This window comes from Aquimarina sp. MMG015, assembly GCF_018100855.1.
In the GTDB taxonomy this organism is placed as follows: domain Bacteria; phylum Bacteroidota; class Bacteroidia; order Flavobacteriales; family Flavobacteriaceae; genus Aquimarina; species Aquimarina latercula.
This window is the reverse complement of record NZ_JAGJEB010000002.1, coordinates 461,372-692,057: the sequence shown is the minus strand read 5'-3', so window position 1 is coordinate 692,057 and position 230,686 is coordinate 461,372. Positions and strand designations below refer to the sequence as shown.

Below are 230,686 nucleotides of genomic sequence, written 5' to 3'. Positions count from 1 at the left end.
TCAACTAATTCCTCGATTTCAGGATCAATGATGAAGTCAGGAAGTTGTTCGTCTTTCCATTGTAAGATGTAAGCGGTTCCGTCTGCATTCATTCTTGCGGTTCTACCATTTCTATGAGTAAATTCCTGACTTTTTAGTGGTAAATGGTAGTGAATTATATATTTTATTTCAGGAATATCAATTCCTCTTGCAGCTAGATCTGTAGCAATTATAATTTGGTGAGTTCCGTTACGAAATTTAATTAATGCACGTTCTCTATCTTTCTGTTCCATTCCACCGTAAAAACAACCATGACTGATTTTATGTTCTTTTAAATAATCACTTACTCGTTGTATAGAGTCTTTGTAATTACAAAAGATAATCCCTGGTTGGTTTCCGATATGACTTAGAGCTTTTACTAGTATAGGTAATTTGTCTTTTGTATCAGAAACGATACTTTTTATTCGCAATTGCGAATGACCTTCATCTAGATAGTCAATCTGAACGGGATTATGTAGCCCAACAAATTCTGGAACACTTACTTCTTGAGTTGCCGATGTTAAAACTCTCTTTTGAATATTTGGCAAATTTTCTATAATCTCGGTCATTTCTTTTTCAAATCCGATTTCCAATGATTTATCGAATTCATCAAGAACAATTGTTTTTATAGAATCGATAGAAAAATTGTCCCTTCGTAAACGATCAGCAACTCTTCCCGGCGTCCCGATTAGAATTGCAGGACGATGTTTTAAATCTAATCTATCTTGCGACCCAGATCTTCCTCCGTATACTGCATTTATTTTATATCCGGTACCCATATCTCTTGCTACTTGCTCAATCTGAATAGCTAGTTCTCTGGAAGGTACAAGAATTAGTGTTTGTATTTCGGTACAATTTTTATCAAGTGCTTCGATGACGGGTAGGAGAAAAGCCAATGTTTTTCCAGTACCTGTAGGTGATAGTAATACTATATTGTCACTAGAAGATATTGCTAATTTGGCTTCTTCTTGCATAGGGTTAAGCTTTTCAATCCCTAGTTTTTGCAATATAAGTTGTTGGTTTTTTACAATAGTTGACATCGTGCAAAGGTACAGTTAATTAGCGCTTAAATTCAATAAAATTTAGAAACGAATAGAATAAAATTAGGACTCTTTGCTTGATTTTTCTTATATTCTGACTTGAGTTAGATACTTCACATTTCACGCAGATACATCTTATAGGTTGTTTAGGGAAGGTTTATTTTTATTTTTTTTAGTAAGTATTTACGTCGTTTCAGAGAAAATTCCCTAAATTTAATTACACAACATCACTTTAAATACATTTTATTGACCGATTGATTTAGTAGGATTAAGTGTTTTTTTAAAAGGGTTTAACGCAGATTTAATATATAATATTTAAAGTTTAATTATGAAAAGAATTTTAGCAATAGATGATCAACAATTAATTCTATTATCCTTAGAAAAACATCTTTCCGATCTTGGTTATGAGGTAAAATGTGCTGATAATGGAAAAGAAGGTCTGTTATTGTTTGAATCCTTTTCGCCTGATTTGGTTATTGTGGATATCAATATGGATGAAATGTCTGGTTTAGAAGTGATAAAAGCAATAAAAGAGAAAGAGAAATCTGATGTAAAAATATTAGTGCTTTCTGGGAATAATGATGAAGATACTATTATTGATGGCTTTGATTTAGGTATTGATGATTATATGAAAAAACCATTATCTCTTAACGAAGTTTCGGTAAGGATAGGTAGGATTTTTGGAATCAAACATGATAGGTCTCCTTCTGAAGATTCTAAAGGAAAAATGTTGCAAAGGAATTGTGTAGGAGTTGTGATACCTTGCTATAATGAAGAAAAAAGATTATTAAGTAAAGAGTTTATAGATTTTACAAATAGTAATTTAGGGTATCACTTATGTTTTGTTAATGATGGCAGTACTGATGATACCCTTAATGTATTATTAGAGTTGAGTAAAGGTAGAGAAGATAGTATAAGTGTTTATAATTGTGAAAAGAATGGAGGTAAAGGAGAAGCTGTGCGACAAGGAGTTTTACATTTGGCTAAGGATAAACAGTTGGATTATATTGGGTATTTGGATGCAGATTTATCAACGGATTTTAGAGACTTTGATGATCTTGTTCAAACAATAGCTACTTCGGATTTTAAAATAGTAAGTGGTTCTAGAATGAGTAGAATGGGAGCAGACATTACTAAGGAATCTGCTCGTAAAATTATAAGCAAAACAATCAACCTGATAATTCGAAATATTCTGGGAATGTCATTTAATGATACTCAGTGCGGTGCTAAAATTATGGATAAGGAAGTGTTTAATGAGTTGTTTAAAGAGAAGTTTATTACAAGATGGCTGTTTGATGTAGAGATATTTATGAGAATGCGTAAGTTTTATGGTAAGAAAAAGGCCGCTTCATATATCTGTGAACAACCATTAAAAAGATGGATTCATGCGGATGGGTCTAAATTGTCAATGAAGGATTCTGTAAAAATAGTGGGACAACTTGGACACATAGCGTATCATTATGGAGTTAAAGTTAAAAGTACTGCGTAAAAAATATAGTTATAGTGTGCTCTCCAAATACCGAGTAATATTTTCTAATATACTTTCGAATTCTTCTCGGAGTATTTCTGATTCATTTTTTAAATTATCCTCATATTTCTCAGCAGTATCATAACTAGTTTTCAATCCTAGGATACTAATCTTATGTTTAAGCTTATGTACATCTTCTGCAGCTTTATTGTATTTCTTTGATTTAATACTTAGGATATACTTTTCTTTTTCTTCAGGAAATTCTCTCCTTATAACAGCGAAAATTTTTTCTTCAAAAACTTTATCACCGTTTGATAATTTATTAATAAAAGATAAATTAGGTTCTTCCATCGGTTATGTATTATTTAAGTGGTACTTCAAATTTACATTTAATTATGATATTTTAAAGTTATTTTTTAATGTTAATTAAGGGAATTTTTAGTGCTTATTGTGTGTTTAAATATTAATGATCTAAAGTTTAATATACATAATACTTCAATTTTGATTTTCTCTAATGATGCACTACACTTTTCTCAAAGAGTGTTTTTTTTCTCTGAATTTTGTTTATAACGTTCATTATTAACTTGTTTTTTGTTAATAAGTGATGATTTCTATGATGAATTTTATGGTTATTAACAATTTTAGTAGGAAAATAATACTTTATTATTGTGGTTATTAACATAAATTGTGTTTTTTATCGATAAAAATATGCTTTATGAATATTTACTAACAATTTTTTGTTTTAAATGTTGATTATATGTTAATAACTTATTATATTTACTATAATTAATCCTTAAATCACACAGTTATGAATCATCTTTATTCTTCTATTGAACTTATTTTTAAAAGTGCTGTTGACTTCTTAAGAGATCTTCCCGGCGCATCTAGTTATGCGATCCGTAAATAACAATAAATTGTTTAGTGTAGTTTATAAATAGTCAAAGAGGTTGTTTTCCATAAGACAACCTCTTTTTTTATACTACTATATTAGAATATATGCACAATTGCACTTGCTGAATACTCAAATATTTTGTTCTTTGCATTTCTATAGTACTATATATTGAAGGATTTAGAACAAAAAATACGCTCTTTTACACCCGTTAGTGATTCTGATATGGAATATGGGTTGCAATTCTACAAAAAAGAAATTTATAAAAAAGGTGCATATCTTGTTAAGCCAGAACAATCTATTCAAGATTTCTATTTTATGAAGAAAGGCTGTGTAACCTATTATACCATTGAAGAAGGGGTGACCAGAGTAATGGAGTTTTTTACAGAAGGTTCTTTTTTTACAGATTTGTATCCATATATTGAAGAAATTCCGTCCGAATCATATTTAGAAGTAATCGAGGATTCTATCGTTTATACCATTTCTAAAACTGATGCTCTTAAAGTTTTCGATTATTCTCATGCATTAGAACGTTTTGGAAGATTATCTATGCAAAAGGCTTTTATTAATAATTTTCAAAGAATTAATAGAATGAAGAATCTTTCTAATCAGGAACGTTATCTTCAGTTATTAGAAAAGCGACCTTCACTTTTTCAGAGAGTTCCCCAATATCTTATTGCTTCTTATTTAGGGTTAACTCCAGTTGGGCTTTCTAAAATAAGAAAGAGGCTAAGTCAACAATGATTTAGTAGTAAGATTTTCGGTAATGTTTATAATTTAATTAATTTAGAATAGTAATGTTCTAAGCCGTAAGTAGTTTATAGGTCAATTTTTGTTTTAAAAACAAAAGGATATCATAAAATTCATATTTATTAAACCAGTTTAATTAGAATCTACTAAATATTCACGAAATTTATTGAGTTGTCATTAATCAACTTCTTAAAACTTCACACAATGGCTAAAGAATATATAGATCTAGATACTTTAAAATACCTCTTATATGATGTTCATCAATTAGAAGAGGTACTACAACAAAAGCGTTTCGCAGATCACGATAAAGAATCACTGAACTTATTTTTGGATTCTGTAAAAGAATTCTCAGATCGTGAATTGTTTCCCTACTTCAAAGAAATGGATGAGAATCCAGCATATTATAAGGATGGAAGTGTAGTAGTTCATAAGCAAGTAGAGGTTATGATGAAAAAGGGTGGTGAGATGGGACTCATTTCAGGAACTTTTGATTATGAAGCTGGAGGATTGCAATTACCTATGATGATGTATACAGCATCTGCTTTTATTCAAGATGCTGCGAATAATCATTTACCAGGTTATGTAGGATTAACATTAGGTGCTGCAGAATTGATTATTCATTTTGCTAGTAAAGAATTAAATGATACTTATGTCCCTAATATGCTTTCCGGAAATTGGGGAGGAACTATGTGTTTAACCGAACCTCAGGCAGGTAGTTCATTGTCTGATGTGGTAACAAAAGCTACTGAGCAAAAGGATGGTTCTTATAAAATTCTTGGGCAAAAAATATTTATTTCTGGAGGCGACCATCAGTACGCAGAGAATTTTGTACATCTTGTTTTGGCCCGTATTGAAGGAGCTCCTCCAGGTACTAAAGGAATATCTTTATTTATCGTTCCTAAAAAAAGACCGGATGGCAATGGTGGTCTTATTCCTAATGATGTGACTACTGTTGCAGATTTTCAGAAAATGGGACAACGCGGATATTGTACTACGCATTTAGGTTTTGGTGATGCAGATAGCTGTAAAGGGTGGTTGGTTGGAGAACCACATCAAGGTCTTAAGTATATGTTTTTAATGATGAATGGAGCTCGTATTGCTGTTGGAAGAGGAGCTGCTGCAATCGCTACAGCGGCATATCAAGCTTCATTACAATATGCAAAAGAACGACCGCAAGGTAGAAAATTAGCAAGTACGGGTAAAAAGGATCCTGAACAAGGACAGACATTAATAATTAATCACCCAGATGTCCGCAGAATGTTATTGTTACAAAAAGTAATAGCAGAAGGATCTCTGAGTTTGGTTTTATTAGCATCTAAATATTATGACCTTAAGGAGACTTCTCAGGACGAATCCGAAAAAGAGAAATATAGCTTATTATTAGAGTTGATTATCCCAATGGTTAAAACATATCCATCAGATATGGGCGCGCATGCAGTTTCTAATGGATTGCAAGTGTTAGGAGGTTATGGATTTTGTTCTGATTTTATATTGCAACAATATCATAGAGATATTCGTATTTTCCCTATTTATGAAGGTACTACAGGTATTCAATCTCAGGATTTATTGGGTAGAAAACTTTTGATGGAAAATGGTAAAGCGCTAGAAGCACTTAACAATGAAATAATGCATACTATCCGACAAGCATCGGAGTATGATGATCTTCGTAGATATGCGAATTCACTTGGAGAGAAATTGCTATTAACGCAAAAAGTAATAGGTTTCTTGGTTGGGTTTGCTAAAAAAGGAGATTATCAACGTTTTTTATCTGATGCTACTCCCTTTATGGAATTCTTTAGTAATATAACGATCGCATGGATATGGTTAGATATGGCAGTACATGCTAAAAATGCAATCATAACTGGAAAGGAATCATATTCTGAAGAGTTTTATGAGAGTAAAATCCATGCGATGAAATTTTATTTTAAATATGAATTACCAAAGACCAGTAGTCTAGCAGAAATTCTTATGGATGAAGAAGTGTTGACTATTCTGGGAGAAAAAGAAGTCTTTAATTGATTGAATTTTATATCAGAAAACACTCAAATATTTTAATAATAACGAAACATTAATTCATTAAATATATAATGAACAGTATAAAACAATCATTTAATTTAGAAGGAAAAGTAGCGATCGTAACAGGTTCTAGTAAAGGAATAGGAAGATCAATTGCACAAGGTTTGGCAGAATATGGGGCTAAAGTGGTTATTAGTAGTCGAAGTCAGGAAGCAGTGGATCAAGTTGCGGCCGAGTTTAAAAAAGCTGGACTGGAAGCTTTTGGTGTTGCCTGTAATGTTGGTAAATCGGATCAACGCGAAGCTTTGGTACAAAAAACTATAGCACAGTATGGAGGAGTTGATATTTTAGTAAATAATGCAGCAATAAACCCTGTGTATGGTCGAATTGAAGATCCAGATGAGAATGTTTTTGATAAAATAATGGATGTCAATGTAAAAGCGCCTTGGGTTTTATCCAATCTAGCGTTGTCATCTATGCAAAAACGTGGAGGCGGTAGTATAATTAATATAGCGTCAGTAGAAGCTTTACATCCTGGAGCGGGTTTAGGATTGTATAGTACAAGTAAAGCGGCTTTATTAATGCTTACTAAAAATCAAGCAAAAGAATGGGGGCAATACGGAATTCGTGCTAATGTAGTATGTCCTGGATTGATTAAAACGAAGTTTAGTGCTGCTCTTTGGCAAAATGAAAAACTATTAAATAAAATAGAAAAAACCTTACCGACGGCTCGTATGGGAATGCCAGATGAAATGTCTGGTATTGTTTGTTTATTAGCCTCAGAGGCTGGTGCATATATGACAGGTGGCGTATACAATGCAGATGGTGGATATATGATTGCTGGTTAGTATCCATGTTTTTTGTTTAAAGCATTACTCTGGTGTTGTTCAATTGCTAAAATAAAATAAGACGATTATAAGATGAACTTTGATTACTCGGAAGAAGTACTAGAATTACAAAAAAAACTCATTACGTTTTTTGAAGAGCATATATTACCGAAAGAAAAAGAAGTAAATGATTTTCTTTATGATCCAGATAATCGATGGAAATCTTGGCCAGGAATGGAAGATTTAAAAGCTAAGGCTAAAATTGCAGGGTTATGGAATTTGTTTTTGCCTAAAACTTATGGAGCATTAAGTCCTGGATTAACTAATTTAGAATATGCTCCACTAGCGGAGATTATGGGGCGTATTTTGTGGTCTTCAGAAATATTTAATTGCAGTGCTCCAGATACAGGAAATATGGAGGTATTAGCAAAATATGGTTCAGAAAATCAACAAAAAAGGTGGTTAGCCCCATTAATGAATGGAGAAATCCGATCAGCTTTTTTAATGACAGAGCCTCAAGTAGCCTCTTCGGATGCTACGAATATAGAAACTTCAATAATCCGAGACGGTGATGAATATATTATCAATGGAACAAAATGGTGGTCTTCTGGTGGAATGAATCCCCATTGTAAGGTCGCCATTGTTATGGGGAAAACAGATCCAAATGCTCCAAGACATAAGCAACAGAGTATGATTTTAGTCCCCATGGATGCACTTGGATTAAAAATTATTAGACCATTATCGGTGTTTGGATTCTATGATTCTCCAGAAGGACATGCAGAGATCGTTTTAGAAAACGTAAGAGTACCAAAAGAGAATCTAATATTAGGCGAAGGAAGAGGATTCGAGATCGCACAAGGACGATTAGGTCCAGGACGTATTCATCATTGTATGCGTTTAATTGGGATGGCACAACGTTCTTTAGAACTAATGTCCAAACGAGCAGCAGAGCGTATTGCTTTTGGAAAATCATTTAAAGACTATAGTAGTATCCGGCAAGAGATTGCGCAATCGCAATGTGATATTGAACAAGCTAGATTACTAACGCTTTCTGCAGCTGATAAAATGGATAAACTCGGTAATAAATCTTCGAAAGACTTAATTGCAATGATAAAAATTGTAGCTCCAAATATGGCATTAAGAGTAATAGATAGAGCTATGCAAATACATGGAGGAAAAGGAGTGGGGCCTGATACGCCTCTTGCACATTTTTTTGTAGCGGCTAGAATGTTACGTTTGGCAGACGGTCCAGACGAAGTACATATGTACCAGTTAGGAAAAAGCGTAATTAAAAAATATTCAGAATAAAATATGCAAAACGTACGCAAAGGCGAAGAACTAAATGAGAAAACTTTAAAATCATTCCTTCTTAAGGAAGGTTTGATAAATAATGTTCAAAGTGATTGGAATGTTGAACAATACACTCACGGGTATTCTAACCTTACTTATTTGTTAAAAATAGAAGATAAAGAATATGTATTACGTCGCCCACCATTTGGTGCTATTAAGCGAGGACATGATATGGGGCGAGAATTTAAAGTCCAATCTGCTGTATATAAGGTATTTCCAAAAGTTCCTAAAATGTATGCTTTTACAGATGATGAGAGTGTATTAGGTTGTTCTTTTTATATTATGGAAAAGGTAAGCGGAATTATTTTGAGTACTCGTGAAGCCAAAAAAAGAAACATTTCAGCAAGTGATTTTAAAACTATTGCCGATTCCTGGCTAAATACTTTTGTAAAACTTCATAATATAGATTACCAAGAGGTTGGCTTAGAAGATCTAGGAAAACCAAAGGGGTATGTAAGCCGTCAAGTATTGAACTGGGGGAAACAATACCTTAAAGCGGCGACAGATAATATTCCTGCTGCTGGAAAGATAATGAAATGGATGGAAGATAACCAGCCAAGAGAATACCAATATAGTTTAGTGCATAATGATTTTAAATATGATAATGTTGTATTTAAAAATGATAGCTGGAATGATGTTATTGCGGTATTGGATTGGGAAATGGCAACATTAGGAGATCCATTAATGGATTTAGGGACTTCATTAGGATACTGGACAATGAGCAGTGATCATGAATTCGTGCAAAAAGGTATTCCTTCTCCAACAATTATGGAAGGAAATCCTAGTAGAAGTGAAATAGTGGAATTGTATTCACAAAAAAGTCAAAAAGAAATAAAAAATTTGGTGTTTTATTATGCATTTGGACTTTTTAAGATAGCAGTTATTGCTCAACAAATTTATTATAGATACGATAAAGGTTTAACAACAGATCCACGTTTTGCGCAACTGGATAAGGCATCCGCACTACTTTGTAATCTTGCTTGGCAGGCAATACAAACTAATAAAATTGATTAAATATAGAAATAATGGATTATTTGGCAGCGACATATTATTATGATTACGAGACGGAGGAAATCCAGAAGATTATAGAAGAATTTAAAAGTAGCAATGTAACATTGAAAGAAAAAGCAAAGGCTTTGTATGTTAAGGTTAGAGATGGTTGGCGTTATGATCCATATCATATTAACCTGAAGAAAGAGGCTTATAAAGCAAGTAAGGTAGCTACAAAGAACAGTGGTCATTGTTTAGATAAATCCATTTTATTAATCGCCGGTTTAAGAGGGTTAGGTATTCCTGCCAGAATTCACCTAGCTAAAGTGAAAAATCACATTGGAGTAGAAAGGCTTATAGAGAAGTTCGGGACAAATGAATTAACACCTCACGGAATGGTTAATGTTTATCTTGATGGAAAGTGGGTAAAGGCGTCACCAGCATTTAACAAAGCATTGTGTGAAAAATGTAATGTAGCACCTTTAGAGTTTGATGGAGAAAATGACTCAATGTTTCAGGAATTTGATAATAAAGGAGGGATTTTCATGGAGTACCTGGAAGATTACGGTCATTTCGAAGATGTTCCTTTTGATTTTATACTGAATAATATTAAAGAACATTACACAGATATATACGAGAAGTATAAAGAGCTTAGTGAAATAAGATTATAAAATCAATTTTTATGAATTCATACACTGGAATTACCCAAAAACAGTTTCAAGATTTTTTAGAATTACCTATCGATGGATCATTTCAGATGATAAATCTTTTGAAATTTAAGGATTATGTAGAAGAAACTGGGACGACAGGTAGAGAGGCGTATGCAGAATATTTGAATGCGATACTCCCTTTTTTTGAAAACACTAGAGCGAGAATCGTATATCAAGGTAAACCTCTGTTTGGATTGATAGGTCCAGAGAATACCGTCGAATGGGATAAAATACTCATTGTACAATACGAGAGTAAAGAAGAATTTATAAAAATGATTACAGAAAAAGAATATCCAGCTGATATGCGTAGCAGAGCTTTATTAGATTCACGTCTTATCCTTTCTTTAGAGAAATAAATCTAGATTAAACAATTTATATAGTATTACATGCAAGTAAAAGATAAAGTAGTTATAGTTACAGGAGCAGGTTCGGGAATAGGAGCCGCTACGGCAAAACATTTTGCAAAACATAAAGCAACCGTTGTTGTTTCTGATATTAAAGAAGAAAAAGCAAATCAGGTTGCAGAAGAAATAAATAAAGAAGGAGGAAAAGCGACAGTAATTACTGCTAATGTTGCTGATTTTGCACAAGTAGAGTTGTTAATTTCTAAAACGGTAGATCAGCTTGGACAATTAGATGTAATGGTAAATAATGCAGGGATAGGTCCAAGAAATATGTCTAAAACTGCAGAATATACGTTAAAAGACTGGGATAGTGTTATTGCAGTAAATCAAACAGGAGTTTTTTATTGTATGAAATTAGCTTTACAGCAAATGATGAAACAAGGCTATGGTAATATTGTAAATATTGCATCCTTAGCTGGATTAAAAGCATCATTAAATAACCTTTCATACAGTGCTAGTAAATTTGCCGTCGTTGGGATGACTAAATCGGCTGCATTAGAATATGCAACTAAGAATATTAGAATCAATGCAGTTTGTCCCGGTTACACAGAATCAGCGCTCTTAAGTAAATTGTTATCAGTGCGACCTGATATGGACGATATGCTAAAAAGTGTAATTCCAATGAAGCGGTATGGACAAGCAGAAGAAATAGCAGAAGCTGTGGTGTGGTTAGCTTCAGAAAACACGAAGTTTATAACGGGACAGACAATTACATTAGATGGAGGAACTTCTCTATAAAACAATTATTCAATTAGTAAATAAAGCCAAAACCCATAATGCAGACCATTAAAGTAGAAAGAAAAGATAACTACGCAATTGTACAGTTGAACAGAGGAAAAGTAAATGCTATTAATCATCAAATGACTAAGGAAATAAGACAGGTTTTTGATGATTTAGAAATTGATAGTTCTGTAAAAGGAGTGATAATAACCGGTACGCCTCATTTTTTTACAGCTGGTCTTGATGTTATAGAATTGTATGGTTATGATAAGCCGAAGATGAATGAGTTTTTTAATGATTTTGGAGGGATGTATATCCAATTAGCCAAGTTTAGTAAACCATTTATATGTGCTATTACAGGATATTCTCCAGCAGGCGGTTGTGTGATTGCTATTACTGCCGACCATCGTATTATGGCTGCAGGAGAAAAATATACTATTGGTCTAAACGAAGTAGCAGTGAATATTCAGATTTCTAATAACCTTATTAGAGGGTATTCCTATTGGTTGGGAGAAGGAAAGGCAAATGAATGTATTCTTGGAGGAAAGTTATTGAGTGTTGATGAAGCTTTGGATACTGGCTTAGTAAATGAAGTTTGTGATTTAGAAGAAGTTTTGCCAAAAGCAGAAGCTAAAATGAAGCAGTATTTACAAGCTGATGAAGAAATTTTTAAGAATACTAAGTATAAGTTACGAAGAGATTGGTTAGAAAGTATGGAAGAAGATCCTAAGGTCGATTTAGAACAAGCAATTTCTCTTTGGTGGAAACCAGAAATAAGAGCAAAAATGAAGGCTTTCGTAGAAAGTTTACAGAAAAAATAAATTGGATTAAATAAAAAATATTTTAAAAATGAATAAGCAAATCATCTTAAAAAACCGCCCAGAGGGATTACCAGATAAAACTACTTGGGAGTTACAGGAAAATCCTATTCCAGAACCTAAAGAAGGAGAGGTATTGATTAAACATCATTATATATCGTTAGATCCTGCAATGAGAGGCTGGATGCGGGAAGGAAAATCATATATAGAACCAGTAGAATTAGATGATGTAATGAGAGCTGGATCTATAGGAGAAGTTATTAAATCCAATAATCATTCGAAATTTAATGAAGGTGATTTTGTAACCGGTTGGGGAGGAGTACAGCAATATACTGTAACTAATGGTGATAATTGGTATACTGTAGACCCTAAATTAGCACCTTTGCCAATGTATATTGGAACTCTAGGGATGCCTGGTATGACAGCATATTTCGGAATTTTAGAAGTTGGTAAAATAAAAGAAGGAGATACTGTTTTAGTTTCTGGGGCTGCAGGAGCGGTTGGCAGTATAGTTGGTCAGATAGCAAAGATAAAAGGATGTCGTGTTATTGGAATAGCAGGAGGAAAAGAAAAATGCAACTATATTAAAGACGTTTTAGGCTTTGATGCTGCTATAGATTATAAGTCTGGAGATATATATGAGGCTATCAAAAATGAATGTCCAAAAGGTATTGATGTATATTTTGATAATGTTGGAGGAGAAATTTTAGATGCGGCGTTATCTAGACTGCGTATGCAGGCAAGGATTGTTATTTGTGGGGCAATTTCTCAATATAATAATATGGAAGATATGAGAGGGCCTAAAAATTATCTTTCATTATTAGTAAATCGGGCAACAATGCAGGGTATGGTTGTTATGGATTATGCAAAAGATTATGGGAAAGCAGCTAGAGAAATGGGTGGTTGGTTGGCACAAGGGAAATTGAAAAGTAAAGAAGATATTTATAATGGAATCGAAAACTTTCATGAAACATTTTTGCGTCTTTTCTCTGGAAATAAAATGGGTAAACTTGTATTAAAGGTTATAGAGGATTAGTATGAAGGCTATAGTTTGTAAACAATACGGACCACCTTCTAATTTGGTATATGAGGATGTTGTATCTCCAAAACCAAAGGAAAATGAAGTCCTAATTCAAGTAAAAACCTGTGGAGTGAATTTCCCTGATACTCTTATAATTCAGGGCTTGTACCAGTTTAAACCCGATGTTCCTTTTATTCCAGGAAGTGATGTAGCAGGAGTTGTAAAAGAAGTAGGGATTAATGTTAAGCACCTTAATATTGGAGATGAGGTTTTTGGATTTGTAATGCAAGGCGGTTATGCAAAAGAAGTTGCAGTTCCTGCTAATGTATGCTTTAAAAAACCTCCTAAGATGGATTTTTCGGTAGCGGCTTCTTTTATGATAGCGTATGGCACATCTTATCATGCATTAAAAGATCGTGCTCAATTAAAGCAGGGCGAAACTTTACTGGTTTTAGGGGCATCAGGAGGAGTTGGGCTTGCAGCAATTGAACTAGGAAAGCTATTGGGAGCTAAGGTTATTGCGGCTGCATCTTCTAAAGAAAAACTGGAATTATGCAAACAATATGGAGCAGATGAAGTTATAAACTATACCGAAGAGGATCTAAAAAGTAAAATTAAAGAGTTAACAAATGGAAAAGGAGCAGATGTTGTGTATGATCCTGTAGGAGGAGATTTTTCTGAACCAGCATTGAGAGGGACAGCTTGGGAAGGTAGATATTTAGTAATAGGTTTTGCTGCAGGACATATTCCTAAAGTACCATTGAACCTAGCATTACTAAAAGGATGTTCTATTGTTGGTGTGTTTTGGGGTAATTTTGCAATGAAAAATCCTAAAGGGAATATGGATAATACATTACAATTAATGAAATGGATGGAGGAAGGAAGGGTACAACCACACATTCATAAAATATATCCGTTAGAAGAAACTCCAAATGCTTTAGAAGAAATGATGAATAGAAAGGTGAGAGGCAAAGTGGTGATTCAATGTTCTTAATATTATTTAATAAACAAGCTTACATATGAGATTAAAAAATAGAATTGCAATCGTTACAGGAGGAGCAAGAGGAATAGGAAAAGCTATTTCTACTTTATTTGCTAAAGAAGGCGCAACTGTAATTATTTGGGATTTATTACCAGAAGGTGAACAAGTAGCTAAATCTATATTAGACAATGGTCAAGTTGCCGAATTCACGAGTATTTCCGTTACTGATAAAAGTGCTATTGAAGCTGAAGCCGAAAGAATTCATGAAAAATATGGAAAAATAGATATCTTGATTAATAATGCAGGAATAACTAAAGACCGTACACTGCATAAAATGAGTGAGAATGAATGGGACGCTGTAATCGAAGTAAATTTAAAAGGTGTTTTTTTATGTACACAGGTTGTTTCTCAATACATGAAAGAATCTGGTTATGGAAGAATTGTATCTGCGGCTTCTAATGTAGGTTTACGAGGTAATTTTGGGCAAACCAATTATGCAGCTACTAAAGCTGGTGTTATTGCGATGTCTAAAACTTGGACAATAGAGCTGGGTAAGTATGGAATCACAGCCAATGCGTTAGCTCCAGGATTTACACTAACAGAAATGACAGATCAGATTCCTAAGGAGCATATAGAAGGAATTAAATCACAAATTCCTTTAAAGAAAGCTGCTACGCCTATGGATATTGCTTATGGGTATTTGTATTTGGCATCAGATGAAGCTTCTTACGTGTCAGGTATTTGCTTGACTATAGATGGAGGAATCTCAAGATAGTTTAGAAATCTACAATAAGTAAAAATATGGATCAGTTGACTTGTAAAAACTTTGATGAGTTTAAAACGTACCACGGAAAACAATTACCATTGGGTAAATGGATTACCGTAACCCAGGAAATGATTAATGCGTTTGCTGATGCTACAAAAGATTACCAATGGGTACATGTTGATTTAGATCGAATTAAAAAGGAATCTCCATTTAAGAGACCTATTGCTCACGGTTTTTTATCAGTTTCGCTACTATCCAAAATGTTGATGGATCTTATTGATATAGAAAGTTTAGCAATGGGTGTTAATTATGGACTTAATAAAGTAAGGTTTCCAAATCCTGTAATTGTAGATAGTAGGTTAAGATTACATAGTAGTATTAAGGATATAGAGGCTTATACCGAAAAAGGCCTAAAAATAACTTGGGATTGTTCAGTGGAAATTGATGGTTCAGAAAAGCCTGCCTGTGTTGCAGAATTTGTTTCGTTAATGTTTGAGGAGTAAAAAATGTAATTTGCTTTTATTTAGAAAAGTGATGTCATTTTTGAATCTATTTTAATAGTATATCTAAGTATGCAATTTCAAGAATTTTATTTCAATTATCTTAAATATCAGTTGTACGGTCAATATTGGTTGCCTACTAACTGTAAAGCAATGGTTTTGCTAGTACATGGTATGGGTGAGCATTCTGGTAGATATTCGGATCATGTAATTCCTGAGTTGTTGTCAAAACAAATAGGTGTAATTACTTATGATAATTTTGGTCATGGTAAGAGCAGTGGTAAAAGAGGACATTGCCCTAATTATGATTCTCTTATGGATACAATAGACGCTGTTTATCAAAAATCAAGAGAAATAGTAAATAACCTTCCTGTATTCTTATATGGCCATAGTATGGGTGGAAACTTGGTTATCAATTATTTAATCCGGAAAAAACCAGAAGTTACAGGAGTAATTATTACGAGTCCTTTCTTACGTTTAGCGTTTCAGCCACCAAAATGGAAAATGACAATGGGAAAGATGTTTCAAAAAATAGCACCTTCTGTAACATTGCTTTCTGGGTTGGATGTAAAGGCCATTTCTAGAATAGCGGATGAGGTAGAAAAGTATGAAAATGATCCTTTAATTCACGATAGAGTAAGTACTAATTTCACACTTCCAATTATAGAAGCCGGTATTTGGGTAATTTCTAAAGCCGCTTTTGTTGAAAAACCAGTTTTGATAGTTCATGGAACTGCAGATCAAATTACTGATTATAGGGCAAGTCAAGAGTTTGCAGAAAAGAATGACTTGATTTCATTTATTCCTTTTAAAGGAGGGTACCACGAACTGCATAATGATTTAGAAAAAGAAAAGTTTCTTTTGACGATTACGAATTGGATTGTTCAGATGATTTAATGTGTTGTTTTTTAATTTATTAAGTGTGTTTTTCGTCAGTTTTTTCATACTTGTTTATAGTTGTTATAGAAGCTGTTTTTCCTTATTTTTATTAGAATATTTATTTGTTGTCTAAAAACAACTCTTGAAATCTGAAAACACACAAAAAACAATAAAGTATTATGGGCGAACTAACAAGTGCTAAAAAGAAATCGACAAGTGTTTTACATATAATTCCAGAAGAACAAATTGGATCAAATAACTGTTGGGCTGCTGCTTTATCAATGGCTTTACAAAGTTATGGAACATTTAAGTCCGAAAAAGAACTAGACCAAATGTTTGAAGCAAATAATCAAGGTTTAGATTTATTTACATTACATCCGCAAATATCAACTCACTTTAGCTATATCAATTCAGAATATAGAAGTTTAATTTCTGGAAATGATCCAAAACTTACTTTTAGTGAGATAAAAGGGCATATAGATAGCAGTCGTCCAATTTTAATTGGGACACAAAATTATAATGGTTTTATGGCGCACGCACTTTTGATAACGGGGTATAAAGATGATAATACGGTTTTAGTGATTGATCCTTGGGTTGGAGTTTTAAAAGAAATAACGTTAGAAGAATTAGAGAATTACTGGGTAGAGACCATTGTATTCGATAAATAAAAATATCTAATTATAGAGTAGGTTTGGTGTCCTTTTAAGTCTATTCTTTTTTTGATGTGGTATATGGGATTGTAAAATAAAACACAGAACCTAAGTCTTTTTTGCTTTCTAACCAGATTTTTCCGCCAAGCATTTCACTGTAGGCTTTAGCGATAGATAATCCAATACCAGCCCCTTCTATGGCATAATTATTTTCGATATCTGCTTGTACGAAGCGTTCGAAAATTGCTTTTTGTCGATTTTTTGCAATTCCCATACCGGTATCTTTTACGTAAAATTGTAAAAATTCATCTTCCACTTTATAACCAAAAGAAATAGAGCCTTCAGGAGTATATTTAAGAGCGTTTTTAACTAAGTTGGTTAGTATAGCGTTAAATTTTTCTTTGTCTGTTTTAATAATTGCTTCTTGGTCCGGTAAACCATTGTTAAAGCTTAATAGCAAACCCTTTCTGTCAGCTTCTGGTTTAAAAAACTGATATAAATAAGTTACTTGTTCATTGATGTCTATATCTGATGTAAACACCTTCACTTGTCCAGATTCAATCTTCGAAATATCAATTATATCTCTTATAATATTGAGCATTCGAGTGCCACTTTCTTCTATAAGACTAATGTATAGTTGTTGTTCGTCTCCGGTAAGTACAGGTTCTTTAAGTAATTCGGCAAAACCTAATATCCCATTCATAGGAGTTCGTATTTCATGACTCATGTTTGCTAAGAAAGCAGACTTTAAACGATCACTTTCTTCAGCTTTATCTTTCATTTTATTTAGTTCTATTTCATAAAGTTTTAATTCAGTGATATCTGTTGCAGTCCCTACATAACCAATAATTTCTTTTCGTTCATTATACTCAGGAATAGCTTGGCCTAATACCCAAATAGTAGTTCCATCTGGTCTAATAAATCTATATTCAGCATGTGAAGATTCTCGTCTTTTTGTATTATTATACCAGTCAGATTTTAATTTCTTTCTATCCTCTGGATGTACTGCTTTTAGCCATCCATCGTTCATTGCTTCTTGTTGGGCTAAACCGGAAATTTCGCACCATTTTTCGTTAACAAAGGTAGTTTTTCCATTGGCTTTAGTCATAAAAATGCCTACAGGAGAAATATCGGTTAATGTTCTATATCTGTTTTCGCTTAGCTGAATTACCTTTTCTGCTTCTTCAAATTTTTGACGATAGGTTAGTGAGTGATAAACATCCTTAAAAGTAGAATAGCTGTTTTCGGAGATTTCTTTTTGAAAGTATTTAATGTATATGGTAAATAAAATACCATAATAAATACTCATAACTATTTTAGAAGATAGTCCAGAAATTAGAAAATTTGTTACATCCATAGGTCCCCAAAACCCTACAATACTAAACATCAAAGCATCAAATGAAAGGATCAAAAGCATCGTGAAAAGTATTCTTAGAAAAAGAGATTGTATATGTTTAGAAATATACTCAAAGACAAAAATTATAAGAATAGAATCAAGGAATAAAAGAATAGTACCATAAATTAGAAGAAATATATTGGTGTTAAAAAAATCAGATAACATAGTAAATGAAACCTGATGAATACTAGAATCTTTTAAGTTAATACCGAAAAGGAGTAATAAGATTACTATCATCAAGTTAGCAATAACGAGTGCGTATATTAGCTTTCTTGTTAATAAAGCATCTTCTTTAATGTAGAAAATTAATACGGTAAACAGTGTTACGGAAAAAAGAACGGAGGATCCTGGAGATACCGTAATTCCATTATATATTTCAAAATACATTGTTGTTGCTGTGAATACCTGTATGAATTGAAACATTCCTAAGGCTGTAAATAACAGTCCGTTACCTGTTACTTTTCGAAAATGAAATAACGTTAATACCAAAAAGGATACTACAAACCCTTGTAGCAAGAAAACTGATATTTGATAAAAATTTACTTCTTCCATAAAACATTCTGAACCATCTTTATTTAAGAATAAATAAAGTGATTGTAATTTATATTAAAAAAGCCCGAGAGGTAATCTGTGTGCGCAAATCTAAATGGGGAATTTAGATATATACATATATCCCGAAGATACGAAAGTAATTATATTTTGAATGCAATGAAATACAAGTTTTCCTATAAGTAAGTTTCTTAGTTAATTATTTGTGTAATAAAATGAATACGTTTTTACTGTTTAAGTTTTAAAAACATAATATTTATCGCTGTAGATACGTGTATCCAAAAAATAGTAAGGCGGCTAGAGCAGCACTTATAATAAACAATGAAGTTCTGTTGTCATCTTTTGGTGATTTTAAAGTAATTGTTTTAAAGATTTTAATCATTTTCTTTTGTTCGAAAAATAGAAGAATTATAAGAATAACAAGAAAGACGATAGCGTTAATAGTAGCTCCTGCGTTAACTTGGTAGAATACATCAAATAGTACAATATTGGTCATGATTGGCAATAAAAGGAATGTGCCAATAATTTTAGTACGCTTAGATAAAAGTAGTAATGCTCCTGTAACTTGCAATACTCCAATAATTATGGGTATTGCTTGTGTGTGTCCAAAAAAAGACCACATAAGTTCCATCCCAGTTAACTCACTTACTAATTTATCTGGAAAACCATTATTATTTTTAAATTGAAGTGGTTTGGCAGCACCGTAAACAAATATGAAAAATGCTACGAAGTATCGCAGCGTACGTTCAGTTATTTTTTGAAAATACATGATGTATGAGTTTAATTATCAGACGATGTACTAAAAATAATGTTACAAGGAAGGTAAGAACCTGTTGTTAAGATATTTTTCGTCTCCAAAAAGTAACAAATATTAATGTAACAATAGAAGGGGTTAACCAAACCCATAAGGTGCTTGAATCCAATGCAGCTAGTAAAAATGCAGTTATTGCTGCTCCGTATGCTCCGGACATTTTACCAATATGATTAGATAAATAAGCCTTAGGATTAGTTTTAAAGGTTTTATAGAGCTTAACATCTCTAATCGTGGCCATGACACCAAACCCTCCGAAAAAGAAAAATAAAATGCTTTTAGGGATCTCTTGCAAGTGATAATAGATGCCTGTACTAATCATTCCTAAAAATATTAATCCCATTACAGAGCTAATAATGATGTCCACTTTTTGTAAAACATATTGTTTTTTAAACCTGAGTACTCTATTTCCAGAAATTACAAGGTATATTGTGAATATAGAGAGTAAGTGTAGTAGTAAATTTTTATGATTAGGGAGAAGGGTGATAGGGATAGCAATTAGAGCACTAATAAACATAGCGATAGAAAATACTATTCCGGCTTTTTTGTGGTAAAACCTACCTTTTTTACCTATAATACTGATAAGGCCTGATAATAATCCAATACCACCAAATAATGCATGAATGTAAATGAGAATTATCACAGTTTGTTCCATAGGGCTTATAAGAAGTTCTATGGTAAATATAGCTAAATGTAGGAACAGATATTATAATTAAGAAGAGGAAATAAACTTCATCATATAATAAACTAATCTAGCAGCTAATTTAGCTGTGATATTATCTAAATCATATTTAGGATTAAGCTCTACAATATCCGCACTAACTAATTTTTTACTATTGCAAATTTGTTCAATAGCAAATAAGGCAATGTCGATAGAAAAACCAAATGGAGAAGGGGCGCTAACACCAGGAGCAACAGAAGATGAAAAACCATCTAAATCAATGGTTAAATAAACCAAGTCAACATCGTTTATAAAATTATTAATTACTACTTCAATATTGTTTTTGTTTGTAATATTGAAATCTGTATTCTTGATATATTCTACTCCCAATTTTTGAGCAGTTTGGAATAATTCTTTGTTATTGGATTCTTCTTGAATTCCTAAGCACAGGTATTTGAAACGATCGTTCTCTTTAGAGATTTGATAAAATGGAGTACCAGAATTTCCTTGGCCATTTACTGATCTCAAGTCAAAATGAGCGTCTAAATTTATAATTCCAATTCTGGCGTCTGGTTGGTGTTTTTTAATTCCATTATAGTGTGCGTATGCAAGATCATGACCACCTCCTAAAATAATACTAAAATATTGCTTTTCAAGAATTTGAAATACCTTATTTGAAGTAATAGTTTGAGTTTCTTCTAAGTCATTTCCTATGCAATAAATGTTGCCTACGTCTATTATTTTAACAGTTTTATCGAAATGATTTGATAAAGACCCTATCATTTTCCTTATTTGATCAGGTGCGGACTCTGTGCCAATTCTGCCTAAATTTCTTTTGACTCCTTCTTCGCAAGCGTATCCTAGAATTGTAAAGCTTGTTTGCTTATTTTTAGGAAGTTCATCATTTTCTATGTCAATACAAGTTATTTTCTCGTGAAGATATAATTGATCATTAGATGTCCGTCCTGACCAAATAGCGGGATTTGTTTTTTTATAGTTGTTCATTGGTAGAATAATGCTTGTGTGTAAAATATTGTACAGATGTGATGGTTATTAAAATAATTTATCTAAAATTCTTTCCTCTAGGATATTAGGGACGGTTACTTTAAGTGAAGGTGTACGTTTCATTTCTCTTTTTATCGCAAAAATAGCCTCTTCATTTCTTGCCCAACTTCTCCTAGAAATACCATTATTCACATCATAAAACAACATGTTTTTTAATCTTTTGGACGCTTCATCAGATCCATCTAATAGTAAACCAAATCCTCCGTTGATAACTTCTCCCCATCCAACGCCACCTCCGTTATGAATGGATACCCAAGTAGCTCCTCTAAAACTATCTCCAATTACATTATGAATCGCCATATCAGCAGTAAATTTGCTTCCATCATAAATATTACTAGTCTCTCTATATGGAGAATCTGTACCGCTTACGTCGTGATGATCTCTACCTAATACTACAGGCGCCGATATTTGATTTGATTTAATAGCTTTATTGAACGCTTCAGCGATCTTTGATCTTCCTTCGGCATCAGCATATAGAATTCTTGCTTTGGAGCCTACAACAAGCTTATTTTCTTTTGCTTCTTGAATCCAAGTGATATTGTCTTGCATCTGTTGTTGGATTTCTTCTGGAGCATTTTTCTTAATCTCTTGCATTACCTGTATTGCAATGTTGTCAGTTGTATCTAAATCATTAAGGTTTCCCGAGGTACACACCCATCTAAATGGACCAAAACCGTAATCAAAACACATAGGTCCTAGGATATCTTGCACGTATGAAGGGTATTTAAAATCTATCTTGTTTGTGTCCATTACATCCGCCCCAGCACGAGAAGCTTCTAATAGAAATGCATTTCCGTAATCAAAAAAGTAGGTTCCTTTTGCTGTATGCTTATTTATTGCATCTGCATGTCTTCTTAATGATTCTTGTACTTTAGTTTTAAATTGGATTGGGTCATTTGCAATCATTTCATTGGATTCCGAATAAGTCATATCTACAGGATAGTACCCTCCAGACCAAGGATTGTGTAGTGATGTTTGATCTGATCCTAGATGTATATATATGTTTTCATCATAAAAACGTTCCCATACATCAACGATATTTCCTTTATACGCAATTGATACCACTTCTGTATTTTTAATCGCTGCTTGAACTCTTCTTACTAAATCATCTAAATTATCTACAATTTCATCTACCCAACCTTGTCCATGGCGTTTTTCGGCTGCATCGGGATTTACTTCAGCGCATACGGTAATACATTTAGCAATGTTTCCAGCTTTAGGCTGGGCACCGCTCATTCCGCCTAAACCAGCGGTTAAGAAAATCTTACCAGCAGTTTTTTCGCCAGGAGTTAAGGTTTTTCTGAATGCATTCATTACGGTAATAGTAGTTCCGTGTACGATTCCTTGTGGCCCAATGTACATATAACTTCCAGCAGTCATTTGTCCATATTGGGTAACTCCTAATGCGTTGAATTTCTCCCAATCATCTGGTTTGGAATAATTTGGAATCATCATTCCATTTGTAACAACAACTCTCGGAGCTTCTTTAGAAGAAGGAAATAGTCCCATAGGGTGACCTGAGTATATGTGTAAAGTCTGTTCTTCGGTCATGGTGGCTAGGTAATACATCGTAAGCAGATACTGTGCCCAATTTTGAAAAACGCCTCCGTTTCCTCCATAAGTAATTAATTCGTACGGATGTTGAGCAACAGCAGGATCTAAATTGTTTTGTATCATTAACATGATTCCTGCGGCCTGTGTGGTAATTGATGGATACTCGTGTATAGGTCTAGCATACATTTCATAATCTGGCATAAATCGATACATATAAATACGTCCGTATTCATTTAACTCTTCAAGGAATTCCTCGGCAAGTTCTTGATGCCAATCCGGTTTGAAATATCTCAGAGCATTTTTAAGTGCTAGTTTTTTTTCGTCAATTGACAATATTTGTTTTCGTTTAGGAGCTCTACTTATTTTTGTACTAAGTTCTTTTTTAGGAGGTAATGTATCAGGGATACCAGTTAAAATTTGTTCTTTGAAAGTAGTCATAAGTATTTGATGTAATTGTTGATCATATAGATCATTGTTGAAGTCTTTTTATCGTTATATTATTTAGAATATACTAGATCTCCTCGTTTCCATACTTGATTTGGAGTTAGTTTACCTTGATGATATAATATTTCATTGTAATTATCAGTTGAAAAGAAACAGAAGTCTGCTATCATTTTAGGAGCTAATTTTCCACGATCATCTAATTTTAAAGCAGCAGCAGCTCTTGTTGTAATTCCGGCTAATACCTCTGTATTACTTAGTTTTTCGAATGTTCCTAAAATACAAGCCTGGGTAAGTAAATCTCCCATCGGTGCAGAACCGGGATTCCAGTCGCTTGCAATTGCTAAAGCTCCTCCTGCATCAAGAATTTTTCTCGCTGGTGTAAAATCACAACCTAATCCGATAGAAGCTCCTGGTAATGCAACTGAAACAACATCGCTTTCTGCTAACATTTTAATTTCTATATCTGTGCTTGCTTCTAGATGATCTGCACTTACCGCATTTATTTCTACCGCGATTTCACTTCCGCTAGTAGTAAATTGATCTGCATGAACGGTGATATCAAATCCCATTTCGATAGCTTTATTAAAATAAGGTTTGATGTTTTCTTTAGAAAAAGCACTTTGCTCTACAAATGCATCAATTCTATTTGTAAGTTTTTCCGTTATAAGATTTGGGAACAAGTTTGTAGTTATATCGTTTAGATATTCTTCATGAGTGCCGTTATAATCTTTTGGAAGCATATGTGCTGCTAAGCAAGTAGGTATTAGATCTGATTCTAAATTTTCATTAGCTCCTTTTATTGCGCGCAACATCTTTAGTTCTTCTTGTATAGAAAGACCATAGCCACTTTTTACTTCGACAGTAGTGATACCATTCTTAAGAAGGTGATTAGCTCTTTTTATTACAGAATGACATAATTCTTCCTGACTAGCAGTTCTAGTATTGGTTACTGTATCCCAGATTCCACCTCCTGCTTTTGCAATTTCTAGATAAGATTTTCCTGAGTTTCGCATGGCATAATCATTAGCTCTAGAACCAGAAAAGCAAATATGTGTATGGGCATCTATAAAACCAGGTAGACAGACATAATCAGATTGCAGTTGTATAACCTTTGCATCAAGACTTTTTGCTATTTGTTGCATTTCATTATAGTTTCCTATGGTGTGAATGCGTTCTCCTATTGTAAGAATACCTGCATTTTCAATTATTGGAAGCTCTTCGTCTTTCAAGGCTCCTTTTAAGGGTAATCCATCCATGGATAACAATTGTTTAATAGGGCCAATAAGTTTGTACTTTTCCATAATTAATATATTTCAAATTGAGAGGAAAACTCTGTTTCTAAGGATAAGTTATTGTCTTTTAATACATTATTAGAAACTTTAATGATGCTCTTGTTTTTTATTATTTCAATACCTTTATCTATGTCATCCGAAAAAACACGATCTTTTTCTGCAAAAGAGACTTTTTTACGTATCATTTTGTGAATTTCATCTAAAATTACACCAGATTTCATTGGTTTTCTAAATTCAAAAGCTTGAGCCGCTGTTAGAAGTTCTATCGCTAATATCTTCTCTATGTTTTCTAGTACTTTTAAAGCTTTTCTACCACCAATAGATCCCATGCTTACGTGATCTTCTTGTCCAAGTGAAGTAGGGATGCTATCCGCGCTAGAAGGGAAACACAAACCTTTGTTTTCGCTAGCTAATGCTGCCGTTGTATATTGTAAGATCATATATCCAGAGTTAATTCCAGTATCTTTCATCAATAATTTAGGAACTCCTGGAGAATTACCTTCTAGAGCAAGATATATTCGTCGGTCCGAAATGTTTCCAATTTCAGAAGCGGCAAGACAAGCGTAGTCTATAGCCATTGCTAGTGGTTGTCCATGAAAGCTTCCGCCGCTGATAGTAAGTTCTTCGTCAATAATAATAGGATTATCCGTTACAGAGTTTAATTCTACTTCTAATAATTCTTTAAGATGTAGCCATGCATTTCTGGATGCTCCGTGAACCTGAGGAATACATCGCAATGAATATGGATCTTGAACTCTATCACAATCAATATGATCTTCCATGATCTCAGAACCTTTTAATAAGGATTTTACTCTAGAGGCTACATGAATGTTTCCTTTAAAAGGGCGCAGCTTGTGTAATTCATTATAAAAAGGTTTAATAGAGCCTTGTAGTCCTTCTATCATCATAGCTCCAATAATGTCGGCTTGAGAAAGGCAGCTATGCAGTTTCTCAATAATTTTAACAGCGTGCGCAGCTATGAATTGTGTTCCATTTATTAATGCTAAACCTTCTTTAGGACCTAAGTCTAATGATGTTAAGCCAGTTTTTTTAAATAAATCAGCACTAGGTATTTCTTCACCCTTATATATTACTTTTCCTAAACCAATTAAAGGTAAAAAAAGGTGGGATAATGGCGCTAAATCTCCAGATGCACCAACAGAACCTTGAGAAGGAACAATTGGAATTGCATCATTATCAATATGCCAAAGAATACGATCCAAAGTGCTTTCTGCAATACCAGAATATCCTTTTGCTAGTGATTGTAATTTTAGAATCAGCATAAGTTTGGCAATTTCCTTATCTATAGGATCACCAACACCAACACTGTGGCTTTGTAATATATTAGATTGAAGTATCTTTGTTTCTTCTTTTGAAATCATGGTTGTGCATAATGGACCAAAACCAGTATTGATTCCATAAACTGGATTGCCTTTATCTACAATGTTTTTGACTACTTGGCGACTCTTTCTGATTTTTTTTCTTGAATCTTCAGAAATAGTTCCTTTAATTTCTCTAGACGCTATTTTGATAGCTTTACCTGCGGTGAGATAGTCTTCTCCGAATTGAAAATGTGATGATATTTTAGACATTATAATTGTTGGTATTTGTATAGACTAAGATAATATGTATTTTTAATACCTATAAATACTAATTTTATCAATAATTAATAACTATGAGTTATCAATTGGAATTACGTCATTTTACTTATTTCTTAGCAGTGGCGGAAGAATTACATTTTAGAAAAGCTGCGGAAAGGTTGTTTATTTCTCAACCTGGTTTGAGTAGGCAGATTAAACAGATGGAGGGTATTATTGGAGCTGAACTTTTTATAAGAAATAAAAGAAACGTAAGTTTAACTGCTGCGGGAGAGTATCTGAAAAAAGAAATTGCTTATATTTTTAATCATATAGATTTTACAATAAAACAAACATCCTTAATTGATAAAGGAAGTGAAGGAGAGGTAAGGATTGGTTTTTTGGGTTCTGCCATTCAAACAGTTATACCTGATCTATTGGTGAAAGTGGACAAAGAATATCCTAAAATTCAGTTTAGCCTAGAGGAAATGTCTAATTATGATCAAGTTAAGTCAATTGTTAGTGATGAGTTGGATATTGGATTTGTTAGGTTAGCTAGAGTTCCTGATGGAGTGAGTATTAAAGCTGTACAAACAGATTCTTTTTCATTAGTTTTACCAAAAGATCACCGACTTAATAAAAAGAATTTTAAAAGTGTTGCGCAAGTTTCTTCGGAGCATTTTATCTTATTTTCTTCGGACTATAGTTCTATATATTACGATAAGATTATGAGTATATGCGAGGATAAAGGCTTTACTCCAATTGTTTCTCATAAATCGGTTCATGCGCAAACAATTTTTAAATTGGTAGAGAGTGGATTGGGAGTTGCGATCGTTCCAACATCTTTGCAGCATGGATTTGATCTAGAGGTAAAGTTTTTAGAAATTCCTAAAATCGCACAAAAAGCTGCATTATCTGTTATTTGGAAAGAAGATAATCGGAATCCTGCTTTAGAAAAGGTAAAGAGATTTTTGGATCCCGATATTTGATAATACGTGTGAGTGTTTTTGTATGGAAATTTGTGCTTACCTATTGGTTAAATGATCAGATAATTCTTCACTTTTTTTAATTGGAATGATTTGTTTATTTTTGGCGCTTTTATTTTTTAAAAAATTAACCCTGAAATAAAGATTTGATGATTAAAAAAATACTATTCCCAATACTTCTTATCCTTTTAGTATCAGAAAAGATAAATGCTCAACAGGATCGTGCTCAACTTGGTATAAAGGTAGGTTATAATCTTTCGTATATAGCAGGAGAAGAGATAGATGATTTTATTCCTAGAAATACAATTCATTTAGGGCTTGTAGGAGAAATACCAATTACAAGATATTTTGCAATACAACCGGAGTTACTTTATTCGTTTCAGGGGTCGTATGTACAACCTGGATTTACAGATAGTTCAGATTTAAGGTTTACTGAGTGGTTGTTAAAATTAGATTATGTTACGTTACCTATTATGGCGAAATATTATTTGATACCTGGATTTAGTGCAGAAGTTGGACCACAAATAGGTATATTAACCTCTTCGAGGTTATTAAAAAAGAGTTCTGTTAATGGTGTTTCTGAAACAACTGAAGATGATTTAAAAGATCTGATTGCACCCGTAAGTTATGGAGTTAATATAGGTTTTGGTTATCAGTTTGAGGATGGATTATTTTTTCAATCTCGTTTTAATATAGGGATTTCGGATATTTTTGATTTTGACCATGCATTAAGTCAAAGAAATCACGTCTTTCAGGTGTCTGCTGGGTATAAGTTTTAATGATTTGGCTATACGAATAAAAAGAGATCGAAAAGTATCACACATTTCGATCTCTTTTACTTTTATTAGCTTGGCATGGAATAAAAGAACTGTTCTTCTATTATTTTCCCATTATTTACATTATAAATAGCTAGTTCTTCTATTTGCATGCGTCCTTGACCTTTAAAAGTGCAATCCATTTTCATTTTACAAGAAAAATGATTTTCTGCGACTGTTGGTTCAGATACTTCACCTCCGTGAAACTCTTCTACGGTGGCATACCAATCCTGACTTTTTTTGGTTACAGCATCTTTTCCAGTAACAACAGCATTAGGAGCTCCTGGCATTTCTCTACTAACTACGTTGTCAGCATATAATTCTTTTAAGGCTTGCATGTTTTCACCTTTACGGCAAAGTTCTACTAAGCGATTAGCTACTTCTTGTGTATTCATTGGTTTTTGAAGTTTATTGGTTTATGATGGCTTTAAATTACAAAAAACTTCGTATCATATTTTTAAATAAATGTTATAATTTGTCGTTTAAGCAACAGCCTCTTTGTAAGTTATAAGACACCTTTCTCTAGCCATTTTGTGATCAACAATGGGTTGTGGATAGGTTAATTCGTTGATATCTTTTACCCAAGTATTGATATATTCCAGTTTTTTGTCAAACTTGGTTACCTGAGTTGTAGGATTAAATATGCGAAAATATGGTGCAGCATCTACTCCAGAACCAGCCGCCCATTGCCAGTTACCTACATTAGCGGACATATCATAATCTAAAAGTTTTTCTGCAAAATACGTTTCGCCCCATCTCCAGTCTATAAGAAGGTGCTTGCATAAAAAACTGGCAACTAGCATTCTAACACGGTTATGCATATATCCAGTTTCATTTAATTCTCTCATTCCTGCATCTACTAATGGATATCCTGTTTCTCCTTTTTTCCAAGCTTCAAATTCAGTTTCGTTATTGCGCCATTCAATTCGATCATATTTAGGTCTAAAGGCTTTGTTTTTTGTATGAGGAAAATGCCATAGGATTTGCATAAAAAACTCACGCCATATAAGTTCTGACCAGAAAACCTCGTTTTCTTCAGCGATTGCTTTTTTGATCATTTCACGGATACTGACAGTCCCGAAACGTAAATGTGGACCTAATCTAGATGTACCGTATTTTATCGCAGGAAAATTACGAGTCTCCTCATAATGATTGATAAGATTGGAAGAAACTACATATTTTGGTACGCTAATTTTGGACTTCACAAATCCTAGATCGGATAGAGAAAGGTTTGGTAAGTTTATATCTTTTATAAGATTGTTAAGATGTTTGATCGAATTATGTTCTTCTAATTTAGAAGCATTAAATTTCTCTTTCCATTTATTTTTATATGGAGTATAAACAACATACGGAGAGCCATTAGCTTTTGTAATTTCGTTTTTCTCAAAAATTACTTGATCCTTATAGGTTTTAAACGCTATAGTTTTTTTAGTAAGTAATTTTTTTATTTTTTCATCTCTTTCGGTAGCATAAGGCTCGTAGTCATGATTTGTATATACTTTGTTTACCTCATATTCTGTGATTAAATTTTCGAATACTTCTATTGGGTTGCCATGGAACATTGCGATAGTACTATCGTAGTTATCTTTTAGTTTCTTGGAAATAGTTTGTAATGTACTATGTATAAATGATAATCTAGCGTCATTTTTTGGTAGTTTTTTCAGAATTTCTTTATCGAAAATAAAAATAGGTAAGACTGGCAGGTTGCTCTTTAATGCTTCTTTAAGACCTACATTATCATTTAGTCTTAAATCTCTCCTAAACCAAAAAATGTTTACTTTTTTTGGCATATTAATTTACGTTTAAAGTAGACATTCCACCATCAACTCCTAGTACTTGTCCTGTTATCCAGCTACTATCATCACTTAATAAAAATTTAGCAATATTAGCAATATCTTCTGCTTCTCCTACACGTTTAAGAGGATGTCTTTGATCCATTTTGTCTTTCTTCTTTTCGTTACCTAATAATCTTTTGGCTAGAGGAGTATCTGTTAAAGAAGGGGCGATAACATTAACTCTTAGTTTTGGAGCATATTCTGCAGCTAATGCTTTTGCAAAACCTTCAATAGCACCTTTAGCGGCCGCTACACTTGTATGGAAAGGCATTCCTACTTTAACGGCAACAGTGCTAAAGAAAATTAAACTAGCCTGTTCTGATTTTTTTAATTGAGGAAGAATGGAATGTATGATTTTTACTAAAAACATAAAATTGATTTGCATATCTTCATGAAATGAATCAGGACTTAGCATAGTAAATGGTTTTAAGTTAATACTTCCGGGACAGTATACAAAACCATCTAATTGATCAGGTAGTTTAGAGGTGTCAATTTCATCGGTAGAAGCATCATATGGAATGTGAGTAACTTCTAAATTACCTAAACTTTGAGAAGTACGTGAAGCTATATAGACATTATGATTACTATAAAGTTTTAAAGCTAATTCAAATCCTATTCCATGGCTACCACCAATAAGTAAAATGTTTTTTCTCATTATGTTGTTTTCTAAATTTTACAGCTATTATGTTTATCTTTTAATCGTTAAAAGTTCCAAATAGCTCAATTAATTTCTTTTCTCTATAATCAAATATTTCTTTTAATTTTGGTTTTACCATAAATGGATGTACCAATTGTCCTAAAATTCCAAAAGGGACTTTATAATCAATAATATCTTCCATTTCTACACCACCAGGAATTTCTTTGATGAAATGTTTATGGTGCCAAAGTGCGTATGGACCAAATCTCTGTTCATCTACAAAGTATTCTTTATCTACTGAATGGGTGATTTCTGTAACCCATTTTGTTTTTATTCCTGCAACAGGAGTAACAATATATTGTATAATTTGTCCAGCATACATTTTTTTTTCTGCTCCGGATAATATTTTGAAACCCATATAATCAGGTGTGATTGTTTTCAAATTTTTTGGATCAGATAAGAAATCCCATGCCTCTTGAAGGGTAATAGGTAAGTTTTGTTTAGCCTTTAACGTGTATATTTTCATTGTATACCTCTTTTAGGTATAAAGGTACAATCATTTTTGTTTAAAATTTAAACAAAAAAGTTAAACAAAACTAAAAATAAGATTCAGCCCAAGATTTTGCTTCGTCCAGATTTTCAAAAAAAGCAAATGATTTGTCAAATAACTTTTGTTCGATAATTGCCTTATCACGTTCTGTTTTTTTCTTCGAGACAATTGCTAACGCCTTCATGTTAGCTAATTGGCCTCGCTTATATATTTCACCAGATACTTCATGATTGTTTTTTCTATTCGAAATCAAAAGAAACTCTTGATTTTTGTAATAAGACTGAAGCTTTTTTCTAATGATGTTAGCTCTATCTAAAGTTAAATTAACTCCTTCATTTACGGTAACAATAACATACTTCTCGTATAATTCAATAGAACAAAAATCGGTAGTGTGTAGCTGCATTTAAAATACTAATAAGCTATAAATATATGTTAAATAAAGTAAATTTTGAAAAACTTAGAAAGTTTAAGCACTAAGATTTATTGTTAACATTCTTTGCAGCAGTTGTCTGCTTTAATAACTCTACACGTTAGAACTGCCAGTATAGCTCCTATTATTGGGGCGATCATATATAGCCATTGATGTTCCCAATGCCCAGATAATAGAGCTGGTCCCAAAGATCTTGCAGGGTTCATTGATGCGTTTGTCATAGGTCCGGCAAACATAGCTTCTAAAAGAACAACGCCTCCAATTGCTATTCCAGCCATCATTCCTACCTCTTTGGATCCTGTAGATACATTAATGATAACTAGCATTAAAAAATAGGTTAAAAGAATCTCAAGAACAAATGCTCTAAGTGCATCGAAAGAAGGAAGTGTACCACCAAGAAACTCGCTTTCTGGAAATAAAAAGAGTAAAATACTACTGGCTGCGATGGCTCCAATACATTGAGACAAAATATATTTAGGTGCTTCTTTCCATTGGAATTTTTTAGCATATGCAAATGCAATAGTTACTGCAGGATTAAAATGTGCTCCAGAGATATCTCCAAAAGCATAAATCATAGCCATCACAATTAATCCCCAAGTAATTGCAATACCTACATGAGTGACATCACCACCGGTAACCTCGTTAATTGTCATGGCTCCTGTTCCACAAAAAACCATTATGAAAGTTCCTATTGCTTCGGATATGTATTTACGCATCATAGAATTATAAATGAGGACAAATATAAGGTTACTTATTTTAAGTTTTTGTTAACTTTTAATGTATGTGTAATTATTAATTTCGTTTCGATTAAACTAATTAAATACTAAATTTAAACACAATGAAAAAGATCATCTTATTTGTATCAGCGGCCTTACTATCGTTAGGTGTTGATGCACAGGTTAAAGTTCCTCAACCTAGCCCTCTTTCTAAAATAGAACAAGTAGTTGGATTAACGGATGTTGCCATCGAATATTCCCGTCCAAGCATGAAAGGTCGTACTATTTTTGGAAATTTAGTTCCTTATGATAAATTATGGAGAACAGGAGCTAATAAGAATACTCAAATTACATTTGGAGATGATGTAAAAGTAGGAGGCGCTGAATTGAAGAAAGGAACGTATGCTATTTTTACTAAACCTGGTAAAGAAAACTGGGAAGTTATGTTTTATAGCGATGCAAATAACTGGGGTACTCCACGTGAGTGGGATGATAGTAAAGTTGCTGCTAAAATAACTGTAAAGTCTACAAAAATACCGATGAATGTAGAAACATTTACTATTATGTTAAGTGATTTTACTATGGATAGTGCACATATCAATATTTTATGGGAAAATACAGAAGCTGCTATCAAATTAGAAGTACCTTCTAAAAAGAAAGCGGCGGAGAGTATAGAACTAGTTATGGCAGGACCATCTCATAATGATCACTATCAAGCAGCAACATTTTATAAAGAAACTGGAGATTTAGATAAGGCTAAAGCACATATCGAAAAAGCTGTAGCGGGTAGAGCAGATGCATTCTGGTATCACAGACAACATTCTTTAATTCTTGCTAAAAGCGGAGATAAAGCTGGTGCAATAAAAGCAGCAAAAACTTCGTTAGAGTTAGCAGAGAAAGCTAAAAATGCTGATTACGTAAAGCTAAACAAAGACTCCCTTGCAGAGTGGGGAGCTAAATAACACTCTTTTTTTTCACACAAATCGAAAAGCGCTCTAAATAATAGAGCGCTTTTTTTTGTTGATATCTAACGATCAGCGCAAAAACTAGGTTGACTATTAGAACAACATCTATTGTCTATAAGGGGATTTCCCAAACATTCTTCATATTCTACTATCCAAGGCCTTCGCACTGGATTTTCACTTTTTACGGACTTTTGCTTATTTTTTGATCTTTCTAAATTTTGATTTAATATTATAGACAATCCATCTATACATGTTCGTGTTAGGGTTAAGCGAAATGTTATTGTGCAGAATGATTTTTTCTTAATGTTTTTGGGATAAATAGATAACTGTAAAATATATTATTATTTACGCATAGTTCAGACCAATTTTATCTCGAACACTATCTAATAGCTTGATTAGCTCTAAGCTTTTTTCAAAAGACATGATATTACTTTCTATGTTTCCTTCTGTTATCATTTCCTGAACGTGTATTGCTTCATAATTATAACCATTAGTTGTTACCGGGAATTCATGTAATTCAGAAACTCCATTTTTAGTAATTGTAATAGAAGAAGGTTCATGAAAACGACTATGTATGGCGATTGTTCCTTTTTCTAATTCAATAACTGCTTCTGTATTGGTTTTTTCAGTAACAGAAGAATATAAAAAAGCTCCTATATTATTTGGGTAGGAGAGTTGCATCGTACAGTTTTCATCAATACCGGTTTTCCCAAATGTAGCTTTTGCTTCAATATTTTCTGGATATCCTAATAAGCTTAATGCTGCGAATAATGGATAGATTCCCACATCTAATAGACTTCCTCCTCCAAGTTCTTTTTTAAATATTCTACTTTCCGGATTAAACTCGCTTGCAAAACCAAAATCAGCTTTTAAATTTTTTATTTTACCAAGTTCATGAGATGTAACAATTTTTAATACATATTTATAATGAGGTAAGAAGTATGTCCATAAGGCTTCCATAAGAAATGTATTATTATTTCTTGCTACAGCAATCATTTCTGTTACTTGTTCTAAATTTAAAGCAAAAGGTTTTTCACATAACACAGCTTTTTTAGCGTTTAGACACATTAGGGTGTTTTTATGATGAAAAACATGAGGAGTTGCTATATAGATTATATCAATTTCTGGATTGGAAATAAGTTCGGTGTAACTGCCATAACAACTAAATGCATTATATATATTACCAAAATCTTTTGCTTTTTTAAGATTTCTACTAGCTACAGCGAATAAGTTTGCATTAGGCACGGTAAGTAAATCTTCTGCAAACTTATGTGCTATTTTACCGCACCCAATAATTCCCCAATTATATTTTTTGTCTTTATCCATTAATTATAGGTTTTATAATTTTTTAGGGGTATTCTCCCTCTTTTTTATATACAAATGATTATAAATAATTAATTTTTATTGAAATATAATGCTGATTTTTTTATAAATCATTTAATTCTTTAAATTAAATATAAAACACTTAAGTATAAGGTCTAAAGTTTTTGATGTCTTATTTTTTATTGGTAAATTTAAAACACTCACTTTAAAACCAAACCATTATGAATAACCAAATTACGTTTAGGGAATCACCTAATCGTCAAACACATACGCTTCGTTTGAGTCGTATGAAGGATGAACTCACAGCCATGCTTACTGATTTACATTCTTATCGATGTGAGCCTTGCACGCCTGATATGCATAAACAATTTTTAGAATTGGATCATAATGGTAGAAAGCTTTCACAAACTATTAATAAAGCTTCGGATTTATTAAAGGATTCTGTTCAGTTCTCTAAAGAAATAGGGGATGAAGTTTTTGGAGTAATTAAGAAATATCATAAGTTTCAAGAAAATCTATCCTCGTATAGATCAGAGGCTATAGTACATCACTAAACTTAGTGAAAATAATATTCTATTAAGGCCTCGATCAGTCGTATCGAGGTTTTTTATTAAAGATTTGTTTTGGAATATAAAAATTTAAAGTGTTTTTTAAGTAATTATGATAAAATTAGTTGCTAAAAGATTGAAAGTTAATATGATCAAACTTACCTTCAATTGTTTTATAACTTTTGTATATAATACCAATTATAAATCAAGTGTTTTATTATTGTTGAGCTGCTAGTAATTCTTATATTTGAAAACGTAAAATAATTCATATCATTAATAGATGATGTGAGATACCAAAAAAATATTATAGAGCGAATGAATCTCTTACAAGGTAAAACTGCCATTATCACGGGTGCTACACGTGGTATTGGAAAAGGAATAGCACAAGTTTTTGCAAAACAAGGTGCCAACGTTGCATTTACATATAGTTCTTCTGTAGACGCTGCAACGGATTTAGAAAAAGAATTAAACGGTTTAGGTATTAAAGCAAAAGCATATCAAAGTAATGCTGCAAGCTTTGAAGAATCCGAAAGTTTAGTAAAAGATGTTTTAGAAACTTTTGGAAGTATAGATATATTGGTTAATAACGCAGGTATTACAAAAGATAACTTGCTTATGAGAATGAGTGAAGACGATTTTGATAAAGTTATCGAGGTTAATCTTAAGAGTGTTTTTAACATGACCAAAGCAGTTCAGCGAACAATGCTTAAGCAACGAAAAGGAAGTATCATTAATATGAGTTCTGTTGTTGGGGTAAAAGGAAATGCTGGTCAAGCTAATTATGCGGCATCTAAAGCTGGTATTATTGGTTTTTCTAAATCAGTTGCCTTAGAACTTGGTTCGAGAAACATTAGAAGTAATGTGATTGCTCCTGGTTTTATCGAAACTGAAATGACTGGGAAATTAGATGAGAAGGTAGTGGATGAATGGAGAAAAGCAATTCCCTTGAAAAGGGGAGGAGCTCCCGAAGATATTGCAAATGCTTGTCTGTTTTTAGCTAGTGATTTAAGTGGATATGTTACTGGTCAGGTTCTTAATGTAGACGGAGGAATGCTTACCTAAAATGAATTTTCCGAAATTACGATTTACGATTTTTTGGATAGTTTTTTAATAAGTTTAAGATCTTTTAAATTTAATGTGATTATTTTCAATTTTCAAAATAAACTATTTAAGAGTGAGAAATCAATGATTTCTTGATAAGATTCTTAGATAGTAATTAATAAGAATGCAGATACAAAATATAGGATTGATTATAGCAGCAGGAGTAATTGCCATAGTTATTGCGCTATTTCAATATATGTACAAAGCAAAAAACAGAAATAAAAAAAATCTGTTTTTTGCTTTTTTACGTTTTCTTAGCATTTTTGCGTTATTAATATTGTTGATTAATCCAACATTTCGAAAGAATACTTATTATATAGAGAAACCTACCTTGGTTTTTGCAGTGGATAATTCTTCTTCTATAAAACATCTTAAGCAAGATGAACAAGTATCACAATTTATTGGTAGAATTAAAGACAATCCAGAACTTAAAGAAAGATTTGATGTAAAATATTATTCTTTTTCAGACGTATTAAAAGATAGTTTAGGCTTAACATTTGATGAAAAGCAAACAAATATCTCGGAAGCATTAGAAAGTTTAGATCAAATCTATAAAAATACAAATGCTCCTACGGTATTGATTACCGATGGTAACCAAACGTATGGAAGGGACTATCAATTTAGTAGTGTTAATTATAAACAACAGGTTTATCCAATAGTTATAGGTGATACAACGGTAGTAACAGATACCAAGATCCAACAACTTAATGTAAATAAGTATGCATATCTTAAAAATAAGTTCCCTGTAGAGGTTATTCTTACTTATTCTGGAACAGGTAATATAAATACAAGTTTTGAAATAAGATCTGGTAAAAATATTGTTTATTCTAAGCCTGTTTCTTTTTCCGAAGAAAATAATTCTACAGTTATTAATTTTACACTCCCAGCTAGCTCAGCTGGTGTTTTAAAATATAGTGCTCGATTAGCACCAATAGAAAATGAGAAAAATGTAATTAATAATAAGAAAGATTTTGCTGTAGAGGTAATAGATCAAAAGACAAATGTTTTATTGATTAGTGATTTAACTCATCCAGATTTGGGAGCTATTAAAAAAAGTATCGAAAGTAACGAAAGAAGAAGCCTTACAATTAGTAGGCCATCAGAAGTAAAAGATATTGAAGAGTATCAACTTATTATTTTATATCAACCAAATGCAAGATTTAGAGCGGTATATGAAAAGATAAAAACTGCTAGGAAAAATTATTTTACGATAACTGGTTCTAAGACTGATTGGGTTTTTCTAAATAAATCACAAAATGTATATAGGCAAGAAATAACTAGGCAAACAGAATACTATTTGCCAAGATTCAACCCTAACTACGGAACATTTTTGTTAGAAGATATCGGTTTTAATGACTATCCTCCTTTGATAGGAACTTTTGGAGAGATACATATGAAATCATCTTATGATGTGTTATTACAAAGAAATATAGGAAACATAAAAACCGGTGAACCCTTGTTAGCCACTATAGAGGATAATGGGGTTAGAGAAGCAATTTTATTTGGAGAAGGTATATGGAGGTGGAGAGCACAGTCGTATTTGGATAATAAAAGTTTTGAAAGTTTTGATGATTTTTTCGGTAGGCTCGTTCAATATCTAGCATCTAATAAACAAAAAAGTAGACTTAATACGATTTCTGAATCATTTTATTATGGAAATTCTAGTATAAAGGTAAAAGCGGAATATTTCACTAAAAATTATGAATTTGATCGCAGGGGTAATTTAAATATAGTAGTAAAAAATAAAGATACAGAAGCATCACAGACAATCCCAATGTTATTAAAAAACAGTTCATATGAAGCCGATCTCAGTAGTTTTGCTTCTGGAAATTATGAATATACAGTAGTGGTTGTGGGTGAAAATATTTCACGATCTGGGAGTTTTAGTATTTTGGATTATGATGTAGAACAACAATTACTTAATGCAGATGTAACAAAACTTAGACAAGTTGCGACTAATACTAAAGGAACTGCCTATTTTATGAATCAAATAGATGGCTTAGTGAGTGATCTGATTGAAGATCAGAGGTATCAAGCAATTCAAAAGAGCAAAGAAAATATTGTATCTTTAATAGATTGGAAATACCTTTTGATGATAATTATATTATTATTAAGCATTGAGTGGTTTATGAGGAAATATAATGGGCTTATTTAAAAATTAAAAACTATACACATATATCATGGAAAAATTACCTAAAATAGGGTTACCTATTCTTATAATTATTGTACTTACAATTGTCTTTATTTCTAAATCAACAGAAACAATCGGCTCCGGAGAAGCTGGAGTGTTGTATAAAACATTCGGTGGGGGAGTTGTAACTGATGCACCTCCATTAGGAGAAGGTTTTCATTTGGTAGCGCCCTGGAATAAAGTTATTGTATATGAAGTAAGACAGCAAGAAGTTTTTGAGAAAATGCAAGTACTTTCTTCTAATGGTTTAGAGATAAAATTAGACGCTTCGGCTTGGTTTCAACCGGATTATGCTAAACTTGGGTTGTTACATCAACAAAAGGGAGAAAATTATGTTCAACGAGTTTTATTACCGACCATACGTTCTGCAGCACGTAGTGTAGTGGGAAGGTATACGCCAGAACAATTATACTCAAGTAAAAGAGATGCTATCCAGAAAGAAATCTTTGAAGAGACTAAGAAAATTGTAGGGAATCAATATATTCAGTTAAATGAGGTATTAGTGCGTGATGTAACATTACCGCCAACAATTAAGGAAGCTATCGAAAGAAAACTTAAACAAGAGCAAGAGGCATTAGAATACGAGTTTAGATTAGAAAAAGCTAAGAAAGAGGCAGAAAGACAGAAAATTGATGCTGAAGGTAAAGCGATAGCAAATCAAATTCTTAGTGCTTCTCTAACGGATAAGATTCTTAAGGAAAAAGGAATAGAAGCTACTCTTGAATTAGCAAAATCTTCTAATTCTAAGGTTGTTATTGTAGGTTCTGGAAAAGACGGGATGCCTTTAATCTTAGGTAATCAATAAATAAACCCTTTTCTGTAAATAATAACTGCCACTATATTTAATATAAATATAGTGGCTTTTTTTATGCTCTCTTACTACTCTTAGTAAGAGGTTTTTGTGGGAATAATACTCTTAAATGGTTTTGATACAGTGAGTTGTGTTTTAAAAAAATGTGGTTTATAAGTATGAAATTTAAAAAAAAATGTATTTTTATCTGTATAATAAGTCAGTTAGTCTTTTATCTCCTAGATTAAGGTAAGAATATTTTTACAACCCTTGTTTTATGATTGAACATAATAATATCTTATCCAAAATTCAATATTTACTTGATAAATCCTACGAGTTTAGGGTTAATAATTTAAAAGAGAGTATGAGATTGGCTAATGAGGCATTGTTATTAAGTCAAGAAGTTAATCATATAGAGTATATTGGAAAAAGCCTAAATATGTTATCTCTGTTTAACATGATTTGTGGCAAAGGTAGTATCGCCTTAGACTATGCAGAGAAAGCTATAGTTTGTTTTAGATTATTAAAAGACGATAGAGGAGTAGCTGATGCCAAATATAGTATTGCAGGTATTTATTATAAAACCAATGATTATCATCTCGGAATGATCTATCTTATTGATGCTTTGGTAATTTATCAAAAGTATGATGATTGGTATAATGTATCTAGGACTCAGAAATCTCTAGGTACAATCTATGAAATTCTAGGAGATGAAAATAATGCTATTGAAGCCTATAAAATAGCTATAAAAGCAGCCAAAAAATGTAAAAGTAAAAACCTAGAATCTAATGTGTATAATCCAATGTCCGGGATTTTGTTAAAAAAAGACAAACCTGTAAAAGCTTCAAGGATGATTAATAAATCTATAAAGCTTAAACAAGAAACTGGAGATGAAAGAGGGTTAGCTTTTGCGATTTATGGACGTGGAAAAGTTTTTTATTATTATAAAGAATATGTAAAAGCAAATAAAGATTTTTTAGAAGCATTAGAAATACATAAAAAGTATAACGAAGTTTTTGGAATAGGAATGTCTAAGCAAAAAATCGCTCAATTACATTTAGAAATAGGTGATAGACAAAAAGCGAAATTTTTACTAAAGGAAGTGATTGCACACGGAGATAAATACAACCTTTCTAGAACTAAATTCAAAGCATGTCATCTTCTTTATCAGTTATATAAAACCGAAAACAAGCATAAGAAATCACTAAAATATTTAGAGAGTTATTTAAAAGAAAAGGATAAATCTATTAATTCTCAGACGCTAAAAGTAATTGAGAATTATGAACGTATTTCTAAAATTAAATACGAACAACAAGAAGAGGGATTAAAGAGAGAGAAAGAGGCAATTGTTTTAAAAGAAAAACAAGCTGAGGAAACTGCAAAGATGAGACAAGAGTTCTTATCGGCAATGAGTCATGAAATAAGAACACCTTTAAATGCAGTTACAAGTATTATTTCGATGTTAAAAGAGAGGGCGGATGAGGATGATCAAAAATTACTTGTTTCGTTGCAGTTTTCTTCTAAAAATTTGATGCGCATTATTAATGATATCTTGGATTTTTCTAAGTTGGATTCCAACAAGATGGAGTTAGAAATACATGCAGCTAATTTTGAAGAACTAATAAATAATATTAGGGATACTTATCTAGGAATGGCTTTAGAAAAAGGTATAGAACTAAACGTTCATATTGATGATAAGTTAACTAAATTTTATTTACTTGATGAAACTAAGTTATTTCAGATTCTTGGAAACCTTGTAAGTAATGCCATAAAATATACTAATACAGGAGCAGTTGATATAAATATTAAATTGATTTCTTCTAAAGGTAGAAAAGATAAAATTTCTTTTAGTGTTAAGGATACAGGTGTAGGTATAGCTAAGAAAGAACAGTCTAGATTATTTGATAGTTTTTACATACCGTCTACTATTACAACTAGAAATAATGGCGGAACTGGATTAGGTTTAGCAATAGTCAAGAAAATTGTAGAGTTATATGGCAGTAGTGTTTTATTAATAAGTGAAAAAGGAAAAGGTTCTACATTTACGTTTGATTTAGTCTTGGAAAAAGCTGAGGAGATTATTAAAATTGATCAAAAGCAAACGGATCAGTTACAGGGTAAAATAGCAATTCTTGCAGAAGATAATGAAGTAAATGCTTTGGTAATGGGGCAGCTACTGAAGAAATGGGGAGTTAAAATTGAAAGAGTTAAAAATGGATATGATGCCGTACAGATAGCTAATAAAGTAAAAGTAGACTTTATTTTAATGGATATTCATATGCCAGAAATGAATGGTTTTGATGCTGCTAAGTTGATAAAAGATTCAAAAAACAAAAATAGCCATACCCCTATATATGCCCTTACCGCGGATGTTACTGCTATAAATAATGAGGATTATTTGAATTATTTTGATGGTTTTTTATGGAAACCACTACAAATAGATAGACTTTTTGATACATTAGTTAAGAAAAAAATGGTATAGTTTTTCTTTTTTTTTGTACTGTATTTTATTATTCTTTGTAACAATTAATATGTTTTATGTACTAATAAATAAAATATATTTATGAGTTACTTCTTCATTACGTTATTAAGTCTCGCAGGTTTTTTGTCTCTTAAAGATGAGAAGGATAAAAGAAGGAAAAACATTTTTCTATTAATCTACTGCTCTTTGATAGCGGTTGTTGTACTTTTTTCTTTTGGAGAATTTATTGGTAAAATGTTATATCAAATTCAATATTCATAGATTATGAGAAAAGTAACGCCATATAGGAATAAGGACGAGGCTATTAAAACATTAGATAATGGAGGGAGATTCTATAACATTCTAACAAAAGCTGATGATGGAGTGATTTCTCAATCGGAATTAGGAAAAGTATCTGGTCTTTTTAGTGATAAACAAAAAATGATTCTTTTTTTAGATTTGGCAACTTCTAATCTAAGTGATAAAGATAGAGAAGAAATTATCGTTGCATTATCAAATGAATTAAGATCTGTTTATGATCAATATGCTATCAAAAGATTGTTGGTCAATGAAGTGATGGAAAAGGGTGAATTATCTACTAATATAGTTATTACTGGTGTTCCAAAGAGAATAGCTTCTAAATCAGACTTTAATGGGTTTATTATGATTCCGATTGTTGCGGGTAAAGTAACAACATTTTCTATGATTCCAATCGTGGATACGTATGATGTATATGAAATAACTTCTGATGACTCATTAGATACTTTTGTAATTGCACATGCAAAAGGAGGGCAAAGACTTCCTGAAAGGAAAATAAAAGTTGCTGGAGTTTTGAAAGAACTAAAAGCGCAAAAGGATGAAACCGATTCAAAAAAATATTTAGAAGTTATTTATTACTTAGATATATAGTTTTCTATATTCTCAAATAAATAGGATCTAAATGCATATTGGATATTAAAAAAACCTTTATAAATATATTACAAAGGCTTTAATTTTTAGGGTTGAATTTTTGGATTATTGATTTTTTAGCTTTTCCGCTTGAGCTGTCCAGTTATCACGTTCAATACGACCAGGAAAGAATTGTATTAATTCTGTAACTGTTTCTATATCTTCTTTGGTAAATTTACTTATTTGATCAAAAGTATATATTCCAATGCTATTTAATTTCTTTTCAATGAATGGTCCAACACCACTAATCAATTTTAAATCATCTTTTTGTGACTCACTTGCTGTTCCAAAGCTTTCAAAATTTAATTGAGGCTTTTCTGTATCACTCAAATCCTTTTTGACTTCTGCTACTTCAATTGATTTAGGAGCTTCTACCGGAATAGGATTAGAAAAAGTGGTATTAGCCTTTTTGTAGCTATCACTAGCTTTGCGTAATTTTTCTTTCTCTTTATGGCATTGATCTAATTTTTCTTGGTATTTATTTTTAAGAGACCATCTCGATAAAAGCCATCCAAGTAAGAAAGCTATTATTAATAATAAGAGAAGGCACCACCAGTTTGCTTCGTTTAAAAAATCTAACATTTTTATAGTTGGTATTTAGTTTACAATTATTTCTATTCGTCTATTTTTTGCTCTATTTTCCTGTGTGTCATTTGGAGCAATTGGACTTAATTCTCCTTTAGATTTAGCAGTAAATTTGTCTGAAGGGATACCTTGAGAAGTTAGATAATCTCTAACGTTTTGGGCTCGCTTAAGTCCAAAGAGCTGATTGGATTTGGTATCACCAATGTTATCAGTATGACCAGTAATTAATACTTTTTTATCAGGATACTTAGTAAGGTAGTTTTTTAGTTCTAAAGCATAATTAGATAAGGTAGCATCTGGTTTAAAATCTTTAGATCCAAAACTTGAGTATAACGTTTTATTAGCAATACCTTTTTCTATTTCCTCTATTCTGGATTCATCTATTTTATGAAAGTTTAGCAAAATACCACCATTGTATGTACCATTAGCATCATAATCATAGGTATGTAATTTTGCTTTGGTTAGAATTCGGTCTTTGTTTACTCCACCGGTGTTAACTAAAATATCTTTAATAAAATTGGCTCTTGAGATACCAGTTAATGAGTCTGTTTCTCTTTCGGTAGAAGTTTCATACCCATAGATTATTAAGTCTTGATCTTGATGTTGTCCAAGGTAATTAGCTATTTTATTCTCAAAACCATTAAGGCTTTCAGGTATAAAAACATCAAAATTAGAATTGTTGATTTGGATGTTTTTTGGATATCTAAAAACATCCATGTTTTCAATATCCTTTGCATATAGACCATGAGCCAAAGCAATACTATCTTCGTAAGCTTTTTTTGCTTTTGCTTCAATAGCAGGATCTATTTGCTCTTTTACAATAGTAGATCCTTCATCTTTGTTTCCAAGACACCAATTACAGGAGTAGTACCACCACATTCCCAGACAGGCGAATAAGATAAAAATAAAGAACGAAATTAAATTTCTCATATGTTGATGATTAGTGTTATTCTCTTAAAGTTAAAAAATGTTTTCATTAAATTATTATTCTTGAGCGATTTATGTTCCGAAAAAAGATGAATAGCAAAATTTTAAGCTGAAATGCATTTGAGATGAAAAAAAATTTATAAATTCGCAGCGTAGAAAAAATTATGGAAAATATTCTTTTACATCATCATCATTCTTATATCTCCGCCCAGGCGTGGTAAGTTGATATGTGTATAAGTTAATCATATATAATAACCCGTTTGAGCATTTTCAAACGGGTTTTTTTGTTTAAAACTTGTTTTGAACTGACCAAACACAACAATAAAAAAAATGTCAAAAATTAAAATTGCTATTCAAAAAAGCGGAAGGCTTAATCAAGATTCTGTTCAGATTTTAAAAGATTGTGGTATTTCTATAGATAACGGAAAAGACCAATTAAAAGCTACTACTAGAAACTTTCCTATGGAAGTTATGTTTCTTAGGAATGGTGATATTCCTCAGTATTTGAGAGATGGTGTTGTTGATATCGCTATTATTGGTGAAAATGTTCTAGTAGAAAAAGGAAAAGATATTACGATTGCAGAAAGGTTAAATTTTTCGAAATGTAAAGTGTCACTTGCCGTTCCTAAAGATGTGTCGTATAACTCTATAAAAGATCTTGATGGGAAAAGAATAGCTACTTCATATCCCAATACGGTAAAAGAATATTTAAAAGAAAAAGGAATCTCTGCAGACTTGCACCAGATATCAGGATCTGTAGAAATAGCACCTAATATTGGTTTAGCAGATGCTATTTGTGATATAGTGTCTAGTGGTAGTACATTGTTTAAGAATAATTTAAAAGAAGTAGAAGTAATGTTAACTTCTGAAGCTGTCTTAGCTGTTTCTCCTAAAATTAGCGATGAAAATAAGAGTTTGCTTCAAAAATTACAGTTTAGAATACAAGCTGTATTAAAGGCTAGAGCTTCTAAGTATGTATTATTGAATGCTCCGAATGATAAGATAGATCGTATCGTTGATATCCTTCCAGGAATGCGTAGTCCAACAGTTTTACCTCTTGCAGAAAAAGGTTGGAGTTCAATACATACTGTGGTCGAAAAAAATAAGTTTTGGGATATTTTAGATGAGTTAAAAGCTGAGGGAGCTGAAGGTATTTTAGTATGTCCTATCGAGAAAATGGTATTGTAGTTAATTTAGAGAAAATGCAGAAGATATATAATCCAAAGAAAAATACTTGGGCGGACATATTAAAACGACCTACACAGACCGTGGCAGATATAGAAAATGTGGTTTTAGATGTTTTTAATGATGTAAAAACTAATGGAGACGGTGCAATAAAACAATATACAGAGAAATTCGATAAAGTATCTCTAGATTCTATATTGGTATCTAAAAAAGAAATAGAAAGCGCCGATCAATTAGTTAGTCAAGACCTTAAAGATGCTATTGTTTTGGCTAAATCTAATATCGAAGCTTTTCATGCTGCTCAGAAAACGGATAAGGTTTCCTTAGAAACAACAAATGGTGTAAACTGTTGGCAAGAGAAAAGACCTATTCAAAAAGTAGGATTGTATATTCCAGGCGGAACAGCTCCACTATTTTCTACAATTCTTATGCTGGCAGTTCCAGCTACTATAGCTGGATGTAATGAGATTGTGTTATGTTCTCCACCAAATAAAGAAGGAAAAATCAATCCAGCTATTTTATATACAGCAAATCTTTGCGGCTTAACAAAAATATTTAAGGTAGGAGGCATTCAGGCAATTGCAGGAATGACATTTGGCACTGATACAATTCCACAAGTATATAAAATTTTCGGACCTGGAAATCAGTTTGTTACTGTAGCTAAACAATTAGCTACAAAATTTGGAGTAGCGATTGATATGCCTGCTGGACCAAGTGAATTGTTGGTAGTGGCTGATGATACAGCAAATCCATCTTTTGTTGCTTCCGATTTATTAAGTCAGGCGGAACATGGAAAGGATAGTCAGGTGATTCTGGTGACTACTTCTAAAAAGCTTATAGAGCAAGTAGAAAAAGAAGTTACAAATCAATGTAATTTGTTACCAAGAAAAGAGATTGCTGAAGCGGCAATAGCGAATTCTAAACTTATTTATGTAGAACATGACCAAGAAGCTTTAGAACTAATTAATGAATATGGTCCTGAGCATTTTATAGTATGTGTAGAGGATGAAGACTTTTATGTGAATAATATTATGAATGCCGGTTCTGTGTTTATTGGTAATTACACGCCAGAGAGTGCAGGAGATTACGCTTCGGGAACGAATCATACCTTGCCAACAAATGGATATGCAAAACAGTATAGTGGAGTAAATCTAGATAGTTTCATGAAATCAATGACATTTCAGAAACTATCCGCGGAAGGTATCAAAAATATTGGAAATGCCATAGAGATTATGGCAGATGCCGAAGGTTTACAAGCGCATAAGAACGCAGTTACATTGCGATTAGAAAGTTTAAAGGGTATTGACTAAAACGTTATTCGAGTATAGAATTTATAGTAAAAAAGAAGTAAATGAATTGTAGAAATTGTGAAAATATCTTAGCTGATGATGCTGATTATTGTCAATCTTGTGGTGCGAAAGTAATAAGAGAACGTATTACTTTAAAAGGGTTGAAAAGTGATTTTTTCAGTAATGTTTTGGGATTAGATAATCTTTTTGTTAGAACTTTAATTCATTTTGTGACTTCTCCAGATAAAGTTATTTCAGAGTATATCTCGGGAACAAGAAAACGATATATAAACCCATTTGCATTTCTGGTAATCGGAACTGCTGTTGCTACATTTATTTTTAACTTTTTTTCTGATGATTATAGTGAATTGATTCTCGCTACTCAAACGGAATCTTTTTATGAGTCATTATTTTCTATGTCAAACCCCGATATAGAGAAAAACACTGTGGAATATCAAGAAAAATACTTGGAATACAAAAAAGAACAGGCTGAAGCTAATAAAGTTACCCAAAGTTTTATGCTTAAGTATTTTAATATTATAGCTTTTATGTTAATTCCTTTTTATACGTTTTTAGCGGTAATGGTTTTTGGGAGAAAACGGTTTAATTATGGAGAACATCTTGTTATAAACTCTTATTTACTTGGGTTTGGATTGTTTTCTGGTACGTTATTCTTTTTATTAGGTTTACTAATTAGTCCATCAATCTATTTCGTAAGCTCTTTGGTCGTTATCTTTTATTATTTGTTTACTTATAAGAAACTATGTAGCTATAGTATTGGACAAATGATTCTTAAACTATTAAAGTTTGTAGTGGTATTGATCCTGTCAACAATAGTTTTCTTCATATTCGCTATTATAATAGGGATTATAATAGCATATATGAGAGCAATGATTTTTGGATAATTTATAGAATATTAACAAGTAATGAAACAATTAAATTTCAACATAAATAATATAACTCGTGAAAACGTTAAAGGATTAAAGCCATATTCCTCTGCGAGAGATGAATACGTTTCAGATGGCTCTGAAATGATTTTTCTGGATGCCAATGAAAATCCATATGAAAATGGAGTAAATAGATATCCTGATCCACAACAACGTAGTCTAAAAGAGGTATTAGCTACACAAAAGGGGGTTAATACAAATAATATATTATTAGGAAACGGAAGTGACGAGGTATTAGATCTTTTGTTTAGGGCTTTTTGCGAACCTAAAGTTGATAATGTTATTACGCTACCACCTACCTATGGGATGTATAATGTATTAGCTAATACCAACGATGTTCAAAATAAAAAAGTTCTTTTAAATGATAATTTTGAACCTAATGTTTCTAAAATATTAGATACAGTTGATCAACAAACAAAGATCATATTTTTATGTTCTCCTAATAATCCTACAGGGAATTCTTTTTCAGAAGATAGTATTGCCCGAATTTTAGAAAATTTCAAAGGGTTGGTAGTTATAGATGAAGCGTATATTGATTTCTCTTCTAAAAAAAGTTGGATACTTAAAATTAGAGAATACCCAAACCTAGTAATAACGCAGACGTTATCAAAAGCATATGGAATGGCAGGGATCAGACTAGGTTTGTGTTATGCTTCAGAAGAAATCATAAGTATACTCAATAAAATTAAGCCTCCTTATAATGTTAATGAATTAACGCAGAAAAAGGCGTTGGATAGAGTTAAAGACGTTAATAAGATTAAAGAAGAAGTAGCTAATATTTTAAAGGAGAGAGAACGTATGATAGATTCCTTAGAAAATATTCAGTTTGTAAAAGAAATTTATAAAACCGATGCTAATTTTGTATTGATTCAAGTAGATAATGCAAATGTACGATATGATCAATTGTTAAAACAAGGGATTGTTATTCGTAATCGTACGACACAACCATTATGTGAAAACACACTGAGATTAACAGTTGGAACTAATCAAGAAAATAAGAAGTTAATAGAGGCTTTAAAAAGTATATAAATTCTGTTCTTAATGAATACGAATTACAAAAAATAAATTAAAATGAAGAAAGTATTATTTATAGATAGAGATGGGACATTGGTGTTGGAACCACCTGTAGATTATCAATTAGATAGTTTGGAGAAGTTAGAGTTCTATCCAAAGGTTTTTCAATATATGGCTAAAATAGCCGACGAATTGGATTATGAATTGGTGATGGTAACTAATCAGGATGGATTAGGAACTGATTCTTTTCCAGAAGATACTTTTTGGCCAGCACATAATAAAGTAATGACTGCATTCGAAAAAGAAGGAGTCGTGTTTAATGCTGTTCATATTGATAAAACTTTTCCTCATGAAAATGCGGATACTCGTAAGCCAAGAACAGGTTTATTAACGGAGTATTTTGATAAGGAAAATTACGATCTAGAAAATTCATTTGTTTTAGGAGATAGAATTACAGATATGGAGTTGGCAAAAAATCTTGGAGCTAAAGGGATTTTCCTGTCAGAAGATCCAGAGCTTGGAGCAGATGAAATAGAAACTGATACAACAGCCATTTCAGAAAGTATTGTATTAACATCAACAGATTGGAAGGAAATTTATGAGTTTTTAAAGTTAGAAGATCGAGTAGCAGAGATTACTAGAAATACGAACGAAACTAAAATTTATATCAAGTTGAATTTAGATGGTTCTGGTAAAAATGATATATCAACTGGTTTGCATTTCTTTGATCACATGCTAGATCAGATTGGACGTCATGGAGCAATGGATTTAACAGTTAAAGTAGATGGAGATTTACACGTAGATGAACATCATACTATAGAAGATACTATGATTGCTTTAGGAGAGTTGTTTTCTAAAACTCTTGGTAATAAATTAGGTATCGAACGTTACGGGTTTTGTTTACCTATGGATGATTGTTTAGCACAGGCAGCAGTTGATTTTGGAGGTCGTCCTTGGTTGGTTTGGGATGCTGATTTCAAACGTGAAAAAATAGGGGATATGCCAACAGAAATGTTTTTTCATCTTTTTAAATCTTTTACAGATGGTGCCAAGTGTAATCTAAATATCAAAGCCGAAGGAGAAAATGAACATCATAAAATAGAAGGAATATTTAAAGCATTTGCTAAAGCGATGAAAATGGCGGTAAAAAGAGATGCAAATAAAATGTTTTTACCAAGTACCAAAGGAATGTTATAACAAACCAAATTGTATAATTAAAAAGGTCTTGAATCAATTTCAGGATGCAATAATATGAAGATAGTAATTATAAATTACGGAGCAGGAAATATTCAATCGATCAAATTTGCAATTCAACGATTGGGATATGAAGCTGTCTTAAGTGATGACCCTCAAGAAATAAAATCTGCGGATAAAGTTATTTTTCCTGGAGTAGGAGAAGCGAGCAGTGCTATGAGTAAGTTAAAAGATTCTGGTTTAGATACCTTGGTCCCACAATTAAAGCAACCAGTTTTAGGAATTTGTTTAGGGATGCAATTGATGTGTAATTACACAGAAGAAGGTGATACTAAAGGTTTGGGTATTTTTCATACGGATGTGGTAAAGTTTAATCACGGAGTAAAAGTTCCTCAAATAGGATGGAATCAAATAGAGTCATTAAGTTCTGTCTTATTTAGTGGAGTAGAAGAGAAGGAGTATATCTATTTAGTTCATAGTTATTATGCTCCTATAATGGAAGAAACCATTGCACAATCTACTTACGGAGTAACTTATAGTACAGCTTTACAGAAAGATAATTTCTACGGAACTCAATTTCATCCAGAAAAGAGTAGTGATGCGGGAGAGAAGATTTTGAAAAACTTTTTAGAGTTAAAAATTAATAACTAATAATTATAAAATAAAGCATGAGGATCATACCTGCAATAGATATCATTGACGGAAAGTGTGTTCGCCTTTCTAAAGGAGATTATGATACTAAAAAAATATATAATGAAAATCCATTAGAAGTAGCAAAAGAATTTGAGGCTCATGGAATTCAATATTTACATTTAGTTGATCTAGATGGTGCAAAATCTAAGCATATAGTAAATCATAAGGTGTTAGACCAAATAGCTTCTAAAACGGGTTTAAAAATTGATTTTGGAGGAGGTTTAAAAACAGATGAAGATTTAAAAATAGCTTTTGATAGTGGTGCAAATCAAATTACTGGTGGTAGTATTGCAGTAAAGAATCCTGATATTTTTAAATCTTGGTTGCAAAAATTCGGGAGTGATAAAATTATTTTAGGAGCAGATGCACAACATGAAAAAATCGCAGTAAGTGGTTGGTTGGAAGAAAGTGATAAAGAGCTAATTCCTTTTGTTAAAGAATATAAAAAAGAGGGTGTGTCCTATGTGATTTGTACAGATATTAGTAAAGATGGGATGTTAGAAGGACCTTCTTTTGATTTGTATAGAAAAATGTTGAATGAAATAGGAGATATAAAGCTAATTGCTTCTGGAGGGATTTCAACTTTTGATGAATTACCAAAATTGGCTGAAATTGGATGTGAAGGAACAATTATAGGAAAAGCAATTTATGAGAATCGAATAAGTTTAAAACAATTAGAGAATTATATTCTTCAAAACAGTTAGTAAGTAATGAAAGAGGAAATATCACAAGAGTTTAAGGAGCAAATCTCCTATAGATTGGATGAAAGTCTTAGGATGATTACTATTAGTTTTGATCAACTTTCTGAAGATGATATATGGAAACGGTTTAATCAATCTTCAAATAGTATCGGAAATTTGATGCTTCATCTTTGTGGTAATATTACTCAATATGGTATAGCTTCTCTAGGAGGTTTGGAAGATGAAAGAGATAGGGATACTGAGTTTGAAGCTAAAGAAGGTTTTTTGAAAGAAGAGTTGTTATTAAAACTTAATGAGACTTTAGAACAAGCCAAGACAATCTTGTTCGATTGTACTATTTCTGAATTAATGAGAAAACGAGAAGTACAGGGTTTTATTTTTTCAGGAATTGGTATAATGATTCACGTGACTGAACATTTGTCTTATCATACGGGCCAAATAGCATTTTGGACAAAACAATTAAAAAATAAAGATTTAGGTTTTTATGAAGGTATGGATCTAAATATAAAAAATAAAGAAAACTAATGTTAACTAAAAGAATTGTACCGTGTTTAGATATTAAAAACGGACGTACGGTAAAAGGAGTCAATTTTGTTGATTTAAGAGATGCTGGAGATCCAGTAGAATTAGCAGATGCATATTCTAAAGCAGGAGCCGATGAACTAGTTTTTTTGGATATTTCAGCTACTGAGGAGCGAAGAAAAACACTTGCTAATTTAGTTCTTAGAGTTGCAGAGAAAGTTAATATACCGTTTACCGTTGGTGGAGGCATATCATCTATAGAAGATGTAGATGTTTTACTGCAAAATGGAGCGGATAAGGTTTCTGTTAATTCCTCTGCAGTAAAAAATCCACAGTTAATTAATGAATTAGCAGGGAAATTTGGAAGTCAATGTATTACAGTAGCTATAGATGCTAAACAAATTGATGGGAAATGGATAGTACATTTGGTCGGAGGAAAAGTACCAACTGAGCTTGATCTATTTGATTGGGCAAAGGAAGTAGAAGAAAGAGGTGCCGGAGAAATTTTATTTACTTCTATGGATAATGATGGAACTAAAGATGGTTTTGCTAATCAAGCTTTAGCAAGATTATCTACAGAATTAAATATTCCTATAATTGCATCTGGTGGAGCAGGTAATACACAACATTTTATAGATACTTTTAAAGAAGGAAAAGCAGATGCTGCATTAGCAGCAAGTGTTTTTCATTTTAAAGAAATAGAAATAAAAGATTTAAAAGAGGAATTGCGGTTAAATGAAATTCCGGTAAGATTATAACAAAATATAATTCCGGACTTGATCTGGAAACCAAAATATAGATTGATAAAATGGAAATAAATTTCAATAAAAATAATGATGGACTTGTTCCGGCAATAATTCAAGATGCAACCACTAGAAATGTTTTGATGCTTGGTTATATGAATGAGGAGGCTTACCAGAAAACAATAGAAACTAAAAAGGTAACTTTTTTTAGCAGAACTAAGAATAGATTATGGACTAAAGGTGAGGAGAGTGGTAATTTTTTGAATCTTGTAGATCTAAAAAATGACTGTGATAATGACACCTTATTAATCCAAGTAAACCCAGTGGGTCCAACTTGTCATAAAGGAGATGATACTTGTTGGGCACAGAAAAATGTTCAGTCTTTTGGTTTTTTGACAGATTTAGAAAACACTATACAGGATAGAAAAGAAAATCAAGATAATGAAAAATCTTATGTAGCATCTCTCTTTAGAAAAGGGATAAATAAAGTTGCTCAAAAAGTAGGAGAAGAAGCTGTCGAAGTGGTTATAGAAGCTAAGGATGATAACGAAAAGTTGTTCTTAGATGAAAGCGCAGACCTTCTTTTTCATTATTTAATTTTACTACAAGCTAAAGGTTATAAGCTTAATGATATTGTAAAAGTGTTAAAATCTAGAGGTTAAGGGTGTAGGTAAGTGTTGATTTTTGTAAGGGGATGATGTTTTTTTAACATATTTTTATAATTTCGCCGGGCTTTTCGAATACCTGTTAATTTTATTTCGTTTTTATAGGTAACAAAAAGCTTAAAAATGATACTTACAGATAAATAAATTGATTTTGAAACAAAACTACACAAAGTTACTTTTCGTTTTATTAATATTTTTTGGCGGTATTGGAGATGCTTTTTCTCAATGTAGCCAAGAACAAATGATAACCATTTGTGATATGGAGACTATCGATTTCGATTTCGATGGTATTCCAGATGGTATTATTAATTTGTATGATGAAACAGGTATCGTACCGGAATCAGGAGATTTTTGGGAATCTACAGGAATAGAAGAAGGTGAAGAAGGAATAGAAGCTTCTGGAGTTTTAAGATTATGGCAGTTAAGAAATGCTTCTGATCTTTATTTTTTTGAACTTAAGAATCCGAATTGCCCAGATGACTATAGAGTTAGAGTTAATGTGAAACTCGGTCCATATGCTGGTATTGCAGCAACAACTGGTTTCTTTCCTGTTTGTGATAATGATGATATTTGTACAGCAGGATTTGAAATAGACATTAACCTTTTTGATACATTAGAGTCAAGAGAAGGGTTCGCTCTTCCTCATCTAAACGGTATATGGACTTATACCGGCTCTCTACCTTCTGATACATATATTCTAAGCGGCTCAAACTTTGGTACAACCATTGAAAATAATGGTGGTTTCCCTGTGGATAGTGAAGATTTTAGTTTTAGGTATACCGTTTTTAATGTAGATACTTGTATTACTGAATTTGTAGATGTTCAGGTAACTGTAGTAAGACCGGTTACGGCAGGTTATGGATCATCATTCTCGATTTGTGAAGGTGATATTGGATCATGGGATATGGATATTAATTTATTTGATGACCGATTTTTAAATGGAGAAGAATTAGGTGGAAGTTGGGAAGACGATGATAATACTGGCCAAATTACAAGTGCTACGGATGCAGTAATTAATTTGAAAGAGGTCTATGATGCGTTTAGAGCTTCTCCAGAATATGTTCCAGGTTTTAGTTGTATAGATTTTAGTTATACCTATAAGATCAACAGTAGATCTCCAATATGTCCTAATGACGAAGAAACGGTAATGTTTGTTATATATGAAGAGTTAAGGCCATTTGCTCCACAGAATTCAGTGGAAGAAATTTGTCCTAATTCGTCTCCGGCTCAAATTAACCTTTTTGATTTACTTGAGTTTGAACCCGGTTACGTTTATACGGATGGTTCATTAGTGGATGATTTTGCGTATTGGACATTTCTTGGAGGTATTCCTTTCAATGGTGATCTTAATTTAGAAAATAATTTAAATGATACACCAGAAGATGAACAACATTTAGGACCAATTACTATTGCGGGAGCCAGACCAGGGAGTTATAGATTTAGATACGATGTGGTTCCTAGACAAAGCTGTGGTGCAACATTTTCTTATTCCGGTGATGTTTGTCAGCCTATTAGTATAGAGAGCAACCCTTGTCCTACTATTTCTACTATAGTTACAATTGTAATTTTACCTCATGATTATGCAGGAGAAGATACTTTAGATCTAATTATATGTAAGACAGATGCCAATCAATATAGTTTAAGAAGTTTATTAAACTCAGATGGACGAACTATAGAAGAAGGGATTTGGACAGATAATAATAATGGGGGTAACGTAGTTGATGATTTATTCTTGGTTCCTGAAGAAATTAATGACCCAATTTCGTATTCCTTTACACATACAACAACGAACCCTTCTGGGTGTGTTGATGAAGCTTTATTAGAGTTTACAATTTATAAAGAAGCAAATGCTGGAGCAGGAAGTGGTACCGCTACATCACTATGTTCAGATAATTTAACGGTTACACTTTTCAATCTTTTAGAAGGTAATCCTGATCCAACAGGAACGTGGATTGGACCTTTTGGTTATATGTCACCAGATCATCTAGGTATTTTTGATGCTTCAGATAATACACTACCAATTCTAGGTCCGGGAGATTATGTATATACTGTTGGAGGTAATGTCGGTTGTAGTTCTCAAGATCAAGCAACAGTAACTATAGCTATTGTAGAACCAGTAGAGATTGGTAATGATAGAAGTGATTCTTTTTGTGAAATTGATGGACGTGTTAACTTATTTACAATTTTAGATAATAATACACCAAGAACCGGAACTTTTCAGGATATAGAAAATACAGGTGCTTTAACTCCAGATGGAGTGGTAGAGTTTGATTTATTACCAAATCCCGATAATGAGGTTAATAAGATTTATAATTTTAGATACGTAATTCCTAACACTGCACCTTGTAATGAATCTTCATTAAATGTAGAAGTACAAATCATAGATTTACCAGAACCGAATGTTCCGGATCAAGAATTCTGTATTCTTGATGGTAAAAGATTAGATGATATTGAAGTGGATGTATTAAATTATAATTGGTATCCTACATTAGAAAGTGATATGCCTATTATTGATAATCCATTACTTTTTGATAATCAAATATATTATATCGCAACTGTAGATGCTGATAATTGCGAGTCAGAAAGAGTAACGGTTGCTGTTAACATTCTTAATATGGGTGAGCGATTCTCTAATGGAGATATATGTGCATTGGATTTTCAAGATGGAGTCTCTCCAGATGGAAATAATCAAAATGATACCTTTGATTTGTTTATTGAGGATGAATTTAATATCCCAGTTGCTTTTCCGGATTTTGATTTGAAGATATATAACAGATACGGAGCAAAAGTATTTGAAGGAAATAGAAATACTGAGGAGTTCCGGGGAGAAAGTAATGTTTCTATTCGATTGGGAGATGATTTACCATCTGGAACCTATTTCTACATTTTTACACCAAACTTTGAAAACAATTTTCCTATTCAAGGAAGCTTTTACCTAAGCAGATAAACAATGAAATCACGATTAATTTTTAGTATAGCGATAGTTTTCTGCTCGGTATTGTATGCACAGCAGGAACCACAATATTCTCAATATATGTATAATATGAGTACGGTAAACCCGGCTTATGTTACGAACCAGAGTGGATTGATTTCTACTGGTTTATTATATAGAAGACAATGGACAGGAATTGAAGGTTCACCAGAAACAGCAAATGTATTCGGAAACATTCCGCTAAGTGAGAAGATAGAATTAAGTGTTAATTATATAAATGATAGAATTGGTGAAGCAATTAGCACCAATAACAATTTCTTTAATGTTGATTTCGCATATATTACACGGATATCAGATCGTTTTAAATTATCTTATGGTTTAAAAGTAGGAATTAATAGTTTTAAATTAGATGCTTCTGGTTCTGATGTAGCAGATGATCCTGCCTTTGCTGCAAATAATTCTGAATTACAGCTAAATATAGGAGCGGGGTTATTCTTGTTTTCTAATAATTTTTATGCTGGTATTTCTTCTCCAAATTTATTACCTAATGACGTAGCTGTCGATGGTATTGGTGTTTCTCAATCAAAGACCCATTTATATGGAGTTACAGGTTTTGTGTTTGATCTAGTAGATGAGGTTAAACTTAAGCCATCTATGGTTATAAAGCAGGTTTTAGATTCTCCACTTACATTCGATATTTCTCTTAATTCTTTGATTTATAATAGATTTGAATTAGGAGTCTCTTATCGTTATGAGGATGCTTTTATCGCATTAGCTGGATTTAATATAACGAGAAATCTAAAAGTAGGATATTCATATGATTTTAGTACAAGTGAATTAAGTGGGTATAATAATGGAAGTCACGAAATAATTCTATTATACAATTTCGATTTACTCAATTTTAGTAATAAATATACATCTCCAAGATTTTATTAAGATATGAAAACTAAAATAATATTTGTATTCATCTTATTGATTACACAGCTTATATTTTCTCAGAAAAAGAGTAGAGCAGATCGTTTTTTTAACAATGGAGATTATATAAATGCGGCATTGCAATACGAAGAAGAATTAAATCAAGAAGGATATGAAAAACACATTCTTGAAAATATTTCTATTTCATACTACAATACATTTCGGTTTAAAAAGGCATATAGATATCTTAAGGTTCTGACTTCGGGTAAGTTTTATGGAAAGGATAAGTCTTATGATAACTCATATAATTTTATGATGCATCAAGTACTTTCTTCCTTAGGTAAATATGAAGTAGCTGTTGATTTCCTGGCATTGTATAAAAAAAACCAGGTAACAAATCCATTAAATAAATTAGATGCAATTGCGACAATAGAAGCTTTTAAATTAAAAGATGATGATTATGTTGTGAATTCTGTAGCGTTTAATTCTGAAGCTTCAGAGTTTGGAGCGGTAAAATTAGATAGTACCGTGTATTTTGCATCTGACAGAAGTTCTCATGGTTTTATGAATCAAAAATATAAATGGACGCATAGACCATTTTTAGATATATATACTGTTAAGGTTGATAGCAATAATATAGGAGTCTCCGAAATTGAGGCTCTTTCTGGAGAAGTTAATTCTAAACTCCACGAAGGTAATTTTTGTTTTACTTCGGATGGTAATACTATATATTTTTCAAAAAGTAATTCAGAAAAAGGGAAAAAGAAATTTGATAGTCTAAGAAATAATGCAATTCATTTATATAAAGCTAAAAGAGTTGATGGAGAATGGCAGAAGCCAGAAAAATTAAAATTTAATAATAAAGAATATTCTATAGAACATCCTTCTATTTCTGCAGATGATAGGATGTTGTATTTCTCGTCTAATATGCCAGGCGGATATGGGGATTTTGATATTTATGTTTCCGAAATTAATATGGATGGAACTTATGGAGAACCAATTAATCTTGGTTCATCTATTAATACAGAAAATAGAGAACAGTTTCCGTTTATTTCTAAAGAAGGACATTTGTTTTTTTCTTCTAATGGTCACTTAGGATTAGGAATGATGGATGTTTTTGTCTCTGAATTAAAAGAAAATCAATTTACAAAACCAGTAAACTTAGGTGCACCAATTAACTCTAGCTACGATGATTTTTCCTTAACGTATTATAATGAAAAAGACGGTTTTTTTGCATCGAATAGAAAAGGAAAAACAGATGACGACATCTTTTCTTTTTCTCAGATAGGAGAAATATTTTTGAAAGAATATATGGCGAATTTTGAGGTTAGAGATTTTGCTACAGATAATTATGTTTCCAATGCTGATGTGTATTTACAAAATGCAGAAAGGCAAAAAGTGTACGAATCTACACTAGATTCAATCTCAGCGTTTAGTTTATCAATTTTTCCTGGAAAATATGATTTTAGAGCCTCATCTATTGGATATAAATCAAATATTAAGCCTATTCTAGTGAAAGAAAAAGATAATGAAACTTATGTGATTTATTTAGAAAAGGAAGTAGAACCTGCAATTGTAGAGAATTCTAAGGAGCGACAAACAGAAGCTGTTACTACTTCTGAAGCTACAAACAAAAAAAGAAATGAAGAGCTTACTACAGAAGAATTAAGATTAAAGCTACTTTCGGATAAAGTAGGACCTCCTGTTATCGAAAAGAATGGAAAGTTGTATTTTGATCTTCCACCAATTTATTTTGATTATGATAAATGGAATATTAGAGCAGACTCTAAAAAAGTATTAGATGATTTTGCTTTAAAACTAGAAAAGTATAACACAGTCTACATTAAAATTTCTTCACATACGGATAGTAGAGGTACTGATTCATATAATCAAGTGTTATCTGAAAAGAGAGCAGAATCTACACGTAATTATTTGGCATTAGTAGGTTATGTAAATGCAAGAAGGATGCAGTTTGAAGGATTTGGAGAATCTGCACCTTTAATTGATTGTGATACTAAAAACTGTTCAGAAGAGGAACATCAGATAAATAGGAGAAGTGAGTTCGAGATAACTAAATTTTAAAGAGGTTTAATATAATTCATAATACTTTGTTTTCTAATAAATTAAATTGTATTTTTGCAGCCCTTTTTAGCGAATAAGAGAGTATAAAAAGGATAAAAATAATTTAATTTAACGCTTCTGTATAGGTTTTCGCTTTGATTCTCAAACAAATACAGGATACAAATTTTATCTTCAATGTCTGAAGAAACAAAAAACACAGACGTTCAGGAAGTAGAGGCTCCAAAGGCAGCTCCAGCTGTATCTCCTCAACAAGAAAATCCTGAGCAATTTTTAAAAGATTTTAACTGGCACAACTACGAGGAAGGTATTGACCCAATCGCAGATTCTAAACTTGAAGAGTTTGAAAAGCTAGTTGCAGAAAACTTTGTTGACACCCTAAATGATGAAGTAGTAGATGGTACAGTAATTAACATTACAGATCGTGATGCTATTATTGATATTAACGCAAAGAGTGAAGGTGTTATTTCATTAAATGAATTTCGTTACAACCCAGATCTTAAAGTAGGTGATAAGGTTGAGGTATTAATTGATGTGCGTGAAGATGCAACAGGTCAGTTGATATTATCTCACCGTAAAGCTCGTGTAATCAAGGCTTGGGATAGAGTTAATAATGCTCACGATACTGGCGAAATCGTAAACGGTTTTGTTAAGTGTAGAACTAAAGGAGGTATGATTGTAGATGTTTTCGGAATTGAAGCATTCTTACCAGGTTCTCAAATTGATGTAAAGCCAATCCGTGATTATGATGCATATGTAGGTAAAACAATGGAATTTAAAGTGGTTAAGATTAACCATGAATTCAAAAACGTTGTTGTATCGCATAAAGCACTTATCGAGGCTGATATCGAAGAGCAGAAGAAAGAAATTATTGGTCAATTAGAAAAAGGTCAAGTATTAGAAGGTACTGTTAAGAATGTTACTTCTTACGGTGTATTCGTTGATCTTGGAGGAGTTGATGGACTTATTCATATTACTGACCTTTCTTGGTCTAGAATCAACCATCCAAATGAGATTGTTGAACTTGATCAGAAGTTGAATGTTGTAATCTTAGACTTCGATGAGGCTAAGACACGTATCCAATTAGGTCTTAAGCAGTTGAAAGCGCATCCTTGGGAAGCTCTTGACAACGAACTTAAGGTTGGTGATAAAGTAAAAGGTAAAGTAGTTGTAATTGCAGATTACGGTGCGTTTATCGAAGTTGAAGAAGGAGTAGAAGGATTGATCCACGTTTCAGAAATGTCTTGGTCAACTCATTTGCGTTCAGCACAAGACTTTGTTAAAGTTGGTGATGAAGTAGAAGCTGTGATTCTTACTTTAGATAGAGAAGAGCGTAAGATGTCTCTTGGTGTTAAGCAATTAACTCCAGATCCTTGGACTGACATTACTACAAAATATCCTGTAGGTTCTAGACATACTGGTATCGTTCGTAACTTTACTAACTTTGGAGTTTTTGTAGAGTTAGAAGAAGGTATCGACGGTTTAATTTATATTTCTGATCTTTCTTGGACTAAGAAAATCAAGCACCCATCTGATTTTACAAATGTTGGAGATAAGCTTGATGTTGTTGTTCTTGAATTAGATGTAGAAGGACGTAAATTAAGTCTTGGACATAAACAAACTGAGGATAATCCTTGGGATAAGTATGAAAAAGAATTTGCTGTAGGAACTAAGCACACTAATACTATTGCAGAGATTGTAGACAAAGGTGCTACAATTGAGTTCAATGAAGATATTGTTGCTTTTGTACCTTCACGTCACTTAGAAAAAGAAGACGGTAAGAAACTTACTAAAGGAGATGAGGCTGAGTTCCAAATCATTGAGTTCAACAAAGAATTCAAAAGAGTTGTAGCTTCGCATACTGCTTTATTTAAAGAAGAAGAAGCTAAGATTGTTAAGCAAGCTGCTAAGAAAGCTGCTGCTAGTAATTCTGAGAAAACCACCCTTGGTGATATTGATGCGTTAGCAGATCTTAAAGCTAAAATGGAAAAAGGAGGTAACTAATAATCTCTTTATTTTCATAATAAATACTAAAGACCGTTCGTATGAACGGTCTTTTTTTATAATTTAACTGAAAAAAGGGGTGTTGTTTATACTGGTTTTGGTGTGTTCGAGATTGAATGGTTTATCGAAATTTGCGGTAAATTGATCAATAATGGGGAAAAGTCTGTGGGTCCTACTTTTAAGTATTTTGTTTATGAATTTATCGAATAGTCAGAATATGCATACCGAAGAGGAATTAAAAATATTCAAAGAAAAAGTTAATCAAACCATAGAATTAGGTAGAGCTACTATTGTGGATATTGCGGCAAACGGAATTAGTAACGATACTGAATCTCTTATTAATGACGAGAACGTCCTTATTTCTGTTTGGTATAATAATGCGGAGGTAAAGGTAGAATTCAGGGAACGTTCTCCAATAAAATACCTTGCTTATGGAGAAGAGTTTTATTTTCAGGTTGTTGTAAAAGTGTCTATAGATAGAGTTTCTGGTAGTGGTGGTTCGGTAGTTAGGAATTCTGAGAATGAAACTTCTAGATCTGGTTTTTCTTCAACTTATTTATATCGATCTACTAATAATACTAAAGCCGCTATTGATCATGTATTGGAATTGAATAATACCAATGACCCTAAATATCATATCAACGCATCTTCGCAAATATATACCATTATAAGAGAACAAAATAGCTATTATGATATGCAGATCTATGATAGATATTCAATAACATATAAGATAGATAAAAAATCAGGTAAAATATATGATTATAGAAATCCTTATAAAAACTTTTATCCAACCCCAGCAAGTGCTCCTCACTTTCCAATGCCATTTGGCCCATGGATAGAAATAAAAGAATAGTAGTCTTTATTTTTATTGTTTTGTAATAGAAAAGGTTATACTGTCATTTTATTATTGAGTGTTGATCTGAATATTTTAAAGCTAGACTTAGGATGGATTAATTCTAAATTTTCATTACTTTTGTATACCAAATGTCTATTTGGAGATTATGAGTCAGAAATTACTACTTAGTGCAAAGGAGATAGATATTATTCTGCACCGTTTGGCTTGTCAATTAATCGAAAATCATACTCATTTTGAAGACACTGTTCTGATTGGAGTTCAACCAAGAGGTATCTTTTTAGCGGATAGAATAAAGGAAGTCTTAGTTAGGGATTATGGGTTGTCTAATGTAAAAATGGGACATCTTGATATTACTTTTTATCGAGATGATTTTAGAAGAGGAGAAAAGCCTTTAGAAGCAAATAAAACACATATTGATTTTACAGTAGAGGATAAAAGAGTTGTTTTTATTGATGATGTTCTATATACAGGTCGTAGTATAAGATCTGCATTAACTGCAATACAGTCTTTTGGTAGACCAAGAGAAATAGAGCTACTTACATTAATTGATCGACGTTTTAGTCGTCATTTACCAATTCAACCTAATTATAGAGGTCGGCAGGTAGATGCTATTAATCAAGAAAAGGTAAAGGTCCATTGGGTAGAAAATGGAGGAGAAGATGCAGTTTATTTAGTAAATAATTAAAGTTCAATAATTTCTGAAGTATATTCATACATTAGAAATATAATAACAGAAGAGAAGAATGAGTGAATTAAGTGTAAATCACTTACTAGGAATTAAATATCTCACTAAAGAAGATATTAATCTCATTTTTGAAACAGCTGATCACTTTAAAGAGGTGATTAATAGACCAATTAAAAAAGTTCCTTCGCTTAGGGATATTACAATAGCTAACCTTTTTTTTGAGAATAGTACAAGGACAAGATTGTCATTTGAATTGGCGGAGAAAAGATTATCTGCAGATGTTATTAATTTTTCAGCAGCATCATCTTCGGTTAAAAAAGGAGAAACACTTATAGATACGGTTAATAATATCCTATCAATGAAAGTGGATATGGTTGTAATGAGACATCCTAATCCTGGAGCCGGTGTTTTTTTATCAAAGCATGTAAATGCAAGTATTGTAAATGCTGGAGATGGAGCTCATGAACACCCAACTCAAGCGTTGTTGGATTCGTATTCTATACGAGAAAAATTTGGAGAAGTAGAAGGAAAAAAAGTTGTTATTGTTGGTGATATTTTGCACTCTAGGGTTGCACTTTCTAATATTTTTGCTCTTAAATTGCAAGGAGCAGAGGTAAAGGTATGTGGCCCCAAAACATTAATACCAAAATATATAGACAAACTTGGTGTTACTGTAGAAACAAATCTTACAAAAGCACTCCAATGGTGTGATGTAGCAAATATGTTGCGAGTACAAAATGAAAGAATGGAGATTAGTTACTTTCCATCGACAAGAGAATATACCCAGCAATTTGGAGTAAATAAAAGGTTATTAGATAGCCTTGATAAAGAGATTGTAATAATGCATCCTGGACCTATCAATCGTGGTGTTGAGATCACGAGTGATGTAGCTGATTCTAAACAAGCCATAATTTTAGATCAGGTTCAAAATGGGGTAGCAGTGAGAATGGCTGTCATTTATCTTTTAGCTTCGAAAATAAAACAATAAACTTATGATATTCAATAAAGAAGGTTCTACAACCATAATAACACAGGAAAAAGCGACTGTAGTAGAGTTCGTAAAAGGAATTGAAGATAGATATGAATCGATGAAAAACGACAATATTGTAGCTAATTTATTTTCGTTAAAGGATTTATCTGTTAATGATGTAAATGAATTTCTTAGAGTTTCGAACAAACATAAATCAAATAAACGCTCTTTTGTAATTGTTACCGACAAGGTTTCTTATGACGAAGCGCCAAAGGAAATTACTGTTGTACCGACGTTAATAGAAGCTTTGGATCTAATTGAGATGGAGGAAATAGAAAGAGATCTAGATTTTTAAAAATATTTTAATTAATTCTGTAATCTAAAGTAATTTTTTACGTCATAATACTTATGAATAAATTAGCCCCATTTATTCTTGTGTTGATATTCTTTATTTCAGGTAATATTCATGCACAAGACTGGAAATATGACTTTGACGAAGCAATAAAGTTAGCGAAAGAAAAAGATCAAAATATTGTTTTACTGTTTACCGGATCTGATTGGTGTCCTCCATGCATTAAATTAGAAAGAAAAGTGTTTTCTAATCCAGAATTCAAGAAATTCGCAGATGAAAAGTTTGTTTGGTTAAAAGCTGATTTTCCTAAAAGAAAGAAAAATAGATTACCAGAAGAACAAAGCGATAAGAACTATGAATTAGCAGAGCGCTATAATAAAAAAATGGTGTTTCCAGTTATATTGGTTATAAACAAAGAAGGAACAGTTCTTGGCGCTACAGGATATAGGAAGATGTCAGCGAAACGTTATATGGATTTGCTAACTACTTTTGATTCTTTTGGAAACTGATATAGATTAATCTTCTAGATTAGGTTATCTTGAAACTTTTTAAATTTAAGAGATATAAAATTGAAAGTAACAATTTTAGGTTGCTACTCTGCGACACCAAGAACATTCACGAATCCAACTTCACAGGTATTAGAAATAAATAATCATATTTTTCTTATTGATTGTGGAGAGGGTACACAGGTTGAACTAAGAAGAAATAAGATTAAATTTTCTAGAATTAATCATATTTTTATTTCACATCTTCATGGAGATCATTTTTATGGACTTGTTGGTTTGGTTTCTACGTTTAGGATGCTAAATAGAGAAAACCCGCTCCATATATATGGACCTAAAGGAATAAAAGAAGCAATTACACTACAACTTAAGCTATCTAATTCTTGGACAGATTATCCATTGCATTTTCATGAACTGACGAATACAGATTCAGAATTAGTGTTCGAAGACGAAAAGGTAACAGTTCGGACTATACCGCTTCAACATCGAATTTACTGTAATGGCTTTTTATTTCAGGAAAAACCAGGAGATAGAAAGTTATTGATGAGTAAAGTTCTTAATTATGATATTAATAAGGCTTATTATAAGTCTATTAAGAAAGGTAAAGATGCCATATTACCAAACGGAGATGTTATTCCTAATGCGGAGTTAACAGATGATCCAGCACCGGTAAAAAGTTATGCTTTTTGTAGTGACACTAGATATGATGAAGAAAAAATTTCCTTACTAAATAAAGTAACAGCTTTATATCACGAATCAACTTTTTTAGAAAGTCATAAGCACTTGTGTCAGAGAACTGGTCATAGTACGGCTATCGAAGCCGCCACAATAGCAAGTAAAGCGGATGTAGAAAACCTAATTCTAGGTCACTACTCTACGAGATATGATAATATAGAGAAGTTTAAAGAAGAGGCTTCTACAGTATTTGATAATGTTGTAATAGGAGATGATGGTAAAGTTTTTGAGTTCTAAAGAAAGAAATACGTTTTTTCATATTACATTTAAACTATAAATGTGCTAATTATAAAATAATGAATAGAGATCTTACGGATTATAGAAAATCTTATGATAAAAAGGCTTTAGAAGAAAACGAATTACCAGTCTCTCCATTTCTTTTGTTTTCGAATTGGTTTAAAGAAGTAGAAGAAGCAGGTGGAGTAGAAGAGACTAATGCTATGAGTTTAACAACTTTTGGATTAGATAGTTACCCTAAAACGAGAATTGTATTGCTCAAACATTTCGATGAAGAAGGATTTGTATTTTATACCAATTACGAGTCTGAAAAAGGAAAAGCTATGGCTGCAAATAATAAAGTCTGTATTTCTTTCTTTTGGCCTAATTTAGAACGTCAGGTAATTATAAAAGGTGTAGTTAATAGAATTTCAGAACAAAAAAGTAGTGATTATTTTAATTCTAGACCAAGGGGAAGTCAATTAGGAGCTTGGGCTTCTGAGCAGAGCAGTATTGTTGAGTCTAGAGCTTTTTTAGAAAGCAAATTACTAGCATTAGAAGAAAAATATAAGGAGAAAGAAATTCCTAAACCTGACTTTTGGGGTGGGTATTGTGTGACCCCAGTAGAATTTGAATTTTGGCAAGGAAGACCAAATAGACTTCATGACAGAATTCGATATGCCCAACAACAAAAAGGTAACAACTGGGTAACAAATAGGCTGTCACCGTAACTAGGTAGAAGTAATTAAATTTCTTATTTAGAAATTAAAAATTACATAATCACAAAACTTGATCTACGGTTTTTTCGATATTCTTCTTCAGAACAGTCTTTACCATCTTTACATTTGTTTACCGGTTTAGCTTCTCCAAAACCAATATAAGATAGAATTCTATTTTCAGAAATATCTTTACTAATAAGATACTTATAAATAGACTCGGCTCTTTTTTGAGATAGTGTAAGATTGTAATCTGTATCTCCACGACTATCTGAGTGAGTTTCTATTTTTATAACCATTTCTGGGTATTCGTTGTTCATTAACGATACGACCTTATCTAATTCTACAATAGCTCTTTCTGTGATATCCCATTTGTCAAACTCAAAATATATTTCATTTAACTTAATAAGGTCATTAATAGTTTTATCTAAAGAAATTGAAGAATCTAAATTAGATTCAGGATCTGTACTGATATCAACAATATCCTCATTGTTAATTCCGGTATTGCCCGTGTTTTCAGATTTATCTGAAGTGCTTAACTCTACTATATTTTTATCTAACTCTTTAGAGCGAGTTGCGAAATCCGTATTAAAATTAGGACAATTTAAACCACTCATATCAACAGCTAGTTTAAGCTGATAATAATCAGGAAGATTACATTTGTTTATATGATTGTATCCTTTACTGAATTTTTTAGTTTCATTAAGGGAACCATTAAACTCAGCAATCACAGGTTGATCTACAATAGTAATTTCGCCAGTTTCATTTAGTAAATCACAACTGGTATTTACTTTAATAGAATAACGAATTTCAAAAGGTTCGCTATCAATTTTTACCATTTTATTAGGTACAGAGAAGCTTACAGTTCTTGTTGATTCATCATAAGATACTTTTATTTTCTTAGAAGGAAGTACAACTGATTCTTTGAAAAATAAAACGTTTTCTGGCAAAATATCTTTTATAACTGTGTTTTTAGCATCGTCATTACCATCATTATTTATAGTTAAACTATAAACAATATCTTGATCCGGTGCTACAATATCATTTGGAAAAACAAAACTATTATCTGTGTAACGAGATCTTTTTATGATCTGAATAGCCGGTTCATATATCTCTACACTAAATGCTACAGCCATCACAGAATAACCATCATTATCTGTTAATAATCTAAAACTAGACTTCGTTTGGTTGTTACCAATAATACTATTTCTTGGATTTTTTATATCAAATAAATCAGCATCATACCCAAGTGTGTTTTGACTTGCCGGAACCCTAGAAGTAATATTTTTCCCGTTTTCAGTAATGTTCGCATTAAAGAAATTGTTCATTGGGTTGGTGTTATCTGTAATACCTTTGTACTTATTAGTCTCATTAGACATTACCTGAAAACGATCACCTCGTATTCCTTTATCTCCTTCATAAGAAATAACACCAATTTTTCCGTGAACAGCGCCTTCAGGAATTGTTTGGAAATTATCAAAAGAGAATTCTACCGGTTTTGCTTTGGAATCGATATTAACAAAACCATCATATATATAAAAACGTTTTCTAGGCTTGGAGTTATCTTCATAAATAACAACCATTGTCCATCCGCCTGCTAGACCATTTCCAAGAGTAGCATCATCATTAACTTCTGAAGTGGTGACCGGAATATTTGCAACCGTATAGGTACCCGTAGGGTTTTCCAAATTCATTACTTCTTTAGTAATGTCTTTGTAGCAAGAATATTGCTTAAACAAAGATTTAGAATCATTATAATAGTCATGTATTATTTGAGCATCCTTAATAGTTGAATAAGAATTATTACCAGGATATTTGATTTTGATAGAAGAAATGTCGTGTTCTCTATTCTCATCCGCATAAGAGGCCGTCCAATAAAGTCCAACATGTTTAATAGCAGCACATCCCGAAGTGATATCAAGATCAGCGCTACTAGAATTAAAAGTAGAAGGGTCATTATCAATATCTATGAATCCCATTCTAAATTGATTATTTAATCCTCCATTGTTATAACTCTTATTAGGATCGAATTGATCTGTACCATCATCATTGCTTACTTTACCAAGAATAGTATTAGAGACAAATTTAAAGTCACCTTTGATGGTAAACTCCGTTCTTTTTTCAAGAGGAACTTCTACCTGAGCTTGTAAATTAAATGAAAAACATAGTAGAATCAGCATTATGCTAACATACGTTTTTCTATAATTTATTATTTGATTACTTATTTTTTCCACTTTTCCTTTTTTATTCCCTATTCTATATAACTTAAATCTTGTCACTAAATTGCGTTTAATTAATCAGGGTAAACGTCTTCATTTTAAGGGGAAACCGTAGGTAAATTTAAATTTTAACATTTGATTATGTAAGTAAAATCTGTTCTTTTCGATATAAAATACGCTTTTATCGATTAAGTGTAGGGTATTACCCGTCTCATTTTCACATATTTATGTTTTAGTTTGTAAATAATTCCCGTTTCCTTATGGTTTTAGATTCATATTCATGAAAATTATACTTATGGATAGTTTTTTTTTAGAATATTCTTTTTTATCATTTTATTTATAGAATTGTAAATGCTTATTCTTAAACTTGCGTATATAATTTTATTTTACTTAAACTTTTTCTGAAGTATGAAAACTTTATATATTATTAGGCATGCTAAATCCTCTTGGGAGTTTGATTTAGATGATCATAAACGACCCTTAAATAACCGAGGCTTGAAGGATGCTGATTTGATCGGAAAAGAGTTAAAAAACCTTATAAACTCTATTGATAAGGTTATAAGTAGTGATGCGGAGAGAGCCAAAAGTACCGCTAGGATTATATTAAATAATCTAGAGGTTCATGATGCTATATTTAGTTTAGAGCCAAAGCTTTATGATTTTAATGGACATCAGGTGATAGAAGTTATTAAAAATTGTGATGATAAGGTACATGCTCTTATGATTTTTGGTCATAACCACGCATTTACTTCTATAGCAAATCTTTACGGTAGTGAAATGATAGATAATCTACCAACAGCAGGTGTTATAGGTATTCAGTTTGATATTGATAGTTGGAAAGATATAGGTGTAGGAAAAAACATACTGACTCTTTTTCCTAAAGATTTGCGATAAATGGTAGAAAATCAGGTAAATAAATATATAAATCGAGAATTAAGTTGGTTACAATTTAATGCTAGAGTGTTACAAGAGGCGTCTGATGATAGTGTTCCGTTATTAGAAAGGCTAAGATTTATAGGTATATTTTCTAATAATTTAGATGAATTTTTTAAAGTACGTTATGCGGCAATAAAAAGAATTGATCTTGCAGGTAGGGATGGTAAAAATGTCCTTAAAGGTAAAACTGCAAGCGAGTTATTAGAACAAATTACCAAAATAGTTATTAAACAACAAGCGGAAAGTTTAAAAACGATTAATACTATTGGAGAAAGACTAAAAGAACATAATATTTTTATTATTAATGAAAATCAAGTAACTCCAGAACAAGATAGTTTTATTCGTAGGTATTTTGTAGATAAGGTAAGTCCCGCCTTGGTAACCTATATTTTGAATGATCTAGATAAGTTTCCACACCTTAAAGACAGTGTAGCTTATCTGGCGGTAAAATTAGTGTTAAAAGATAAAGTACCTAAAGAGGGTACGATATCTAAGATTTTACACCAGAAAACAAAGGAAAAAATCTATGCACTAATTGAAATTCCTAAGAATACCGATCGTTTTGTTGTATTACCAGAAAAAGATGGTAAAAAATACATAATAATTTTAGATGATCTAATAAGGTATTGTATGCAGATCAACTTTAGTATTTTTGATTATGTAAGTGCTTCTGCACATATGATCAAGATTACTAGGGATGCACAGCTTGATTTTGACAATGATTTTAGTAAAAGTTTTATAGAAAAAATTTCTAGTAGTGTAAAATCGAGAAGAGATGGAGAACCTGTGCGATTTGTATACGATAAGACTATAGATAAGGATACACTTAATTTCTTAATGGAAAAAATGGGTGTTGATAATGCCGATAGTATTATTCCTGGTGGTAGATACCATAATCGAAGAGATTATATGAATTTTCCAGATTTAGGTAAAAAGGAATTAGTATATCAGTCATTGATTCCGTTAACAATTCCTGGATTAAGTTTACAAGGAAGTCTTCTGGATAAAATAGCTAAAAAGGATTACCTGCAATATACTCCGTATCATACATTTTCTTATACCGTTAAATTCTTAAGAGAATCAGCAATTGATCCAAAAGTAAAGACAATTAAGATTACGATATATCGATTGGCTAGTATTTCTCATATTGCTAGTTCTTTGATAAATGCAGCAAAGAATGGAAAAAAGGTTACTGTGCAGATAGAGCTTCAAGCTAGATTTGATGAACAAGCAAATATTAGTTATGCGGAACAAATGCAGAGAGAAGGAGTAAACTTAATTTTTGGTGTTCCAGGTTTAAAAGTTCATTGTAAAGCTTGTGTTATTGAGCGAGAAGAAAAAGGTAAATTAAAAAGATATGGATTTATTAGTACAGGAAATTTTAATGAATCTACGGCCAAAATATATACTGATTATACCTTGTTTACTACCAATGAAGCTATTTTGAAGGAGACAAATAAGGTGTTTAAATTTTTTGAAATTAATTATAAAGTAAGTAGATATAAGCATTTATTTGTATCACCTCATTATACCAGAAGCTCATTGACTAAATTAATTGATTCTGAAATAGAGAATAGTAAAAAAGGAAAACCTGCTGGAATTAAACTAAAATTAAATAGTTTAAGCGATTATAGTATGATCGATAAACTTTATGAAGCAAGTAGAGCAGGTGTAAAGATTGATTTAATAATTCGAGGTATATGCTGCTTGATTCCAGGAATTCCAGGGATGAGTGAAAATATTAGAGCGATCAGTGTGGTAGATAAGTTTTTAGAACACCCAAGGCTTTTAATATTCGAAAACGGAGGAGACCCTAAGGTTTTTATATCCTCTGCCGATTGGATGAGAAGAAACTTAGATAGACGTGTGGAAATTACCTGCCCTATTTATGATGATGATATTAAAGATGAATTGATAGATACATTCGAAATATGTTGGAGTGATAATGTCAAAGGCCGAAAACTTTCAGAAAATCAGGATAATGGGTATATTCGAAACGACAATGCGAAGGTAAGATCTCAAATTGCTACTTATGATTATTATTTAAGAAAACTAGGAAATTAAATATTTTGTTGACTATAGAAAAATATGGGGCTATTGATATAGGTTCTAACGCTGTTAGATTACTAATTAGTAGTGTACATGAAGAAGAAGGGAAGACCACAAGGTTTAAGAAAACTAGTCTAGTGCGAGTTCCTATTAGATTGGGAGCTGATGTGTTTTTGACGAATAAAATTTCTGATGAGAATATTAAAAGGATGATTGATACCATGCAAGCATATCAACTTTTAATGAATACTCATAAGGTAGTTAGATATAAAGCTTGTGCTACATCTGCTATGCGTGAGGCTGAAAACGGCAAGGAGGTAGTAGATCTAATTAAAAAGAAAACAGGAATTCAGATTGATATTATTGATGGGACTAATGAAGCTGCTATTATTGCAATGACCGATCTTCATGATTTAATTAATACCGATGCAACTTATTTATATGTAGATGTAGGAGGTGGTAGTACTGAGTTTACACTTTATCATAATGGAAATACAATAGCTTCTAGATCTTTTAAATTAGGTACAGTAAGATTGCTTAATAATGTCGTTTCAGAAAATACTTGGAAAGAAGTAGAAAAATGGATAACGGATACTACTAATGGATATTCCAGGTTATCATTAATTGGTTCTGGTGGAAATATTAATAATATCTTTAAGAATAGTGGAAAGAGTAATGGGAAACCGTTATCATTTTTATATTTAAGTTCTTATTACGATCTTTTAAACTCTTTAACCTATGAAGAACGAATATGGGAGTTAAACTTAAATCAAGATAGAGCAGATGTTATACTACCAGCTACTAAGGTATATTTATCAGCTATGAAATGGAGTGGAGCTAAAGATATTTTTGTTCCTAAAATTGGTTTGTCAGATGGGATTATAAAATCTTTGTACAGTGAAAAACTAGAAAATCGATTAAAGACATAAAAAATCAACTTATCGACTTTTTGTCGATTTATCATTGGAATATTTGGCTTAAACTATCTACATAGTCTTTAAAATTACTTTTTTTGTGTTAAATTGCTTTAGGAACCAAATTGATTATAAATACTTATGTTATGAATAAAATTTTACTTTTACTTTTTGCCTTATTTATAGGTACTGTTACTATCAACGCTCAGGAATCAAGATACGGAATTAGAATAGGAGCAAATTTAAGTTCTATTAGTTCTGATGATATCACCGGGGATTTAGATGAGAGTAGAATAGGTGTTGTAGTTGGTTTTTTAGCGGACTATAGATTAACAGATAAATTAAGATTACAACCAGAATTTCAATATTCTGGACAAGGAAATAAAGATAGAGACTTACGAGTTAATTATCTTCAATTACCTGTAATGTTAAAATACAATATTACTGATCTTTTTAATGTTCAATTAGGACCACAAGCCGGACTTAAGATATGGGAATGGGAAGATAATCAATCTAGTGATACTGATTTTGGTACGTTTGATTTTGCCGGAGTAATTGGAGTTGGAGTGAATATCACAGATAACTTTTTTGTAGATCTTCGTTATGCTTTTGGATTATCTAATGTTTTTGATGATGGAGCGGGTATAAACATAGATGGAACAAACCGAAATATTCAATTATCTGTTGGTTATAGATTGTAATTACTTTACTTTAAAATCCTTTCTGGTAGTCAAAAAAACCTTTTTTCAAAATAATTTTTTGCTGATTGGATTCAATTAGTAGATCTTTTTTAAGTTTATTAATTATTTTATTTATAGTAACTCTTGTTACCCTAATGTAATTAGAAATTTCTTCTTGATTGAGGGGTATATCAATGATGATATTTTGATTGTTATCTGATATTGATTCAAACTTTTCCATGAATTCTAGAAGAACATTGATTAAACGTTGTTCAGCACTATTATTTGTTAAAGTTCGTATTCTTCTTTCTAATTGGAAATATTGATTCCCTAGTGCAATCAGTATATCTTTATATTTGAAATGATTTTCTTTTATATGATTCCTCACCTGCTGAATGTCAAATTCATATAATATAGTTTCTTCGTTAAGCGATTCACAAAAGTAATTTGTGTACGAATTATCTATAATCGGGTTCGACCCAAAAACTTGCCCTTTGCTTAGTACGAATAGTATTATTTCATCTCCTTTTTCTGTTAGACTACTAACTTTTACAACTCCATTTTTAATGATGTAGAATTTGTTACATATATATTCTTGATTAGTTATAATTTCTTTTTGATCATAGCAGTTCCGCTTATATTGATCGGCTTTTATAAGGCCATCTAATAAATTAATATACATTCTCTTTTTTGATTTTTTACGGTAAATCTTTATGAAATGTTAAAATAATATCGATTTAACGTTTAAAATCACATTTGATTATCATTATTACATATTTTTTTTATGGTATTCATGTCATTTATTATCGCTCATAACTATAATAAAGTAAAGTTTGTGTTAGAATATTTATAACTAAAAAATTGTAGCTGCTATAATTTCGAATCTTATAAATATTAATTTTTAACTCTTAAACTCAAACCAGTTATGAAAGCAGTTAGTCTAAAACCAACTTGGACGTTTTTTATCGGAATTTTTGTCTTAATCTTATCATCATCATTTTTGGCAGCTACAAAACCAACTCAAGCTGAAATTAAATACAAAGATTCTGTAGTTAGTTATTTCGGAATTGAAAATGTTACGGAAAAAGACCTTTTAAAAGAAGCAAAACTTATTGATAAAGCGGATCGTCGTTTCGAATCTAAATGGAGGAATAAAGATCCAAAAGGAATTTCAGAAGAATACACGAGCAAAGGTGCGGTTTTTATGAAACCAGGAGTCAAACCTAGAATAGGAAGAATCCAAATTGAAAAAGAATTTTCTCTAAGTGTAAAATCGGTAGATAGAGTTGAATTTTTTCAGGATGAATTACAGTTTTTTGGAAAAATGGATGTGGCCTTTCAAAGATGTCATATGCTCGGTTATTTAGATTCAAAAAAAGAGCACGTTTTCGAAGGGTCATATGTGATTCTATGGAAAAAAGAAAATGGCCATTGGCTTATAGAGTATGATATGTTTAATTCAGATCAATAGAATTCCAAACCTTCCTTAAAACACTCTTAAAACTTAATACTTAATAAGAATATAGTGCTCAATGGAGTAATATATCTTACTGTAGTTAAACATGTGTATCACGTTTACTACTGATAATTACTAAAAAAATGAAAAACAATAATAAAGAAATAATATCTGCTGTAGACAAATATGGAACACCAGCATATTTTTATGACGGAGAACAATTGATTACCAATTATCAAAATTTAGTTAATGCATTACCTTCTTGTGTGGATGTATTTTATGCTCTTAAAGTAAATCCAAATGTTTCTTTGGTAAAATTGCTACGAGAACAAGGAGCCTGTACAGAGGTATGTTCTATCACAGAAATGGAAATCGCTCTTAAAGCTGGAACATCTGTTCATGATATCATTTATTTAGGTCCTTGTAAAAAAGATGAAGAGCTTAAAAAAGCCATCGCATTAAACATATTTGCTATAGTAATAGAATCTGAAGTAGAATTGGAAAGAGTCTCTTCTTTTGCTGGAGAATTGGGAGTTACAGCTAATGTTGCGATTCGCATTAATCCAGACTTTTCTGCAGAAGGATCTCCTTGGAAAATGGGAGGTAGGCCTACTCATTTTGGGATTGAAGAACAACAAGCGATTCGTGATTTTAAAACTTATTTGCATACACCGAATGTAAATATTAGAGGTATTCATGTATATAATGGTACAAATATTTTAGAAGCTAAATCAGTATATGAAAACACTAAGTATATTTTAGAATTATACGAAAAGATTGTTGAAAAATACAATTGCGAATTCACTATGGTTGATGTAGGGGGAGGAATGGGAATTCCATATTTTAATAATCAAGAAGAACTAGACCTTAAGGAATTTCGAAACTTAATGGTTCCATTATTCAATAGCTTTCACAAAAGGTTCCCTAACACTAGAATCATTATGGAATCTGGAAGATTTATAATTGGTACCGCAGGCTCTATGGCTGTTAAAGTAAATAATATGAAATTTAATCATGGAAAAACTTTTGTTGTAACGGATGGAGGTACTAATTGCCATTCTGCAGCAGCGGGCTCAGGAAGAGTGGTAAAAAGAAATTTTCCAATGAAAAATATATCTAATCCTGATGATAGTTTTGTAGATAAGTATCAGGTTTCAGGACCGTTATGCAGTCCAGATGATATTATTGGACGCAATATTATGCTTACTAAAGTAAATGTATCTGATATTTTGTTAGTTGAGTTGTCAGGAGCTTATGGTCCAACATCTTCTCCTGGACTTTTTCATAGTCATGGGTTCCCTTCTGAGGTATTATTATATCGAGGAGAAACCTACCTTATTAGAGGTAGTGATACAACAGAAGATATTGTAAATAAGCAAATACTAGTAAATTTTAAACAAGAAGAACCAATCTTAAGTTAATTGATATAATAATGGATACTGATAAAATTTTAGATATAATAAAAGACGGTTTACTAGATAGTATTCCGAATATTACCAAAGAAGAGATCTTAATAGAATCTCATCTTAAAAATGATTTAGGAATTGATTCGCTTTCATCTATGTTTTTTCTAACATATTTAGAAGATAATATTAATGGTTTCGAGGTAAACCCTGATAATATAGAAGCCAAACACTTCAATACGTTACAAACAATTTTCGAGTATGTACTTACCGAAATGAACATAGATGTTTCTGTTTTATAACGTATAAAACTTCCATTTTAATTATTGTAGAGGAATTCTAGATTTCTTTACCGCAAGTACTTATTGATACTCTAATCATTTTAGAAGTATCAATAAGCTACTTGTTAATTCAACTTATAAATATTTTATAATGATACCAAAAATTCAAAATTTCTTGGAAGAATCTGCACACCTATATCCTAACGAAATAGCTGTAGTATTCGGAGAAGAAAGATTTTCATTTTCTGACATAAATAGACAATCCGATTCACTTGCTTCGTATTTTCAAAATATCGGTGTTAAAAGAGGAGATCGTGTTGTACTTCAATTAGGAAATGCTATAGAGACTGTCATCTCTTTCTGGGCAGTTCTAAAAATTGGAGCTGTTGTAATTCCTGTAGGAACTGAGCTAAAATCTAATAAAATTGAATATATACTTAATGATTCTGGTGCTATAGTTTTAATCACCAAAGAAGATATAGCAGTTCAGAATATAGAACTATTAGATAACTCAAAGCTTAAAAAGGTTATTATTCCTAATAAATCATTAGATCTAGAAGAAACCTTATTTGTTGATTTTGGACGTGTATCTAATAAAACGGAAAAAGAACTTGTTTCTTCGAGAACAATTAGTGTTGATTTAGCTGCTATTATATATACCTCTGGTTCTACCGGTGAACCAAAAGGAGTGATGTTAACTCATCAAAATATGATTGCCGCTACGAATTCATTAAATAGTTATTTGAGGTATAGTAAGGAAGATAAAATTTTATGCGCTTTACCCTTATCATTTGATTATGGTTTATATCAAATGATTATGAGTATTTCTGTTGGAGCAACATTAGTATTAGAAAAAGAATCCACTTGGCCCATATTTCTATTAAAAAGAATAGAAAAGGAGAAAGCAACAATAATACCTGCAGTACCAACGATGATCATGCTATTATTTGAGCAAAATAAGAAACATCGTTTTGATTTAAGAAGTGTACGTTCCGTAACAAATACTGGAGCTGCCCTAACGAGTAGTAATATTCAGATGATCAAAAATATATTTCCAAAGGCTCAAATATTTTCAATGTATGGCCTAACAGAATGTAAGAGATGCACGTACTTGCCTCCAGAAGATATTGACAATAAACCGGATAGTGTAGGGATAGCTATTCCAAATACTGAACTATGGTTAGTGGATTCTGATGATAACAAAATATCTACTCCAAATACAATAGGTCAATTAGTAATACGCGGTGCAACTGTAATGCAGGGATATTGGAATAAACCAATTAAAACATTAGAAAAACTTAAACCAGGTAGATATCCAAGTGAAAAAGTATTGTATACCGGTGATTACTGTACTATTGACGATGATGGATATCTCTATTTTATAGGTAGAATGGATCATATGATTAATTCTAGAGGTATAAAAGTTAGTCCCAAAGAAGTCGAAGATTATATAGGAAATATTAAAGAAGTCAACGCTGTTGTAGTAACAGGTGTTCCTCACGCTGATTACGGAGAAGCGTTATTTGCGTTCATTGTAATTAACTCAAATGAATCAATTACAGAAAAAGAGATTTTATCGCATTGCTCATCTAATTTAGAAAATTATAAAGTACCAGAGTATATTCAGATTATCGAATCAATTCCAAAAACTCCGAATGGAAAATTTAATGTAATTGTATTAAAACAAAGAGCATTAAAAATTATAGAAGAAGCTAATAATACGATATCTATTTAATTATGGAATTAGTATTGGATATAGAAGGTTTTAAGATTAGTGCTAAAACCTGGGGAGATAAGACAGGTCAACCGCTGCTTGCTATTCATGGTTGGTTGGATAATGCAAATACATTCGACAAGATAGCACCATTACTTTCTGAGGATATTTATTTAGTCGCTCTTGATTTAGCTGGTCACGGTTTTTCTGATCATCGATCGGTTAATGATTCCTATTATTTGTGGGACTATGCGATTGATATATTGAATGTAGTAAGCATATTAAAATGGAAGAACTTTTCGATTCTTGCACATTCCATGGGCACGGGAGTGGCAGCTATTATTGCGGCTGCAATGCCCGAATTTATGGATAGATTAGTTTTTATAGATGGTTTAGGTGCTCCTTTTGTAATTAATGAGGGGGATGTTGTATCTAATTTTAGAAAATCCACAAAACAACTGAAAATGGCTAAGAAGACCAAGTTGTTTGGTTTTTCTTCAACAAATTCTTCTCAATTTAATACTAGGGAAGAAGCTATTAAGGAGAGAATGAAGAGTAACATCAGTAGTATGTCGTATGATGCATCCGCTTGCTTGATAGGGAGATCTTTGTCTCAAACATCTAATGGATATCGATGGCGGTATGATCCACGTATTACCTTACCAGAATGTTATAAGATGACAGAAAGACAAGCGCAACTTTTTATTGAAAAAATATCTTGTGAGGTACTTGTTATTTTAGGAAAAGAGGGCCTTTTCTCAAATGGAATGTTTAGCGAAAGGCTTAAGAGGTTTAAAAAAGCTAGTGTTCATTGGGTTACAGGTGGTCATCATCTGCACCTCGAAGAAACACATATAGAAACCTCAACATTAATAAATCAATTTTTACAAACAGAATTTTAATTATGAAAAAGAATATATTAACGATTATAGCATGCTTATTAATGATGTATGCCTCTAGTGCTCAGGAAAAAAAAGAACAGAATAAAACTACATTTGCAACCAAAATCATTCATAATAGTGTTGCAGGTTTTTATCCTATTTTCTTTGGTAACTTTGAAACGAATAGAAATTTTGATATTACCTTTTATACTATTTTTTGGACAAATCCATCTTTTGGAAACTTGCCATCCGGAAGTGATCTATTGTTAGAAACGTCTGTTGGATTAGGATTTAAGTTATTAGATAAATCTTTATATATTAATCCATCTTTTGGTTTCACTAGTGGTAAGTTTTCATCTAATAGCACAGGAACTAAAATAGGAGAAGGAATTGTTCCGAGTGTTTATGTAAACTATCAAAAGGGTTTGATTGATTTTGAAGGATATATATCTTACTATAAATCGATACGAGAAGATGATGGTATCTTGACCAAAGATTATCTTTTAAATTGGATGGCTCCGGGAATAAGTGTTAGTAAGCGTGTAGTTTTAGGAGCTTTTTATGAATCCTTTGGAGTAACGAGACAAGAAGAAGGAGATCCTTTATTAGTATATCAGTGGTTAGGAGGGTCAATTAAACTAAAATTTGATAAAGGAATTGCTTTTAGAATATCGGCAGGAGCAACCTTAAATACGGATGCAGGAACCTCTGATGAGTTTTATAAAGTTTCTGCATTTATACCATTATAAATCATACAGTAATTTGCGTAAAGCGAGTGTAAAAAACAAGTTATACTCGCTTTATACTTAACCGTGAATTGATTCTTTTTTACTTAGAGATTTCATGATATCTGCTTCGAAATCCAATAAATCCTGCCATTTTTGATCAACTTCTTTGCGATCTCCATACTGACGGGCAAAGTTTAGAAACATAGTATAATGATTAGCTTCACTAACCATTAAATCTCTGTAAAACTTAGCTAATTCTTGATCTTCTAATTCTTCTGATAAAAGTTTAAAACGTTCACAACTTCTGGCCTCAATTAAGGCTGCATATAATAGTCGATGTACTAATTGCGTAGTTCTACTACCACCTTTTGGAAAAAAAGTAACTAATTGAATGACATAATCATCTTTTCTATCTCGACCTAATGTCCATCCACGGGCAATGATTTTATCATGTACCATTTTAAAATGACTGATTTCCTCTTTAACTAGTTTAGTCATCTCCTGTACCAATTCTGTATATTCGGGGAAACTAACAATTAATGATATGGCAGTTGATGTTGCCTTTTGCTCACAATAGGCATGATCCGTAAGGATTTCTTCAATGTTTTTTTCTACAATATTTACCCATCGCGGATCAGTTGGGAGTTTTAAACCTAGCATCATCTTGTTTCAATTATAATAAGCAAAATTACTATTTTGATTTTTCTAATGCTAATTAGTCAGATGGAAAGGTTTTTTTAAACTAAGAAATGTTGACTCTAGATCTTAATCATGTTTATCAGAAATCTTAAGTTATATAATTTTTCAATAAAACACTATTAGATATCTAAGTCAAAATCAGACCTTAATTTATCAATAAGAGGATTTTTTTCTCGAAGTTTTTCGTATTTATCTTGCGGAGTAAAAGCATATTTTTTTGATGCCTCTTCGTTTACCTTAATATCAAGTGCAATACTATAATTGTTAAGTTTTTTGTAAAGAAACTGAAATAATCCTGGTAGTGCACTCTCCATATCAGCTTTCATAGAATTATTAGGTAGTTCTAAATAAATTTTACCATCATTTAATGTAGGTATATTCATCGCGAACATAGAACCAATAATACGTTCTCCTTTTTTGTCTTGCATTTTCCCATATTCTTCCCAACCAGCTTGCATTTCGGATTCAGTGAAATCATCACTAGGTAAATTTTTAGGATCAACAATCGTATCTACTTTTTTCTCTGCGTGTTCTTTTTTCTTACGAATACTACTTAGTGATAAACCAGAGGTTCTACCAGTTCTATTTCTAATTGAAGGTTTATTTTCCGAAGTGGTCGGAGCTATAGTAGCTGTTTGTTCTGTATTAGTAATTTGAGAAGGAGATTCTTGTTTTTTTTCATCAACAGGAGTGGATGAAACAGATACATCAGGATTTTCTTTAGAAATAGAAATCTCAGATTCACTATGATCAGCTTTTTCTTCAGCTCTTTCCTTAACTTCTGGAGAAATCTTTACTGGTTGTATTCCTTTTTCCTTGAAATAGTTAGGAGGGATTATGTAAGGCTGGCCTTTTTTTTTTCTCCGTCTTTTGTAAGTACAGAGGCAAGTTGCATTAAGCATAATTCGACCAATAATCGCTGGTTACGACTTGTTTTATATTTTAAATCACAATCATTTGCAAGTTCAATTCCCCTAACTAAAAATGGATGTGGTGCTTTTTGTGATTGTTCTAAATATTTGGCTTTTGTTTGTTCTCCAACTTCCAATAGATTAATGGTAGCTTGATTTTTGCAAACTAATAAATCTCTAAAATGAGAAGCCAAACCAGCTATAAAATGATGACCATCAAATCCTTGAGCTAGAATTTCATTGAATTCTAAAAGCAACTGGGGGATATTATTTTGTAGAATTAGATCTGTAGTCTTAAAATACGTTTCGTAATCTAATACATTGAGGTTTTCGGTAACAGCCTGTCGAGTTAGATTTTTACCACTAAAACTAACAACTCTATCAAAAATAGACAAAGCATCTCGCATAGCACCATCCGCTTTTTGAGCAATGATTTGTAAAGCATCCTCATCAGCAGTTATTCCTTCTTGCTCAGCTACCTGCATCAAATGATTCTTTGCATCGGTAACTGTTATTCGTTTAAAATCAAAAATCTGACAACGAGATAATATCGTTGGAATGATTTTATGTTTCTCTGTAGTAGCAAGTATAAAAATCGCATGTTTTGGCGGTTCTTCTAATGTTTTAAGAAAAGCATTAAAAGCTGCTTGTGATAACATGTGTACCTCATCAATTATGTAAACTTTATAAGTTCCAACTTGTGGAGGTATACGAACTTGATCGATTAAGTTTCGGATATCATCAACAGAGTTATTAGAAGCAGCATCTAACTCAAAAATGTTAAATGCAAAATCTTCATCTGGATTTTCATGTCCTTGTTGATTAATTGTTTTTGCTAGAATTCTAGCACATGATGTTTTACCAACACCTCTTGGGCCTGTAAATAATAAGGCTTGCGCAAGGTGATTGTTCTCGATAGCATTAAGCAGCGTATTAGTAATAGCCTGTTGTCCCACAACGTCCTTAAACGTCTGAGGTCTATATTTACGTGCAGATACTATGAAGTGTTCCATCGATACAAAGTTAAAAATTGATTGGAAATAAAGAATTACTGTATTTGGTTTTTACAACCGAGTTATTAACAGTTTAAAAAAAACACGAATTACTTATTCAAGCTTTCTATTTATTTTATTTTTGCACGTAAGCAGATCACCTTATCGCTGTTTTGATTTATCAAAAGAGAGGAAAGTCCGGACACCATAGTGCAGTATAGCGGGTAACACCCGTCCGTCGTGAGATGAGGACAAGTGCAGCAGAAAGTATGTACAGGTAAGGCTGTAGTGAAACCAGGTAAACTCTATACGGTGCAACGCCATGTATACCAACGCTTAAGGGTTGCGCGCCCAATGTTGGAGGGTAGGCGGTTTGATCTTGATAGTAATATCAAGGCTAGATAAATGATAAGGATTCCATCTTTGATGGATTACAGAATCCGGCTTATGATCTGCTTTTTTTATTTCTTTAGTTAGGCATACAATTTGATTCGATTGAGTAAATAAAATAAAGATATGCCAATCAAAATTACCTTGCTATTTCTGTTAATTTCCGTTGTATCAATCTCCGCTCAAAATCAGATTCCTAATACAGAAGAATTGTTTGGAAAATGGATCATAGAAAAGGATTCTTATAACAAATTCAAAACGTATCTTATTAACGCTGAATTGGAAAATAATAATCTATCTACAAAGATTCGTATTTTTAGAGATGTGTATACAGGAACACTAAAAATGGAATATGTTAAATCGATGAAAAATGTCAAAGGAAATTACAATACATATACTGTTTGAGCTTATGATTCAAAAAATGGAAAATTAAAAGTGTTGGATCCTAGTTTTACAGATGGTAAATTGTTTTATGTAAAAAAATTGGGGTTGAAGAAATAGAGCTAATTAAAATCAAATAACTTTTTTACAAATCCTTTAACAAGTAGCAATACTATTTTTCTTGTACATTGTGCTACCAAAAGAAAATTGTATTTATGAATATTGCTATTGTTTGTTATCCGACCTTTGGAGGTAGTGGAGTAGTGGCTACAGAATTGGGAATTGCTCTTGCTAAATTAAACCATCAGGTACATTTCGTAACGTATAAACAACCAGTACGACTTGGGTTATTAAGTCCTAATATTCACTTCCATGAGGTTACTGTTCCAGAATATCCTCTATTTCATTATCAACCGTATGAATTAGCTTTATCCAGCAAGTTGGTAAATACGGTAAAGAAATATGATATAGAATTACTACATGTACATTATGCTATACCACACGCATATGCGGGATATATGGCCAAACAAATATTAGCAGAAGAAGGCATACATATTCCAATGGTGACGACATTACATGGTACTGATATTACATTGGTAGGGAATCATCCTTTTTATAAACCGGCTGTTACCTTTAGTATTAATAATAGTGATATTGTTACTTCAGTTTCAGAAAGTTTAAAAGATGATACATTAAGACTATTTGATATAAAGAAAACTATTGAGGTAGTTCCCAATTTTATTGAAGCTAGTGTACGTAAAACTGATTTTACAGATTGCCAGAGAGAGTTGATGGCTAAACCAGAAGAGCGTATAGTTACTCATATTAGTAATTTTAGACCGGTAAAAAGAATTATGGATATTGTAGATATATTCTATAATATTCAAAAAGAACTTCCCGCCAAGTTATTAATGGTAGGTGATGGTCCTGAGCGAAAAGCGGCTGAAAAGAAGTGTAAAGAATTAGGGATAAAGGATAATGTCATTTTCCTTGGTAATAGTAATGAAATTGATAAAATATTATGTTTCTCTGATTTGTTTTTACTTCCTTCCGAGAGAGAAAGTTTCGGTTTAGCGGCTTTAGAAGCTATGGTAAACAAAGTTCCCGTAGTATCGAGTAATTCAGGAGGTATTCCAGAGGTTAATTTAGATGGTGTTTCTGGATATTTAAGTAATGTAGGGGATGTTCAGGAAATGTCTAATAATGCAATTAGTATTTTAAGAGATGACGAAACATTAGATAAGTTTAAGGAAGGAGCATTTGATCAAGCACTGAAATTTGATATTGCTAATATAGTTCCTTTGTATGTAGAATTATATGAGAGCGCACTCGCCTCGGTTTAGAGAAATAAAATAAAGCGCTATTATTTTGATAATAGCGCCTTACAACTAAACAAAAATCAAATCAGTTGATTCTCGAGGGGTTTAAAAGATATATCTTGCAGCAATTCCGATATTGACTCCGAAGTTATCCACATCACTAAATCCTCCAGTATTTTCTATACTATGAATATCGTACGTTGGACGAATACTAAATGCCACCTGCAGTGGAAAATCAAAACGATAATCTACTCCAAAATCAGCTCCAACATATGGAAAGAATTCACTATCTCTATCATTGGTTATTCCAAAACCAAAAATGCTAGTTTTAAAGTCAATATATCCTGCACCTATTCCAGGACCGGCAAACCAATTTAGGTTATCCCAAATGTTATAACTCCAATGAAAGTATGCACCTCCGCGATAGGTGTTAATGAATGAATTTGTTTTCCAACTTAGGTTAACGTCAATTCTATTATGTTCTCCAAACATTTGACGTTGGTATGTAATTTCTGGACCAAATCCTTCATCACCAACAACTCCTTGTGATAATCTAATACCTATAGCACTTTTAGGAATATCTTGTGCCTGAAGATTAATACTAGTTACAATTAAGATGAGAACAAAAAATAATTTTTTCATGATTATAAGGTTTTTTTAATATTTACCTTTTGTATGTAATCGAATGAAAAGGTTAACATATAATCGAAAAAAAATAAAAATCCCTCGACAATAGTGCCAAGGGATTTTTATTATGATATGTTAGATGTACTAAAACTTATATCTTGCACTTAGACCAAGATTAAATATTATATCATCATTTGTGTAATCATCAAAGTAAATTTCTGGTCGAAAATCTAAAGAAATTAATAACGGAAAGTCGAAATTGAATTCAATACCAACGTCTCCCGTTACAAAACCAAAAGTCCCTAAGTCATCCCTATTATCAAGATCATTGTCATAATCGACAAGACCACCACCGATACCAGGCCCAACATACCAGTTTAGTCCTCCATCAATATTAAACACCCATTGATAGATTCCAGTTAATTTAACAGCATTAAAACTATTTCTTCCTTGCACTCCTAGATTTAATTCTGCTCTAGTTTTAGAGCTTAATTTTGCTTGATAAGTAGCTTCTGCCCAAAAACCATTACTTTCACTAAGTCTTAAACCTATAGCATGTTCCGAAATTTCTTGCGCTTGTGCTGTAAAAATTGAAGCAAATAATAAAGAGGTAATGATAATAATACGCTTCGTCATTGTGATATTGTTTTTTTATTGTTATCCCAATATAACGTTAGATCCTTTTTTTTAATATGACTGAATTGCTTAAGGTTTTGTTAATTTCTAATTTAATACAACATATGAATTCTTTTAAAACCTGTCTAAACTTCTTGTAATTTCATATCAGTACTTTCGAAAATTTTATCTGCTGAATTTGCTATAAACCCTGTAAAAAGTTTACCATTCTCTTGTTTGTGTCTAAATGCGAATTCATAATAACAAGAAGTAATCTCTTTGATCCCCTCAATAAATTCTATTTCGATTTTATCTGCTAAAATACTTGATTGTTCAAGAAATTGAGAAGGAGTTCCTTTGATCTCTCCACCAGAAGAGTTTAGTATAAATCCGTTTTCCTTTAGAAAATTATTAAGACTAGTTAAATTTTTAAAGTTGTTCAGTTTATTAACGTCTACTGTAAAGTGATTGGAGCAAAAACCATTAACGTACATCCAAGCAGCATATTCAGATTCTTGTTGTAAGTTTTTATAGGTTTCATAGGATGGTGTCTCCCAAACCCTACCTTTTAGTATTAGATCATCTTGGTCAAAAATTGTATGCTCGACGTTATCCAATAATTCTTTTACAGTTTTCTGAAGCTGTTCAGTAAAATGATTGCTTAGCAATTGACTTATGAAAATTTTTGGAGCATCAGGATTATCAGCATGTTCGTAATGTTTAGCATACAGTTTTTTAGCTTCAAAATGATATTCATTTATTTCTTTATAACCCATTGCTAAAAATGGTTTAGCGATTACACTAATATTAGTTCTTGGGTCATCAAAAGTTCTAATTGCGATATGATCATTGAAAATCGTTTCATCCTCTTCTGTTAATAGAGATTTAACCTTATTTGCAGATGGAGTTTTATGAGCATATTGTTTCCATAGCTCTTCAAAAAAAAGTGTAGAATTCATTTTATCTGTTTATTTTTATTTCAAAAGTACTACATTTGACTAATTTTATTACTTTAGGTAATTGATTTAATTAATTATTGTTTTTTTTTATGTCAAATTGATTTTGCTTTAAAATAAGGTTTCTTATTTATAGTTTAGATCACTCAAAATTTCATTCATTATGAATCATTTTGATTATATAGATCAGCAAATATTATTGCAGATCCGCGAAGATGCTAGAAAACCTTTTTCTCAAATAGCCGAAGAATTAAAGATTTCTAATTCATTAGTACATCAAAGAATTAGAAAGTTAAAGGAGAACCAGGTAATTAATAAAGCCGAGTTTGTTATTGATGAGAAGCAAATAGGATACAAAACCAAATCTTATGTAGGAATAAGGCTTAAAGAAGCTAGATATGCTAGGTCGGTGGTTGATGATTTAGCTAAAATACCAGAAATATTAGAATGTAATTATGTATCTGGTAATTATGCACTTTTTATCCTGATATTTGCATACGATAATCATCATTTACGTAATATACTGTACGAACAAGTTCATCAAATAGATGGAGTTGCTGGTACTGATAGTTTTATTTGTTTTGATACCAATTTTAAACGACAGATTACGTTAGATTCATTAGTAAAAGGAAAAAAAATATGATAAAAGAGGCTGATCTCATTACTTTAAGTGAACAGTTAGATGGAGAATTGAAATTCGATTTTCTTACCAAATCCTTATATGCTACTGATGCATCCGTATATCGCAGAATTCCTACTGCGGTAGCTTTTCCTAAAAATGTATTGGACCTAAAGAAAATTATAAATTTTGCAAACGATAATAGCTGTGGTTTAATACCAAGAACCGCTGGGACTTCGTTAGCAGGTCAGTGTGTTGGAGATGGCATTGTAGTAGATGTATCAAAATACTTTACTAAAATAATAGCTATTGATGAAGCTAAAAAAACAGTTACCGTTCAGCCCGGAGTTATTAGAGATGATTTAAACCGTTTTCTAAAACCTTATGGGGTGTTTTTTGGACCAAATACTTCTACCTCTAATCGTTGTATGATAGGAGGTATGGTTGGCAATAATAGTAGTGGTACTACTTCTATACAATATGGAGTTACTAGAGATAAAGTAATCGAATTACAAACAGTTTTATCTGATGGTAGCGAAGTAACGTTTTCCAATGTTTCTAAAGAAGGTTTTGAGCATAAGAGGAATCAAAATACATTAGAAGGTAAGATATATGATACTGTTTTTAATGAATTGATTTCTAAAGATGTACAAGAAAATATACATAATAATTTTCCAAAACCAGAGATACATAGACGTAATACTGGATATGCAATTGATGAATTAATTAAGTCCAATGTTTTCTCAGTTTGCAAAAAGGATTTTAATATGTGTAATTTATTATCTGGTAGTGAGGGAACATTAGCTTTTACAACACAAATTACGTTGCAACTGGATAAACTCCCTCCTCAGGAGTCATTGATGATAGCTTCTCACTTTCATTCTATCGAAGACTGTTTAAATGCTGTAGAACCAGTAATGAAACATACATTATTTACTTGTGAAATGATGGATAAGACAATCTTAGATTGTACAAAAAACAATGTAGAACAACTTAAGAATCGCTTTTTTATAGAAGATGATCCTCAAGCGATTTTAATGTTAGAATTAAGAGCTAATGATTTAGAAAGCCTTGAAAAACAAAAAATGAAACTGTTGTCTACATTAGAGAATTCAGGATTGACCTATGCGAATCCTATTTTATTGGGAAATCAAATTAATCAAGCCTTAGAACTCAGAAAAGCAGGGTTGGGGTTATTAGGTAATATTATTGGTGATAAAAAAGCAGTAGCCTGTATAGAGGATACGGCCGTAGCTTTGTCTGATTTAGCAAACTATATCAAAGAGTTTTCTGATCTAATGAAAAAACATGATCAAGATGCAGTTTATTATGCACATGCGGGTGCTGGGGAACTGCATTTAAGACCAATTTTAGATCTTAAAAAGAAAACAGATGTTGTGCTCTTTAAAGAAATCACTGATGATGTAGCTAGTTTGGTAAAAAAGTACAATGGATCCATGAGTGGAGAACATGGTGACGGAATTGTTCGAGCAGAGTATATTCCTTTTATGATAGGAGAAGCGAATTATCATGTACTAAAACAGATAAAAACTGTATTTGATCCTAATGGTATTTTTAATCCAGGAAAAATAGTAGATGCCTATGCTATGAATGAACAGTTAAGGTACGAGATTGATAGAAAAGAACCTGAAATAGAAACATTATTAGATTTTACAGATTCTTTAGGAATTTTACGTGCTGCAGAAAAATGTAATGGGAGTGGAGATTGCAGAAAATCAGTAGAATCAGGAGGAACGATGTGTCCTAGTTATAGGGCTACTAAAAATGAAAAGGATACAACTAGGGGTAGAGCTAATACACTACGAGAAGTATTAACGAATAATACCGAACCTAATAAGTTTAACAAGAAAGAATTAAAAGAAGTATTTGATTTATGCATTAGTTGTAAAGGTTGTTCTAGTGAATGTCCTTCTAATGTCGATGTAGCTGCGCTAAAAGCAGAGTTCGAATATCAATATCAAAAAGAAAATGGAACTTCTCTTAGAACTAAATTATTTGCAAATAATAATACGTTAAATAATCTAGGAAGAATAGCACCCAGTTTAACAAATTTCTTTTTTGAAAACACATTTACTTCTGGAATTTTAAAATCTACTCTTGGTATTGCTAAAGAGAGAGAATTGCCATTACTAAGCAAACAGTCTTTAAGAAAATGGTGTCAATACCATTTAAAACTAAAACAACCTAAAAATCCAATTAAAAGCATTTACTTTTTTGTTGATGAGTTTACGAATCATTTAGATACAGATATTGGAATCGATGCCTTGGAGTTGTTAACAGGATTAGGTTATGAGGTAAAAATTACAAATCACAAGGAAAGTGGTCGAACATTTATTTCTAAAGGATTATTAAAGCAGGCTAAAAAACTTGCGAATTATAATTTAAATACTTTTAGAGAATTAATATCTAGTGATATTCCATTAATTGGATTAGAGCCTTCGGCGATATTAACGTTTAGAGATGAATATCATAGGTTAGCTGATGATAAAGAAGTAGCAAAAATACTTTCGCAAAACACTTTTTTAATTGATGAGTTTTTAAAATCAGAGGTTGAACTAGGTAATATTACTTCTGAGCAATTTACAAAGGAAGAAAAAGTGATAAAACTTCATGGGCATTGTCATCAGAAAGCATTGTCTACTATTCATACAACGTTTGTATACCTTAATCTACCCAAGAACTACAAAGTGACCATTATTCCTTCTGGATGTTGTGGTATGGCAGGGTCTTTTGGGTATGAAAAAGAGCATTATGATGTGAGTATGCAAATTGGGGAACAAACATTATTTCCTGCGGTAAGAAAAGCTCCAGAAACAACTATTATTGCTGCTGTTGGAACTAGTTGTAGACATCAGATTAAAGATGGAACAAAACGTATTGCATTGCATCCTGTTAGTATATTAAATGCAGCTTTAATATCGAAAACAGAATATAAATAACCTATAATCAATGTGTTGTGAAATTGTGAATATCTAATAACAAAATTCGTATTGAGAACTTTTTTTAAGATTTATATTTGGCATCCTAAAAAAGTAAATATATGAGCGCTACTTGGTACGAATGTAAAGTAAAATATAGAAAAATAAATGATTCTGGAGTACAGAAAGTAACTACAGAACCTTATTTAGTGGATGCAGTATCTTATACAGAAGCAGAAACTAGAATTAATGAAGAAATGGCAGCATATGTTAGTGAAGAATTTATTATTACTAATATAAAAGTTGCAAATTTTGCTGAGATACACCCTTTTGAAAATTCTGATCGTTGGTTTAAATCAAAAGTATCTTTGATAGCTTATGACGAAGAAAGCGGTAAAGAAAGGAAAACAAATATGTATCTTTTAATTCAGGCTAATGATGTAAAAGAAGCTTTTGACAATACTAATAGTGTTATGAAAGGTACAACAGGAGATTATACAATACCTGCAATTGCAGAATCACCAATTATGGATGTTTTTCCTTATTTTACAGGTGAAGAGGAACAATTAGAAAAATTCAAAGCATTGAGAGATTCTATTCAAGAAGTAGAAGAAGTAGAAATAGATGAAGATGTACCGGCAGCTCCAGGTTTTATAGGAGAAGAAGAATAATATTTTTAAAGTATTAAAACCTAATAGAGGGTTTCTAGAAAAAAGCTTTTGTAGCATATGACATGAATGCTCCAAAAGCTTTTTTTATATAATAATTTTTAATTTGACTAAAAAAGTTAATTTCTCATATATATTATTGTAGAATAATAATTTTAATCTTTTAGTAACTTATTCTAGAATTGATCGTCAAATAGATAATAATTGTTTTATTAAGCAACCACATTATCAATCAAAATAATAATCACATGAAATTATCACAAACAATTAAAACGTTACTTTTAGTTTTCTTTTGTACAGGAATGTTCTTTAGTACACAGGCCCAAAATTTAGAAAAAGAAATTGATGCTATAGTTTCTTCGATGTATTCTGTAGACGAACCGGGTATCTCAATTTTAGTAGCCAAAAATGGAAAACCTATTTATAGAAAGGCATTTGGAAAAGCTAATTTAGAATTAGAAGTTCCTCTCAAACCAGAAAATGTATTCGAAATAGGTTCGATAACCAAGCAATTTACTGCAGTTGCAATCCTAATGTTAGAAGAACAAGGAAAACTTAAAATTGATGACGAAATCACTAAGTATATTCCAGATTATCCTACGAATGGAAAGAAGATTACCGTTCATCATCTTCTAAATCATACATCTGGTATTAAAAGTTATACTGGTATGCCTAGTTTTATGAAATCTGCGCGTACTGATATGACACCAACCGAATTAATAGATGTATTTAAAAATGAGCCTATGGATTTTGATCCAGGAGAAGAGTTTAGATACAATAATTCGGGTTATATATTATTAGGATATATTATTGAAGTAGTAACAAAAGATACGTATGAAAATTTTATAGAGAAGAATATTTTCCAAAAAATAGGAATGAATTCTTCATATTACGGAAGTACTAGTGAACTTATTAAAAATAGAGCTTATGGGTATAAACAAAATGAAGATGCATTCCTTAATGCGGATTATCTAAGTCTTACATTACCTTACGCCGCAGGATCATTGATGTCTACAGTAGATGATCTATTAAAATGGCAAAATGCAATAAGTGCTAACACCTTTATTAAAAGATCAAGTTTAGAAAAAGCAATAAACGGATCTAAGTTAAACAGTGGCGAAGAAATTGATTATGGCTATGGTTGGAGTAAGACCATAATACAAGAATCTAAAGGATATGCGCATAGTGGAGGAATTTTTGGATACACAACGAATGGAATCTTTCTAGAAAATGAAAATGTATATGTAATTGGATTAACTAATTGTAACTGTAAGAATGTACGTGAAATCACTATGAAAGTAGCAGCTACTGTCATAGGTAAACCAATTCCTGATAAAAAAGATGCAGTTGCATTATCAATTAAAGAAGCAAAAAAATGGGTAGGAGCTTATGAGTTTGAAGATAATGTTATAAGACATATTATGCTTAAAGATGGTAAACTATTTAGTCTAAGAGAAGGAGAAAATTCTAGAGAGTTTGAAATATACCAAATGAAAGATGGTTCGTTTATTTTTGATGATGGAACTATATCTTATAATTTTTCGATGACTGATGATGGAAAAAGACAAACAGTATTTAAAACTGCTGATAAAAGTTTTACAGGAAAAGGAATTGATAAAGCTCCTCCTGCAGAAAGAAAGTCTATTACGGTATCAGCAGATATTTTGAAACAATATGTGGGTAAATTCGAGTTACAACCAAACTTCATCATAGACATTACTTTAGAAGGAAATTCAATATATGCAGAGGCTACAGGGCAACCTAAGTTTGAACTTTTTGCAGAATCCGAGACATTGTTTTTCCTAAAAGTAGTACCTGCAGAAATTAGTTTCAACGCTAATAATAAAGGGTTAATAGATAGTTTAACTCTAAATCAAGGAGGAAGAAAAATGCCGGCAAAAAGGATCAATTAGGGATTCTAGATCTTAGTTCAGTCATAATTTTAATATCAAATTATTAGATATCATAAAAGCGGAGTTAAATTTAATATTTTAACTCCGCTTTATTGGTTATAATTAAGCGAAAAATAACTTAATTAAATATGAATAGTTGGTCTTATTTTAATCGTTTAAAGAAGTGTTTAACTTGATCATATATAAAGAACTTGCATCTATTTTTGGCTCTGATCCAGGAAGTATTTTTTGTTCAATAATACCATTATCATCTTCATCGGTAACCGCAAAATCATCATCATTGATACACCCTAAAGTATGATCATCAATAACCCATATACCTTCTAATTTATCGTGTGGATATCCTGTTTTTTCGACAAGATCTGCTATTAAGGTCTTAGTAACAGGAACAATTCCAGCGTTTTCTAACTCCACCCAGGTAGATTCTTCCAGAGTTTTTCCATTAAGTAGTAAACCAAATTCATCTTCGTCATTAGTAGAACTAACATCTGTGGCGTTAGAAATATCTATTTTATAGATATGTTTTTGTACAGTACCTTCTCCAGAAAAATTACCATCTCTTTCTATAACAAGAAATTCTGTATCAGATAAACCAACGATTTCTGAATTTGATAAGTTTGAGTTTTCTTGTCTATAAAGGAATTGTTTTGTTCTAGCTGTTCGTAAGTCAAACACTAAAATTCTAGTAAGATCCGTTCTAATTGTTTCAGGATTATACATAGTAGATTGCATGATACCTACTAAATTCCTTTGATTTGGTGTGATTCCTAATCCTTCCATTCCTCGATTTGGTCTTCGTTTCGCAAATACAGCAGGAATTTTTCTACCTCCATTGTCATCATTAATACCATAAGGAGATATACGTTCAAGTTCTACACCTTCAGAAGAATAGTGTACAATATGAGGACCATATTCATCAGAAACCCAAAAACTCCCATCATATAATGCCACCAAACCTTCTGCATCTAGACCGAAATCATCAAATGGTAATTGGTTACCATCAATATCATAAGGTATCTCTCCTGTAGCTCCTTTTCCTTCAGGATTCGGAATTCCTGAAATAGGATTACCATTTGGATCTTTTAATATGATTTCTTTTTTTAGAATAATATCACCTTCCGAAGTAACAGAGAACAAGCCGATTCTTGGGGTGTAATCTGCGACCGGAAATTTTTTTCCATCCATAAAGTCAGTATTTGGACCTCTATCGGTTATTGCATAAAATTCTCCTTTTCTTCTAGGATTAGCAGTTGCCGCAGAACCGTAACCACCATTTCTAATTTCTACATCCTCTTGGGTAGTAGTTAATACTTCAAAAGGCAGCTCATATTGGATGTTTTCTTCTAAAACAAGTTGAGGTTGAACAGATATTGGACCTCCAGAAAAGTCATCCAAATACTGACAAGATGTAAAAAGAATTAGTACTGCACAAAGCAGCATGGTCTTAAGAGTTTTCATTGGTTTTAAGTTTAGTTATGTAATTAAGAAATTGTGTGAGATTTTTTAAAAAACTAATTAGATCTTTTTTTCTAGAAATGAATTCAAGAAAAATGAAGGTTGCAGTCCTTCAAGGTCTAGAGGAACGTTTTCAATATCTTCATTTAGTTCTTCAGCATAGGCTTCAAGTTGCTGTTGCTGGTAATGAACAAGTTTCCATTCTTTATTATGATATTCTAATGATGTTAGGTTTTCTATCCAATCTCCAGAATTTAAATACATACAAGATCCATTCTTATCTTTATATGTTTTTATTTGTGGTTGATGGATATGCCCACAAACGACGTATGTATATGCATTCTTGATAGCAAGTTCTGCAGCTACTTCTTCAAAATCATTTATGTATTTGACTGCTTTTTTAACGCTATTTTTAATTTTTTTAGAAAGTGAAAATTTTTCCTTCCCCATTCGTAAGAGAAACCAATTAATAAATTGATTTAATAAAATGAGCATATCATAGCCCCATCCACCTAATTTAGCTAACCATTTTGCGTTCTGAATCGAGGCATCAAAAATATCTCCGTGAAAAAACCAAGCTTTTTTTCCATCTAAATCCAAAACTAACTTATCAACTAATTTGAAGTTACCCATCGTAGTATCACTGAATTTTCGGAGCATTTCGTCGTGGTTTCCAGTGATATATATAACTTCGGTCCCTTTAGAAGCAAGAGTGATAATTTTTTTAATGATTTTAAGATGCGGCTTAGGGAAATACCTTTTTCTAAATTGCCAAATATCTACGATATCACCATTAAGAATAAGTACTTTGGGTTTAATACTATTGAGATAATTTAGTAATTCTTTTGCGTGACATCCAAACGTTCCTAAGTGAACATCAGATATAACTACGATATCTACAGTACGTTTCTTCATAAAAATGACTTATTCCTACAAATAAACTACTATATAGTTAAATAATAATTAAGGGATTATGAGCATATTGTTATCTGTGTTTGAATATTTTAACTCGGTATTACTAGAATGTTAAACCGATATTATTATCAAAAAGTTATAAACCATCAAATATTTAATTATTTCTGAGTTATTTTATGAAATTGTCTTATTCTATAGTGTTTTATTGAATAAAATACTTCTATAAACTTTCTTAACAACGCTCCAATAGCTTTGTTTTGCTTTTTTCTTATCCTGAAGTATCTCTAAATTCGTCCTTCAAATCTTAACATTTTTCGTATTGAAAAGTTTAGAATTTTTCTTTCTAATAAAATTTATTTTATGACATTTTTACATTTGAAAGTTTATACATATCGTTTTTTGATTTTTGGCATATTCATAATGATGCTATCCTGCGATTCTAAGATTTCAGAAACTTCATCTAACAATTATCCTAAAGACCCCGTAGAGCTTAAAATAGATAGTATCTTGTCTACAATGTCATTAGAAGAAAAAATAGGACAAACGGCGCAACGAGGTAAGTCTAGTAGAGTAAAAGAACTACCAAAAGATCTTAAAGATGCTGTTAGAAAAGGCCAAATAGGATCTTTTCTTAACATAATGAATAAAGAGGATGCTAAAGAACTTCAGAGAATAGCCGTAGAAGAAAGCCCTAGTAAGATTCCATTAATTTTTGCACGAGATGTAATCCATGGTTTCAAAACAATTTTCCCTATTCCGCTAGGGCAGGCGGCTTCATTTAATCCTTCATTAGTACAAGAAGGTTCGCGAATAGCAGCAATAGAGGCAAGTACTTATGGAATAAGATGGACTTTTGCTCCGATGATAGATATTTCTAGGGATCCTCGCTGGGGAAGAATAGCAGAATCAGCAGGTGAGGACCCTTATCTTACAAGTAGAATGGCAGAAGCATATGTAAAAGGTTTTCAAGGAGAAGATTTAGCATCACCAACAAGTTTAGCTGCTTGTGCCAAACATTTTATTGGATATGGAGCTGCAGAAGGAGGTAGGGATTATAACACAGCAAACATCAATGATAATTTGTTGCATAATGTATATTTAAAACCTTTTAAAACTGCACTAGATGCAGGTTCCGCAACTTTTATGACAAGTTTTAATGATCTTAATGGGATTCCGGCATCGGCAAATTCATATATACTAAAAGACATTTTAAGAGAAGAATGGGGATTTGATGGTTTCGTAGTAAGTGATTGGAATTCTATAATAGAAATGGTAAATCATGGATATGCCAAGGATCAAAAAGAAGCTGCAGAGAAATCTATTAACGCAATGTTGGACATGGAAATGACCAGTACTTCTTATCACGATCATTTAAAAGAATTAATCCAAGAGGATAAATTTTCTGAAAAGGAATTAGATAAAATCGTAAGAAATATTCTTCGAATCAAGTTTAGATTGGGATTATTTGATAACCCTTATTTTGATTCTGATGATACAATATTGTATGATAAAAAACATTTAGCGGCAGCACAAAAAACTGCTGAAGAAAGTATTATTTTATTAAAAAATAAGAATAATATTTTACCATTAGGTGCAAAAAGCAAAATAGCTATAATTGGTCCTTTGGCGGATGCGCCTCACGAACAATTGGGAACTTGGACTTTTGATGGAGAAAAAGAGCATACAATTACTCCTTTACAATCATTTAAAAGTGATGATGAATATATGGTACAGTATAGTAAGGGGTTATCGTACAGCAGAGATAAATCGGAGAATGATTTTGGTGATGCAATAAAGACAGCAAAATCGTCTGATATCATCTTGTTTTTTGCGGGAGAAGAAGCAATTCTTTCTGGAGAAGCACATAGTAGAGCTGATATCAACCTTCCTGGAGCACAAGAAGAACTAATTACAGAATTACACAAAACAGGAAAACCAATTATTTTAGTTTTAATGGCAGGAAGACCTATTACGTTAGGAAATATTAAAGATAAGGTAGATGCAGTTCTTATGGCATGGCATCCTGGAACTATGGGAGGTCCAGCTTTAAAAAATATTATTACGGGTTTGGTTTCTCCATCAGCAAAGTTGCCAGTAACCTGGCCAAAAGAGGTAGGGCAAATTCCTATTCATTATAATCATAAAAATACAGGTAGACCAGTAATTCCAGAAGAGTTTGTTCATATGGATTCAATTCCAATTGGTGCCTGGCAGAGTTCTCTTGGGAATACTTCTCATTATCTAGATGCAGGGTTTTTACCAGAATATCCTTTTGGTTATGGACTTGGTTATAGCAGCTTTAAGTACTCCAATTTTTCTATATCCTCAACGAATCCAAAGATAGGGGAAACTATTACTGCTAAAGTTCTAGTGACTAATACTGGAGATGTAAAGGCTAAAGAAACAGTACAATTATATTTTAGAGACATGGTTGGGAGTTTAACTAGACCTGTAAAGGAGTTGTTACGATTTGAGAAAATTATATTAAATTCAGGGGAATCTAAAGAAGTAGAATTTACTTTTTCGACAAATGATTTAGCTTTTTATGGACCTGACAAGAAATGGATTACTGAACCGGGTAATTTTAAGCTATGGATCGCTAAACATGCTTTAGACGAAGAAAATGAATTAGAATTTATTTTAGAATAATAATTTACTATTGTTAAGGTGTCTAAAAGTATAATATACATAGTATATGGAGTTTCTGGAAGTGGAAAAACTACAGTAGGAAAAGCATTAGCTAAAGAATTAAATATTCCTTTTTTTGATGCAGATGATTTTCATCCAGAAGAGAATATTAAAAAAATGTCAACGGGCTTTCCTTTAGATGATTCTGATAGAGAACCTTGGCTGAAGAAATTAGCGAGTGAAATCGTAGTTTGGAATACAAACAAAGGTGCAGTACTGGCTTGTTCAGCTTTAAAGAAAGCTTATAGAAAAACCCTTCAATCTATCGATTCTAAGTATGTGAAGTGGATTTTTTTGGATGGGAGTTTTGATTTGATTTCAAATCGTTTAGAAGCTAGAAAAGATCATTTTTTTAAAAAGGAAATACTAGTCTCTCAATTTGAAGCTTTAGAACAACCGGAGGATGGTATTTCTATTAATATAGATAAGAGTGTTGATCAAATTATGAGCGAAATTAAAACTACATTAAATACAGATAAATCACAATTAGGGTTAATTGGTTTAGGAGTCATGGGTAAGAGTTTAGCTAAAAACTTATTGTCCAAAAACTTTAAACTTTCTGTATATAATAGACATGTTGATCATATTGAAGTTAATGTCGCTAAAAACTTTGTTGCCGAGGAGTCTAAATACCAAACATTATTAGGTTTCGATGATTTAAAAGAGTTTGTAGATTCTTTAGAACAACCGCGTACAATAATGCTTATGGTTAATGCAGGGAAACCAGTGGATCTCGTTATCGATGAATTATTACGCTATTTATCCGAAGAAGATTGTATTGTAGACGGAGGTAATTCTCACTATAAAGCAACATTAGAAAGAAGTAATATGTTAGAAGAAAAAGGAATTCATTTTTTAGGAACCGGAATATCAGGGGGAGAAGAAGGAGCCTTAAAAGGTCCTTCGATAATGCCGGGAGGATCTAAAATAGCATACAATAGATCTGGTAAATATTTAGAAGCAATAGCAGCAAAAGATAAAAACGATAATAGCTGTTGCGCTTATATTGGGCCAGAAGGATCTGGCCATTTTGTAAAAATGGTTCATAATGGGATTGAATATGCAGAGATGCAATTATTAGCAGAAGCATATCATATGCTAAGATTTTATGCACATAAAACTCCAGCTGAAATATCCGCTATTTTTTCCGATTGGATTAAAAAAGGACTAAAAAGTTATCTGTTAGAGATTACTTCGGATCTTCTTCTTAAAACAGATGGTGAGGATTTTCTTATTGATAAAATATTAGATAAAGCAGGGCAGAAAGGAACTGGTGGATGGTCTACAAATGCCGCCTTGGAATTAGGTGTTTCTCTACCTACGATTTCTGAATCTGTAATGGCTCGTAATGTTTCTGGAATTAAATCTGAACGGGTAAAAGCATCTGAGATATATCAACTTAAAACTTCAGATTACCCTGCCAATGATATTGTTTTTATTGAAAATTTGGAAAAAGCTTTTAAGGCCGCTAGTATTATCAATCATCACATAGGGTTTGAATTACTAAAAGAAGCATCAACAGCATATCAGTGGGAGCTCAATCTGTCTGAAATTGCTAGTATATGGACCAATGGCTGTATTATTAGAAGCAATCTTATGGAACAAATGGCTGTGTTATTTGTAGAAAATAATGGGATACCTTTATTATTGTTTCCAGAAATGGTTTCTACTATGAAATCTACGATAGATTCACTTTCAGAAACGGTGGCAACAGGATTAAAATCAGGTTTTTCACTACCAGTATTGTCTGCAGCAGCAAATTATTTTTTCGCATATACATCTGCGCAATCTTCTGCTAATATTATACAAGCGCAACGAGATTATTTTGGCGCTCATACATATCAAAGAGTGGATCAACCAATTGACCAATATTTTCATACAAACTGGAAAAGCTAATTTATGGATTATCAATTACTAATTGCAGTAGGAGTAGGTATCATTGCACTACTTTTTATGATTTTAAAGTTACGAATGCAGGCTTTTATAGCCTTGTTAATCGTTTGTATATTAGTTGGAATTGTAGCTGGCTTACCTGCAGATGACATTCTAAATAGCATAAAAAATGGAATGGGAAGTACACTAGGTTTTGTGGCTACCGTGGTTGGACTTGGAGCGTTGTTTGGTGGTTTACTTGAGAATTCTGGAGGTGCACAAGGATTGGCTAATTATATCTTAAAATTAGCTGGAGAAAAAAATGCATCTTGGGCATTGATGATTACCGGTTTTATAATTGCAATACCCGTTTTTTTTGATGTAGCTTTTATTATTTTGGTTCCTATTGTTTATGCAATTGCTAGAAAAACTAAAAAATCTTTATTGTTATATGCTATTCCATTATTGGCTGGTTTAGCAATCACTCACAGTTTTATTCCACCAACACCAGGTCCAGTTGCTGTTGCCGATATATTAGGAGCTAATCTTGGTTGGGTAATTGTTTTTGGTTTTTTAACAGGTATTCCTGCGGCTATTATAAGCGGACCTATATTAGCAAAATACTTAGCTACAAGAATAAATATTACTATTCCTGAAACAAATGACTCAGGTGTTGCAATAAATAACACACCTAATCCTATTGGTATTATATTGATTATAGCATTACCCATTATGCTGATTGTTTTAAAAACGGTTTTATTAGGTGATTGGTTCGGAGAAGATGTATTATCAAAATCGATGGTAAACTTGATTACGTTGTTTGGTCATCCATTTACTGCGTTAATCATTGCTAATGTGGTCGCTTGGTATTTTTTAGGAATCAAAAGAGGTGTTACTAGAGATGATTTATTGAAAATTTCTATGAAATCTTTTAAACCAGCAGGAGCAATTATTCTATTAACTGGTGCTGGTGGCGCTTTTAAACAGATACTAGTGGATACTAAAGCAGGTGAGTTATTGGCATCATCATTACAGAGTTCATATATTCATCCATTATTGTTTGCTTTTATTGTGGCAGCTTTGATACGAGTTTTACAGGGATCAGCAACAACAGCTATGATTGCAGCCGCAGGAATTACATCACCTATTATTCTAGCGGGTGATTTTAGTAACTCTCAGATAGCTCTCTTTGTTATTTCTATAGCATCTGGGGCAACTATTTTATCTCATGTTAATGATAGTGGATTTTGGTTGGTTGGTCAATACTTGGGTATGACAGAGAAACAAACATTTCGTTCTTGGACTGTGATGACTACATTAATAGCTATTACTGGGGTTTTGATGTCACTACTATTGTGGTATATTTTTTAAATATTTTAAGTTGATTTTAAAAAAAAGTTTTCATAAACATATCGTTTGGTTAAAAATTAGTTAACTATTTGTTTTGTAATATGTTATTTTAATTGATATGTTTATTTTAAACGTGTTAATTATTAAAACAAAAGTAATGGAAGCATTAGATAATCTTAAGAAAACTTATAAGGAGATGGATCGTAATGAAAAACAAAAGATCCAAGGTGGGACGCAACAAAAATCAGTAGTAATATGGTCTAGAATGGCAATTACCGAGGAATGTACTGATCATATTTTAGGTTGCTAAAATCATATTTTTATTACAAAAAAAAATAGTTATTTATATAACTCGTTAGTAAAAACAAAGACTTAAAATTACGTTCTTTGTTGAACTATGAATCCAGAAGTTTATAAACACATAGAATTATTATTAGGTAGTATAGGTTTTATCATAGCGTTATTCTTTGGTGCTTTTTTGATAATAACCAAAGAACAGCGATCTAGTGCTAATATATTTTTAGCGATTTATTTATTGGCATTTAGTCTTAGAATTGGTAAATCACTGTTTTATAATTATTTTCAGATAGATCCGATAGTTCGCAATGTATTTTTAGGCATGTTGTTGGCAATTGGACCTTCCTTATTTTTTTATACCAAGCAACTATTTGAACTAAATAAAATAGATAATAAAAGATCAATTTTTATTCACTACATCCCTTTGTTTTTATTCGTAACATTTTGCTGGGTAATCCCGAATAATGATTCTATTTCTTCCAGAATTATATTTTTAGCACTGTTATTTCACATATTAGCATATGGATTGTATACGTTATATTGGATAGTGGTAAATAGAAAAGAGAGAAATGATAAATCGAATAAACTCTATCATTGGCTATTGTTTTTTACGATATTAACGATAATGATGTCACTCATACAGATTAGTGTTTTTCTGGATGTGGTTCCATACTTAAGTACTGCTTTTTTATTTTCTTTGATAATTTTGATTTTATCAATTACCGCATTAAAGAATCCTTTTTTGTTTAAAATGAAGAATGAAAAATATATTAATTCTTCGCTAGACAATGAAAAAGGGATAGAATATTTGAAAAAGTTAATGAGTTTAATAGAACAAGAAAAAGTATTTCTGGATCCCGAATTAACACTAACCAAATTGAGTAAGCGGATTGGAATAACGTCTAAACAATTGTCGCAAGTAATTAATCAAAATAGAAATGAAAACTATTCTCAATTTATTGCTAGGTATCGAGTAGAGGAAGCTAAAAGATTATTGAGGTTGCCAGAATATCATAACTTCAAAATATCTGCTATTGCTTATGAAAGTGGTTTTAATAGTATATCTTCATTTAATACTGCCTTTAAAAAAATAACGAATACTACTGCAGTTCGATTTAGAGAATCTTTGTAAAGATGATTGTGATTCTCCAATTACTAGATTAAAACATTTAGTGTTTAATTTACTTATTATAAAAGCAATAAGGTTGGTAATTAGTTTAGTTTGTGTTTAATTTCAAATATTACTTTTTCAATTTTTTCATTTAAAGTTATTTCTCTTTCTATTCTCAAAACTTTGCACTGTAATAATTTGATCCAATTATTATGAATTCTTAATGATCTCCCTTCAAAATTAGGGTTTTCATATTGATTCGCCCAGTTTAAGAAAGCTTTTGAATTTTGTTGAATCTCTTTGTCTTTTAGAATCTTTTCTCCGTATCGTTCTTTTTCTCTTTTATAAAGACGATCCATTCTTTCTTTATTATCAAGGCGAATAAATACCGCAAGATCAAATGATGTTAGCCATTCTTTTCCCCAACTTACCAATGAACCACTTACAACAACATTTTCATACTTTTTGAAATCTAACTTTAGTTTTTTATTCCGTTCGTTTCGTGGTACTTTTTTCTGGAATGGTGGTTCTGTTTTTTTCCAATAGTAATCATCAAGATCTAAATGAATAAAATTGGCGTGTTTTTCAATTTCTTTAGCTAAGGTGGTTGTTCCAGAACCTGATGCGCCAAATATTAATATTTTCATCTATCTAGATTTTGTTTTAAATAAAAGAAGTCCAATTGATAATATCCAAGCAGCTATACTAAAAGTAAATATTCTAAAACCGGTTAAACTCGTAAACACAAAATCTGTTCCCCCTCCTATAATAGCAAAAATTGTAATAAAAATTCCTAAATTTCCAATCCATTTTGGGTACTTGTTTTCTGCTAAAATAATAATAGAATATACTAGAATGGCTATACAACAGGCAACTATAAAAATATAATCCAATGGAATATTTAGAGCAAAACCATAGTTTATGATTGGTTGTAAAACTTCTAAGTTCTCTTCTGTTTTAGTAGCATATTGATTTAGGTAATGAGGTAGAGTGAGTCCATTAACAAGGGCAGCAAACATAGCAGCAATCAAACCAAAAGAAATGATTATAAATGCAAGAATGGATAATTTCCATTTGTCTAAAAGTGCTATTGTTAAACCATAAAATCCAAATAGTACTATTGGTAAACTGAGAATAGCTAATGAATGAGTAATACGGATCGATTGAGAGATTTTTATAATGTGTTCAATATTTCCACCTGCAGGATGGAGGATCATCGTGAAGATAATTAGAATCGCTCCTGTAATAAGAGCAATACCAGTACTTTTATAACTATAATTTTCCATGTATTTGATTTTAATTGATACTATCAAATATCTATGGTTTATTAAGAAAGATCACTTGATCGTAATCAAGAAATTAGGTAATTCGTTTTCGTACTCGGCTTAAAGTTTCGGGTGTTATTTTTAGAAAAGATGCAATTACTTTTTGAGGAAATTTTTGAAGCAGAAGAGGTTTGTTTTTCAGGATATATGCGTATTTCTCATCAGGAGTATTATTATTGTCGAAAAAAGAAATTCTAGCAGTTGATTCTTCTAAAACTTTACCAATTTGAAAAAATGTTGGAGATATTGCTATTAATTTATGTATTGCATCTATGGTTAGTTCATATACAGCACTATTTTCGTACGCCTGAATTTCAAATTCCGAAGGTTTTCGACCAGTAAAGCTTTTATGATCAATAACCCAATCATTTTGTATTCTTAAATCAATTATATTTTTATCTAAATTGGTATCCATATAATATTGATAAAAACTTCCAGAAATAACAAAGTATAGAGAAGAACAAACCTCTCCTTTATTTAGTAAAAACGCGTCTTTTTTTAGCTCTTTATATATAACTTCATTTTGTAGCAATGATGATTCTTCATCAGAAAACTTTCCAGCTTTATTTAAAAACTCTAGAATAGATGTATCCATTTGCTTTGTGTTTTTCTGAATATAAAGATTACCTAATTAAAAATCCTATTATCAGTATACCATGAAGATGATATTTAATCTACAGGCTGTTTAAATTTTAATGACTCATTTCCATTAGTGATAACAATAGTATATGTTCCTTTTTTTAAACCTAGATTACAGGTTTCTTTAGATGATTTTACCTCTGTAATATCTATAGGTACTGCCATATTTATATTTTCACCTTCTTTAAAGGCTAGAACCATAATAGGAAATTCAATTTGAATTTTTTCTAAATTGATAGTAACATTCTGATTCCCATTTTTAAACAACCAGTCCGGTCTATTGTTGATATACGTTGATGTAGGATGGAAAATAGCAATATCTGACCAAGCATCACCTTTTTTATGTTTTAATGGTTTTCCTTTTTTATCAATAATAACAGAGGATTCTTTAATGTCCAAAGCGTTTAGAAGAGGGAAATTATATTCAGATGTACTTTGTTGACTATATTTTACTTGATTTATTGTCAATGGATCTATTCCTGTGTATTCTGTTAACCTTCCTGCCATTGCTTTTTCCCAATAGTCATAATTTCCTTCTAATGCATGATCATATCCACAATGAATTAGAAATTTTTCATTTGGTTTCGCTTCTATAGCTTTTTGGATATTTTTTGCCTGATCAATTTCTCTGGGTTTTCCATTGACTTCTTCATTTTTCGTTTCGTAAGGAAAAAGAGTATATCCGATCTCTAGCGCTTCTCTAATGAGGTTACCAAATTGAGGATCTTTCGTATAATAACCAGTTTTTTGTATTGGATATTTTCTAATATTATTAAGAGAATCTAAATCATCCTTGTATGATAACGCTTCAAGCCCTAAGTTTTTATATCCCAAATCATATAATTGTTTTAGAAGTGATTTTGTAAATGAACGATGAAAAGAATTATGGTGAGCTTCATTTATTATGATCACTTGATTTTTTTCCGCTTGTTCTAAAATATAATCATTAGCATTAACCTTAGTATATTTTTGATTTATAGAATCTACTCGATCTTCGGTAAACCCTTTTCGTTTTATTCCCATTGCAATATCCCATTGATTCATTGCATTTTTATAATCTCCTTTAGTTGCGTATTGGGAAGCTGCTATTTGATATTTCCAAGAAACAGTATCTTTAGCTAATTGAGATTCTATTTCAGAAGAAAACATATATTTTGTTTTAAAATCGACCTGTTCGATTATTTTTTCTTCTTTACAAGAGGTAAAAAAAACAACTGCAATTAAAAGATAGAATGTTGCTCTCATAATGGTCTTGGTTATATACTATTTACAAAATCGATAAAAACCTTTTTGTGAAGGTCAAGATCTAAATTAGCAGAAAGGGCGACTCGAACTATATAATCCTTATCACCTTCTTTAGTAGTTCCTTGGGTAGAAGTAGCAGGTATTGTCCAATAACACCCTTTTAGTTGACCATAACTAACACAAAATTTACTTTCATCAGGAATCTCTTCGATCATTAGATTGATTAACTTAAGATTCAATGCTCTTTTATATGTTTCTTTTTCATCGTCAGTATCACCTTTAGTAGGAAGATCTAAAGAAAATACAGAAGGAGTAAACCCTTCATTTGCTAATTCTGGAGATACAAAATTGATTTTTGCATCCGGTAATTTATTCTCGATAAAACTAACGAAATCACGAGTGTTTGTATAAGCATCAGCAATTCTTTGATTCATAGATGGCAATTGCTTTGCTAATATTTCCATTTGTAGATCAGTAGCTTGATTGTCACAAAGTCGTAAATGTAAGTCTATCTTTTCTAGTAAGCTTGCAGATTTGTTATTAGCTACACAATATCCCGCAGTACATTTACCACCACTAGGAAATTTTGATCCACTTACATAGGCAATAGCTCTAACCGAGGACAGTATTTCATTTTCTCCTAAGAAATGAACATTAGGGCAAAATGTTTGATCTAAAATAAATACTGGATCAATAGCAGTTTGACCATCGGTAGTTTTACGTTCTTTACTAAGAACTGCTTCTAATTGAGGAAGATCTGGAACTTCAACTCTTGGGTTTGTTGGGATTTCTGCAATAATATATGGAACGGCATCTTGTTCTGCTATTTTATTTAGAACTATCTCAATACTTTGCACCATATCCTGACCACCATCTACAGGTAAGTCAACTATTTCGATCATATCACTACAAGCAGCAACACGTCTAGCTTGATCATTGGTTCCTCCATAACAGTTTGGAGGAACTACAATTTTTATAGCTTTTCCTTTATGATGTTCTAATGCGTGATCCACCAATCCCATTACAATGGCATATTGCATGGATAGCCCGCTAGATCCAACAAGACCTTTTGCCTTAGTTCCAGTAATTTCTTTTATAGTATCTAAAACAATAGTTTTGTTTTCGTCAATTTTACTATTTAAATCATTAGAAAAAGACTGTTGGGTTAAACTTTTTAGAAAAGCTAAAGTGTTCGCAGGTGTCATCGCGATAGTTTCTCTTCTTCTTACATGTTGAATTTCTGATATATATTCTTTATTAGTGTCTTTGTTTATTAAAATAACACTACCTAAATTATGATGAATGTTTACAAAAAAGTCAATATTAGTTTGTAAATCAAATTGTGTGAGATCATCCTGTTGGGAAACAAAAATTGTACTTCCATTAAACGCTGTAATCTCATCAGTATTTTCTATTTTTTTAAGATCAAATTGATATCCATATACGGTTTTTAGTATATCGGCATCGAAACAGTTAGGTAATTGATCAGTATATACAATTTGCGTGTTTTTACGAGCTAATAAGTTTGTTCGTAGAACAGCCATAATAGGAGTTGTCATAGACGAAAAACTAATTATATTTTCTGAACTTAATTTGTGTAGTTTAGCAATAGTCCATTCTAAAACACAAGACAATGGGTGCCCTAATCTAATATAGTCATATGCTGTTGGTAGTTCATGTAGTGAAGATAGTTGTGCGTCATTATTATTAAACAGAAGTTCAAAACCTTCTAGGAATTGATCTTTAGCCAATGCTTCATTATAGATATCTAGTCGATGTGTTGTTAAATTCAACCAGTCTGCAGGCATATTTTTTACTACCTCTTTTATATAATTTAATATGTTATTGTCTTGCATGATTTTTACCTTTAGAAAGGTGGGTAATATACATTAAATAGAATTTTTTTTAAACCTTTTTATTCTATTGTTTTTATTGTTGGTTATATGAACTTGGTTGTGAGATTACATCTTATTTTTTTAAAGGTGTATTCATCCAATAGTCTAATAGGTTTTGAGGAGTATTTGTTGGGTGGATGTTTTTAGAAATTGGTTTTGTTTTAATCATAAATAATTGATTAGTATTCTTTTCAGTATTGGTGCTAAGCTCTTGAACGAAAAACTCTCTAAATTGATTGTAAGAAACAGATTCTTGTTCATGAACTATATTCCCATAAATATCTTGCACATTTTTAACTTCTATGGATACACCTTTACTACTTAATTTATCAATAGATTGTATCATTTTTGGATGAAAAAAAGCTTTTTTGTCTTCAGGGTAGAGGTATATGCTATTCTTTTTTACACTAACACTATCAATTTTTAACTTTATTTCTTTATACCATAATCGATAATTCTTTTTTTTAAAAGCATCTTTCGTGGATACAGAATTATTAAAAATAAGTTCAAAACGTTTTCTTTCATGATTGATTTTTGCAGTTACGGGCTTAAACTTTGGTGGTTGTAGAACTTCAAAAGCATTATTAAAAGAGATGTAATTAGGATACATTAACCCTTTGTTTGACCTATATGCTACAATGATTTCAAAAAGTAATTTGCCTTGATTTTTTTTAGGAGTTTTTGTAGTGTTAGATTGTTGTCTATCATACACTGCATATTCTAATTTGTAAATTTTATAATCTTGTTTACTTACATAAATTTTACTCTCTACTTTTATGTTTTCCTTATTTTTTGAAACTTTAATGGCATATAAAGGGATATCGTCTATAAAAGTTTCTGGTAGAAGTTTAAGTCTATGATTTTTAATTAGATCTTTATTTAAACGATTTACAAAGTCGTACGCATTAATATTATAGTTTCTAATTGCATCGTGTAATCTAAGAATAGTATATTCATTTCCTCCTTGACCATCTAAAGTCGCATTAGAAATAATCTTACTTCGATTAATGTAATCATATGGTTTTGAAGCAACTGTATCTTTGGGGAAATCTGTATTGCTTTTATAGGAGAATAAAGTTGTCTGCGTATTTTTAAAATCCTCAGTTCCAAAACCTTGATCAAAAACTTTCATTATGGCTTCGTTCATATTTAAATAATGACCATCTTTTACTTGATAATCCCGATAATAGCCAACATAAGAATATGGCGAAAAAGGATAATTTTGTGGAATTCTATCAATGGCAGTTCGAATGATGCTTCTAGCACTTTTTCTTTTCTTCTTTTTTGAAGTTACAACTTTTACTTCGTCTAATAATTCTATTTTTTCCAATAGCCTTATTAAGTTAATCTGATTTGTTTTAAGGTTTGATAAAGGTATTTCTTGGGTCAGGTATCCTATAGAAGATATCACTAAAGTATCAGCATTTTTCTTAAAAGTATAAGGGATTCTAAATCCTCCATCTGCGTTAGAGATTAGACCTCTTTTTTTGTTTTTAATCAAAACCGTAGCAAAAGATATTGGAGTTTGATTTTTAGCATTGATTAGTTTGCCATCAATAAATGAATCTTCTTGACCTAAAAGTTGTATTGATTGGGTTATGAGAACAAATACTAAAATATGATATGTTAGTCTAGTAACTTTATACATTCTATTTGTTCTTATGTTAGTTAAAAAAGCTGTTTGATAAGAAAACTGTTTGCAAGATTAATTCTTTATCAGATCCCTATTTATAGGAATTCTTCTATGAGTTTCATCCGTAGTTACTAAGTAAGTATATAATTAGTTATTAGTAAAATGTCAAGGTGCTTTTAATAGTATTTTAAGATTCTAAAATAGTATTAGTTGTAATTTTCTCTAAGAATTTGAGAGACTAATGCTTTGGTTATATTTTTTCCAGTAGTTTTAGTTCGTAACATATCAAATGAATATCTAAAGTCACAATCGTTTTTGAATTCACTACAGCCGTAAGCAGTTTTCCCTTTCAGGATGTGTCCTTTTTTACATTTAGGACATTCCATTTGATCAGGTGTACTGGTCGTAGTAGCTGATTTTGTCTTTTTCTCTTCTAATATAATCCTAAAATGATCATCAAAACGAAGTAGACCTTCTACAAGTCCGCTTTCTGATTTAAAACCTTTTAAGTTAACAGTACATCCTTTTTTTACTAACCTGATATATTGTTTTTCGGATATTTTTTTCCCTAAATAGGTAAATGGTAGTTGAAAACTACAGCCATCTTTAAACGCGCTACAACCATAAGCAGATTTTCCTTTTAAGATTTTTCCTTTTTTGCATTTAGGGCAAAGCTCTTCTATTATTGTCGAAGTCTTTTTAGTTTTTTCTGTATTCGTTTTTTGCGTTTTTTTATCGGCTGTATAAGATATATTAGCTCTTGTTTTTTCCGTTCTTACTTCATACACCAAATGGTCCACCATTTGTTTCATATTTTTAATGAATGCTCCTGCATTAAAAGAACCTTTTTCAATTTCTTTTAGCTGTTTTTCCCATCTTCCTGTTAACTCAGCAGAAATAAGTAGTTTATTCTGAATAGTGTCAATAAGCTGAATACCTGTGCTAGTTGGCAAGATTTGTTTTTTATTACGTTCAATATATTTACGCTTAAATAGCGTTTCGATAATATTTGCTCTTGTAGATGGTCTACCGATACCATTTTCTTTCATAAGCTCTCGCATCTCATCATCATCCACCTGTTTTCCTGCAGTTTCCATAGCTCTAAGTAAGGTAGCTTCTGTAAACTGTTTTGGGGGTTTAGTTTCTTTTTCGAGAAAAGTAGGTTCATGAGGTCCTTTTTCTCCTTTTGTAAAAACAGGAAGAATTCCAGTTTCTTTTTTATTAGGAGCATTTGGATTCTCAAAAACTACTCGCCATCCTTTGTCTAAAATAACTTTGCCTGTGGTTTTAAAAGAAACTGAATCAGCTTTACCGATTACCGTAGTATTAGCTACTTTACAATCATCATAAAATACTGCAATAAAACGTTTTGTAATAATATCATATACCTGTTTTTGATTATATTGCAGGTTTATTTGCTCACCAGTTGGAATAATAGCGTGGTGGTCGGTTACTTTTTTATCATTAAAAACTTTTGATGATTTTTTAATCTTTTTGTCTAATAAAGGTTTAGTTAATGCGCCGTAATCGGTCAAATTTCTTAAGATGCCAGGAACTTTTGGGTATACATCATTTGGCAGAAAGGTAGTATCTACTCTTGGGTACGTAACAACTTTTTGTTCATACAATCTTTGTACAATTTTTAGAGTTTCATCTGCAGAAAATCCGAACTTAGTATTACAATATACTTGCAATCCTGTTAAATCAAATAACTTGGGAGCATATTCCTTTCCATCCTTTTTAGTGATAGAAACAATTTCAAAATCACTTTTTTTTACTTTATTAGCTAATAATTCGCCATCTTCTTTTTTTAAGAATCTCCCTTCCTCATAACTAAATAAAGTATCCCGATATAAGGTTTGTAATTCCCAATACGGTTGTGGTATAAAGTTTTGGATTTCTTTATATCTATGAACAACCATCGCAAGACTAGGAGTTTGTACTCTACCGATAGATAATACTTGTTTGTAACCTCCGTGTTTTACTGTATACAATCTGGTAGCATTCATGCCTAATAACCAGTCACCGATGGCTCTAGAAAAACCTGCATAATATAAGTTATCATATTGTTCAGAAGGCTTGAGATTATCAAACCCTTCTTTAATTGCTTCTGTAGTTAATGATGAAATCCATAATCGCTGTATTTCTCCAGAATATCCTGCTTGATTGATGACCCATCGTTGTATGAGTTCTCCTTCTTGTCCTGCATCCCCGCAATTAATTACTAGACTTGCTTGATCAAATAAAGATTTAACGATGTTAAACTGTTTCTGAATTCCTTGATTATCTACAACTTTAGTTTTAAACTTTTCTGGAAGCATTGGTAGATTATTAAGATCCCAACTTTTCCAGTGTGGTTTGTAATCATTAGGCTCAAACAAAGTACATAAGTGCCCAAAGGTATAGGTAACAGCATATCCATTTCCTTCATAATAACCATCACGTTTTGTATTAGCTCCTAAAACAGTAGCAATTTCTCTAGCAACACTTGGTTTTTCGGCTATACAAACCTTCATTAATAGATATTTCTTGTTCGGTCGAAAATTAAGAAATTTTTATATAAAAACGATAGTAATGGTAATTGAGTATATCACGTTTTAGTATACCAGAATCACGATCTTGATAGGAAATACACTGTATATCAGTCAAATTTGTAGAAAACCAATACTCATATGAAAGCAACAGGATTTAATAGAAGAAAATTTTTACAATTAGGAAGCACCTTAGCAGTAGCAAGTACTATTTCTCCAATATCTTATGGAGCCACTTTATTAGATAAAAATGATGTAAAACCATTAGGAAATGATGAGAATATTAGGTTATTTTCTAATGAAAACCCTTATGGACCTTCTCAAAAAGTATTAGATGCTATCACCAATAACACTAATCGAGTAAATAGGTATGCATCGTTTCATTCGTATTCTACAGACACACTAAAAGAAAAAATAGCCAAAATCAATGGAATTGCAAAAGATCAAGTGATTTTTGGCCATGGATCTTTTGAAATATTATGTATGCTAACCAGAACATTTGGACAGCAACGAGATGGTATTATAGTTCCTGCGACTACATTTAATGTTACTGCTGCTTTCGCTGATAGAATTTTTGATCACAAAGTAAAGAGAATACTACTTACCGATGGAATGGATATTGATTTAGAAACTACTAAAAAAGAAATAACTAAGAACACAAAACTTGTATATATATGTAACCCAAATAATCCAACCGGAAAATCATTACCAGCGGCTAAGCTAGAATCTTTTTGTAAAGAATTAGCTACTACCAATTGTACTATTGCTATTGATGAGGCCTATGTAGAATTAATGGAACCTTCTAGAAGACCAGATACTATTGAGTTATTAAAACAAAAATATAATGTATTGATTATTAGAACTTTTTCTAAAGCATTTGGTTTAGCTGGTTTACGGGTTGGATATGCAATGGGATTGCCCGAAACGATAGCAAAGTTGAATCATGATTCCTATACTTTTAGCGGATTGATCGGTAACCCTGGGATTGTAGCTGCAATAACTGCTTTAGACGACACTGATTATGTAGATGAATATAGAAAAAAGAATGTAGAGGTAAGAACGTATATGGAAAGTAACTTAAAAAAAATGGGCTTGAAATATTTAAAAAGTGACACTAACTTTATGTTGATAGAAGTAAAAGATGTTAAGCGATTAAAAGAAGAATTAGTGCCATTTGGGATTGCCATTTTTCCGAGTGGAGGAAAACATTATCCAACTTGGGCACGTATAAGTATCGGTACTTTGCAGGAGATGAAAATATTCTTTAATGCTATAAATACTATGAATTGGTTAACATCATAAATCAATAAAAATATTCATTGTGTAATAAAAGAGTTTGAAATCTGAAAGAGTAACAATTTTTAAGAAGCAAATAGCCGTTTTTCTATCAAATTACTATGGCGTTTTTAAAGATTAACAAGTACATTTGTTAAAAATTGTTTTGAATGGCAGGAAATACATTTGGAAATCTATTTAAGGTAACCACTTTTGGAGAATCTCATGGAGTAGCAATTGGAGGAGTAATTGATGGATGTCCTTCTGGAGTAACTTTAGATCTAGAGGCGATACAATCAGAATTAGATCGTCGTAAACCAGGTCAATCTGCTATTGTTACGCAACGTAAAGAACCTGATACTGTAGAGTTTTATTCAGGAATATTTGAAGGTGTAACAACAGGAACTCCGATTGGTTTTGTGATTAAAAATGCTAACCAAAAATCTAAAGATTATTCGCATATAAAAGATTCGTATAGACCTTCTCATGCGGATTATACTTATGATCAAAAATATGGTCTTCGGGATTATCGTGGAGGTGGACGTTCTTCTGCCAGAGAAACTGCTAGTAGAGTAGTAGCAGGCGCTATTGCAAAGCAAGTGCTTTCAGGAATTTCATTTAACGCATATGTAAGTGGAGTAGGATCAATAAAGTTAGATAAATCACATACGGAACTTGATTTTTCGTTGACAGAAAGTAATATTGTTCGTTGTCCAGATCCCCAGAAAGCACAGGAAATGGAACAATATATCAAGCAAATTAGAAAAGAAGGAGATACAGTTGGTGGATTGGTCAGTTGTGCAATATCTGGTGTTCCAGTGGGATTAGGAGAGCCTGTTTTTGATAAGTTACATGCAGAATTAGGTAAGGCAATGTTATCCATTAATGCAGTAAAAGGATTTGAATATGGTAGTGGTTTTGCAGGAGCAGAGTTAAAAGGAAGCAAGCATAACGATTTGTTTAATTCGGATGGTACTACCAAGACCAATCTTTCTGGAGGGATACAAGGTGGTATTTCTAACGGAATGGATATTTATTTTAATGTCGCTTTTAAGCCTGTAGCGACTATTATGCAGGATCAAGAAACCATTGATAAGGAAGGGAATGTTGTAAATATGCAAGGAAAAGGAAGACACGATCCTTGTGTAGTACCTAGAGCAGTGCCCATTGTAGAAGCAATGGCAGCCTTAGTCATCGTAGATTATTGGTTAATGAATCGTACGATCAAGAAGTAATATTAATATGTTGTCTAATCCTTCTAAGCGTGTTTATCTTTTATTAGTACTTTGTTGTTACGGAGGTATTGTTTACAGCCAATATTTAGGGAAAGAATACAAAAAAATCACGAATGAGAGTTTTGTAGACAAAGTTGATCTGGTTTCTGAAAAATTGGATATTGGATCCGATAAATTAGTCGCTCCATTAAGACTAACATTGCTCGATAATCATTTGGTAATTCACGATACTGAAACTCAAAAGCACTTGCATCTAATCGATATTGAAAACAATAAATATGTTGATCAGTATATAGGGATTGGAAATGGACCAAATGAATTATCTGATGTTGGTACTTTTGAAAAGAACGGCAATACTGCCTTTATCGTTTGGGATCAAAATGATAAGAAATATCTTTATTATGAGTTACAAGATCTAATTAATTTATCTAATGATACCATTAGTAAAAAGCTAGATGAAGATGAATATATCTACTTTTTGAATTATGATAAAAATAATCAAAAGTTATGGTATGCTGGACAATTTAGTAAGAAAGATCATCGTATATATGAAAAAGATATGGTCTCTGGAACAGTAAAAGGGTATGGAACATTATTAAACCCTCCAAAAGGTAAGTTGAATTCCATAGCGATAAGAAATTTTATATCTACGGCTAAGATGGAAAAGAATGATCGTCATATTGTAATTGCTTATGAAACGGTTCCTTTATTAGAAGTTTTTAATACAGAAACAAAAGAGTTCGCCTCTGTGCTTGTGCCGCATAGTAAATTACCGATTTATTATGCTGATAAGGAGGAGGATAACAAAATGCTAATCGGTTATACCAACCGTTCTTTATATGAGTTTTTAGACATCAAGCTTACCGATACCTATATCTATGCTGTTTATAGAGGAAAAGAATTTGGTAATACTGATCCAAAAAAAAGTGTAATATATGTGTTTGATTACCAACTCAATCCTATAAGATCATATCGTTTAGATCAAGAAGTAACTTCGATAGCTGTATATGATGATAAAATCATATATGGTTTACACCTATCTCCTTTTATTCCTTGGCAAAAAGGAAAACTAATAAAATATGATATTAAGAAGTAATTTTATCATCGATTTACTAATCCAGTAATTTCTTATGCTACTTTGGTAAATCTTAGTTTCGTGAGAGGTTCGTTTTATCGGTTTTTGTACTATTCTCACATACTCATCTACTAAAAAACTTATCTACTCATCCTTTTTTTATATCTTCGACTTCTTGTATTCAAAAAATTAGATAATTCACATGAAGAAACTAGCATTGCATTGGCAAATAATGATCGGAATGATCGCTGGAATATTATTCGGGTTTTTAATGACACAATTTTCCTGGGGGAAAGGATTTACAGGAGATTGGATAGCTCCTTTAGGTACAATTTTCGTTAATCTATTAAAATTAATAGCTGTTCCGTTAATTCTTGCTTCTTTAATAAAGGGTATTTCTGATTTAAAAGATATTTCTAAGTTTAAGAAAATAGGAGGAAGAACAATAATAATCTATGTTTTAACTACCGTTATTGCAATTACTATAGGATTGTTATTAGTTAATGTAATGAAACCTGGAGATGGAATTACTCCAGAAACTATAGAAAAATTAACCAACGAATATGCTAGCAGTTCTAAAATATCTGAACGTATTGCCGAGGCCGGAAGACAAAAAGAAAGTGGTCCTTTACAGTTTGTTATAGATATGGTTCCTCAGAACGCAGTAGCGGCTATGAGTAATAATAAACTGATGCTGCAAGTAATATTTTTCGCTATTTTCTTAGGGATTAGTATGTTACTTATTAAAGAAGAACAATCAGATCCTTTAAAAAAGTTTTTCGATAGTTTAAATGAGGTTGTTTTAAAAATGGTTGATTTAATCATGCTCACTGCTCCGTATGCTGTTTTTGCATTGTTGGCAAATGTGGTTGTTACTTCTGATGATCCAGATATATTATTAGCATTATTGAGGTATGCAGGAGTTGTAGTATTTGGATTAGCGCTAATGATTGTATTTTATAGTATTTTGGTATCCGTAATTACCAAAAAATCTCCTTTATGGTTTTTAAAACAAATCAGTCCAGCACAATTATTAGCATTTTCTACAAGCTCTAGTGCGGCGACATTACCAGTAACCATGGAAAGAGTAGAAGAGCATATTGGTGTTGATAAAGAAGTATCTAGTTTTGTACTACCAGTTGGTGCTACTATTAATATGGATGGTACAAGTCTATATCAAGCAGTAGCTTCAGTATTTATTATGCAAGTGTTATGGCCAGAAGGGCTTACATTTAGCAACCAGATCACTATTGTATTAACGGCATTGTTAGCATCTATTGGTTCTGCGGCTGTTCCTGGAGCAGGAATGGTTATGTTGGTAATCGTATTAGAGGCAATTGGTTTCCCGTCGGATAAACTTCCTATTGGTTTAGCCTTAATCTTTGCTGTAGATCGTCCATTAGATATGTTGAGAACTACTATCAATGTAACAGGAGATGCTACTGTTTCTATGATTGTTGCAAAATCCGTTGGTAAATTAGGGGATCCTAAGGTAAAAGATTGGGATGATCATTATCAGGGATAATAAAGAACTTTAGAATTTATTTGTTATACTTTTTCTAAAATTGAATGCTTTTTCTTATTAATAGGATTGGTAGTTTTACCTTTATTGAAAATTGAGCAATTAAGGTACTATGAATGAAAATATATTCTTAGACGAATCATTGGAAAAAGTATACAATCCTTCAGATTTTAGAGAAATAGGTCATCAATTAGTTGATATGCTAGCTGACCACCTCAGTCAGGTGCAATCGAATAGAGAACAATCTGTTATTAAGTTTGAAGATCCAGAAAAAGAATTATCATATTGGAAAGAAGATATATCTTCTGATACTAGTATAATGGATTTTTATCAAAAAATTCTTGATAGATCTATTCATGTGCACCATCCAAGGTATATGGGACATCAAGTAGCGGTACCTTCTGGAATAAGTAGTTTGTCTGGTTTAATGGTTGATGTTTTGAGCAATGGAACTGGAGTCTATGAAATGGGAATGGCTTCTAATGCATTAGAAAAAATAGTTACTGATTTTGTTGCAGATAAGATTGGATATGGAGCTAATTCGTCTGGTTTTCTTACTTCGGGTGGTACATTAGCTAATTTGACAGCTTTATTAGCTGCTCGAAAAGCAAAAGCACCAGGTTCGGTTTGGGAAGATGGACATAATCAGAAATTAGCGGTATTAGTTTCTGAAGAAGCACATTATTGTATCGACCGTGCAGCTAGAATATTGGGATTTGGTTCAGAAGGAATAGTAAAAGTTCCTGCCGATGAAAATTTTAAAATAAATACTTCTTTATTAGAAGAGTATTTAAAAAAGGCAAAAAATAAAGGATTAACAGTTATTGCACTTGTTGGATGTGCTTCTTCTACATCTACGGGTTCTTATGATGATTTAAATGAATTAGCATCTTTTGCTTCAGAACATAATTTATGGTTTCACATAGATGGCGCACATGGTGGAGGAGTCGTTTTTTCAAAAAAATATAGGCATTTAGCAAAAGGAATTGAAAAAGCAGATTCTGTAGTAATCGATTTCCATAAAATGTTACTGACGCCATCATTAAATACAGCATTAATTTTTAAAGATAGTCAAGATTCTTATAGAACTTTTGAACAGAAAGCGCAATATCTTTGGGATTCTCAGCAATCAAGGGAATGGTATAATTCTGGTAAAAGAACTTTTGAATGCACAAAACTAATGATGTCACTAAAAGTATATTCTAATATTAGAATGTACGGGAATGACATATTCGAAAAGAATATCGATCGGTTATATGACTTAGGAAAAGCCTTTTCAAGAATCATAGAGAATAGAGAAGGATTTGAGTTATTAATATACCCTGAAGCTAATATTGTGAATTTTAGATATACTAACATATCAGAAAATGATCTTAATTCGTTCAACTCTAAAATAAGAGAAGAACTGATTTTATCTGGTAAATTCTATATCGTACAAACAATGATAGGAGAGGATCGTTATCTAAGAACTTCAATAATGAATCCTCTTACAACTGAAGTAGATTTTAATGCTTTGTTAGATGAAATAGAAAAAATTGCTAATCCTATCCTTGGTTAACTTATTACTCTTAAGACGCAACCAATTTATAAGTATTTCATCTATTAAGAGAATTAACTAATTGATAACCGGGTATAAATTTTAGTTTTTTCACTTTTAATAAACTAAAAAATAAACAGATGAGACACTTTTGTATTGTATTGCTTTCGATTATCCTATTCAGTTGTAGTAATGATGATGATAATAATGCCCAGTCATCAAAAATTGCAGGAGCTTGGAACCTGGTTAGGGTTTCTGGTGGAGTTACAGGAGTGGATGAGGATATAGAAAAAGGCCTTATTGTATGGGATTTTAATGAAACTACAGGAATGGTGACTATTAATAATACGATTACTGATTCATCTTTTAATGTATTATTGGATTCAGGAACTTATACCTATAGTATTTCTGCTCCGGCGGATGCTGATATTCTTATTGTTAACGAAATAGTTGTAGGAGGTATTAATTTAGGAAATACATCATTTACCGTAGAAGAAATATTTGAAGATGGTTTTTCATTTCGTTTTGAGAGATAAAAATCTTTACCTTTATGAAACAAAAGGGTTAGAGGTTAACTCTTTTGTTTTTTGGATATTTTAGTTCATAAGAAAATTGTTTTTCTAATTGTGTTTTGGGTTTGATAGTTAATTTCCATTTCATAATTCCTGTTTTAGCATCATAATTAGCATCATTTGTTTTAATATTATCTACTTTGATTTCCTTATTCTGAGATATAGGAATTCGATCTTCTAGAATTAAATGAATTGAGTTTTGTTTACTGTTTTTTAAGTGTATTGAGTACCCAAGATCTACAACTCTATTATTTCCATAAAAGGATTTTCTTTTGAATTTTTTTAAAGGCTTTCGTTTTACAATAATGTTTGGATCAGTTCCCAGTGAGATCATTAAACTATCTGTAGTTGCGTGTGGATCAATGTTTGTTTTTCCGGCATAACTACCTTCAAAATATATGTTTGCTTCTCCTTCTAATAAGTCAAATTGTTCCCAGTTACCTAATTTGGCAGTTAAAAATACATTCTCATTTAATTCTGGAGCTACATAATAACTATAAGTTGCATCCATATCAAAATTATCAATCTCTAGAGTTGTTATATCTGTATTAGATTTGATAGTATATTTCTTTTTAATTACAAATCGGGTAGTGGTGATTCCTTCTTGTTTAGAATCGACAGTAAGATTATAAGATTCTTTTTTTCTTTTTGGTTTGCTACGTGAAGCTTTTCTATATCCTGATGAACTGGCGTATCCAGTGATAACAACTTCTTCTAATGTGTGGTCATCTTCTTCTAAATTTATATTCATTATAGAACTTCCAATCTTTACTTCTTCTGTAGCAAAACCAATGTATGAAAATGTTAATTGTTTTCCTTGTTGAATATTGATGGTATATCTACCATCAAAATCTGTAGATGTACCATTACTTGTTCCTTTTTCTATTACATTAACACCAGGTAGCGGTAGTCCTTTATGATCAGTAACAATTCCGCTAACAGTTTTTATATTTGGATTATAGGTAGAAGAATATCTATTTATCCCACTTCTCCTTTTATAACTATCATAACCGAAGTTTAAATATCTTGTTGTAAGGTCTGGTTTTATGTTATTAGTTGTTGGGTCTCCAGTCGATAAGATAACTTTCGTTTTGTTCCAATCCGTTCCTGTTTTTTGATAAACGTTAGCCTTATAGGTTATTTCTAACGGAGTATCTGTACTTTTTGATTTGATATCATATAAAGGAAACCATCCAGCATCCGTTACGTTATAATTAAATTTCAACTCAAGATTTGTAACAGATGGAACTTCTATTTTTATTTTGATTTCTCCTCTTTCTTCTTTTGTATTATCACTTAGATTATCTATTTGATTTATTATTTTACTAATGTCATCTTGTAGTTTATTTTTTTTCTGATTGATGACGTATGTTTCATTTTGTATAGCGACTGATCTTTTTCTATAATAAGTAGAGATTTGTTTTACTTTATCTAATGAAAGGTCCGTTTGATCACTCCCGATACGTTGATTATTCTCTAACACTTTCATTTCATGATTAAGTCCGGAGAGTATATTTTCTAATTTATTTTTTTGAAATAAGAGTAATTCTAGTTGATTTTCTAAAGATTCTAACTCTTCGGAGTTTTTTTTCTTTTCTAGATAATTAATTCCATAATTTATTGATAAAATAGAAGCGTTTTTTAGTCCTGAGATTTGGATGCTGTTTTCATCTATTTTATTAGAAAGATCATAAAATATGATTTCGTTTACTCCTGGAACTAGATCTGTGATAGCAGTTCTTTGTATTCTTGCACCCGATAGATAAACGGTGACTTCTCTTATAGTAGATGATATTCTTTTTTCATCATTACCAAAAATGATAGTAGGTAGTAATACTAGAAGTAAAGTAAAGGTTCTCATAGTTGTATGTTGTTTTAGATTTTAAACGAAAATATAATTGTAGTGCATAAGAATAAATAGGTATTGAGTGAAGTGTACATTTGATCGAGTAAATCCTTCTATGTTTTTAGTTTTATCCTCTAAAAAACAAAAAGAGACATAAGATTTCACCAAAATTTTAAGAGCTATTGTATAGCTCTTTTTTTATGATTTTATATTAACGCTATATTTTTTGATTTAAATATATGTATCTAAATGCTTGTTTATTAGTATATTGTGTTTTGTTTACGGTTATTATATATTAAAAAAGGGGGAAAACCCCTATATGATTTTTAGCTAAAGTCCCCTTAATTTGTGCGATAGATAAGTATACTTTTGAACCACACATATTAATAAACTTAAAAAGACTCATTATGAAACGGCTTTTTCTACCAGTAGCTTTGATCTCATTTGCAGTAATATGCCTAAGTATAGTGCATATTGATAATGTAAACAAGCTTGATAAAGAATATAATCAGCTAAGAGAGAAACACCAAATTGATGATAATTCTGATATCGATACAACGATAGAAGAGTTTGATGTAAAATGAAGAGAAGGAAAGGATACGTTACAAACTAATAAACAAGAGGGAACTATTACTTCGGAACTGAAGGAATAAAAGGGAAAACAAAAAAAGTAACGGATAACCACCAATAAACTGTCTTATCTATTTATAGTAAGGCAGTTTTTTTATGCTATATACCTTTGATTTTACCGTTAAGTCTAGGACAAATTCCTATTTAAATGATGTTTGGTCGATGCTTCTAAAAACGTTTTTTTGATAAGTACAATAACTACAATAACGAATTCTAATTGAATTGCTACGAATTCTAAAAGACGAAGGTGAGTAGGGTGTAAACATGATTACTTTTAAACCGTAATTAAAGGATGGTCTTTTTTTGCTCCCAAGTTATTTTAATCCCAAAATAAAATAGATATGAAGCAATTGTTATTACCGGTAGTTCTTATATGTTTTACAATATTCTGTTTAGGATTTGTGCATATTGACAATATGAATGAACTGGCTAAAGAAAAGAGTGAATTAAAAAAAATCGAGAATCAAGAAATACTTTGATTTTCTAAATTATATTTTAACCGATTTAATCAATAAATAGGGCTTTAAGTTCTGGAGTTGGAATTACACAATTATCTCTTTTGCCAAACCATTTATATCTGTTTTTAGCAATAATATCATAAAACCAATCTCTTAGAATCTTCGGAAAAATAAGAAAAACAGAAAGTAACGGATAACCACCAGACAGCCGCTTTGCAATTTGTAGAGCGGCTGTTGATTTATGATAATATGCTACAGATGGTTCAATAAGCAGAATAGTATCTAACTTTGACGTATCTACACCAATCTCTGAAGCCAATTTTTTACCTATATCACTTTGTAACGATGCATATCTAAAAACATCATTCTTATCTCTTTTGATAATGAAATTAACAGCACCATTACATAAGTTGCAAACACCATCAAATAGTATAATCTTCTTCCCTTCAAAATTCATATTAAACAAAGATAAGGACGAAATATGACTTCTAACTATGGATTATAATTTCATTAAGAATCTGACTTACTTTAAGATAATAGAATCGATAACTTCTTTGGTTGTGATTTGCAGATTTTTTGGTAACAAGTTATCTTTAGGAAGTACCGCTAAATACCGATCATTATTGGAATCAAAAACTTGTTTAAATATTGGATCTTCAAATTGGAGCATATCACAGATTTCTTTTATAAGATCTAAGTGATAGATAAGATCAGTACTTCCTAGATGAAAGATGCCTTTTTTACTTCTATTAATTATGTAATGTAATTGTTGTGTCAGTTTAGAAATTGAAGTAGCATTTATAATAACGTTAGGAAAAACTTCTATCGAGGCTTTAAGATCATATAATGTTCTAAGCTCTTGTACACGTGGAGTACTAGCTCCAAAAATCATAGGTATCCTAGCGATTACGTATTTATGAGTTGGTAGTCGCATCAATGCATTTTCAATTTTTATTTTAAATCTACCAAAAACACTTTCACTTAATGTTTTATCATATTCATAAGAAGGATAATTACTAAAGGTGTCAAATACATTTGCACTGGATAAGAATATCAATTTAGATTTATTTTTCTTGATCCAATCTATAATTCTATGATGTGCATCGACTTGAGAGTTAAAGTTCCCTCTAATAGCAGAAACAATGATAGTGGGTTTAAGATTATCTAATAATATTGAGATATCTTCTAATTCCATATCATACTGAAAGAATTTTTGATTCTTTTCATAAAAGGGATTATCCGTATGATATGTACCATACGTATCAAAATAAGAATTAAGCTCTTTATATAGAGCGTTTCCTATAAAACCACTGGCTCCTATGATTAGAATTTTTTTCAATACTACGTTATGCTAAAAAAGTTAAGTTTCAAAGATCACTAAACTCTGTAATCTTGAAACTTAACTTACCTTTTATTATTGTTATAAAATAATTATCCTTTGTAAAAAGGTAATTTTATTACTGTTGCTGGAATTGCTTTTTTGCGAACCTGAATATGAATTTTACTACCAGGAGAAGCAAAAACTTTAGGAACATATCCTAATCCGATTCCTTTTCCTAAAGAAGGGGACATCGTACCAGAAGTAACTATTCCGATGATATTTCCATTACTATCTACAATATCATAATCATGTCTTGGAATTCCTCGTTCATCTAATTCAAACCCTATAAGTTTACGTTCTGCACCATGTTCTTTTTCTTTTGCCAATGCTTCTGCGTTTACAAAGTCTTTACTAAACTTTGTAATCCAGCTTAAACCTGCTTCTATAGGGGATGTTGTGTCATTGATATCATTACCATAAAGGCAATATCCCATCTCTAGACGCAAGGTGTCTCTTGCAGCAAGACCAATAGGTTTAATTCCGAAATCAGCACCAGCTTCAAGTACTTTATTCCATATTTGTTGTACTTCAGAATTTTTACAATAAATTTCAAAACCACCACTACCAGTATATCCAGTTGCAGAAATAATCACATGATCGATGCCAGCAAAATCAGACACTTCAAAGGTATAGAATTTCATTGCTTCTAAATCCAGAGATGTTAAGGATTGCATTGCCTTAGCAGCTTTAGGTCCCTGAATTGCTAATAAAGAATAGTCCTCAGATAGATCTCGCATATCAGCATTCATGGTATTATGACTCTGTATCCAATCCCAATCTTTCTGGATGTTAGAAGCATTTACTACTAACAAATATTTTTCATCAGCTAATTTGTATACAATTAAATCATCTACAATACCACCTTTTTCATTAGGTAAACAACTGTATTGCGCTTTTCCATCTATTAGTTTAGATGCGTCATTAGAAGTTACTTTTTGGATTAAATCTAAAGCATTAGGTCCTGTAATTAAGAACTCACCCATATGCGATACATCAAAAACTCCCACGTCTTTGCGGACAGTTTCGTGTTCAATATTTACTCCTTCATAAGATACAGGCATATTATATCCTGCAAACGGAACTATCTTAGCACCTAAAGCAATATGAGTTTCTGTTAATGCAGTATTTTTCATAATGAATTGATTTGTAGAATTAAGAATCAAATTGACGCCGAAAGTAAAAAACTTTGCGTTGGTAAACAATGCTTTTGTATGATAAATTGTTAACTTTTTCCTAATCAGAAAGCATATAATTATGGATATAATAATATATGATTGTATTCTCTATGTTTTTTGATAACTTTATAAAGTGTCATTAGTTAATTCATGCATTATGCCAGCAGGATATTCAGGAACTCCATTAGCTAAAAAATTGGGAATAAAAGAAGGATATACTATTATATTATATAATCATCCAGATCATTATTGGAATTTGTTTTCTGATCTTCCTGATAAGATAAAAGAACTAAAGATGGCAAAAAATGAGGAAGCAGATTTTATTCATGTGTTTTGTAAAACAATAAAAGAGTTAGAAAAGATTATCCCAATCTATAAAACTGCTTTAAAGAAAACCGGAATGTTATGGGTTAGCTGGCCGAAAGGAAGTTCTAAGATACCTACTAATCTTAAAAGAGAGTTGATCCGAACTCATGTATTACAGATAGGATTAGTTGACATTAAGGTAGCTGCCGTAGATGATGATTGGAGTGGTTTAAAATTTGTTTACAGAGTTTCGGATAGAAATTAATTTTAAATTATTTTTTATTGAAAAGCAACCCAATCCTACATAACGCATCTACATTATAAATAACGCAATCATGAAAAAGTATATACCTCTTATTTTGATTCCTCTTTTATGTGTGTTCTCTTGTAGTAATGATGATGATGCGATTGCTGATCCTGATTTATTAGGAAAATGGCAATTAATAGAACAACTGGTTGATCCTGGTGATGGAAGCGGTACATTCCAGCCAGTAAATAGTGATTTAGAATTAGAATTTCTCCCTGCCGGGGTACTTCAAGTGTCTAATGGAACTTTATGTTTAATAACCATTGGTAGAGAAGGAGATAGCACAGAAAGTTACTCCATTGATGAGAATGTTATAACTGTGGATTGTGGTAATTCTACGAATATTGGTTTCGAAATAAAAGAAGGAAGATTATTTCTGTATTTTCCTTGTATCGAAGCGTGCGCCCAGAAATATCAAAAGCTACCTTAAAAAAAACTATCCTAAATATATAAGGTATTTTAGAAGTTTAATTAGTAGAAAACAGATAAGGGTAATAATAGAAACTATGGACCCTATTTTTTTCCATTTTTTAACTTTTTCCGGATCTCCAAAGCCTCGTGGTTTTTGAATGTACAACCCATTAGGAATATCTAGAGAGGCGATTAAATCAAATAGTTGATCGATTGTCATTTTACCTCTTAAAAATTCAATGAAAACAGGGTTTTTTCGGATGAGGTCATGATTTCCCTTTTGTTCTATGATAATGTACTCATCACATTTAAATATTTTAGTATAAAGACTCTGAAGATGAGTTAATTTGATATTGTGAATTGGTATTTTTTTTTCTGTATATAAGGTGAAATTTCCAATTTTTTTCTCAACCAAGGTATCATCGCGAATTTGAAAATGATCTTCTAGTAATGCTTTTTGAATATTTCCTTTAATAACTTTTAATTCACCTATTGCTAATTGACCAGAACCACCAAATTCTTCTAAGTAGGTTTTTAGCTGTAAATACTTTTCGTGATTTTCTGCGATCAGTAGATTATCATTCCTTTTTGTTAAAGACAAGCCAATAGTTTGGGCCTGTTCTTCGAAAACTGACATAAACTTTTTTATTAATAACATATCTTAAGATTAATTATTTGTGTGAATAATATATTGTTTAAAAACAGCAAATCCTGTCCATAAACAGAACAGGATTTGCCAAATAACCCCCATCAATTAAGGTAACTAAACTTAACTTAATATTTCTAAATGATTATTGCATTAGTTTTTTAGATAACTCTTGCAATTCAGCTGACTTTGCAGTCATATAATCATTTAACTTTTTTACATCATCGCCAGAAAGGTTACCCATAACTTCCTGAGCTTTTGTACCTAATTCTTGTCCTTTTTGACCTAAAGAAGCAAAAGCTGTCATATCCTTACTTTCGACTACTTTTTTATATTCTTCAATATAAGCTTCATAAGAATTTACATACTCTTGTACTTTTTCGTCACTAAAACTTGGCACACCATCAGATGCTGCTGTCGTTGTTTCTTCATTACTTTTTTCCTCTGCTTTTTCAGTTTTTTCAACTTCTTCTGTTTTTTCTGCACTATCAGCAGCGTCGGATTTAGTTTCATTTTTACAAGAAGCTGCAAAAAGAACAGCAATGATTAATGCGAAATTTAAAATGGTTTTTTTCATGATTTTTATATAAGTGTTAATTAATTGGTTTCTATGACCACTACAAAGATATATTGATTGATTCCCTTGCCAAACACTCTTTTCAGTGAAAAAAACACCCTGTTTTCAGGGTGCTTCCTTTGATAAGCTTTATGATTTGAATGTAATGTATTGATAGTTAATTGTTTGTAATTTGTTGTGCCCCGCTTTTTTAAGTTATAGCTTGTGATTATAGGATTACCATAATTAATAAGGGATAAATCCCCGTTTTTAATAAGTGTAATACCTGTTGATCTCTCATTAGTAGTAGTGTAAGTTTATAGTATCAACTTAAATATATTATATATGAAATCTAAAACAACAATTCTGTGGTGCCTTATGGCACTGATCACTAGCTTTTCGTGGTCACAAAAGACAAAAACAATCAATCAACAACAATTTTTGGAAGAAAAAGATGGTTGGAAATTGGTTGATGAGCAAACTGGACAAAAATTTACATTAAGTGATGAAATTACAATTCAATTTAAGAAAGCACCTTCACCCAAGGAGATTCAAAGATTAGAAAACACCTATGGGATGAAATTCATGCGAAGTAACCGATTAGGTTTCTATGACTTTAAAATTACTACCAAAAGTAAACTACTCGATTCATATGAGAAAATGAGTAAGGAAGTAGATGCTGAGCAAGTTTTTACGAATACGATGGGTACATATATTTTAACACCTAACGATCCTCAGTTCGGAATACAATGGGGGCTAGAACAAGCTAGTGATGCGGATATTGATGCAGAAGATGCTTGGGATATTACTACTGGAAATAACTCGGTAATTGTAGCAATTTTGGATAGCGGAACGGACTGGACTCATGAAGATTTAGGGCTTGGTACAGATGGATATCAGAATGTGTATCTTAATCCAGGAGAGGATGCTTGGTCTAATCCAAATGATCCTACTACCGGAAACGGAATAGATGATGATGGTAATGGATTTATTGATGATTGGAAAGGTTGGGATTTTAATAATGCAGATAATGATTCCAGAGGACCTTTTTGGCATGGTACGCATGTAGCAGGAATCGTTGGAGCTAAAACGAATAATAACACTGGGATGTCCGGCATTGCTGGCGGTAATAACGCTGTAGGGTCTAGATTGATGTTAGAAGGAGTTGGAGATTTTGCTCCTAATGCTTCTATTTTGGACGATGCTATTATATATGCAATGGATAATGGAGCAGATATCATTCAACTTAGTTTAACTGTTGGGAGTTCGCCGGCTATAGATACAGCACTACAAGATGCATATAATGCGGGAGTATTTATAGTGTGTGCTGCAGGGAATTCTGGAGCGGGAGCTATTTCGTATCCGGCATCAAATGTGAATGCATTCTCAGTAGCAGCAACAACAAATGCAGATGTTAAAGCAGGTTTCTCGCAATTTGGTCCTAACTTGGATCTTGCAGCGCCTGGTGTAGGGATTCGTAGTACACAAAATGGAAATGTCTATGCCGATAGCGATGGAACTTCGTTTGCTGCACCAGCAGTGTCAGGAGTAGCAGCGTTGATGCTATCAGTAGATCCGACATTAAGTAATCAGGAGATTGAAGATATACTAAAATGTACAGCTGATAAAGTAGGAGGATATGATTATATCTGGAATCCAGCGGAGTTAGGACATTCTCAGGAATTGGGGTATGGTAGATTAAACGCACATCAAGCTGTGTTGGCAGCGAATACTTCAGATATTTATATTAGAGATACCACGTTGGATGATGGAACAGAACCATCTTCGGGAACTATGTACCTTAGTCCAGATATTTGGGTGCGTAACGATGATGATGGCGTACTAACCCATGAAAATCCAGAATACAAATTATTGAGTCCTAATTGGGTATATGTAAGAATTAATAGAAAGAATTGCTCTAATATTGATGATGGAGTTTTAAAATTATATTTTAGTAAAGCTTCTACAGGATTATCTTGGCCATTACATTGGGATAATTATTATCAGATGGTAAGTGGTAGCAGCGTATTACACGGAGATTTTATTGGTGATGTGCCAATACCGACATCTCCAGATGATGAGATTATCGTAAAAATTCCTTGGTATCCACCTAATCCAGCAGATTTTATAAACGATGTACATCACTTCTGTTTATTAGCTAGAATAGAATCTGCAACAGATCCAATCGGAGTAGAAGGAACTGCTGTATGGAACAATACCAGAAATAATAATAACATTGCTTGGAAAAATGTGAGTGTCTATGATATCAATGCATTTAATAATACTGCACCTTATGTATTCATTAGAAATGTGGACAAACGAGTTAGAGCTATTAATTTATCATTAGACGTTACAGAGAATAAAACGGGTATACCATTTGAAAAGATAGGAGCTTTTTATATCATTCCTGACGAAAAGTTAAATGAAATTTTAGCAGAAGCAAAGATGGAAGGAATTGAACGAGTAGATAGAAATGTCTATAGGGTATATGAACCCAAAGCTCGTATTTATGAGGTAAAAGCAGAACCCTATCAAACCTTTAGTCTTCAGTTATTGGTAAAACCAGAAGTTGAACTTAAAGAAGGGACCTATTTAAATTATAATATTTTACAAACTGATGAAAAATTCCAGCCAATGGGTGGAGAACAGTTTACTATAGGTAATTTTGGCGGAAAAGAAGATGGCCGAGAAGAAATCACACAATCAGAAGAAATTAAAACGATAGATTTTAACGCATATCCTAACCCGACACAAGGCGAGGTAACTATACGTCTTAATGATACCTATACTAATGTAGGGATAGTGATCAGAAATATGGCAGGAGATGTTATTTATGCGGATCATCAAAAAGAAGCAGATCAATTTAATGTAGAACTAAAAGGTTATAAAGGATTGTATTTTGTGAAGATTACAGCAGCTAATGGAGAAACCAAAACAATGAAGTTGCTTAAGAATTAATAAATGTATGAATACCCCAAGACTAAATAAAACCGCTCTTTTCCTTAGAGCGGTTTTTTCTGTAAGTGGTAATGGTCTGCAATTCATTCGTCGACACCTTTTTGCTATTTACCGATTTAAAAGGGAAAATTAAGTGAATTACAAGTAGTTTAGATTTGGAAAAATAATACATTTGTTTCCTATGCAATACCTTAAAGACTCTATATTTTATAATCAGGCTATACACGAATTAAATTATCCTTTCGGAAATTTTTATTTATTTGATGGATTTGTGGTTGGTGAGTTTAAAGAAGATACTGTAGTTACTTGGGCTGATCACGCAAAACTTTTGGTAGAAGACTTAACTAATCTTTATGATCACGATGGAGGTAATGTTGTTTATATTACTAATCGTGTACATTCTTATGCGGTAAAACCGAGTGATTGGATTAAGTTTTATAGAAGTGATTATAAAATGAGGGGATATGCAATTATAAGTTATACTAAAAAAGGAATACTAAATGCATTGATAGAAAAACTCTTCATAAAAAGTAGGTTTCGTAGTTTCGAATCTTTAGGTGATGCAATTACTTGGGCTAAAAGCTTAACCAAATCTCCTGTTTCTAAATAAATATTCTTTTGTTCGATATACTATAAAGGATTTTATAGTCATTTGATTTCTTACATAATAGATTACCGATATCTAAATTTACAGTTTATCACGGGAAAATATACCTATATCGAAATATTTCGTGATGGTAACCGTTGTTACATATATTTTTGATATTTTCAGCTTTCCAAATACCAAATTCAAACGCTTATGGCCTTTCAGGCAAAACTATTTATTAATGACGAAGAGCGAAATGTAATTGACAGTACATTTTTATATCAGCAACTGATGGATAGCAATGGTCGTCCTAAAACTACGATTCAGGATGGTAAAATCAATGTTTTAATAGAATCCACTAAGAATGATGAATTGTTTTACGATTGGATGTTTTCTACGCATACCACGTATAACGGATATGTTCGATTTTTTAAACGAGATGGATTTAGTAAACTATTTGATTTCGAATTTGCGAATTGCCATTGTGTTCATTTAGAAGAAAAATTTAATGCAGAAGGTAATAGTCCGTTAAAAATGGAATTGGTATTGTCGCCAGGTATTCAGAGAGTGCGCGGTCAGATTTTTGAAAAAAACTGGAATCCTAGTAATCCTTTTACGAATGCTACACCAATTACAGAGCGGGAGGAGGAAAAAGAACCAGAATCACCAAAGATAATAGAGATGAAATGGCTAGATGAAGATGAATCGACAGAGATAAAAGAAACTAGTAATTTAAAAAAGATGTTTTTATATGCTAGAGTAAAAAATATTGAAGAAGGAGAGGAGCTTAAGATAACTCTAGAGGATGGTGATGGTGATAGCAGTAATGATGTTGTTTTAAGGGGGATAGTTAATGAGAATGGAGAGGTAATTCTTAAAGAATAAAAAATATGGAAGAAAATAATTCTAATAGCGAAAAAAAGTCTACTACCTATATACCTAAAATAACATATAACGGAGAATCATTAAATTATAAAGAAGTTCCGATTATTATAAAAGAAGAAGAACCTTACGAATGCCCATATTGTAAAGAAGAAATAACCGCAGCTCAAATCAAACATGTTGTCCCTAAAGCAAATAATGCTTTTATAAATAAGGTCCTAACTTATTTAAATAAATATAGAAAGGATTATAAATTGGATACTTGTTTGCGAAAAGCACATTTCATTTCACAAATTGGGGCAGAGATGTCGTTTCAAGAAATATATTTGAAAGAAGGCACGAAATATCATCATTCTGCACTTCATATCCATTCCAAATATTTTAAAACAAAAACTGTTATTACCGACTTGGTTTTAAATTCTTTAGAAAAACATCTTACAGATATATTTAAGATAACAGATAAAGATGGAAAAGTTATTACTAAAACCAATGCTCAGCTTAAGAAAATATTAAAAGATCATAAGGTTGAAGTGAATGAAATGAAACTTTATGGTTATACTAATGGCAAAAAGGATAATGAAGAAAATCTAGAAACTGTTAAGAAAAAAGAGAAGAATAAAGAAGGTAAAGAAGTTGAAGTGGTTGATTTTAATATTGTTTTAAAAAAACATAAAACCTTTGGTGTAGAACTTTTATCAAGGGCATATGCTGGAAGATATGGTAATGGAGACGAAATGTCAAGAGAGGGATATATATACAGAGGTAAAGGATTAAAACAAATAACATTTCATGACAATTTAGAGAGTTTTTCAAATTTTAGAAAAAATAATCCTTTTCCGGATGATACACATGGAGACATTGATTTTACTAAAATCACTGATAAAAATAATTTGAAAAGTAAATCAGATTTATTAGCGGATTCCAGTGATTTAATCTTCGCAGTTCAATCTGCTCTTTGGTATTGGATGCGTGGTAATGGAAAAATATATACTTATAGTGATAGTGACAAAGTGTATGATGTTTCTAGAAGAATTAATGGAGGAAATAATGGAATGAATAATCGATATGATAATACTTTAAGAGCTAGAGAAGATTCTGGTTTTAAGGTGTATAAACATTATCAGGAATTATATAATAAAGGGACTCAAGAAGAGAAAGATAAGGTAGTTGCCAATTTGGAATACTTATCAAAGGATTTAAAAACTAACGATACTGCGAAAAAGAAAGGACATAAAAAAAGAAAGGTGAATCTAAAAGATCCTAACGCCTCAATATTACTAGATAAATTACAAAATTCTCCTAAACCTATAAAAATAGAACCTTTAGGGGTTAATCTTATCCCTTTGGAATCAATAATTTCGGAACAAAAAATATCTCTTAAAACAATAACATTCGTAGAGCCTGAAAAGAAAAAGAAGAAGAAAAAAAAGAAGAAGAAAAATAAATGATAAAGTTTTCAATAAATACCATAAAGCTATTTTGGCTCTGTTTGTTAATCAGTTTCTGTACAAGTTCTTGTAAAAGTCAAAAGAGAACAATTTCTGAGATCAAAATTGAACCAATTGAATTTAGTAGGAATTGTGAGAATACAGGATCTTCGCTAAAATATAGATTACCAATAGCGAAAAATTATAGACAATTAGATGAGATAATTATTAAAAAGTTAATTGATGATGATTTTTTTTTATTTGTTAATTCAGATGATTTAAACGAAGTGAATCAAAAACCTTTGCAAGAGGTTATTAAATATGAATTTGATTTAGCAAAACTAAACTGCAATAGTGACGATGCTTTATCTACCTCTAAGGAGTGCGATTATGAAGTGTATTACAATTCATCAGAATTAATAAGTATTCAATTTTCTTTAGCTACTATACAATCGGGGTTTGATCAATTTTATATCAACTTAAATTATGATATAGGTAAAGAAGAGGAAATTAAATTATCTGATATAATTGATTATAAAGGACTTGATTTTCTTTTAAAAGAATCAAATAATGAAATAGACCGTATATTGGAAAATTATCTTTCGGATAGTCAAATAGATATAGAAGAAAGAAATGAACTCAAATCCTTGAGTTCCGAATCTGATTATAAATTATCTAGTGACTCCTTGAAGGATTACTCTTTTTTGCTAATAAATAAAAATGGAAAGTATGGTATTGAATTAGATTATGATTTTCCTTTTGATTCTAGAATAACCAATGTATTGGGAAAGCCAGAATTGTTTTTTGATTTTTCTAAAATAAAAAGGTTTTTAAAAATTGACCTTAAGTGATATGAATTAAATGAAAAAAACGTTTCTTTCTATAATATTTATTCTATTAATTTCCTGTAATACAACACAAGAAAATAAAGTAACTACCAAGGTAGAAAACGCAGTAGAAAGCATTCCAGAAAAAGTAGAAGCTGCTGTAGAAAGAGCGGAGGAGCCACCTTCGCAAGATATAGAAGAAACTATAGAAGAAGAATCAGAAGCTTTTACGCCTTCACCATTTATAGCCAAAATTTTAGAACAACTTGGAGTTCAACCCATACAAGTGTATGAACAATTTGTTGTACAGAAAGTAATGCCTTATGATGAGACCAGTACTATAGTAGTGATTCCTACAGTAGCTAGCCAAGAGTACGATTGGGACGTTTTTACATTAAACAGTTATATTTTGGTGGTAGATTCGGAGACTGCGGAGATCAAGCAACAATTTTATGAAAAAGAAAGTTGGTATTCTGATGCTATTCGTATCGATGAGATATCCATTGACACAGCCAATTATAAGGTTGCCGATGGAAAGCGAGCTTTTGGAATTACACTTTCTTATATCGGAGCATCTAAACCGAATCCTTATAATTCAATCACCATTTCTCTTTTTATTCAGGAAGAGAGTGTTTTGGTACGCGTATTAGATGCTTTCGAAATAAACTCTTACTGGGGAGAATGGGATATGCGATGTACAGGAGAATTTACGAGTGTAGGTAAGATCCTGATTATGGACAGTAATCAAAACAATGGTTTCTATGATATTAAAGTAAGTGTGGAAACTACAACCATGGAAACTTTTGAGAAAGGAGAAGATGATTGTGAGGAAAAAGAATCTACTCAAAAATCAAAACAATTGCTCCGATATTACGGAAGTTATCAGTTGTATCAAAAAGTATACACATTAGAAACTGAATCTTCTTGTGGATTAGAAATCAAGCTAGAAGGGAATCAATATTATCTAAAAACCAGTAAACGGGAACATAAGGGAATATTCGTAATAAAAGATGGGTATATTACTTTCCAAGGATTATTAGCTGATGACTCAAAAAAAGAAGTACAAGGCAGTTATGATGATGATGAAATCGTAATACAGAATTACGGAAATGCAATGAATCCGTTTACTGTATTTGGAGAATGTGCTGATCAGAAATATCTTCGTTTGGTAAATAAGGAATAATCTTCGTTGCCCTACTTAGGTAAATATAATTTTATCAAATGAAAAATAGGTTAGGTATCCTTATGTTATTGCTGGCAGGTCTAAGCTATCTTCAGAATAGCAATTATACAATATTAGTGTAAGAATTTGGTCTTCAGAATAACATCCAAACGGATAAAGAAAACACATCATATTCGAAAAAAGTCTTTTATTAGTAATAACTTTCGGGGAAATTTGCTAGTGTAAAATGGAAAACAGTGGTTTTCAGGGGTGGTTTTATCTTATAGAATTGTTTCCTTTGATATAAAGAACCTATAATACCCCCAAAGTATGAAAAAATCAAGGCTCAAAGAATATGTAGTACCCTATAAAACTTTAAAAACTCAATTTGTTTCACCTTATAACAAAAAAGAAGTTTTACTAGAAGTACGTATGCATAAAAAGATGATACACAAAGGTTTTGGTGAAAAAACACTAAAACAGCCAATCATTACGTTTCATACTACCACAGATCAGACAGAGATCCCTAAAAGGTATTGGACAGAACAAATGATAAAAGCAGTGGATGCCTACGCTAAAGAATATCCTGTAATTGATATCAGAAAAACACATTCTATAGCTAGTAAGATGATTTCTTCTATTTCTAGAGTATGGTTGGTATTGATTCCTATTCATTGATTTTTTATTCTGTTAATGAGATTACATAAAATCAACAATTAATATTATATTTCTCATGCATTACATAAAACAAAGAAATCTTCCCTAATTAAACGGTGGTTTTCAGGGTTGATTTTGATCTGAATCCGTGGTTATTTTGAGATATACAAACTAACAACGCACATTATGCCTATTCTTACTATCAGTGAGCATTTAGAACATTATCAAACACTCAAGAGCCAATTTATATCCCCATATACTAATATGGAAGTGATGATGGAAGTTCGCTTGCATAAAAAGGTTATAAATACAGGCTTGGTTCAAAACATCCAGAAGAAACCCGTAATTGCTTTTTATACAACTACAGATCGAACCGAGATTTCTAAAAAAAAGTGGACGCAGCAAATGAAAAAAGCAGCTGCGGATTATGCTAAACAATATCCAATTGTCGATGCAGGAAAAACATATTCGACATTTGGTAAAATTATATTCTCTACTGCTATTATTGGAGTCATTGGTGCGTTAGCACTGGTTTTTTACTTATTTATGTTTAGTAATCCACAAGCAAAAATGAATATAGAAGAGTTTGTGTCTTTACCTAATAAAGGAGATAAATACTATGGATTTATTAATCAGACTTTAGATGAAAAGAAGACGCCTTTTTTAGCTCATGGTTGGATTAAAGTAATAGCTGTAAATCCTATAGATAGCACTTGTACGTATGTTACGGGTGAAGAAGTAGGAGCGCTTACCTTTGAAACCTTAGAAGCAGATCATAGTAATTTTTCTAATACACAGATAAAAGGAAAATTTAAAGCAGATAAGCGAGCTCAAAAAATCTCACTTATATCAGCAGACAAGCGTTGGAGATTCGAATCCCAAGTGATCAGTAATAAAACAAAGAATTATAAAATCACAGCAGAGTAAGCAGCTTATGGAAATATTACAAAACACACCATTAAGTCGCATAAATCCACCAAAAAACAATACTTTTTTACAAGCATATCAAAACTTAGAGCAGAATGCCAAAGTTGGGTTATCGATCTTAGGAACCGCAACGTTGTTTTTTATGTTGGTAATAGGAATGGGATTGTACGAAGTTTTTGGTAATCCTTCTAATGGAAATGGGATGCCTTTAAATTCTTTAATAGAACCTCAGTTTCTTGCTATAGTTATTGGTGTAATTATCTCCTTATTTTTTATAGTTTCTTTTCTAAATAAGCAACGAAAATTAGCAATAAAAGAACAGCAAACCTATTATAAGCTTGGGAATGTAGTTCCATTGAATATAGACCAAAAAAAAGCAATTAGACTCAATTTAGTACATATGTTTTATGGCGGAGGTTGGTCAGAAACTTTAGAAGTTTTTCCGTGTAATATTCGGTTAGGAGAACAAAAATTTAAGCCGCAGACGTTTGATATACAGTATGATATCTTATACCAACAATATCTTAATGAAGATTGGGGAGTACTTAATAAAGAACAATATTATGAGATGATAGCTCGCTTATTTGATGGGATGCACTCTAAGTGGTTTGCGCAGGATATTGCTTCGGACTCCGCAAATGATATGATTAATCAAATCTCTGGACTTACCAAAGTGGATGCAATGTATATAGAGAAATGCGGGGTAATCGCTAATGATAAGCCCAAGAAGTTGATTTGGGGGTTTGATTTATTTAGAGTTATACCAATGAGTCGATGGGCATTTATGGCTGGTTATATTACGGAAGACGAAGCTTGGAAAAATATACTAAAAGCATCGGAGCTTATTTATTATCTATTTGATAGTCATGAAGATTATTATGACAATTATCGAGTAGGACATGCTTTTTGGAGTAATAATTTTGAAGCTTGCACGGATCGATTACAGAAATGGACCTATTTTAAAGAAAAATGTGATTGGCCCGCAAATAATTTAGCGTGGACACAACCAGAATCTATAACGTTACCAGAAAATATGAAGACCAATTTCGAAACATATCTTTCGGAGATAAACAATCAACAGAAAACCACTATCGGGTTTCGGAAAGTAGAAAAAGGGTAAGACTTTGAGAGCTTCAATTTTCCGGATGATTATTGATAGTAAGTAAGATTCTAAGCCTTTATATTTTGTCATAACAATTTGCTAGATCCCAAAAAGAAGTAATAAAATGTATGAATTTCAAATCATAAAACAACCATGTCAGATACAAAGAAGAAAGCATATCAGATCTTAGTGATTGTTACGTGCCTTGTTGTGTTATTTGTTAGTTTCATTTTTTTGAAATCTAGATATGATACTAATAAAGCAGCTACAATTATTAAGTTCAAGGCTAAAAAGGATGTGATTCAGGATTTAGACTATCAATATGCAAAACTAAAATATGCAGCAAGAAGTTGGAGTACCTTATATGCTAAAATAACAGCGATACATAATAGAGATACGATAGTCTATCAAAACTATACAGTGGCTGACCTAACAAAGAAGCATCATAATATCATTAGTTTTTGGGATGAATATGAAGATGATGTGTACATAAAATATTATGCTACTAATACCGAATACATTTCTAACATATATCCGGTTAGCGATACCTTAAAACAATTATTTACTACGTACCACCTTCACGAAAAAATATCTCGATATCAGGAATCTTTGAATATGGCATATAGTGGTATTATAAATAATATGAAACCTACGGATAGTATATCTAGATACTTATCTCATAAAAATCCACAATATTCTACATATTTTTATTATTTAGATAAAATAGATCAAGCGTACTACGAATTGTTATTCGAGCAATATCCAAATTCATTACATTATCTAATAGAAGACAACAGCGAATTAGAAAGAGAAGCCGTAAGCAGATTGATATATCGCCAAACGCAGGAGCTAAGTAATTCTTGGTTAAATCATAATAAGACCGTAACAGAAGCGGTTAGTAATCATATCAAAACGCATCTTAATATTTCAAACGATACGGTTAGTATTTATAAAATAAAGAAAAACGATCAAAAATTACTACTGATGGTAAAGACATCACTAGTTTCTCAAAAGGATTCTGAAGCTTCAAAAAAAGCATATCTCAATGCGTTAACGCAAGCAACAGAAGGTATAAAAGATGAATTTGTAAAAGACATTTATGTCTATGTAGAAGTAATAGATCCAGAAACTTTTTTTACAGATATTTGGATAAAAACACCCAAACAAATAGATCTAGCTGTGGATTACCCTACGGTATTACCAAGTATACTTTCAGGTTTTTATAATGTAGATGCGTATAAATATTATATCAAAGGATCTTTTTCTGTATTAGAAGCTTGGTATCCTAAAGTAGATAAATCTAAATCTTCATTATAATTTTGTACTCTAGCTATTCTCGAATCCTTAACTATTTTCGAACCCTGAGGCTCTCGAAGGGTGATTCTAGTTGAACCGGGCTTCGAGACGTATGCTGAGCTTGTCGAAGTACAGCCCTCGAATACAATCGAACCCTGAGCTGTCACACTGAGCCTGTCGAAGTGTAGTCGAAGGGTGATTCTAGTTTAACCGGGTTTCGAGTGCCTCAACCCTCGGGGATGAGAATACTCCCGAACCCTGAGGTTACTCGAAGGGTGAAGTGCCCAAGGGTGAAATCATAGGGTAACAATTGCTTTACTACTGACACATAGTAATATGAATACTTTACTATCATAAGGATGAAAGGATATATGTACATATTAGAATGTAGTGACGGTAGTTACTATACAGGAAGCACAAAAGATTTAGATAGAAGATTGCAGCAACACCAAAATGGAGAAGGAGCTAATCATACAAAAAAACGATTACCGGTTAGGTTATTATACTACGAACAATATGACAGAATCGATACGGCATTCTATCGAGAGAAACAAGTACAAGGATGGAGCAGAGCAAAAAAGGAAGCGTTAATGCGGGGAGATTTGGATACGCTACATGATTTAGCTGAATGCACGAACGGAAGTCATTTTTCTGTTTTCAAAGTACCAGACTTCGACTCCGCTCAGTCCTCGGATAAGAATACCACCGAACCCTGAGCGTAGTCGAAGGGTGACGAATCGGACTTCGAGAGCCTCAGCCCTCGGATTCCGAACCCTGAGGTTCTCGAAGGGTGACGAATCGGGCTTCGAGAGCCTCAACCCTTGGAGTGCGAACCCTGAGGTTCTCGAAGGGTGAGCGGAGCCGAAGGGTGAGATCCTAGAAGTAAATACCCAAACACCCTCAATTGTTGGAAACAACAGTTGGGGGTGTTTTAGTTAACAGAAGAATTGATTCTCCTAAAAACAGGTAGTTGTACCTATGTAAGAATAGAAATTAAAAAAATACCTTTTATTGGGGATATTTCCATTTAAAATAACTATTACATTTGGTACATTAAATAACTAAAACAATGCAAATCATGATGAGGAATTCTATTTTTACATTTTTTATTCTTTTTGTTACTACACATATGCTTTATGGTCAAACTGATGAGTTCTTAGAACTAGCCAATAGAAATCAGATAAATAAGCTACCTAATACTTTTGATGAACTTCAGAAAAAGACCTTTGATTATTACTCAGAAGACATTAAAAATTTGAAAACTGCTCCTAAATATTATAACAATACAGTTTTGAATAAATTTTTTGCTGATAAGATTACCAATTATGCTACTAATACGGGTGACTTATCTTTTAATAATTATTTTATCAATGCTAATACATCGGAAGGTACATTAACATTAGGAAAATCGTTTCGTTTGGATAATATGTTTGCAAAAAAAGAAAAGAGAAAATATATTAAGAGACTAAGGCCCTTGCAAAAACTAGGAAATCTTTTAACACTTTCGATAACATCAGATCTTAAAAATGGTTTTTCTACTCTATATTCTAAAAGAAGCGATATTGAGGAATATAATTTTAATAGTAATATTGGTATAACTATGAAGTATACTAATATAAGAAATGGTAAAATAACTCCGAATGATTCTAAAGACATTAAAGATATAAGGACAGAGCATGTGAAATTAGAGATTGAAAAAGCTATTAAAAAATATGATCGCGAAACATTTGACAAAGAATTAGAATTAGAAAATATAGGTAAATCTGATGATTTATTGGATGAAAAAGAATTTGCTCGTAAGAAGTTTTTGGAATTTTATGAATCCATCCTAGATAAAGAATTGAGCTTGGCAAAAAGTAAAAGCCTTATAAAGCATTCACACGTTTGGTGGTGGAGTATTGGAGGGTTTTTTCCTTTGACCAGAACCAAACTTTTTTACAGTACTGATAATACAACGATTAATACTACCGAATTTTCTAATTGGAGAGGAGATGTAACAGGAAATTATCTATGTGATAATGTTAGCGAAGGATTATTTAAGGAATGGTCTTTTAAATTTACAGGTCAATTTTCCATTTTTAACACCAATTCATTCGTAGAAGATAATATATCTGCTATTTCCTTTCAGAATATAATACAGGATAATGGTTCTACTCAAGTAGAAGGGAATGCTACATCAGTTTTTCCAGCAACTTATGATGATTTTATAGGTCAATCTGTAAAAGGTGAATTAGTTACTCTTTTTTTTAATAATAGTGCCGGTCTAAGTTTTGCCATAGAACAAAAATTTGGAGAGGTAGATAACACAAACTGGAAATTAGGGATTCCTTTCAGCCTAAAGGATAAAGACAAAAAACCAACGGTTAATTTTGAACTACAATGGAGAGAGATAAATAAATCGCATACAATAGGGATAAGCGTTGGATATAATTTTGGTAAATTCGTTCGATAATTGTTTTAAAGCGTTCCTGACTTATAAAATCATTAGGTACAGAGTTCACGCACTTTTCTTATTAACTAAAAATAATTCCGACATTAATATCTAGATCATCGGTTATTTCATTAAGAAACTGTTTAAATTTAATAGGTCATTGATTGTATAGTCTGGAAAATAAAAGTAGTGTATTATTCATGACTACATTTTCAGGTAGAGAATATCGTTGCAAATAATGTATAGAACTCTTAGGTTTTAATTTTGGTTTGTTTAAATCTTTATAACCAAAGATACTAAGGATCTTCTTTATGAAGCTATAGGTTTCTTTTGCGGTTTTAGAAAATTTTTTTGAACTTCTTTATTTGGAATCTAATCCTTTTTAGCCATCAATACAGCATAATGTAACCAAAAGAAGACCCACAAACAGTTTTGGTTTGTGGGTTTTTGGTTTTACAGTAAGGGAAATATTACTATCTTCACCATTAAAGTTACTTACCAATCCCAAATTAGATTATACTGCAAGATTAATTATGTCAGAAGACCAAAAGAAACAACATCTAGAACAGCAACTCTGGAAAATAGCCAATGAGCTTAGAGGAAAGATGGATGCTGATGATTTTAGAGATTATATATTAGGATTTATCTTCTATAAATACCTAAGTCGTAAAATGGAATTGTATGCCAATGAGATTTTACAACCCGATGGATTAGCATATAAAAGTATTGAAACCCATAAAGAAGCAGAGGCCTATCTAGAAGCTATTAAAGCTGAAGCAATTGATGCATTAGGATACTTTCTAAAACCCTCAGAATTGTTTAGCGAACTGGCTAGAAGAGGAAATACTGAAGGAAAAGGTGCTTTTATTTTGGGAGATTTATCCAAAGTGCTTACGAGTATAGAACAGAGCACTATGGGTAGTGAGAGTGAAGAAGATTTTGGGAATCTGTTTGAGGATCTGGATCTAACTAGTAGTAAATTAGGGAAATCTGAAGAAGCCAAAAACGAACTCATTGTAAAAGTATTGACGCACCTTGAAGAAATTAGTTTTGAACTAGAAGATACTCAGAATGATTTGTTAGGAGACGCCTATGAATATCTGATAGGTAAGTTTGCTTCTGGAGCGGGTAAATCAGCAGGGGAATTCTATACCCCACAGCAGGTATCCAAAATATTAGCCAAGTTAGTAGTAGGTGATAAGAAAAAACTAAAAAGCGTGTACGATCCCACTTGTGGATCAGGATCTTTGTTATTACGTGTATCTAGAGTGGTAGAAGAAGTAGGAGGGTTTTATGGGCAAGAGAGTAACCCTACAACCTATAACTTGTGCCGAATGAATATGATTATGCATAATGTGCATTATAAACGATTTGATATCTATAATGAAGATACGTTAACGCACCCATCACCAAAACATATCGATCAAAAGTTTGAAGCGATTGTGGCGAATCCACCCTTTTCTGCCAAGTGGAGTGCCAGTCCTTTGTTTATGAGTGATGATCGTTTTTCATCCTATGGTAAACTAGCGCCAAAGACCAAGGCAGACTTTGCCTTTGTACAGCATATGATTCACCAGTTGGATGATGATGGCACCATGGCCTGTGTATTGCCACACGGGGTGTTATTTAGAGGAGCAACCGAAGGCCATATCCGTAAGTATCTGATAGAAGATCGTAATTATCTGGATGCAGTGATAGGATTACCTGCCAATATATTTTATGGAACCTCGATCCCAACCTGTATTTTGGTATTAAAAAAGAAACGAAAACAAAGTGACAAGGTGTTATTTATAGATAGCAGCCAACATTTTGAAAAAGTAAAAACACAAAACATCTTACGAGAAGAAGATATTGATAAAATCATATCGACATACAAACTGTATACAAGTGGAACACTGAGTCCTTCGACCCAGCTCAGGAAACACGAAGCCGAAGTGGACAAATACAGCTATGTAGCCACTCTTAATGAAATACAAGAAAACGACTATAATCTAAACATCCCACGCTACGTAGATACTTATGAAGAAGAAGAACCTATAGATCTAAAAATGGTATCACAAGAACTACGCCAAGTGGCAGAGGCTCTCGAAGCCACTGATACAGAAATCGCAAGCTATTGTAAAGAACTAGGAATCGAAACTCCTTTTTAATCTATGGAAGTGACTACGTTAGAAAAAAAAACAATGGTATTGATTCCTGAACTTAGGTTCCCAGATTTTGAAATAAATGAAGAATCCAATGACTATATAAAATATAATTTTGATGATCTTTTTTTATTTTCAACGGGAAAAAATATTAAACAAAGACAAGCATCTCCTGATTTTGAAATACCATGTATAAGATATGGAGAATTATATCATATGTACAATGAGGTTATCTACAAAGTTATTAATAGAACCAATTTAGACAAGACGGAACTTATTTTTAGTAATGGTGATGAAATATTACTTCCTTCCGCAGGAGAAGACCCTTTAGATATTGGATCTGCTTCTGCGCTATGTGTAAAAAATATAGCGATTGGAAGAACAATAAATATTTTAAGACCTAAGAAAAAATCAACATATATCCAAACCTATGTTTCGTATTATATTAATCAACAGTTAAAAAGAAAGATTTCTACTTTAGCTAAAGGAGTAAGTATAAGTAATGTATATAATTCGGACTTAAAAAAGTTAGAAATAACACTCCCATCCCTGCCCGAACAACAAAAAATAGCCTCCTTTTTAAGTACGGTAGATACCAAAATCCAACAATTACAACGTAAAAAAGAACTGCTGGAGCAATACAAAAAAGGAGTGATGCAGCAGATTTTCTCCCAGGAGGTACGATTTAAACAGGATGATGGGATTGACTATTCTGATTGGGAACTGAGAAGAGGTAAGGAACTTTTTAAAAATCATTCTAATAAAGACCATAATGGGAATTTACCAATTTTGGCCGCAACTCAAGAATATGGTATGGTGCCCAGGGATTCAATTGGTATTAAAATCTCAACAAGTGAATCAAGTATAAAATCATATAAAATAGTTGAATCTGGTGACTTTGTTATTAGTTTAAGATCCTTTCAAGGAGGGATAGAATATTCCAAGATTGTTGGGATATGTAGTCCAGCGTATATAATATTGAAGCCTAAAATTGAAATTGATAAAGAATTTTTTAGATTTTATTTTAAGAAAGAAGATTTTATTACAAGACTTAGTAAAACGGTTGTGGGTATTCGAGACGGAAAACAAATCACTTATGATGCATTTTCTGGATTAAAGTTTAATGTTCCATCGGTGAATGAACAAAAGAAAATATCGAGTTTTCTTAATAGTTTGGAAACTAGAATTGATCATATAAATGAGTTAATTAGATCCTCTAATCAATTTAAAAAAGGACTCTTACAACAGATGTTTGTATAACTAATACATCATAAAGCCTATAACCAACAATATGACTACCCAATCAGAAGCGATCTTAGAAAAAAACCTAGTCAAACAACTTGCACAACAAGGGTATGAGCAGGTGTTGATCAAAGATGAGGATAGTCTGTTGTCTAACCTAAAAAAACAATTAGAACAGCTAAACAACACCGCCTTCTCCGATAAAGAGTTTGATACGATTCTTAATCACTTGGCAAAAGGTACAATTTTTGAAAAGTCAAAAACCCTACGTAGTCGTTTTCAACTAACCCGTGATGATGGAGAATCCTTATATATTCGTTTTTTCTTTGCAGAGGATAACACCAAAAATCGATACCAGGTATCCAATCAAATCTCTCAAGAAGGCACCTATAAAAATCGTTATGATGTAACCATTCTGATCAATGGGTTTCCTGTTATACAGATAGAACTCAAAAAGAGAGGCATAGAGCTTAAAGAAGCTTTCAAACAGATATGTCGTTATAAACGACAAAGCTTTTGGGTGAATAAGGGACTGTTTCAATATGTACAATTATTTGTGATCAGTAATGGAGGAAATACAAAGTATTATGCCAATAATCCATTGGCAGCCCTAACCTATAAGCAAACCTTTTTCTGGGCGGATGTCAATAATAAAAACATTACAGAATTAGTAGATTTTACAAATTCGTTTTTGGATACTGCACATCTGGGCAAAATGATTGGGCAATACATAGTGCATAATGAAACTTATAAGATATTGATGGCTTTGCGCCCATATCAGTTTTATGCGACTGAGGCAATGATCCATCAGGTACGAACATCCACAGATAATGGCTATATCTGGCATACGACTGGTTCTGGTAAGACCTTGACTTCTTTTAAGGCAAGTCAGATCATTATGGATCTGCCAGAGGTGCACAAAGTGGTGTTTGTAGTAGATCGGAAAGATCTGGATTACCAAACGATGAAGGAGTTTAATAGTTTTAAAAAAGATAGTGTAGATGTCACCAATAATACGCAGTCTTTGGTCGATCAATTTGTAGATCCTAATAGTCCATTGATTTTAACCACCATTCAAAAATTAAACAACGCAATTTCTCCAGGCAGATATCAAAGCAGTATGTCGCACCTACAAGACAAACGAATCGTTTTTATATTTGATGAGTGCCACCGCAGCCAGTTTGGGACTACACATCAAACCATTACAGATTTTTTTGGCAACAGTCAGCTTTTTGGATTTACAGGTACTCCCATCTTTGCAGACAATGCACAAAAAAATGATCTAGGAAAAAGAACAACCAAAGATCTTTTTGATACATGTTTGCATAAATATGTAATCACTGATGCCATACGAGATCAGAATGTACTGAGATTTGGTATAGAATATATCGGTCGCTATAAACAAAAAGGAAATACGCTGATCGATATCGATGTAGAAGATATCGATACACGAGAAGTGCTGGACTCCCCTAAAAGAATAGAGAAGATAGTAGATTATATCATACAATATCATAACACCAAAACTTCAGAAAAGGAATTTTCGGCAATGTTGGCGGTAAGTAGCATTAATACCTTGATTACGTATTATGAGCTCTTTAAAAAGAAGAAAGAAGCAGGAGCGCATAATTTAAGGATCGCTACTATATACAGTTATGGCGCTAATGAAACGGATTTAGAAGCTATAGGAGCCTTACCAGATGAACAACTATCCTATGCTGCAGAACCTTCACCTGTATATAAAACCAGTCATAGTAGAGAAAAATTAGATGAGTTCATTGCAGATTATAACCAGATGTATACGACTAGTTTTTCTACAAAAGATGGTAAACAGTTCGAGAATTACTTTAAGGATATTAGCAAACGTCTCAAAGAACGCGAAAAGGAAAACTTTAAAGACAAAGATCGATTGGATATTGTTATTGTAGTGAATATGATGCTTACCGGTTTTGATGCTAAAAAGGTAAACACCCTCTATGTAGATAAAAATCTACGATATCACGGATTGATACAGGCATACTCTCGTACCAATCGTATTCTAAACGAGAAAAAGTCTCAAGGAAATATCGTTTGTTTTAGGAACCTTAAAGAAGCTACTGATGAAGCTATTTTATTGTTTTCTAATAAAGAAGCCAAAGAAGAAATCATACTACCAGATTATGATAAAATTGTTAATGATTTTAATGATGCTGTCATTGAGTTATTAAAGATCGCACCTACCTACAAAATGGTAGATAATTTGGTTAACGAGGATGACCAATTAGCATTTGTACAGGCTTTTCGTAAACTAATGCGTCTTAAGAATGTATTAGAATCTTTTGTCGAATTCAGTTGGGAAGATCTGGCGATGACAAAGCAAACATTTTACAATTATTTGGGCAAATATTTGGATTTAAGAGATCAGGTACGAGGAGATCACGAAATGCAAAAAACATCCATACTAGAGGATGTAGATTTTGAACTAGAATTAGTGCATCGGGATATTATAAATGTATCTTATATCCTAAAGCTGATTTCTAAACTGAAAGAAGAAAAGGATGCCCAGGCAGCAGCTAAGCAAAAGAAAAATATTATGGATCTCCTTACTGGGGAGATCACACTACGTAGTAAACGCGAACTTATAGAAAAGTTCATTACAGAACAATTACCCCTAATAGACCACATCGATCGTATCGAAGACGAATTCCATAAATTTTGGAATCAAGAAAAAGTACTCGCTTTAGGCAAATTATGCGAAGAAGAAAACCTGGATCAATTACAGTTCCAGGCACTCATCAATGCATATGTCTATAGTGGTCAGGAACCAATACGAGAAGAAGTGTTCAAATGCCTGGATAACAGGCCCAGCGTTCTCAAAGCCCGAGAAATTGGTGAACGCATCATTAACAAAATGAAAAACTACATACAGACCTTTATTGAAGGTATGGTGGGGTAGTTAGTAATTATATAACATATGAGATTAGCGGCGGTATATCTTCCGGAGCATAGGCTTTTTGATGAAGATAAAACTATTAATTTTGGTGGAGAATATTTTTATCATTTTGATAGATTAGCTGATGACGAAAAGGGTTTATTTTTTTCTATTCACCGGAACCAAAATTATAATTTCATTGATGATTTCTTTGGAAAAGATATCTCTATGGTTAGTGCTATCATTGGTTCGAATGGATCTGGGAAAACATCAATTTTATCAGAGTTAAAATCAAATAGTGATATCTTTTGTGTTTATGAAGTAGAAGATAGGATCTTACTTATTAGAAATGAGTTTAGATCAGAAGTAAAATCTGGATGGTATGAATTAAAGTTTGATGATTCTGATAATGTTGTGATAGATATATTTAAGGTTGGTACTACACCCTATGATATACCTAGAGAAGCAGATAAGTTTTTTTATTCGGCGAGAGTTTCTTATTATAATCCACTTGCTTATACTAATTCGTATTTGACTCGACTTAATGTTATTAGAGAAGAGTTTGTTAGCGTTAATGAATTACAAGTGCTTAGGTTAAAAAGGAACTTATATTTTTTGAGTAATGATATATTAATTCAAAAAATAATAAAATTATATCCTGATTTTCCGAGATTTACTAAAGCCGAAGTTTTTTCGTCAGCTCTAAGTGATGACGAGTTTTTGGAAATAGAATTGTTTTTATTGAATGATAAAAGTAAAAAAGAATATTCAAAAGAATATAAAAAAGAGCAACTAGAAGATGCAATTAATAAGGGTTTCCATATACCTAAAATTTATCAACTTTGTCAATATTCCGATAGTTTTATCAAAGGAGTGAAGTATGATATAGCGGAAAAATTGTTCGTTTTAGCGCATATAATGTTATCTATTGAATTAAAAAAAACTTCCAATCATAATATAGATGAGGAAATTTATCAAATAGAAATCAAATCCAATTTTAAAGAAGAAAATTTAATTATTTGGTTAGAAAGATTAAGAGAACTTTTAAAAGAAAAGTTTTTAAATATCTTAAAAAAAACAATTGTCTTTATAGATGAGAGCCTTAATTGGTATAAAATGCTACCAGGTAATTTATCTAAAAATGAGAATACTATAAATGCAGATGATCTTTCTTCCTTAATTGAAAATGATTTTTTTGTATTCCAAAATAAATTTGAAAATGATTTTAAAAACTTAAATTTAAAACTATTGAGGGATATAGATTTTACATTATGTTATTTTAAACCAGCGTATCCTTTATCACAAGGAGAAGAAAGTTTATTAAATTTATTTTCGACCTTTAATAGTAATCATATTTTTGAAGAAAACAGGTTGCAGATAATTTTATTAGATGAAGCAACTGTAGGGTTTCATCCTCAGTGGCAAAAAAAGTTCGTAAAAGCACTGGTTGATGTATTACCGCTAATTTTTGAAAGCAAAATTTCAAGGAAAGGTGGTGACCCTATAGAACAACAACCTATACAAATCATTTTTACTTCACATGATCCTTTGTCACTTTCCGATATACCAAGTTCGAATATAACATATATAAAGAAGGACAAGTCAACTGATAAAACCCTGTTGTATGATATTGGAAAAGAGGATAGACCACAAAAATCCTTCGGAGCAAATATTCATGAACTATTGTCTCATAGCTTTTTCATTGAAGATGGTTTAATAGGTGATTTTGCTAAGGATAAGATTAATGACACAATAAGATGGCTAAACTATGAAAAGCTTTCTAAGGAAATCCTGAATTGGGATAAGGATAGAATTGTTAGTAAAGAAGAAAAAGATGATAAGATAGAAAAGCTAGCATATCTAAGGGAAGAAATTCGTGAGTGGGACGAAAAAAAGCATATTTCACTGATTACAATTATTGATGAACCAATACTCCAAACAAAATTAATTGAAATGTATTCCGAGGTTTTTGGAGAATTTGATTCTGATCAATATAAAGAGAATATAAAAGAACAAATAGAAAAGTTAGCACAAGGAATTGGCTACGAGATTAAATTAAACAAAAAGGAAGAATGATTTTTATAGATGACTCGTTAGCTAATATTAAAGATGCCAAAAAACAACATTGTAACGTTGTTTCTAATTATTTGAAAGTTTATCAAATTAATAAAAAGAATGGTTTTATAATTGACTTTCTTAAATCAAATCTAAATGATTTAGTTACCAGTAAACCAGATAAATTATTCCAGTTAAATAAGAAGCTTTATCAAAATAAAGAAGGACTGAGTTTTGAGACATATAAAAAGTTTTGTTGTCAACAGGAAAGAAAATTATTAAAACAAGTTACAATTGATAAATACAAAGCATTTAATAAAGAAGTTTTAGATATAATTAATTATGAGAATTGGTTCATAACTTCTCAAAAACAATATGATTATCAATTAGCGGAAGGTTTGAATAGAAGAACCTGTACATATTGTAATAGGATATATACGAGTACTATGAAAACCCAAAAGAATAAAAAGCTTATGAGGCCGCAATTTGATCATTGGTATCCTAAGAGTAAATTTCCATTATTGGCATTATCTTTCTATAATCTGATTCCCAGCTGCAGTATTTGTAATAGTTCGGCTAAGAGTGATGTGTTATTCGATCTCGAAACACATTTACACCCTTATGTTGATAAGGATTCTTTAAAACGGTTTAGTTTCAGTTATGAATATTCTAAATCTCTAGACCAATACAATATTAAACTTTATCCAACCAAACAAGATAGTAAAGATAAAAAAGCAGTAAGGACTTTTGATGATTTCAATTTATCAATAATGTACAATGCAAATGTTCCTGAGCTAAAAGATCTAATACAAACTAAAAAGGCATATACGAAAAGTTATATTGATAATATGATGAGTGCTTATCCAGATGCTCATCTTTCCTATAAAGAAACGTATAGATTAGCTTTTGGAACAGAATACAATGAGGAAGACTTTCATAAACGCCCTTTTAGTAAATTCAAAAAAGATATTCTACAACAACTTAAAGTCATCAAATGAACAAATTCAAAATAGCTGCAGTCAAAGTATTGGAAGAGGCAAAGCAACCCTTGCATTATGTTAAGATTACGGAAATGGCATTAGATAAAGGTTGGTTAGAGACAGAAGGTAAAACACCTGCTGCGTCCATGAATGCTCAATTGATTACAGATATTAATAGCAAAGGGGATCAATCTACTTTTATGAAAACTGCTCCGGCTACCTATGATCTCAATCCAAATAGACCTAAAAAATTAACTAAGCCTAAAATAAAGATTAAGAATGATAAAGTCTCTTCAGAAAAGATCGGTAGTGGCTTTATTGGTAAAGCGGGAGAGCATTATGTTACCTCAGAATTATTATTCAGAGGATATAATGCTAGTATTATGAGTGTGGATGTAGGAATGGATATTATTGCTACTAAGAATAATAAGCTCTTTTCTTTACAGGTCAAAACTTCTAATTTGCATAGTACTAATTCTTATGTGTTTGATATGCGAAAAGTATCATTGGCAAGAGATTATGCAGGTAATGTGTTTTATGTATTTGTTATGATTCATCCGGATAGTAACAAATCGGTACTAATTCTTACTGCCAATAAAATAGAGGAGTTAATCCATATGAATGCCATTAAGGATATCAAAACTCATGAAAGATTTAGAGTAGTACTCAAAATAAGAAATGATAATATCTTTATTGGTACATTAGATAACCAAATAGACTATTATTGGAATAATTGGGATATTATTAAATAATATGAGACTATTCACCTATTGCATACCTGTTGATGATGGTGCAGCTCCCAATCCCTATTTTGGAGTATGTACACTTGCTATTTGCAAACCAAAAATACGGTCTGTTGCTCAAGTTGGAGATTGGGTAGTTGGATTAGGATCTAAGAATGTGTACGGAGTTGATTATTCAGGTAAGGTAGTATATGCTATGAAGGTAACTAAAAAAATGACTATGATGGCATATGATGAATATTGTAAACAAGAGTTAAAAAATAAAATACCTGATGTTACTCATAGTGCGTATATGAGAAAAGTAGGGGATTGTATTTACGATTTTAGCAAGCCTAGAGAAAATATGCTAAGACCTAGTGTACATAACAAATACAATGTAGATACAGATTTAGGTGGACATCATGTTTTATTATCAGATCATTTCTATTATTTTGGAGACAGTGCAATTGATTTACCTACTAATTTGAGGCCTATTATTCACCAAGGTCAAGGACATAAATCTAATGCTAATAATCAATATAAGGAAGCTTTTGTATTTTGGATAGGATCTCTTAAAAATCCTATAAATACTCTTTTGGGTAACCCCCAGATACGATTAAATTTTTCAGATAGTGAGAATGTTGAAGGATGTGCCGCAATTCGATGTGCAACCGCTAAGGAAGACTGGATAATAGATAAGAGTTGTTAATGATGCATAAAAAATACAAAGACAAATTCCAGGAAATAATCCTAGAGAACTTAGGAGAAAAGTATACACTTCATAACACAGAAGAAAGTTCTAAATATATATTTGGATTTTGGAAACACATAGCTTATGAATCTGATGACGATCGCGCTGCATTAATAGGTCCTGGACCTGTTGTTTTTATAAAAGATAGTAAAGAATACAAGATGTTAGGCAGTGGCGATCTTGTATATGGAGATTACTTTGATGAGTTTAAAGAAGAAGATGCTAAAAATGGTTATGATGGGTGGCAATCTTTAGAAGAACTAAAAGAAGGTATATTAAGAAGGAAGTATGTAAACGAGCATGATGTCATTACAGTAGTTTTTAGAGCTATGGAAGAAATAGGAGAGTTTCAATTTAATCTAGATCACGTAGATCCAAGAAAACCTATGGATACCTATATCTTCTTATCAGAATCAGAAGAAGCTAGAAATAAGGTAATTTGGTTTTTAGAATATGTTGGGGTTCCTCATCAAATTAAAGATACTACTAATATCATTTTTGATAGAGAAATTAAATAAGTTTGTAATATGCCAAACAACCAAACCCTTACCATACTAATTATCTTAGGAATTCTCATGAGTCTTACCGGTGTGTTTTTATTGAATTTCACTAGTGTTGCTAATAGTGATTTTCTACTTACTATAGGTATATGGTTAATTGAAATGGGTGGGATGTTTTTATTGCTACACAATGGTACCTTTATTAAAACTGTGTATTCACGCATAGTGATGGGGATGTTTGTTTTGATTTTAGTAGGTACCGTTTTTAAAATTATGCATTGGCCTTTTCAGGATATTCTTATTGTGATAGGGTGTATTGGAATTGTTTGTGTTTATGTCTTACATTTCATTAAAAAACCTATCAAAAAACGATTAGATTATTTAAAACTTGCATGGGTACTAATACTATATATTGGAGCTATACTAAAGTTATATAATTTAATATCTGGAGATTATAGAATTCTTACTGTAGTAGTAATGATACTGGCACTTATGGATTATACGTTGCCTAAGATTAAAAACAAAACATTGTTTGATTAGGCATATTCTGTATTAAAATTTTAACACTTGTTTAATCTCCTTATTATAAATAGTATCTTTGTTAGGTAACAAGATGATCCATAACAACTTCTTGCCCCAAAAAAGTGAATATGATGAAACCTATATTGTCCTTTTATGTACTGCTGTTATGCTCTGTGGTAGCTACTGCACAGGAAATCAAAGTATTAATTCCTTCTGTAGAACTTTTAGAATTTAGTAAAGAAGGTGAGCAGGAGTTTAATAGAAATTGGAAAGCTTGCGAAGTTATCTGGGAAAAGATGCAAAATGGTATCGAGTATAAAGACCTTACTGCTCAGGAACAACAAGATTTAGAGAAGGTAAGTGAGGTGCATAGCGATTATTGGCAAGTAGGTACTGATGGGTGCAGTTGGTATTGTGGTGCTAGTATTGCTAAGGTTTCTGCTTCTTCTTATTTAAAGACACAAGGGAAAACATCATATATTCCCGAAAATTCTCATGATTTTGATTATAAAAATGCTTGGGTAGAGGGAGTTGAAGGATATGGAGTTGGTGAGTTTTTAGAATTTAGTTTTCCTCAGGAAAATCCTAGAATTACTAAAATTAGTATAGTAAACGGATATGTAAAAAGCGAAAAAGCTTGGAAAGCAAATAGTAGAGTTAAAAAACTAAAAATGTATATAGATGATAAACCGTATGCTATTTTAGACTTAAAAGATCAAAGAGCAACTAATCATTTTAGGGTTGATCCAATTGGTAATGATGATCGTGATAATTATGATGAACTTTCCAAGTTACCGGATTGGACTATCAAGTTTGAAATTCTAGAAGTATATCCAGGGGAATCATATGATGATACCGTGATTTCAGAAATCTATTTTGATGGGATTGATGTACATTGCTTTGCTACTGGCACCATGGTGACCATGGCTAATGCTACACAAAAATCAATTGAATTGATAAAAGTTGGTGATCAGGTAGTATCTTATCATAAACAAACAAAAACCTATACCACTGCTATTGTAGAAGAAGTAGCTAGCCCAATACACAACAACCTAGTTACCATTACTTTTGATGACCAATCAACGATAACATGTACCAATGATCATCCTCTATTACGAGCCAATGGAGATTGGGTTTCTTATAATCCTTCGAAAACAATAAAAGACTATGATTATGACTGGGTTCATCAACTAAAAATAGGAGATGTTCTACAAGGAAACGATATACAACGAACCGTTACATCTATTAAAACAACCGAAGCAGCGCAGCCTACATATACCATAGTACGCTTAGATACAGGAACTAATTTTATTGCGAATAATATTGTGGTAGGAACAGAACCATTAAGGAAGATAAAAAAATGTGATGTTCATAAATCAAATTGTAAAGTAGTAAAGTAAATAGAGATGATCATATACCTTAGTATCATAGAAATAGTATTAGTTGCGTATACTTTGTACGAAGGATATCGATATTTCAGTTTTAAATATTTATCACTTACTATTGATGCTACTGTAATTTTATGTCAGGCCGATAAGGCTTTTCAAACAGTTACTTCAAGATTTTTAAAAGGAACAAGACGGGTAATGAAAGTAGGACTTTCCTATAAAATAGATGGAAAAAGCTATTCTGAGATTCAAAAAGTTCCATATAATCCTGAGATAAACCTTGGCAGTACAATACCATTAAAGATTCTAAAGAATAATCCTAATGTTTGCAGCCTACATAAGGATATTATTCGTTTAAGAAGATTAATGTTAGCATTGATATTCTTGATATTTTGGTCTGTATTGTCCTATGTTATCCTGAAAACTTCTTAAGTATAATAGATTTTACTAAAACAAAAAAAGCCGAAGCTTACAACACACAGTAAGCTTCGACTTGCTCGGACTTTCCCCAAAACCCTCGCTATTTATACCCTCGCTATGGTATGAATGTTTACTTCTTCTTGCTTGCCTTTTAATAATACACTTCCTAAAAATTGACACGTTAAATTGGCATTAATCTTCAGATCTTGAATCAGTTTGTCAGAGATTAATAATGGTACTTTATAAGCATTACATTGGCCTTGTATCCGTGCAGATGTATTGATAACATCTCCGTGATAGGCTATTTCCTTTTTTACAATTCCTACTTCGGTTACCATGAGTTTACCACCGTGTAATCCTGCTTTAAATTCTGGAACAACACCATATTTTTTGAGATAATATTCTGATTTCGCCTGTTTTCGTTGTTGGAAGGCAAAAAATAAATTTACACAGTTGTTATCTGCTAATCCTTTTTTATAGGGCCAACTTAACACTACCTCATCTCCTACATATTGATAGATTTCGGCATTGTGTTTAGGAACTACTTTATTTAGGTCATAAAAACAATCTTGTATCAATTGGCTATATTTAAAATGTCCTAATTTTTCTGCTATTGTGGTAGAGTCTTTTAGATCAAGAAACATAAAAATACGTTTTTCTTCTTGTGGGTTTTTATATTTTCCTAAAAGCATTTTTATAAAAACTCCTTTTCCGAATTTTTCGTTGGCTATTTTGATAAAAGAGAAGACAAAAGAGGATAAAACAATATACAGAATAACCGCCCAAAACGATTTATTAAAACAACACCAACCTGTATGTTGACCAGCGTGTGTACCTGTAAGTGTTGCGAAAATATCTGTAATCACCATAAATACAGTAAGCGTAACTATAAAATGCAATAATGTTCTTAAAATGATATCCTTAGTAAGTGATATTCTATTATTTGTATAGGCATCAAAAGTAAAGTCCACCGTAGCGTATAATACACCTATTATGATACCGATATTAATGAGTTTCACAAAATAATAAAGTGTTCCCAGTGTACCTTCATAGTTTTTGATCACTGCAAGACCTTCTTCTGAATCAATTCCATAATATCTAAATATCGAATATAGTACCATAGCTATTGTCCAAAAAAGTACAGACTGCTTCAGAAGCTGCGAGTATTGTTTTAATGTATGATTCATAACAGGTATAGTTTACGTGATTTTTGTTTTCTATACCTAAAACACATATGTACGAATTCACCCTACCTTTTTTTCGGTTATTAGAAGAAAAAAGATTTTAAAATGGTTTTAAAACACTCTTTTTTAGGTGCTTAATTAGGTTGTAGGTTTTTGCTAATCGTGTGGATATTGACTTCTTTTTGTTTTCCTTTTAATAAAACACTCCCTAAGAATGTAGTAGATAAGCTAGAATTAATGCTTAGATCTTGTAATAACTCTTCAGAAATAAGAAGCTTCACTTTATGATTATTACATTCTGCCTGTATCCGAGCTGATGTATTAATTACATCCCCATGATAGGCTATTTCTTTTTTGATTACTCCTACTTCTGTAACCATGAGTTTACCGCCGTGTAATCCAGCTTTAAATTCTGGAATTACACCGTACTTTTCTTCATAGTAGTCAGCTTTACTTTGTTTTTTTTGTTGAAATGCAAAAAATAGGGATACACAATTATTATTTGCTAATCCTTTTTTATAGGGCCAGCTCAATACTGCTTCATCCCCTACATATTGGTATATTTCTGCTTCATGTTTAGGAACAACAGTGTTTAGATCATAAAAACAATCTTGTATAAACTGACTGTATTTAAAATGCCCTAATTTTTCTGCGATAGTGGTAGAATCTTTAAGATCCAGAAACATAAAAATGCGCTTCTCTTCTTGTGGGTTCTTATATTTACCTAGAAGCATCTTTATAAAAACACCTCTACCAAATTTTTCAGTTGCAATCTTTATAAATGAAAAAACAAAAGACACCATCACTATATAAAGTATAGTAGCCCAAAATGATTTGTTTTCTTTCCACCAACCTCTATCGGTATCTAAATTAAGATTATAGATGTCTGAAAAAATATCCATAATAATCGTAAATATGATAACGGTAGTAATAAAGTAAAATAAGGTTCTAACGATTAGGTTATATACCAATGATATTTTATTAGAAGTATATTTATCAAATATCAGATCGATGGTAGCATATACAATCCCGATTAGCATTCCAATACTAGAAAAACCCATTAATGCACGTATTGTACCGGTATACCCTCGATATTCTGGAATCATATAGATACCCTCTTCCTCATCAATACCATAATATCTAAATATAGAAAAGAATCCCATGGCTAAGGACCAAAAGAGAATGGATTGCCATAATAAACGCAGGTATTTTTTGATATTTCTGTTCATTTACAAAACAAATGAGATTAGAGAATACTCTAACAAAAATAACTAAATCTTATAAGGCATCCTATAATGAATATAAGGAAGTGAAATCTGAGATAAAATTGTAGAAAATAATGTGGTAAAAATACACAACTGTGTAAGATATACACACTTTTGTTTTTTGGTGTTATTCTTAAACCACTGTGATTCAGTAGTGTTTGTGAATGGTATCAATTTTGGTTTTCCAGTGTGGTAACAAAAAAAACATTATGGAGATATCAAGAACAATAGAAATGACAGAAACACCGATAGTGGGAAACTCATTCGGTAATCGAATGAAGAATATGGTCTTAAACGGATCTTCTTCGTTTGTATTGCTAATCACTTTTTTATTATTATTTGGAGCTACATCGTTATTCTATTTTTTACACCCTTATTTTGAACAAATTCGTTTAGAAAGAATGAATACTGTTTGGGGAATAAGTTTAATGATAGCTGGTATTTCTTTGTTATTGATTAAAGTAAGTTTTCTTGGTTATATATTATATCTGTATCTGCGCTATCAAACCACTGATACTGTATCTGATAAAGAATTACCATTATGTACTGTAATTGTTCCCGCTTATAATGAAGGAGAATTGGTATATAAAACACTTCATAGTTTAGCTAAAAGTGATTATCCAATCGAGAAGTTACAGATTATTTCTATTGATGATGGGAGCCAGGATGATACTTGGGATTGGATGAAAAAAGCAAAAAATGAATTAGGAAACAGAGTTTCTATATACCAGCAACCAGAGAACAGAGGAAAAAGACATGCATTGTACAGAGGATTCAATTTAGGAATGGGAGATGTTTTTATTACAGTTGATAGTGATTCTATTGTAAAAGAGGATACGCTTCGTGTAATGGCTTCGCCTTTTGTTACTAATGAATCTTGCGGGGCAGTAGCTGGCAATGTAAAAGTATTAAATAGCGACAAAGCGTTAATCCCAAGAATGCTTAATGTAAGCTTTGCATTTAGTTTTGAGTTTATACGTTCTGCACAGAGTGCTATTGGATCTGTATTATGTACTCCAGGAGCTTTATCTGCGTATCGCAGAGAAGCAGTTATGAACTGTAGAGCAGAATGGATTACTCAGACTTTTATGGGACAAGTCTCTAAAATAGGAGAAGATCGAGCAATGACTAATATGATTCTAAAACAAGGATATAATGTATTGTTTCAGCGAAAAGCATATGTGTATACGAACACTCCAGAACGTTATAAGAATTTATATAAGATGTTTATCCGATGGGAGCGTAGTAATATTAGAGAGAATATTGCTATGAGTAAATTTGCCTTTAGTAATTTTAGAGAAGGATCGAAAGCTGGTACCAGAGTTTTATTATTAAACCAATGGTTAAAAATGGTAATGGCGTATCCTGCGACTTTATTAATGGTATTTTTTATAGCTACGTATCCAGTTTTATTTTTTAGTTCTACACTAGTAAGTATCCTAATATTTTCGAGTATTCAAGCGTTCTTTTATGCTAAAAAACACAGTCTATCAGAATCTTTATGGGCGTATCCATATAGTTTATTCTATGCATTTACTTTGTTCTGGATTACACCATATGCTATAGCAACTGCCGGAAGAGGTGGATGGCTTACTCGTGACTTATCTAAGAAAGAATTAGAAAAACAACAACAGATAGTTCCTGCAGCTTCTTAACAATATTAATTACCCATTTTATTTCAATTGACCAACCATTTTATTTCCATCAAGGGTCTGAGAATTTTAACCCAAAGAAATTTACAGACCCTGAGGAGATATATTAGGTATAGGATTTAATGGATTATTAGAAAAGTAACTACACAAACTCAACTACACTTTTTTTGCTTATCAATTTAAACTATGATAATCAACCTACCAAAAAGCTCCTCTTCCCCCAATTAGAGGAGCTTTTGCTATTAAAGATATAGTGATTTCTTTTTTCAGGGTTTACAATATCCTTGTTTTCAGGGGTAGTTATTGTATCTGTGATGTTTACTTTTACATCAATAAATCGAAAGAAAAATAAGCAATTAGAGTATGAGTATTGGTAAGAAGAATATTGTATTGGTTAGTATTATTTATGTAATCTTATGTACTATAGGTTTTAAGGCTTTTGGACAGAATGATACAATTTGGTATGATAAAAATTGGAGGCTATCAATTAAAGATGATGCAGCTTTTTATCGTCCACCTGTTTCTAAGAAAGGAGAATTATATCTAGTACAGGATTATTATATAAATGGCTCTTTGCAAATGGAAGGTACATCCTCTAATGCTGCTAAGGATTTTTGGGAAGGTGTGGTAACTTGGTACGATACAAACGGAAAAGTAATACAATCTTTTACTTATGAAAATAACCGTTTAGAAGGTGATTTCATTACTTATTACAAAGATAAAAAGCTTATTGCTCAATACAAGAATGGACGTTTTGTTTCTGGAGAAGCAAATTTTAATAATGGAACTTCGCAAACCTATATCGTACAGCGTGATAGTATTATGAAAGAAGTTATCTATGATACCGATATAAATGGCGTTAGGTACGAATATTTTAAAAAAAATACGGGAACCTATGTAGATGCCTATGAAACTAAATTCTACGACAATGAAGGCAAGTATATAGGAACTTCTACAAGAGATAAGACAACTGGAAGTTATGAAGGAATATTTGTTACTTATTATAGAAATCCATTTAGAGTAAAAGAAGTTAGAGATTATAAATACAAAAACGGCAGGGTAATGGCTACGTATTATCCTAATGGTGTACTAAGGAATCGTTTTATAGAAGAACCGAAACAAAAAATAGAATATTTTGATAAACAGGGAAATCTATTAAATAGTGTAGGAATTGAAAACCCTAATAAAAGCTGGAGTTTTATAAATGGAAAACGTATGCAGTTTTATTCGAATTACATTCCAGAAGAAATGCATCTTATAGAATATATAGAAGAATTCAATGAGGTAGGTGATGTGATCTATATGGAACGTTTTCATAAAAATCAGAAGATAAAGGCGAAGATTTATTTCGAGAATAAAAATAAAAAGGAAGAGATTAATTATGATGAGCAAGGAAAACAATCCAGTAGGCTTACTTATAAAGAGTATAAACCATATCAAGGGACATTAATAGAAAAAGGTAGATCTGTTATATATGACCAAGGAGTTTTAGTAAAAGAGACTAATTATTATCCAGAGACAAATGTTCCGTTCAGTATTTTTCAGAATAGTAAAGCTACTTTTTATGATAAAAATGGATTAGAATTGGGGCATGTGACGTCTAACTCAGATGAATATATGAGTGAAGAAGATGGGACTCGATATAGAATTGATTATAAAGGAAGAATTAATTATGTATCTAAATATTCGGACGGGAATAAAACTTCTGAGAAGACTTATCGATACTTTGATAAAGATACTAGTAAGGTTGGAATCATAGAATATTTTTATGACGGTTATAAAACGTTAAAGGAAGTAACGTTTTATCACGATACGCAAAAAAAACGTTCGATATTACTTTATAAAAAAGGTAGTAAAGCAATGGAAATCTTCTATGATCGATCAGGCAATGAGATAGCTACTTATGATCATCAATTAAAGCAAGGAATCTTGTATAAGTATTTTAGTAATACAGATGTGGTAGAGGAATATAAGGAGATGGATAATGGTACATTGGTAAAAAGTAAAAAATATAAGAAACGCTACATGTCTAATGCTAGTAAAGCATATGAATATGTATTAATAGAAGATATAGATATAAATACAAAAGCAGTTTTTTATAAAGAAAGTGGAGAAGTGATTGCAGAGCTGTTATTTAAAGATAAAAAACCATACGAAGGAGTTGCCTACAACCATGCTAATAATTCTTATTTGACCTTTAAAAATGCCAAAAAAAATGGAGCGTATAAACGATTGAATTATTCTAATAAATTAATAGAAGAAGGGTATTATATAAATGATAAAAAAGAAGGATCATTCATTAACTATGATTATAAGGGAAATAAATTGTTTGTAAAAAAATACAAAAATGATAGATTAGAAGGAGAAACCGTTTATTATAATGATGAGGGTAAGGTAGTTAGCACACTGATATATAAAAATGGTAGCCCGTATCAAGGTAAAGAAATATTTGGAGGAGAAGAAGTATGGTACGAAAAAGGAGCAATTGTTAAAAAAGAAAAAACAACCGAAAGACAAGTAATAGTTACCAATTACATTTCTGAAAATAATCAAAATGTAGTGGTGTACAGTGCTAATAGAAAAAATAAAGAATATACATATGCAATAAAGGATTATAAATTAGATGGTAAAGTCATTAGGTATGATCTTAATGATAAGGTACTTCATACCGCTATCTTTGATAATGGAGTGATGAAATCAGGAGAGATTTTGATTAAAGAAAACTCTTATAATTTGCGCATATATGAAAAGATATTTATGAAGTTGGATCAAGATGTTTTATCAATAAAATGTTTTGATAAAGAAAAGAATATTGTGTTAGAAATTACAGAAAAAGCTAATAGCTATAAAGAGTTTCCCAATGCAGTAAAACTAGGTTTAAACCTCGGGTATCTGGGTCCGAATGTTCTTTTTTAGTACAAAACTGGAATAGGTTTTTATAAAGTAATTATAGTATATTACCAGCCAATAGAATTTAGATCACAGAATGAATATAAAAGTGTTATTAATTTTTCTAATGATTTCTATAGTCGCTTTAGGACAAAAAAAAGAATGCGATCAGTTTAGAGAAGGTTATTTTAAAATTGAAGATTCCATAACGGGAGTTTCTTTACTCCATAGATTCGGAAATAAACAAAAAGAGTATAATTCTATTTCTAAAATGAAACTCGAACTTTCTGTAGAATGGTCAGCGTGTGGTTATAAGTTAAGATTAGATAAAATAGTTGATAATCCTTATGATATTGATTTAGATACACAATTTTCTATTGATGTCGCAATGTTAGAAACTACAGAAAACTCATATCTTCAAAAGAGTACATCTCCATTTTCTGATATGGTTATACAGACTAGTGTACAACGTATTACCGAAGAAGAATATCATGAAATTTTAGCACAACAAAAAAAGATCGATAGGAGTCTTAGTATTGATGATCCCACTTTTAAAAAAGAAGTAGCCGAAAGTATGTGCAATTGCTTTTCAGAAGAGGATAAGACAAATATTGATCAAAGCTTTTTTGCCAATTGTGTTGCTAAAAGTATATTAAATCATCAAGAACAATTAATCTCGATAGCATTACAAGATACTACAGGAACTGATCCGGAGATTTTAGGAAGACGTCTTGGAGAAGAACTTGTACTAACTGTACAAAAAGATTTAATTTATGATTGTGATGAGTATTTTAATTTTTTAGACGGAATAAAAAAAGAAGGTGAGAACAAGAGGTTTGCAAAGGCAAATCAAAAAATAACGGATTCTCTTTCTTATTTAATTGAAGATAATCAAGAATTATCATTGTATAGGAGCAGAGCCGAAAATTATCTAGGGCTTAGAGATTATGAAAATGCTGAAAAGGATATAGACGCATGTTTTGTTTTTGATCCTACCGATATACAGGCTAAAATGTTGTATGCATTGGTTTTAGAAGGGAAAGAAGAATATGAGAAGGCTGCTGATCAGTATATGGAGATTTCTGAAATAACGGGTAATAAATTTTTACCTATTATCGCAGAATTAACTAAAAGAAAGGCTAAAATGTAATTGTTTTTTCATCCATTGATTAAACATAAATTTCAGATATAGAGTGATTTGACTACAAATAGTATATTTGTAATACCAACTAAAACCAATCACTTTTTTATGAAAAATTACATACTCTTAGTTCTAGTTTTATGCTCTATGACTATAAAGGCACAACTAGAAGACTGCTCTGATTGTGCTACAATTGCGTATGCATCAAAAGACATATCCAAAAATAGTTTGTATCAATTACAACTATTACGAAATGAGATTTTTGCTAGACATCAATATATTTTTAAAGATGAACGTTTGTTAGAACATTTTCAGGAATATTTGTGGTACCAACCAGATTATAATAATCCTGCCGAAATTACTTTAAATGATATAGAAAATACCAACATAGCTCTTTTTAAGGCAGCAGAAAACCGAATTAAGAAAAAACGACAAAGACTGTTTGCAGAATTAAGTGAGTTAAAAAGAGTACTCAGACAAAAAGATACTATTACTATTAATATGTTTTTAGATGATGGTTTATCGGATGGAGCGAACAAAGAAGGAGCTATAGATGAGTTGAATGCGATTTTTTCTAAAATAAACTTAAAAGATGTTAACTGGTATAGAGATGCTGCTATATACAGTGTATCGACAGATAATGGATTTTTAATATGTAAAACAGAATTACTTATAGATGGTAACAAAGTTACGCTTAGTAGAGGTGATCTGGAACATTCAGAAATAATGAAAGAGCCATTTAAATATGGAAGCGATTATTACTCGGAAAGCGAATATAGTTCCTTATGGGTATTTACATTTGATGGTCAAAAATTAAGATTGGTAGAACATCTTGTTGCTGGATAAACATACAAGAAATAGAGCGCTACAGTCTTTATACAGAAGGATAACATTAATACGATTTTATCCGTTAGAGTTGATGATTGTCAATAGTCTCAAAAAATGATTTTCTGTACGTATTTCCAATAGGGAGTTCTATATTCTGGATCCAAATCGTATCATTATTTATTTTATCAATATGCTTGATAGAAATGATGTATGATTTATGGATTTGTATAAAATTAGATGATGGTAGTGTTTCCTTAAAATGTTTTAACGTGTTATAAGTAATAATTTGTTGGTCCTGTAGATGGATAGCAATGTAGTTTTTTAAACTTTCTATATATATAATATCTTGTAAAAATACCTTGGCATACTTATTCTTTCCATCGGTTTTAAAAAAGAAAAATTCATCATTATTAGTTGGATTAATTATAGTATCCGAATTATTTGTAGCTTTTATCTTGGAGACTGCGGTATAAAAGCGTTCAAACTCAATAGGCTTAAGTAAATAATCTAAAGCGGCAACTTCATAACTATCTAAAGCGAATTGAGGATAAGCGGTAGAGAAAATAATTTTGGTTCTTTTATTGATAATTTTTGACAATTGAATTCCAGTAATTTCTGGCATTTGTATATCCAGAAAAACTAGATCTACAGATTCTCCTTCTAAATATTTTAATCCGTCTAATGGATTTGTAAACGTATCTTTTACCTCTAAAAAAGATACCTTACCACAATATTTCTCTAACAACCTAATCGCTGCTGGTTCATCGTCAATAATTACACAAGTAAATTGGTCTTTCATTAATAAGTTGTTATACGTTTAGAGTTCAAGTTGCAGGTATGCCTCAAACTGGTTTTCGGTTTTTTGATGTTCTAAAATAAAACTATCCTTATAGATAACCTCTAATCTTTGTTTAATATTTTTAGTACCTATGCCTTGTTCCGTATATGTATCAGAAGTATTAATGTAGTTTTTCGTTTTTAACTCTAACGTATGATCGCTGATCACTAATGTAATATTAGCCGGGCGGTTTTTGTCATTGATGATTCCATGCTTACATACATTTTCTATAAAATGTATTAGGATAAGAGATGGAATTTTTTGATTATGTACAAAACCATCTATATGCAATTGCACATGGAAATTATCCTCATACCTGCGTTTAAAGAAATATAAATAATCTTCAATAAAGGTTATTTCTTTATTTATAGAAGTGAAATCTTCGTTTGTTTCATAGGTAACATATCTCAATAATTTAGATAGTTTTAAAATATCACTGGCCGTTTTAGGTTTGTCTTCATATAGTTCTTCATAAAAGTTATTTAAGGTATTAAATAAGAAATGAGGACTTATCTGTGATTTAAGTACAGAGAGTTTTGCTTTTTCTCGTTCGATTTGTAATTGATGTATTTCTTCTTTGTTTTCATTGTATCTAAAAAATAAACACACAACAGCACTAACCAAACAGACTCTTAAGGTATAATAAAAAGAATCCCAAGCGTAGTTGCTAATGAGTTCTGATAGTGGAACATCAAAAAAATAATTATGCCTACCTGTGATATTATATAAGATGATTTCTTCTAAAAAGAAACGCAACCCTGCAAATAATAAAATCATTGCTATGAATACTAAGAAGTATTGAAGGTGTTTTTTCTTAAATAGAAATTTAGGAACACTATATATATAATTTATAATATACACTGTTAATAGTGATATAGTAAATGTGGTTTTAAATAAAAATAAAGTAAAGCTCGAAGAAAAAACATCTTTATCAAAAATGATATAATCTCCAAGTACATCTAGGATAATTATTGCCAATACAATTAATAGGTTGTATAGAAACTCTTTTTTAGTATTCATACTCCAAAAGTAGTTTTAAATACGATTCCTTTTATTCAATTAGTATGAACAATTCTTTTTATAGGATGAACTATAGTTTTTGTTATACAAAAACCTATGTTTTATAATATGTAAGGTTTATAAAATAATAAAAGGTGTTCGTGTAAAATTCCTATTGCACCAGCGTTAAGGCCGTAACATTGTATTGAATTTAATAAATCATATATAATGAAATACAGTCTATTATTACTTATCAGCATTAGCATCACTTTATTTACTACTAAAATAGAAGCTCAGGAAATCTCCAAGGAGAATGAAGGAATTCTTAAACCATATGAAAGTTATTATCCAAAACAGAAAACGAAAGTGCTAGTTGTAGGTACATTCCATTTTTCATACCCAGGTCTGGATTATACCAAAACCAATGATGATGATAAAATCGATGTGCTAAAAGAACCTAAAAAGTCAGAGGTGGAAGAGTTAGTGACTTATATCAAAAGGTTTAAACCTACAAAAGTTGCCATAGAGGCAAAACCAGATTGGGGGATGGATAAAAAATACGAAGAGTATAAAGCAGGGAAACATAGGGATGTAAGAAACGAGAGTTACCAACTAGGAATGCGAATTGCAAATGATTTTAAGTTAGCCAAGATTTATTCTGTGGATGCTACTACGTTTAGCTCAGAATTAGAAAAGAAATACCCTAAAATGATGAAAGAATTGACGGAAGGGTATGATTTTCAATCTGATGATCCTTTTACGAAAATGACGCAGAAATCCTTCAATGAGTCCACTAAGTTTCCTTCTAAAGTAAAAATCCTTGATTTTTTCAAATATATGAATACAGTAGAAGGACATAGACATAATTATGGCTCTTATCTTGTGGGCGATTTTAAACTTGATAACAATCGAGGAGCCGATTTTTTATCCATATGGTGGTATAATAGGAACTTAAGAATATTTAGAAAAATACAACAGATAGAGCAAACAAAAGAAGATAGAATATTACTCATCGTAGGAAACGGACATGCCTCTGTATTAAGGCATTTATTCGAGTATTCACCAGAGTATGATTTTATAGAATTTAGTAATCTGTAGTTTTTATATGAAGACACTAAATACTAATAAAACAAAAATATCGAGCGTTACAAGCTCGATATTTTTGTTTTATTTGAGTGTGTTTTAAAGCTACTAACTTTATTGTCAATTATTGTTTCGTCGCTACTGCACTCTTCTTTAATTTAATAATGCCTAACGTGTTTAATAACAGCATTATATAATAAGTAGGATCTATTTCATGCCATCGTACACCACCAAAGTTAGCTCTACCACTATATTTATGATGGTTATTATGATAACCCTCTCCCATCATTAAGAAATCAATTGGGAGTAAGTTTTTAGAGGTATTATCCACTTTAAAATTAGTATACCCAACAATATGACCAAACCAATTAATAATAACTCCGTGTATAGGTGCCATAAAGAATGCTATTGGAAGAAATAACCAATGCCACCAAGCGGTAGCAAAAAAATAAAAGAATACAGTGTATCCTAATCCCCATGCGATTCTAGAAAAATTAGAGCTAGCAAACGTATCAAATGATTTCCATTGAGGAGTGTTTTTGGTGAATTTTGTATCTAAAGAAATTCGCTCATTATTGATATCCTGATATATATTTTTAGTTCGCCACATCATGCTGAACATATTACTATCATACTTTGGAGAATGCGGATCTTTTTCGGTATCCACAAATGCGTGATGCATACGATGCATGACACCATAACCATATGCACTTAGATAATTAGATCCCTGACATACCCAAGTTAGAAAAAAACACATTTTTTCTGTAAAATTAGACATGGTAAATGTTTGGTGTGCTGCGTATCTATGTAAAAAGAAACTTTGAAAAAATAAACCTGTATACCATAATACAAGCATAAAAATAAGAATAGCCATTTTTAATTTAGAGTTGAGTTTGTAATCATTTATGATCCACCATTATCTGGTTTAGTGAGATGGGTGCAAAAGTACATATACTTATAAGATGTATTTAGCTATATGTTGGTTTATTTTTAGGGAAAACTAAAATTGATTCTTAAAAGCCGTGGTTTGGTATTTTAATTAGGTAATTAGAATCGATTGATCGTTAGTACAAATAATAAACCAGATCCCATAAGAACCTGGTTTAATTGTATAATCAATTGTTTTATCTATATACAGAATACTGTATAACACAAGAATTGTTTTGTCTGTCATTACACTCAAAATAGATGATATCAGCATCTACAAAAGCAGCTCCTCCAGAACCAACAATTTGTGACACTTGAGCTTGTAAATCGTCTTGATAATGATCAAGGTTAATATCGCTGTCACCATCAACGTAATATACCATACTTCTAAAGTACGTATTTACTACATTAGATGGAGGCCAGTTTCTCGTATACGTAGTGCACTCACGTACATATCTTTCGAATTCTGAAGAAGCATTATCAGAACACCCTTCATCGCCACTTAATGTGCAATTAGCTTTTTCGATAGTTGTAGGGATTTTACTTAATTCTTCAGGTGTAGCAATACGTTGTTCTTCTGTACCAACAAGATCAAAGATAGCTGTTCTGTCTACAGATTCCGCTGATTCATTAAGATCTGTATCGTCGCTACAAGAAACGATTGTTAATGTTAGAAATAATACGCCCAATAATGATTTAAAAAGTGATTTCATTGTAATATATTTAAGGTTAAAAGTTGAAATAAAAGTAAACAACAGTACCTAAAAAATGAGGGTGTTACTTTTTAAGAAATCGTAAATAATACGATGTATTTTTAGGGGAATTTTTAACTTTTTTTAATATTTATTTAAGATGCAAATAACATATAGCTTAATAACAGTAATAAACAGTGGTTTTTTAATTTATATGCTGATTATTAGCGAATTGTGTTTTTGGGAAATAATCATTTTGAAGTTTATCAAGTATCGTATTAAGATTCTTCTTAGATTTGATATTCAACCAAAAACCAATATATGATTCAGTCCTATAAACAACGTCCTAAATTAGAAGATAAGTATGATGCTATTATTATAGGATCTGGTATGGGAAGTTTAACAGTAGGAGCTATTTTGGCTAAAGAGGGTAAAAAGGTTCTTATTTTAGAACGTCATTATACGGCTGGTGGTTTTACACATATATTTAAACGCAAAGGATATGAGTGGGATGTAGGTATTCATTATATTGGAGGAGTACAGCAAGAGAATAGCCCTATTAGAAAGTTGTTTGATTATGTTTCTGATGGTAAATTAGCATGGGCCGATATGGGAGAAGTATATGATCGTATTATTATTGGCGATAGATCGTATGATTTTGTAAAAGGTGTTGAGAATTTTAGAAATAAAATACTAAGTTATTTCCCAGATGAAGAAAATGCAATTGATGCTTATATTGATTTAGTTTTTAAATCAAATAAGGCAATGGGAGCTTTTTACAAAGAAAAAGCACTGCCTGGCTTTTTACGCTTTTTGATTGGAGGTTTCCTAAAAAGACCATACTTGAAATATGCAGATCAAACCACATATCAAGTATTAAGTAAGCTTACTAAAAATGAAGAATTAATTAAAGTACTGTCTGCTCAATATGGTGATTATGGATTGCCTCCAAAACAAAGTAGCTTTGCAATGCATGCTTCTGTTGCTAGACATTATTTTGGAGGAGGTAATTTTCCGGTTGGAGGTTCCTCTAAAATAGTGGAAACAATAGATCCTGTAATAGAATCTTCTTTAGGAACTATTCTGATTAATGCTGAGGTAGATGAAGTGATTATTGAGAATAATAGGGCAAAAGGAGTAAGAATGATAGATGGTAAGGAGTTTTATGCGGATACAATTATTAGCGGTACTGGAGTTTTTAATACTTTCGAAAAATTAATTCCTACCTCTATTAGTACCAAGTTGGGACTATTAGAACAATTACAGAAAGTTACACCTTCGGTATCTCACGCTTGTTTATATATGGGTTTTAAGAGTTCTCCCAAAGAATTAGAATTACCAAAGACTAATTTTTGGATATATCCAAATGATGGAGATCACGATACGTGCGTAGATCGTTATCTAAAAGATGAAACAGCTCCTTTTCCAGTAGTTTATGTTTCATTTCCTTCTGCTAAAGATCCCGATTGGTCCAATAGATATCCTGGACGTAGCACAATTGATATTATAACTTTGGTACCATATGAAACTGTTTCGCAATGGAAAGATACCAGATGGATGAAACGAGGAGAGGATTATGAAACTTGGAAAGAACAGATATCTCAGCGTTTAATGAAAGAGCTTTTTAAACAACTTCCACATTTAGAAGGAGAGGTAGATCATTATGAACTTTCTACACCACTAAGTACACAACACTTTGTGAATTATAAAAATGGAGAAATCTATGGAATTGATCATACGCCAGATCGTTTTCGTCAGAAGTTTTTACAACCCAGAACACCTATCAAAGGATTATATCTAACAGGGCAGGATATTGTTACAGCTGGTGTTGGTGGTGCTTTATTTGCAGGAGTTGTTACGGCATCTGCAGTTACAGGTACAAATTTTAAGAATAAGATTTTTGTATAGGTAGACATGCTACCACAGAATTAATTCACTTTGGCATGCAATTAGGTAAAGAAAATAAGATGTTAGATCACTTGATTTCAGTAGCTTTCAATTAACTTACGTTTTATGATTAATATAGATATACTAGTTATGATCGTTCAGGAAATATAGCAGGTAAAAAGTAAAAACTGCTGGAGAGAAGATATAATAGTACTTTTTAGGGATTTAGATGAGCTAATTTTTAAAAAATAGATATACAGTAGAATTCTCAATTTATTTAATCATTAAGATCCCAGTTATAATCTAAGTATTTTATTTCTGCATTAGGAGTTATCTTTGTTGTAGAAAAGTTATTAATAAACGGGATTATACCTTTTTTGAAATCCACTTTGTACCATTCAAATATTTTACTAATTTCAATGGAGTTTTCTGAAATTTTATTTTTTGAAGAATCGGTAATCCAGCTTTTAGAAAGCATATTTAATTGCGAATTTAATTTAGAAGGAAGAAATGCCCCTTTCATCAACTTAGGACAAGAAATAGCAGCACAGTTAAATGCTACATGTAATCTAGGTTCATTAAAATTAGGGCGTACAATAGAGTTTTCTATTTGATTTAGAGAGTATGTTTTATTTCCAGATTTTATGAATTTCTTATCCCAAGGTTTACCATTATTTATATCCTTAATACTTTTTACTGGATAATTACTGGCTATCAGATGAATTGTAGCAGCATTATACAAATTAAACCAATATGCTAATTTTTCATTTTTGGTCCAATCCTTTTTTGGAGGAGTTACTTCTAAATGTGACAAGTAGATTTCAATGGATTTAATATTTGATTTAAAACCATTATAATTTACTTTTCCAGAAGAGGAGACATGTTTTTTGGTTAAACTATTCCAAATGGTATGATGTGGTCTAACCCTTTCAATATTACCTTTCGTAATCTCTTTTTTTTCTTTTTTATCTCCTGCCTTGGCTTCTTTTGCAATTTCTCTACCCTTAGATACCTTTATATCAGTTTCTGATTCTTTTACTTTATTAGTTACAATAACAGAATCTTTTACTTCTATTTTTTCTTCATTAGATATAATTTGCTCAGAGGTGTGATCGACCATAGCAGTATCTATAGCAGTAGTGCTTTCTGGTTTAATATTAGATTTTTCTTCCTTTTTGTTAGAAGTACATCCGATAATAAAGAGGATAACTAATACAAATGATATTTTTCGCATAGTATTTTGGTTTTAGTACTAGTAGATTAGGCCTTATTAAGATAGGCAATTATTTAATAAAATATAAGCAAGGTTTACTTTATTATTTTTTGCAATCTATAGAAACTTGTATTTCATTTAACCTGTTCCATATTGAGTGATCAATTTCTTTAGGAGATATTCTAAAGATTACTAAGTGTTTATCAATAGAATTACATTCAATATAGGTAGCAATAATATTTAGAGCGACCTCTTTTTTAGTTGTAAAAGCGTCATAGGTCATTACTTTACCAGCATAAGATGTATTATCAATTTTTTCGAAGAAAGCCTTAGTTTCTTTAACTTTCTTGGTGGCATCAGGTTCTGATTTAACCATTCCTTGCATTAATCCGATAAAATAATCTTCTAGTTGTGACTCTAAAACTATATTGGATAATGTTGGTTTTTCATCTAGATACCAAAGAAAGGCATAAGAAAAATAATCCTCAGCACCTTCTTTACCCCAACCAGGAGCAAATCGAACATATTCCGTACCTTTATAATTAATTGATGGTGCAAACGATAATGGAAACTCTATAGTTTCTTTTCTCCAATTATCAGGAGCAGATAGATAGTTAATAGATGATTCTTCTTTTTTACAACCACCAATGAATAACAAAGTAATAATGATAAAAAATGGTATGGTTTTTGGATTTATCATAAGGAAATGTTTATTTTAAGACAATATATATACTAATTGTAAAATTATATATTGTTTTTTATAAATTTGTTAGAAGGAAAGGAAAAATAAGAATACAAAAATTTTAAAATGAAATTATATAAGTTTAGAACATTACTATTATTGATTTTTTGCATTCAGATTTCAGTAGCTCAATCATTGACTGATCAAGAAGAAGCAGAGATTATTAATATCCAAAAGGATATTGTTGGTAAACTAACTGGACATATTCCTATAAAAGGAAAAAAGAAATTGTCTAGTAGAGCAAGTAATTCGGAAAGAAGAATCACAGCTGATTATTTATTTAATTACCTGAAAGATTTAGGGATTAAAGCAAAACGTAATAATTATAACGTTCAAGATAAAAAAGGGAATCAGTACAATGGATCTAACATATATGCCGAGATTCCTGCTACCAATGGTAGCGATGAATATATTGTCTTAGGAGCTCATTATGATACAGCAGAAGGAAGTCCTGGAGCAGTTCATAACGCTACTGGAGTTGCCTTAACTTTATATGTGTCGGAAAAGCTAACCAAGTTAGCTAATCGTAATATTAATTTTATGATTGTATTTTTTGATCAACAAGAAACGAATATGATTGGATGTAGAATGTTTGTAAAAAAACTACAGGATGATAAATACAATGTAAATTCTATGCATCGTGTAGATTATGTAGGATGGGATAATGACGAAGATAGAGCTATAGAGTTATTAGCATCCAATATAAGTTTAGAATCAGCATATCGATTAGAATCTGGTGTACCTGTTTTTAAAAGGAGAGTATCAACTCCAGAGACTAGAGTATTTTCTACTTTAGGGTATGATACGATAACAATAACTGCAGAGTTAATGAATGGAGATAATTCCCCGTATGTGCATCAGTCCGAAGATAAGTACACAACAGTTAATTTTAGGTACCTAGCATCTACTTCTTATATAGTCTCTAAAGTAATGAAATCACTTTCTAAATAAATTTTAGGATAAATAAAATATTCTAAAAGAGTTTCTTCTTAACTAAGAAGAAACTCTTTTAGTTTGTTATAATCATTGGTTTTGATACTTACTTTTTTCTTATTCATTACTTTTTGAATCTGCGGAGGGATTGATATTTTAGTATCTAAAGTTTCTTCGACAATATCCAAAAACTTAACTGGATGAGCAGTTTCTAAAAATACTCCGTATTCATTTTCTTTTAAATTATATTCTTTTAACCCAAGATAACCGACTGCTCCGTGAGGATCTGCTATATACTTTGTCTCTTGATAAACTTCTTTCATAGCTTGTTTTGTGCTTTGGTCATTAAAACTATAAGCAGAAAAACTACTTTTTAAAGATTCGAAATTATTGTTGAATAACTGTTGAATTCTAATAAAATTACTTGGATTACCTACATCCATGGCATTAGATATAGTTGCTTTAGAAGGTTTTGGATCATAATTTTCCGTATTCATATATCTAACAACCGTATCATTTACATTGGTAGCAGCAACGAAGTGTTTGACAGGAAGGCCTAGTTTATGTGCTACAATTCCGGCGCAAATATTTCCAAAATTACCACTTGGAACAGAAAATACAATATCTTTTCCTTTACTTTTCAATTGTTTATAAGCAAAAACGAAATAAAATAATTGTGGCAACCATCTGGCGATGTTGATAGAATTAGCAGAGGTCAATTGCCTATGATCTGTAATACTTTTGTCCAGAAATGCTTTTTTTACCATATCCTGACAATCATCAAATACTCCATCTACTTCTAACGCTGTTATATTTTGTCCAAGAGTTGTTAATTGTCTCTCTTGTATATCACTAACTTTACCAGAAGGATATAAAATCACCACATCGACACCTTTAACCCCAAGAAAACCTTGTGCTACCGCACCTCCAGTATCACCAGATGTAGCGACTAATACAGTAACTTTATTATCATTAGTTCTATTAAAATATTCTAAACAACGCGCCATAAATCTTGCACCTACATCTTTAAAAGCCATTGTAGGTCCGTGAAAAAGCTCTAACGTACCGATATTTTCTTTGATATCAATTACAGGAAAATCAAAACTTAACACATCCCTAAGAATATCCTTTAATTCTGAATCAGGAATCTCATCACCAACGAATTGTTTAATGGTTTGAAAACCAATTTCTATGGTGTCTAAATGTTCAATATTATCAAAAAAAGATGAAGGTAAAGGAGTTATACTTTCAGGAAAATATAAACCTTTGTCTGGCGCTAATCCTTTTATAACAGCTTCAGAAAAAGGTACTTTAGGAGCGTTATTATGTAAACTATAATATTGCATTTTTAATCTAGTTTTAGTATTATGAAACTATAGCAGAAAATTCAATCTCTACTAAAATATTGGGATCAATTAGTTTAGAAACTTCTACCATTGATGTTACAGGTTTTATTTTGCCAAAGTATTCACCATGAGCTTTACCAATTTCTTCCCATTTGCTAATGTCTGTACAGTATATTCTAGTTCTAACTATTTGATCTAAATCAGCATTGAATTCTTTTAGTACATTCTTTACGGACTCAATAATAGCTTTGGTTTGCTCATATTCGTTTTTTCCTGGAGCAGTTGTTCCTGATACTTCAATGATATTACCAATTTTAATGGCTCTAGAATATCCTACAATGTCTTCCCAAGGAGATCCTGTTGCTATTTTTTTAATTTCTTGCATATCAATTTATTATTTTAACTCCTTGACTATTGATTTTAGAAATATGAATATCAAAGTCAAGTCCTGTTTTTGTATACACTTTATGTATTGCGTTTCCCACGTTTTCCGCAGTAATCATACTTTTGCTTAAAGCAAATATGGAAGGTCCAGAACCCGAAATCCCACATCCTAAAGCACCTTCTGCAATGGCGGCTTTTTTAACGTTTTCAAATTCCGGAATTAGAATCGATCGCATAGGTTCTATGATCACATCTTCTAAACTACGACCTATTAAATCATAATCCTCAGTAAAAAGCCCAGATATAAAACCTCCAACGTTACCCCATTGATGTATTGCTTGCTTTAATGTTACATTTTGTTTTATAACGGATCGCGCATCCGAAGTTTTTACTTCAATTTGAGGATGAATAACAGTCATTACCAAATCATCAGGAGTGTGTAATTTTATCACATCTAAAGGGGCATAACTTCGCACTAAAGTAAATCCGCCTAATAGGGCAGGAGCGACATTATCTGCATGTGCATTTCCGCTAGCTAGTTTTTCTCCTTCCATTGCAAATTCGACTAATTTATGAGGAGAAAAGGGATGATCCAATAAATAATTTACAGCCCAAACGGCTCCTGCGCTACTAGCAGCACTGCTGCCAATACCACTTCCTGCTTTGATTTTCTTGTAAATTTCAATATCTACTCCAATTTCATTTTTATAATTAGCTAATAAAGCTTCTACAGCAACACCAGCTACATTTTTTTTAGTGTCTAAAGGGAGATCAGCTCCTTCAATTTTAGTAATTCTTACACCTGGTTTCGAACTAAGTGATATGACCATTTCATCTCCTACAGTGTCCAAACAGCAGCCTAAGACATCAAATCCACAAGATAGATTAGCAACGGTAGCTGGAGCAAATATCTTTATACTTTTCATGTTAATATTGAGATTTACTTTTTACCAATTCTTATAATGTCAGCAAATATACCAGAAGCCGTTACTTCTGCACCAGCACCAGCTCCTTTTACAATAAGAGGTTGTTTTGGATAGCGATCTGTATAAAAAAGAACAATATTATCACTTCCTTCTAAATTGTAGAATGGATGATCCGAAGGTATATGTTGTAAACCTACCTTTGCTTTACCATTCTCATATTGAGCGACATATTTTAATCTACATTCTTTTTTGTTAGCTTCCTCAAGAATTTGAGAAAAATGAGCTTCGTTCTTTTTTAATGATTCGAAAAAATCATCAACAGTTGAAGTGTCGAGACTCTGTTGTGGTAAAAAAGCATCCTTTTCGATATCATCTAACTCCATTATTTGACCACTTTCTCTGGCTAGAATTAAAATTTTTCGAGCAACATCTACACCACTTAAATCAATTTTTGGATCTGGCTCAGTGTATCCTTCTTCTTGTGCTTGTTTTACAACATCATAAAAATTAGTGTCTTCATTATAATTGTTAAATACAAAATTTAAACTACCCGATAATACTGCTTGTATCTTATGTACATTATCACCCGATGCAATTAGATTGTTTAATGTATCAATGATAGGCAAACCAGCCCCTACATTAGTTTCATAAAGAAAAGAAGCGCTAAATTTTCGCGAAAGCTCTTTTAATTCAGAATAGTTAACATATTCATCAGCACAAGCAATTTTATTACAGGTTACAACTGCCATACTTTCTGATAAATAGTGCTTGTATACTTTGGCAATATCTGGATTTGCAGTATTATCTACAAAAATCGAATTACGGATATTCATTGCTTTAGCAGTTTCAAAGAATTTTTCTGAATTCGCTTTTTCTCCACTAGCTAATTTTTCTTCCCAAGAATTTAGTTTAATTCCTTGTTCATCAAAAACCATAGTTCTTGAATTAGAAATTCCAACCACTCGTATCTTTAAACGTAATTTATCTTTTAAGTAACTTTTTTGTTGTTCTAATTGTGATAATAATTTACTACCGACATTACCTACACCTGTAATAAATAAGTTTAGTTGTTTTGTTTTTACTTCGAAAAAACGTTCGTGTAATATATTTAGGGCTTTTTTGATATCTTTTTTCCCAATTACAACAGAAATATTTTTTTCTGAAGCTCCTTGAGCTATTGCTCTAATATTTACATTGTTTTTACCTAAAGTGCTAAACATCTTACCACTTAAACCTTGATGGTGATACATATTATCACCAACTAAAGCAACAATAGCAGCATCGTTTTCAATTTTAACAGGATCTACTTTATGCTTTGTAATTTCAAACTCGAAAGCAGAATCTAAAACTGTTTTAGCTTTTTCTGCATCAATAGCTTCTACAGCTAAGCAGATGGAATGTTCAGAAGAAGCTTGAGTAATTAAGATTACATTGATGTTTTCTAGAAATAGAGCTTCAAACAAACGTTTTGAAAATCCTGGAATACCTACCATTCCACTTCCTTCTAGTGATATTATAGAGATGTTATCGATATGACTAATACCGGTAACTGGTTTTGGTCTATTAGTAACTTCTCTAGTTATCAAGGTACCTTTATCTTCAGGTTTAAAAGTATTTTTGATAACAATTGGAATATTTTTATCTAAAACCGGATGAATGGTTGGAGGATAAATAACTTTAGCTCCAAAATGGGACAATTCCATGGCTTCCTGATAAGAAATATGTGATACAGGTTTTGCTTGTTTTACTAATTTAGGATTGGCAGTATACATTCCACTTACATCCGTCCAAATTTGTAATTTTTCTGCGTGTATACCTGATGCTAAAATTGCTGCTGTAAAATCTGATCCGCCTCTTCCTAAAGTTGTAGGTTCTCCAACCGATGTCCTTGCTACAAAACCTGGAAATAGACTGATCTGATGTTTGTTATCCTCGGCATATCGTTTTATTCTAAAATTGGTTTCTTCATAATCAATAGTAACTTTCGAAGCTTCAGTTGTTATTATATAATCTCTAGAATCTTTTAAAACGATGTCTAATCCTTTTACTTTAGCAGCTTCAGAAATTATAAAAGAAGATAACATTTCTCCAAAACTAGCAATTACAGATTCAGTTTTGGGAGATAACTCACTTAAAAGATATACTCCTTCACACAAAGATTCTAGTTTATTTAACTCTGATTTGACTTTACTGATGATAGAGCTTTGCGAAACCACCGGGATTAATTCCTTGATAGCTTCGAGATGCCTACTTTCTATAGTTGTTAGTGTATTTTTATATTTTTCGTTGTTAGAAGAAGCTTCTTTGCCAGCCTTTATTAGTAGATCTGTAATTCCACCAAGGGCAGAAACAACCACATAAAGAGGTTTGTTTACAGATTGTTTTTCGATGATTTCTATAACTTTTTCTATAGTAGTTGCATTTGCAACCGAGGAACCTCCAAATTTTAGAACGTTCATAATATATTTTTTATAATGATGTATTTAATAAAGCTTTTCGTTAGATTATTTACTTAAAATAAACTAACTACTTAATTTCTATGATATATAAATGATTAACCCCTAAGGGTAATAATAATAGTAGAAGTACGTGTAAATGAAGTGTAGGCGAAAGCCGCTGTTGTTCCTAACGCGAAAAGTAAAACCGAGATTGAAACCGTACTAAACATTAGTTTAATTTATATTTAAGTTCAAATGTATAATTTTTTACTTTTGAACAAAATAAAAACGTTAGTAATCATAAACTTTTATTGATACTTTAATTTAAGGCTGTATTCATTAAGGCATTCTTAAAAAAATCTAATCAAAAAGGATTATTAATGTTTGTAAAATGTATCAAAAAATAATCACTAAAATTTAAACTTGTGAAGATATTTTCCGCTGATCAAATGCGTAAGGCAGACGAAGTAACTATTCAATCTCAAAAGATTACTTCTTTAGAGTTAATGGAAAGAGCTGCTACTCAAATATTTAATGTTTTACATCAACGATTGCAAGGAGCTCCGATTCCGATTCATGTATTTTGCGGTATTGGAAATAATGGAGGAGATGGTTTAGTGATTTCACGTTTGTTAGTGGAACATGGATATCATGTAAAGACATATATTGTAAATTTTAGTGATAAAAGATCTGATGGTTTCCTAGTTAATTATGATCGTTTAAAGGGAATAGGTGTAGAATGGCCTGTGCAACTAAAGTCTAATGAGGATTTTCCAGAAATTAAGCAACAGGATATGGTAATCGATGCAATTTTTGGGATAGGTTTAAATAGGCCGGTAGTACCTTGGGTTATTAATTTAATTAAACATATTAATGCGTCTAGATGTTTTACGTTATCTATAGATGTACCTTCAGGTTTATATGCAGATAAAGCGCCAGATGATCCCGAAGGTGTTATATATGCTTCTACGACCGTTACTTTTCAACTACCTAAGCTAATATTTTTCTTACCAGAAACTGGACAGTATTCCCAAGATATGGAGGTTATTGATATTGGCCTAAGTAGAGAGTTTATATCCCAAACTCCGGGCTTTGCAGAATTAATAGGTAAGAACGAAGTACTTTCTCTATACAGGCCTCGTCATAAATTTGCTCATAAAGGAGATTATGGACATTGTCTACTTATTGGAGGAAGTTATGGTAAAATAGGTAGTACAGTTTTAGCAACAGAAGCTGCTTTACGAATAGGAGCGGGGCTTGCTACTGCATATATTCCAGAATGTGGATATGATATTTTACAATCGTCGGTTCCTGAAGCAATGGTTATTACGGATGAAGAAGATGATTATATATCTAAAATAAAGTTTGACATTAAACCATCCGTTATTGGAGTAGGGGTTGGTTTAGGAACTAATGATAAAACGATTGAGGCATTTGGTGAATTCTTAAAGCAAAATAAAACTAAGTTGGTTATTGATGCGGATGGAATTAATATATTAGCTAATAAGTCAGATTTCTTACAATATATACCCGCAAAAACGGTATTAACGCCACATCCTGGAGAATTAAAACGACTAATAGGAGCATGGAAAGATGATTTTGATAAGATTAATAAGGTAAAGGTGTTTTCTAAAAAGCATGATTGTATTATCGTCATTAAAGGTGCAAATAGCTTGGTTATTTATCAAGACGATATTTATGTAAATACTTCTGGTAATCCAGGAATGGCTACAGCTGGTAGTGGAGATGTTTTAACAGGAATTATTACAGGTTTGATTTCTCAAGGATATGATTCGCTGTACGCTGCAGTATTTGGAGTTTATTTACATGGCAGTGCTGGGGATATAGCAATTCAACAAACTGGTTATCAAGGTTTATTAGCAAGAGATATTATTTCCCACATCGGAAAATCTTATATAGAATTGTTCAAAAAACCGCAACAAGTGCCGCCAGAAGCATAAAATTCTTTAATACACGTTGAAAAATAACGTTTAAAACGTACAATTTTATCAGCTTTTTGTAGTTAATTTGAATATTGATATCCATACTATCAAGAATTAAATTAAAAAAGCAAAAAATGATGAAAAACAAGATGATGGCGATGGCAGCAATCGCCTTAGGATTATTGGGTGTTTCCTGTTCTAGTGATGACGGACCACCTGTAGCTAATGTTGCTATAGAAACAATTGGATTAGAAAACTTAACTGGAGGTTCTACCTACCAAGGATGGTTAATAGTAGATGGTCAAGCGGTACCAACTAGTAGATTTACAAACCCTGCGGGAACTATAAATCTTACAGTATTAGCTTCTGACTTAGCTGATGCTACCGAATTCGTTCTTACTGTAGAACCAGTAGGCGATACAGATAATGTTCCTTCTGATGCTAAAATTTTGACAGGAAGTTTTAATGGATCTAATACTGCGACGCTTAATTTTGCGCCAGTAGTTGCGGATTTATCTAGTACAGCGGGACAGTTTTTTCTAGCTACTCCAACTGATGATGTAGCTGATAATGATGAATTTGGTGTTTGGTTTATGGATGGAACATCTGCAGGATTAACATTACCTACTTTAGCGAGTGGTTGGAAGTATGAAGGTTGGGTAGATTTCGGTAATGTAACAGTTTCGACTGGTACATTTTCTGATGCAGAAGGAAGAGATGATGCTAATTTCTTTAGTGGTTCTGGAGGGATGATTCCAGATTTTCCTGGGGAAGATTTTCTTGTACTTCCAAGTCAAATTCCATTGACTGGGGTTACATTTCCTGCTTCAGTAGCAAGTAGAAGAGTTTTTATTACCGTAGAGCCTTTTGGCGATAATGATCCAGCACCTTTCTACATTGAGCCATTAAGCGGAACTGCAGGTATTACTACAGGTCCTTCAAATCCTGTTACAATGACTTCGGATACTTCTATGCCTTCAGGTAGAGCAACGCGACCTAATTAAATCTTATTTTAAGATATAATAACAATACTAAAAGACTCTCGGTTTTTCCGAGAGTCTTTTTATTTATAATTCTTTTGTTGGAACGACAGTAGGAAGAACCCTTTGAAAGTTTCTTTTGCTTTTACGATCTCTTCTTGAGATAGTGGGTTATTATCCAAAATTAGTCCCGCTAACGGGTATTTTTCAGTTTCATAGGTAATAGGGATTGATACAATCTCATTATTATTAATATGTACCATAAGTAAAGATTTCATACTTGAAAAAACACTAGGGAGCTCTTTAAATTTGTTAAACCCGGCGTGTATTACCCACACACTTTTCATTTCCTTTAATTGATCAGGAAGCGTTTCTAAATCATTATGATCTATATAAAAAAATCGAATTTGATTAAGTTTACTAATAGTATTTGGTAACTCCTTTAGATTGTTATGATCTATCCATAAAGAATACAAATCGGGTAATTTTCCTAAATGAGAATAACTTGCTTCATCGTGTATCTCATTATATGATAAATTTAAATCTCTTAGCGTATTGAGTGCTGTTATATTCTTAGGGATTTTAGTGAGCTGGTTATTTTTTAGGTTTAAAAACTCAATGGGTAATTCAGAAATTTGCTGTAGTATTTGTGAGAGATCAAAGCCTGGATTATTTATTAATGAAATCTGCTTTAGCTTAGGGAATAGTTTGATGGATTCAGGGATTGTTTTAATATCTAAGCTATCTAAGATTAATACTTCTAGATTTTTATGAACCGAAAGCACCCTGAGACTATTGTCGATATCTAACCCCTTATTATTACTTAGATTAATCATTCTAAGATCTTTTAATTTGGTAATTGAGTTAGGTAACTCTTTAAGTTTTTGATTGCTTAGGTCTAAACGGTGAATTTTTGAGAATTTTTCTAAATTGATTTCTACATGAGTTTTACTATAAAATGTGGTGTAAGTATTACAGCTACTGCAAAGCAATAGAAGACACAGGTGAAATAAGAATTGTTTTTTAATCATCTGTAGTCGTTTTATAAAATACGTTTCCGCTTACTTCTATATAGATTTTATCTTTGGTTTCTACTAACCAAGGGAATCTAGGATTTAGCCCTAAACCATCGTGCAGTATGTTTTGTATGTATGCTCCTGCTTTTTGGCTATTAATTCCTAGTTTAGAATGTATAGAAAAATCATTTTCTTGATGTGTTACATATCCGTATAAGTTTCCATAAAATAACTCTTTAAAAGGAGGTAGTGTAAACCATACGTTTTTACGTCCATCATCAGAGTTTACTTGATTTCTGGGGGATTGACTGTAATCAGGTCTTGGCGTAAATAAATCAATACCAATCCCAAATTTTTGTATTGTTTGTGGATCAATTATTTTAGTAAAACCAATGTCCAAAGAACCTGTAACACCATAATCGGTGCCCGCTCCCTTAAATAGTCCAATACTAAAATCATTCTGAAAGGCGAAATGGATATTATGATTTGCGTTACTAAATCGCATAAGAAATGCTCCACGTCTTAGCCCATATGATTTCAAAGATTTAGGAAGATAATCTTTACTAAAACCAAAGCCTAAACCATTAAAACCTCCTTTTCCATTAGGGTTAAATATAAGGGTGGTGTTTAGGTTAGAAATAGATGAACCTAGTAAATTACTGTTTTTACCAATACCAGCTAATGCAAAAAATTCATAAGAATATGCGAGTCCAGAACCGTTAACAGTATGTCGTTTTAAGAATTGATAAGAAGCAAAGGATAATCCAGTTTCCATAGAAATATCTCCATAGTTTAAAGTTCCAAAACCATAAGCTCCTAGTTTTAACCATTGATTTTGATTGCCAATAGTAATTTCTGCCTTAAGCATAACACCTCCATCTGCACTGAAGCGTTGGGAATAGATTAAAGAGCAACTTAAAAATAGGATATAGGTAATGTATTTTCTTAAGGTATTCAAAATCATACTATCTTCTTGGATGAAATGTATTAATTACCTCACTAAGATGGCTTCTGTCCATATGCATATATATTTCTGTAGTCGTAATACTTTCATGACCTAACATTAATTGAATAGCTCTAAGATCTGCTCCGTTTTCTAATAAATGGGTGGCAAAAGAATGTCGGAAGGTGTGCGGACTTATATTTTTATGAATTTCGGCTCTTTCTACAAGTCTTTTTACAATAGTAAAAATCATAGCTCGTGTCAGTTGCTTACCTCTTCTGTTTAAAAACAATGTATCTTCATGTCCATTCTGAATATTTAGATGAGTTCTTATTTCATCCTTGTAAATATTGATGTATTTCTGCGTTACATCTCCAATAGGAACAAATCGTTGCTTATCACCTTTACCAGTGATACTAATAAAACCTTCATCAAAGAAAAGATCCGAGAGTTTTATATTGATCAATTCGCTAACTCTTAATCCACAACCATAAAGTGTTTCGATAATGGCTCGATTACGCTCTCCTTCAGCTTTGCTTAAATCTACCTTAGAAATAATTAAATCTATTTCTTCTAATGATAAAGTATCGGGTAGTTTTCTTCCAATTTTAGGAGCTTCTATAAGTTCCATTGGATTTGTATCTCTATAATCTTCAAAAACTAAATAATTAAAAAAACTTTTTAATCCAGATATGATTCGGGCCTGTGATCTAGCATTTACTAGTTTTGCGGTTTCATATATAAATTGTTGTAGTATATCTTTTTCTATGGATAATGGAGTCTTTTGTATATCGTGTGCTTCTAGATATTTGATTAGTCTTTGAATATCAAGACTATAGTTAATGATGGAATTATCAGAAAGTCCTCTTTCTATTTTTAGATAATGTTCATAGTCTTTTATGGCGTGACTCCATTTCATTTTTCTAATATAAAAAGAAAAACCATCCTGATCTAATCAGGATGGTTTAATAAATTTATAAAAGATAGTTTTTATAGATGAATAGCAAATCCAATATTAAGTTGGAATGCATCCGTATAGAAATCATCATTTAAACTTAAATTATATCTTACTCCAGGCTCAATGCTAACATTGTCTCCAATGAAAAAAGCATACCCACCTTGAATACCAAAGTAAGAAGGATCTTCATCGGCATCGCTACTGATACCACTGTAATCTATTTGTACAGGTATAGACCCTATAACGTAATATTTAGCACCAATTTTATAACTAAACCTATCAACTGCATCAGCATCAGAATTAGCTTTAATTGATCCATATCCTAATCCAGCTTTTAAGGCTAAATTGTCGATAATAAAATATCCACCTTCTAATCCAATATTAAAAATGGATCCTGCATCGTCAGAAAAAGTAGTGAATTGTATACCAGTGTTGGCTGTGTGAGCAGCGCCAAAATTAGTATTGGCTTCAATTAGCCATTTTCCTTTAGAAGTTTGCTCCCCATCCTGAGCATTAGCAAATGTTAAGCTGCATACTGCAAGAGCAGTTAGAATTAATTTTTTCATGATCATTGTTTGTTTAAAGTTGAAACAAATGTATATCAGCCATTCATGAAAAAAACCACTGTTTTCAGGTAGATTTTAAGTAAGATTATTCCTGAAAATAGGGGATGAAAAAAGAAATATTTATTGTTCAAAAAAATAAACTCCATCATAATTATGGATATGATGGAGTTTAAAATTTATATGTGCTCTATATTAGAACTTATATACTAAACCTAAGTTAATGTCATCTAGATCTAAACCTACACTTACTGCATTAGTAGAATCAGCACCATCAATATCTGGTTTTGCAGTTGCATATGCTAATGCTCCCCAGAAAGCCTCAAGTGCAAAATGATCACTTAAGAAATAGCTTACACCAGGACCAACATTAAGTCCAAAACCGTTTATTTTAAGTTCACCAGTTCCTTGTTCTTGTTTAGAACTAGCATATTCAAAAGCTAATTCACCAAAAACAGAAAATTTACTAGATGGTGTAAAATAGTAACGACCAAAGGCTCCAGCATTGAATGAATTATTTTTTATATCTTCAGTAAAAGGAGCTTCTTGTTTACTAGTAGTAAAACCTAATCTAGCACCAACAGCTATATTTTCTGACACAAAGAAACCTACTCTCGGAGTAAATTCAAATGAGTTGTTTTTAATATCTCCCGTAGATGTCGAATTGTAACCAAAAGATCCAGAAACAAAAATATCTCCTTTAGCGAAACCTCCATCTTGTGCGTTGACAAAAGTTAGTGTGAATACTGCAATTGCAGTTAAAATCAATTTTTTCATAATGTTTGTTTATTTGTTAATACACACATTAGTTACATTGATGATAATTTTGTTACTCCAGTTTTCTATATTTTTTTGATATTTTTTCCTTGTAAAATCTAACACTCTTACTTTCAGTAATTAATAGATTGTTAAATTTTGAAGATTAATTTACTTTCGTCTTCTGTAATAGGTTTTCTCTAGTTTTTGATAGCAGTTTTTTTAGTTACTTACATATGGTTATAAAAAATAAAGCTACTTTTGAGTATCAACTTATTATTAGATTATGAAAAGAAATGTTTTTATTCTCATTGTGATTATTTTTAGTTTCATTTCTGTAAGTGCTCAGAAAATTTCTGATGAAGACCCATTATATGCTCGTGCAGGTTTTAAAGGAGGTATAAATTACAGTAGTATTCTTGGTGATGCTGATGATACTAGCGGGAGAGTGAGGATACATCTAGGTGCTTTGGTAGAGTATCCTATTTCAAGTAAATTTTATATTCAAGGAGAACTGTTATATTCAGCACAAGGATATAAGGTAGAAGTAGCTGGACAAGAACAAAAGATTAGTCTAAATTATATTTCATTACCTATTGTAACCAAATTCTATGTTACAGAAAAAATTAGTTTAGAAACAGGCCCACAATTTTCAATTTTAACGACAGTAGGAAATGATGATGTAGCTGATAATGATCCATTTTTTGACTCTTTTAATGATTTTGATTTTAGCTGGGCAGTGGGTGCAGGTTATAAGCTAGAGAGTGGTTTGTTTTTTCAAGTTAGATATAATTTAGGATTAACAAACATTAATGATACTGGAGTTATAGATATTACCAATAGAAATTCAGTTGCACAATTATCAGTGGGATATTTGTTTAAAACTAAAGATAATCGAAGAATCATACGAGAACAATAAGAATGAAACTTTTACTATTAAACGGCCCTAATCTAAATCTTTTAGGCAAAAGAGAACCCGGTATATACGGAAGTCAGACTTTTGAAGATTTTTTTTCAGAATTACAAATGAGATTTAAAGATGTTGAATTAGGATATTTTCAATCCAATATTGAAGGAGAGTTAATTACTAAAATTCAAGAAGCAAATGATACTTTTGATGGTGTTATTCTAAATGCAGGAGCCTATACACATACTTCCATTGGTATTGGTGATGCAATTAAAGCAGTAGATGTTCCTGTTATTGAGGTACATATTTCCAACACTTTTAGCAGAGAGGAGTTTAGACATCAATCGTATATTTCTCCAAATGCAAAAGGTGTTATTCTTGGTTTTGGTCTACAGAGTTATGCATTAGCGATCCAAAGTTTTCTATAAGATGCGTAAAACGTATTTTAATTGGAGTAGTGGTAAGGATTCTTCACTGTCATTATATTATACATTACAACAAAAAGAGTATAATATAACGAAACTAGTTACTACAATTAATGATGATTTTAAAAGAGTATCCATGCACGGATTGAGAGAGTCTCTTCTCGATGCCCAAGCAGTAAGCCTAAATTTACCTTTGCATAAAATAAAACTTTCTGCAAACGTTTCTATGACTTCATACAATGAGGTAATGAAAGATAATGTGATGAATTTAAAATCAGAAGGATATACACATTGTGTTTTTGGAGATATTTTCTTAGAGGATTTACGGATTTATAGAGAAGATCAACTAAGGAGTATTGGAATTCAAGGGGTTTTTCCTCTTTGGAAAAAAAACACAAAAGAACTTTTGTTAGAATTCATTAATCTAGGATTTAAAGCAATTACTGTTTGTGTAAATGCTAAATACCTTGATGATTCTTTTTGCGGTAGGATACTGGATGAATCGTTTCTAAATGATTTACCAGAAAATGTAGATCCTTGTGGAGAAAATGGAGAGTTCCATACCTTTGTTTTTGATGGTCCACTTTTTAGTAATCCAATAAACTTCGAAATAGGAGATAAGGTGTTAAGAAATTACACTCCATCGTCTGATGATGATGATAATTGTTTTTCTGATGAGGATGATAAAAGTTGGGATACTTCGTTTTGGTATTGTGATTTGATACCTAAATAAAAAAACACCGAACTAAAACTAAATAGATCGGTGTTTGTAATATAAAAGATTTATGTTATTGATGGTTTTGAAATAATTTTTTAATCATTTCCATGATTTCTTTATCTATTTCTTCAGATGCATGAGGATGTATTTTAAAACCATAATATTTTTTTGCGTTAGGTCTTTTGTCAGTATAATCACCGATGATTTTTTTCTTACCTTTTGACTTTATTAAAATACCTTTTTTATATTTAATTGATTTGATTTCAATTTCCTTCATAGGAACATAAAGTTCATCCCAAACCTTTGTTGAGTGAGGAACAGGATATGAGAATTTCTTCACTCTTAATGTGTCATTTTTTATAGACATTAGTTCATAGAAGTATTTTGTTTCTTGATTGTTATCGTGATATTTTTTTAATTCATTGTTTATCTTTTTAAGTTGATATATTTCATTATAACCTTCTTCTTGAGCAGAAATATTCAGTGTTATGAGGAAAAAAAAAGCACAATAAATTAATTTAAATGTAATTGTTTTCATGTAGGGGTTTTATTTATAATTAATAATTCTATAAGATGTATAACCTTTTGATTTTCGTTCTGTCCAATTATTTCTTTTATCAAATTGGATATATAACCAAGTAAATAACAGATTTTGATCTATAGTTGTAGAGTAAGTAATAGTCTCTATATTTTTGGAGTTTAAATAAGTGATGTTTTCATAACTAAATATATCGAAAGAGAATTTTTTAATTTTTAGATCTTTATTCCAAATTAGAAAATCCTTAGATTCATTGACATTAAAATATACATCATCATTTTTTATTATATCTGAACTAAATTTAATCATTTGGTTATCATAATAATACAATACATTATAAACCTCCGTAACTTGATCTTTTCTAAAATATTTAATCTCTTTTAAAACACCAGAAGAATTATAGTTAAACTTATATAACAGTCTATTCTTGATGTAAACACTATTTAATTTGTCATTTGAATAGTTAAAATGATATTTAAAAATGATATGATTTTCAATTTCATCTCTTTTTATTTGATATTCTATTTTAGATAAAACGTTCTTGTGATAGTCAAACGTTATATTTTCAATAAAACCATTTTTTAGAATAGAGTTAAATACAATATTTTCAATTTTATCATCAGAGTTTAGATGAGGGATGTAGTCGTATATACCTTGAATCTCCTGATTTCTTTTTGTTAACTCTAGGTTTAAGAAAAAGTTGACCAAAATTTGGTTTATCTTTTTAGTCTTCACATCAACTTTGTAGGACTGAAATAGAAAAGCCAAGCAAATGACTATTGTTATAGTAAGTAACTTTTTCAACATCTTTAGACAGTGAACAAAATTTAAACAAAAAAAGCGCTTCAAAGCGCTTTTTTTGAACTATTTTTTATAAATGTATCACTTCGTCATAAGCGTCAGCAACTGCTTCCATAACAGCTTCACTCATCGTTGGATGTGGATGTATTGCTTTTAGGACTTCGTGTCCAGTAGTTTCTAGTTTTCTACCTAATACAGCTTCTGCGATCATATCAGTAACTCCGGCACCAATCATATGACATCCTAACCACTCACCGTATTTAGCATCAAAAATCACTTTTACAAAACCATCCTTTGTTCCAGCAGCACTTGCTTTACCAGATGCAGAGAAAGGAAATTTACCAACTTTGATTTCGTACCCAGCTTCTTTTGCTTGATTTTCAGTCATCCCAACACTAGCGATTTCTGGAGAAGCATAAGTACATCCAGGGATGTTATCATAATCAATTGCTTCTACATGCATTCCTGCTATTTTTTCTACACAAGTAATACCTTCTGCAGAAGCTACGTGAGCTAGAGCAGGACCGGGAACAACATCACCAATTGCATAAATACCAGGGATATTTGTTTGATACCAGTCATTTACTACAATTTTATCTCTATCGGTAGCAACTCCTAGTTCTTCTAAACCAATATTCTCTATATTCGTTTTGATACCAACAGCAGATAATACGATATCAGCTTCAAGAATTTCTTCTCCTTTTTTAGTTTTTACAGTAGCTTTTACTCCGTCACCACTTGTGTCAACACTTTCTACAGAAGAATTTGTCATTACTTTAATACCAGCTTTCTTAAAGCTTCTTCCAAATTGTTTTGATACTTCTTCATCTTCTAATGGTACCAGATTTGGTAAATATTCTACAATGGTAACTTCTGTTCCCATTGCGTTATAAAAATGAGCAAATTCTACTCCAATCGCTCCAGAACCAACTACGATCATTTTCTTAGGCTGAGATGCTAAAGTCATAGCTTCTCTATATCCAATTACTTTTTTACCGTCTTGTGGTAAATTAGGTAACTCTCTTGATCTTGCACCTGTTGCTACTATAATATGTTTTCCTTCATAATCAGAAGCATTTCCATCTTTATCAGTAACGGTTACTTTATTGTTAGCTTTTAATTTACCAAAACCTTCAATAACATCAATTTTGTTCTTTTTCATTAGAAATTGAACACCTTTACTCATTCCATCAGCAACGCCACGACTTCTTTTTACTACTGCATCAAAATCTTTATCGAATTTTTCAACTGTTAAGCCATAATCAGAAGCATGTTTTAGGTAATCAAATACCTGTGCACTTTTTAATAATGCTTTTGTAGGGATACATCCCCAATTTAAACATACACCTCCAAGGCTCTCTTTTTCAATAATAGCAGTTTTAAACCCTAATTGAGAAGCTCTAATAGCAGTAACATAACCACCAGGTCCACTTCCTAATACGATAATATCATATGCGCTCATAAATGTGAATTTTTTGAAGACACGAATTTACGGATAATTCGTTTAATCAAAAAGGGTTTTGCAGATTCGGTTTTCACAATTATACCTTAATAAAATTCATAAAAAAACACTATCATAATGATAGTGTTAATTTTTTTTCAATTTCCTTATCTTTTTGGAATAATAAGGAATAATATTTATTTCTTAATTACTTAAAATTCTAGGTTCAATGCTGATTGTACTTCTTCTAGATTTGATAAATCAATGTCTGTATTTTCTGCAAAAGATGCAGGTACAACAACAACTCTAAATGTTTGATTATTCGTTAAATCAGCTGGCACCAATTCTGGAGCATTACTCTCCAATAATACATCTACATCACCAGAAGTGAAATTAAATCGATATAAAACAGTAATGTCACCGCCATTACCATCATCTAAGAATATAGTAGCTGTTGGTAAAGGTTCCCAAACATCTAAATTATTGTCTACAGCTTCTAGTCTATACACTAGTACAACATCTGAATCAAAAATGTTTTCATTAAAAAAGAAACGATGCCCGAAATCGTTAGCTTGATTAAAATTTGTAGTAAATTCAAAAGTTGTTCCAATGGTATCGAAATCTACGTCATCATCATTTACGCAAGAAGTGAATACAAGTGTTGATAAAAATAAAAGTGCAAAAATCTTTTTCATAATGTGTAATTATTTGTTGTTTCTGATATGAGAACTAACTATCAATAAGTGTTCCAAAGTATAAAATTGATAGTCTTTATGATTTATTGAAATCGATACTTACTGAATTTACACAATATCGTTGACCAGTTTCAGTTGGGCCATCATTAAAAATATGACCTAAGTGACTCCCACAGTTTGCGCATAAAATTTCTGTTCTAATCATTCCATGTGATGTGTCTTTTATATATTCTACATTTCCCTCTATAGATTGATCAAAACTAGGCCATCCACATCCAGAATCAAATTTTGATGTACTTATAAATAAAGGAGTATGGCAAGCCATACATTTATATGTTCCATTTTCTGAATGAATATTGTATTCTCCAGTAAAAGGACGTTCGGTACCTTTTTGTCTAAGTACCCTATATTGCTCTTCTGTGAGTTCTTTTTTCCATTCTTCTTCTGTTTTATGAAAAGGATATCTACTCATTTATTTATCTTTTTTTTGGTTCAAAGACTAAAGCGTCTCCATTAATACAATGCCTTTTTCCGGTGGTTTCTCTTGGTCCATCACTAAAAACATGTCCTAAATGTCCACCACAGGTCGAACATAATAGTTCGGTTCTAGCATATCCAAGTTTATAATCTGTATCTACATCTACATTTCCTTTTACAGCTCTATCAAAACTAGGCCAACCTGTACCACTATCAAATTTATGTTTACTCTCATATAAAGGTGTTTTGCACGCTGCACAATAAAATGTTCCAGCGGCATATATCTTATTTAAAGGACTAGAGAAAGGTCTTTCTGTCCCAGCTTGTCTAAGAATATAATATTGATCGTTAGTTAAGATTTCCTTCCATTCTTTATTAGTTTTATTTACAGCATATTCTTTCTTTTCTTTTTTACTGTCTTTTTGAGCAGTACCCGAGCAACTTATAGTTAAAATACTGATACATAGTATGACGATTTTTTTCATTTTATTCAAATTAAGGTTCTTGTATCTATATAGTCGTTTATAAGGTTCATCAATAACAAAAGATTTATGATTCTGAAATAAATGCCGCAATTTTCTTTATTATTGATTTGTCTCCAAGAATTTTCCGATGACCTAATTTTTCAGTTAATATTATTTTCCCATTTTTAAGTTTACTTTCAATTTCAATTGCCGAACTATAATGAACGTCTACATCGTTTTTATCATGAATTACTAGTGTTGGTGTTTCTATACCTTCCGCAGAAATTCCTCCAGAGTAGTTATCCAGGTCTTCACCATAATGCTGATCAAAATATTGTTTCATTAATTTACCAGTTTTATCTCCTAATTGCAAATTTTTAGCAAAATCCTTAGTGATTTTGGTTATACTATTCGCTGTTCCAATAATAACTAGTTTTTGTAATCCTAATCCAAATTTAGTTGCTCTTAATAATGACATCCCTCCTAAAGAATGGCCAACAGCTGCATGAAATGGTCCATGTGTTTTTTCTAATTGATAGATGGTTTCAATGAAGTGAATCATGTTACTTCTTTTTCCAGGAGATTGGCCATGTGCAGGAGCATCAAAACTTACTGTGCTGTATCCGATATTTAATAGTTGATCAGCTATCATAGAAAGTTGAGTTCCACTACCAGACCACCCATGAACTAATAAAACCTTTTTGTTGGATACCCCATAATTATAAATTATAACTTCTCTGTTTATTTTTTTTATTGACACATTCTCTTTAAGGCTTTGAACAGCCATCGTTTCCTCTCTTTTAGGTCTTTTGTATTTAAAGGGAGTTAGAAATAACCGAGCAGCAAACCTCGATGCTAAAAAAGGAGAAATCCAGTTTAACACCTTTCCAGTATACAGAATAGGTTTAGGAATAAGTAATGCTTGAACTGGTATTAGGTCTTTGTCAATCTTAGCCATGAAATAGTTATGGATTATATTTTAAAATTATAAAGAACAACGCAAGTGATAAGGAATATTATGAATAATTAACACTTTTGAAACTATTGTAAGACAAAACAAAATATATTTTATAAAATCTTTTATATAAGTATAGAAAGTGTTTAATTTTGTAGCTTATTTTTAATCGAGAGCAAATGCGGGTAAATCCCTCTGAAATAGAAAAAAAAGAACAAAAAGTTCTATATGATTATCAGGCCAGAGATATCGATAAGATTTTTGGGCGTTTGCAGGAATTTTCTGGAAATTATAATTTACTATATCAATTACCAACCGGTGGAGGTAAAACGGTAATATTTTCTGAAATTGTTCGAAGATATATTGAAACTACTAAGAAAAAAGTAGTAGTACTTACACATCGTATAGAACTGTGTGATCAGACATCTAACATGCTTACAGAATTTAATGTAAAGAATAAAATCATTAATAGTAATGTAAAAAAATTAGAAGATCAGCATGAGTATATGTGTTTCGTAGCAATGGTAGAAACACTAAATAATCGTCTTAATGATGACCAATTAGAGATTGATAATGTGGGCATGGTCATCATTGATGAGGCACATTATAATTCATTTAGAAAATTATTTCGCTTTTTTGATACTTGTTTTATCCTAGGTGTTACTGCAACTCCTTTAAGTTCTAATATGAAACTCCCAATGAAAGATAATTATAGGGAGTTAATAGTAGGGGATACCATTAGTTCTCTTATAGGAAAAGGTTTTTTGGCTAAGCCAGTAACCTATACCTATGATGTTGGTCTTGGTTCTTTGAAAATTGGTATGAATGGTGATTATACCGTCAAATCTTCAGAAGACTTGTATACAAATGCCTTGATGCAGGATAAATTACTAAAGGCCTATGAGGAAAGAGCAAAGGGGCAAAAAACACTGATTTTTAATAATGGAATTAATACATCCATTCATGTATATGACGTTTTTAATAGAGCAGGATATCCAATACGGCATTTAGATAATACTAATAGTCGGCAAGAAAGAGCTGATATTCTTAAATGGTTTAAACATACGGATGATGCAATTCTGACTTCAGTTAGTATATTGACTACTGGTTTTGATGAACCTACTGTAAAAACTATTATTTTAAATCGTGCTACTAAGTCATTAACATTATATTTTCAAATGATAGGTAGAGGCTCTAGAATATTGCCTAAAAAACCAGAATTCTCTATCATTGATATGGGTAATAATACTGCTCGTTTTGGCTTGTGGAATGGAGAGATTGATTGGCAAACAATATTTAGGTCACCTGATTTCTACTATGATAGTCTTGTTAGTGATGATGAAATTGAGCGTAATTTTAAGTACGTTATGCCAGAAGAAATAAGAAAAGAATTCAATAATTCTGTAGACATAGATTTTGATATTGAAGCTGAATATGCAAATACGAAAAAATATGGTCTACGTAGTAAGAGTGTTTTAGAAAAATCAATAGAACAACATGCTAAGATGTGTGCAGAAAATAGCGAAGATGTATTTGATGCTAGAATTCTTAGTAAATTGTTAGAACATGATATTGAATATCGCGTAAGAAGATATTCCTACTGTATTAGTAAAAGCACAAAAAACTATAGAGATTGGTTACAGGAGGATTATGGAAGGAAATTAAGATCCAAAATCAATCAAATGTTTTTATAATAGTACTTAGATTTTTACAATAAGTTTTCCCTTGTTTTTACCAAAAAACAACATATTTAATGCTTCAGGTAATTTTTCAAACCCTTGTATAATAGTTTCCTGATATTGCATTAAACCATTTTGTACCCAAGGTGTCATTTCTAGGAGTAATTCTTCCATTCTATTATTATAATCTCTCGCGAGCACTCCCGTAATAGTTGCTCTTTTGTATAATATTTTATGTAAAAATCGAGGTCCCATTTCTGGTGTATCTAGTCCACCTGAGTATTGGGAGATTTGTCCACAAATAACTATTCGAGCATTGATGTTAATATGTTCAAAAACAGCATCGGTGATATATCCTCCAACATTATCATAATATATATCTATTCCTTCTGGGGATACTTCCAGCAATTTTTTATATATTTCTTTTGCAGAGGGATGATCTTTGTAATTTATTACTTCGTCTACGCCAATCGTTTTTTTGAGAAATTTTGTTTTTTCATCAGATCCGGCAATACCGATAACTTTACAACCTTTTATTTTTGCAATTTGTACTACAATTTGTCCGACCGCTCCAGAAGCACCAGAGACAACAATAGTTTCGCCTTTCTTTGGTAAACCAGCTTCAAGAAGACCAAAATAAGCAATACGAGCAGGCATACCTAAAACACCTAAAGCTGTTGTAACAGAAACTTCAATAGGATCTAATAAACGAAGACTACTAATTTCGGTAATAGCATATTCCTGCCAACCAGTATACGATAATACCCAATCTCCCTTTTTTAAAGAGGAACTATTATCATTAATGGCCACTATTTGAGCAACAACCGCTCCGCCTTGAACAGTATTTAATGGATATGGCTCTTCCCAGGTATTATGTTTAGATTGTTGGATCCGCATATATGGATCTATGCTAAAATATACAGACTTTAGTAAGGCTTTTCCTGATTCCAAATCCGACATTGCTACAGTGTTTTTGTACAATGTATAATGACTTTTATCGACTAGTTTTTCTGGCCTTTTAGTATAGATCCATTGTCTGTTTCTAAATTCTTTCACGCTTCAAGAATATTTATTTTTAATTGATATGTTTTGTTTAAGAAGAATCAATTTATATTTCTATTTCTCCAGTTAAATAGGGTACAGCGTAACCGCTTAAAAAGACTCTATCTTTCTCTAGTCTACAGTCTAATTCACCACCTCTTTTGGATAATTGTTTAGCTATTAACTTAGTTTTACCAAGTTTTTCAGCCCAAAGAGGGACTAAAGCAGCATGTGCAGATCCAGTTACAGGGTCTTCCAATGGTATATCTGGATTAGCATCAAATACTCTAGATACAAAATCAGAATCATTTCCTTTGGCTGTAATAACGGTACATAAATAAGGAAGTCCTTTTAGTATTTCTAATGTGGGTTCTTCGTTTATAATATCTTCTTCTGAATCAACGGTAATAATTAGATCTCTACCTGCATATGCTTCTATTGGTTTCGATGTAAAGGCTTTATATACTTCTTTGGGAATTTCTATTGGTTTTGGTAGTCTAGAAGGGAAATCTAAAGTAATGGTGTTATTCTTTTCTTTTTTAGCTTTTAGAATACCACTTTTAGAAGAAAATATAACTTCGCTTGCCGAGGCGTCTACATAATTAAAGATTACATAAGCTGCTGCTAAAGTTGCATGTCCGCATAAATCAATTTCTGCATAGGGCATAAACCATCTAATTTCATAGATGTCATCCTTTTTTACGAAGTAACCGGTTTCTGCTAAATTATTTTCAATGGCTATGTTTAATAAAGTTTTATCATCTAACCAATGAGGTAAATGACAAATGGCCGCTGGATTTCCTCCGAATAGTTTTTGGGTAAAAGCATCAATCTGATATATTGGAATTTTCATGAATAGTAGTTTTTAATGGTTTGTGGTGAGCTTGTTATACTGATTTAATAGTTTTATGTTTAATATATTTTTAGAATTTGTCCACTATTAGTTGTGGTCAAAGAATATTCATAAATTTTTACGACATCTTCAATTTCTACAGGAAAATAGCCTGCAAATTTCTTTTCTTTAGGAAAATCACCTGAGATAGCCCCTGGTGCAACTGTGTTTAAGCGAATACCTCTGTTTAATTCTTTTGAAGCCGCATTAACAAAACTATGAATAGCACCATTTACTAAGGATAATGCTACTGCATTAGGTTCATAATGTTCTGCTAAAATACCAGTAGTTAGGGTAATTGATCCGTGATCATTTATATAATCTTTTGCTATGTGTACTAAGTTAACTTGTCCCATCAGCTTACTTTTTATTCCTAGATAATAATCTTCTTCTTTAAGTTCAAAAAGAGGTTTCCAGGATGCTGTACCGGCTGCATTTATGACTGCATCTAGTTTAGGTAATTTTTCGAACAATTGTCTGATCGATTCTTGATTGGTAATGTCGATAGGATAGGAGTCACTGTTTCTATGTGCTCCATATACTTCATGATGTTCTTGTAGGGATTCGTAGATTTTTTTACCTATTGTTCCTGTAGATCCTATTATTAATATCTTCATAATTATATATTTAATTTTATAAATATGTTATTCTAAATTTTTTATAAATTATCTTTTATTTCATCAATGTATTGTTGTATAATTTTTTCATTTCTTTTGAAATAAGTCCATTTCCCATGTCTAGTTGGAGTTAATAAACCTGCTTTATTCATAATAGCCAAGTAGTGAGAAATAGTAGGTTGTGATAAACCTGATTTTTCTTTAATAAATTGCCCACATACGCCAAAATCAAAATGACCGAGTTCTGAATGGGGAGGAAAATTAGATTCAGGATCTTTTAACCAATTCAAAATTTCTAATCTCGTTAAATTAGCTAATGCTTTATTTATTTCTAGTACTTGTTCCTTATCCACGAATCAAATATACATATTTAATTTTATAAATATGTTTTACTTTGTTAAATAATTATCATTTTACAAAGTAATCTATTTATATATTCCTAATTAATACATTAGTATATCGTTCTAAATTTTTTAATACAATATCGCTTCCTTTTACAACTACTTCTAATGGATTATCTCCTTTGTATACTGGGAGTTCCGTAGTTACAGAAAATCTTTTATCTAAACCACGAAGCAAAGAACCACCGCCTGTTAAAAATATACCTGTGTTATAGATATCAGCAGATATTTCTGGAGGTATATTGGATAAAGTATCTAGTATGTGATTTTCTATCTGTGTTATTGATTTGTCAAGGCTTTTGGATATTTCTTTATATGTTATGTACGCTTGCTTAGGTTTACCTGTTAAGATATCTCTTCCTTGTATTGGTGTATTTTTAGGAGGTACTTCTAAAGTTTCTACAGCAGATCCGATATTAATTTTTATACTTTCTGCAGTATTTTCACCAATATGCAAGTTGTGTTTCTCTCTTATGTACTGTATAATATCATTGTTAAATACATTACCAGCAATTTTCACAGATTTACCGGCAATTATTCCTCCTAGAGTTATAACAGCTATTTCTGTGGTACCACCTCCAATATCAATTACCATATGACCTTTTGGTTGTAGTACATCAATACCAGCTCCTATAGCCGCTGCCATAGGTTCCGAAATTAGATATATTTTTTTTGCATTTAATCGTCTTGCAGATTCTTTTACTGCTCGCATTTCTACTTTGGTAATCCCACAAGGTATTGCGATAATCATATTATATGATTTGATAAAAATAGCATTACTTATGTCTGATAATTTCTTTATCAGAATTTTAAGCATTTTTTCTGATAGATCGAAATTGGCAATAACTCCATTTCTTAAAGGATAACAGGTTTTTATATTTTTATGAATTTTGCCTCGCATTGAACTCGCTTCTTTTCCAACAGCGATTATTTTTCCTGTAATTTTATTTACTGCTATTACTGATGGCGCATCTATTGCTATTTTACCTTTATGAGTTATTAATGTGTTAGTTGTACCAAGATCTACGGCTATCTTATTGGTTAAGAAATCAAAAAAGCCCATGTTTGTGTGTTAAGTTAGTATCGATTAGCATTATATAAATAAATCATTCGCTAAAATGATATTATACATTTGGGTTGCTAATTCATTATAACTCTGATATACATATTATATTGTTAGATGTATTGTAGAATGCTGATATTCAATTACTTGTGTTTATTATGTTTTGACCTGTACTATTAATCAAATAATTTAATATATGATGTACTATGTATATATCTGTACTTATAAAGTTAATATTTGGTTCATTCTTGATGGTCTTATCCGTTTTATTTGATGTCTTATAAAATTTTTGTTGCTAACTATCGTTTTCCAGATAGTTTCTTTTATTTTTGCTGCTAATGATGCGTAGATATATATTTTTGGTAATCATTTTTTTTACCACATTAACCTATTCACAGATAGGAGGTAGGTATACTTATCAATTCTTGAATTTGGTTTCTTCGCCAAAACAGGCTGCGCTTGGTGGTAAGTATGTTACTGGTTATAATATGGACCCTACTTCGGCAATGCTTAATCCAGCTACAATTAATATCGAAATGGATAATCAATTATCTATAAATTATATGAATTATATTGCTGATGTTAATTACGGATCAGTATCATACGCAAAAGCATTCGGAGAAAAACAAAGAGTATTTCACGCTGGAATTACTTATATCAATTATGGTAAGTTTGATGGATTTGATGAGTTTGGTAATGAAACTGGTGATTTTGGGGCTGGAGAAGTAGCAATTTCAGTTGGATACGGATATACAATTCCTAATTCAAATTTTCATGTTGGTGCGAGTGGTAAATTTATCTCTTCCAAATTAGAAGAATACACTTCTTTAGGAGGCGCGCTGGATTTAGGTTTGATTTATCATAATCCAGAATCAAAGTTTGATTTTGGTTTTGCGGTTCGTAATCTTGGAACCCAATTTACTACATATGACAATACTAGAGAGGACTTACCTTTATCTGTAGATATGGGAATTGCTCAAACTCTAAAAAATGTGCCTATTAGATGGAATTTTACATTAGAAAATCTTCAGGTTTGGGATGTTGCTTTTAGAAATCCAGCTAGAGATATTACGGATCTCGAGGGAAATGTAGAGGCTGATGATCCTAGTTTTGTAAATAATGCGTTACGCCACGTTGTAGTAGGGTTAGAGTTTTTTCCTGAAAGTGGTTTCAATATTCGTTTAGGATATAATTTTAGAAGATCAGAAGAATTGAGAATAGAAGATCAGAGATCTTTTGCAGGACTAAGTGGTGGTTTTTCTTTAAAATTAGGGAAGTTTAGGTTTGCCTATTCATACGCCCGTTATAATTCGGCGGCTTCGTCCAGTACTTTTGGTGTTAATGTAAATCTTCAATAGTGAATCACAAAATAATAATAGCAATAGATGGGTATTCTTCAACTGGTAAAAGTACAGTTGCTAGACAATTAGCAAGGGAATTAGGTTATATATATGTTGATACGGGTGCGATGTATCGCGCTGTTACATTGTACGCTATGAATCAAGGTTATATTGATGAAAATACTTTTGATAAAGATGCCTTGACTCAAAATCTTTATTTGATTAATATCAGGTTCGAAGTTAGTACTATTACTGGTTTAGCTGAAGTATTTTTGAATGATGTTAATGTCGAAAAAGAAATTAGAACACTTAAGGTTTCTAGACAAGTGAGTCCTGTAGCTGCAATATCTTCTGTTCGAAGAAAATTAGTTGAGCAACAACAACTAATGGGAAAAAATAGAGGTATTGTAATGGATGGAAGAGATATTGGCACTGTCGTTTTCCCTAATGCAGAATTAAAGTTATTTATGACTGCTACTGCCAAAGATAGGGCAGAAAGAAGATATAAAGAGCTTGTAGAAAGAGGAGAAGATGTTACTTATGAGGATGTTTTGAAAAATGTAGTTAATAGAGATCATATTGATAGTACAAGAAAAGATTCTCCATTGCGTAAAGCTGAAGATGCAATAGAAATTGATAACTCAAATCTTACACTTGTTGAACAGTTTGATCAAATCCTTACTATTGCTAAAAAAGCAATTGCTAAAGGGAAAAAATAATATCCTTTTCTATGAAACTATAAATAAAAAAGTAGTTATTAGTAAGCTTTAACTTCCCTTAGTTCGTAGAATAGCATTTTTCCTTTAGTCCATTCTATCAATTCCTTTGATTTATTATCTTCTTTTACTAAAAGCACTCTATTTAGAATTAGAATATTATCTCGGAATTTATACCTTAAAGGAATTGTAGTATCAGAAACTGCATATAAGGGAGTTTCTTTTACTATTTGATATTCTTTCCCATTATTCATTACTACAGTCTTTTTAGACTCGTAAATTATATTGGTTTTAGATAGAACTTGCCCATAACCAGATATAGCAATTACTAGAAAAAATGAAAATAAAATCGATTTCATAATTATTGATAGTTTTGGCGGGGTATATTTACGGTAAAACCTCAAAGTTACACAATTTTTTATTTTAGGAAAGTATTTTCCGACAAAGAGAAACAATTAATTTTTTAAGTGTGTTTATCTTTTATTGATAGTACGCTAGGTTTTAAAAAAACCATCAAAACAAATTGTTTTGATGGTTTTGAGAATATTAAAAAAAATGATGTTTTCTTATTTCACAATAATTGCGTGATTAGATAACTTCCCTTCGATATTTAGGGAAAGAATATAAGATCCAGATTGAACTCCTTGTAGGCTTATTGATTTATTATTTATTAATCCATTGGATACACTTCTTCCTTGTAGATCATAAAGTATATAACTGATTTTTAAATTAGGTGCAATAACATTTAAATAACTATTTGAGCTAACAGGATTTGGGTAAGCACCAATCTGTAATCCTTCAGTAGTTGTAAAACTTTCTATTTCTGGACCTCTTGCTGTTCCTCCAACTGAGAAAGTAGTAGATTCGGATCCTCCAAAAGATCCACCAGAAGCTAAAGTAGTACTTCCTGCGGATAGAGTATACGATCCATTACCGTAAGAACAGCAAATCCCATCACCATAAGAATCATTAATTGTAAATGTATATGATCCAGCATCTAGACATTCAGTAATAGAAATTGTAGAACCATCAGGCTGTGAACCGTATGTTCCTCCAGAAGCTACCACTTGATTGTTACTATTGATAATTTGCCAGCTTGTTTCTTCAGGATAGTTATCTAATGTTATAGATAATGTTACATCAGTACAAGAAGGAGGTGTTACGGTATCTGTAGTTAAATTAATGTCATCAACTGTCATATCTCCAGCCCAAGAGGAACTAGTAATACCGTTAAATCTAAGTTGAACTCCAGAACCAGTTAATGATGCTAAATTTACACTTGCATTTTGCCAAGAATTTCCTTGATTACCCGATTCAGACCATAAAGATGTCCAAGTGATACCATTATCATTACTTCCTTCTAGAGTTAATGTTCCCATGCTGTTACCATACATATGATATTGAAAAGTGAATGTTGCTTGAGTAGTTCCGGTTAGATCAAAACAAGGAGAATTTAATATAGCTCTTTTGTTTGGATAGCCATTTCCATTTCCAGATGCTTCAATATACATATAAAAAGATCCTTCCGTAGCACTAGACGGTCCTGTATTTCGTGACGGTGTACCATTAGAATCTCTAGTCCAATTAATATCATCAGCAGTAGCTTGCGACCAATTTCCTAATCCATTTTCAAAACCTTCACTATATGGGAATGAAGAAATTTCTCCGGTACAACCTGTATTTGGAGTTCCAGCATCAGTAGTAATATTTACTGTGTTACTAAAACTTGATTCATTTCCTGCTGCATCTTTAGCTTTAACTCTAAAAGAATATGCTGTTTCTGAGGATAATCCAGAAACCGTATATGATGTATTTGCAACAGTAGCAATTATAGTATTACCTCTATAAACATCATAACCAGTTACCGCAACATTATCTGTAGAAGCATTCCAGGAAAGATCAGTAGTACTACTAGTTGTGTTAGTAGCTGTTAAACTAGATGGAGTAGAAGGTGCTTGTGTGTCTGGAGTAACTACACCAGAAATTTCAAAGTCTGTGTTAGAAATATCAAAGAAAATATTTCCAGAACCTTTAACCATAATTCTATTTTGAGTACCCTGAACATTAGGAACTGTAATATCATGAGAACCATCATTTGGTACTCCAGTTGCTAATGCTATAGAATATGTGTCTCCTCCATCTGTAGATAATAAAATATCTACATTGGCGGCATTAATTCCATTTCCAGTAGTTCCAGCTACATCCCAAGTTACTGTTTCAGTTGCATTTGCCGACCAACTAACATTGGTATTAGGTGTATTTATTACAAACGGCCCTGCACTAGCAGTAACATTAACGCTCATATCATCACTATTGTTTCCAGCACCACCAGCTTTATTGTCTCTTACGGTTAACCTGAAATTAAGCGTTCTAGTAACATTAGGAACAGCTTCCCATTGCCAAGAAGTAGCTCCTGTTTTTATAGTTTCTAATCTAGGAAAATACCTTTTATTTGATGTAGATGGGTTAAAAGATCTAAATGCAACACCAGATGTTCCAGTAACACTTGGATATGTAGACGAAGCGTTGTTTTCATCTCTTTGTTCCCAGCAATATGTAAGTACATCTCCAGAATTAGCATCAGAGCCTTGACCTTCTAAAACAAAAGGGGTCCCGCTAGGAACAGTATAATTAGATCCAGCATCAGCAGTTGGGATAGCATTACCGGTATTAGTATTTGTTTGACAACTTGTAGATTTTACATAGTTAGTTACCTGTTCAATAGAATAAAAGTGAAAATAAGGATCACTATTCTGTTGAACATCTGTAGCTCCTGTTATACCGGCATATCCCATAATAGTAGTTCCACTTCCTGGTTCAAAATGAGCATTGGTACCTTCATTTCTGATTGAAAATGTATGGTTAGCTCCAAATTGATGTCCGATTTCATGAGCTACATAATCCACATCAAAAGCATCACCTATCGGAGTACTTCTAGAAGTAAAAGCACTTCCTTTACTTCCGTTCACACAAACACAACCAATACAACCAGCATTACCATTATCACCTGCTTTTGCAAATAAATGCCCGATGTCATAATTTGCTTCACCAATAACATTTGTTAACGTTGATTGAAGTTGACTATTAAAACTACCGGTATAAGGATCTGTATTAGCATTGGTATAAATAACATCATCAGTATTTCCTATAAGAACCATGGTAACCGCAAAATCGCTTTCAAAAATACCATTTACACGGGTCATAGTTGTATTGATTGCTGCTAAAGCACCAGCTTTAGTTCCTCCATGGAATTCTGTATACTCACCATTTGTTGAAACAGCTAAACGGTAAGTTCTTAAAGTGCTATCGTCAGCATTTTTCATATTTGATGAAGTAGAGTTACTTAAGTTAGGAGTGTCTCCATCCACTAAACATTCAAATTTCTTAACTGTATCAGATTTTTGGTCTCTAGTATAAATTGTATACGTAGTACCATCTGTAGAAATAGGCTCTATAAATACTGTAGGCCCATTACTTAAGCGCATACTTTGCAATCCTAAAGGAGACATGCTAAATCTTACTCTTGTAGTAGGGTCCTCAATACTTTGTCCAGCATATGATTTAATTCCAGGATATTTAGCAGCAAGTTCATCACTAAATACTGGAGCTTCAAATACTCTATAGGATTCCATATTTCCGTCTGCATTTGGTAATGGAATGATAGTAGATGAGTTTGAAGATTTTCCTCTTAGTGGAGAATTGGCAAGCATTTTCTGAATACTATTTATATCTAATGTAAAAAGAGTATTCGCTGGTAAGTCCTTTTTAGTCGAAATAACGTTTGAACTTTTAAGGTTTGTGTTTGTTTTTGTCCAAGGATTTTGGGCAAAACTGAGACTTATCATGAATAAGCCCATGATTAAAGATAATCGTGTTTTCATAATTAATAATAAATTGAGTTAGTGGAGTCAAATGTAGATATATTTTCATAATTTTTGTGAAATAGTTAACATAAAAATATACTTTGGTTAATAATTATACTAAAATTGATAATATATTATATGTTTCAATGTCAAATATTCAATTTACAAACCTTTTTTATGGGTGAATTAACTGTATTGATATTGTTAAATTGTTAAATAAGTCATAATTACTTATCGTTAATGGAATACTTCATCGTCAGAGTAGAACAAAAAAAAGACCGCTGTAAAGCGGTCTTTTTAATATATGTGTTATAAGGTCTATCTAATCTATAGATTTGGAATAATTAATTCTTGATCCGGGTGAATTACATCGGGATTCTTTAGAATATGTGTGTTTGCAGCAAAAATTTCTTTGTACTTCATAGGATCTTTGTAGTAATGCTTTGCAATTTTACTTAATGATTCACCACTTTTTACAGTATGTCTATGATATACAGAACCATCTGCTACGTCAATGTCAGCTACAATATCAGATGGAGCTTCTCCACCGATTTCTTTTATTTTATCCCAAAGTTGATTTTTCTCATATTGAGTATTAGCCGTTCCTTTTACTTTAAGAACCCCATTTTCTTCGGATACATCACCATTTTGGATATTTAATTCTTGTCCTAAATCCAAAACGTCTTGATATTTTGCTTTAACCATAACTGAGTTGATTTTTTAAATTATTAATTAGATTTACTCAAATATAATAATTTCTAAAGTTGATTTTATACTATTTACTCATTAAAAAACATCTTATTATCGATGAAATACATAATTTATCTATATTCGAATACTTTTAAATAATTATCAATATGTTTAGAAAACGATACTATTACCTTATTAAACTACAATATTTAGGTTTTAGATATCATGGGTGGCAAAAGCAGCCTAATGTTAATACACTACAAAGAATGGTTGAACGAACCATTAATTATGTCCTAGAAACAAAAGATTTTAAAGTATTAGCGGCTGGACGAACGGATGCAAAGGTATCTGCAAATGAAGCTTATGTAGAATTATTTGTGGATCATAATCCGTTGGTGCTAAAGGATTTTTTTGAGTTATTTAATCAAAATCTACCGCAAGATATCAGAGGTATAAGTATACAGGAAACAGATGAGTACTTTAATATTATACAGCATCCAAAAATTAAAGAATATATATACTTGTTTTCCTATGGGAAAAAATTTCATCCGTTTAGTGCTCCTTTTATGTATAATGTTATAGGAGATTTGGATATTGATAGTATGATGGAAGCAGCAAAACTATTTGAAGGGAGACATAATTTTAGATCTTATTGTCATAGACCTAATGCAAATACGATTTTACACGGAGAAATAATACAATGTGAAATTGTAAAAAATGATTTATATACAGCAAATTTTTTTCCGGATTCGAGTTATTTGTTTAGAGTAAAAGGAGAGGGTTTTAAAAGAAACCAAATAAGATTAATGATGGGGGTGTTATTAGATTTAGGCAAAGGTAAAGTGGATATAAATTTTATTAAGAAAACATTGAATCCTATGGAAGAAGAAATTACTTTAGAGCACATTGTTCCTGGTTCCGGGTTGATTTTAAATACTGTAAAGCTAAAAGAATAACTAAATGAAAGTAGTATCCACTAATATTGGAGAAACCAAAACGATTTCTTGGAGAGGAAAAGAAGTTAAAACGGGTATTTATAAGTATCCAGTTGATGAACCTATTTATCTAGATAAAGAAGATGTAAAAGGTGATCACGTTGTAGATCGGCGTGTTCATGGAGGTGTAGATAAAGCCTGTTATTTATATGCAGCTGAACATTATCCATATTGGAAAGAGAAATATCCTAATCTAGATTGGGATTATGGAATGTTTGGCGAAAACCTAACAGTTCTTGGACTTGATGAACGATTAATTAATATTGGAAGTGTTTATGTGTTGGGAGAAGCGTTGGTGCAGGTTTCACAACCTAGACAACCTTGCTATAAATTGGGTGTACGTTTCGGGACTCAAACAGTTTTAAAACAGTTTATTGAAGCATTAATACCTGGAGTGTATCTTAGAGTTTTAACTCCAGGGGTAGTACAAACTGATGATATACTTATTCCACATGAAATACATACAGATGGCGTATCAATCAAGGATATGTATAAGTTGTTTTATGATCAAAATTCGCATGAAACTTTAGCTAAAAAAGCAATAAATGACCCTTTTGTTACTACTAACAATAAAAAGAATATCCTAAATAGATACGGTAGCTCAATTTCTTAATTGATTATGAATGTAAGAGTAATTGAAAACTTGATTATTGGCGCCGGGCCAGCTGGATTAGCAGTTGCGGGTCGTTTTGTTAAACAAAATGTTCCTTTCGAAATAATAGAAAAAACAGATAAAATTGCTTATAGTTGGCATCATCACTACGATAGACTTTTATTGCATACAGTAAAAGAACTTTCGTGTTTACCTTATTTAGAGTTCCCTGATGAGTATCCTAGATACGTTCCTAGGGCTAGGTTAGTGGCATACTATGAGAATTATGCAGAACATTTCAATATAAAACCTCAGTTTAATATAGAAGTACAATCCGTACAGAAAGAAGATGGGTTTTGGCGCGTAATAACGGATAAACAAAGTTATCAAACAAAAAATGTCATTGTTGCTACGGGAATAAATAGAGTTCCTTTTTTACCTGTTTGGCTGGATCAAGAAAAATTTGATGGTGATATTATTCATAGTAGAGATTATAAAAATGCAATCCCTTTTGTAGGAAAGAAGGTGTTAATCATTGGTATGGGTAATACTGGTGCAGAATTGGCGCTAGATTTAAGTGAACATAATATTGATGTTAGTATTTCTGTCAGGAGTCCTCTTCTTATTGTGCCAAGAGATATTAATGGTCGTTCCGTGCAGCTCACTGCAAAGAAATTAGAGAGATTGCCTTTTGGTTTAGGAAGATGGATTGGAAAACAAGTACGCAAGATTGTTATTGGAGATCTTTCTAAATATGGAATTTTATCTTCTAAAAAAGATCCAATTGATCATTTAAAACAAACAGGAAAGACACCTGTTATAGATCTAGGTACCGTTAAACAGATTAAATCTAATAAAATCAAAGTAATTGGAGATGTTGCGTCATTTTACGCAAATGGGGTACAATTAATAAATGAGACTAAATTAGATTTTGATGTTGTTCTATTAGCAACAGGGTATAGAGCTAAAGTAAGCGATTTTATAGATAACACTGATGGGCTATTAGATCAATACAATATTCCTAAACAAGTTGTCGCCGATGGTAAGCATAAGGGATTGTTTTTTGTGGGTTTTGATAATTATAAATTAGGAGGGATATTAGGAACTATTATAGCGGATTCTAAAACAATTGTATCTAAAATTTTAAAAGATGCGTTATAATTTCACGGTTAACAGTGTTTTATTGAGTATATAGTCTTACTAGATTTGTTAAGTTTTTTTTATCAATTTATAAGAGTTTAATGAAGGATATATTATTTCTATTTTTGCTTGTAGTAAGTAAATCTTTATTTGCTCAGGAACCTCGTCAACCTATAGTTGACTATGAAGAAAATAATCTAATTTTGGATAATTTTCCTGCGATTTCCGAAGATGGTTCTCATTATTTAGCTGCGTATAATCAATATTCGTGTTGTATTTATTTGGGAAATTCATTACAAAAGATAGAAACGAGTAGTGGAAAGATCTTAAGTGAAATTATTATTTCTCCAACTGAAGAGTCCGTTCAATTCACCATTTCTAAGCAAAAATCTATTTATAAAAACATAAAGCATCTTCTTAAAAGTAATCATTATTATACAATGAAAATGATTGACAAATTTAAAGTAATGTATGGAGAAGATAAAGATGAGTTGTATATTATGGTTAATATATCTGATAACATATACGTTAGTAAGAAATTTATCTTACCCAGAATAAACTCTCATGGTTTTTGTTGTAATGGGGGTATCGATATGAATGAAAACTGTTTACTAAATCAAGAAATAATCAATGTTTCTTTTTCGATTAGACATAATGTTCTTTTGGTAGAAACAGGTTTAGATCAGCTTGCAGATGGCTGTGATCAAGGGCCTTTTTATCAAGTGATTCCTATTTCAAAAAATTAGTCGTTTTCCAGAATAGCTAGTGCCAGTTTGATAGAGTTATAATCCATTGCTTGTTCAAAATGCTCAAAATATGGTTTTAACCCGTCCGGATTATCCAATGTTTCTTTGGCTTCTTTTACAGATTTAATATCAGCGTTACTAATAAATTGCTTTAAATCAATGTCTTCTCCATCATTATACAGCTTCATGATATGAGAAAAAATAGTTGATTGTGCTAGTTTTCTTTCTTGAGCGATTTCTTCTATGGACAACCCTTGTTTATATAAATTAAAGGTTTCTTTATGAGAGTTGCCTTTATTCTTATTTGATTTTTTCTTCTTCTTTGTTTTTTCTGTAGAAAAGTCAATGATCGTTTTAATGAATTGATATCCATAGTTTTGCATTTTCATTTTCCCAACTCCATTTATTCGCATAAACTCATCATCACTCATCGGTCTTACTTTTTCCATTTCTTTTAAGGTTGCATCATTAAATATTTGATATGCAGGAATACCAGCTTCTTTAGCAAGACTTAAACGTAATTCACGTAATTTATCAAATAATGTATTAGATGAAACTTTCTTGGTTTGCTCAACATTCTTTTCTTTAATTTTTTCTAATTCGATAAGATTTGCAAGACGTACTTTTTCATTTTCAAAAAGAACTTTTTTTGAAAGTTCAGTAAGTTTTAATTTGTTGTTTAAGTGAAAAGCAATTTCTAAATATCCTTGATTTATTAATTGAATGATATATTGTTGCCAATCTCGCCAAGAAATATCATTCGCGATACCGTAAGTTTTAAGTTGCTGATATCCTTTATCTAGTACTAATGCATTCTGGGCACCTCTTAATACATCGATTATAGTTCCTATGGGTTCTTCTTCTTTAATTCTAGCAACGGTAGATAAAGCTTTCTGAGCAATTATAGTGCCATCAATAAAACTAGGAGGATTATTACATACATCACAATTACCGCAATCCTCTTCTATTAATTCTCCAAAATAACTAAGTAATATTTTCCTTCTGCAACTTAGAGAATCTGCATATTGCTTCATTCTATCTAATTTTGCCATTTGGACTTCTTGATTCCCGGAGGTAGTTGCAAATTTTTGTAATTGAACAACATCTGCATAACTATGAAAGAGTAGTGTAGCAGATGGTAGTCCATCTCTTCCTGCACGACCAATTTCTTGATAATATCCTTCAATGTTTTTGGGTAAATTATAATGAATAACCCAGCGTACATTGGACTTGTCAATTCCCATTCCAAATGCAATGGTAGCACATACAATTTGAATATTATCATTTATAAAACCTTCTTGTACATTGGCTCTTTTTTCGTGTGGAATACCAGCATGATATGCCTCTGCAATAAACCCTTGATTCTGTAGTTTTTCTGCTAACATTTCTGTAGTCTTTCTACTTAAGCAGTAGATAATACCAGAATCGTTAGGCTTGTCTTCTAGAAAATTAAGTATCTGCTCAATTCTTTTATTTCCCGGGCGAACTTCGAGACTTAAATTTTTACGATCAAAAGAAGCTAAGAATTGTTTGGCATTTTTAATATTAAGTTGTTGACAAATATCTTGCCTAGTTGCTTTATCCGCTGTAGCAGTTAGTGCAATCAAAGGTGTGTTAGGGAATCGACTTTTTAGATATCCTAATTGTGTATATGCTGGTCTAAAATCATGACCCCAGGAGGAGATGCAATGAGCTTCGTCGATTGCGATTAAACCTATTTCTATTTGTGATAATAACGAATCTAAGAAATTCAAACTCTCCGGAGCTACATAAAGTAGTTTAATTTCCTGATTAAGGATTTTTTGATAAATTTCTTGTTGTTCATTTTCGTTTTGACTACTATTTACAAATGCAGCTTCGATTCCATTAGACTTTAGTCCATCTACCTGATCTTTCATAAGAGCAATCAATGGAGAAATAACTAATGTAATACCAGAAAGAAGTAAAGCAGGAAGTTGATAGCAGATAGATTTTCCACCACCAGTAGGCATGATTACAATATTATCATGACCATTAAATATAGAATTAACAATGTCTTCTTGTAATGGTCTGAAGCTATCATACCCAAAATATTCTTTTAGCGTGCTTAAAATTTGTTTTTGATCTGGCATAAATGCAAAGAAAGGAAAAAAGCTTTCAAAAAATAAATGATACTGGTAGAGCTTATCAAAATATTTATAGTGATTGATTTTTCTATTTAAAAAGCCCAATGAATAGACATAATAAAGCTTGATTGCTTTTTTGATATCTTAGACATGTTGGTCAATTAGGATAGTATTTCCATCAGGATCTGTTAATACAATACTTGCTGGTCCACTTGTGTTCTCGTCCGCCTCTTTTTGTAATTGTATGTTTTTGTTTTTGAGGTGCTTTTGAATTTCTCTTATGTCTTCAAAATTTTCAAGTTTATTAGCTTTTTGACCCCATCCTGGATTGAAAGTAATAATATTATTTTCAAACATTCCTTGAAAAAGCCCGATAAGAGTTTTCTCATTTTTCATTATTAAATAATTGTTTTTTATGTCTCCTGCAAATACTTCAAACCCTAAGTTTTCATAAAACTCTTTTGAGATATGGATATTCTTGACATTTAGACTTATTGAAAATGCACCTAATTTCATTTTTATGTATATTGTTGTGAATCATAAAATTAATGAAATTTCTATTTATCAAAAGAAGCGTAACTAATGTTTTGAAATAAAATGTATTGAGTATATTATAAAAATAAATCAGAGCTTAAATAACGATCACCGCGATCACAGATGATTGCAACAAGAACTCCGCTATCTATAGTTTCTGCTAATTTTAAAGCCGCGGTAACAGATCCACCGCTGCTCATACCAGAAAACACGCCTTCTTCTTTTGCTAATCTCTTAGCCATTTCTGTAGCTTCTTCTTGACTAACTTCTATAACTTGATCCACTTTCGAAGGATTAAATATTTTTGGTAAATATTCTTTAGGCCATTTTCTTATTCCAGGAATTCTTGATTCATCTGTGGGTTGTACACCTACAATCTTAACTTCTTGAGATTGTTCTTTTAAATAGGTAGATGTTCCCATAATGGTTCCTGTAGTTCCCATAGAAGAAACAAAATGTGTAATCTTTCCATCAGTATCTTTCCAAATTTCGGGACCAGTAGTTTTGTAATGTGCTTTCCAGTTGTCATCATTAGCAAATTGATTTAGCATAACGTATCCGTCGTTGTTTACTTTTGATTCTGCGTAATCACGTGCTCCTTCAATACCAACATCCGCAGAAGTCAATGTCACTTTTGCACCATAAGCTCGCATGGTTTGAACACGTTCTTTGGTTGAATTTTCTGGCATCACAAGTTCAATATCTAAATCAAAAATACCTGCAATCATTGCCAGAGCAATACCAGTGTTTCCGCTTGTAGCTTCTATTAATTTTGTGTTTTTACCAATATCTTCACGATCTAACGCAGACTTTATCATATTATAAGCTGCACGATCTTTTACACTTCCTCCAGGATTATGTCCTTCTAGTTTTAAGTATAATGTTATGTTTGGGTTATTAATTAGGGAAGTAGCTTTTACTAAAGGCGTATTTCCAATGAGATCTAAAATGCTATGAGACATTAAATTACTTTTTTTATCTTGATTTCTGATGTGTTTGATATAATCGAATTCTCTGGGACCGAAGAAGTTATCCAAGCATTACCTCCGATAGTGCTGTTTGCACCAATAACAGTAGTACCACCAAGTATTGTTGCATTTGCATAAATAGTAACATTATCTTCTACCGTAGGATGTCTTTTTACATTACGAAGCTTTCTATCTACATATAAACCACCAAGAGTTACCCCTTGGTATATTTTTACATTATTCTTAATAATTGCAGTTTCTCCAATGACAATTCCTGTAGCGTGATCAATAAAAAATGATTCTCCAATTTCTGCTCCAGGATTAATGTCTGTGCCAGTTAATCTATGAGAATACTCTGTCATAAGTCTAGGAATAAGAGGCAATCCAAATTTTAATAGCTCATGGCTTAATCTATAGATCGCAATAGCATAAAATCCAGGGTACGCGAGATAAACTTCTTCAATAGAATTAGCTGCAGGATCACTTTTTATAAAAGAATCTGCATCCTTATTAAGTTTTTGTAATATTTCAGGGAGCTTTTCTAAATAAGATTGCCATATTTTACAACAAGGTCTTTCAGTTTCCCAACAGGCAAGATCTACCAACTCTTCAAAAGTTTGTTCAAGTATAGCAATGTTTTTTTCTACTTCTGTGTCAGAATCGAATAAGGTGTAAAAAAGAAGATTAGTGAAATACTCTGTTCTCTCCTTAAGTTTTAGCTTTAGATTAGGATTCTTTTTCTGTTTTTCAATCTTAGCTATAATTTGTTCTCTTTCTTTAGTCATAGTGCCTATTTTGAAAAGTCTAGTAAATATATAGAATAAAGAAATAGAGAAGTCTTATTTAAATACAAATACTTACATTTTTACAATAATAATAACAAAGAATGGTCAGAATTGATAGTAATACATAAAATTTGGTTAAAAAGATAAGACGGTTTGGTATTCTTTTAAGATGAATTACCTTTATAAGGTTTACAAAGAACTCGATCTATACTTATTGTTTTTTATAGATATAGTTAGTGATAAGATTAGCACAGGAAAAAAAACTTAATTTATCAAATAATAATAGCATAAATTATGAAAAAACTCAAAAAGGAAGATATTAAACAAGGGGTGTTTAACTTATATGATGAGTATGCACATAGTAAGATTCAGAGAAGAGAGTTTATTGAGAAGTTGGGGATCTATGCTGTAGGAGGAATTACAGTTCCTTCTTTGATGAGTTTTTTAATGCCTAATTACGCGGATAACTTGATAGTTGATAAAAATGACACTCAATTAGATTCTAATTACATTACATATAATTCGGAAAAAGGGGGAGGAGAAATAAAAGCATTGTTTTCTAAGCCTAAAGATATAAAACAAAAATTAGGTGGAATTGTAGTTGTGCACGAAAATAGAGGGTTAAACCCTTATATAGAAGATACAGCAAGGAGAGCGGCGTTGGGAGGTTTTATTACCATTGCGCCTGATGCGCTATCCCCATTAGGAGGATATCCAGGTAATGATGACGAGGGAAGAAAATTGCAAAGAAAACGAGATCGAAATGAAATGCTAGAAGATTTTATAGCAGCATATAAATATCTAAAACAGCATGAAGAATGTAACGGTAAAATTGGTGTGGTAGGGTTTTGTTTTGGAGGATGGGTTTCTAATATGATGGCAGTAAAAATAGCAGATCTAGCTGCTGCTGTTCCTTTTTATGGAAGTCAACCTAAAGAGGATATTGATAAAATAGAAGCTCCATTGATGCTTCAATTTGCTGGTCTCGACAAGCGTGTTAATGAAGGTTGGCCTGAATATGAAAAAGCTCTTAAAAAAGAAAATAAAGAATATGAGGCTTTTACATATCCGGAAGTAAATCATGGTTTTCACAATACAAGTACGCCAAGATATGACAAAGAAGCTGCAGAGTTGGCTTGGAGTCGCACGATACAATTTTTTAAGGAAAAGTTAGTATAGCGTACCTCAATACAATAAAAATATAATCATTAAATCAAAATATATGGAGATTAGAATTCCTGAATTGGCATTCGAGTTTTTAAAAGATCTAAAAAAGAGCAATCATAGGGATTGGATGCAAGAACATAAAAAACGTTATCAATCTAATGAGAAGGATTTGAAAGCATTTTATGCTTCAGTGACGGAAAGGTTAAATGAAGAAGATGAGATAGAGAAAACTAAGGTGTTTAGAATTAATAGGGATGTGCGTTTTAGTAAAGATAAAACTCCATATAATGTGCATAGAAGCGTTAGCTTTAGTCGGGCAGGAGCACATCGAAGAGGAGGATATTATTTAAGATTAGAACCTGGTAATTCTCGCATGGCTGGTGGTTTTTTTAGTCCAGAACCTAAAGATTTATTGCGTATTCGAAAAGAGTTTGAAATGGATGATCAAGAAATTAGAGATATTTTAGATCATTCAGATTTTAAAAAAGCATTTGGAGGTTTTAATACGGCTTATCAAGTAAAAACTGCGCCCAAAGGATTTAGTAAAGATCACCCATCAATTGATTTGATTAAAAACAAATCATTTTTTGTAGAACACAAATTTACCGACAAAGAGGTATTTGCCGAAGATTTCTTGGAAAAACTGATATATCATTATAGGTTATTAAGACCATATTTTGATTACATGAGCGATGTGTTAACAACGGATTTAAATGGAGTTTCTTTAATAGATGGATAATGTAATTTTAGTTGGGTTTATGCGACTACTATCCTATAATTTTAACCACATTTTAATACCAACAAAAAATAAGATATGAAAAGAATAGCAATAAATGGATTCGGAAGAATCGGGAGAGCTGCACTTAAAGTAATTATGGAGGAGCCAAGCTTAGAAGTTGTAGCAGTTAATGATTTAATGTCAATTGATAATGCTCAGTATTTACTAAAATATGATAGTGTATATGGAATTTTTGATAAAGAAGTGAGTATTCAGGATGATCATTTACTTGTAGATGGTCAGAAGATATTATACTTCAATCAAAGAGACCCTGAACAACTTCCTTGGAAAGAAAATAATATTGATGTCGTAATAGAAAGTACGGGTTTCTTTACAAATAGAGAAGATGCAGAAAAACATATTAATGCTGGTGCTACTAATGTTGTGATTTCTGGACCAACAAAAAGTAAGGATACACCAACAGTAGTCCATGGAGTTAATACAGAAGATGGAAAAACAGCTATATTTTCTTGTGCTAGCTGTACTACGAATAATATTAGTCCTGTTGTAGAAATCTTAGGGAGAACTATTGGAATTAAAAAAGCAATATTAAATACTATCCACGCGTATACAGCTTCGCAAACTTTGGTTGATGCACCATCAAAGAAAAATCCTAGAATGGGTAGAGCAGGAGCAGTTAATCTTACACCAACTTCGACAGGAGCAGCAATTGCAACAACAAAAGCGTTGCCACAATTCGAAGGTAAATTCGATGGTATAGCTGTTAGAACTCCTGTACCTGTTGGTTCCGTAAGCGATGTGACGTTTATAGCCGAAAGAAACACTACTGCTGAAGAAATTAATGAAATACTTTTAAAAGAAGCTAAAACCGATAGATATCTTAAAGTTTTGGATGTTACCTATGAACCTATCGTTTCTTCTGATATACAAATGAATCCTTTTGCTTCTACTGTGGATGCATCTATGACAAGAGTAGTAGATGGTGATTTGGTTAAAATTATGATCTGGTATGATAATGAGTGGGGTTTTACGAATCAAATGATTAGACAAATTTTAGAACTATAATACGTTATGGAACAAAGTATATCCAAAATCTTATGGTTTTGTTTGTAATAATTTTAACATAAACTAAGCTTTCGTATTATATTTTTGAGAATTCAATATCAAAAACTACTGATTATTAAGAATAAATACGAAGCTTTAGCATGAGATTTTGGATTACTGTACTTTTATTTAGTTTAGGACATCAAGTTTTTTCCCAAAAAAATACTGCCGAAAAAAGATCTTTTATTGTTGGTACCACTTCAGAAAGCATAACAATTGATGGTCAGTTAGATGAAGCTATCTGGACAAAGTTAGAACCTGCTAAAAATTTCACACAGTATTTCCCAAATGATTCTTTACCAGCTGCTGCGCAAACAGAAATATACATGTGTACAGACAAGAAAAATTTGTACATAGGAATTAAATGTTATGCTGCAGGAAATGATTGGGTAATAGAATCCTTGCGTAGGGACTATCGTGCAGGAGGAAATGATAATATCACTTTACTATTCGATACTTTTGATGATCAAACCAATGCATTCTATTTTGGAATTAATCCAGAAGGTGTTCTAAGAGAAGGAACTATAAGTAATGGAGGAAATGTTTTTCAGGATTTTTCTACTTCTTGGGACAATAAGTGGAGAGGTAATGCTAAAAAATACGATGGTTATTATACCGCAGAACTAGAAATTCCTTTTAGCACTTTTAGATATCCAACACCTTCTAAGAAATGGGGGTTTACTTCGTATCGATTTGATACACAGTCTAATGAAATAAGTACATACCCAGGAACACCGCGAAATCAAGTTGTTTTCACGTTAGCATATCCCGCAGAGATGATCTGGGAAGAAGATTTGACCACTAAGAGTAGTGCGGTTTCTTTGATTCCATTTGTTTCTACAGGGATCAATAAGGACTATGAGGATAATCTACCAACGGATCAAATTTTTGAAGTAGGAGGTGATGCTAAAATTGCATTAACACCTGGTTTAAATTTAGATTTAACCGTAAATCCCGATTTTTCTCAGGTCGAAGTCGATGAACAAATAACGAACCTAGATCGATTTGAGATCTTTTTTCCAGAGCGAAGACAATTCTTTTTAGAAAATGCAGATCTTTTTGGACAGTTCGGTTTTTCTAATATTAACCCATTTTTTTCTAGACGTATTGGGGTGGGAGAAGATGTAGTAACTGAGGAATTGGTACAAAATAGGATTTATGGAGGTTTACGAATAAGTGGAAAGTTAAATCCGAATACCAGAGTTGGTATATTAAACATGCAAACAGCTTCTAGTAAATCGCAAGGAATTCCCGCAACTAATTTTGGCGTTGGAGTTATACAAAGAAAGATAGGTGTACGTTCTAATATTGGAATTATTGGTGTAAATAAACAAGCCGTAAATTTTGATGAAAATCTAGATACTTTAGATATAAATCGGTATAATAGAATGATAGGACTAGATTATAACTATTCTACTAAGAGTAATACTTGGTTTGGAAAAAGTTTTATTCACTCAACTTTCTCTCCTGATACCGATATGTCGATAGCACAAGGTACAACTGTGAATTATAATACTAGGAAATTTGGAGCATTATGGAAGCATGAATATGTTCATGAAGATTATAATGCAGAAGTTGGATTTACGCCCAGAACTAATTATGTAAGAATTAGTCCCTCTGCAGAACTTAGGTATTATCCTCAAAATGATTTTTTAAATAACTATAGTTATGGCGCGGAGGCGGATGTCTTTTGGAGACCCGAATTTGGGAAAACGGATCATTTTTTCTCAGTTGGGTTAGGAGGGGAATTGTCCCAAAGATCAAATTTTGGTTTTAATTTAAATCATAGTTATGTATATCTTTTTGATCCATTTGATCCAACAGGTACTGATTCAATAGAGTTGGCTGCAGATCAAGATTTTTCTTGGATAAGTTTTACCGGAAACTATCGTAGTGATCGACGAAAAGTATTTAGTTGGAATCTAAGTCCATACGTCGGAGAATATTTTAATGGTTGGAGATACGGTACTAGAGGAGGCTTTAACCTACGTTTTCAGCCCAAAGGTTTTTTCTCTCTAAATTACGCAGTTAATGTTTTTGATTTACCTCACTTAGATGGCACAAGAGAGACTTATTTAATTAGCCCCAGGATAGATTATACGTTTTCTAAAAGTTTGTTTACGTCTGTTTTTGTACAGTATAATTCACAAAATGATAATACCAACATTAATGCACGAATCCAATGGAGGTTTGCTCCAGTATCAGATTTAATACTCGTATATACAGATAATTATCTAACAGGAAATGTAGATGATCCAATGAATCGATTTGCTTTTGATGTAAGAACTCGTTCCATAGTCTTAAAAATCACGTATTGGTTAAACTTGTGAAATAGTTGATCAGATATCGTTTAGTTTTTAGTATTCTATAGGTATTCTCATAATAGTTTCTACACCATTGTTATTTTTTAGATTTCTGAATGTGAAGTCAAAATTCTTATTATAAAGGGTAAATAACCTGTCTTTTATATTTTTAATGCCCATTCCCGAAGATTCAACATCTTTTATGATCTCTCCATTATTGGTAATGTTAATTAATAATTTATTATTCTTTTTTGAGATACTTAGCTTGACATTAAGGTTTTCTACAGTATAAGAATATCCATGTTTAAAGGAATTTTCAATAATAGGTTGAATAATCATACTTGGAATTAAAGTATCCTCTATATCTTCTTCTATTTGAATATCCATGGTTAAATGATCAGAAAATCGTATTCTCATAATATCGATATATTTATTTAATAATGATATCTCTTGATGTAAAGGAATTAAATTCTCATTTTTAATGATTAAAACTTCTCTTAATAAATCTCCTAAAAAAACAATCATATCCTGAGCTTTTTTTTGATCTTCTATGATTAAAGCAGAAATACTGTTAAGGGTGTTAAAAAGAAAATGAGGGTTTAGTTGAGATTTTAACGCTTCCATTTTAACATTAATAAGTTGTTCTGATAATTGTGCTTTTTGTACCTCCATTTTACTGGTTCTATTAATGTAATAATAAGAATAGATGATGCTTACAAAACCTACATACCCCAGAAAATCACGACCCGAAGAATGCACTAACTCAGATATGATTTCGCTTTTAGATAAGGAAATAGTACTATCTTCGGTAATTATTAAATAAATGACTCCTGATAAAGTAACAAGTAATCCATAAATCCATGATAATACGAAGTGGATGGGAATGATATATACCCATTTATAGTTTCGATTGATCATAATTTTTGTTACTATAAGAATAATGAAAACTATAGGAGTAATGATAATTGTTGTAGGGATTATTTGTTGAATGATTATGCGAAACCATTCGGTGTTTTCAATAGCTCTATCTTCAAGATAATTTAAAAAAAATTCTTGCAGTATCGTCACTGTTTTGTATCCACTGACGTACCCCATAAGGATTAAGAATAGTTTTTTATCTATTAATTTTCTCAATTACACTCCCATTTTGGTTAAAAACGTTTTTTTGTAACTCTTACTAATCCTAAATTGATTACTGTCTTTCATTTTTACATGAATCGCTCCATAGCCCGAGTTTATAAGTTCCTTTATGAAATCAATATTAATAATTGTGGATCGATGGATTCTTATAAAATGATCTGGATTTAACATATCAAGTAGGTTTTGTAGAGATTCCCTAAGGAGGTACTTTTTGTTTTCTGTATATATTTCTGCATAGTAGTTAGAAGCAGTTATATATGTAATTTCATTTAGAGGGATAAATATAGTTCTGTTTCTTAATGGGATAGGAAGTTTTTTGATGGGATTTTTATCCGCAACACGAACATGATTCATTAGGTTGTTTACCTTTTTTTGAAGCAGAGAAGTGTCTTTTTTATGAAAAGCCTCAATTGCTTTATTAACAGATATATAAAACCGACTTTCATTAAAGGGTTTTAATAAATAATCAAAAGCAAAAAAATTAAATGCTTTTAATGCATAAGCGTCAAAAGCCGTTACAAATATTATCATAGGAGCTTTGACTGAAATTTTCTCTAGAATATCAAAACCGGTCATGTCTTTTAGTTTTATATCTAAAAAAATAAGATTGGGTTTTAATGTGTCGATCATTAAAATAGCTTCCTTTCCAGTTTTGCATATACCAATGACATTAATCATGGGCTCCGTTCTAAGTAAGTTATTAATTAAGTTCCTTGCTAAAGGTTCATCATCAATAATTAATGCTGAAATTTTCATGTCCCTGATATCTACATTTTTATTATGCGTTTATGGAACAATTTAGACAAAAAATGTATGTCAATCATTTATTAAATGCATTCACATCAAAATATGATGTATTCACTTCAAAAAAAAGGTGATCTACTTCAAAGTGGTGTAGAGATATTACAAAAACAAATAATTTTAAATTGAAATAACGAAAACACATCATCTATTTATTATTTAATTTAAAAGAACAAAAAAATGAGAAAACTTTATGTTTTAATACTAGTTATAGTATCATCGGTAGCTTATTGTCAAGAGGTAACTACAGTTTTAGATTCTCCTGATGCGATTGTAGATGATGCTTTGGCTATAGATTTCAGAGGTAATTTATATGGATCTAATTTTTTTGGAGATTCAGTCTATAAAATTGCACGATCAGGAGAGGTAAGTGTATTTGTATCCGGATTGGCTAATCCTAATGGATTAGCTTTTGATCGTCAGGGTAATCTTTTTATAGCAGAATTTAGTGCCTCCGTTATCCACAAATATGATAAGGAGGGGAATTTGTTAAAAAGTTTTCCTGTAGATGGAATACCTTCTGGAATGATTCAGTCAAGGCATAGAAATTCGATTATTTTTACTGATGTACGTAATAATGGAATCAAAGAATTATTATCGGATGGAACAGTTAGGGTGTTGTATACTGGAGAACCGCTTAATGCCCCAGTGGGTTTAGCTTTTGATAGAAGAGGGATGCTATACATTGGAAACTTTAATGATCGAAAAATATATAAATTAAATACCAGAAGTGAAGAATTAGAATATATTGCTACAGTTCCTGATTCCGGTACAGATTTTCCTTTCTTAGGATTTATCACTTATGCAAATGGTTCACTTTTTGGTACCAATTATGGAGAACATAAAATTTATGAAATCAATCCTGAAAGAATTGATGACGTTTCCATTTTCGCAGGAAGTGTTAACGGGGCTATGGATGGAGATATTACCGAAGCTACCTTTTCTTATCCTGCAGGAATTATAGCTAATAGAACAGGAACTGCATTATATGTTTCTGAACTTAGTGGATTAGGGAATATAAGAAAGATATCAAGCAGACCCTATTTTCCTCGACGTAATTTTAGTGTAGAAATATTACAAAATCCTGTAAAAGATATACTTGACCTTAAATTTAATTCAAAAAACGAAGGAATTATAAATATTCGAATTTATAGTCTGTTAAAAGGTGATTTGATTTTGGAAAGCCAGCAATTTATGGAAAAAGAAGTGTTTAAAACTCAGATTAATATAGAAGATTTTAGAAGAGGAGGATATATTTTAAAGGCAGAAAAGAACGGGAATATTAGAAGTAAAATTTTCATAAAAAATTAAAAATAAGACGAGTAGTTTATAAAATTGAAATAGGAATATGTCATAAAATAAAACATATTCCTATTTTTAATTTCAATATTCTAAATCTGACTTAACCCTCCATCAACTTCTAATTCTACACCGTTAATGTAAGAAGCATCATCAGAAGCTAAAAATAGTGCAGACTTGGCAATTTCATCAGAGCTTCCGAAACGTCCTAAAGGAACTTGTTCAGCGAATCCTTTTCCCATTTCTTCTACAACATCTTCTGGTAATCCCATCTTGCCATAAAGAGGTGTTTCAATAGGTCCAGGAGCTATTGCATTTACTCTAATACCTCTTGATTTCACTTCGGATGTTAAAACTCTCTGATATGCACGTAATGCACCTTTTGATGCTGAATATATGCCTAATCCATCAAACCCTTTTTGATGAACAACAGAATTTGTAAATAGAATTGTCCCTCCATCATTGATATGAGGTAAAGCTTCTTTAGTAGCGATGATCGGACCTTTTACGTTTATATCAAAAATGTTGTTATAATGTTCTTCTGTAACATCAGTAGTTGGTGTAGGAGTTGCAATTCCAGCATTTAAAAATAATATATCAATTTTTCCATATTTGTTGGTTGCTTCTTCTATAAGCCTTTTATTATCTGCAGCGATACTAACATCCGCTTTGACCGTTATAAAGTCTCCTTTTAGTTCTTTCGCTACTTCGTCAAGAGCTTCTTGTCTTCTTCCAGAAACTACTACTTTGGCGCCTTCTTGAAGATATAATTTAGCAGTAGCTAAACCAATTCCGCTATTAGCTCCTGTAATTACTGCTACTTTGTTGTTTAATTTACTCATGTTATATGTGTTTTATTTGAAACAATCGTTTCAGATTAAGTTAAAAAAAATATTAATATAGTATTGTAAGTACCATTTTGATTAAATTTCTAAGCTCATTTTCATTCGAATTTAGGATTCCAGTCATTCTTAAGCCTTGGATGGATGAATATAAATATAAAGCATATTGTCCAGCAGTTTGTTTTTCGTTAAAAACCTTTTCCATTTGACCATTATGTACAACATCTTCTAAAAGTGCAATCATTTGTTCCTGATTTTGCTCCATAAAAGATTGTATTAAGGGTTCTTGATTGGACATTTCGGATTTACAATTCACGATTAAACAACCTTTATGATCTTCGTCTTCCAATATATCTTTTAAATACCATTCGAAAATTGAGAGTATTGTATCAGAAGCGTTATGTGTATTTACTATTTCTTTACTCATATTCTTGTTACCTGCATTTTGGTAAAAAGAAAGTACTTGCATAAACATTCCTAATTTACTTCCAAAAGAATTATAGATACTTGATCGGTTAAGATTGGTAGCATCCACCAAATCTTGCATAGAAGTTCCATTGTATCCCTTTTTATGGAATATTTCAGTTGCTTTTTGCAATACATTGGTTCTATCGAAAGTTTCTACCTTTGGCATACTTTAATGAAATGATCGTTTCAAAATTAATTATAACTTCATTATAATACTGTTATAAAAATACTAAATTTTAAAATTATTTATAAAACGAGTTTCATCATTATGTCCGTTTGCTTGTCGGTACCTAGCATAAAACTATGTTTGTCAAAGGTTTTGAACCCATTTCGTTCATAAAACCTTATAGCATCTGTGTTTTCGTCCCAAACTCCCAACCATATAAAATCTTTCTTCTGATGTTTTGCAATTAGGATAATAGTATCAAGCAATTGTTGTCCAATACCTTTACCTTGATACTCCTTTATAACATAAATACGTTCTATTTCTATTGATTCCCCTTTTATAAGTTCTGTTTGAGCTTTTCCTGTGTTCAATTTAAAATAACCAATAATTTCATCTTTGTATAATGTAAAGAAGAATTGAGATTCTGGATTAAGAACCTCACTTGTGATTTTTTCTAAAGTAAAACTTTGATTTAAGTAATAATCTATGTTTTCGGGAGTATTATACGGAGGGCCAAAGGCATCATAAAAGGTTTGGCGACCAATTTCTAGAAGTTTACGACTATCCTTAGGGAGAACATTAATTATTTTTAGTTCTATAGGTGTCATTATTATAGACTTTAAACTATTCTTTTAATAACTCTTAATTTATGAGTGTATAATCTTTTTTCTCCATTAAAAATCCCAGTGTGATCTATACGATCCACGCGCACTTTACCGTGTGCGTGGATAATATAGTTATCTTTCATAATAATACCTACATGAGTAATTGCTCCTTCTTCATTATCAAAAAAGGCCAAATCACCAGGCTCACTTTCTTCTATAAAGCTTAAAGGATCTCCTTGTGTTGCTTGCAAAGAAGCATCACGTAATAATTTGTATCCATTTAATTTATAGACCATTTGTGTAAAACCACTACAGTCAATACCAAAATTGGTCTTACCACCCCATAGATAAGGAGCGTTTAGAAATAGGTAAGCAGTTTCTATCAGTTTTTCTTTAGATTGTATTTCTGTAATCCTATTACCATCATATTGATGTTTAAAAAAATCTAGTGCTCCTAAAGAGGATCCCAAAGCAATTGGCATTAATTGATTGTCTTCACAACTAACAAAGTCAATTAAGTCTGCACTGACATCTAACGATTTGGTGTTAAACTGTTTGTATTGATCCTCAGTGACTTCTATATATTGTTTATTATCGATCCACCCTTCATATGTATCAAATGCTAAACGGATTCGACTCCATTTTTTTCGTTTTTCTAAAACTTTAAAGTGTTCACCATACAGAACTTGTGATACCATTTCACTTGGATCATTAGGTTCAAAACGTAATGGCACAATACTAAGATTGCAAATACCGTAGAGCATGAATATTTATAGCTACTATATATTAAACATTTAATAAATTCGGATTGCTAATCCTTTTAATTTGTGTTATACACGTTCGATTACCATTGCAGAAGCTCCACCGCCTCCGTTGCAGATAGCTGCAGCTCCAGTTTTTGCATTATTTTGCTCTAGCACATTCATCAAAGTAATCAAGATACGAACACCTGAGCATCCTAGGGGATGTCCTAAGGACACAGCACCACCGTTGACATTTGTATTAGAATCATTTAATCCAAGAATTTTCATATTAGCTAGCCCAACTACAGAAAATGCTTCATTGAACTCGAAAAAGTCTACATCATCTAAAGAAATACCTGCTTTATCAATTGCTTTTGGTAAAGCTTTTGCTGGTGCTGTGGTAAACCATTTTGGTTCTTGCGCAGCATCTGCATAACTTTTAATTTTCACCAATGGTTTTAATCCTAGTTCAGCTGCTTTTTCTGCGCTCATTACTACGACAGCACCAGCACCATCATTTATAGTAGAAGCATTCGCTGCTGTCACTGTTCCTTCTTTTGTAAAAGCAGGACGTAATGCAGGAATTTTTTCCATTTTTACATTCTTGTATTCTTCATCTTCAGTAATCATAATAGGCTCACCTCGACGCTGAGGAACAGGTACTGGAACTATTTCATTCTCAAATTTACCTTCTGACCAAGCTTTAGCAGAACGTTCATAAGATTGAATGGCAAAGGCATCTTGATCTTCTCTACTAAAGTTATGTTCAGTAGCACATAAATCTGCACAAACCCCCATAGCATTTTGATCATATACATCAACTAAACCATCTCTTTGCATTCCATCTTCTAATGTTTGCGAACCAAATTTATGACCGGATCTAAGTCTTACATAATGCGGAATTAAACTCATATTTTCCATTCCACCAGCAACTACAATATCTGCATCTCCCAATGCAATAGTTTGTGCGGCGTGCATTACAGCTTTCATTCCACTAGCACATACTTTATTAACAGTTGTACAAGGAACAGTATCATTAAGTCCAGCACCTAAAGCAGCTTGTCTTGCCGGAGCTTGTCCATTTCCTGCTTGTACTACATTTCCCATAAATACTTCTTGAACCAATGAAGGATCTAAGTTAATTTTATCTAATGCACCTTTAATTGCGATTGATCCCAATTGAGTAGCAGGAACAGTAGATAAACTACCTAAAAAACTACCTATTGGTGTACGTGCTGCTGATACTATTACAACGTCTTTGCTCATTATACTATATTTAATATGTGTGTTTGTTATTCTGCGAATTTAAGGATTTTTAGAGGATATACATAGCTAAGTTTTTGATTGAATTATTGATTATTAAATAGTATTGAAGTAGTATTTTTTAGACTTCTTCATACTGACTTATTTTTTAGTACTTTTGAGTTATATATACGAATATCCTTGTGAAGAATTTTTTAAATAATTTTTATAAAAATCAATCCTTTTTATATAAGGTTTTTCTTTTTGTAATTACATTAATACTTATCGTTTACTTATTTCCTAAAGGAGGTGTTTTTAAGTATGAATTTACTAAAGGTAAACCTTGGCAATATGAAAATTTATATGCTCCTTTTGATTTTGCTATAGCAAAGACGGAAGACGAAATTATTGCGGAGAAAAAAAGAATTGAGGATAATATCATTCCTTATTTTGAGTATGATACTATCGTATCAAACTTGGCTAAAGATAGATATGAAGCAGCTTTTAAAAGTAATCTAGAAGTATTAGATCAAAGTAGTTCTGGAAAGCAAGCAAAACTTTTTGGTAGAATTATTCTTAATGATATTTATCGATATGGTGTATTACAAGAGGCATATAGTTATGAAAATAAACGACAAATATTTCTTAATAAAGGTAACAAAGCAGAAGCTATTACTTTTGGACAAATATTAACTCCAAATCAAGTAACAACGCTTATTAACTCAAGAATAGATAAGAGTGAGTATACTAAGTTTAAAAGTGGTTTTGTTGCATTGTTTTATGATCTAATTAAACCAAACGTTACCCTTAATCAAAAATTAACTGAGAGTACCCTCGAAAATGAATTGTCGCAAGTTCTCACAACAAGAGGTAGTGTTTCTAAAGGTAGTAGAATTATAGCAAAAGGAGAAGTTGTAGAAGGCAATCGATTACAAATATTAACATCGCTAAAAGCTGAATATGAATCTCAGGTTTGGAGTGACAAGAATTTTTATTGGATTGTTTTTGGATATGGTATTTTAGTGGCTTTGGCGCTCTTAATGTTATTACTTTTTATTAGAAAATATCGAAGAGATATCTATGATAATAATACCCAGGTAACATTTATAGCGTTCAATGTTTTATTAATGGTATTGATAACTACATTGGTAGTAAAATATAAATCGGATTATATTTATATAGTACCATTATGTATTTTGCCATTAATTCTAAAAGCATTTTTTGACTCGAGACTTGGGTTATTTACACATGTTGTAACTGTATTGATTTTAGGTTTTGTTGTACCCAATAGTTATGAGTATACTTTTTTGCAGATTATTGCTGGAATCGTTACTATACTAACTATTTCGGAGTCTTATAAAAGGGCAAATTTGTTTATTACCGTTGGACAAATTACCGCTATTTATATTGTAGCATATATCGCCTTTCATATTATTCATGAAGGGAGTATTAGTGATATTGATTGGACAACTATAGGATTGTTTGTTATAAGTGGTTTTGCAACGTTAATTGTACATCCATTAATTTACGCTTATGAGAAAATGTTTGGTTTGATCTCTGATGTTTCTCTTTTAGAACTGAGTGATACCAATTCATCTCTATTAAAAGAATTATCGGATAAAGCTCCTGGAACATTTCATCATTCGCTTAATGTTGCAAATATTGCCGAGGCTGCTGCTAATGAGATAGGAGCAAATGTAATGCTTGTTAGGGTAGGAGCTCTTTATCACGATATAGGTAAAATGGCCAATCCTACTTTTTTTACGGAAAACCAAACAGCATCAGGAAATGCACACGACGTTTTATCTCCTAAAGAAAGTGCTAAGATTATTATAAATCATGTAATTCGTGGTATCGAAATAGCAAAGAAAAACAAGCTTCCTGATCGAGTGATTGATTTTATAAGAACACATCACGGAACAAGTACTGTTTACTATTTTTATATGAAAGCTAAGGAGATTAATGAAAATGTTAATATAGAAGATTTTCAATATCCTGGTCCAAAACCATTTTCTAAAGAAACGGCTATTTTAATGATGAGCGATAGTGTTGAAGCAGCTTCTAAAAGTTTAAAAAACCCTACCAGTAGTTTAATAGATTCTTTTGTAGAAAAAATCGTTAATAAGCAAATGGAAGATGGGCAATTTCTTAATGCAAATATTACTTTTAAAGAAATTCAACAGGTAAAAAAAGTATTCAAACGTAAGCTTACTAATATTTATCATCTCCGAATCGAATATCCAGAATAATTTTTGAAGATTGGTATGTTATTTGATAAGATAGCTAGTAACATAAACCATCTTAAAAATTTACTATGAAATCTTTCAGAAACTTTGTCATTTTAGTATGTTTATCACTAGGATTTAAATCATATAGTCAAGTTAGAATAGGAGGTGACGCTTCTATTGACATAAGTATAAATATTCCAATCCCTGATATTGTAATAGAACAAAGAAAAAATCCAAGAGTAGCTACAAAACCCTCTGTTCCTGTTATACACAACTGTGATCACTTATGTACTCATAATGAAAATGTAAGTTATGGAGAAATTCAAAATCAAAATGGTCCTTTTGGTCGTCAAATATATCAAGTAACTCGAGCAAAATTGGAATCTAGTCCTGTTGGTTCAGAAAGTGTTATTTATCTATTAGATTCGGGAGATGTATTAGAGTTAATAATTGTAACTGCCAATCTTCAAGATTTCAATTATCATAATTATGGAGATACTTGTGACTGTTCACAGAAAAATAGAATAGTGAAAGTACTATTAAATAATCAACAAATACAGTTAAGAGATGGAAGTTTATCATTACAACCAAAAAGAAATGGTTTTCACTCTGTAATAAACTTGCATACTGAATTTGAAGGAGATTTTAACGGAACAGTTAATTTTTAGACAAGTATTTTCCATCCATCCAGAAAGTACCAAAAGGAATTATAGAGCATAAGAGTACAATTGCCAAAGTTTTAATATTCCATTTTCTTTCTGCTTTAATTAAAAAAGCAAAAACGATATAAATCAAAAACAGAAAACCATGAGCCATACCGATTACCTTATTTGGTTCTGGAGACGCAAATAAATATTTTAAAGGCATTGTAACGAATAAGATAAGTAGATATGAAATCCCTTCTAAGTAACTGATTATTCTGAAAGCACCAACCATATGTATTATTTAAAATTGAATGCAAATTTAACGCTCAAAAGACATTTAATCTTACTTATTATCTATTTTTTATGATTAAAATCTAATTCGAAGATTTCTAAATCAAAATAGGAGATAGTAGATAATAAATGATCAAAAATATCGGCTACTATTTTTTCATAGTTTTTCCAGATTTTATCATTACTAAATGCATATATTTCTAAAGGAATACCCTGTGAAGTAGGAGCTAGTTGTCTACTCATTATAGTCATATTGTTATTTACATAAGGGTGATTTTCTAGATATGATTCTACATAGCGTCTAAAAACTCCCATATTAGATAGATTTCTACCATTTACAAGAACTTCTTTATTGATATTATTTTCTGCGTTATAAAATTCTATCTTGTTTTGTGAATCTTCTAAGTAATCTGTAATAAGTTCTATTTTTTTTAAACGATCTATGTCATTTTTAGATAGAAACTTAATACTCGAAGCTTTTATAAGAAGTGCTCTTTTAATTCTTCTTCCTCCAGAATCCATCATTCCTCTCCAATTTCTAAATGATTCAGAAGTTAGGTGGTATGTTGGTATTGTAGTGATCGTTTTATCAAAATTTTGCACCTTAACAGAAGATAAATTAATTTCTACTACATCTCCATCGGCACCGTATTTATCCATAGTAATCCAGTCTCCAATTCTTACGGTATCATTAACTGCGACCTGTATACTAGCTACAAAACCTAAAATTGTGTCTTTAAAAATTAATAGAATTACTGCTGACATCGCACCAAGAGCAGTAAGAAAAGTCCAGATAGATTTTCCTGTGACTGACGAAAAGATAAAAATTCCACCGATAGCCCAAACTATGATCATAAATACTTGAACATAACTATCTATGGGTTTATCCTTAAAGGATTCTAAAGATTTTAAAAAATCTCTAAAGGTTCTAAGTACACTTCTTACAATCCATATAGTTAGAGCAATGACCAAAATATCAAAAAGAATCTCTAAGTAACCTTCTGTAGTAGGAAAAGCGATAAATAATTGTGGAAATATCCAAATACTTATGGATAACGGTACTATATGAGATAAATAATCAAAAGTCTTATTCTTTACTAAATAATCATCAAAAGTGTTTCGTGATTTAGAAGCATAACTTTTAAAAAGATTAAGTATTACTTTTCTTATAATTCGATCGATAAGAAAAAGTACGATGAGTAAAATAAATGTTCCTATAAGAACATTTAAATATTCTGCTATGTTTTCTGAAATACCATAAGAAACTAATAGTTTATAAAAGTACCTGATTAATTCTTCCATAAAAGAGAATTACAAAATGGTTTTTGATGATTGTTTTAATCGATAATAATATTTACTCGATAAAGTGTTATACCAGATTAAAAATTGCAGCTGCATATAAATAAAATCTAACAAACCTTAACAACCCAAATAGTAAATAGCTAGTAAAGGAATATCTAATCATTCCTGCAGCAATACTTGTTATAGAAAAGGGTATTGGTAATAATGCACCTACTACAATTAAAAAACCTCCCCATTTTCGAGTATTTTTTATGTGTTTTGCCATTTTTACTTCTAGATATTCGTGAACCGAAGGGATCTTAGTTATTGATTTTCCTATAAAATATGAAATAACACCTCCTAGATATGACAATAGAGCTAATATGGATAAATACAATATGGGACTACTCGCTTTATCACTCCAAGCGATAAAAATTTCTGGAGGTATAAGACCTAAAAGAGATTCTGAAGCGAAAAACACACTAAAAACTATATAGTCAGAGTAGTTTTTCGTTACATATAATAAAAGATCGTTAATGTTTATAACAAAGTAATTAACGATTAATAATCCAGCAATAAACAATAGAATGGGAGGTAGTGCCTTTTTAAGACTGGTACCTAAAAACTTATAAAAACCAGTATAACTGTAATACTGATGCAATAACTGCAATCTTGTTTTCTTAACAGATCGGGGATTCATTTTCATAACAATTTTTCCTCAAGGGGACAAAAATAATATTTAATTGATTTTTTGACGTTTATAAAATCATAAAATTTGTCGATAAAATGTTATTATCATTACAACTTTTTATTTTTTGTCTAAATGATTGGTTGTTAACGAAAAAAGTATTTAATTTAGTATATGTTTTTGAATAAAAAAAGACCTTGAAAAATCAAGGTCTTTTTTTATTTATATATAAGATACTTTAATGGATATCTATTTTAGGCATTTAAGGCATCTCTATAATCAGCCAAATCCATTACATTCATTTTGTTTTTCAGATCTTTCAATAATGAAATAAGATACATAAGACTTTCTACTGGATTTACGTCTTTATCTGTTTCTACTGGAGTTTCATTTTCTTCAATAGGCTCATCATCAGGAATTGGGATTAAGAAGCTATCATTTTCTTCTATATGTTCGTAGGTAAGTCTTAAAACCTTAACCACTAAAGGTACTTGTTGTTCTAAAGCAAAAGTTCTTAGGGTTTTAAGATCTTCAATTAGTGTGTCTGTGTTGATACCAGATTGTCCTAGATCAGTCAGAATTTTGTCTATTAATTTGAGTGCCTTTTTATTTTCCAAGGATGATAAAATTAGTATGGTTTAAAAAAATGATTCTGGCAAATTTAACCCTTTATATAAATCTTTAAAATCTTTTAAAACAAATAAATTTATTTTTTAGTGTTAAAAAATAAATCTCTAATTATTATAACAAAAAAAAGAGAGGAATATTCCCCTTAATGTATTGATAGGTAACTGTTTATTCTTCAAGAAACCTTTGTATGCTTGTATTCCGGCTAAAGTTTGAGGTTTAACCGTAACCAAAATTCCTTAATCCTCTTTATCTTTG

211 protein-coding genes, 1 other RNA gene and 1 pseudogene (1 of these 213 only partly in view) are annotated in these 230,686 nt (G+C 31.7%); 126 read left to right on the top strand and 87 right to left on the bottom strand.

Annotation, left to right across the window (positions count from 1 at the left end):
• Positions 1-1,058, bottom strand: the 5' portion of a protein-coding gene (locus tag J8L88_RS06435; protein ID WP_211060282.1) for a DEAD/DEAH box helicase. The gene continues 253 nt to the left of window position 1, outside the view; the window shows 1,058 of its 1,311 coding nt (coding positions 1-1,058); its start codon is at positions 1,056-1,058; the stop codon falls past the left edge of the window.
• A gap of 328 nt (positions 1,059-1,386) precedes the next feature.
• On the opposite strand from J8L88_RS06435, the gene J8L88_RS06430 reads away from it, so the two are divergent.
• Positions 1,387-2,547, top strand: coding sequence for a response regulator (locus tag J8L88_RS06430; protein ID WP_118386447.1), 1,161 nt, complete (start codon positions 1,387-1,389; stop codon positions 2,545-2,547).
• A gap of 9 nt (positions 2,548-2,556) precedes the next feature.
• Here the strand turns inward: J8L88_RS06430 and J8L88_RS06425 are convergent, their stop codons facing one another.
• The gene (locus J8L88_RS06425; protein ID WP_108804524.1) at positions 2,557-2,877 is read right to left on the bottom strand and encodes a histidine kinase; all 321 of its coding nucleotides are present in this window, start codon (positions 2,875-2,877) and stop codon (positions 2,557-2,559) included.
• A 709-nt stretch (positions 2,878-3,586) separates the two neighbouring features.
• Here J8L88_RS06425 and J8L88_RS06420 point away from each other — a divergent pair.
• The 15 genes from J8L88_RS06420 (at position 3,587) to J8L88_RS06350 (ending at position 16,816) form a co-directional block, all read left to right on the top strand.
• Positions 3,587-4,159, top strand: a complete 573-nt coding sequence (locus tag J8L88_RS06420) for a Crp/Fnr family transcriptional regulator (protein WP_027391142.1) — start codon at positions 3,587-3,589, stop codon at positions 4,157-4,159.
• A 210-nt stretch (positions 4,160-4,369) separates the two neighbouring features.
• Positions 4,370-6,184: an acyl-CoA dehydrogenase gene (locus J8L88_RS06415; protein ID WP_211060281.1), complete on the top strand. Its 1,815-nt coding sequence runs from the start codon at positions 4,370-4,372 to the stop codon at positions 6,182-6,184.
• 68 nt (positions 6,185-6,252) lie between these two features.
• On the top strand, positions 6,253-7,029 hold the full coding sequence (locus J8L88_RS06410) for an SDR family NAD(P)-dependent oxidoreductase (RefSeq protein WP_211060280.1): 777 nt from the start codon (positions 6,253-6,255) through the stop codon (positions 7,027-7,029).
• A 72-nt stretch (positions 7,030-7,101) separates the two neighbouring features.
• Entirely contained in the window at positions 7,102-8,316 is a 1,215-nt protein-coding gene (locus tag J8L88_RS06405; RefSeq protein ID WP_211060279.1) for an acyl-CoA dehydrogenase family protein, read from the top strand.
• Between the two features lie 3 nt (positions 8,317-8,319).
• The gene (locus J8L88_RS06400; protein WP_211060278.1) at positions 8,320-9,372 is read left to right on the top strand and encodes a phosphotransferase family protein; all 1,053 of its coding nucleotides are present in this window, start codon (positions 8,320-8,322) and stop codon (positions 9,370-9,372) included.
• 11 nt (positions 9,373-9,383) lie between these two features.
• Complete coding sequence (locus tag J8L88_RS06395) at positions 9,384-10,019, top strand: transglutaminase family protein (RefSeq protein WP_211060277.1); 636 nt, start codon at positions 9,384-9,386, stop codon at positions 10,017-10,019.
• A gap of 11 nt (positions 10,020-10,030) precedes the next feature.
• On the top strand, positions 10,031-10,414 hold the full coding sequence (locus tag J8L88_RS06390) for a hypothetical protein (protein ID WP_211060276.1): 384 nt from the start codon (positions 10,031-10,033) through the stop codon (positions 10,412-10,414).
• Between the two features lie 30 nt (positions 10,415-10,444).
• On the top strand, positions 10,445-11,200 hold the full coding sequence (locus J8L88_RS06385) for an SDR family NAD(P)-dependent oxidoreductase (protein ID WP_211060275.1): 756 nt from the start codon (positions 10,445-10,447) through the stop codon (positions 11,198-11,200).
• Between the two features lie 38 nt (positions 11,201-11,238).
• A complete protein-coding gene (locus J8L88_RS06380) occupies positions 11,239-12,003 on the top strand; it encodes an enoyl-CoA hydratase/isomerase family protein (RefSeq protein WP_211060274.1) in 765 nt (254 codons plus the stop codon).
• Between the two features lie 28 nt (positions 12,004-12,031).
• On the top strand, positions 12,032-13,036 hold the full coding sequence (locus J8L88_RS06375) for an NADP-dependent oxidoreductase (protein WP_211060273.1): 1,005 nt from the start codon (positions 12,032-12,034) through the stop codon (positions 13,034-13,036).
• 1 nt (position 13,037) lies between these two features.
• Complete coding sequence (locus J8L88_RS06370; RefSeq protein ID WP_211060272.1) at positions 13,038-14,015, top strand: NADPH:quinone oxidoreductase family protein; 978 nt, start codon at positions 13,038-13,040, stop codon at positions 14,013-14,015.
• A gap of 25 nt (positions 14,016-14,040) precedes the next feature.
• Positions 14,041-14,778, top strand: coding sequence for a 3-oxoacyl-ACP reductase FabG (fabG, locus tag J8L88_RS06365; RefSeq protein WP_211060271.1), 738 nt, complete (start codon positions 14,041-14,043; stop codon positions 14,776-14,778).
• 26 nt (positions 14,779-14,804) lie between these two features.
• Positions 14,805-15,272 carry a MaoC family dehydratase gene (locus J8L88_RS06360; protein WP_211060270.1) on the top strand — a complete coding sequence of 156 codons (468 nt, stop codon included), beginning with the start codon at positions 14,805-14,807 and terminating at the stop codon, positions 15,270-15,272.
• A gap of 69 nt (positions 15,273-15,341) precedes the next feature.
• Positions 15,342-16,166: an alpha/beta hydrolase gene (locus J8L88_RS06355; protein WP_211060269.1), complete on the top strand. Its 825-nt coding sequence runs from the start codon at positions 15,342-15,344 to the stop codon at positions 16,164-16,166.
• A 161-nt stretch (positions 16,167-16,327) separates the two neighbouring features.
• Positions 16,328-16,816 carry a C39 family peptidase gene (locus J8L88_RS06350; protein ID WP_211060268.1) on the top strand — a complete coding sequence of 163 codons (489 nt, stop codon included), beginning with the start codon at positions 16,328-16,330 and terminating at the stop codon, positions 16,814-16,816.
• A 40-nt stretch (positions 16,817-16,856) separates the two neighbouring features.
• On the opposite strand, the gene J8L88_RS06345 is transcribed toward J8L88_RS06350, so the two are convergent.
• The 7 genes from J8L88_RS06345 to hutH form a co-directional block, all read right to left on the bottom strand.
• On the bottom strand, positions 16,857-18,746 hold the full coding sequence (locus tag J8L88_RS06345) for a PAS domain S-box protein (RefSeq protein WP_211060267.1): 1,890 nt from the start codon (positions 18,744-18,746) through the stop codon (positions 16,857-16,859).
• Positions 18,747-18,999: 253 nt separating this feature from the next.
• Positions 19,000-19,512 (bottom strand): hypothetical protein, encoded by a 513-nt coding sequence (locus J8L88_RS06340; RefSeq protein WP_118386433.1) that lies wholly within the window; start codon positions 19,510-19,512, stop codon positions 19,000-19,002.
• 67 nt (positions 19,513-19,579) lie between these two features.
• Entirely contained in the window at positions 19,580-20,209 is a 630-nt protein-coding gene (locus J8L88_RS06335) for a hypothetical protein (protein ID WP_027391158.1), read from the bottom strand.
• A 57-nt stretch (positions 20,210-20,266) separates the two neighbouring features.
• Positions 20,267-21,220, bottom strand: coding sequence for a formimidoylglutamase (hutG, locus tag J8L88_RS06330; protein ID WP_211060266.1), 954 nt, complete (start codon positions 21,218-21,220; stop codon positions 20,267-20,269).
• A gap of 48 nt (positions 21,221-21,268) precedes the next feature.
• Positions 21,269-23,272, bottom strand: a complete 2,004-nt coding sequence (locus J8L88_RS06325) for a urocanate hydratase (RefSeq protein ID WP_211060265.1) — start codon at positions 23,270-23,272, stop codon at positions 21,269-21,271.
• Positions 23,273-23,331: 59 nt separating this feature from the next.
• Positions 23,332-24,579 (bottom strand): imidazolonepropionase, encoded by a 1,248-nt coding sequence (hutI, locus tag J8L88_RS06320; protein WP_118386430.1) that lies wholly within the window; start codon positions 24,577-24,579, stop codon positions 23,332-23,334.
• A gap of 2 nt (positions 24,580-24,581) precedes the next feature.
• On the bottom strand, positions 24,582-26,162 hold the full coding sequence (gene hutH, locus J8L88_RS06315) for a histidine ammonia-lyase (RefSeq protein ID WP_211060264.1): 1,581 nt from the start codon (positions 26,160-26,162) through the stop codon (positions 24,582-24,584).
• An 83-nt stretch (positions 26,163-26,245) separates the two neighbouring features.
• Between hutH and J8L88_RS06310 the strand changes: the two genes are divergently transcribed.
• A complete protein-coding gene (locus J8L88_RS06310) occupies positions 26,246-27,136 on the top strand; it encodes a LysR family transcriptional regulator (protein ID WP_211060263.1) in 891 nt (296 codons plus the stop codon).
• A 146-nt stretch (positions 27,137-27,282) separates the two neighbouring features.
• Positions 27,283-27,912 (top strand): porin family protein, encoded by a 630-nt coding sequence (locus J8L88_RS06305; RefSeq protein ID WP_211060262.1) that lies wholly within the window; start codon positions 27,283-27,285, stop codon positions 27,910-27,912.
• Positions 27,913-27,977: 65 nt separating this feature from the next.
• Here the strand turns inward: J8L88_RS06305 and J8L88_RS06300 are convergent, their stop codons facing one another.
• The 6 genes from J8L88_RS06300 to J8L88_RS06275 all read right to left on the bottom strand — a co-directional run bounded on the left by J8L88_RS06300 (position 27,978) and on the right by J8L88_RS06275 (position 32,116).
• Entirely contained in the window at positions 27,978-28,343 is a 366-nt protein-coding gene (locus tag J8L88_RS06300) for a nuclear transport factor 2 family protein (RefSeq protein WP_027391165.1), read from the bottom strand.
• A gap of 87 nt (positions 28,344-28,430) precedes the next feature.
• Positions 28,431-29,738: a deoxyribodipyrimidine photo-lyase gene (locus J8L88_RS06295; RefSeq protein ID WP_211060261.1), complete on the bottom strand. Its 1,308-nt coding sequence runs from the start codon at positions 29,736-29,738 to the stop codon at positions 28,431-28,433.
• A 1-nt stretch (position 29,739) separates the two neighbouring features.
• Positions 29,740-30,438, bottom strand: a complete 699-nt coding sequence (locus J8L88_RS06290) for an SDR family NAD(P)-dependent oxidoreductase (protein WP_027391167.1) — start codon at positions 30,436-30,438, stop codon at positions 29,740-29,742.
• Positions 30,439-30,478: 40 nt separating this feature from the next.
• Positions 30,479-30,946 carry an SRPBCC family protein gene (locus J8L88_RS06285; RefSeq protein ID WP_027391168.1) on the bottom strand — a complete coding sequence of 156 codons (468 nt, stop codon included), beginning with the start codon at positions 30,944-30,946 and terminating at the stop codon, positions 30,479-30,481.
• A 70-nt stretch (positions 30,947-31,016) separates the two neighbouring features.
• Positions 31,017-31,373, bottom strand: a complete 357-nt coding sequence (locus J8L88_RS06280; RefSeq protein ID WP_211060260.1) for a hypothetical protein — start codon at positions 31,371-31,373, stop codon at positions 31,017-31,019.
• A gap of 83 nt (positions 31,374-31,456) precedes the next feature.
• Complete coding sequence (locus J8L88_RS06275) at positions 31,457-32,116, bottom strand: MIP/aquaporin family protein (RefSeq protein WP_118389907.1); 660 nt, start codon at positions 32,114-32,116, stop codon at positions 31,457-31,459.
• Positions 32,117-32,238: 122 nt separating this feature from the next.
• Here J8L88_RS06275 and J8L88_RS06270 point away from each other — a divergent pair, with 122 nt between their 5' ends.
• Positions 32,239-33,078, top strand: a complete 840-nt coding sequence (locus tag J8L88_RS06270) for a DUF2911 domain-containing protein (protein ID WP_027391171.1) — start codon at positions 32,239-32,241, stop codon at positions 33,076-33,078.
• A gap of 348 nt (positions 33,079-33,426) precedes the next feature.
• On the opposite strand, the gene J8L88_RS06265 is transcribed toward J8L88_RS06270, so the two are convergent.
• A complete protein-coding gene (locus J8L88_RS06265) occupies positions 33,427-34,407 on the bottom strand; it encodes a Gfo/Idh/MocA family protein (RefSeq protein WP_211060259.1) in 981 nt (326 codons plus the stop codon).
• A gap of 218 nt (positions 34,408-34,625) precedes the next feature.
• Between J8L88_RS06265 and J8L88_RS06260 the strand changes: the two genes are divergently transcribed.
• From J8L88_RS06260 to J8L88_RS06235, 6 genes are all read left to right on the top strand, one after another.
• Positions 34,626-34,958, top strand: a complete 333-nt coding sequence (locus J8L88_RS06260; RefSeq protein ID WP_027391173.1) for a hypothetical protein — start codon at positions 34,626-34,628, stop codon at positions 34,956-34,958.
• A gap of 309 nt (positions 34,959-35,267) precedes the next feature.
• Positions 35,268-36,014: a 3-oxoacyl-[acyl-carrier-protein] reductase gene (gene fabG, locus J8L88_RS06255; protein WP_027391174.1), complete on the top strand. Its 747-nt coding sequence runs from the start codon at positions 35,268-35,270 to the stop codon at positions 36,012-36,014.
• Positions 36,015-36,177: 163 nt separating this feature from the next.
• A complete protein-coding gene (locus J8L88_RS06250) occupies positions 36,178-38,208 on the top strand; it encodes a VWA domain-containing protein (RefSeq protein WP_211060258.1) in 2,031 nt (676 codons plus the stop codon).
• Positions 38,209-38,233: 25 nt separating this feature from the next.
• The gene (locus tag J8L88_RS06245) at positions 38,234-39,049 is read left to right on the top strand and encodes a prohibitin family protein (protein ID WP_027391176.1); all 816 of its coding nucleotides are present in this window, start codon (positions 38,234-38,236) and stop codon (positions 39,047-39,049) included.
• 262 nt (positions 39,050-39,311) lie between these two features.
• Positions 39,312-41,516 (top strand): ATP-binding protein, encoded by a 2,205-nt coding sequence (locus J8L88_RS06240; protein ID WP_211060257.1) that lies wholly within the window; start codon positions 39,312-39,314, stop codon positions 41,514-41,516.
• A gap of 264 nt (positions 41,517-41,780) precedes the next feature.
• On the top strand, positions 41,781-42,404 hold the full coding sequence (locus J8L88_RS06235; RefSeq protein WP_211060256.1) for a hypothetical protein: 624 nt from the start codon (positions 41,781-41,783) through the stop codon (positions 42,402-42,404).
• 105 nt (positions 42,405-42,509) lie between these two features.
• Here J8L88_RS06235 and J8L88_RS06230 read toward each other — a convergent pair whose 3' ends face one another.
• Positions 42,510-43,025, bottom strand: a complete 516-nt coding sequence (locus J8L88_RS06230) for a hypothetical protein (protein ID WP_027391179.1) — start codon at positions 43,023-43,025, stop codon at positions 42,510-42,512.
• 15 nt (positions 43,026-43,040) lie between these two features.
• Positions 43,041-43,958, bottom strand: coding sequence for an OmpA family protein (locus J8L88_RS06225; protein WP_118386420.1), 918 nt, complete (start codon positions 43,956-43,958; stop codon positions 43,041-43,043).
• A 327-nt stretch (positions 43,959-44,285) separates the two neighbouring features.
• Here J8L88_RS06225 and hisG point away from each other — a divergent pair, with 327 nt between their 5' ends.
• The 21 genes from hisG to pdxH all read left to right on the top strand — a co-directional run bounded on the left by hisG (position 44,286) and on the right by pdxH (position 65,886).
• A complete protein-coding gene (gene hisG, locus J8L88_RS06220) occupies positions 44,286-45,143 on the top strand; it encodes an ATP phosphoribosyltransferase (RefSeq protein ID WP_027391180.1) in 858 nt (285 codons plus the stop codon).
• Between the two features lie 14 nt (positions 45,144-45,157).
• Positions 45,158-46,450, top strand: coding sequence for a histidinol dehydrogenase (hisD, locus tag J8L88_RS06215; RefSeq protein ID WP_211060329.1), 1,293 nt, complete (start codon positions 45,158-45,160; stop codon positions 46,448-46,450).
• A gap of 41 nt (positions 46,451-46,491) precedes the next feature.
• Positions 46,492-47,334 carry a DUF3667 domain-containing protein gene (locus J8L88_RS06210; RefSeq protein ID WP_027391182.1) on the top strand — a complete coding sequence of 281 codons (843 nt, stop codon included), beginning with the start codon at positions 46,492-46,494 and terminating at the stop codon, positions 47,332-47,334.
• 21 nt (positions 47,335-47,355) lie between these two features.
• Complete coding sequence (gene hisC, locus J8L88_RS06205; RefSeq protein WP_211060255.1) at positions 47,356-48,405, top strand: histidinol-phosphate transaminase; 1,050 nt, start codon at positions 47,356-47,358, stop codon at positions 48,403-48,405.
• A gap of 42 nt (positions 48,406-48,447) precedes the next feature.
• Positions 48,448-49,587, top strand: a complete 1,140-nt coding sequence (hisB, locus tag J8L88_RS06200; RefSeq protein ID WP_118386416.1) for a bifunctional histidinol-phosphatase/imidazoleglycerol-phosphate dehydratase HisB — start codon at positions 48,448-48,450, stop codon at positions 49,585-49,587.
• 54 nt (positions 49,588-49,641) lie between these two features.
• The gene (gene hisH, locus J8L88_RS06195) at positions 49,642-50,235 is read left to right on the top strand and encodes an imidazole glycerol phosphate synthase subunit HisH (RefSeq protein WP_211060254.1); all 594 of its coding nucleotides are present in this window, start codon (positions 49,642-49,644) and stop codon (positions 50,233-50,235) included.
• Between the two features lie 17 nt (positions 50,236-50,252).
• Positions 50,253-50,981: a 1-(5-phosphoribosyl)-5-[(5-phosphoribosylamino)methylideneamino]imidazole-4-carboxamide isomerase gene (gene hisA, locus J8L88_RS06190; protein WP_027391186.1), complete on the top strand. Its 729-nt coding sequence runs from the start codon at positions 50,253-50,255 to the stop codon at positions 50,979-50,981.
• A gap of 6 nt (positions 50,982-50,987) precedes the next feature.
• Positions 50,988-51,503, top strand: a complete 516-nt coding sequence (locus J8L88_RS06185) for a DinB family protein (RefSeq protein ID WP_211060253.1) — start codon at positions 50,988-50,990, stop codon at positions 51,501-51,503.
• Positions 51,503-52,258 (top strand): imidazole glycerol phosphate synthase subunit HisF, encoded by a 756-nt coding sequence (gene hisF, locus J8L88_RS06180; protein ID WP_027391188.1) that lies wholly within the window; start codon positions 51,503-51,505, stop codon positions 52,256-52,258. Before J8L88_RS06185 ends, hisF begins: the two co-directional genes overlap by 1 nt.
• Before the next feature lie 50 nt (positions 52,259-52,308).
• A complete protein-coding gene (hisIE, locus tag J8L88_RS06175; protein ID WP_027391189.1) occupies positions 52,309-52,905 on the top strand; it encodes a bifunctional phosphoribosyl-AMP cyclohydrolase/phosphoribosyl-ATP diphosphatase HisIE in 597 nt (198 codons plus the stop codon).
• 154 nt (positions 52,906-53,059) lie between these two features.
• Positions 53,060-55,855: a gliding motility-associated C-terminal domain-containing protein gene (locus J8L88_RS06170; protein WP_211060252.1), complete on the top strand. Its 2,796-nt coding sequence runs from the start codon at positions 53,060-53,062 to the stop codon at positions 55,853-55,855.
• Positions 55,856-55,858: 3 nt separating this feature from the next.
• Positions 55,859-56,776 (top strand): type IX secretion system membrane protein PorP/SprF, encoded by a 918-nt coding sequence (locus J8L88_RS06165; RefSeq protein WP_118386411.1) that lies wholly within the window; start codon positions 55,859-55,861, stop codon positions 56,774-56,776.
• Positions 56,777-56,779: 3 nt separating this feature from the next.
• Positions 56,780-58,837, top strand: a complete 2,058-nt coding sequence (locus J8L88_RS06160) for an OmpA family protein (RefSeq protein ID WP_211060251.1) — start codon at positions 56,780-56,782, stop codon at positions 58,835-58,837.
• A gap of 174 nt (positions 58,838-59,011) precedes the next feature.
• Positions 59,012-60,838, top strand: coding sequence for a 30S ribosomal protein S1 (gene rpsA / locus J8L88_RS06155; RefSeq protein WP_027391195.1), 1,827 nt, complete (start codon positions 59,012-59,014; stop codon positions 60,836-60,838).
• Between the two features lie 193 nt (positions 60,839-61,031).
• Positions 61,032-61,691 carry a hypothetical protein gene (locus tag J8L88_RS06150; protein ID WP_211060250.1) on the top strand — a complete coding sequence of 220 codons (660 nt, stop codon included), beginning with the start codon at positions 61,032-61,034 and terminating at the stop codon, positions 61,689-61,691.
• Positions 61,692-61,839: 148 nt separating this feature from the next.
• A complete protein-coding gene (pyrR, locus tag J8L88_RS06145; protein ID WP_027391197.1) occupies positions 61,840-62,379 on the top strand; it encodes a bifunctional pyr operon transcriptional regulator/uracil phosphoribosyltransferase PyrR in 540 nt (179 codons plus the stop codon).
• A 58-nt stretch (positions 62,380-62,437) separates the two neighbouring features.
• Positions 62,438-63,367 carry an aspartate carbamoyltransferase catalytic subunit gene (locus J8L88_RS06140; protein ID WP_027391198.1) on the top strand — a complete coding sequence of 310 codons (930 nt, stop codon included), beginning with the start codon at positions 62,438-62,440 and terminating at the stop codon, positions 63,365-63,367.
• Positions 63,368-63,371: 4 nt separating this feature from the next.
• Positions 63,372-63,704 carry a ribonuclease Z gene (locus J8L88_RS06135; protein WP_108804469.1) on the top strand — a complete coding sequence of 111 codons (333 nt, stop codon included), beginning with the start codon at positions 63,372-63,374 and terminating at the stop codon, positions 63,702-63,704.
• Positions 63,705-63,757: 53 nt separating this feature from the next.
• Positions 63,758-64,210, top strand: coding sequence for a thioredoxin family protein (locus J8L88_RS06130; RefSeq protein WP_211060249.1), 453 nt, complete (start codon positions 63,758-63,760; stop codon positions 64,208-64,210).
• 60 nt (positions 64,211-64,270) lie between these two features.
• Positions 64,271-65,176, top strand: coding sequence for a ribonuclease Z (locus tag J8L88_RS06125; RefSeq protein ID WP_211060248.1), 906 nt, complete (start codon positions 64,271-64,273; stop codon positions 65,174-65,176).
• Between the two features lie 59 nt (positions 65,177-65,235).
• Positions 65,236-65,886 (top strand): pyridoxamine 5'-phosphate oxidase, encoded by a 651-nt coding sequence (pdxH, locus tag J8L88_RS06120; protein WP_211060247.1) that lies wholly within the window; start codon positions 65,236-65,238, stop codon positions 65,884-65,886.
• A gap of 41 nt (positions 65,887-65,927) precedes the next feature.
• Here pdxH and J8L88_RS23740 read toward each other — a convergent pair whose 3' ends face one another.
• Positions 65,928-68,150, bottom strand: a complete 2,223-nt coding sequence (locus tag J8L88_RS23740; protein WP_211060246.1) for an OmpA family protein — start codon at positions 68,148-68,150, stop codon at positions 65,928-65,930.
• A gap of 348 nt (positions 68,151-68,498) precedes the next feature.
• Here J8L88_RS23740 and J8L88_RS06110 point away from each other — a divergent pair, with 348 nt between their 5' ends.
• From J8L88_RS06110 to J8L88_RS06095, 4 genes are all read left to right on the top strand, one after another.
• On the top strand, positions 68,499-68,984 hold the full coding sequence (locus J8L88_RS06110) for a histidine phosphatase family protein (RefSeq protein WP_027391204.1): 486 nt from the start codon (positions 68,499-68,501) through the stop codon (positions 68,982-68,984).
• Positions 68,985-71,090 carry a polyphosphate kinase 1 gene (gene ppk1, locus J8L88_RS06105; RefSeq protein ID WP_118386404.1) on the top strand — a complete coding sequence of 702 codons (2,106 nt, stop codon included), beginning with the start codon at positions 68,985-68,987 and terminating at the stop codon, positions 71,088-71,090.
• 5 nt (positions 71,091-71,095) lie between these two features.
• Entirely contained in the window at positions 71,096-72,004 is a 909-nt protein-coding gene (locus tag J8L88_RS06100) for a Ppx/GppA phosphatase family protein (protein WP_108804462.1), read from the top strand.
• 131 nt (positions 72,005-72,135) lie between these two features.
• Positions 72,136-72,690 (top strand): porin family protein, encoded by a 555-nt coding sequence (locus J8L88_RS06095; RefSeq protein ID WP_211060245.1) that lies wholly within the window; start codon positions 72,136-72,138, stop codon positions 72,688-72,690.
• 10 nt (positions 72,691-72,700) lie between these two features.
• Here the strand turns inward: J8L88_RS06095 and J8L88_RS06090 are convergent, their stop codons facing one another.
• Entirely contained in the window at positions 72,701-73,351 is a 651-nt protein-coding gene (locus tag J8L88_RS06090) for a Crp/Fnr family transcriptional regulator (RefSeq protein WP_027391208.1), read from the bottom strand.
• A gap of 243 nt (positions 73,352-73,594) precedes the next feature.
• Between J8L88_RS06090 and J8L88_RS06085 the strand changes: the two genes are divergently transcribed.
• From J8L88_RS06085 to J8L88_RS06060, 6 genes are all read left to right on the top strand, one after another.
• Positions 73,595-74,140 (top strand): DUF4440 domain-containing protein, encoded by a 546-nt coding sequence (locus tag J8L88_RS06085; protein WP_211060244.1) that lies wholly within the window; start codon positions 73,595-73,597, stop codon positions 74,138-74,140.
• A gap of 128 nt (positions 74,141-74,268) precedes the next feature.
• Positions 74,269-75,546, top strand: coding sequence for an alanine racemase (locus J8L88_RS06080; protein WP_211060243.1), 1,278 nt, complete (start codon positions 74,269-74,271; stop codon positions 75,544-75,546).
• An 11-nt stretch (positions 75,547-75,557) separates the two neighbouring features.
• On the top strand, positions 75,558-75,830 hold the full coding sequence (locus J8L88_RS06075; protein ID WP_211060242.1) for a phosphopantetheine-binding protein: 273 nt from the start codon (positions 75,558-75,560) through the stop codon (positions 75,828-75,830).
• 130 nt (positions 75,831-75,960) lie between these two features.
• Positions 75,961-77,544 (top strand): class I adenylate-forming enzyme family protein, encoded by a 1,584-nt coding sequence (locus J8L88_RS06070; protein WP_211060241.1) that lies wholly within the window; start codon positions 75,961-75,963, stop codon positions 77,542-77,544.
• A 2-nt stretch (positions 77,545-77,546) separates the two neighbouring features.
• Complete coding sequence (locus J8L88_RS06065; protein WP_211060240.1) at positions 77,547-78,425, top strand: alpha/beta fold hydrolase; 879 nt, start codon at positions 77,547-77,549, stop codon at positions 78,423-78,425.
• A gap of 2 nt (positions 78,426-78,427) precedes the next feature.
• Complete coding sequence (locus tag J8L88_RS06060) at positions 78,428-79,153, top strand: DUF6733 family protein (RefSeq protein ID WP_027391214.1); 726 nt, start codon at positions 78,428-78,430, stop codon at positions 79,151-79,153.
• A 57-nt stretch (positions 79,154-79,210) separates the two neighbouring features.
• On the opposite strand, the gene J8L88_RS06055 is transcribed toward J8L88_RS06060, so the two are convergent.
• Positions 79,211-79,792: a tRNA-(ms[2]io[6]A)-hydroxylase gene (locus J8L88_RS06055; protein ID WP_027391215.1), complete on the bottom strand. Its 582-nt coding sequence runs from the start codon at positions 79,790-79,792 to the stop codon at positions 79,211-79,213.
• 158 nt (positions 79,793-79,950) lie between these two features.
• Positions 79,951-81,755, bottom strand: a pseudogene (locus tag J8L88_RS06050) (DNA polymerase III subunit gamma/tau).
• A 128-nt stretch (positions 81,756-81,883) separates the two neighbouring features.
• Here J8L88_RS06050 and rnpB point away from each other — a divergent pair.
• The 3 genes from rnpB to bshA all read left to right on the top strand — a co-directional run bounded on the left by rnpB (position 81,884) and on the right by bshA (position 83,848).
• Positions 81,884-82,197: RNase P RNA component class A (rnpB, locus tag J8L88_RS06045), an RNA gene on the top strand.
• Between the two features lie 53 nt (positions 82,198-82,250).
• Positions 82,251-82,529 (top strand): hypothetical protein, encoded by a 279-nt coding sequence (locus tag J8L88_RS06040; RefSeq protein ID WP_211060239.1) that lies wholly within the window; start codon positions 82,251-82,253, stop codon positions 82,527-82,529.
• 191 nt (positions 82,530-82,720) lie between these two features.
• A complete protein-coding gene (bshA, locus tag J8L88_RS06035) occupies positions 82,721-83,848 on the top strand; it encodes an N-acetyl-alpha-D-glucosaminyl L-malate synthase BshA (protein ID WP_027391219.1) in 1,128 nt (375 codons plus the stop codon).
• A gap of 81 nt (positions 83,849-83,929) precedes the next feature.
• Here the strand turns inward: bshA and J8L88_RS06030 are convergent, their stop codons facing one another.
• The 3 genes from J8L88_RS06030 to J8L88_RS06020 form a co-directional block, all read right to left on the bottom strand.
• Positions 83,930-84,466, bottom strand: coding sequence for a hypothetical protein (locus J8L88_RS06030; protein ID WP_035084043.1), 537 nt, complete (start codon positions 84,464-84,466; stop codon positions 83,930-83,932).
• Positions 84,467-84,595: 129 nt separating this feature from the next.
• Positions 84,596-85,087: a hypothetical protein gene (locus J8L88_RS06025; RefSeq protein WP_027391221.1), complete on the bottom strand. Its 492-nt coding sequence runs from the start codon at positions 85,085-85,087 to the stop codon at positions 84,596-84,598.
• Between the two features lie 125 nt (positions 85,088-85,212).
• On the bottom strand, positions 85,213-86,025 hold the full coding sequence (locus J8L88_RS06020; protein ID WP_211060238.1) for a DUF1338 domain-containing protein: 813 nt from the start codon (positions 86,023-86,025) through the stop codon (positions 85,213-85,215).
• A gap of 160 nt (positions 86,026-86,185) precedes the next feature.
• Between J8L88_RS06020 and J8L88_RS06015 the strand changes: the two genes are divergently transcribed.
• The 4 genes from J8L88_RS06015 to J8L88_RS06000 all read left to right on the top strand — a co-directional run bounded on the left by J8L88_RS06015 (position 86,186) and on the right by J8L88_RS06000 (position 92,161).
• Positions 86,186-86,665 carry an Lrp/AsnC family transcriptional regulator gene (locus J8L88_RS06015; protein ID WP_118386393.1) on the top strand — a complete coding sequence of 160 codons (480 nt, stop codon included), beginning with the start codon at positions 86,186-86,188 and terminating at the stop codon, positions 86,663-86,665.
• Positions 86,662-89,601: an FAD-binding and (Fe-S)-binding domain-containing protein gene (locus tag J8L88_RS06010; protein ID WP_211060237.1), complete on the top strand. Its 2,940-nt coding sequence runs from the start codon at positions 86,662-86,664 to the stop codon at positions 89,599-89,601. Before J8L88_RS06015 ends, J8L88_RS06010 begins: the two co-directional genes overlap by 4 nt.
• Before the next feature lie 101 nt (positions 89,602-89,702).
• Positions 89,703-90,251 (top strand): DUF4494 domain-containing protein, encoded by a 549-nt coding sequence (locus J8L88_RS06005; RefSeq protein WP_035084047.1) that lies wholly within the window; start codon positions 89,703-89,705, stop codon positions 90,249-90,251.
• A gap of 245 nt (positions 90,252-90,496) precedes the next feature.
• Complete coding sequence (locus J8L88_RS06000; protein ID WP_118386391.1) at positions 90,497-92,161, top strand: serine hydrolase; 1,665 nt, start codon at positions 90,497-90,499, stop codon at positions 92,159-92,161.
• A 147-nt stretch (positions 92,162-92,308) separates the two neighbouring features.
• Here the strand turns inward: J8L88_RS06000 and J8L88_RS05995 are convergent, their stop codons facing one another.
• Both J8L88_RS05995 and J8L88_RS05990 read right to left on the bottom strand, forming a co-directional pair.
• Positions 92,309-93,619 (bottom strand): esterase-like activity of phytase family protein, encoded by a 1,311-nt coding sequence (locus J8L88_RS05995; RefSeq protein WP_211060236.1) that lies wholly within the window; start codon positions 93,617-93,619, stop codon positions 92,309-92,311.
• Positions 93,620-93,676: 57 nt separating this feature from the next.
• Positions 93,677-94,531: a UDP-2,3-diacylglucosamine diphosphatase gene (locus J8L88_RS05990; protein WP_108804451.1), complete on the bottom strand. Its 855-nt coding sequence runs from the start codon at positions 94,529-94,531 to the stop codon at positions 93,677-93,679.
• A 360-nt stretch (positions 94,532-94,891) separates the two neighbouring features.
• On the opposite strand from J8L88_RS05990, the gene bglX reads away from it, so the two are divergent.
• The 5 genes from bglX to J8L88_RS05965 all read left to right on the top strand — a co-directional run bounded on the left by bglX (position 94,892) and on the right by J8L88_RS05965 (position 101,870).
• Positions 94,892-97,180, top strand: coding sequence for a beta-glucosidase BglX (gene bglX / locus J8L88_RS05985; protein ID WP_211060235.1), 2,289 nt, complete (start codon positions 94,892-94,894; stop codon positions 97,178-97,180).
• A gap of 18 nt (positions 97,181-97,198) precedes the next feature.
• Entirely contained in the window at positions 97,199-99,115 is a 1,917-nt protein-coding gene (gndA, locus tag J8L88_RS05980; RefSeq protein WP_371813619.1) for an NADP-dependent phosphogluconate dehydrogenase, read from the top strand.
• 3 nt (positions 99,116-99,118) lie between these two features.
• Positions 99,119-100,462: a GntP family permease gene (locus J8L88_RS05975; RefSeq protein ID WP_027391228.1), complete on the top strand. Its 1,344-nt coding sequence runs from the start codon at positions 99,119-99,121 to the stop codon at positions 100,460-100,462.
• A 136-nt stretch (positions 100,463-100,598) separates the two neighbouring features.
• Positions 100,599-100,751 (top strand): hypothetical protein, encoded by a 153-nt coding sequence (locus J8L88_RS05970; protein ID WP_155839587.1) that lies wholly within the window; start codon positions 100,599-100,601, stop codon positions 100,749-100,751.
• Between the two features lie 87 nt (positions 100,752-100,838).
• On the top strand, positions 100,839-101,870 hold the full coding sequence (locus J8L88_RS05965; protein WP_211060234.1) for an AraC family transcriptional regulator: 1,032 nt from the start codon (positions 100,839-100,841) through the stop codon (positions 101,868-101,870).
• A gap of 80 nt (positions 101,871-101,950) precedes the next feature.
• Here the strand turns inward: J8L88_RS05965 and J8L88_RS05960 are convergent, their stop codons facing one another.
• The 7 genes from J8L88_RS05960 to J8L88_RS05930 form a co-directional block, all read right to left on the bottom strand.
• The gene (locus J8L88_RS05960; protein WP_211060233.1) at positions 101,951-102,496 is read right to left on the bottom strand and encodes an AAA family ATPase; all 546 of its coding nucleotides are present in this window, start codon (positions 102,494-102,496) and stop codon (positions 101,951-101,953) included.
• Positions 102,497-103,135 carry a hypothetical protein gene (locus tag J8L88_RS05955; protein WP_118386384.1) on the bottom strand — a complete coding sequence of 213 codons (639 nt, stop codon included), beginning with the start codon at positions 103,133-103,135 and terminating at the stop codon, positions 102,497-102,499.
• Positions 103,136-103,208: 73 nt separating this feature from the next.
• Complete coding sequence (locus tag J8L88_RS05950; protein ID WP_118386383.1) at positions 103,209-103,769, bottom strand: Crp/Fnr family transcriptional regulator; 561 nt, start codon at positions 103,767-103,769, stop codon at positions 103,209-103,211.
• Positions 103,770-103,843: 74 nt separating this feature from the next.
• Positions 103,844-105,058 carry a hypothetical protein gene (locus tag J8L88_RS05945; protein WP_211060232.1) on the bottom strand — a complete coding sequence of 405 codons (1,215 nt, stop codon included), beginning with the start codon at positions 105,056-105,058 and terminating at the stop codon, positions 103,844-103,846.
• Positions 105,059-105,069: 11 nt separating this feature from the next.
• Positions 105,070-106,914 carry a PLP-dependent transferase gene (locus J8L88_RS05940; protein WP_211060231.1) on the bottom strand — a complete coding sequence of 615 codons (1,845 nt, stop codon included), beginning with the start codon at positions 106,912-106,914 and terminating at the stop codon, positions 105,070-105,072.
• 112 nt (positions 106,915-107,026) lie between these two features.
• Complete coding sequence (locus J8L88_RS05935; RefSeq protein WP_211060230.1) at positions 107,027-108,601, bottom strand: carboxypeptidase-like regulatory domain-containing protein; 1,575 nt, start codon at positions 108,599-108,601, stop codon at positions 107,027-107,029.
• A 191-nt stretch (positions 108,602-108,792) separates the two neighbouring features.
• Positions 108,793-111,102, bottom strand: a complete 2,310-nt coding sequence (locus J8L88_RS05930) for a type IA DNA topoisomerase (RefSeq protein ID WP_211060229.1) — start codon at positions 111,100-111,102, stop codon at positions 108,793-108,795.
• 156 nt (positions 111,103-111,258) lie between these two features.
• Between J8L88_RS05930 and J8L88_RS05925 the strand changes: the two genes are divergently transcribed.
• The 6 genes from J8L88_RS05925 to J8L88_RS05900 all read left to right on the top strand — a co-directional run bounded on the left by J8L88_RS05925 (position 111,259) and on the right by J8L88_RS05900 (position 118,297).
• Positions 111,259-112,419: a histidinol-phosphate transaminase gene (locus J8L88_RS05925; protein WP_211060228.1), complete on the top strand. Its 1,161-nt coding sequence runs from the start codon at positions 111,259-111,261 to the stop codon at positions 112,417-112,419.
• A gap of 143 nt (positions 112,420-112,562) precedes the next feature.
• On the top strand, positions 112,563-113,627 hold the full coding sequence (gene aroC / locus J8L88_RS05920) for a chorismate synthase (protein WP_211060227.1): 1,065 nt from the start codon (positions 112,563-112,565) through the stop codon (positions 113,625-113,627).
• Positions 113,628-113,634: 7 nt separating this feature from the next.
• On the top strand, positions 113,635-114,723 hold the full coding sequence (locus J8L88_RS05915; RefSeq protein ID WP_211060226.1) for a BF3164 family lipoprotein: 1,089 nt from the start codon (positions 113,635-113,637) through the stop codon (positions 114,721-114,723).
• A gap of 181 nt (positions 114,724-114,904) precedes the next feature.
• The gene (locus J8L88_RS05910; RefSeq protein WP_027391241.1) at positions 114,905-116,227 is read left to right on the top strand and encodes a dicarboxylate/amino acid:cation symporter; all 1,323 of its coding nucleotides are present in this window, start codon (positions 114,905-114,907) and stop codon (positions 116,225-116,227) included.
• A 109-nt stretch (positions 116,228-116,336) separates the two neighbouring features.
• Complete coding sequence (locus J8L88_RS05905; protein WP_211060225.1) at positions 116,337-117,782, top strand: aminotransferase class I/II-fold pyridoxal phosphate-dependent enzyme; 1,446 nt, start codon at positions 116,337-116,339, stop codon at positions 117,780-117,782.
• Positions 117,783-117,901: 119 nt separating this feature from the next.
• Entirely contained in the window at positions 117,902-118,297 is a 396-nt protein-coding gene (locus J8L88_RS05900; RefSeq protein WP_211060224.1) for a hypothetical protein, read from the top strand.
• Positions 118,298-118,325: 28 nt separating this feature from the next.
• Here the strand turns inward: J8L88_RS05900 and J8L88_RS05895 are convergent, their stop codons facing one another.
• Complete coding sequence (locus J8L88_RS05895; RefSeq protein WP_211060223.1) at positions 118,326-120,194, bottom strand: DUF4139 domain-containing protein; 1,869 nt, start codon at positions 120,192-120,194, stop codon at positions 118,326-118,328.
• Between the two features lie 392 nt (positions 120,195-120,586).
• Between J8L88_RS05895 and J8L88_RS05890 the strand changes: the two genes are divergently transcribed.
• Positions 120,587-120,763: a hypothetical protein gene (locus J8L88_RS05890; RefSeq protein WP_155839588.1), complete on the top strand. Its 177-nt coding sequence runs from the start codon at positions 120,587-120,589 to the stop codon at positions 120,761-120,763.
• A gap of 550 nt (positions 120,764-121,313) precedes the next feature.
• Here the strand turns inward: J8L88_RS05890 and J8L88_RS05885 are convergent.
• From J8L88_RS05885 to gcvT, 3 genes are all read right to left on the bottom strand, one after another.
• A complete protein-coding gene (locus J8L88_RS05885) occupies positions 121,314-121,724 on the bottom strand; it encodes a thiol-disulfide oxidoreductase DCC family protein (RefSeq protein ID WP_027391244.1) in 411 nt (136 codons plus the stop codon).
• Between the two features lie 66 nt (positions 121,725-121,790).
• A complete protein-coding gene (locus tag J8L88_RS05880; RefSeq protein ID WP_027391245.1) occupies positions 121,791-122,606 on the bottom strand; it encodes a sugar nucleotide-binding protein in 816 nt (271 codons plus the stop codon).
• 92 nt (positions 122,607-122,698) lie between these two features.
• Positions 122,699-123,781, bottom strand: a complete 1,083-nt coding sequence (gene gcvT / locus J8L88_RS05875) for a glycine cleavage system aminomethyltransferase GcvT (protein WP_211060222.1) — start codon at positions 123,779-123,781, stop codon at positions 122,699-122,701.
• Positions 123,782-123,980: 199 nt separating this feature from the next.
• On the opposite strand from gcvT, the gene J8L88_RS05870 reads away from it, so the two are divergent.
• Together J8L88_RS05870 and J8L88_RS05865 are read left to right on the top strand one after the other, a co-directional pair.
• A complete protein-coding gene (locus J8L88_RS05870; protein WP_211060221.1) occupies positions 123,981-124,394 on the top strand; it encodes a DUF3052 domain-containing protein in 414 nt (137 codons plus the stop codon).
• Between the two features lie 70 nt (positions 124,395-124,464).
• Positions 124,465-124,866 (top strand): hypothetical protein, encoded by a 402-nt coding sequence (locus J8L88_RS05865; protein WP_211060220.1) that lies wholly within the window; start codon positions 124,465-124,467, stop codon positions 124,864-124,866.
• A 6-nt stretch (positions 124,867-124,872) separates the two neighbouring features.
• Here J8L88_RS05865 and J8L88_RS05860 read toward each other — a convergent pair whose 3' ends face one another.
• Positions 124,873-125,484, bottom strand: coding sequence for a hypothetical protein (locus J8L88_RS05860; protein ID WP_211060219.1), 612 nt, complete (start codon positions 125,482-125,484; stop codon positions 124,873-124,875).
• Between the two features lie 154 nt (positions 125,485-125,638).
• Positions 125,639-126,070 (bottom strand): hypothetical protein, encoded by a 432-nt coding sequence (locus J8L88_RS05855; protein ID WP_027391250.1) that lies wholly within the window; start codon positions 126,068-126,070, stop codon positions 125,639-125,641.
• Between the two features lie 324 nt (positions 126,071-126,394).
• Between J8L88_RS05855 and J8L88_RS05850 the strand changes: the two genes are divergently transcribed.
• From J8L88_RS05850 to J8L88_RS05740, 23 genes are all read left to right on the top strand, one after another.
• The gene (locus J8L88_RS05850) at positions 126,395-129,007 is read left to right on the top strand and encodes a S8 family peptidase (protein WP_211060218.1); all 2,613 of its coding nucleotides are present in this window, start codon (positions 126,395-126,397) and stop codon (positions 129,005-129,007) included.
• A gap of 181 nt (positions 129,008-129,188) precedes the next feature.
• A complete protein-coding gene (locus tag J8L88_RS05845; protein WP_091404757.1) occupies positions 129,189-129,617 on the top strand; it encodes a hypothetical protein in 429 nt (142 codons plus the stop codon).
• A 189-nt stretch (positions 129,618-129,806) separates the two neighbouring features.
• A complete protein-coding gene (gene tssD / locus J8L88_RS05840; protein WP_118386368.1) occupies positions 129,807-130,478 on the top strand; it encodes a type VI secretion system tube protein TssD in 672 nt (223 codons plus the stop codon).
• Between the two features lie 5 nt (positions 130,479-130,483).
• Positions 130,484-131,923, top strand: a complete 1,440-nt coding sequence (locus tag J8L88_RS05835) for a hypothetical protein (protein WP_118386367.1) — start codon at positions 130,484-130,486, stop codon at positions 131,921-131,923.
• Positions 131,920-132,753, top strand: coding sequence for a hypothetical protein (locus tag J8L88_RS05830; protein ID WP_211060217.1), 834 nt, complete (start codon positions 131,920-131,922; stop codon positions 132,751-132,753). Before J8L88_RS05835 ends, J8L88_RS05830 begins: the two co-directional genes overlap by 4 nt.
• A gap of 10 nt (positions 132,754-132,763) precedes the next feature.
• Positions 132,764-133,912, top strand: coding sequence for a hypothetical protein (locus J8L88_RS05825; protein ID WP_211060216.1), 1,149 nt, complete (start codon positions 132,764-132,766; stop codon positions 133,910-133,912).
• A gap of 309 nt (positions 133,913-134,221) precedes the next feature.
• Positions 134,222-134,569, top strand: a complete 348-nt coding sequence (locus J8L88_RS05820; protein ID WP_027391258.1) for a hypothetical protein — start codon at positions 134,222-134,224, stop codon at positions 134,567-134,569.
• 165 nt (positions 134,570-134,734) lie between these two features.
• Positions 134,735-135,475, top strand: a complete 741-nt coding sequence (locus J8L88_RS05815; RefSeq protein ID WP_108804420.1) for a hypothetical protein — start codon at positions 134,735-134,737, stop codon at positions 135,473-135,475.
• Between the two features lie 7 nt (positions 135,476-135,482).
• Complete coding sequence (locus J8L88_RS05810) at positions 135,483-136,595, top strand: DUF1266 domain-containing protein (protein WP_211060215.1); 1,113 nt, start codon at positions 135,483-135,485, stop codon at positions 136,593-136,595.
• Between the two features lie 135 nt (positions 136,596-136,730).
• Positions 136,731-137,894 (top strand): hypothetical protein, encoded by a 1,164-nt coding sequence (locus tag J8L88_RS05805; protein WP_211060214.1) that lies wholly within the window; start codon positions 136,731-136,733, stop codon positions 137,892-137,894.
• A gap of 338 nt (positions 137,895-138,232) precedes the next feature.
• On the top strand, positions 138,233-138,589 hold the full coding sequence (locus J8L88_RS05800) for a GIY-YIG nuclease family protein (RefSeq protein ID WP_211060213.1): 357 nt from the start codon (positions 138,233-138,235) through the stop codon (positions 138,587-138,589).
• 362 nt (positions 138,590-138,951) lie between these two features.
• Positions 138,952-140,325, top strand: coding sequence for a hypothetical protein (locus J8L88_RS05795; RefSeq protein WP_211060212.1), 1,374 nt, complete (start codon positions 138,952-138,954; stop codon positions 140,323-140,325).
• A 512-nt stretch (positions 140,326-140,837) separates the two neighbouring features.
• Complete coding sequence (locus J8L88_RS05790; RefSeq protein ID WP_211060211.1) at positions 140,838-142,454, top strand: type I restriction-modification system subunit M; 1,617 nt, start codon at positions 140,838-140,840, stop codon at positions 142,452-142,454.
• Positions 142,455-142,457: 3 nt separating this feature from the next.
• A complete protein-coding gene (locus J8L88_RS05785) occupies positions 142,458-143,708 on the top strand; it encodes a restriction endonuclease subunit S (protein WP_211060210.1) in 1,251 nt (416 codons plus the stop codon).
• A gap of 31 nt (positions 143,709-143,739) precedes the next feature.
• Entirely contained in the window at positions 143,740-146,622 is a 2,883-nt protein-coding gene (locus J8L88_RS05780; protein WP_211060209.1) for a type I restriction endonuclease subunit R, read from the top strand.
• A gap of 18 nt (positions 146,623-146,640) precedes the next feature.
• Positions 146,641-148,674 carry a hypothetical protein gene (locus J8L88_RS05775; RefSeq protein WP_211060208.1) on the top strand — a complete coding sequence of 678 codons (2,034 nt, stop codon included), beginning with the start codon at positions 146,641-146,643 and terminating at the stop codon, positions 148,672-148,674.
• Complete coding sequence (locus tag J8L88_RS05770; RefSeq protein ID WP_211060207.1) at positions 148,671-149,651, top strand: hypothetical protein; 981 nt, start codon at positions 148,671-148,673, stop codon at positions 149,649-149,651. Before J8L88_RS05775 ends, J8L88_RS05770 begins: the two co-directional genes overlap by 4 nt.
• Positions 149,648-150,385, top strand: coding sequence for a winged helix-turn-helix domain-containing protein (locus J8L88_RS05765; RefSeq protein WP_211060206.1), 738 nt, complete (start codon positions 149,648-149,650; stop codon positions 150,383-150,385). The genes J8L88_RS05770 and J8L88_RS05765 overlap by 4 nt, the downstream gene beginning before the upstream one ends.
• A 1-nt stretch (position 150,386) precedes the next feature.
• A complete protein-coding gene (locus J8L88_RS05760) occupies positions 150,387-151,064 on the top strand; it encodes a hypothetical protein (RefSeq protein ID WP_211060205.1) in 678 nt (225 codons plus the stop codon).
• The gene (locus J8L88_RS05755; RefSeq protein WP_211060204.1) at positions 151,064-151,624 is read left to right on the top strand and encodes a hypothetical protein; all 561 of its coding nucleotides are present in this window, start codon (positions 151,064-151,066) and stop codon (positions 151,622-151,624) included. Before J8L88_RS05760 ends, J8L88_RS05755 begins: the two co-directional genes overlap by 1 nt.
• Before the next feature lie 9 nt (positions 151,625-151,633).
• Positions 151,634-152,146: a hypothetical protein gene (locus J8L88_RS05750; protein ID WP_211060203.1), complete on the top strand. Its 513-nt coding sequence runs from the start codon at positions 151,634-151,636 to the stop codon at positions 152,144-152,146.
• 110 nt (positions 152,147-152,256) lie between these two features.
• Positions 152,257-153,528 carry a hypothetical protein gene (locus tag J8L88_RS05745; RefSeq protein ID WP_211060202.1) on the top strand — a complete coding sequence of 424 codons (1,272 nt, stop codon included), beginning with the start codon at positions 152,257-152,259 and terminating at the stop codon, positions 153,526-153,528.
• Between the two features lie 6 nt (positions 153,529-153,534).
• Positions 153,535-153,948, top strand: coding sequence for a hypothetical protein (locus tag J8L88_RS05740; RefSeq protein WP_211060201.1), 414 nt, complete (start codon positions 153,535-153,537; stop codon positions 153,946-153,948).
• A gap of 92 nt (positions 153,949-154,040) precedes the next feature.
• Here J8L88_RS05740 and J8L88_RS05735 read toward each other — a convergent pair whose 3' ends face one another.
• A complete protein-coding gene (locus J8L88_RS05735) occupies positions 154,041-155,123 on the bottom strand; it encodes an adenylate/guanylate cyclase domain-containing protein (RefSeq protein ID WP_027391277.1) in 1,083 nt (360 codons plus the stop codon).
• A 131-nt stretch (positions 155,124-155,254) separates the two neighbouring features.
• Positions 155,255-156,349, bottom strand: coding sequence for an adenylate/guanylate cyclase domain-containing protein (locus tag J8L88_RS05730; protein WP_211060200.1), 1,095 nt, complete (start codon positions 156,347-156,349; stop codon positions 155,255-155,257).
• A gap of 245 nt (positions 156,350-156,594) precedes the next feature.
• Between J8L88_RS05730 and J8L88_RS05725 the strand changes: the two genes are divergently transcribed.
• From J8L88_RS05725 to J8L88_RS05710, 4 genes are all read left to right on the top strand, one after another.
• The gene (locus J8L88_RS05725; protein WP_118386344.1) at positions 156,595-158,040 is read left to right on the top strand and encodes a glycosyltransferase family 2 protein; all 1,446 of its coding nucleotides are present in this window, start codon (positions 156,595-156,597) and stop codon (positions 158,038-158,040) included.
• A gap of 360 nt (positions 158,041-158,400) precedes the next feature.
• The gene (locus J8L88_RS05720; RefSeq protein ID WP_211060199.1) at positions 158,401-160,953 is read left to right on the top strand and encodes a toxin-antitoxin system YwqK family antitoxin; all 2,553 of its coding nucleotides are present in this window, start codon (positions 158,401-158,403) and stop codon (positions 160,951-160,953) included.
• Positions 160,954-161,053: 100 nt separating this feature from the next.
• Complete coding sequence (locus J8L88_RS05715; RefSeq protein WP_211060198.1) at positions 161,054-162,076, top strand: hypothetical protein; 1,023 nt, start codon at positions 161,054-161,056, stop codon at positions 162,074-162,076.
• Between the two features lie 99 nt (positions 162,077-162,175).
• Positions 162,176-162,913: a YARHG domain-containing protein gene (locus J8L88_RS05710; RefSeq protein WP_118386341.1), complete on the top strand. Its 738-nt coding sequence runs from the start codon at positions 162,176-162,178 to the stop codon at positions 162,911-162,913.
• 64 nt (positions 162,914-162,977) lie between these two features.
• Here the strand turns inward: J8L88_RS05710 and J8L88_RS05705 are convergent, their stop codons facing one another.
• Both J8L88_RS05705 and J8L88_RS05700 read right to left on the bottom strand, forming a co-directional pair.
• Positions 162,978-163,694 carry a LytTR family DNA-binding domain-containing protein gene (locus J8L88_RS05705; protein WP_211060197.1) on the bottom strand — a complete coding sequence of 239 codons (717 nt, stop codon included), beginning with the start codon at positions 163,692-163,694 and terminating at the stop codon, positions 162,978-162,980.
• Between the two features lie 18 nt (positions 163,695-163,712).
• Positions 163,713-164,753, bottom strand: coding sequence for a sensor histidine kinase (locus J8L88_RS05700; RefSeq protein ID WP_211060196.1), 1,041 nt, complete (start codon positions 164,751-164,753; stop codon positions 163,713-163,715).
• A gap of 207 nt (positions 164,754-164,960) precedes the next feature.
• Here J8L88_RS05700 and J8L88_RS05695 point away from each other — a divergent pair, with 207 nt between their 5' ends.
• On the top strand, positions 164,961-165,830 hold the full coding sequence (locus tag J8L88_RS05695) for a DUF5694 domain-containing protein (protein WP_211060195.1): 870 nt from the start codon (positions 164,961-164,963) through the stop codon (positions 165,828-165,830).
• A 109-nt stretch (positions 165,831-165,939) separates the two neighbouring features.
• On the opposite strand, the gene J8L88_RS05690 is transcribed toward J8L88_RS05695, so the two are convergent.
• Both J8L88_RS05690 and J8L88_RS05685 read right to left on the bottom strand, forming a co-directional pair.
• The gene (locus J8L88_RS05690) at positions 165,940-166,689 is read right to left on the bottom strand and encodes an acyl-CoA desaturase (RefSeq protein ID WP_211060194.1); all 750 of its coding nucleotides are present in this window, start codon (positions 166,687-166,689) and stop codon (positions 165,940-165,942) included.
• Positions 166,690-166,939: 250 nt separating this feature from the next.
• A complete protein-coding gene (locus J8L88_RS05685) occupies positions 166,940-167,455 on the bottom strand; it encodes a hypothetical protein (protein ID WP_027391286.1) in 516 nt (171 codons plus the stop codon).
• A 300-nt stretch (positions 167,456-167,755) separates the two neighbouring features.
• On the opposite strand from J8L88_RS05685, the gene J8L88_RS05680 reads away from it, so the two are divergent.
• Positions 167,756-169,342 carry an NAD(P)/FAD-dependent oxidoreductase gene (locus J8L88_RS05680; RefSeq protein ID WP_211060193.1) on the top strand — a complete coding sequence of 529 codons (1,587 nt, stop codon included), beginning with the start codon at positions 167,756-167,758 and terminating at the stop codon, positions 169,340-169,342.
• Positions 169,343-169,598: 256 nt separating this feature from the next.
• Here the strand turns inward: J8L88_RS05680 and J8L88_RS05675 are convergent, their stop codons facing one another.
• Positions 169,599-170,555, bottom strand: a complete 957-nt coding sequence (locus J8L88_RS05675) for a DUF547 domain-containing protein (RefSeq protein WP_247666422.1) — start codon at positions 170,553-170,555, stop codon at positions 169,599-169,601.
• 82 nt (positions 170,556-170,637) lie between these two features.
• A complete protein-coding gene (locus J8L88_RS05670; protein ID WP_027391291.1) occupies positions 170,638-171,234 on the bottom strand; it encodes a hypothetical protein in 597 nt (198 codons plus the stop codon).
• Positions 171,235-171,342: 108 nt separating this feature from the next.
• Between J8L88_RS05670 and J8L88_RS05665 the strand changes: the two genes are divergently transcribed.
• Complete coding sequence (locus J8L88_RS05665; RefSeq protein ID WP_027391292.1) at positions 171,343-172,227, top strand: M28 family metallopeptidase; 885 nt, start codon at positions 171,343-171,345, stop codon at positions 172,225-172,227.
• Positions 172,228-172,265: 38 nt separating this feature from the next.
• Here the strand turns inward: J8L88_RS05665 and thrC are convergent, their stop codons facing one another.
• The 4 genes from thrC to thrA are packed head-to-tail and all read right to left on the bottom strand — an operon-like array spanning position 172,266 to position 177,324.
• Positions 172,266-173,555, bottom strand: coding sequence for a threonine synthase (gene thrC / locus J8L88_RS05660; protein ID WP_211060192.1), 1,290 nt, complete (start codon positions 173,553-173,555; stop codon positions 172,266-172,268).
• A 19-nt stretch (positions 173,556-173,574) separates the two neighbouring features.
• The gene (locus J8L88_RS05655) at positions 173,575-173,940 is read right to left on the bottom strand and encodes a RidA family protein (protein WP_027391294.1); all 366 of its coding nucleotides are present in this window, start codon (positions 173,938-173,940) and stop codon (positions 173,575-173,577) included.
• 1 nt (position 173,941) lies between these two features.
• Positions 173,942-174,865, bottom strand: a complete 924-nt coding sequence (locus J8L88_RS05650; RefSeq protein ID WP_211060191.1) for a homoserine kinase — start codon at positions 174,863-174,865, stop codon at positions 173,942-173,944.
• A gap of 14 nt (positions 174,866-174,879) precedes the next feature.
• Positions 174,880-177,324, bottom strand: a complete 2,445-nt coding sequence (gene thrA, locus J8L88_RS05645; protein WP_118386333.1) for a bifunctional aspartate kinase/homoserine dehydrogenase I — start codon at positions 177,322-177,324, stop codon at positions 174,880-174,882.
• Positions 177,325-177,728: 404 nt separating this feature from the next.
• Here thrA and J8L88_RS05640 point away from each other — a divergent pair, with 404 nt between their 5' ends.
• Together J8L88_RS05640 and J8L88_RS05635 are read left to right on the top strand one after the other, a co-directional pair.
• Positions 177,729-179,264: an NAD(P)H-hydrate dehydratase gene (locus J8L88_RS05640; RefSeq protein ID WP_211060190.1), complete on the top strand. Its 1,536-nt coding sequence runs from the start codon at positions 177,729-177,731 to the stop codon at positions 179,262-179,264.
• Between the two features lie 116 nt (positions 179,265-179,380).
• On the top strand, positions 179,381-180,250 hold the full coding sequence (locus J8L88_RS05635) for an anti-sigma factor (RefSeq protein WP_118386332.1): 870 nt from the start codon (positions 179,381-179,383) through the stop codon (positions 180,248-180,250).
• 59 nt (positions 180,251-180,309) lie between these two features.
• On the opposite strand, the gene J8L88_RS05630 is transcribed toward J8L88_RS05635, so the two are convergent.
• The 5 genes from J8L88_RS05630 to J8L88_RS05610 form a co-directional block, all read right to left on the bottom strand.
• A complete protein-coding gene (locus tag J8L88_RS05630) occupies positions 180,310-181,257 on the bottom strand; it encodes a leucine-rich repeat domain-containing protein (RefSeq protein ID WP_027391299.1) in 948 nt (315 codons plus the stop codon).
• Positions 181,250-182,206 (bottom strand): hypothetical protein, encoded by a 957-nt coding sequence (locus J8L88_RS05625; protein WP_211060189.1) that lies wholly within the window; start codon positions 182,204-182,206, stop codon positions 181,250-181,252. Before J8L88_RS05625 ends, J8L88_RS05630 begins: the two co-directional genes overlap by 8 nt.
• Position 182,207: 1 nt before the next feature.
• Positions 182,208-183,104: a site-specific tyrosine recombinase XerD gene (xerD, locus tag J8L88_RS05620; RefSeq protein WP_118386329.1), complete on the bottom strand. Its 897-nt coding sequence runs from the start codon at positions 183,102-183,104 to the stop codon at positions 182,208-182,210.
• Positions 183,105-183,175: 71 nt separating this feature from the next.
• Positions 183,176-183,709, bottom strand: coding sequence for a hypothetical protein (locus tag J8L88_RS05615; protein ID WP_027391302.1), 534 nt, complete (start codon positions 183,707-183,709; stop codon positions 183,176-183,178).
• 192 nt (positions 183,710-183,901) lie between these two features.
• On the bottom strand, positions 183,902-184,483 hold the full coding sequence (locus J8L88_RS05610; protein WP_027391303.1) for an outer membrane beta-barrel protein: 582 nt from the start codon (positions 184,481-184,483) through the stop codon (positions 183,902-183,904).
• Positions 184,484-184,748: 265 nt separating this feature from the next.
• Here J8L88_RS05610 and J8L88_RS05605 point away from each other — a divergent pair, with 265 nt between their 5' ends.
• From J8L88_RS05605 to J8L88_RS05595, 3 genes are read left to right on the top strand one after another with little or no spacing between them, the layout of a single operon-like run.
• Positions 184,749-185,381 (top strand): porin family protein, encoded by a 633-nt coding sequence (locus tag J8L88_RS05605; protein ID WP_211060188.1) that lies wholly within the window; start codon positions 184,749-184,751, stop codon positions 185,379-185,381.
• A gap of 2 nt (positions 185,382-185,383) precedes the next feature.
• Positions 185,384-185,797 (top strand): type II 3-dehydroquinate dehydratase, encoded by a 414-nt coding sequence (gene aroQ, locus J8L88_RS05600; protein ID WP_027391304.1) that lies wholly within the window; start codon positions 185,384-185,386, stop codon positions 185,795-185,797.
• Between the two features lies 1 nt (position 185,798).
• Complete coding sequence (locus tag J8L88_RS05595; RefSeq protein ID WP_211060187.1) at positions 185,799-186,527, top strand: diphthine--ammonia ligase; 729 nt, start codon at positions 185,799-185,801, stop codon at positions 186,525-186,527.
• Positions 186,528-186,582: 55 nt separating this feature from the next.
• On the opposite strand, the gene J8L88_RS05590 is transcribed toward J8L88_RS05595, so the two are convergent.
• The 7 genes from J8L88_RS05590 to J8L88_RS05560 all read right to left on the bottom strand — a co-directional run bounded on the left by J8L88_RS05590 (position 186,583) and on the right by J8L88_RS05560 (position 191,886).
• Positions 186,583-187,050 (bottom strand): hypothetical protein, encoded by a 468-nt coding sequence (locus J8L88_RS05590; RefSeq protein WP_211060186.1) that lies wholly within the window; start codon positions 187,048-187,050, stop codon positions 186,583-186,585.
• Positions 187,051-187,059: 9 nt separating this feature from the next.
• The gene (locus tag J8L88_RS05585) at positions 187,060-187,785 is read right to left on the bottom strand and encodes a hypothetical protein (RefSeq protein WP_211060185.1); all 726 of its coding nucleotides are present in this window, start codon (positions 187,783-187,785) and stop codon (positions 187,060-187,062) included.
• 136 nt (positions 187,786-187,921) lie between these two features.
• Positions 187,922-189,313, bottom strand: coding sequence for a dihydrolipoyl dehydrogenase (gene lpdA / locus J8L88_RS05580; RefSeq protein ID WP_211060184.1), 1,392 nt, complete (start codon positions 189,311-189,313; stop codon positions 187,922-187,924).
• A gap of 191 nt (positions 189,314-189,504) precedes the next feature.
• Positions 189,505-189,987 (bottom strand): hypothetical protein, encoded by a 483-nt coding sequence (locus tag J8L88_RS05575; protein WP_118386325.1) that lies wholly within the window; start codon positions 189,985-189,987, stop codon positions 189,505-189,507.
• Positions 189,988-190,063: 76 nt separating this feature from the next.
• On the bottom strand, positions 190,064-190,459 hold the full coding sequence (gene msrB, locus J8L88_RS05570; protein WP_211060183.1) for a peptide-methionine (R)-S-oxide reductase MsrB: 396 nt from the start codon (positions 190,457-190,459) through the stop codon (positions 190,064-190,066).
• Positions 190,460-190,463: 4 nt separating this feature from the next.
• The gene (msrB, locus tag J8L88_RS05565; RefSeq protein ID WP_211060182.1) at positions 190,464-190,949 is read right to left on the bottom strand and encodes a peptide-methionine (R)-S-oxide reductase MsrB; all 486 of its coding nucleotides are present in this window, start codon (positions 190,947-190,949) and stop codon (positions 190,464-190,466) included.
• A gap of 64 nt (positions 190,950-191,013) precedes the next feature.
• Positions 191,014-191,886, bottom strand: a complete 873-nt coding sequence (locus tag J8L88_RS05560) for an alpha/beta fold hydrolase (RefSeq protein WP_118386323.1) — start codon at positions 191,884-191,886, stop codon at positions 191,014-191,016.
• Positions 191,887-192,062: 176 nt separating this feature from the next.
• Here J8L88_RS05560 and J8L88_RS05555 point away from each other — a divergent pair, with 176 nt between their 5' ends.
• Entirely contained in the window at positions 192,063-193,577 is a 1,515-nt protein-coding gene (locus tag J8L88_RS05555; RefSeq protein ID WP_027391311.1) for a DEAD/DEAH box helicase, read from the top strand.
• A 6-nt stretch (positions 193,578-193,583) separates the two neighbouring features.
• Here the strand turns inward: J8L88_RS05555 and J8L88_RS23735 are convergent, their stop codons facing one another.
• The 5 genes from J8L88_RS23735 to J8L88_RS05530 all read right to left on the bottom strand — a co-directional run bounded on the left by J8L88_RS23735 (position 193,584) and on the right by J8L88_RS05530 (position 197,576).
• Complete coding sequence (locus J8L88_RS23735) at positions 193,584-194,618, bottom strand: NADP-dependent oxidoreductase (RefSeq protein ID WP_211060181.1); 1,035 nt, start codon at positions 194,616-194,618, stop codon at positions 193,584-193,586.
• A 52-nt stretch (positions 194,619-194,670) separates the two neighbouring features.
• The gene (locus J8L88_RS05545) at positions 194,671-195,456 is read right to left on the bottom strand and encodes a PhzF family phenazine biosynthesis protein (RefSeq protein ID WP_027391313.1); all 786 of its coding nucleotides are present in this window, start codon (positions 195,454-195,456) and stop codon (positions 194,671-194,673) included.
• Positions 195,457-195,515: 59 nt separating this feature from the next.
• Positions 195,516-196,112 carry a short chain dehydrogenase gene (locus J8L88_RS05540; protein ID WP_211060180.1) on the bottom strand — a complete coding sequence of 199 codons (597 nt, stop codon included), beginning with the start codon at positions 196,110-196,112 and terminating at the stop codon, positions 195,516-195,518.
• A 41-nt stretch (positions 196,113-196,153) separates the two neighbouring features.
• A complete protein-coding gene (locus J8L88_RS05535) occupies positions 196,154-196,465 on the bottom strand; it encodes a helix-turn-helix transcriptional regulator (RefSeq protein ID WP_027391315.1) in 312 nt (103 codons plus the stop codon).
• Between the two features lie 76 nt (positions 196,466-196,541).
• Positions 196,542-197,576 (bottom strand): rod shape-determining protein, encoded by a 1,035-nt coding sequence (locus tag J8L88_RS05530; protein ID WP_211060179.1) that lies wholly within the window; start codon positions 197,574-197,576, stop codon positions 196,542-196,544.
• A 341-nt stretch (positions 197,577-197,917) separates the two neighbouring features.
• Here J8L88_RS05530 and porQ point away from each other — a divergent pair, with 341 nt between their 5' ends.
• Positions 197,918-198,934 (top strand): type IX secretion system protein PorQ, encoded by a 1,017-nt coding sequence (gene porQ, locus J8L88_RS05525; protein ID WP_211060178.1) that lies wholly within the window; start codon positions 197,918-197,920, stop codon positions 198,932-198,934.
• Positions 198,934-199,635: a (d)CMP kinase gene (cmk, locus tag J8L88_RS05520; RefSeq protein WP_211060177.1), complete on the top strand. Its 702-nt coding sequence runs from the start codon at positions 198,934-198,936 to the stop codon at positions 199,633-199,635. The genes porQ and cmk overlap by 1 nt, the downstream gene beginning before the upstream one ends.
• A gap of 38 nt (positions 199,636-199,673) precedes the next feature.
• On the opposite strand, the gene J8L88_RS05515 is transcribed toward cmk, so the two are convergent.
• From J8L88_RS05515 to J8L88_RS05505, 3 genes are all read right to left on the bottom strand, one after another.
• The gene (locus J8L88_RS05515; protein WP_027391319.1) at positions 199,674-199,991 is read right to left on the bottom strand and encodes a hypothetical protein; all 318 of its coding nucleotides are present in this window, start codon (positions 199,989-199,991) and stop codon (positions 199,674-199,676) included.
• A gap of 207 nt (positions 199,992-200,198) precedes the next feature.
• Positions 200,199-203,513, bottom strand: coding sequence for a reprolysin-like metallopeptidase (locus J8L88_RS05510; protein ID WP_247666421.1), 3,315 nt, complete (start codon positions 203,511-203,513; stop codon positions 200,199-200,201).
• A gap of 309 nt (positions 203,514-203,822) precedes the next feature.
• Positions 203,823-204,200: a LysM peptidoglycan-binding domain-containing protein gene (locus J8L88_RS05505; RefSeq protein WP_027391321.1), complete on the bottom strand. Its 378-nt coding sequence runs from the start codon at positions 204,198-204,200 to the stop codon at positions 203,823-203,825.
• 152 nt (positions 204,201-204,352) lie between these two features.
• Between J8L88_RS05505 and J8L88_RS05500 the strand changes: the two genes are divergently transcribed.
• The 4 genes from J8L88_RS05500 to J8L88_RS05485 all read left to right on the top strand — a co-directional run bounded on the left by J8L88_RS05500 (position 204,353) and on the right by J8L88_RS05485 (position 207,658).
• Complete coding sequence (locus tag J8L88_RS05500; RefSeq protein WP_118386318.1) at positions 204,353-205,141, top strand: tRNA pseudouridine(38-40) synthase TruA; 789 nt, start codon at positions 204,353-204,355, stop codon at positions 205,139-205,141.
• Positions 205,142-205,145: 4 nt separating this feature from the next.
• Positions 205,146-205,793 (top strand): MOSC domain-containing protein, encoded by a 648-nt coding sequence (locus J8L88_RS05495; RefSeq protein WP_118386317.1) that lies wholly within the window; start codon positions 205,146-205,148, stop codon positions 205,791-205,793.
• 6 nt (positions 205,794-205,799) lie between these two features.
• Positions 205,800-206,933 carry an NAD(P)/FAD-dependent oxidoreductase gene (locus J8L88_RS05490; RefSeq protein ID WP_027391324.1) on the top strand — a complete coding sequence of 378 codons (1,134 nt, stop codon included), beginning with the start codon at positions 205,800-205,802 and terminating at the stop codon, positions 206,931-206,933.
• An 80-nt stretch (positions 206,934-207,013) separates the two neighbouring features.
• A complete protein-coding gene (locus tag J8L88_RS05485; protein ID WP_211060176.1) occupies positions 207,014-207,658 on the top strand; it encodes a hypothetical protein in 645 nt (214 codons plus the stop codon).
• Here J8L88_RS05485 and recQ read toward each other — a convergent pair.
• The 4 genes from recQ to epsC all read right to left on the bottom strand — a co-directional run bounded on the left by recQ (position 207,655) and on the right by epsC (position 212,050).
• Entirely contained in the window at positions 207,655-209,769 is a 2,115-nt protein-coding gene (gene recQ, locus J8L88_RS05480; RefSeq protein WP_118389897.1) for a DNA helicase RecQ, read from the bottom strand. The two genes, J8L88_RS05485 and recQ, sit on opposite strands and share 4 nt — an antisense overlap.
• Positions 209,770-209,907: 138 nt before the next feature.
• Entirely contained in the window at positions 209,908-210,279 is a 372-nt protein-coding gene (locus tag J8L88_RS05475; protein WP_118386315.1) for a VOC family protein, read from the bottom strand.
• 95 nt (positions 210,280-210,374) lie between these two features.
• On the bottom strand, positions 210,375-211,259 hold the full coding sequence (gene cysM, locus J8L88_RS05470) for a cysteine synthase CysM (RefSeq protein ID WP_027391328.1): 885 nt from the start codon (positions 211,257-211,259) through the stop codon (positions 210,375-210,377).
• Positions 211,259-212,050 carry a serine O-acetyltransferase EpsC gene (epsC, locus tag J8L88_RS05465; protein ID WP_108804366.1) on the bottom strand — a complete coding sequence of 264 codons (792 nt, stop codon included), beginning with the start codon at positions 212,048-212,050 and terminating at the stop codon, positions 211,259-211,261. Before epsC ends, cysM begins: the two co-directional genes overlap by 1 nt.
• Positions 212,051-212,344: 294 nt before the next feature.
• Here epsC and J8L88_RS05460 point away from each other — a divergent pair, with 294 nt between their 5' ends.
• The 4 genes from J8L88_RS05460 (at position 212,345) to J8L88_RS05445 (ending at position 217,390) form a co-directional block, all read left to right on the top strand.
• On the top strand, positions 212,345-213,229 hold the full coding sequence (locus tag J8L88_RS05460; RefSeq protein WP_211060175.1) for a dienelactone hydrolase family protein: 885 nt from the start codon (positions 212,345-212,347) through the stop codon (positions 213,227-213,229).
• A gap of 43 nt (positions 213,230-213,272) precedes the next feature.
• Positions 213,273-213,956: a DUF2461 domain-containing protein gene (locus J8L88_RS05455; RefSeq protein ID WP_211060174.1), complete on the top strand. Its 684-nt coding sequence runs from the start codon at positions 213,273-213,275 to the stop codon at positions 213,954-213,956.
• Positions 213,957-214,031: 75 nt separating this feature from the next.
• Entirely contained in the window at positions 214,032-215,021 is a 990-nt protein-coding gene (gene gap / locus J8L88_RS05450) for a type I glyceraldehyde-3-phosphate dehydrogenase (RefSeq protein WP_211060173.1), read from the top strand.
• Between the two features lie 140 nt (positions 215,022-215,161).
• Positions 215,162-217,390, top strand: coding sequence for a DUF5916 domain-containing protein (locus J8L88_RS05445; protein WP_211060172.1), 2,229 nt, complete (start codon positions 215,162-215,164; stop codon positions 217,388-217,390).
• Between the two features lie 27 nt (positions 217,391-217,417).
• On the opposite strand, the gene J8L88_RS05440 is transcribed toward J8L88_RS05445, so the two are convergent.
• Both J8L88_RS05440 and J8L88_RS05435 read right to left on the bottom strand, forming a co-directional pair.
• Complete coding sequence (locus J8L88_RS05440; RefSeq protein WP_027391334.1) at positions 217,418-218,497, bottom strand: sensor histidine kinase; 1,080 nt, start codon at positions 218,495-218,497, stop codon at positions 217,418-217,420.
• A complete protein-coding gene (locus J8L88_RS05435) occupies positions 218,498-219,259 on the bottom strand; it encodes a LytTR family DNA-binding domain-containing protein (protein ID WP_051335921.1) in 762 nt (253 codons plus the stop codon). It lies immediately after the preceding gene.
• Between the two features lie 225 nt (positions 219,260-219,484).
• On the opposite strand from J8L88_RS05435, the gene J8L88_RS05430 reads away from it, so the two are divergent.
• A complete protein-coding gene (locus tag J8L88_RS05430; protein ID WP_211060171.1) occupies positions 219,485-220,615 on the top strand; it encodes a T9SS type A sorting domain-containing protein in 1,131 nt (376 codons plus the stop codon).
• An 80-nt stretch (positions 220,616-220,695) separates the two neighbouring features.
• Here the strand turns inward: J8L88_RS05430 and J8L88_RS05425 are convergent, their stop codons facing one another.
• The 5 genes from J8L88_RS05425 to J8L88_RS05405 form a co-directional block, all read right to left on the bottom strand.
• A complete protein-coding gene (locus tag J8L88_RS05425) occupies positions 220,696-221,445 on the bottom strand; it encodes an SDR family NAD(P)-dependent oxidoreductase (RefSeq protein ID WP_027391337.1) in 750 nt (249 codons plus the stop codon).
• Positions 221,446-221,497: 52 nt separating this feature from the next.
• Positions 221,498-222,079, bottom strand: a complete 582-nt coding sequence (locus J8L88_RS05420) for a TetR/AcrR family transcriptional regulator (RefSeq protein WP_027391338.1) — start codon at positions 222,077-222,079, stop codon at positions 221,498-221,500.
• Between the two features lie 80 nt (positions 222,080-222,159).
• Positions 222,160-222,687 (bottom strand): GNAT family N-acetyltransferase, encoded by a 528-nt coding sequence (locus J8L88_RS05415; RefSeq protein ID WP_211060170.1) that lies wholly within the window; start codon positions 222,685-222,687, stop codon positions 222,160-222,162.
• A gap of 11 nt (positions 222,688-222,698) precedes the next feature.
• The gene (locus J8L88_RS05410; protein ID WP_211060169.1) at positions 222,699-223,448 is read right to left on the bottom strand and encodes a C40 family peptidase; all 750 of its coding nucleotides are present in this window, start codon (positions 223,446-223,448) and stop codon (positions 222,699-222,701) included.
• A gap of 66 nt (positions 223,449-223,514) precedes the next feature.
• On the bottom strand, positions 223,515-224,693 hold the full coding sequence (locus J8L88_RS05405) for an acetyl-CoA C-acyltransferase (RefSeq protein ID WP_027391341.1): 1,179 nt from the start codon (positions 224,691-224,693) through the stop codon (positions 223,515-223,517).
• A 179-nt stretch (positions 224,694-224,872) separates the two neighbouring features.
• Between J8L88_RS05405 and J8L88_RS05400 the strand changes: the two genes are divergently transcribed.
• Together J8L88_RS05400 and J8L88_RS05395 are read left to right on the top strand one after the other, a co-directional pair.
• Positions 224,873-226,918 (top strand): HD family phosphohydrolase, encoded by a 2,046-nt coding sequence (locus tag J8L88_RS05400; protein WP_027391342.1) that lies wholly within the window; start codon positions 224,873-224,875, stop codon positions 226,916-226,918.
• A 65-nt stretch (positions 226,919-226,983) separates the two neighbouring features.
• Entirely contained in the window at positions 226,984-227,565 is a 582-nt protein-coding gene (locus J8L88_RS05395) for a hypothetical protein (protein WP_211060168.1), read from the top strand.
• Here the strand turns inward: J8L88_RS05395 and J8L88_RS05390 are convergent.
• The 4 genes from J8L88_RS05390 to J8L88_RS05375 all read right to left on the bottom strand — a co-directional run bounded on the left by J8L88_RS05390 (position 227,555) and on the right by J8L88_RS05375 (position 230,418).
• Complete coding sequence (locus J8L88_RS05390) at positions 227,555-227,833, bottom strand: DUF3817 domain-containing protein (protein ID WP_211060167.1); 279 nt, start codon at positions 227,831-227,833, stop codon at positions 227,555-227,557. The two genes, J8L88_RS05395 and J8L88_RS05390, sit on opposite strands and share 11 nt — an antisense overlap.
• Positions 227,834-227,895: 62 nt before the next feature.
• Positions 227,896-229,134, bottom strand: coding sequence for a mechanosensitive ion channel family protein (locus tag J8L88_RS05385; RefSeq protein ID WP_118386302.1), 1,239 nt, complete (start codon positions 229,132-229,134; stop codon positions 227,896-227,898).
• A gap of 67 nt (positions 229,135-229,201) precedes the next feature.
• Entirely contained in the window at positions 229,202-229,819 is a 618-nt protein-coding gene (locus tag J8L88_RS05380) for a YqaA family protein (protein WP_027391347.1), read from the bottom strand.
• Positions 229,820-230,055: 236 nt separating this feature from the next.
• The gene (locus J8L88_RS05375) at positions 230,056-230,418 is read right to left on the bottom strand and encodes a hypothetical protein (protein WP_027391348.1); all 363 of its coding nucleotides are present in this window, start codon (positions 230,416-230,418) and stop codon (positions 230,056-230,058) included.
• Between the last annotated feature and the right edge of the window lie 268 nt (positions 230,419-230,686).

What these genes read in the sequence shown, in the direction of transcription:
- J8L88_RS06430 (WP_118386447.1), top strand. Translation starts at nt 1,387, where the DNA reads ATGAAAAGAATTTTAGCAATAGATGATCAACAATTAATTCTATTATCC.
- J8L88_RS06425 (WP_108804524.1), bottom strand. Translation starts at nt 2,877, where the DNA reads ATGGAAGAACCTAATTTATCTTTTATTAATAAATTATCAAACGGTGAT.
- J8L88_RS06415 (WP_211060281.1), top strand. Translation starts at nt 4,370, where the DNA reads ATGGCTAAAGAATATATAGATCTAGATACTTTAAAATACCTCTTATAT.
- J8L88_RS06410 (WP_211060280.1), top strand. Translation starts at nt 6,253, where the DNA reads ATGAACAGTATAAAACAATCATTTAATTTAGAAGGAAAAGTAGCGATC.
- J8L88_RS06405 (WP_211060279.1), top strand. Translation starts at nt 7,102, where the DNA reads ATGAACTTTGATTACTCGGAAGAAGTACTAGAATTACAAAAAAAACTC.
- J8L88_RS06400 (WP_211060278.1), top strand. Translation starts at nt 8,320, where the DNA reads ATGCAAAACGTACGCAAAGGCGAAGAACTAAATGAGAAAACTTTAAAA.
- J8L88_RS06395 (WP_211060277.1), top strand. Translation starts at nt 9,384, where the DNA reads ATGGATTATTTGGCAGCGACATATTATTATGATTACGAGACGGAGGAA.
- J8L88_RS06390 (WP_211060276.1), top strand. Translation starts at nt 10,031, where the DNA reads ATGAATTCATACACTGGAATTACCCAAAAACAGTTTCAAGATTTTTTA.
- J8L88_RS06385 (WP_211060275.1), top strand. Translation starts at nt 10,445, where the DNA reads ATGCAAGTAAAAGATAAAGTAGTTATAGTTACAGGAGCAGGTTCGGGA.
- J8L88_RS06380 (WP_211060274.1), top strand. Translation starts at nt 11,239, where the DNA reads ATGCAGACCATTAAAGTAGAAAGAAAAGATAACTACGCAATTGTACAG.
- J8L88_RS06375 (WP_211060273.1), top strand. Translation starts at nt 12,032, where the DNA reads ATGAATAAGCAAATCATCTTAAAAAACCGCCCAGAGGGATTACCAGAT.
- J8L88_RS06370 (WP_211060272.1), top strand. Translation starts at nt 13,038, where the DNA reads ATGAAGGCTATAGTTTGTAAACAATACGGACCACCTTCTAATTTGGTA.
- fabG (WP_211060271.1), top strand. Translation starts at nt 14,041, where the DNA reads ATGAGATTAAAAAATAGAATTGCAATCGTTACAGGAGGAGCAAGAGGA.
- J8L88_RS06360 (WP_211060270.1), top strand. Translation starts at nt 14,805, where the DNA reads ATGGATCAGTTGACTTGTAAAAACTTTGATGAGTTTAAAACGTACCAC.
- J8L88_RS06355 (WP_211060269.1), top strand. Translation starts at nt 15,342, where the DNA reads ATGCAATTTCAAGAATTTTATTTCAATTATCTTAAATATCAGTTGTAC.
- J8L88_RS06350 (WP_211060268.1), top strand. Translation starts at nt 16,328, where the DNA reads ATGGGCGAACTAACAAGTGCTAAAAAGAAATCGACAAGTGTTTTACAT.
- J8L88_RS06345 (WP_211060267.1), bottom strand. Translation starts at nt 18,746, where the DNA reads ATGGAAGAAGTAAATTTTTATCAAATATCAGTTTTCTTGCTACAAGGG.
- J8L88_RS06340 (WP_118386433.1), bottom strand. Translation starts at nt 19,512, where the DNA reads ATGTATTTTCAAAAAATAACTGAACGTACGCTGCGATACTTCGTAGCA.
- J8L88_RS06335 (WP_027391158.1), bottom strand. Translation starts at nt 20,209, where the DNA reads ATGGAACAAACTGTGATAATTCTCATTTACATTCATGCATTATTTGGT.
- hutG (WP_211060266.1), bottom strand. Translation starts at nt 21,220, where the DNA reads ATGAACAACTATAAAAAAACAAATCCCGCTATTTGGTCAGGACGGACA.
- J8L88_RS06325 (WP_211060265.1), bottom strand. Translation starts at nt 23,272, where the DNA reads ATGACTACTTTCAAAGAACAAATTTTAACTGGTATCCCTGATACATTA.
- hutI (WP_118386430.1), bottom strand. Translation starts at nt 24,579, where the DNA reads ATGGAAAAGTACAAACTTATTGGCCCTATTAAACAATTGTTATCCATG.
- hutH (WP_211060264.1), bottom strand. Translation starts at nt 26,162, where the DNA reads ATGTCTAAAATATCATCACATTTTCAATTCGGAGAAGACTATCTCACC.
- J8L88_RS06310 (WP_211060263.1), top strand. Translation starts at nt 26,246, where the DNA reads ATGAGTTATCAATTGGAATTACGTCATTTTACTTATTTCTTAGCAGTG.
- J8L88_RS06305 (WP_211060262.1), top strand. Translation starts at nt 27,283, where the DNA reads ATGATTAAAAAAATACTATTCCCAATACTTCTTATCCTTTTAGTATCA.
- J8L88_RS06300 (WP_027391165.1), bottom strand. Translation starts at nt 28,343, where the DNA reads ATGAATACACAAGAAGTAGCTAATCGCTTAGTAGAACTTTGCCGTAAA.
- J8L88_RS06295 (WP_211060261.1), bottom strand. Translation starts at nt 29,738, where the DNA reads ATGCCAAAAAAAGTAAACATTTTTTGGTTTAGGAGAGATTTAAGACTA.
- J8L88_RS06290 (WP_027391167.1), bottom strand. Translation starts at nt 30,438, where the DNA reads ATGAGAAAAAACATTTTACTTATTGGTGGTAGCCATGGAATAGGATTT.
- J8L88_RS06285 (WP_027391168.1), bottom strand. Translation starts at nt 30,946, where the DNA reads ATGAAAATATACACGTTAAAGGCTAAACAAAACTTACCTATTACCCTT.
- J8L88_RS06280 (WP_211060260.1), bottom strand. Translation starts at nt 31,373, where the DNA reads ATGCAGCTACACACTACCGATTTTTGTTCTATTGAATTATACGAGAAG.
- J8L88_RS06275 (WP_118389907.1), bottom strand. Translation starts at nt 32,116, where the DNA reads ATGCGTAAATACATATCCGAAGCAATAGGAACTTTCATAATGGTTTTT.
- J8L88_RS06270 (WP_027391171.1), top strand. Translation starts at nt 32,239, where the DNA reads ATGAAAAAGATCATCTTATTTGTATCAGCGGCCTTACTATCGTTAGGT.
- J8L88_RS06265 (WP_211060259.1), bottom strand. Translation starts at nt 34,407, where the DNA reads ATGGATAAAGACAAAAAATATAATTGGGGAATTATTGGGTGCGGTAAA.
- J8L88_RS06260 (WP_027391173.1), top strand. Translation starts at nt 34,626, where the DNA reads ATGAATAACCAAATTACGTTTAGGGAATCACCTAATCGTCAAACACAT.
- fabG (WP_027391174.1), top strand. Translation starts at nt 35,268, where the DNA reads ATGAATCTCTTACAAGGTAAAACTGCCATTATCACGGGTGCTACACGT.
- J8L88_RS06250 (WP_211060258.1), top strand. Translation starts at nt 36,178, where the DNA reads ATGCAGATACAAAATATAGGATTGATTATAGCAGCAGGAGTAATTGCC.
- J8L88_RS06245 (WP_027391176.1), top strand. Translation starts at nt 38,234, where the DNA reads ATGGAAAAATTACCTAAAATAGGGTTACCTATTCTTATAATTATTGTA.
- J8L88_RS06240 (WP_211060257.1), top strand. Translation starts at nt 39,312, where the DNA reads ATGATTGAACATAATAATATCTTATCCAAAATTCAATATTTACTTGAT.
- J8L88_RS06235 (WP_211060256.1), top strand. Translation starts at nt 41,781, where the DNA reads ATGAGAAAAGTAACGCCATATAGGAATAAGGACGAGGCTATTAAAACA.
- J8L88_RS06230 (WP_027391179.1), bottom strand. Translation starts at nt 43,025, where the DNA reads ATGTTAGATTTTTTAAACGAAGCAAACTGGTGGTGCCTTCTCTTATTA.
- J8L88_RS06225 (WP_118386420.1), bottom strand. Translation starts at nt 43,958, where the DNA reads ATGAGAAATTTAATTTCGTTCTTTATTTTTATCTTATTCGCCTGTCTG.
- hisG (WP_027391180.1), top strand. Translation starts at nt 44,286, where the DNA reads ATGTCAAAAATTAAAATTGCTATTCAAAAAAGCGGAAGGCTTAATCAA.
- hisD (WP_211060329.1), top strand. Translation starts at nt 45,158, where the DNA reads ATGCAGAAGATATATAATCCAAAGAAAAATACTTGGGCGGACATATTA.
- J8L88_RS06210 (WP_027391182.1), top strand. Translation starts at nt 46,492, where the DNA reads ATGAATTGTAGAAATTGTGAAAATATCTTAGCTGATGATGCTGATTAT.
- hisC (WP_211060255.1), top strand. Translation starts at nt 47,356, where the DNA reads ATGAAACAATTAAATTTCAACATAAATAATATAACTCGTGAAAACGTT.
- hisB (WP_118386416.1), top strand. Translation starts at nt 48,448, where the DNA reads ATGAAGAAAGTATTATTTATAGATAGAGATGGGACATTGGTGTTGGAA.
- hisH (WP_211060254.1), top strand. Translation starts at nt 49,642, where the DNA reads ATGAAGATAGTAATTATAAATTACGGAGCAGGAAATATTCAATCGATC.
- hisA (WP_027391186.1), top strand. Translation starts at nt 50,253, where the DNA reads ATGAGGATCATACCTGCAATAGATATCATTGACGGAAAGTGTGTTCGC.
- J8L88_RS06185 (WP_211060253.1), top strand. Translation starts at nt 50,988, where the DNA reads ATGAAAGAGGAAATATCACAAGAGTTTAAGGAGCAAATCTCCTATAGA.
- hisF (WP_027391188.1), top strand. Translation starts at nt 51,503, where the DNA reads ATGTTAACTAAAAGAATTGTACCGTGTTTAGATATTAAAAACGGACGT.
- hisIE (WP_027391189.1), top strand. Translation starts at nt 52,309, where the DNA reads ATGGAAATAAATTTCAATAAAAATAATGATGGACTTGTTCCGGCAATA.
- J8L88_RS06165 (WP_118386411.1), top strand. Translation starts at nt 55,859, where the DNA reads ATGAAATCACGATTAATTTTTAGTATAGCGATAGTTTTCTGCTCGGTA.
- J8L88_RS06160 (WP_211060251.1), top strand. Translation starts at nt 56,780, where the DNA reads ATGAAAACTAAAATAATATTTGTATTCATCTTATTGATTACACAGCTT.
- rpsA (WP_027391195.1), top strand. Translation starts at nt 59,012, where the DNA reads ATGTCTGAAGAAACAAAAAACACAGACGTTCAGGAAGTAGAGGCTCCA.
- J8L88_RS06150 (WP_211060250.1), top strand. Translation starts at nt 61,032, where the DNA reads ATGAATTTATCGAATAGTCAGAATATGCATACCGAAGAGGAATTAAAA.
- pyrR (WP_027391197.1), top strand. Translation starts at nt 61,840, where the DNA reads ATGAGTCAGAAATTACTACTTAGTGCAAAGGAGATAGATATTATTCTG.
- J8L88_RS06140 (WP_027391198.1), top strand. Translation starts at nt 62,438, where the DNA reads ATGAGTGAATTAAGTGTAAATCACTTACTAGGAATTAAATATCTCACT.
- J8L88_RS06135 (WP_108804469.1), top strand. Translation starts at nt 63,372, where the DNA reads ATGATATTCAATAAAGAAGGTTCTACAACCATAATAACACAGGAAAAA.
- J8L88_RS06130 (WP_211060249.1), top strand. Translation starts at nt 63,758, where the DNA reads ATGAATAAATTAGCCCCATTTATTCTTGTGTTGATATTCTTTATTTCA.
- pdxH (WP_211060247.1), top strand. Translation starts at nt 65,236, where the DNA reads ATGAATAGAGATCTTACGGATTATAGAAAATCTTATGATAAAAAGGCT.
- J8L88_RS06110 (WP_027391204.1), top strand. Translation starts at nt 68,499, where the DNA reads ATGAAAACTTTATATATTATTAGGCATGCTAAATCCTCTTGGGAGTTT.
- ppk1 (WP_118386404.1), top strand. Translation starts at nt 68,985, where the DNA reads ATGGTAGAAAATCAGGTAAATAAATATATAAATCGAGAATTAAGTTGG.
- J8L88_RS06095 (WP_211060245.1), top strand. Translation starts at nt 72,136, where the DNA reads ATGAATAAAATTTTACTTTTACTTTTTGCCTTATTTATAGGTACTGTT.
- J8L88_RS06090 (WP_027391208.1), bottom strand. Translation starts at nt 73,351, where the DNA reads ATGTATATTAATTTATTAGATGGCCTTATAAAAGCCGATCAATATAAG.
- J8L88_RS06085 (WP_211060244.1), top strand. Translation starts at nt 73,595, where the DNA reads ATGAAAGCAGTTAGTCTAAAACCAACTTGGACGTTTTTTATCGGAATT.
- J8L88_RS06080 (WP_211060243.1), top strand. Translation starts at nt 74,269, where the DNA reads ATGAAAAACAATAATAAAGAAATAATATCTGCTGTAGACAAATATGGA.
- J8L88_RS06075 (WP_211060242.1), top strand. Translation starts at nt 75,558, where the DNA reads ATGGATACTGATAAAATTTTAGATATAATAAAAGACGGTTTACTAGAT.
- J8L88_RS06070 (WP_211060241.1), top strand. Translation starts at nt 75,961, where the DNA reads ATGATACCAAAAATTCAAAATTTCTTGGAAGAATCTGCACACCTATAT.
- J8L88_RS06065 (WP_211060240.1), top strand. Translation starts at nt 77,547, where the DNA reads ATGGAATTAGTATTGGATATAGAAGGTTTTAAGATTAGTGCTAAAACC.
- J8L88_RS06060 (WP_027391214.1), top strand. Translation starts at nt 78,428, where the DNA reads ATGAAAAAGAATATATTAACGATTATAGCATGCTTATTAATGATGTAT.
- J8L88_RS06055 (WP_027391215.1), bottom strand. Translation starts at nt 79,792, where the DNA reads ATGCTAGGTTTAAAACTCCCAACTGATCCGCGATGGGTAAATATTGTA.
- J8L88_RS06040 (WP_211060239.1), top strand. Translation starts at nt 82,251, where the DNA reads ATGCCAATCAAAATTACCTTGCTATTTCTGTTAATTTCCGTTGTATCA.
- bshA (WP_027391219.1), top strand. Translation starts at nt 82,721, where the DNA reads ATGAATATTGCTATTGTTTGTTATCCGACCTTTGGAGGTAGTGGAGTA.
- J8L88_RS06030 (WP_035084043.1), bottom strand. Translation starts at nt 84,466, where the DNA reads ATGAAAAAATTATTTTTTGTTCTCATCTTAATTGTAACTAGTATTAAT.
- J8L88_RS06025 (WP_027391221.1), bottom strand. Translation starts at nt 85,087, where the DNA reads ATGACGAAGCGTATTATTATCATTACCTCTTTATTATTTGCTTCAATT.
- J8L88_RS06020 (WP_211060238.1), bottom strand. Translation starts at nt 86,025, where the DNA reads ATGAATTCTACACTTTTTTTTGAAGAGCTATGGAAACAATATGCTCAT.
- J8L88_RS06015 (WP_118386393.1), top strand. Translation starts at nt 86,186, where the DNA reads ATGAATCATTTTGATTATATAGATCAGCAAATATTATTGCAGATCCGC.
- J8L88_RS06010 (WP_211060237.1), top strand. Translation starts at nt 86,662, where the DNA reads ATGATAAAAGAGGCTGATCTCATTACTTTAAGTGAACAGTTAGATGGA.
- J8L88_RS06005 (WP_035084047.1), top strand. Translation starts at nt 89,703, where the DNA reads ATGAGCGCTACTTGGTACGAATGTAAAGTAAAATATAGAAAAATAAAT.
- J8L88_RS06000 (WP_118386391.1), top strand. Translation starts at nt 90,497, where the DNA reads ATGAAATTATCACAAACAATTAAAACGTTACTTTTAGTTTTCTTTTGT.
- J8L88_RS05995 (WP_211060236.1), bottom strand. Translation starts at nt 93,619, where the DNA reads ATGAAAACTCTTAAGACCATGCTGCTTTGTGCAGTACTAATTCTTTTT.
- J8L88_RS05990 (WP_108804451.1), bottom strand. Translation starts at nt 94,531, where the DNA reads ATGAAGAAACGTACTGTAGATATCGTAGTTATATCTGATGTTCACTTA.
- bglX (WP_211060235.1), top strand. Translation starts at nt 94,892, where the DNA reads ATGACATTTTTACATTTGAAAGTTTATACATATCGTTTTTTGATTTTT.
- J8L88_RS05975 (WP_027391228.1), top strand. Translation starts at nt 99,119, where the DNA reads ATGGATTATCAATTACTAATTGCAGTAGGAGTAGGTATCATTGCACTA.
- J8L88_RS05970 (WP_155839587.1), top strand. Translation starts at nt 100,599, where the DNA reads ATGGAAGCATTAGATAATCTTAAGAAAACTTATAAGGAGATGGATCGT.
- J8L88_RS05965 (WP_211060234.1), top strand. Translation starts at nt 100,839, where the DNA reads ATGAATCCAGAAGTTTATAAACACATAGAATTATTATTAGGTAGTATA.
- J8L88_RS05960 (WP_211060233.1), bottom strand. Translation starts at nt 102,496, where the DNA reads ATGAAAATATTAATATTTGGCGCATCAGGTTCTGGAACAACCACCTTA.
- J8L88_RS05955 (WP_118386384.1), bottom strand. Translation starts at nt 103,135, where the DNA reads ATGGAAAATTATAGTTATAAAAGTACTGGTATTGCTCTTATTACAGGA.
- J8L88_RS05950 (WP_118386383.1), bottom strand. Translation starts at nt 103,769, where the DNA reads ATGGATACATCTATTCTAGAGTTTTTAAATAAAGCTGGAAAGTTTTCT.
- J8L88_RS05945 (WP_211060232.1), bottom strand. Translation starts at nt 105,058, where the DNA reads ATGAGAGCAACATTCTATCTTTTAATTGCAGTTGTTTTTTTTACCTCT.
- J8L88_RS05940 (WP_211060231.1), bottom strand. Translation starts at nt 106,914, where the DNA reads ATGCAAGACAATAACATATTAAATTATATAAAAGAGGTAGTAAAAAAT.
- J8L88_RS05935 (WP_211060230.1), bottom strand. Translation starts at nt 108,601, where the DNA reads ATGTATAAAGTTACTAGACTAACATATCATATTTTAGTATTTGTTCTC.
- J8L88_RS05930 (WP_211060229.1), bottom strand. Translation starts at nt 111,102, where the DNA reads ATGAAGGTTTGTATAGCCGAAAAACCAAGTGTTGCTAGAGAAATTGCT.
- J8L88_RS05925 (WP_211060228.1), top strand. Translation starts at nt 111,259, where the DNA reads ATGAAAGCAACAGGATTTAATAGAAGAAAATTTTTACAATTAGGAAGC.
- aroC (WP_211060227.1), top strand. Translation starts at nt 112,563, where the DNA reads ATGGCAGGAAATACATTTGGAAATCTATTTAAGGTAACCACTTTTGGA.
- J8L88_RS05915 (WP_211060226.1), top strand. Translation starts at nt 113,635, where the DNA reads ATGTTGTCTAATCCTTCTAAGCGTGTTTATCTTTTATTAGTACTTTGT.
- J8L88_RS05910 (WP_027391241.1), top strand. Translation starts at nt 114,905, where the DNA reads ATGAAGAAACTAGCATTGCATTGGCAAATAATGATCGGAATGATCGCT.
- J8L88_RS05905 (WP_211060225.1), top strand. Translation starts at nt 116,337, where the DNA reads ATGAATGAAAATATATTCTTAGACGAATCATTGGAAAAAGTATACAAT.
- J8L88_RS05900 (WP_211060224.1), top strand. Translation starts at nt 117,902, where the DNA reads ATGAGACACTTTTGTATTGTATTGCTTTCGATTATCCTATTCAGTTGT.
- J8L88_RS05895 (WP_211060223.1), bottom strand. Translation starts at nt 120,194, where the DNA reads ATGAGAACCTTTACTTTACTTCTAGTATTACTACCTACTATCATTTTT.
- J8L88_RS05890 (WP_155839588.1), top strand. Translation starts at nt 120,587, where the DNA reads ATGAAACGGCTTTTTCTACCAGTAGCTTTGATCTCATTTGCAGTAATA.
- J8L88_RS05885 (WP_027391244.1), bottom strand. Translation starts at nt 121,724, where the DNA reads ATGAATTTTGAAGGGAAGAAGATTATACTATTTGATGGTGTTTGCAAC.
- gcvT (WP_211060222.1), bottom strand. Translation starts at nt 123,781, where the DNA reads ATGAAAAATACTGCATTAACAGAAACTCATATTGCTTTAGGTGCTAAG.
- J8L88_RS05870 (WP_211060221.1), top strand. Translation starts at nt 123,981, where the DNA reads ATGCCAGCAGGATATTCAGGAACTCCATTAGCTAAAAAATTGGGAATA.
- J8L88_RS05865 (WP_211060220.1), top strand. Translation starts at nt 124,465, where the DNA reads ATGAAAAAGTATATACCTCTTATTTTGATTCCTCTTTTATGTGTGTTC.
- J8L88_RS05860 (WP_211060219.1), bottom strand. Translation starts at nt 125,484, where the DNA reads ATGTCAGTTTTCGAAGAACAGGCCCAAACTATTGGCTTGTCTTTAACA.
- J8L88_RS05855 (WP_027391250.1), bottom strand. Translation starts at nt 126,070, where the DNA reads ATGAAAAAAACCATTTTAAATTTCGCATTAATCATTGCTGTTCTTTTT.
- J8L88_RS05850 (WP_211060218.1), top strand. Translation starts at nt 126,395, where the DNA reads ATGAAATCTAAAACAACAATTCTGTGGTGCCTTATGGCACTGATCACT.
- J8L88_RS05845 (WP_091404757.1), top strand. Translation starts at nt 129,189, where the DNA reads ATGCAATACCTTAAAGACTCTATATTTTATAATCAGGCTATACACGAA.
- tssD (WP_118386368.1), top strand. Translation starts at nt 129,807, where the DNA reads ATGGCCTTTCAGGCAAAACTATTTATTAATGACGAAGAGCGAAATGTA.
- J8L88_RS05835 (WP_118386367.1), top strand. Translation starts at nt 130,484, where the DNA reads ATGGAAGAAAATAATTCTAATAGCGAAAAAAAGTCTACTACCTATATA.
- J8L88_RS05830 (WP_211060217.1), top strand. Translation starts at nt 131,920, where the DNA reads ATGATAAAGTTTTCAATAAATACCATAAAGCTATTTTGGCTCTGTTTG.
- J8L88_RS05825 (WP_211060216.1), top strand. Translation starts at nt 132,764, where the DNA reads ATGAAAAAAACGTTTCTTTCTATAATATTTATTCTATTAATTTCCTGT.
- J8L88_RS05820 (WP_027391258.1), top strand. Translation starts at nt 134,222, where the DNA reads ATGAAAAAATCAAGGCTCAAAGAATATGTAGTACCCTATAAAACTTTA.
- J8L88_RS05815 (WP_108804420.1), top strand. Translation starts at nt 134,735, where the DNA reads ATGCCTATTCTTACTATCAGTGAGCATTTAGAACATTATCAAACACTC.
- J8L88_RS05810 (WP_211060215.1), top strand. Translation starts at nt 135,483, where the DNA reads ATGGAAATATTACAAAACACACCATTAAGTCGCATAAATCCACCAAAA.
- J8L88_RS05805 (WP_211060214.1), top strand. Translation starts at nt 136,731, where the DNA reads ATGTCAGATACAAAGAAGAAAGCATATCAGATCTTAGTGATTGTTACG.
- J8L88_RS05800 (WP_211060213.1), top strand. Translation starts at nt 138,233, where the DNA reads ATGAAAGGATATATGTACATATTAGAATGTAGTGACGGTAGTTACTAT.
- J8L88_RS05795 (WP_211060212.1), top strand. Translation starts at nt 138,952, where the DNA reads ATGATGAGGAATTCTATTTTTACATTTTTTATTCTTTTTGTTACTACA.
- J8L88_RS05790 (WP_211060211.1), top strand. Translation starts at nt 140,838, where the DNA reads ATGTCAGAAGACCAAAAGAAACAACATCTAGAACAGCAACTCTGGAAA.
- J8L88_RS05785 (WP_211060210.1), top strand. Translation starts at nt 142,458, where the DNA reads ATGGAAGTGACTACGTTAGAAAAAAAAACAATGGTATTGATTCCTGAA.
- J8L88_RS05780 (WP_211060209.1), top strand. Translation starts at nt 143,740, where the DNA reads ATGACTACCCAATCAGAAGCGATCTTAGAAAAAAACCTAGTCAAACAA.
- J8L88_RS05775 (WP_211060208.1), top strand. Translation starts at nt 146,641, where the DNA reads ATGAGATTAGCGGCGGTATATCTTCCGGAGCATAGGCTTTTTGATGAA.
- J8L88_RS05770 (WP_211060207.1), top strand. Translation starts at nt 148,671, where the DNA reads ATGATTTTTATAGATGACTCGTTAGCTAATATTAAAGATGCCAAAAAA.
- J8L88_RS05765 (WP_211060206.1), top strand. Translation starts at nt 149,648, where the DNA reads ATGAACAAATTCAAAATAGCTGCAGTCAAAGTATTGGAAGAGGCAAAG.
- J8L88_RS05760 (WP_211060205.1), top strand. Translation starts at nt 150,387, where the DNA reads ATGAGACTATTCACCTATTGCATACCTGTTGATGATGGTGCAGCTCCC.
- J8L88_RS05755 (WP_211060204.1), top strand. Translation starts at nt 151,064, where the DNA reads ATGATGCATAAAAAATACAAAGACAAATTCCAGGAAATAATCCTAGAG.
- J8L88_RS05750 (WP_211060203.1), top strand. Translation starts at nt 151,634, where the DNA reads ATGCCAAACAACCAAACCCTTACCATACTAATTATCTTAGGAATTCTC.
- J8L88_RS05745 (WP_211060202.1), top strand. Translation starts at nt 152,257, where the DNA reads ATGATGAAACCTATATTGTCCTTTTATGTACTGCTGTTATGCTCTGTG.
- J8L88_RS05740 (WP_211060201.1), top strand. Translation starts at nt 153,535, where the DNA reads ATGATCATATACCTTAGTATCATAGAAATAGTATTAGTTGCGTATACT.
- J8L88_RS05735 (WP_027391277.1), bottom strand. Translation starts at nt 155,123, where the DNA reads ATGAATCATACATTAAAACAATACTCGCAGCTTCTGAAGCAGTCTGTA.
- J8L88_RS05730 (WP_211060200.1), bottom strand. Translation starts at nt 156,349, where the DNA reads ATGAACAGAAATATCAAAAAATACCTGCGTTTATTATGGCAATCCATT.
- J8L88_RS05725 (WP_118386344.1), top strand. Translation starts at nt 156,595, where the DNA reads ATGGAGATATCAAGAACAATAGAAATGACAGAAACACCGATAGTGGGA.
- J8L88_RS05720 (WP_211060199.1), top strand. Translation starts at nt 158,401, where the DNA reads ATGAGTATTGGTAAGAAGAATATTGTATTGGTTAGTATTATTTATGTA.
- J8L88_RS05715 (WP_211060198.1), top strand. Translation starts at nt 161,054, where the DNA reads ATGATTTCTATAGTCGCTTTAGGACAAAAAAAAGAATGCGATCAGTTT.
- J8L88_RS05710 (WP_118386341.1), top strand. Translation starts at nt 162,176, where the DNA reads ATGAAAAATTACATACTCTTAGTTCTAGTTTTATGCTCTATGACTATA.
- J8L88_RS05705 (WP_211060197.1), bottom strand. Translation starts at nt 163,694, where the DNA reads ATGAAAGACCAATTTACTTGTGTAATTATTGACGATGAACCAGCAGCG.
- J8L88_RS05700 (WP_211060196.1), bottom strand. Translation starts at nt 164,753, where the DNA reads ATGAATACTAAAAAAGAGTTTCTATACAACCTATTAATTGTATTGGCA.
- J8L88_RS05695 (WP_211060195.1), top strand. Translation starts at nt 164,961, where the DNA reads ATGAAATACAGTCTATTATTACTTATCAGCATTAGCATCACTTTATTT.
- J8L88_RS05690 (WP_211060194.1), bottom strand. Translation starts at nt 166,689, where the DNA reads ATGGCTATTCTTATTTTTATGCTTGTATTATGGTATACAGGTTTATTT.
- J8L88_RS05685 (WP_027391286.1), bottom strand. Translation starts at nt 167,455, where the DNA reads ATGAAATCACTTTTTAAATCATTATTGGGCGTATTATTTCTAACATTA.
- J8L88_RS05680 (WP_211060193.1), top strand. Translation starts at nt 167,756, where the DNA reads ATGATTCAGTCCTATAAACAACGTCCTAAATTAGAAGATAAGTATGAT.
- J8L88_RS05675 (WP_247666422.1), bottom strand. Translation starts at nt 170,555, where the DNA reads ATGCGAAAAATATCATTTGTATTAGTTATCCTCTTTATTATCGGATGT.
- J8L88_RS05670 (WP_027391291.1), bottom strand. Translation starts at nt 171,234, where the DNA reads ATGATAAATCCAAAAACCATACCATTTTTTATCATTATTACTTTGTTA.
- J8L88_RS05665 (WP_027391292.1), top strand. Translation starts at nt 171,343, where the DNA reads ATGAAATTATATAAGTTTAGAACATTACTATTATTGATTTTTTGCATT.
- thrC (WP_211060192.1), bottom strand. Translation starts at nt 173,555, where the DNA reads ATGCAATATTATAGTTTACATAATAACGCTCCTAAAGTACCTTTTTCT.
- J8L88_RS05655 (WP_027391294.1), bottom strand. Translation starts at nt 173,940, where the DNA reads ATGCAAGAAATTAAAAAAATAGCAACAGGATCTCCTTGGGAAGACATT.
- J8L88_RS05650 (WP_211060191.1), bottom strand. Translation starts at nt 174,865, where the DNA reads ATGAAAAGTATAAAGATATTTGCTCCAGCTACCGTTGCTAATCTATCT.
- thrA (WP_118386333.1), bottom strand. Translation starts at nt 177,324, where the DNA reads ATGAACGTTCTAAAATTTGGAGGTTCCTCGGTTGCAAATGCAACTACT.
- J8L88_RS05635 (WP_118386332.1), top strand. Translation starts at nt 179,381, where the DNA reads ATGATGAAAAACAAGATGATGGCGATGGCAGCAATCGCCTTAGGATTA.
- J8L88_RS05630 (WP_027391299.1), bottom strand. Translation starts at nt 181,257, where the DNA reads ATGATTAAAAAACAATTCTTATTTCACCTGTGTCTTCTATTGCTTTGC.
- J8L88_RS05625 (WP_211060189.1), bottom strand. Translation starts at nt 182,206, where the DNA reads ATGATTTTGAATACCTTAAGAAAATACATTACCTATATCCTATTTTTA.
- xerD (WP_118386329.1), bottom strand. Translation starts at nt 183,104, where the DNA reads ATGAAATGGAGTCACGCCATAAAAGACTATGAACATTATCTAAAAATA.
- J8L88_RS05615 (WP_027391302.1), bottom strand. Translation starts at nt 183,709, where the DNA reads ATGAAAAAATTAATTCTAACTGCTCTTGCAGTATGCAGCTTAACATTT.
- J8L88_RS05610 (WP_027391303.1), bottom strand. Translation starts at nt 184,483, where the DNA reads ATGAAAAAATTGATTTTAACTGCAATTGCAGTATTCACACTAACTTTT.
- J8L88_RS05605 (WP_211060188.1), top strand. Translation starts at nt 184,749, where the DNA reads ATGAAAAGAAATGTTTTTATTCTCATTGTGATTATTTTTAGTTTCATT.
- aroQ (WP_027391304.1), top strand. Translation starts at nt 185,384, where the DNA reads ATGAAACTTTTACTATTAAACGGCCCTAATCTAAATCTTTTAGGCAAA.
- J8L88_RS05595 (WP_211060187.1), top strand. Translation starts at nt 185,799, where the DNA reads ATGCGTAAAACGTATTTTAATTGGAGTAGTGGTAAGGATTCTTCACTG.
- J8L88_RS05590 (WP_211060186.1), bottom strand. Translation starts at nt 187,050, where the DNA reads ATGAAAACAATTACATTTAAATTAATTTATTGTGCTTTTTTTTTCCTC.
- lpdA (WP_211060184.1), bottom strand. Translation starts at nt 189,313, where the DNA reads ATGAGCGCATATGATATTATCGTATTAGGAAGTGGACCTGGTGGTTAT.
- J8L88_RS05575 (WP_118386325.1), bottom strand. Translation starts at nt 189,987, where the DNA reads ATGAAAAAGATTTTTGCACTTTTATTTTTATCAACACTTGTATTCACT.
- msrB (WP_211060183.1), bottom strand. Translation starts at nt 190,459, where the DNA reads ATGAGTAGATATCCTTTTCATAAAACAGAAGAAGAATGGAAAAAAGAA.
- msrB (WP_211060182.1), bottom strand. Translation starts at nt 190,949, where the DNA reads ATGAAAAAAATCGTCATACTATGTATCAGTATTTTAACTATAAGTTGC.
- J8L88_RS05560 (WP_118386323.1), bottom strand. Translation starts at nt 191,886, where the DNA reads ATGGCTAAGATTGACAAAGACCTAATACCAGTTCAAGCATTACTTATT.
- J8L88_RS05555 (WP_027391311.1), top strand. Translation starts at nt 192,063, where the DNA reads ATGCGGGTAAATCCCTCTGAAATAGAAAAAAAAGAACAAAAAGTTCTA.
- J8L88_RS05545 (WP_027391313.1), bottom strand. Translation starts at nt 195,456, where the DNA reads ATGAAAATTCCAATATATCAGATTGATGCTTTTACCCAAAAACTATTC.
- J8L88_RS05540 (WP_211060180.1), bottom strand. Translation starts at nt 196,112, where the DNA reads ATGAAGATATTAATAATAGGATCTACAGGAACAATAGGTAAAAAAATC.
- J8L88_RS05530 (WP_211060179.1), bottom strand. Translation starts at nt 197,576, where the DNA reads ATGGGCTTTTTTGATTTCTTAACCAATAAGATAGCCGTAGATCTTGGT.
- porQ (WP_211060178.1), top strand. Translation starts at nt 197,918, where the DNA reads ATGCGTAGATATATATTTTTGGTAATCATTTTTTTTACCACATTAACC.
- J8L88_RS05515 (WP_027391319.1), bottom strand. Translation starts at nt 199,991, where the DNA reads ATGAAATCGATTTTATTTTCATTTTTTCTAGTAATTGCTATATCTGGT.
- J8L88_RS05510 (WP_247666421.1), bottom strand. Translation starts at nt 203,513, where the DNA reads ATGAAAACACGATTATCTTTAATCATGGGCTTATTCATGATAAGTCTC.
- J8L88_RS05505 (WP_027391321.1), bottom strand. Translation starts at nt 204,200, where the DNA reads ATGGTTAAAGCAAAATATCAAGACGTTTTGGATTTAGGACAAGAATTA.
- J8L88_RS05500 (WP_118386318.1), top strand. Translation starts at nt 204,353, where the DNA reads ATGTTTAGAAAACGATACTATTACCTTATTAAACTACAATATTTAGGT.
- J8L88_RS05495 (WP_118386317.1), top strand. Translation starts at nt 205,146, where the DNA reads ATGAAAGTAGTATCCACTAATATTGGAGAAACCAAAACGATTTCTTGG.
- J8L88_RS05490 (WP_027391324.1), top strand. Translation starts at nt 205,800, where the DNA reads ATGAATGTAAGAGTAATTGAAAACTTGATTATTGGCGCCGGGCCAGCT.
- J8L88_RS05485 (WP_211060176.1), top strand. Translation starts at nt 207,014, where the DNA reads ATGAAGGATATATTATTTCTATTTTTGCTTGTAGTAAGTAAATCTTTA.
- recQ (WP_118389897.1), bottom strand. Translation starts at nt 209,769, where the DNA reads ATGCCAGATCAAAAACAAATTTTAAGCACGCTAAAAGAATATTTTGGG.
- J8L88_RS05475 (WP_118386315.1), bottom strand. Translation starts at nt 210,279, where the DNA reads ATGAAATTAGGTGCATTTTCAATAAGTCTAAATGTCAAGAATATCCAT.
- cysM (WP_027391328.1), bottom strand. Translation starts at nt 211,259, where the DNA reads ATGTCTCATAGCATTTTAGATCTCATTGGAAATACGCCTTTAGTAAAA.
- epsC (WP_108804366.1), bottom strand. Translation starts at nt 212,050, where the DNA reads ATGACTAAAGAAAGAGAACAAATTATAGCTAAGATTGAAAAACAGAAA.
- J8L88_RS05460 (WP_211060175.1), top strand. Translation starts at nt 212,345, where the DNA reads ATGAAAAAACTCAAAAAGGAAGATATTAAACAAGGGGTGTTTAACTTA.
- J8L88_RS05455 (WP_211060174.1), top strand. Translation starts at nt 213,273, where the DNA reads ATGGAGATTAGAATTCCTGAATTGGCATTCGAGTTTTTAAAAGATCTA.
- gap (WP_211060173.1), top strand. Translation starts at nt 214,032, where the DNA reads ATGAAAAGAATAGCAATAAATGGATTCGGAAGAATCGGGAGAGCTGCA.
- J8L88_RS05445 (WP_211060172.1), top strand. Translation starts at nt 215,162, where the DNA reads ATGAGATTTTGGATTACTGTACTTTTATTTAGTTTAGGACATCAAGTT.
- J8L88_RS05435 (WP_051335921.1), bottom strand. Translation starts at nt 219,259, where the DNA reads ATGAAAATTTCAGCATTAATTATTGATGATGAACCTTTAGCAAGGAAC.
- J8L88_RS05430 (WP_211060171.1), top strand. Translation starts at nt 219,485, where the DNA reads ATGAGAAAACTTTATGTTTTAATACTAGTTATAGTATCATCGGTAGCT.
- J8L88_RS05425 (WP_027391337.1), bottom strand. Translation starts at nt 221,445, where the DNA reads ATGAGTAAATTAAACAACAAAGTAGCAGTAATTACAGGAGCTAATAGC.
- J8L88_RS05420 (WP_027391338.1), bottom strand. Translation starts at nt 222,079, where the DNA reads ATGCCAAAGGTAGAAACTTTCGATAGAACCAATGTATTGCAAAAAGCA.
- J8L88_RS05415 (WP_211060170.1), bottom strand. Translation starts at nt 222,687, where the DNA reads ATGACACCTATAGAACTAAAAATAATTAATGTTCTCCCTAAGGATAGT.
- J8L88_RS05410 (WP_211060169.1), bottom strand. Translation starts at nt 223,448, where the DNA reads ATGCTCTACGGTATTTGCAATCTTAGTATTGTGCCATTACGTTTTGAA.
- J8L88_RS05405 (WP_027391341.1), bottom strand. Translation starts at nt 224,693, where the DNA reads ATGAGCAAAGACGTTGTAATAGTATCAGCAGCACGTACACCAATAGGT.
- J8L88_RS05395 (WP_211060168.1), top strand. Translation starts at nt 226,984, where the DNA reads ATGAAATCTTTCAGAAACTTTGTCATTTTAGTATGTTTATCACTAGGA.
- J8L88_RS05390 (WP_211060167.1), bottom strand. Translation starts at nt 227,833, where the DNA reads ATGGTTGGTGCTTTCAGAATAATCAGTTACTTAGAAGGGATTTCATAT.
- J8L88_RS05385 (WP_118386302.1), bottom strand. Translation starts at nt 229,134, where the DNA reads ATGGAAGAATTAATCAGGTACTTTTATAAACTATTAGTTTCTTATGGT.
- J8L88_RS05380 (WP_027391347.1), bottom strand. Translation starts at nt 229,819, where the DNA reads ATGAAAATGAATCCCCGATCTGTTAAGAAAACAAGATTGCAGTTATTG.